223 protein-coding genes, 1 rRNA gene, 1 pseudogene and 1 riboswitch (1 of these 226 only partly in view) are annotated in these 226941 nt (G+C 68.4%); of the genes and pseudogenes, 126 read left to right on the top strand and 99 right to left on the bottom strand.

Annotated elements, in window-relative coordinates; all coding sequences use genetic code 11:
• Nucleotides 1-520: the 5' portion of a FadR/GntR family transcriptional regulator gene (locus tag EV651_RS13630; protein ID WP_238156865.1), read on the bottom strand. 221 nt of this gene lie to the left of the window's left edge; the window shows 520 of its 741 coding nt (coding positions 1-520); the start codon lies at nt 518-520; its stop codon lies beyond the left edge, outside the window.
• Nucleotides 517-1239 carry an SDR family NAD(P)-dependent oxidoreductase gene (locus EV651_RS13625; protein ID WP_133785517.1) on the bottom strand — a complete coding sequence of 241 codons (723 nt, stop codon included), beginning with the start codon at nt 1237-1239 and terminating at the stop codon, nt 517-519. The genes EV651_RS13630 and EV651_RS13625 overlap by 4 nt, the downstream gene beginning before the upstream one ends.
• Nucleotides 1240-1457: 218 nt before the next feature.
• Between EV651_RS13625 and EV651_RS13620 the strand changes: the two genes are divergently transcribed.
• The 5 genes from EV651_RS13620 (at nt 1458) to EV651_RS13600 (ending at nt 8612) form a co-directional block, all read left to right on the top strand.
• Entirely contained in the window at nt 1458-2750 is a 1293-nt protein-coding gene (locus EV651_RS13620; protein ID WP_202870318.1) for an ABC transporter substrate-binding protein, read from the top strand.
• A gap of 191 nt (nt 2751-2941) precedes the next feature.
• Nucleotides 2942-3739, top strand: a complete 798-nt coding sequence (locus EV651_RS13615) for a carbohydrate ABC transporter permease (protein ID WP_238156864.1) — start codon at nt 2942-2944, stop codon at nt 3737-3739.
• Entirely contained in the window at nt 3736-4551 is an 816-nt protein-coding gene (locus tag EV651_RS13610) for a carbohydrate ABC transporter permease (RefSeq protein ID WP_131285348.1), read from the top strand. Before EV651_RS13615 ends, EV651_RS13610 begins: the two co-directional genes overlap by 4 nt.
• Nucleotides 4548-6521, top strand: a complete 1974-nt coding sequence (locus EV651_RS13605) for an alpha-galactosidase (RefSeq protein WP_133785516.1) — start codon at nt 4548-4550, stop codon at nt 6519-6521. The genes EV651_RS13610 and EV651_RS13605 overlap by 4 nt, the downstream gene beginning before the upstream one ends.
• Before the next feature lie 33 nt (nt 6522-6554).
• A complete protein-coding gene (locus EV651_RS13600) occupies nt 6555-8612 on the top strand; it encodes an NPCBM/NEW2 domain-containing protein (RefSeq protein WP_133785515.1) in 2058 nt (685 codons plus the stop codon).
• Nucleotides 8613-8655: 43 nt separating this feature from the next.
• Here EV651_RS13600 and EV651_RS13595 read toward each other — a convergent pair whose 3' ends face one another.
• A complete protein-coding gene (locus tag EV651_RS13595; protein WP_166658597.1) occupies nt 8656-10242 on the bottom strand; it encodes a beta-N-acetylhexosaminidase in 1587 nt (528 codons plus the stop codon).
• A 97-nt stretch (nt 10243-10339) separates the two neighbouring features.
• Here EV651_RS13595 and EV651_RS13590 point away from each other — a divergent pair, with 97 nt between their 5' ends.
• Complete coding sequence (locus EV651_RS13590; protein WP_133785513.1) at nt 10340-11014, top strand: GAF and ANTAR domain-containing protein; 675 nt, start codon at nt 10340-10342, stop codon at nt 11012-11014.
• 114 nt (nt 11015-11128) lie between these two features.
• Here the strand turns inward: EV651_RS13590 and EV651_RS13585 are convergent, their stop codons facing one another.
• The 7 genes from EV651_RS13585 to EV651_RS13555 all read right to left on the bottom strand — a co-directional run bounded on the left by EV651_RS13585 (nt 11129) and on the right by EV651_RS13555 (nt 19739).
• A complete protein-coding gene (locus EV651_RS13585) occupies nt 11129-12526 on the bottom strand; it encodes a GH1 family beta-glucosidase (protein WP_133785512.1) in 1398 nt (465 codons plus the stop codon).
• A gap of 90 nt (nt 12527-12616) precedes the next feature.
• Nucleotides 12617-13615 carry an ABC transporter ATP-binding protein gene (locus EV651_RS13580; protein WP_133785511.1) on the bottom strand — a complete coding sequence of 333 codons (999 nt, stop codon included), beginning with the start codon at nt 13613-13615 and terminating at the stop codon, nt 12617-12619.
• Nucleotides 13612-14643, bottom strand: coding sequence for an ABC transporter permease (locus tag EV651_RS13575; protein WP_133785510.1), 1032 nt, complete (start codon nt 14641-14643; stop codon nt 13612-13614). Before EV651_RS13575 ends, EV651_RS13580 begins: the two co-directional genes overlap by 4 nt.
• Nucleotide 14644: 1 nt before the next feature.
• Entirely contained in the window at nt 14645-15625 is a 981-nt protein-coding gene (locus EV651_RS13570) for an ABC transporter permease (protein ID WP_133785509.1), read from the bottom strand.
• Nucleotides 15622-16635, bottom strand: a complete 1014-nt coding sequence (locus tag EV651_RS13565; protein ID WP_133785508.1) for an ABC transporter ATP-binding protein — start codon at nt 16633-16635, stop codon at nt 15622-15624. The genes EV651_RS13570 and EV651_RS13565 overlap by 4 nt, the downstream gene beginning before the upstream one ends.
• A 106-nt stretch (nt 16636-16741) precedes the next feature.
• Nucleotides 16742-18433 (bottom strand): ABC transporter substrate-binding protein, encoded by a 1692-nt coding sequence (locus EV651_RS13560; protein ID WP_133785507.1) that lies wholly within the window; start codon nt 18431-18433, stop codon nt 16742-16744.
• A 259-nt stretch (nt 18434-18692) separates the two neighbouring features.
• Nucleotides 18693-19739: a LacI family DNA-binding transcriptional regulator gene (locus EV651_RS13555; protein ID WP_133785506.1), complete on the bottom strand. Its 1047-nt coding sequence runs from the start codon at nt 19737-19739 to the stop codon at nt 18693-18695.
• A 257-nt stretch (nt 19740-19996) separates the two neighbouring features.
• Between EV651_RS13555 and EV651_RS13550 the strand changes: the two genes are divergently transcribed.
• The gene (locus EV651_RS13550; RefSeq protein ID WP_133785505.1) at nt 19997-21181 is read left to right on the top strand and encodes an ROK family transcriptional regulator; all 1185 of its coding nucleotides are present in this window, start codon (nt 19997-19999) and stop codon (nt 21179-21181) included.
• Nucleotides 21182-21607: 426 nt separating this feature from the next.
• Here EV651_RS13550 and EV651_RS13545 read toward each other — a convergent pair whose 3' ends face one another.
• The gene (locus EV651_RS13545) at nt 21608-22834 is read right to left on the bottom strand and encodes a glycoside hydrolase family 16 protein (protein ID WP_133785504.1); all 1227 of its coding nucleotides are present in this window, start codon (nt 22832-22834) and stop codon (nt 21608-21610) included.
• Nucleotides 22835-23068: 234 nt separating this feature from the next.
• On the opposite strand from EV651_RS13545, the gene EV651_RS13540 reads away from it, so the two are divergent.
• The 5 genes from EV651_RS13540 to EV651_RS13520 all read left to right on the top strand — a co-directional run bounded on the left by EV651_RS13540 (nt 23069) and on the right by EV651_RS13520 (nt 28319).
• Nucleotides 23069-24946 (top strand): ricin-type beta-trefoil lectin domain protein, encoded by a 1878-nt coding sequence (locus EV651_RS13540; RefSeq protein ID WP_133785503.1) that lies wholly within the window; start codon nt 23069-23071, stop codon nt 24944-24946.
• Nucleotides 24943-26313, top strand: coding sequence for a chitinase (locus EV651_RS42355; RefSeq protein ID WP_133785502.1), 1371 nt, complete (start codon nt 24943-24945; stop codon nt 26311-26313). The genes EV651_RS13540 and EV651_RS42355 overlap by 4 nt, the downstream gene beginning before the upstream one ends.
• 124 nt (nt 26314-26437) lie before the next feature.
• Nucleotides 26438-27253 (top strand): MerR family transcriptional regulator, encoded by an 816-nt coding sequence (locus tag EV651_RS13530; protein ID WP_133785501.1) that lies wholly within the window; start codon nt 26438-26440, stop codon nt 27251-27253.
• A 3-nt stretch (nt 27254-27256) separates the two neighbouring features.
• On the top strand, nt 27257-27607 hold the full coding sequence (locus tag EV651_RS13525; protein WP_133785500.1) for a VOC family protein: 351 nt from the start codon (nt 27257-27259) through the stop codon (nt 27605-27607).
• A 91-nt stretch (nt 27608-27698) separates the two neighbouring features.
• Nucleotides 27699-28319, top strand: a complete 621-nt coding sequence (locus tag EV651_RS13520) for an antibiotic biosynthesis monooxygenase (RefSeq protein WP_133785499.1) — start codon at nt 27699-27701, stop codon at nt 28317-28319.
• A gap of 20 nt (nt 28320-28339) precedes the next feature.
• Here the strand turns inward: EV651_RS13520 and EV651_RS13515 are convergent, their stop codons facing one another.
• Nucleotides 28340-28900 carry a TetR/AcrR family transcriptional regulator gene (locus tag EV651_RS13515; RefSeq protein ID WP_133785498.1) on the bottom strand — a complete coding sequence of 187 codons (561 nt, stop codon included), beginning with the start codon at nt 28898-28900 and terminating at the stop codon, nt 28340-28342.
• Between the two features lie 33 nt (nt 28901-28933).
• Between EV651_RS13515 and EV651_RS13510 the strand changes: the two genes are divergently transcribed.
• The gene (locus EV651_RS13510) at nt 28934-29677 is read left to right on the top strand and encodes an SDR family oxidoreductase (protein ID WP_133785497.1); all 744 of its coding nucleotides are present in this window, start codon (nt 28934-28936) and stop codon (nt 29675-29677) included.
• Here EV651_RS13510 and EV651_RS13505 read toward each other — a convergent pair.
• Complete coding sequence (locus tag EV651_RS13505) at nt 29674-30414, bottom strand: 6-phosphogluconolactonase (RefSeq protein ID WP_133785496.1); 741 nt, start codon at nt 30412-30414, stop codon at nt 29674-29676. The genes EV651_RS13510 and EV651_RS13505 overlap by 4 nt on opposite strands.
• A gap of 137 nt (nt 30415-30551) precedes the next feature.
• On the opposite strand from EV651_RS13505, the gene EV651_RS13500 reads away from it, so the two are divergent.
• Nucleotides 30552-31214, top strand: a complete 663-nt coding sequence (locus EV651_RS13500) for a DedA family protein (protein WP_133785495.1) — start codon at nt 30552-30554, stop codon at nt 31212-31214.
• A 61-nt stretch (nt 31215-31275) separates the two neighbouring features.
• Nucleotides 31276-31902, top strand: a complete 627-nt coding sequence (locus EV651_RS13495; protein ID WP_133785494.1) for an NADPH-dependent FMN reductase — start codon at nt 31276-31278, stop codon at nt 31900-31902.
• Nucleotides 31903-31959: 57 nt separating this feature from the next.
• On the opposite strand, the gene EV651_RS13490 is transcribed toward EV651_RS13495, so the two are convergent.
• The 3 genes from EV651_RS13490 to EV651_RS13480 form a co-directional block, all read right to left on the bottom strand.
• The gene (locus EV651_RS13490; protein ID WP_133785493.1) at nt 31960-34425 is read right to left on the bottom strand and encodes an FtsX-like permease family protein; all 2466 of its coding nucleotides are present in this window, start codon (nt 34423-34425) and stop codon (nt 31960-31962) included.
• Nucleotides 34422-35207 carry an ABC transporter ATP-binding protein gene (locus EV651_RS13485; RefSeq protein WP_133785492.1) on the bottom strand — a complete coding sequence of 262 codons (786 nt, stop codon included), beginning with the start codon at nt 35205-35207 and terminating at the stop codon, nt 34422-34424. The genes EV651_RS13490 and EV651_RS13485 overlap by 4 nt, the downstream gene beginning before the upstream one ends.
• Before the next feature lie 74 nt (nt 35208-35281).
• Complete coding sequence (locus EV651_RS13480; protein ID WP_133785491.1) at nt 35282-35878, bottom strand: TetR/AcrR family transcriptional regulator; 597 nt, start codon at nt 35876-35878, stop codon at nt 35282-35284.
• Between the two features lie 109 nt (nt 35879-35987).
• Between EV651_RS13480 and EV651_RS13475 the strand changes: the two genes are divergently transcribed.
• The 4 genes from EV651_RS13475 (at nt 35988) to EV651_RS13460 (ending at nt 40371) form a co-directional block, all read left to right on the top strand.
• Nucleotides 35988-36989, top strand: coding sequence for a hypothetical protein (locus EV651_RS13475; protein WP_133785490.1), 1002 nt, complete (start codon nt 35988-35990; stop codon nt 36987-36989).
• Nucleotides 36990-37183: 194 nt separating this feature from the next.
• Nucleotides 37184-38581: an extracellular solute-binding protein gene (locus tag EV651_RS13470; protein ID WP_238156863.1), complete on the top strand. Its 1398-nt coding sequence runs from the start codon at nt 37184-37186 to the stop codon at nt 38579-38581.
• A 27-nt stretch (nt 38582-38608) separates the two neighbouring features.
• A complete protein-coding gene (locus EV651_RS13465) occupies nt 38609-39547 on the top strand; it encodes a carbohydrate ABC transporter permease (RefSeq protein WP_202870315.1) in 939 nt (312 codons plus the stop codon).
• Nucleotides 39544-40371, top strand: a complete 828-nt coding sequence (locus EV651_RS13460) for a carbohydrate ABC transporter permease (protein WP_133785489.1) — start codon at nt 39544-39546, stop codon at nt 40369-40371. The genes EV651_RS13465 and EV651_RS13460 overlap by 4 nt, the downstream gene beginning before the upstream one ends.
• 45 nt (nt 40372-40416) lie before the next feature.
• Here the strand turns inward: EV651_RS13460 and EV651_RS13455 are convergent, their stop codons facing one another.
• From EV651_RS13455 to EV651_RS41355, 3 genes are all read right to left on the bottom strand, one after another.
• Nucleotides 40417-41091, bottom strand: a complete 675-nt coding sequence (locus tag EV651_RS13455) for a hypothetical protein (RefSeq protein WP_133785488.1) — start codon at nt 41089-41091, stop codon at nt 40417-40419.
• Nucleotides 41088-42299, bottom strand: a complete 1212-nt coding sequence (locus EV651_RS13450; RefSeq protein WP_133785487.1) for an MFS transporter — start codon at nt 42297-42299, stop codon at nt 41088-41090. Before EV651_RS13450 ends, EV651_RS13455 begins: the two co-directional genes overlap by 4 nt.
• A gap of 71 nt (nt 42300-42370) precedes the next feature.
• Nucleotides 42371-42865 carry a GyrI-like domain-containing protein gene (locus EV651_RS41355; protein WP_166658596.1) on the bottom strand — a complete coding sequence of 165 codons (495 nt, stop codon included), beginning with the start codon at nt 42863-42865 and terminating at the stop codon, nt 42371-42373.
• A gap of 154 nt (nt 42866-43019) precedes the next feature.
• Here EV651_RS41355 and EV651_RS13440 point away from each other — a divergent pair, with 154 nt between their 5' ends.
• Together EV651_RS13440 and EV651_RS13435 are read left to right on the top strand one after the other, a co-directional pair.
• Complete coding sequence (locus EV651_RS13440; protein WP_166658595.1) at nt 43020-44366, top strand: sensor histidine kinase; 1347 nt, start codon at nt 43020-43022, stop codon at nt 44364-44366.
• On the top strand, nt 44363-45013 hold the full coding sequence (locus EV651_RS13435) for a response regulator transcription factor (protein WP_202870313.1): 651 nt from the start codon (nt 44363-44365) through the stop codon (nt 45011-45013). The genes EV651_RS13440 and EV651_RS13435 overlap by 4 nt, the downstream gene beginning before the upstream one ends.
• A 65-nt stretch (nt 45014-45078) precedes the next feature.
• Here the strand turns inward: EV651_RS13435 and EV651_RS13430 are convergent, their stop codons facing one another.
• Nucleotides 45079-46560: a PxKF domain-containing protein gene (locus EV651_RS13430; RefSeq protein ID WP_133785484.1), complete on the bottom strand. Its 1482-nt coding sequence runs from the start codon at nt 46558-46560 to the stop codon at nt 45079-45081.
• A gap of 313 nt (nt 46561-46873) precedes the next feature.
• Between EV651_RS13430 and EV651_RS13425 the strand changes: the two genes are divergently transcribed.
• Complete coding sequence (locus EV651_RS13425; protein ID WP_133785483.1) at nt 46874-47299, top strand: CBS domain-containing protein; 426 nt, start codon at nt 46874-46876, stop codon at nt 47297-47299.
• A gap of 45 nt (nt 47300-47344) precedes the next feature.
• Here the strand turns inward: EV651_RS13425 and EV651_RS13420 are convergent, their stop codons facing one another.
• Nucleotides 47345-48694 carry a pitrilysin family protein gene (locus EV651_RS13420; RefSeq protein WP_133785482.1) on the bottom strand — a complete coding sequence of 450 codons (1350 nt, stop codon included), beginning with the start codon at nt 48692-48694 and terminating at the stop codon, nt 47345-47347.
• Entirely contained in the window at nt 48691-49974 is a 1284-nt protein-coding gene (locus tag EV651_RS13415) for a pitrilysin family protein (RefSeq protein WP_133785481.1), read from the bottom strand. The genes EV651_RS13420 and EV651_RS13415 overlap by 4 nt, the downstream gene beginning before the upstream one ends.
• Nucleotides 49975-50091: 117 nt before the next feature.
• Between EV651_RS13415 and EV651_RS13410 the strand changes: the two genes are divergently transcribed.
• Both EV651_RS13410 and EV651_RS13405 read left to right on the top strand, forming a co-directional pair.
• Nucleotides 50092-50439 (top strand): YciI family protein, encoded by a 348-nt coding sequence (locus EV651_RS13410; RefSeq protein WP_238156862.1) that lies wholly within the window; start codon nt 50092-50094, stop codon nt 50437-50439.
• Between the two features lie 35 nt (nt 50440-50474).
• Entirely contained in the window at nt 50475-51662 is a 1188-nt protein-coding gene (locus EV651_RS13405) for an RNA polymerase sigma factor (RefSeq protein WP_202870312.1), read from the top strand.
• On the opposite strand, the gene hisN is transcribed toward EV651_RS13405, so the two are convergent.
• Together hisN and EV651_RS13395 are read right to left on the bottom strand one after the other, a co-directional pair.
• A complete protein-coding gene (gene hisN / locus EV651_RS13400) occupies nt 51646-52425 on the bottom strand; it encodes a histidinol-phosphatase (protein WP_133785480.1) in 780 nt (259 codons plus the stop codon). The genes EV651_RS13405 and hisN overlap by 17 nt on opposite strands.
• 98 nt (nt 52426-52523) lie before the next feature.
• A complete protein-coding gene (locus EV651_RS13395; protein WP_133785479.1) occupies nt 52524-53690 on the bottom strand; it encodes an RNA-guided endonuclease TnpB family protein in 1167 nt (388 codons plus the stop codon).
• A gap of 151 nt (nt 53691-53841) precedes the next feature.
• On the opposite strand from EV651_RS13395, the pseudogene EV651_RS42350 reads away from it, so the two are divergent.
• Both EV651_RS42350 and EV651_RS13385 read left to right on the top strand, forming a co-directional pair.
• Nucleotides 53842-53979 (top strand): annotated as a pseudogene (locus EV651_RS42350) (transposase); the annotation flags it as partial.
• A 217-nt stretch (nt 53980-54196) separates the two neighbouring features.
• The gene (locus tag EV651_RS13385) at nt 54197-54637 is read left to right on the top strand and encodes a DUF2231 domain-containing protein (protein ID WP_238156861.1); all 441 of its coding nucleotides are present in this window, start codon (nt 54197-54199) and stop codon (nt 54635-54637) included.
• On the opposite strand, the gene rsgA is transcribed toward EV651_RS13385, so the two are convergent.
• From rsgA to EV651_RS13365, 4 genes are read right to left on the bottom strand one after another with little or no spacing between them, the layout of a single operon-like run.
• On the bottom strand, nt 54627-55640 hold the full coding sequence (rsgA, locus tag EV651_RS13380) for a ribosome small subunit-dependent GTPase A (RefSeq protein WP_133785477.1): 1014 nt from the start codon (nt 55638-55640) through the stop codon (nt 54627-54629). The genes EV651_RS13385 and rsgA overlap by 11 nt on opposite strands.
• Entirely contained in the window at nt 55640-56908 is a 1269-nt protein-coding gene (gene aroA / locus EV651_RS13375) for a 3-phosphoshikimate 1-carboxyvinyltransferase (protein ID WP_133785476.1), read from the bottom strand. The genes rsgA and aroA overlap by 1 nt, the downstream gene beginning before the upstream one ends.
• Nucleotides 56909-56959: 51 nt before the next feature.
• On the bottom strand, nt 56960-57532 hold the full coding sequence (locus EV651_RS13370; RefSeq protein ID WP_133785475.1) for a DoxX family protein: 573 nt from the start codon (nt 57530-57532) through the stop codon (nt 56960-56962).
• Between the two features lie 58 nt (nt 57533-57590).
• A complete protein-coding gene (locus tag EV651_RS13365; protein ID WP_133785474.1) occupies nt 57591-58322 on the bottom strand; it encodes a DsbA family protein in 732 nt (243 codons plus the stop codon).
• Nucleotides 58323-58404: 82 nt separating this feature from the next.
• On the opposite strand from EV651_RS13365, the gene EV651_RS13360 reads away from it, so the two are divergent.
• The 3 genes from EV651_RS13360 (at nt 58405) to EV651_RS13350 (ending at nt 61283) form a co-directional block, all read left to right on the top strand.
• Nucleotides 58405-59241 carry an aminoglycoside phosphotransferase family protein gene (locus tag EV651_RS13360; RefSeq protein WP_133785473.1) on the top strand — a complete coding sequence of 279 codons (837 nt, stop codon included), beginning with the start codon at nt 58405-58407 and terminating at the stop codon, nt 59239-59241.
• Nucleotides 59242-59349: 108 nt separating this feature from the next.
• On the top strand, nt 59350-60018 hold the full coding sequence (locus tag EV651_RS13355) for a DUF4097 family beta strand repeat-containing protein (RefSeq protein ID WP_133785472.1): 669 nt from the start codon (nt 59350-59352) through the stop codon (nt 60016-60018).
• A gap of 32 nt (nt 60019-60050) precedes the next feature.
• Complete coding sequence (locus tag EV651_RS13350) at nt 60051-61283, top strand: serine hydrolase (protein WP_133785471.1); 1233 nt, start codon at nt 60051-60053, stop codon at nt 61281-61283.
• A gap of 45 nt (nt 61284-61328) precedes the next feature.
• Here EV651_RS13350 and EV651_RS13345 read toward each other — a convergent pair whose 3' ends face one another.
• From EV651_RS13345 to EV651_RS13335, 3 genes are all read right to left on the bottom strand, one after another.
• On the bottom strand, nt 61329-62057 hold the full coding sequence (locus EV651_RS13345) for an alpha/beta hydrolase (protein WP_133785470.1): 729 nt from the start codon (nt 62055-62057) through the stop codon (nt 61329-61331).
• Nucleotides 62058-62182: 125 nt separating this feature from the next.
• Nucleotides 62183-64750 (bottom strand): BREX system ATP-binding domain-containing protein, encoded by a 2568-nt coding sequence (locus tag EV651_RS13340; RefSeq protein WP_133785469.1) that lies wholly within the window; start codon nt 64748-64750, stop codon nt 62183-62185.
• A 12-nt stretch (nt 64751-64762) separates the two neighbouring features.
• Complete coding sequence (locus tag EV651_RS13335; protein WP_133785468.1) at nt 64763-65986, bottom strand: M20/M25/M40 family metallo-hydrolase; 1224 nt, start codon at nt 65984-65986, stop codon at nt 64763-64765.
• A 125-nt stretch (nt 65987-66111) separates the two neighbouring features.
• On the opposite strand from EV651_RS13335, the gene EV651_RS13330 reads away from it, so the two are divergent.
• The 4 genes from EV651_RS13330 to EV651_RS13315 all read left to right on the top strand — a co-directional run bounded on the left by EV651_RS13330 (nt 66112) and on the right by EV651_RS13315 (nt 70025).
• Entirely contained in the window at nt 66112-66576 is a 465-nt protein-coding gene (locus EV651_RS13330; protein WP_133785467.1) for a hypothetical protein, read from the top strand.
• A gap of 103 nt (nt 66577-66679) precedes the next feature.
• A complete protein-coding gene (locus EV651_RS13325) occupies nt 66680-67804 on the top strand; it encodes a hypothetical protein (RefSeq protein WP_133785466.1) in 1125 nt (374 codons plus the stop codon).
• Nucleotides 67801-68874 (top strand): Ig-like domain-containing protein, encoded by a 1074-nt coding sequence (locus EV651_RS13320; protein ID WP_133785465.1) that lies wholly within the window; start codon nt 67801-67803, stop codon nt 68872-68874. The genes EV651_RS13325 and EV651_RS13320 overlap by 4 nt, the downstream gene beginning before the upstream one ends.
• Nucleotides 68874-70025: a hypothetical protein gene (locus EV651_RS13315; RefSeq protein ID WP_133785464.1), complete on the top strand. Its 1152-nt coding sequence runs from the start codon at nt 68874-68876 to the stop codon at nt 70023-70025. Before EV651_RS13320 ends, EV651_RS13315 begins: the two co-directional genes overlap by 1 nt.
• Before the next feature lie 79 nt (nt 70026-70104).
• Here the strand turns inward: EV651_RS13315 and EV651_RS13310 are convergent, their stop codons facing one another.
• The 3 genes from EV651_RS13310 to EV651_RS13300 all read right to left on the bottom strand — a co-directional run bounded on the left by EV651_RS13310 (nt 70105) and on the right by EV651_RS13300 (nt 74784).
• A complete protein-coding gene (locus tag EV651_RS13310; RefSeq protein ID WP_133785463.1) occupies nt 70105-70959 on the bottom strand; it encodes a phosphotransferase family protein in 855 nt (284 codons plus the stop codon).
• Nucleotides 70956-72239, bottom strand: a complete 1284-nt coding sequence (gene aspS / locus EV651_RS13305; RefSeq protein ID WP_133785462.1) for an aspartate--tRNA(Asn) ligase — start codon at nt 72237-72239, stop codon at nt 70956-70958. Before aspS ends, EV651_RS13310 begins: the two co-directional genes overlap by 4 nt.
• Nucleotides 72240-72489: 250 nt before the next feature.
• On the bottom strand, nt 72490-74784 hold the full coding sequence (locus EV651_RS13300) for a sigma-70 family RNA polymerase sigma factor (protein ID WP_133785461.1): 2295 nt from the start codon (nt 74782-74784) through the stop codon (nt 72490-72492).
• A gap of 267 nt (nt 74785-75051) precedes the next feature.
• Here EV651_RS13300 and EV651_RS13295 point away from each other — a divergent pair, with 267 nt between their 5' ends.
• On the top strand, nt 75052-75864 hold the full coding sequence (locus EV651_RS13295) for a hypothetical protein (protein WP_133785460.1): 813 nt from the start codon (nt 75052-75054) through the stop codon (nt 75862-75864).
• 87 nt (nt 75865-75951) lie between these two features.
• On the opposite strand, the gene EV651_RS13290 is transcribed toward EV651_RS13295, so the two are convergent.
• Entirely contained in the window at nt 75952-76953 is a 1002-nt protein-coding gene (locus EV651_RS13290; RefSeq protein WP_133785459.1) for an ATP-grasp domain-containing protein, read from the bottom strand.
• Between the two features lie 79 nt (nt 76954-77032).
• Here EV651_RS13290 and EV651_RS13285 point away from each other — a divergent pair, with 79 nt between their 5' ends.
• From EV651_RS13285 to rsrA, 4 genes are all read left to right on the top strand, one after another.
• Nucleotides 77033-77818, top strand: coding sequence for an SOS response-associated peptidase (locus tag EV651_RS13285; RefSeq protein ID WP_133785458.1), 786 nt, complete (start codon nt 77033-77035; stop codon nt 77816-77818).
• Nucleotides 77819-77854: 36 nt separating this feature from the next.
• Nucleotides 77855-78496, top strand: a complete 642-nt coding sequence (locus EV651_RS13280) for an alpha/beta family hydrolase (protein WP_133785457.1) — start codon at nt 77855-77857, stop codon at nt 78494-78496.
• A gap of 124 nt (nt 78497-78620) precedes the next feature.
• Nucleotides 78621-79268: a sigma-70 family RNA polymerase sigma factor gene (locus tag EV651_RS13275; protein WP_133785456.1), complete on the top strand. Its 648-nt coding sequence runs from the start codon at nt 78621-78623 to the stop codon at nt 79266-79268.
• Complete coding sequence (gene rsrA / locus EV651_RS13270) at nt 79265-79543, top strand: mycothiol system anti-sigma-R factor (protein ID WP_131467618.1); 279 nt, start codon at nt 79265-79267, stop codon at nt 79541-79543. The genes EV651_RS13275 and rsrA overlap by 4 nt, the downstream gene beginning before the upstream one ends.
• Nucleotides 79544-79555: 12 nt before the next feature.
• Here the strand turns inward: rsrA and EV651_RS13265 are convergent, their stop codons facing one another.
• Nucleotides 79556-82024, bottom strand: a complete 2469-nt coding sequence (locus EV651_RS13265; protein WP_133785455.1) for a helix-turn-helix domain-containing protein — start codon at nt 82022-82024, stop codon at nt 79556-79558.
• 281 nt (nt 82025-82305) lie between these two features.
• On the bottom strand, nt 82306-82380 hold the full coding sequence (locus EV651_RS43255; protein ID WP_369759046.1) for a 50S ribosomal protein bL37: 75 nt from the start codon (nt 82378-82380) through the stop codon (nt 82306-82308).
• A 461-nt stretch (nt 82381-82841) separates the two neighbouring features.
• On the opposite strand from EV651_RS43255, the gene EV651_RS13260 reads away from it, so the two are divergent.
• Both EV651_RS13260 and EV651_RS13255 read left to right on the top strand, forming a co-directional pair.
• On the top strand, nt 82842-83999 hold the full coding sequence (locus EV651_RS13260) for an HD-GYP domain-containing protein (protein WP_238156887.1): 1158 nt from the start codon (nt 82842-82844) through the stop codon (nt 83997-83999).
• Nucleotides 83996-85279, top strand: a complete 1284-nt coding sequence (locus EV651_RS13255; RefSeq protein ID WP_133785453.1) for an HD-GYP domain-containing protein — start codon at nt 83996-83998, stop codon at nt 85277-85279. Before EV651_RS13260 ends, EV651_RS13255 begins: the two co-directional genes overlap by 4 nt.
• Here the strand turns inward: EV651_RS13255 and EV651_RS13250 are convergent.
• The 3 genes from EV651_RS13250 to EV651_RS13240 form a co-directional block, all read right to left on the bottom strand.
• Nucleotides 85241-85888, bottom strand: coding sequence for a DUF5317 domain-containing protein (locus EV651_RS13250; RefSeq protein ID WP_238156860.1), 648 nt, complete (start codon nt 85886-85888; stop codon nt 85241-85243). The genes EV651_RS13255 and EV651_RS13250 overlap by 39 nt on opposite strands.
• A gap of 117 nt (nt 85889-86005) precedes the next feature.
• Entirely contained in the window at nt 86006-87661 is a 1656-nt protein-coding gene (gene mctP / locus EV651_RS13245; RefSeq protein ID WP_370352604.1) for a monocarboxylate uptake permease MctP, read from the bottom strand.
• Nucleotides 87658-87945, bottom strand: coding sequence for a DUF3311 domain-containing protein (locus EV651_RS13240; RefSeq protein ID WP_133785452.1), 288 nt, complete (start codon nt 87943-87945; stop codon nt 87658-87660). Before EV651_RS13240 ends, mctP begins: the two co-directional genes overlap by 4 nt.
• An 80-nt stretch (nt 87946-88025) precedes the next feature.
• Between EV651_RS13240 and EV651_RS13235 the strand changes: the two genes are divergently transcribed.
• Nucleotides 88026-88994 carry an endonuclease/exonuclease/phosphatase family protein gene (locus EV651_RS13235; RefSeq protein WP_133785451.1) on the top strand — a complete coding sequence of 323 codons (969 nt, stop codon included), beginning with the start codon at nt 88026-88028 and terminating at the stop codon, nt 88992-88994.
• Here the strand turns inward: EV651_RS13235 and EV651_RS13230 are convergent.
• Nucleotides 88991-89896, bottom strand: coding sequence for a DUF2785 domain-containing protein (locus tag EV651_RS13230; RefSeq protein WP_131285197.1), 906 nt, complete (start codon nt 89894-89896; stop codon nt 88991-88993). The genes EV651_RS13235 and EV651_RS13230 overlap by 4 nt on opposite strands.
• A 151-nt stretch (nt 89897-90047) precedes the next feature.
• On the opposite strand from EV651_RS13230, the gene EV651_RS13225 reads away from it, so the two are divergent.
• Nucleotides 90048-91526, top strand: a complete 1479-nt coding sequence (locus EV651_RS13225; protein ID WP_202870310.1) for a sensor histidine kinase — start codon at nt 90048-90050, stop codon at nt 91524-91526.
• 114 nt (nt 91527-91640) lie between these two features.
• On the opposite strand, the gene EV651_RS13220 is transcribed toward EV651_RS13225, so the two are convergent.
• Entirely contained in the window at nt 91641-91892 is a 252-nt protein-coding gene (locus EV651_RS13220) for a WhiB family transcriptional regulator (RefSeq protein WP_130383822.1), read from the bottom strand.
• A 397-nt stretch (nt 91893-92289) separates the two neighbouring features.
• Between EV651_RS13220 and EV651_RS13215 the strand changes: the two genes are divergently transcribed.
• Entirely contained in the window at nt 92290-92703 is a 414-nt protein-coding gene (locus tag EV651_RS13215; RefSeq protein ID WP_133785450.1) for a hypothetical protein, read from the top strand.
• A gap of 6 nt (nt 92704-92709) precedes the next feature.
• On the opposite strand, the gene EV651_RS13210 is transcribed toward EV651_RS13215, so the two are convergent.
• The 8 genes from EV651_RS13210 to EV651_RS13175 all read right to left on the bottom strand — a co-directional run bounded on the left by EV651_RS13210 (nt 92710) and on the right by EV651_RS13175 (nt 99387).
• On the bottom strand, nt 92710-93498 hold the full coding sequence (locus EV651_RS13210; RefSeq protein WP_133785449.1) for an RNA polymerase sigma factor SigF: 789 nt from the start codon (nt 93496-93498) through the stop codon (nt 92710-92712).
• Complete coding sequence (locus EV651_RS13205) at nt 93495-93878, bottom strand: anti-sigma regulatory factor (protein WP_238156859.1); 384 nt, start codon at nt 93876-93878, stop codon at nt 93495-93497. The genes EV651_RS13210 and EV651_RS13205 overlap by 4 nt, the downstream gene beginning before the upstream one ends.
• A 116-nt stretch (nt 93879-93994) precedes the next feature.
• Nucleotides 93995-94813 (bottom strand): amino acid ABC transporter ATP-binding protein, encoded by an 819-nt coding sequence (locus tag EV651_RS13200; protein WP_133785447.1) that lies wholly within the window; start codon nt 94811-94813, stop codon nt 93995-93997.
• The gene (locus EV651_RS13195) at nt 94813-95775 is read right to left on the bottom strand and encodes an amino acid ABC transporter permease (RefSeq protein ID WP_133785446.1); all 963 of its coding nucleotides are present in this window, start codon (nt 95773-95775) and stop codon (nt 94813-94815) included. The genes EV651_RS13200 and EV651_RS13195 overlap by 1 nt, the downstream gene beginning before the upstream one ends.
• A gap of 6 nt (nt 95776-95781) precedes the next feature.
• Nucleotides 95782-96696 (bottom strand): ABC transporter substrate-binding protein, encoded by a 915-nt coding sequence (locus EV651_RS13190; RefSeq protein ID WP_133785445.1) that lies wholly within the window; start codon nt 96694-96696, stop codon nt 95782-95784.
• 269 nt (nt 96697-96965) lie between these two features.
• Complete coding sequence (locus EV651_RS13185; protein ID WP_133785444.1) at nt 96966-97721, bottom strand: amino acid ABC transporter ATP-binding protein; 756 nt, start codon at nt 97719-97721, stop codon at nt 96966-96968.
• Nucleotides 97721-98545, bottom strand: coding sequence for an amino acid ABC transporter permease (locus EV651_RS13180; protein WP_133785443.1), 825 nt, complete (start codon nt 98543-98545; stop codon nt 97721-97723). The genes EV651_RS13185 and EV651_RS13180 overlap by 1 nt, the downstream gene beginning before the upstream one ends.
• Nucleotides 98542-99387: an ABC transporter substrate-binding protein gene (locus tag EV651_RS13175; protein WP_133785442.1), complete on the bottom strand. Its 846-nt coding sequence runs from the start codon at nt 99385-99387 to the stop codon at nt 98542-98544. The genes EV651_RS13180 and EV651_RS13175 overlap by 4 nt, the downstream gene beginning before the upstream one ends.
• Before the next feature lie 322 nt (nt 99388-99709).
• On the opposite strand from EV651_RS13175, the gene EV651_RS13170 reads away from it, so the two are divergent.
• The 4 genes from EV651_RS13170 to EV651_RS13150 all read left to right on the top strand — a co-directional run bounded on the left by EV651_RS13170 (nt 99710) and on the right by EV651_RS13150 (nt 103267).
• Nucleotides 99710-100924, top strand: a complete 1215-nt coding sequence (locus EV651_RS13170; protein WP_133785441.1) for an NADP-dependent malic enzyme — start codon at nt 99710-99712, stop codon at nt 100922-100924.
• 276 nt (nt 100925-101200) lie between these two features.
• Nucleotides 101201-102169, top strand: a complete 969-nt coding sequence (locus tag EV651_RS13165; RefSeq protein WP_133785440.1) for a zinc-binding dehydrogenase — start codon at nt 101201-101203, stop codon at nt 102167-102169.
• Between the two features lie 165 nt (nt 102170-102334).
• Nucleotides 102335-102838, top strand: a complete 504-nt coding sequence (locus tag EV651_RS13155) for a GNAT family N-acetyltransferase (RefSeq protein WP_133785439.1) — start codon at nt 102335-102337, stop codon at nt 102836-102838.
• A 132-nt stretch (nt 102839-102970) separates the two neighbouring features.
• A complete protein-coding gene (locus EV651_RS13150) occupies nt 102971-103267 on the top strand; it encodes a WhiB family transcriptional regulator (RefSeq protein ID WP_133785438.1) in 297 nt (98 codons plus the stop codon).
• Here EV651_RS13150 and EV651_RS13145 read toward each other — a convergent pair.
• Complete coding sequence (locus EV651_RS13145) at nt 103264-104502, bottom strand: sodium:proton exchanger (protein ID WP_133785437.1); 1239 nt, start codon at nt 104500-104502, stop codon at nt 103264-103266. The two genes, EV651_RS13150 and EV651_RS13145, sit on opposite strands and share 4 nt — an antisense overlap.
• 115 nt (nt 104503-104617) lie before the next feature.
• Here EV651_RS13145 and EV651_RS13140 point away from each other — a divergent pair, with 115 nt between their 5' ends.
• Complete coding sequence (locus tag EV651_RS13140; protein WP_133785436.1) at nt 104618-104968, top strand: helix-turn-helix transcriptional regulator; 351 nt, start codon at nt 104618-104620, stop codon at nt 104966-104968.
• On the opposite strand, the gene EV651_RS13135 is transcribed toward EV651_RS13140, so the two are convergent.
• The 5 genes from EV651_RS13135 to EV651_RS13120 form a co-directional block, all read right to left on the bottom strand.
• Complete coding sequence (locus tag EV651_RS13135; protein ID WP_133785435.1) at nt 104965-105687, bottom strand: AAA family ATPase; 723 nt, start codon at nt 105685-105687, stop codon at nt 104965-104967. The genes EV651_RS13140 and EV651_RS13135 overlap by 4 nt on opposite strands.
• Nucleotides 105688-105720: 33 nt before the next feature.
• The gene (locus EV651_RS41350; RefSeq protein ID WP_165546322.1) at nt 105721-105897 is read right to left on the bottom strand and encodes a DUF6104 family protein; all 177 of its coding nucleotides are present in this window, start codon (nt 105895-105897) and stop codon (nt 105721-105723) included.
• Between the two features lies 1 nt (nt 105898).
• The gene (locus EV651_RS13130) at nt 105899-109714 is read right to left on the bottom strand and encodes a multifunctional oxoglutarate decarboxylase/oxoglutarate dehydrogenase thiamine pyrophosphate-binding subunit/dihydrolipoyllysine-residue succinyltransferase subunit (RefSeq protein WP_133785434.1); all 3816 of its coding nucleotides are present in this window, start codon (nt 109712-109714) and stop codon (nt 105899-105901) included.
• A 429-nt stretch (nt 109715-110143) separates the two neighbouring features.
• Nucleotides 110144-110551 carry a DUF3052 domain-containing protein gene (locus EV651_RS13125; protein WP_133785433.1) on the bottom strand — a complete coding sequence of 136 codons (408 nt, stop codon included), beginning with the start codon at nt 110549-110551 and terminating at the stop codon, nt 110144-110146.
• Complete coding sequence (locus EV651_RS13120; RefSeq protein ID WP_133785432.1) at nt 110548-110850, bottom strand: hypothetical protein; 303 nt, start codon at nt 110848-110850, stop codon at nt 110548-110550. The genes EV651_RS13125 and EV651_RS13120 overlap by 4 nt, the downstream gene beginning before the upstream one ends.
• Before the next feature lie 70 nt (nt 110851-110920).
• Here EV651_RS13120 and EV651_RS13115 point away from each other — a divergent pair, with 70 nt between their 5' ends.
• The 5 genes from EV651_RS13115 to EV651_RS13095 all read left to right on the top strand — a co-directional run bounded on the left by EV651_RS13115 (nt 110921) and on the right by EV651_RS13095 (nt 116927).
• Nucleotides 110921-111889, top strand: a complete 969-nt coding sequence (locus EV651_RS13115; RefSeq protein ID WP_202870309.1) for a helix-turn-helix transcriptional regulator — start codon at nt 110921-110923, stop codon at nt 111887-111889.
• Nucleotides 111890-112012: 123 nt separating this feature from the next.
• Nucleotides 112013-112684, top strand: coding sequence for a FadR/GntR family transcriptional regulator (locus EV651_RS13110; protein ID WP_133785431.1), 672 nt, complete (start codon nt 112013-112015; stop codon nt 112682-112684).
• Nucleotides 112685-112842: 158 nt separating this feature from the next.
• Nucleotides 112843-113052 carry a DUF6343 family protein gene (locus EV651_RS13105; RefSeq protein WP_133785430.1) on the top strand — a complete coding sequence of 70 codons (210 nt, stop codon included), beginning with the start codon at nt 112843-112845 and terminating at the stop codon, nt 113050-113052.
• Nucleotides 113053-113201: 149 nt separating this feature from the next.
• Nucleotides 113202-114782 carry an ABC-F family ATP-binding cassette domain-containing protein gene (locus EV651_RS13100; protein WP_133785429.1) on the top strand — a complete coding sequence of 527 codons (1581 nt, stop codon included), beginning with the start codon at nt 113202-113204 and terminating at the stop codon, nt 114780-114782.
• A gap of 87 nt (nt 114783-114869) precedes the next feature.
• Nucleotides 114870-116927 (top strand): copper-translocating P-type ATPase, encoded by a 2058-nt coding sequence (locus tag EV651_RS13095; RefSeq protein ID WP_133785428.1) that lies wholly within the window; start codon nt 114870-114872, stop codon nt 116925-116927.
• Here the strand turns inward: EV651_RS13095 and EV651_RS13090 are convergent.
• Complete coding sequence (locus tag EV651_RS13090) at nt 116904-117449, bottom strand: TetR/AcrR family transcriptional regulator (RefSeq protein ID WP_133785427.1); 546 nt, start codon at nt 117447-117449, stop codon at nt 116904-116906. The two genes, EV651_RS13095 and EV651_RS13090, sit on opposite strands and share 24 nt — an antisense overlap.
• A gap of 65 nt (nt 117450-117514) precedes the next feature.
• On the opposite strand from EV651_RS13090, the gene EV651_RS13085 reads away from it, so the two are divergent.
• Nucleotides 117515-117811: a DUF2218 domain-containing protein gene (locus tag EV651_RS13085; RefSeq protein WP_133785426.1), complete on the top strand. Its 297-nt coding sequence runs from the start codon at nt 117515-117517 to the stop codon at nt 117809-117811.
• A 45-nt stretch (nt 117812-117856) separates the two neighbouring features.
• On the opposite strand, the gene EV651_RS13080 is transcribed toward EV651_RS13085, so the two are convergent.
• From EV651_RS13080 to EV651_RS13060, 5 genes are read right to left on the bottom strand one after another with little or no spacing between them, the layout of a single operon-like run.
• Complete coding sequence (locus EV651_RS13080) at nt 117857-118468, bottom strand: DUF305 domain-containing protein (RefSeq protein WP_133785425.1); 612 nt, start codon at nt 118466-118468, stop codon at nt 117857-117859.
• 53 nt (nt 118469-118521) lie between these two features.
• Nucleotides 118522-118884: a DUF6153 family protein gene (locus EV651_RS13075; RefSeq protein ID WP_133785424.1), complete on the bottom strand. Its 363-nt coding sequence runs from the start codon at nt 118882-118884 to the stop codon at nt 118522-118524.
• Nucleotides 118885-118920: 36 nt separating this feature from the next.
• Nucleotides 118921-119883, bottom strand: a complete 963-nt coding sequence (locus EV651_RS13070; RefSeq protein WP_133785423.1) for an aldo/keto reductase — start codon at nt 119881-119883, stop codon at nt 118921-118923.
• Complete coding sequence (locus tag EV651_RS13065) at nt 119883-120632, bottom strand: SDR family NAD(P)-dependent oxidoreductase (RefSeq protein WP_133785422.1); 750 nt, start codon at nt 120630-120632, stop codon at nt 119883-119885. Before EV651_RS13065 ends, EV651_RS13070 begins: the two co-directional genes overlap by 1 nt.
• Complete coding sequence (locus EV651_RS13060) at nt 120629-121945, bottom strand: L-fuconate dehydratase (RefSeq protein ID WP_133785421.1); 1317 nt, start codon at nt 121943-121945, stop codon at nt 120629-120631. The genes EV651_RS13065 and EV651_RS13060 overlap by 4 nt, the downstream gene beginning before the upstream one ends.
• A 239-nt stretch (nt 121946-122184) precedes the next feature.
• Here EV651_RS13060 and folP point away from each other — a divergent pair, with 239 nt between their 5' ends.
• The 5 genes from folP to EV651_RS13035 are packed head-to-tail and all read left to right on the top strand — an operon-like array spanning nt 122185 to nt 126002.
• Nucleotides 122185-122997 (top strand): dihydropteroate synthase, encoded by an 813-nt coding sequence (gene folP, locus EV651_RS13055; protein ID WP_133785703.1) that lies wholly within the window; start codon nt 122185-122187, stop codon nt 122995-122997.
• A complete protein-coding gene (locus EV651_RS13050; RefSeq protein ID WP_133785420.1) occupies nt 122997-123722 on the top strand; it encodes a pyrimidine reductase family protein in 726 nt (241 codons plus the stop codon). The genes folP and EV651_RS13050 overlap by 1 nt, the downstream gene beginning before the upstream one ends.
• 3 nt (nt 123723-123725) lie before the next feature.
• Entirely contained in the window at nt 123726-124418 is a 693-nt protein-coding gene (locus tag EV651_RS13045) for a class III extradiol dioxygenase subunit B-like domain-containing protein (RefSeq protein WP_133785419.1), read from the top strand.
• A gap of 13 nt (nt 124419-124431) precedes the next feature.
• On the top strand, nt 124432-125031 hold the full coding sequence (locus EV651_RS13040; RefSeq protein WP_133785418.1) for a TetR/AcrR family transcriptional regulator: 600 nt from the start codon (nt 124432-124434) through the stop codon (nt 125029-125031).
• A gap of 32 nt (nt 125032-125063) precedes the next feature.
• Nucleotides 125064-126002 carry an alpha/beta hydrolase gene (locus EV651_RS13035; protein WP_133785417.1) on the top strand — a complete coding sequence of 313 codons (939 nt, stop codon included), beginning with the start codon at nt 125064-125066 and terminating at the stop codon, nt 126000-126002.
• On the opposite strand, the gene EV651_RS13030 is transcribed toward EV651_RS13035, so the two are convergent.
• Both EV651_RS13030 and EV651_RS13025 read right to left on the bottom strand, forming a co-directional pair.
• Nucleotides 125999-126643 (bottom strand): hypothetical protein, encoded by a 645-nt coding sequence (locus EV651_RS13030; RefSeq protein WP_133785416.1) that lies wholly within the window; start codon nt 126641-126643, stop codon nt 125999-126001. The two genes, EV651_RS13035 and EV651_RS13030, sit on opposite strands and share 4 nt — an antisense overlap.
• Nucleotides 126644-126664: 21 nt before the next feature.
• Nucleotides 126665-127654, bottom strand: a complete 990-nt coding sequence (locus EV651_RS13025; RefSeq protein WP_133785415.1) for an ABC transporter substrate-binding protein — start codon at nt 127652-127654, stop codon at nt 126665-126667.
• Nucleotides 127655-127731: 77 nt separating this feature from the next.
• On the opposite strand from EV651_RS13025, the gene EV651_RS13020 reads away from it, so the two are divergent.
• From EV651_RS13020 to egtD, 8 genes are all read left to right on the top strand, one after another.
• On the top strand, nt 127732-128748 hold the full coding sequence (locus EV651_RS13020) for an iron ABC transporter permease (RefSeq protein WP_133785414.1): 1017 nt from the start codon (nt 127732-127734) through the stop codon (nt 128746-128748).
• The gene (locus EV651_RS13015) at nt 128745-129773 is read left to right on the top strand and encodes an iron chelate uptake ABC transporter family permease subunit (protein WP_133785413.1); all 1029 of its coding nucleotides are present in this window, start codon (nt 128745-128747) and stop codon (nt 129771-129773) included. The genes EV651_RS13020 and EV651_RS13015 overlap by 4 nt, the downstream gene beginning before the upstream one ends.
• Before the next feature lie 3 nt (nt 129774-129776).
• Nucleotides 129777-130550: an ABC transporter ATP-binding protein gene (locus tag EV651_RS13010; RefSeq protein ID WP_133785412.1), complete on the top strand. Its 774-nt coding sequence runs from the start codon at nt 129777-129779 to the stop codon at nt 130548-130550.
• A complete protein-coding gene (locus EV651_RS13005) occupies nt 130547-131206 on the top strand; it encodes a (2Fe-2S)-binding protein (RefSeq protein ID WP_133785411.1) in 660 nt (219 codons plus the stop codon). Before EV651_RS13010 ends, EV651_RS13005 begins: the two co-directional genes overlap by 4 nt.
• Nucleotides 131207-131376: 170 nt before the next feature.
• On the top strand, nt 131377-132597 hold the full coding sequence (locus EV651_RS13000) for a glutamate-cysteine ligase family protein (RefSeq protein WP_133785410.1): 1221 nt from the start codon (nt 131377-131379) through the stop codon (nt 132595-132597).
• Nucleotides 132598-132715: 118 nt separating this feature from the next.
• Nucleotides 132716-134068, top strand: coding sequence for an ergothioneine biosynthesis protein EgtB (egtB, locus tag EV651_RS12995; RefSeq protein ID WP_133785409.1), 1353 nt, complete (start codon nt 132716-132718; stop codon nt 134066-134068).
• Nucleotides 134068-134829 carry an ergothioneine biosynthesis protein EgtC gene (gene egtC / locus EV651_RS12990; RefSeq protein WP_133785408.1) on the top strand — a complete coding sequence of 254 codons (762 nt, stop codon included), beginning with the start codon at nt 134068-134070 and terminating at the stop codon, nt 134827-134829. Before egtB ends, egtC begins: the two co-directional genes overlap by 1 nt.
• Nucleotides 134826-135791 carry an L-histidine N(alpha)-methyltransferase gene (gene egtD, locus EV651_RS12985; RefSeq protein ID WP_133785407.1) on the top strand — a complete coding sequence of 322 codons (966 nt, stop codon included), beginning with the start codon at nt 134826-134828 and terminating at the stop codon, nt 135789-135791. Before egtC ends, egtD begins: the two co-directional genes overlap by 4 nt.
• Nucleotides 135792-136050: 259 nt before the next feature.
• On the opposite strand, the gene EV651_RS12980 is transcribed toward egtD, so the two are convergent.
• The 3 genes from EV651_RS12980 to EV651_RS12970 are packed head-to-tail and all read right to left on the bottom strand — an operon-like array spanning nt 136051 to nt 139149.
• Nucleotides 136051-137349, bottom strand: coding sequence for an ABC transporter substrate-binding protein (locus EV651_RS12980; protein WP_133785406.1), 1299 nt, complete (start codon nt 137347-137349; stop codon nt 136051-136053).
• Between the two features lie 8 nt (nt 137350-137357).
• On the bottom strand, nt 137358-138266 hold the full coding sequence (locus EV651_RS12975) for a carbohydrate ABC transporter permease (protein ID WP_238156858.1): 909 nt from the start codon (nt 138264-138266) through the stop codon (nt 137358-137360).
• Nucleotides 138247-139149, bottom strand: a complete 903-nt coding sequence (locus tag EV651_RS12970) for a carbohydrate ABC transporter permease (RefSeq protein ID WP_238156857.1) — start codon at nt 139147-139149, stop codon at nt 138247-138249. The genes EV651_RS12975 and EV651_RS12970 overlap by 20 nt, the downstream gene beginning before the upstream one ends.
• Before the next feature lie 168 nt (nt 139150-139317).
• Here EV651_RS12970 and EV651_RS12965 point away from each other — a divergent pair, with 168 nt between their 5' ends.
• Both EV651_RS12965 and EV651_RS12960 read left to right on the top strand, forming a co-directional pair.
• A complete protein-coding gene (locus EV651_RS12965) occupies nt 139318-140391 on the top strand; it encodes a LacI family DNA-binding transcriptional regulator (RefSeq protein ID WP_238156856.1) in 1074 nt (357 codons plus the stop codon).
• A gap of 29 nt (nt 140392-140420) precedes the next feature.
• The gene (locus EV651_RS12960) at nt 140421-141167 is read left to right on the top strand and encodes an alpha/beta fold hydrolase (RefSeq protein WP_133785405.1); all 747 of its coding nucleotides are present in this window, start codon (nt 140421-140423) and stop codon (nt 141165-141167) included.
• Nucleotides 141168-141206: 39 nt separating this feature from the next.
• Here the strand turns inward: EV651_RS12960 and EV651_RS12955 are convergent, their stop codons facing one another.
• Nucleotides 141207-141899, bottom strand: coding sequence for a CHAP domain-containing protein (locus EV651_RS12955; protein ID WP_133785404.1), 693 nt, complete (start codon nt 141897-141899; stop codon nt 141207-141209).
• A gap of 173 nt (nt 141900-142072) precedes the next feature.
• Here EV651_RS12955 and EV651_RS12950 point away from each other — a divergent pair, with 173 nt between their 5' ends.
• Entirely contained in the window at nt 142073-142717 is a 645-nt protein-coding gene (locus EV651_RS12950) for an NBR1-Ig-like domain-containing protein (protein ID WP_238156855.1), read from the top strand.
• 91 nt (nt 142718-142808) lie between these two features.
• Here the strand turns inward: EV651_RS12950 and EV651_RS12945 are convergent, their stop codons facing one another.
• Together EV651_RS12945 and EV651_RS12940 are read right to left on the bottom strand one after the other, a co-directional pair.
• Nucleotides 142809-143762 carry a type IV toxin-antitoxin system AbiEi family antitoxin domain-containing protein gene (locus EV651_RS12945; RefSeq protein WP_133785402.1) on the bottom strand — a complete coding sequence of 318 codons (954 nt, stop codon included), beginning with the start codon at nt 143760-143762 and terminating at the stop codon, nt 142809-142811.
• A gap of 180 nt (nt 143763-143942) precedes the next feature.
• Nucleotides 143943-144455 (bottom strand): GbsR/MarR family transcriptional regulator, encoded by a 513-nt coding sequence (locus tag EV651_RS12940; protein WP_133785401.1) that lies wholly within the window; start codon nt 144453-144455, stop codon nt 143943-143945.
• Between the two features lie 97 nt (nt 144456-144552).
• Between EV651_RS12940 and EV651_RS12935 the strand changes: the two genes are divergently transcribed.
• The 6 genes from EV651_RS12935 to EV651_RS12910 all read left to right on the top strand — a co-directional run bounded on the left by EV651_RS12935 (nt 144553) and on the right by EV651_RS12910 (nt 150271).
• Nucleotides 144553-145479: an ABC transporter ATP-binding protein gene (locus tag EV651_RS12935; RefSeq protein WP_133785400.1), complete on the top strand. Its 927-nt coding sequence runs from the start codon at nt 144553-144555 to the stop codon at nt 145477-145479.
• Nucleotides 145476-147074, top strand: a complete 1599-nt coding sequence (locus EV651_RS12930; RefSeq protein ID WP_133785399.1) for an ABC transporter permease — start codon at nt 145476-145478, stop codon at nt 147072-147074. The genes EV651_RS12935 and EV651_RS12930 overlap by 4 nt, the downstream gene beginning before the upstream one ends.
• A 73-nt stretch (nt 147075-147147) precedes the next feature.
• Nucleotides 147148-147525 (top strand): PPOX class F420-dependent oxidoreductase, encoded by a 378-nt coding sequence (locus tag EV651_RS12925; RefSeq protein WP_133785398.1) that lies wholly within the window; start codon nt 147148-147150, stop codon nt 147523-147525.
• A complete protein-coding gene (gene cbiE, locus EV651_RS12920; protein WP_133785397.1) occupies nt 147518-148753 on the top strand; it encodes a precorrin-6y C5,15-methyltransferase (decarboxylating) subunit CbiE in 1236 nt (411 codons plus the stop codon). The genes EV651_RS12925 and cbiE overlap by 8 nt, the downstream gene beginning before the upstream one ends.
• A 37-nt stretch (nt 148754-148790) precedes the next feature.
• On the top strand, nt 148791-149531 hold the full coding sequence (gene cobM / locus EV651_RS12915) for a precorrin-4 C(11)-methyltransferase (RefSeq protein WP_133785396.1): 741 nt from the start codon (nt 148791-148793) through the stop codon (nt 149529-149531).
• Nucleotides 149528-150271, top strand: coding sequence for a cobalt-precorrin-6A reductase (locus EV651_RS12910; RefSeq protein ID WP_133785395.1), 744 nt, complete (start codon nt 149528-149530; stop codon nt 150269-150271). Before cobM ends, EV651_RS12910 begins: the two co-directional genes overlap by 4 nt.
• Here the strand turns inward: EV651_RS12910 and EV651_RS12905 are convergent.
• A complete protein-coding gene (locus tag EV651_RS12905; RefSeq protein ID WP_238156854.1) occupies nt 150232-151071 on the bottom strand; it encodes a TetR/AcrR family transcriptional regulator in 840 nt (279 codons plus the stop codon). The genes EV651_RS12910 and EV651_RS12905 overlap by 40 nt on opposite strands.
• Before the next feature lie 79 nt (nt 151072-151150).
• On the opposite strand from EV651_RS12905, the gene EV651_RS12900 reads away from it, so the two are divergent.
• The 3 genes from EV651_RS12900 (at nt 151151) to EV651_RS12890 (ending at nt 153570) form a co-directional block, all read left to right on the top strand.
• On the top strand, nt 151151-151999 hold the full coding sequence (locus EV651_RS12900; RefSeq protein WP_133785394.1) for an SDR family oxidoreductase: 849 nt from the start codon (nt 151151-151153) through the stop codon (nt 151997-151999).
• A 67-nt stretch (nt 152000-152066) separates the two neighbouring features.
• The gene (rpe, locus tag EV651_RS12895) at nt 152067-152732 is read left to right on the top strand and encodes a ribulose-phosphate 3-epimerase (protein ID WP_133785393.1); all 666 of its coding nucleotides are present in this window, start codon (nt 152067-152069) and stop codon (nt 152730-152732) included.
• Nucleotides 152733-152817: 85 nt separating this feature from the next.
• Entirely contained in the window at nt 152818-153570 is a 753-nt protein-coding gene (locus EV651_RS12890; RefSeq protein WP_238156886.1) for an HAD-IIA family hydrolase, read from the top strand.
• On the opposite strand, the gene EV651_RS12885 is transcribed toward EV651_RS12890, so the two are convergent.
• The 5 genes from EV651_RS12885 to EV651_RS12865 all read right to left on the bottom strand — a co-directional run bounded on the left by EV651_RS12885 (nt 153567) and on the right by EV651_RS12865 (nt 157583).
• Nucleotides 153567-154313 carry a polysaccharide deacetylase family protein gene (locus EV651_RS12885; protein ID WP_238156853.1) on the bottom strand — a complete coding sequence of 249 codons (747 nt, stop codon included), beginning with the start codon at nt 154311-154313 and terminating at the stop codon, nt 153567-153569. The two genes, EV651_RS12890 and EV651_RS12885, sit on opposite strands and share 4 nt — an antisense overlap.
• 117 nt (nt 154314-154430) lie before the next feature.
• Nucleotides 154431-155150 (bottom strand): polysaccharide deacetylase family protein, encoded by a 720-nt coding sequence (locus EV651_RS12880; RefSeq protein ID WP_133785391.1) that lies wholly within the window; start codon nt 155148-155150, stop codon nt 154431-154433.
• 84 nt (nt 155151-155234) lie between these two features.
• The gene (locus tag EV651_RS12875; protein ID WP_133785390.1) at nt 155235-155972 is read right to left on the bottom strand and encodes an amino acid ABC transporter ATP-binding protein; all 738 of its coding nucleotides are present in this window, start codon (nt 155970-155972) and stop codon (nt 155235-155237) included.
• Nucleotides 155959-156714 (bottom strand): amino acid ABC transporter permease, encoded by a 756-nt coding sequence (locus EV651_RS12870; protein WP_133785389.1) that lies wholly within the window; start codon nt 156712-156714, stop codon nt 155959-155961. The genes EV651_RS12875 and EV651_RS12870 overlap by 14 nt, the downstream gene beginning before the upstream one ends.
• Complete coding sequence (locus EV651_RS12865; RefSeq protein ID WP_202870306.1) at nt 156714-157583, bottom strand: ABC transporter substrate-binding protein; 870 nt, start codon at nt 157581-157583, stop codon at nt 156714-156716. The genes EV651_RS12870 and EV651_RS12865 overlap by 1 nt, the downstream gene beginning before the upstream one ends.
• Nucleotides 157584-157790: 207 nt before the next feature.
• A riboswitch (FMN riboswitch) is annotated at nt 157791-157924 on the top strand.
• Between the two features lie 188 nt (nt 157925-158112).
• Between EV651_RS12865 and ribD the strand changes: the two genes are divergently transcribed.
• Genes ribD through ribH form a run of 5 tightly spaced genes read left to right on the top strand, consistent with a single transcriptional unit; the run spans nt 158113 to nt 162169 of the window.
• Nucleotides 158113-159141, top strand: coding sequence for a bifunctional diaminohydroxyphosphoribosylaminopyrimidine deaminase/5-amino-6-(5-phosphoribosylamino)uracil reductase RibD (gene ribD / locus EV651_RS12860; protein ID WP_202870305.1), 1029 nt, complete (start codon nt 158113-158115; stop codon nt 159139-159141).
• Nucleotides 159142-159783, top strand: coding sequence for a riboflavin synthase (locus tag EV651_RS12855; protein ID WP_133785388.1), 642 nt, complete (start codon nt 159142-159144; stop codon nt 159781-159783). It abuts the gene before it with no gap.
• On the top strand, nt 159780-160454 hold the full coding sequence (gene pnuC, locus EV651_RS12850; protein ID WP_130383749.1) for a nicotinamide riboside transporter PnuC: 675 nt from the start codon (nt 159780-159782) through the stop codon (nt 160452-160454). Before EV651_RS12855 ends, pnuC begins: the two co-directional genes overlap by 4 nt.
• Complete coding sequence (locus EV651_RS12845) at nt 160455-161693, top strand: bifunctional 3,4-dihydroxy-2-butanone-4-phosphate synthase/GTP cyclohydrolase II (RefSeq protein ID WP_133785387.1); 1239 nt, start codon at nt 160455-160457, stop codon at nt 161691-161693.
• Nucleotides 161693-162169 (top strand): 6,7-dimethyl-8-ribityllumazine synthase, encoded by a 477-nt coding sequence (gene ribH, locus EV651_RS12840; protein WP_133785386.1) that lies wholly within the window; start codon nt 161693-161695, stop codon nt 162167-162169. Before EV651_RS12845 ends, ribH begins: the two co-directional genes overlap by 1 nt.
• 3 nt (nt 162170-162172) lie before the next feature.
• Here ribH and EV651_RS12835 read toward each other — a convergent pair whose 3' ends face one another.
• Nucleotides 162173-162526, bottom strand: coding sequence for a hypothetical protein (locus tag EV651_RS12835; RefSeq protein WP_202870304.1), 354 nt, complete (start codon nt 162524-162526; stop codon nt 162173-162175).
• Between the two features lie 52 nt (nt 162527-162578).
• The gene (locus tag EV651_RS12830; RefSeq protein ID WP_133785385.1) at nt 162579-163199 is read right to left on the bottom strand and encodes an NADPH-dependent F420 reductase; all 621 of its coding nucleotides are present in this window, start codon (nt 163197-163199) and stop codon (nt 162579-162581) included.
• 132 nt (nt 163200-163331) lie between these two features.
• Between EV651_RS12830 and EV651_RS12825 the strand changes: the two genes are divergently transcribed.
• Complete coding sequence (locus tag EV651_RS12825; RefSeq protein WP_133785384.1) at nt 163332-164231, top strand: LysR family transcriptional regulator; 900 nt, start codon at nt 163332-163334, stop codon at nt 164229-164231.
• Between the two features lie 3 nt (nt 164232-164234).
• On the opposite strand, the gene EV651_RS12820 is transcribed toward EV651_RS12825, so the two are convergent.
• Both EV651_RS12820 and EV651_RS41855 read right to left on the bottom strand, forming a co-directional pair.
• Nucleotides 164235-164894, bottom strand: a complete 660-nt coding sequence (locus EV651_RS12820; RefSeq protein WP_133785383.1) for a glyoxalase superfamily protein — start codon at nt 164892-164894, stop codon at nt 164235-164237.
• 176 nt (nt 164895-165070) lie between these two features.
• Entirely contained in the window at nt 165071-166030 is a 960-nt protein-coding gene (locus EV651_RS41855) for a hypothetical protein (protein WP_202870303.1), read from the bottom strand.
• A gap of 62 nt (nt 166031-166092) precedes the next feature.
• Between EV651_RS41855 and EV651_RS12810 the strand changes: the two genes are divergently transcribed.
• On the top strand, nt 166093-167058 hold the full coding sequence (locus tag EV651_RS12810) for a YafY family protein (protein ID WP_133785382.1): 966 nt from the start codon (nt 166093-166095) through the stop codon (nt 167056-167058).
• On the opposite strand, the gene EV651_RS12805 is transcribed toward EV651_RS12810, so the two are convergent.
• The gene (locus tag EV651_RS12805) at nt 167049-167507 is read right to left on the bottom strand and encodes a MarR family transcriptional regulator (RefSeq protein ID WP_238156852.1); all 459 of its coding nucleotides are present in this window, start codon (nt 167505-167507) and stop codon (nt 167049-167051) included. The two genes, EV651_RS12810 and EV651_RS12805, sit on opposite strands and share 10 nt — an antisense overlap.
• A gap of 81 nt (nt 167508-167588) precedes the next feature.
• Here EV651_RS12805 and EV651_RS12800 point away from each other — a divergent pair, with 81 nt between their 5' ends.
• Nucleotides 167589-168227, top strand: a complete 639-nt coding sequence (locus tag EV651_RS12800; protein WP_133785380.1) for an NAD(P)-dependent oxidoreductase — start codon at nt 167589-167591, stop codon at nt 168225-168227.
• Nucleotides 168227-168787, top strand: coding sequence for a DUF1772 domain-containing protein (locus EV651_RS12795; RefSeq protein ID WP_133785379.1), 561 nt, complete (start codon nt 168227-168229; stop codon nt 168785-168787). The genes EV651_RS12800 and EV651_RS12795 overlap by 1 nt, the downstream gene beginning before the upstream one ends.
• On the opposite strand, the gene EV651_RS12790 is transcribed toward EV651_RS12795, so the two are convergent.
• Entirely contained in the window at nt 168765-169757 is a 993-nt protein-coding gene (locus EV651_RS12790; protein WP_133785378.1) for a P1 family peptidase, read from the bottom strand. The two genes, EV651_RS12795 and EV651_RS12790, sit on opposite strands and share 23 nt — an antisense overlap.
• Nucleotides 169758-169889: 132 nt before the next feature.
• Between EV651_RS12790 and EV651_RS12785 the strand changes: the two genes are divergently transcribed.
• The 3 genes from EV651_RS12785 to EV651_RS12775 all read left to right on the top strand — a co-directional run bounded on the left by EV651_RS12785 (nt 169890) and on the right by EV651_RS12775 (nt 171541).
• A complete protein-coding gene (locus EV651_RS12785; protein ID WP_130383737.1) occupies nt 169890-170153 on the top strand; it encodes a phosphoribosyl-ATP diphosphatase in 264 nt (87 codons plus the stop codon).
• A gap of 51 nt (nt 170154-170204) precedes the next feature.
• The gene (hisG, locus tag EV651_RS12780; protein ID WP_133785377.1) at nt 170205-171053 is read left to right on the top strand and encodes an ATP phosphoribosyltransferase; all 849 of its coding nucleotides are present in this window, start codon (nt 170205-170207) and stop codon (nt 171051-171053) included.
• 71 nt (nt 171054-171124) lie between these two features.
• Nucleotides 171125-171541 carry a PH domain-containing protein gene (locus tag EV651_RS12775; RefSeq protein WP_238156851.1) on the top strand — a complete coding sequence of 139 codons (417 nt, stop codon included), beginning with the start codon at nt 171125-171127 and terminating at the stop codon, nt 171539-171541.
• On the opposite strand, the gene EV651_RS12770 is transcribed toward EV651_RS12775, so the two are convergent.
• Nucleotides 171519-172403: an aldose 1-epimerase family protein gene (locus tag EV651_RS12770; RefSeq protein ID WP_133785375.1), complete on the bottom strand. Its 885-nt coding sequence runs from the start codon at nt 172401-172403 to the stop codon at nt 171519-171521. The two genes, EV651_RS12775 and EV651_RS12770, sit on opposite strands and share 23 nt — an antisense overlap.
• A 181-nt stretch (nt 172404-172584) precedes the next feature.
• Here EV651_RS12770 and EV651_RS12765 point away from each other — a divergent pair, with 181 nt between their 5' ends.
• Genes EV651_RS12765 through EV651_RS12755 form a run of 3 tightly spaced genes read left to right on the top strand, consistent with a single transcriptional unit; the run spans nt 172585 to nt 174645 of the window.
• Nucleotides 172585-172938 carry a YciI family protein gene (locus EV651_RS12765; protein ID WP_133785374.1) on the top strand — a complete coding sequence of 118 codons (354 nt, stop codon included), beginning with the start codon at nt 172585-172587 and terminating at the stop codon, nt 172936-172938.
• 2 nt (nt 172939-172940) lie between these two features.
• Nucleotides 172941-174155, top strand: a complete 1215-nt coding sequence (locus EV651_RS12760; protein ID WP_133785373.1) for an RNA polymerase sigma factor — start codon at nt 172941-172943, stop codon at nt 174153-174155.
• A gap of 46 nt (nt 174156-174201) precedes the next feature.
• Nucleotides 174202-174645, top strand: a complete 444-nt coding sequence (locus EV651_RS12755; RefSeq protein WP_133785372.1) for an oxidoreductase — start codon at nt 174202-174204, stop codon at nt 174643-174645.
• Here the strand turns inward: EV651_RS12755 and EV651_RS12750 are convergent.
• Together EV651_RS12750 and EV651_RS12745 are read right to left on the bottom strand one after the other, a co-directional pair.
• A complete protein-coding gene (locus EV651_RS12750) occupies nt 174631-175305 on the bottom strand; it encodes a uridine kinase (protein ID WP_133785371.1) in 675 nt (224 codons plus the stop codon). The genes EV651_RS12755 and EV651_RS12750 overlap by 15 nt on opposite strands.
• Nucleotides 175292-175780 carry a hypothetical protein gene (locus EV651_RS12745; protein ID WP_133785370.1) on the bottom strand — a complete coding sequence of 163 codons (489 nt, stop codon included), beginning with the start codon at nt 175778-175780 and terminating at the stop codon, nt 175292-175294. The genes EV651_RS12750 and EV651_RS12745 overlap by 14 nt, the downstream gene beginning before the upstream one ends.
• Nucleotides 175781-175869: 89 nt before the next feature.
• Here EV651_RS12745 and EV651_RS12740 point away from each other — a divergent pair, with 89 nt between their 5' ends.
• Complete coding sequence (locus tag EV651_RS12740) at nt 175870-176382, top strand: SseB family protein (protein WP_238156850.1); 513 nt, start codon at nt 175870-175872, stop codon at nt 176380-176382.
• 57 nt (nt 176383-176439) lie between these two features.
• Here the strand turns inward: EV651_RS12740 and EV651_RS12735 are convergent, their stop codons facing one another.
• Genes EV651_RS12735 through EV651_RS12725 form a run of 3 tightly spaced genes read right to left on the bottom strand, consistent with a single transcriptional unit; the run spans nt 176440 to nt 180089 of the window.
• Nucleotides 176440-178902, bottom strand: a complete 2463-nt coding sequence (locus EV651_RS12735) for an FtsX-like permease family protein (protein ID WP_133785368.1) — start codon at nt 178900-178902, stop codon at nt 176440-176442.
• A 3-nt stretch (nt 178903-178905) separates the two neighbouring features.
• On the bottom strand, nt 178906-179667 hold the full coding sequence (locus EV651_RS12730; RefSeq protein WP_133785367.1) for an ABC transporter ATP-binding protein: 762 nt from the start codon (nt 179665-179667) through the stop codon (nt 178906-178908).
• Nucleotides 179664-180089, bottom strand: coding sequence for a DUF1707 domain-containing protein (locus tag EV651_RS12725; RefSeq protein WP_133785366.1), 426 nt, complete (start codon nt 180087-180089; stop codon nt 179664-179666). The genes EV651_RS12730 and EV651_RS12725 overlap by 4 nt, the downstream gene beginning before the upstream one ends.
• A gap of 150 nt (nt 180090-180239) precedes the next feature.
• On the opposite strand from EV651_RS12725, the gene EV651_RS12720 reads away from it, so the two are divergent.
• Nucleotides 180240-180956, top strand: a complete 717-nt coding sequence (locus EV651_RS12720; protein WP_133785365.1) for a TetR/AcrR family transcriptional regulator — start codon at nt 180240-180242, stop codon at nt 180954-180956.
• Here the strand turns inward: EV651_RS12720 and EV651_RS12715 are convergent.
• Entirely contained in the window at nt 180953-182122 is a 1170-nt protein-coding gene (locus EV651_RS12715; RefSeq protein WP_133785364.1) for a cellulase family glycosylhydrolase, read from the bottom strand. The two genes, EV651_RS12720 and EV651_RS12715, sit on opposite strands and share 4 nt — an antisense overlap.
• Nucleotides 182123-182171: 49 nt before the next feature.
• A complete protein-coding gene (locus EV651_RS12710; RefSeq protein ID WP_133785363.1) occupies nt 182172-183188 on the bottom strand; it encodes a LacI family DNA-binding transcriptional regulator in 1017 nt (338 codons plus the stop codon).
• Between the two features lie 252 nt (nt 183189-183440).
• Here EV651_RS12710 and EV651_RS12705 point away from each other — a divergent pair, with 252 nt between their 5' ends.
• The 3 genes from EV651_RS12705 to EV651_RS12695 are packed head-to-tail and all read left to right on the top strand — an operon-like array spanning nt 183441 to nt 186516.
• Nucleotides 183441-184736, top strand: coding sequence for an ABC transporter substrate-binding protein (locus EV651_RS12705; protein WP_133785362.1), 1296 nt, complete (start codon nt 183441-183443; stop codon nt 184734-184736).
• Nucleotides 184736-185614: a carbohydrate ABC transporter permease gene (locus tag EV651_RS12700; protein ID WP_133785361.1), complete on the top strand. Its 879-nt coding sequence runs from the start codon at nt 184736-184738 to the stop codon at nt 185612-185614. Before EV651_RS12705 ends, EV651_RS12700 begins: the two co-directional genes overlap by 1 nt.
• Nucleotides 185611-186516 carry a carbohydrate ABC transporter permease gene (locus tag EV651_RS12695; RefSeq protein ID WP_133785360.1) on the top strand — a complete coding sequence of 302 codons (906 nt, stop codon included), beginning with the start codon at nt 185611-185613 and terminating at the stop codon, nt 186514-186516. The genes EV651_RS12700 and EV651_RS12695 overlap by 4 nt, the downstream gene beginning before the upstream one ends.
• Nucleotides 186517-186566: 50 nt before the next feature.
• Here EV651_RS12695 and EV651_RS12690 read toward each other — a convergent pair whose 3' ends face one another.
• The gene (locus tag EV651_RS12690) at nt 186567-186932 is read right to left on the bottom strand and encodes a hypothetical protein (RefSeq protein WP_133785359.1); all 366 of its coding nucleotides are present in this window, start codon (nt 186930-186932) and stop codon (nt 186567-186569) included.
• A 117-nt stretch (nt 186933-187049) separates the two neighbouring features.
• Nucleotides 187050-187910 carry a phosphotransferase gene (locus EV651_RS12685; RefSeq protein ID WP_238156849.1) on the bottom strand — a complete coding sequence of 287 codons (861 nt, stop codon included), beginning with the start codon at nt 187908-187910 and terminating at the stop codon, nt 187050-187052.
• A 53-nt stretch (nt 187911-187963) separates the two neighbouring features.
• Here EV651_RS12685 and EV651_RS12680 point away from each other — a divergent pair, with 53 nt between their 5' ends.
• Entirely contained in the window at nt 187964-188338 is a 375-nt protein-coding gene (locus EV651_RS12680; RefSeq protein ID WP_133785358.1) for a MerR family transcriptional regulator, read from the top strand.
• On the opposite strand, the gene EV651_RS12675 is transcribed toward EV651_RS12680, so the two are convergent.
• Complete coding sequence (locus EV651_RS12675) at nt 188323-189300, bottom strand: aldo/keto reductase (protein WP_133785357.1); 978 nt, start codon at nt 189298-189300, stop codon at nt 188323-188325. The genes EV651_RS12680 and EV651_RS12675 overlap by 16 nt on opposite strands.
• Before the next feature lie 48 nt (nt 189301-189348).
• Nucleotides 189349-189729 carry a DUF1844 domain-containing protein gene (locus EV651_RS12670; RefSeq protein ID WP_133785356.1) on the bottom strand — a complete coding sequence of 127 codons (381 nt, stop codon included), beginning with the start codon at nt 189727-189729 and terminating at the stop codon, nt 189349-189351.
• Between the two features lie 347 nt (nt 189730-190076).
• Here EV651_RS12670 and infC point away from each other — a divergent pair, with 347 nt between their 5' ends.
• From infC to EV651_RS12645, 5 genes are all read left to right on the top strand, one after another.
• Entirely contained in the window at nt 190077-190754 is a 678-nt protein-coding gene (gene infC, locus EV651_RS12665) for a translation initiation factor IF-3 (protein ID WP_238156848.1), read from the top strand.
• An 82-nt stretch (nt 190755-190836) separates the two neighbouring features.
• A complete protein-coding gene (gene rpmI, locus EV651_RS12660; RefSeq protein WP_130383713.1) occupies nt 190837-191031 on the top strand; it encodes a 50S ribosomal protein L35 in 195 nt (64 codons plus the stop codon).
• Between the two features lie 83 nt (nt 191032-191114).
• Nucleotides 191115-191504 carry a 50S ribosomal protein L20 gene (gene rplT / locus EV651_RS12655; protein WP_131296281.1) on the top strand — a complete coding sequence of 130 codons (390 nt, stop codon included), beginning with the start codon at nt 191115-191117 and terminating at the stop codon, nt 191502-191504.
• Nucleotides 191505-191532: 28 nt separating this feature from the next.
• Nucleotides 191533-192336 carry an RNA methyltransferase gene (locus EV651_RS12650; RefSeq protein ID WP_133785354.1) on the top strand — a complete coding sequence of 268 codons (804 nt, stop codon included), beginning with the start codon at nt 191533-191535 and terminating at the stop codon, nt 192334-192336.
• Nucleotides 192333-193238, top strand: a complete 906-nt coding sequence (locus EV651_RS12645) for a CehA/McbA family metallohydrolase (protein ID WP_166658593.1) — start codon at nt 192333-192335, stop codon at nt 193236-193238. Before EV651_RS12650 ends, EV651_RS12645 begins: the two co-directional genes overlap by 4 nt.
• Before the next feature lie 73 nt (nt 193239-193311).
• On the opposite strand, the gene EV651_RS12640 is transcribed toward EV651_RS12645, so the two are convergent.
• Nucleotides 193312-194016: a TetR/AcrR family transcriptional regulator gene (locus EV651_RS12640; RefSeq protein WP_133785353.1), complete on the bottom strand. Its 705-nt coding sequence runs from the start codon at nt 194014-194016 to the stop codon at nt 193312-193314.
• Between the two features lie 55 nt (nt 194017-194071).
• Here EV651_RS12640 and EV651_RS12635 point away from each other — a divergent pair, with 55 nt between their 5' ends.
• The 9 genes from EV651_RS12635 (at nt 194072) to EV651_RS12595 (ending at nt 211634) form a co-directional block, all read left to right on the top strand.
• A complete protein-coding gene (locus EV651_RS12635; protein ID WP_238156847.1) occupies nt 194072-195592 on the top strand; it encodes an MFS transporter in 1521 nt (506 codons plus the stop codon).
• Between the two features lie 92 nt (nt 195593-195684).
• A complete protein-coding gene (locus EV651_RS12630) occupies nt 195685-196026 on the top strand; it encodes a hypothetical protein (protein ID WP_133785351.1) in 342 nt (113 codons plus the stop codon).
• Nucleotides 196027-196143: 117 nt separating this feature from the next.
• On the top strand, nt 196144-197109 hold the full coding sequence (locus tag EV651_RS12625; protein WP_133785350.1) for a type IV toxin-antitoxin system AbiEi family antitoxin domain-containing protein: 966 nt from the start codon (nt 196144-196146) through the stop codon (nt 197107-197109).
• Nucleotides 197110-197254: 145 nt separating this feature from the next.
• Nucleotides 197255-198364 carry a phenylalanine--tRNA ligase subunit alpha gene (gene pheS / locus EV651_RS12620; RefSeq protein WP_133785349.1) on the top strand — a complete coding sequence of 370 codons (1110 nt, stop codon included), beginning with the start codon at nt 197255-197257 and terminating at the stop codon, nt 198362-198364.
• Nucleotides 198364-200946 (top strand): phenylalanine--tRNA ligase subunit beta, encoded by a 2583-nt coding sequence (gene pheT, locus EV651_RS12615; RefSeq protein WP_133785348.1) that lies wholly within the window; start codon nt 198364-198366, stop codon nt 200944-200946. The genes pheS and pheT overlap by 1 nt, the downstream gene beginning before the upstream one ends.
• A 55-nt stretch (nt 200947-201001) precedes the next feature.
• Nucleotides 201002-202543 (top strand): gamma-glutamyltransferase, encoded by a 1542-nt coding sequence (locus tag EV651_RS12610; RefSeq protein WP_166658592.1) that lies wholly within the window; start codon nt 201002-201004, stop codon nt 202541-202543.
• 43 nt (nt 202544-202586) lie between these two features.
• Nucleotides 202587-203573, top strand: coding sequence for a glycosyltransferase family 2 protein (locus tag EV651_RS12605; protein ID WP_133785347.1), 987 nt, complete (start codon nt 202587-202589; stop codon nt 203571-203573).
• Nucleotides 203570-205798 carry a hypothetical protein gene (locus EV651_RS12600; protein WP_133785346.1) on the top strand — a complete coding sequence of 743 codons (2229 nt, stop codon included), beginning with the start codon at nt 203570-203572 and terminating at the stop codon, nt 205796-205798. Before EV651_RS12605 ends, EV651_RS12600 begins: the two co-directional genes overlap by 4 nt.
• Before the next feature lie 103 nt (nt 205799-205901).
• Nucleotides 205902-211634: an Ig-like domain-containing protein gene (locus EV651_RS12595; RefSeq protein WP_238156846.1), complete on the top strand. Its 5733-nt coding sequence runs from the start codon at nt 205902-205904 to the stop codon at nt 211632-211634.
• A 77-nt stretch (nt 211635-211711) separates the two neighbouring features.
• On the opposite strand, the gene EV651_RS12590 is transcribed toward EV651_RS12595, so the two are convergent.
• Nucleotides 211712-212230, bottom strand: a complete 519-nt coding sequence (locus EV651_RS12590; RefSeq protein ID WP_133785345.1) for a GNAT family N-acetyltransferase — start codon at nt 212228-212230, stop codon at nt 211712-211714.
• A gap of 66 nt (nt 212231-212296) precedes the next feature.
• Here EV651_RS12590 and EV651_RS12585 point away from each other — a divergent pair, with 66 nt between their 5' ends.
• Nucleotides 212297-213172, top strand: coding sequence for an alpha/beta fold hydrolase (locus tag EV651_RS12585; RefSeq protein WP_133785344.1), 876 nt, complete (start codon nt 212297-212299; stop codon nt 213170-213172).
• Here EV651_RS12585 and EV651_RS12580 read toward each other — a convergent pair.
• Nucleotides 213138-214016: an RNA polymerase sigma-70 factor gene (locus tag EV651_RS12580; RefSeq protein ID WP_133785343.1), complete on the bottom strand. Its 879-nt coding sequence runs from the start codon at nt 214014-214016 to the stop codon at nt 213138-213140. The two genes, EV651_RS12585 and EV651_RS12580, sit on opposite strands and share 35 nt — an antisense overlap.
• Nucleotides 214013-214567, bottom strand: coding sequence for a carboxymuconolactone decarboxylase family protein (locus tag EV651_RS12575; protein ID WP_133785342.1), 555 nt, complete (start codon nt 214565-214567; stop codon nt 214013-214015). The genes EV651_RS12580 and EV651_RS12575 overlap by 4 nt, the downstream gene beginning before the upstream one ends.
• 213 nt (nt 214568-214780) lie before the next feature.
• Here EV651_RS12575 and argC point away from each other — a divergent pair, with 213 nt between their 5' ends.
• From argC to EV651_RS12535, 8 genes are all read left to right on the top strand, one after another.
• Nucleotides 214781-215812 carry an N-acetyl-gamma-glutamyl-phosphate reductase gene (gene argC, locus EV651_RS12570; protein ID WP_133785341.1) on the top strand — a complete coding sequence of 344 codons (1032 nt, stop codon included), beginning with the start codon at nt 214781-214783 and terminating at the stop codon, nt 215810-215812.
• Nucleotides 215809-217023 carry a bifunctional glutamate N-acetyltransferase/amino-acid acetyltransferase ArgJ gene (gene argJ / locus EV651_RS12565; protein WP_133785340.1) on the top strand — a complete coding sequence of 405 codons (1215 nt, stop codon included), beginning with the start codon at nt 215809-215811 and terminating at the stop codon, nt 217021-217023. The genes argC and argJ overlap by 4 nt, the downstream gene beginning before the upstream one ends.
• Nucleotides 217024-217099: 76 nt before the next feature.
• Nucleotides 217100-217975: an acetylglutamate kinase gene (argB, locus tag EV651_RS12560; RefSeq protein WP_133785339.1), complete on the top strand. Its 876-nt coding sequence runs from the start codon at nt 217100-217102 to the stop codon at nt 217973-217975.
• Nucleotides 217972-219171 (top strand): acetylornithine transaminase, encoded by a 1200-nt coding sequence (locus tag EV651_RS12555; RefSeq protein ID WP_133785338.1) that lies wholly within the window; start codon nt 217972-217974, stop codon nt 219169-219171. Before argB ends, EV651_RS12555 begins: the two co-directional genes overlap by 4 nt.
• Nucleotides 219171-220103 carry an ornithine carbamoyltransferase gene (argF, locus tag EV651_RS12550; protein ID WP_133785337.1) on the top strand — a complete coding sequence of 311 codons (933 nt, stop codon included), beginning with the start codon at nt 219171-219173 and terminating at the stop codon, nt 220101-220103. Before EV651_RS12555 ends, argF begins: the two co-directional genes overlap by 1 nt.
• Nucleotides 220104-220179: 76 nt before the next feature.
• On the top strand, nt 220180-220728 hold the full coding sequence (locus tag EV651_RS12545) for an arginine repressor (protein WP_133785336.1): 549 nt from the start codon (nt 220180-220182) through the stop codon (nt 220726-220728).
• Nucleotides 220729-220743: 15 nt separating this feature from the next.
• Nucleotides 220744-222171 (top strand): argininosuccinate lyase, encoded by a 1428-nt coding sequence (argH, locus tag EV651_RS12540; RefSeq protein WP_133785335.1) that lies wholly within the window; start codon nt 220744-220746, stop codon nt 222169-222171.
• A gap of 35 nt (nt 222172-222206) precedes the next feature.
• On the top strand, nt 222207-222818 hold the full coding sequence (locus tag EV651_RS12535; protein WP_133785334.1) for a DNA-3-methyladenine glycosylase: 612 nt from the start codon (nt 222207-222209) through the stop codon (nt 222816-222818).
• Here the strand turns inward: EV651_RS12535 and EV651_RS12530 are convergent.
• Complete coding sequence (locus EV651_RS12530; RefSeq protein ID WP_238156844.1) at nt 222815-223762, bottom strand: LLM class flavin-dependent oxidoreductase; 948 nt, start codon at nt 223760-223762, stop codon at nt 222815-222817. The two genes, EV651_RS12535 and EV651_RS12530, sit on opposite strands and share 4 nt — an antisense overlap.
• Before the next feature lie 109 nt (nt 223763-223871).
• Between EV651_RS12530 and EV651_RS12525 the strand changes: the two genes are divergently transcribed.
• The 3 genes from EV651_RS12525 to EV651_RS12515 form a co-directional block, all read left to right on the top strand.
• Nucleotides 223872-224909 (top strand): App1 family protein, encoded by a 1038-nt coding sequence (locus EV651_RS12525; protein ID WP_133785333.1) that lies wholly within the window; start codon nt 223872-223874, stop codon nt 224907-224909.
• Between the two features lie 60 nt (nt 224910-224969).
• Nucleotides 224970-226262 (top strand): tyrosine--tRNA ligase, encoded by a 1293-nt coding sequence (gene tyrS, locus EV651_RS12520; RefSeq protein ID WP_133785332.1) that lies wholly within the window; start codon nt 224970-224972, stop codon nt 226260-226262.
• A 586-nt stretch (nt 226263-226848) separates the two neighbouring features.
• Nucleotides 226849-226941 (top strand): 16S ribosomal RNA (locus EV651_RS12515); the annotation flags it as partial.

Here is a 226941-nt window from a genome sequence, read left to right as displayed (position 1 = left end):
TCAGCAGTTCGTTGCCCGTTGCCGCGAGTAACGCGCGGTGGAAGGCCAGGTCCGCGGCCGCCGCCGCGACGTTGTCACCCGCGGATTCCATCGCTGCGAGCGCCTCGTCGAGCGCCGTGAGGTCCGCATCGTCGGATCGCACCGCGGCCAACCGGGCGGCGGCCGGCTCGACGATCCCGCGGACCTCGTGCAGTTCCTCGAGCAGCTCGGGCCGGGCGTCCGCGTCGCTGAAGTGCCAGCGGATCATGTCGGCGTCGAGCAGGTTCCAGTCCGAGCGCGGCCGGACGAACGTGCCGCGCTTCTGCCGCGCGTCGACGAGACCCTTCGCGGTCAGCACCTTCAAGGCCTCGCGTACGGCGGTCAGGCTGACGCCCAGGTCGGACTGCAGCTCGGTGACGTTGATGGTCGCGCCCTCCGCGATCTGTCCGGACAGGATGCGCTGCGCCATCTCCTCCACGATCTGCCCGTGCAGTCCCCGCGACACCCCGCGCTGAATCCCCGTCACCCTGCTCTCCCTCACGCCGAGTCCTTCACTGCGGACCATCCGCCGTCGACCACCAGGCTGGTCGCGGTGACGAACGACGCCTCGTGTGACAGCAGGAAGGCCACCGCCTGCGCCACCTCGTCCGGTTGCCCGAGCCGCTTGAGTGCCGTCGCCTGGGCGCTGCGCTCGCGTCCCTCGGCGTCGACGCGGTCCCACATCGCCGTCACGACCGGCCCCGGAAGCACGGTGTTCACCCGGATCGACCGACCGTACTCGACCGCGAGTTGCCTTCCGAGTGAGACGAGCGCCCCTTTGGTTGCGGCGTACGCCGGATGGCCTGGGAGACCTGCGATGGCGTGCACCGACGAGACCAGTACGACGGAGCCGGCGTTCGCGGCGAGGTCGTCGTACAGCGCCTGGAAACCGAGGAAGGACGCGGTCAGGTTGACGTCGAGCTGGCGTTGCCAGGACGGCGGCGACAGCTCGTGCGCCGGCTTCACGTCGACGAAGACCGCGTTGCTGACCAGGCCGTCGATCGGGCCGAGCTCGTCGCGGCCGCGGGCCCGGACCTCCGCCCAGGTGTCGGCCGACGCGACGTCACCGACCACGCTGATCGCCTTGCCTGGCTGGTTCTTGCAGGGATGGATGTCCACCTGCACGACCTGCGCGCCCTCGGTCAGCGCCCGCTCGACACACGCCGCGCCGATCCCCGACGCAGCCCCGGTCACCACGATCACTCGCCCTGCCAGTCGCACCCGCGCCTCCTTCGATCAGCTCCCACCCAAGCACGGAGGCAGGCCGCTCCCAACGATGAACGAGGCACCAGTTGACCGTGACAGGTGAGGCTCGGTCAAGCGATTTGCTCGTAATTTACGAATTAATATTGACAGCTGCGACGGGTCGCCGCAAGATCGTCCGGAACACACCACCCACCCGACTGGCATCGCCGGCGGGCAGATCTCAGGAGTTGTGCATGACGGGTCTGGCAGTGCCTCGTTCGGATCGGCGGACTTTCCTCAAGGGACTCGGACTGCTCGGGGCAGCAACCCTGGTGCCCGGGTGCGCGACGTCGTCGAAGAGCCCCGGCAGCGGCAGTGCGCCATCCGGTCAGCTGGCGCTGCAGTCGAACCTCTCCAGTGAGCAGGCCAAGGCCGCGATGGAGAAACTCGTTGCCGCGTACAACAAGACCGGCGGCTCGCAGGTCAAGCTGAACACGGTCGCGTCGGAGATCTTCCGGACCCAGCTCCCGACGTACCTGACCTCGGCGAACCCGCCGGACGTCTACACCTGGTACGCCGGATCGGTCGCGGACTCGTACGCGAAGAAGGACCTGTTGCTCGACGTCTCGAGCGTCTGGGACTCGATGGGCAACTACTCGAAGGCGATGCAGACGCTGTCCACGAGCAGCGCCGGGCAGAAGATCTTCGTGCCGACCAGCTACTACTGGTGGGGCATGTTCTACCGGAAGTCGAACTTCGCCAAGTGGGGCGTGACGCCGCCGAAGACCTGGGCCGAGTTCGTCGCGGTGTGCAAGACCATTCAGGGCAAGGGCATCCCGCCGATCGGAATCGGGCTCGGCGACACCCCGTGGGTCGCGTCGGCGTGGTTCGACTACCTGAACATCCGGATCAACGGCGCGCCGTTCCACCGGCAGTTGCTGGCCGGCCAGGGGAACTTCACCGACCCGAAGGTGAAGGCGGTCTTCACCAAGTGGCGCGAGGTGCTGCCGTACTTCGACCCGAAGGGCAAGTCGTTCCCGTTCCAGGAGGCGACGTCGGCGCTGCTCGCGGGCAAGACCGGGATGTTCCTGATCGGGACGTTCTTCGCGGACTCGGCGCCGAAGGACGCGCTGGACGACATTGACTTCTTCCAGTTCCCGATCATCGATCCCGCCGTACCGGTGGCGGAGGAAGCGCCGACGGACGGGTACTTCGCCTCGAAGAAGGTGCAGGACGTCGATGGGGTGAAGAAGTTCCTGACCTGGCTGGCGACGGCCGAGGCGCAGGAGATCTACGTGCAGAACTCTTCCGGTACGGCGATTCCGGCCAATCCGGACGGGAAGTCCGCGGACACTCCGCTGGTGCAGAAGGGTAAGGCGATGATCGAGGCCGCAGCCGAGATCACCCAGTTCTTCAACCGCGACTCGAGCGACGCCCTGCAGCCGACTGCGGACGCCGCCCTCACCAAGTTCCTCGACAAGCCCGACCAGATCGACAAGATCCTCGCCGACTGGCAGGCGGCGGCACAGAAGGTCTTCAAGGCGTGAGCGTGTCATCGTCAACCGCGGAAACCCGCTCGTCGCGCCCGCGGCGTGACGAGCGGGGGAGTGGGGCGGGTGGAAGTCGCGCGAAGGGCAGCGGGGGTGTATCGCGTCGTACGAAACGGTCGGGGCCGCGGCGGGTTTCTCCTTTGATTCTTGCGTTTGTGTTGGTGCCGTTTGTTGTTGAGGCTGTTTGGGTGTTCTGGCCTGCTCTGCAGGGGTTCTGGTTGGCGTTGACCAGTTGGGACGGGTTGTCGGCGCCCCGGTTCGTCGGGTTCGGGAACTTCTCCGACATGGTGTCCGACCCGATCTTCCGCACCGCGTTGAAGAACACCGCGATCTGGCTCGTGCTGTTCGGCGGACTGAGTGTCATCGGCGGGTTCGGGATGGCGCTCCTGTTGCAGCGCGAGCGCCGCGGCGTCGGGATCTATCGGGCCGCCCTCTTCACCCCGGTCGTCTTCTCGCTGGTCGTCACCGCGCTGATCTGGCGCGTGTTCTACCAGCCGGATGGACTTGTCGACACGGTGTTCCGAACCGTTGGCCTGGGCAACTTCATCCGCCCGTGGCTCGCCGACCCCGACACCGCGCTGTACGCCGTGATCGTGCCGGCTCTGTGGCGCCAGATCGGGTACGTCATGGTGCTGTACCTGGCCGGCCTGAAGGCGGTCGACCCCGCGCTCTACGAGGCCGCGAAGGTCGACGGCGCGTCCGCCTGGCAACGCACGCGGTACGTGACGATCCCGCAGCTCAAGGGCGTCAACTCCGTCGTACTGTCGGTGATCGTCATCGACTCGCTGCGGTCCTTCGACATCGTCTGGTCGATGACGAAGGGCGGGCCGTACCACTCGTCCGAGCTGCTCAGCACATACATGTACTCGACCGCGTTCCAGTCCACCCAGCTCGGGTACGCGTCCGCGTTGGCCGTGGTGATCTTCCTGCTCGCCCTGGCCGTCATCCTCGGCTACCTGATCCGCGCGTTCCGGGAGGAATCGTGATACGGCGTACCGGCTACCACGTGGCGATGGGGCTGATCTCGTTCCTGTGGGTCGCGCCGATCCTGTGGGTGATCGTGATCTCGTTCCGCAGCTTCGACGACGTCGCCGCGAACGGGCTGGGGTCGCTGCCGCATTCGTTCACGTTCTCGACGTACAAGTCGGCGTGGGAGGACGCGGACGAGTTCCGCGCGCTGATCAACAGCCTGCTGGTGACGATCCCGGCCGTGCTGCTGAGTCTCGGGCTCGCGTCGGTCGCGGCGTACGGGCTCGCGCGGTACTCGATCCCGTTCCGGCGGACGATCCTGTTGCTGATGTTGATGGGGAACTTGCTGCCGCCGCAGATCCTGCTGATCCCGATCTCCCGATTCGTGGAGCTGATCGGGTACTACGACACGCTGATCGCCCTGATCGCGGTCCATGTCGGGTTCGGGCTGGGGTTCTACACGTTCGTGCTCCACGGGTTCATGCGGGATCTGCCGCGAGAGATCCAGGAGGCGGCGACGATCGACGGGGCCGGGCCGGGGAAGATCTACTCGGCGGTGATCCTGCCGCTGACCCGTCCGGCGCTGGCAGCGCTAGGGGCGCTGTCGTTCACGTGGATCTTCAACGACCTGCTGTGGTCGATCACGGTGATCCGCTCGGGCGAGAAGATGCCGGTCACGCCTGCGCTGCTCGGTCTGCAAGGCCTGTTCGTGTCGTCGTGGAACGTGATCGCGGCCGGCACCGTGATCGCCGCCGTACCGACGGTCGCGGTGTTCCTCCGGTTCCAGAAACACTTCGTCGGCGGGCTGGCGATCGGAGCGGTCAAGTGAGGACGTGGACCTTACGCGGTACGACGATCTCGTACGTCGTCGGCGTACCGGATCATGGTCGGTGGGCCCAGTTGGTTGCCTGGGGCCCGCATGATGGCTTGGCGCCAGTTGCTGTTGTTGGCACGGAGCATTTCGTTCCGCGCGCGGACGTGGAGCCGTTGGAGTACGCCGTCCGCGGCGTCCGCTACACCGCACCCGTCGACCTGGTTGCCTCAGGTGCTTCGGGAGCGGATGAGCTCCGGCCGGTGTTCGTCGAGGCACGTGAAGGTGACGGGCTGGAGCTCGAGTTCGCGGACGTTGTCCGGATCGTCCTGCACTACCGGATGGTCGGGGATGCGGTGGAACGGTGGGTGTCCCTGCGAAACGACGGTCCTGATGAGGTTGTGCTCCATCGACATGACTCGGCCGGGTTCGTCGTACCGGGTGGGAACACCGTCAAGTACTTGTGGGGCGAGTGGAACAGTGAGTTCCAGCAGGCTTCGGTCACCCTGCCGCGCGGGCGGTTCACGATCGGGAGTGCGCAGGGCATCACCGGGCATTCGTACTCGCCGTACCTGGTCGTCGATGGCGACGTGGCGTACGGCGTACAGCTCGCGTGGACCGGGTCGTGGGAGATGTCGGCGGACGTGGATACGACCGGACTGGTGCGGATCCAGGCGGGCCGGACGTCGTCGAGTCTCGGGATCACGCTGCAGCCGGGCGAGACGTGGGTGTCGCCGAAGGCCGTCGGCGCGTGCAGTGCTGAGGGCACCGACGGGCTGGCGCGAGTGTTCCATGAGTACGAGCGGGCCGCGTCGAGAAAACGTGTTCCGAAGGTGTTGTACAACTCCTGGTTCGCGACCGAGTTCGACATCCGCGCCGACCATCAGCTCGAACTGGCGCGGCGCGCGGCGGGAATCGGGGTCGAGACGTTCATGGTGGACGACGGATGGTTCGTCGGGCGTTCTGATGACACCGGCGGGCTGGGGGACTGGGAGGTCGATCCGGCCAAGTTCCCGGACGGGCTGGACGCGTTCATCGGTCAACTGAAGGACATCGGGCTCGACTTCGGGCTGTGGGTAGAGCCGGAGTCGGTCAGCCCGACATCGCAGCTGGCCAAGGAGCATCCGGAGTGGATCCTTCGTACGCCGGGGCACGATCCGATCCTGATCCGCAACCAGCTCCTGCTCGATCTGAGCCGGGACGACGTAGCGGAGTTCATCTGGAGCACGCTCGATCGGCTGCTGTCGACGTACGACATCACGTACCTGAAGTGGGACGCCAATCGGCCGCGGCTGGACAGTGGCGATCAACGCCGGGACCTCGACGGCCGGGTGGTTGGCAACCTGTACGAGATCCTCGAGAAGCTCAGGGACCGGCACCCCGAGGTCTCCGTCGAAGGGTGTGCGGGTGGCGGGGCGCGCGTCGATCTGGCGATGGCCTCGCGGGTCGACACGTTGTGGCCGAGTGACAACACCGCGCCGCTGGATCGGCTGCGGATTCAGGAAGGGTTCCGGACCGGGTTCGCGCCGCACCTGATGAGTTCCTGGGTGACCGATGCCGAGGGGACGCACGACGGTCGCGAGCGGTCGCTCGACTTCCGGTTCCACGTCGCGATGGCCGGCGTACTCGGGATCGGTGCGGATCTCTCGCGCTGGACCGACGACCAGCTGAAGACGGCGGCGCGCCATATCGAGCAGTACAAGGGCTTTCGGGAGTTGATTGCCGAAAGCAAGGTCTACGGGCTCTCGGCCGGCGTGCAGTACGTCGGCGCGACGAGGTCCGTGGTGTTCCTGTGGGAGACCGGCGACGGCAACGTGCGCGGCACGCTGCCGACCCGGCCGCGGCGGGTGCCGCTGGCCGGACTGGATCCGGCGAAGAACTACCGGGTGGGCAACGAGACCTACCCGGGCAGCTACCTGCTGCAGGTCGGAGTCGCGTTCGACGACTCCGCCGACTCGCACTGCCTGGTCGTCGAGCAGCTCGACTGACCGTCCGCTCAAACGGCAGCAAAGGAAACCAGGATGAGACGACTTTTAGGCGGGTTGATTGCGGCGGCTCTCATCGCCGGCGTGACCACCACGACCGGAGCCGTGGCGGCTCAGGCCACAGCTCCGGTCCTCAGCCCGACGCCGTACCAGGGCTGGAACACGTACTACGGACTCGGTGGCGACTTCACCGAGGACACGATCAAGTCGGTCGCGGACTCCCTGGTGAGCCGCGGCCTCGCGAAGGCCGGCTACGACATCGTCTGGCTGGACGGAGGCTGGCAGGCCGACCAGTCCCGCAGCGACGCCGGCGACCTGGTGCCGAACCCGGCCAAGTTCCCGAACGGGCTGAAGCCGCTGGTCGACTACATCCACGGCAAGGGCCTGAGGGCGGGCATCTACACCGACGCCGGTCCGTACATCCCGGGCAAGTGCGGCCTCGGCAGCGGCGGGTACTACCAGCGCGACGCGGATCAGTTCGCCGCCTGGGGTTTCGACGCCGTCAAGGTCGACTACCTGTGCGGGATCGCGGCGAACCTGGACCCGAAGACGGTCTACACCGAGTTCGCCCAGGCGCTGCGCAACAACGCCAGCCACCGGCCGATGATCTTCAACCTCTGCAACCCGGTGACGTCGCCCGACTGGGGCAACTACCCGGAGTCCCAGCAGTCGATCAACTCGTGGTCGTACGCGCCGGGGATCGCGCAGTCGTGGCGTACGTACACCGACGTCGGGTTCCAGGGCGACATCAAGTTCAAGGACGTACTGCGGAACTACGACGCGAACGCGCGGCACCCGGAGGTCGTGAGGCCCGGCGCGTTCGGCGACCCGGACTACCTGGCACCGGAGCTCGGGATGAGCGACGAGGAGTTCCGTACCCAGCTCACGCTGTGGGCGGTGGCCGCCGCGCCCCTGGTCATCGGCAGCGACGTCCGCAAGCTCAGCGCAACCACGATCGGGATGCTGACCGATCCCGACGTACTCGCGATCAACCAGGACAAGGCCGCCGTACAGGCCGTCCGGATCGGCGCTGCCGGGACGACCGAGACGTGGGTCAAGCGGCTCGCCGACGGCAGCCGCGCCGTCGTCCTGCTCAACCGGGGTGACAGTGCGAAGACGCTGACGACGACAGCCGATGCAGTGGGTCTGAGTGGGTCGCGGTTCACGCTGAAGAACGCGTGGACGAACAAGGTGACCGAGAGCGCCGGCGTGATCAGCGCAGCGGTGCCAGCTCACGGTACGGCGTTGTTCCGCGTCGAACCCGCACGCGGCGTTCCGGGCATCCCGCACGTCACGGCCGGGATCCCGCAGGTGACGAAGGTCGGGACGGACGCCCAGCCCGAAGGTACGGCGCCGGTCGTGGCCGGTGGGGACGAGCTCACGGTGCAGGTTGCCGTGCGCAACGATAGTTCGGTGCCTGTGTTCGCGCCGACGGTGAAGGTTGCCGGTGGCACCGGATGGACCGCGACGCCGTTGTCCGAGGCGCCTGGTCTGATCGAGGGCGGGAAGCAGGCGACGTTCGCGTTCACCGTGAAGCTCCCGCCCACGGCACCACCCGGAACCGCGAGCCTCACGGCCACCACGACGTACCGGACGCTGCTGTACGGCGAGCAGCGGCAGACGACCGTGCTGTCTCCGGTGGTCGTCGCACCCGCACCGCCGAGCGGGACCGTGCCGTTGTCTCATCACCAGTGGATCACCGCGACCAGCGGCTGGATGTCGCCGACGATCGACGAGAGCGTCGGCGGCGGCAACCCGATCAAGCTCACCGGTACGACGTACTCCACCGGGATCGGTGTCGCGTCCCCGTCTCTGATCCGGTACTACCTCGGCAAGGCGTGCTCGCGGCTGACCGGCGCCGTGGGCATCGATGACGTGGTCGGCAATGTCGGTCCGGACGGCGGTACGTCGACGTTCCAGGTCGTCGGCGACGGCAAGGTCCTGTTCGACAGCGGCACCGTCGACCGCTTCACCCCGAAGCAGTTCGATGTCGACCTGACCGGCGTACGGGTGCTCGATCTCCTCGTCGGCGACGCCGGCGACGGCGGCTACAACGACCGCGCCGACTGGGCAGCCCCCACCGCAACCTGCTGAGAACTCCCTGGGGAGGGCGGCCTCAGAAGGCCGCCCTCCCCAGCTACTTCCAGTCCACCTCGGTCGAATGGAGCCAGGTCCACCGGCGGTTGCGCCAGGTGGGGGACTGCTGGCCCAGGCGGACGGCGTACTCCGGCCAGTTGGTGGCGGTCTGGTGCGACCACGCCTTCTCCGCCAGACCTGGGATGCGGGGGAGGAGCAACAGTTCCAGGTCCTCTGAGCTGGTGATGGTTTCGCACCAGATCGCGGCCTCGATGCCGGCGATCTGTTCGGTGCTGTCGATATCGGGCAAGGTGTCGACGGGGTCCCACGACACACCGTGTTCGATGGACGCCGCACCGTAGAACTGCAGGCCGAGACGCTCCCTGGCCTGTTCCTGCGATGGGTCTGAGGAGGCATCGGCGTGCGGGCGGTCGAAGTACAGCCAGGTCACCGGCGAGACGATCAGCTTCGCGCCCTGCTCGAGCGCCTTCGGGGCGTCGTACTTCGCTTTGCGCAGCGCCTCGACCAGCACCGGCAGCAGTTCCTCGGGCGGCGTCGGCGCGTCCGGGTTCTCGCCCATCTTGTCGATGTCGAGATCCAGCCAGTACTGTACGACATCCTCGGAGCCGAGCCTCGCGCGGGCGATCTCCTGCCAGCCGACGACCTTCTTCCCGCGCTCCCGGACGAGCGCGGCCGCCTTCTCGACGAACGCCGCGTGGTCCTCGTCGGCCATACCCCAGGTCTCGTCACCGCCGATATGTACGTACGCACTCCGCGGAAACTGCGGGATCACCGCATCCAGGACGTCCTCGACGAACACCCAGGTCTCGTCGCGTCCCGGATCCAGCGTGCCGAGATGGAGCTTGTCGCCATTCCCGACGTCGATCGTCTGAGGCTCCGCAGGCCCGAGCTCCGGGTACGCCTTGAACACGGCCGCTGTGTGCCCGGGCATGTCGATCTCCGGTACGACGGTCACGTACCGGTCGGCCGCATACGCGACCAGATCCGCCAGCTCGGCCTGCGTGTAGTACCCACCGGGACGATCACCGATCGCTCCGGCCGCACCCACCTCGGTCAACGCGGGCCGTGACGGTACTTCGACCCGCCAGCCCTGATCGTCCGTGAGGTGAAGGTGGAGCACGTTGAGCTTGTACAACGCGAGCATGTCGATGACCCGCCGTACCTCGTCCGGCGCGTGAAACGTCCGCACCACATCGAGTGACAGCCCCCGCCACGCGAACCGCGGCCCATCGACGATCCGAGCAGCCGGCAGCACCGCCGTACCGTCCTGCACATTCGCGGAGATCAGCTGGCGAAGCGACGTGAGGCCGCGGTACACCGCCTCCGGCGTCGGACCCCACACCCGGACGCCGTTCGTGGTGATCTCCAGGCCGTGGCGCTCGTCCAGAGCGTCCCCGTCGGCGCGCAGACCAGCGACCGGTGGTACGCCGTCGACGCTCCCGAGGTCGACGTGGATGCCCGAGTCGCCGGTCAGCGTGAGGCCAGCGTCGAGCTCCACGTCCTCGAGGAAGCGGGCGACGGGACCGGCGAGTTCAGACGAGTGGACGACACCCGAGGCTGACGTCAGGACGAACGGACCGTCGGGGGCGGTCGCGGTCGCCGGTGCCGGGATCAGAGGAAGGTTCATCCGACGATTCTGCGTCATATCGCGACCGGACGGCCACGTTGTGTACGTGGGCGTCGGTGTCGGCGTCGGTGGCGCTTGAAGCGGGTACCGGGTGGCAATGGATACGCAACTCCTGCTGGAGCAGGCAGAACGTCTGTCGAAGGTGCTCACGCCCGGTGACCTCGACCATACTCTCGCGCGCATCACGGCGGCCGCGGTCGAGGTGCTGCCGGAGGTGGACTTCGCCAGCATCACGATTCTGCACTTCGACGGCCGTCTGGAAACGGTCGCGCCGACCGATGAGTTGCTCTGGGGCGTCGACGCGGCCCAGTACGAGTTGCAGGAAGGACCTTGCTACGAAGCCGCGGCCGATTCCGTCCACGTCATCTCGCCGAACCTGGACGGCGATCCACGCTTCCCGCGGTACGCCGTGACAGCCGTCGCCGCCGGTATCGAGGCCCAGGCCGGCATCCGGCTCTTCGACGCTCCGAAGTCGCGGGGTGCGCTGAATCTCTATGCCCGCCGGCCCGGTGCGTTCGGCGATTTCGGGGCGCTCGGCGTGCTTTTCCAGCACCAGGCCGCGATGGCGATCGAGTACGCCCGGGAGATCCACAACCTGCAAGAGGCCGTGCGCACGCGCGGGCTCATCGGCAAGGCGGTAGGGGTCGTCATGGAGCGATACAAGCTCACAGACGACCGCGCTTTCGCCTTCCTCACCCGGCTCTCCCAGGACGGCAACGTAAAGCTCCGAGCCGTCGCCGAACAAATCGTCCGAACCACCAGCAACCCCTGAGCCCGAGCATCCGACCGCACGTTAAGTGGATCTCCAGGCCATCACAATCGTCGGCTGTGCAGGGGTGCCCGCCTGACGGGCGGGCAACGGGATGATTGTGATGGCCTGGGCGTCCTACCTTGAGCGGTGTTGCTCGGCGACGCTCTTCAGGTAGAGGGCACTGGCCTTGGGGATGCGGGCCTGGGTTTCGTAGTCGACGCGGGTGATGCCGAAGCGTTTGGCGTAGCCGTAGGCCCATTCGAAGTTGTCCAGGAGGGACCAGGCCAGGTAGCCGCGGATGTCGGCGCCCTGGGTAATGGCGTCGGCGACTGCGGACAGGTGGGAGGTGAAGTACGCCGTACGGTCGGTGTCGTCGACGTAGCCGTTCTCGTCGGGTACGTCCTCGAAGGCGGAGCCGTTCTCGGTGATGACCATCGGGAGGCCGGGGTAGTCGCGGGCGATACTGAGCAGCAGATCGGTGAATCCCTCGGGGACGATCTCCCAGTCCATCGCGGTGCGCGGCTTGCCCAGCGGTACTTCGCGACTTACTGGTAGGCCCTGAGCGTCTTCGGTGCTGCCGTCCTCGGCGTATCCGGTGAACTTCTGGCTGAAGTAGTAGTTCACCCCGAGTACGTCGATCGGTGCCGCGATGATCTCCAGGTCGCCGTCCTCGATCGGCAGCTCGACGCCTTCCCGCGCGAGGTCCGCGACCACGTCGGCCGGGTAGTGCCCGTGCACCAGCGGGTCGAGGTAGATCCGCCGGCCCATCCCGTCCGCGCGCCGCGCCGCGTCGACGTCCGGCTCCGCATCCGAAGCGGGGTACGACGTCGCGACGTTCAGCGTGATGCCGATATCGAGCTTGCGCGGTGACGCCTCGCGCATCGCCTGCGTCGCCAGGCCGTGTCCGAGCAACAGATGATGTACGGCGGCCAGCGCTGCCGGGTACTCGCGCCGACCCGGAGCATGCGCGCCGTACGCGTAGCCGAGCATCGCCGAGCACCACGGCTCGTTCAGCGTCGTCCACGTGTTGACGCGGTCCTTCAACGCGTCGAACACCAGCATCGCGTACTCCGCGAACCGGTACGCCGTGTCGCGCACCGGCCAGCCCCCCGCGTCCTCGAGCTCCTGTGGCAGGTCCCAGTGATACAGGGTCACCCACGGGTCGATGCCTTGGGCAAGCAGCTCGTCGACGAGCCGGTCGTAGAACCCGAGTCCGGCCGGGTTCACCGGTCCCTTGCCGTGCGGCTGCACCCGGGGCCAGGCCACCGAGAACCGGTACGTGTCCAGGCCGAGGTCCTTGATCAGGGCAACGTCTTGCGGCATCCGGTGGTAGTGGTCGCAGGCGATGTCGCCGGTGTCGCCGTTGTCGATCGCCCCCGGCACCCGGCAGTACGTGTCCCAGATCGACGGCGTCCGGCCGTCCTCCGCGACCGCACCCTCGATCTGGTACGCCGACGTCGCGACACCCCAGCGGAATCCGGACGGAAACCCCGCGACCAGTTCAGCCGCCCCCGAGACAGAAGTTGTGCTCATCCACGTCCTCGCTTCGCTCCGGGCGCGGATGAGACACGAGATGCGCTGTGCTTGATGATGAACTCGCTTCGCTCGTTCATATTCGCCTTTCTAGGCCGTGCGGCCGGGAAGCCAGCACGCGACGGAACGGTTGGGGTCGTTGCGCGCCGAGGGGATCCCGAGGACGGGGATCTCGGCGGAGCAACGGTCGAACGCCTGCGGGCATCGGGGATGGAACGAGCAGCCGGACGGCATGCCGCGCAGGTCCGGTGGGGAGCCGGGGATTCCGGCCAGTTCGCGTCGCTCGCCGCGGAGTGCGGGGAAGGACTTGAGCAGACCTTCGCTGTAAGGATGCAGCGAGTCCTTGTACAGGTCCGCGGAGCGCGCTTCCTCGACGATGCGGCCGCCGTACATGATCGCGATCCGGTCCGAGAACTCGACCAGCAACGACAGGTCGTGGGTGATGAACAGCACCGAGAACCCGAGCCGCTCGCGCAGCTCGACCAGTTGCGCGAGGATCTGCCGTTGCATCACCACGTCCAGCGCGGTCGTCGGCTCGTCCATGATCACGACCTGCGGCTCGAGGACGAGCGCCATCCCGATCATCACCCGCTGCCGCATCCCGCCGGACAGCTGGTGGGGGTAGGCGTCCATCCGGTCCGCGGAAATCCCGACGAGTTTCAGCATTTCCTGAGCCCGGGCGATCCGGGCCTGCGGCGACAGTTGCGGTTCGTGCGCCTTGATCACGTCGAGCATCTGGGTCGAGACCTTGTGCACCGGGTTCAGCGAGTTCATCGCACCCTGGAACACGATCGACGTCTCGGCCCACCGGAATTTCCGCAGTTCCGTGTCGGTCAGCGTCATCACGTCGTACGGATCGCCCGAAGCAGGGTGGTAGACGACCGACCCGCCGCTGATCACCCCGGGCGGCGGCAGCAGCCGCGTCACGCCGTACGCCAGCGTCGACTTCCCGCTACCGCTCTCGCCCGCCAGCCCGAGCACCTCGCCGCGGTGCAACGTCAGCGTGACGTCCCGCACCGCCTGCACCGCCTGCTCACCCAAGCCGTAGTCGACATGAAAGTTCTTGATCTCGAGCACCGGCGCCTTCACGCGACCTCCTCCTCACGACGCGGTACGACGGGAGTCACCGGCGCCTGCTTCGAGGACAGGACCGGGGTGAAACCGACCCGCATCCGCACCGAGTGGCCGTCCTTGGTTTTCAGTCGGGTGTGACCGCTGCTGCGCAACCTCGGGCTGACGAACTCGTCGATGCCGAAGTTGATCAGCGACAGCGCCGTCCCGAGGACCGCGATCGCGAGACCCGCCGGGACGAACCACCACCACGCGCCCTGCGCGAGTGCCTGCTGGCTCTGCGCCCAGAACAGGATCGTGCCCCAGTTCCACTCGGAGATCGTCGAGATCCCGATGAAGGCCAGCGTGATCTCGGACATCACCGCGAAGATCACCGTGCCGACGAAACCGGACGCGATGATCGCGGTCAGGTTCGGCATGATCTCGAACGTGATGATCCGCCAGGTGCTCTCACCGGTCGCCCGCGCGGCCTCGACGTAGTCCCGCCGGCGCAAGGACAACGTTTGCGCCCGGAGCACGCGCGCACCCCAGGCCCACGAGGTCAACCCGATGACCAAGGCAACCATCAGGTCACCGGCCGACGGGATCGTCGACGCGACGATAATGATCAGCGGGAGCGCCGGAATCACCAGGAAAACGTTGGACAACGCGGACAGACTGTCGTCCGCGGCACCGCCGAGGAAGCCTGCGCTGACGCCGATCAGGATCGACAACGCGGTCGCGACCAGGCCGGCCAGCAGGCCGACGAACATCACGCCACGGGTACCGACGAGCACCTGGCTGAAGATGTCCTGCCCGAGGTGCGTCGTACCGAACCAGTGCTTGCCGGACGGCGCCTGGATCAGGTCGCTGCTGCGGGCGGACGGGTCGTACGGCGCGACCCACGGGCCGATGATCGCGATCAGGCAGAAGAACGCGAGCACGACCAGGCCGGTCGCGGCCTTCGGGTTCGCGACGAACCGCAGCCGTCGGCGCTTGACCGGGGCAACCGCGACCTCCGGCCCGTCTGGCGTGACCGCGGTGATGGTGGTGGCTGGTGCGGACATCTCAGCCCTCCTTCCGGGTACGCGGGTCGAGGAGCAGGTACGCGACGTCGGCGAGCAGGTTGGCCACCAGGACCGACAGCGTGATCACCAGGAAGACGCCCTGCATCAGCGGGTAGTCCTTCGCGCCGACGGCCTGGAACAGGTTGTAGCCGATGCCCGGGTAGGAGAACACGATTTCCACCAGCAGCGTGCCGCCGACGATGAAGCCGAGCGACAGCGCGAATCCGGACACGTTCGGCAGCAGCGCGTTCCGAGCCGCGTAGCTGACCATCACCCGGCGCTCGGGCAGGCCCTTGGCGTGCGCCACGGTGATGTAGTCCTCGGAGGCCACCGTCACCATCATGTTCCGCATGGTGAGGATCCAGCCGCTCACCGACGAGATCAGGATCGTGATGGCCGGCAGCAGGCTGTGCTGTACGGCGCTGCCGATGAACTCGGCGTTCCACGACGGGACCAGCCCGGGCTCGTAACCACCGGACGACGGGAAGAAGCTGTCCGGTCCGGCGAGCAGTGTGATCGCCAGCAGACCGAGCCAGAAGTACGGGATCGACGACAGGAACGTTGTCACCGGCAACAGCCCGTCCATGACCGAGCCGCGCCGCCAGCCGGCCAGCACACCGAGCGACGTACCGATCATGAAGCTGGCGAACGTGGTGATGCCGACCAGCGCGATCGTCCACGGCAGGCTCTGCCGGAGGATCTCGGCGACCGGCGTCGGGAAGAACGTGAACGACAGCCCCAGGTCGCCGTGGAACACCTGGCCCCAGTAGTCGACGTACTGGCTCCAGAGCGACGCGTTCTTGTCGAGGCCGAACAGCACGTACAGCGAGTTGATCGCGTCGGTGCTCATCTGGCCCTGGAACTTGTTGATCAGCGACGTCACCGGGTCGCCCGGGATCAGCCGCGGGATGAAGAAGTTGATGGTCAGCGCGGCCCAGGCGGTGAAGAGGTAGAAGGCCAGCCGCTGCAGAAGGAACTTCATCGCGCAGCCCCCTCCTCGTAGAGCCAGCAGGCAGCCCAATGGCCCGCAACTGGCAGCTCGAAGCGAGGCGGAAGCTCGGTCGAGCACTTCGGCATCGCGTGCACGCAGCGCGGATTGAACCGGCAGCCGCCCGGCGGTGCGATCAGGCTCGGCGGTTCGCCGCCGGCCTGGTCCTCGGGCTTGCTCAGCTCGCCGAGCCGATCGGGATCCGGCGCGCTCTCGATCAGCAGCCGGGTGTACGGGTGCGCGGGGTTCTGCGTGACGGTCTCGGAGTCGCCGCCCTCGACCATGCGGCCGGCGTACATCACCAGCGTCTCGTCGGCGAAGTACCGGGCCGAGGCGATGTCGTGGGTGATGTAGAGGATGGCGAGGTTGAGCCGTTCCTTCAGGTCCCGCAGCAGGTTCAGTACGCCGAGGCGGATCGACACGTCCAGCATCGAGACCGGCTCGTCGGCGAGGAGCGCCTCCGGGTCCGCGCCGAGTGCTCGGGCGATCGAGACGCGCTGCCGCTGACCACCGGACAGTTCGTGCGGGAACTTGTCCAGGTACCGCTCCGGGGGAGTGAGTTGCACCTGCTCCAGGAGATTGCGCAGGTTCTCCTCGAGATCGCCCGCGCGACCGTGAATGCGCAGCGACCGGGTCAGGTGGTACCGCACGGTGTGGGTCGGGTTCAGCGAGGCGAACGGGTCCTGAAAGATCATCTGCACGCGGCGCGCGTACGCGCGGAACTTCCGGCCGCCGCCCACGGTGATCGGCTCCCCGTGCAGCCGGATCTCACCCGCGGTACGCCCGTACAACTGCGCCAGCAATCGCGCCACGGTGGACTTGCCCGAACCGGACTCGCCGACCAGCGCGGTCACGCGACCCCGGCGCAGTGTGAGCTTCACGTCGTCCACCGCGTGCACGGCCTTGTGCTCGCGGGTGAGCAGGTCGCGGAGTCCGCGCCGTACCGGGAAATGCTTGGTGAGGCCCTCGGCCTCCAGAACAACCTCGGTCTCAGTGACCGTCATGAGACTCCAATCACGGCTCGCTGCGCTCGCCGCCTGGCTGCGCTCGCCGGATGTAGGTGGTGGGTCCGCGGCGCCGGAGGAGAGCCCTCCGGCGCCGCGGTCCGAATCACTGGGTGCCGGCGGGCTTCAGGTTGAGGATGATCTGCAGAGCGTTCTGCTGGGTCGGCTGCGCCGGCCCGTACTGGTTCTGCTCGTCGGGCCAGCCGACCCAGTTCTTCGTGCTGTAGAGACCGCCGACGTTGGACGCCGAGGTGGGGATGATCGGCATCTGCTCGACCATGATCTTCTGCAGCGTGTTCAGCGCGGTGGTGCGGGCCGCGTCGTCCGCGGCGTTCGCGTACTGGTCGAGCGCCTTGGTCGCCTCCGGGCTGTTGAACCGCCCGTAGTTGCCGCTCACGCCGCCCTTGCCGACCGGCTTCAGGATCTTGCCGTCCATGATGTTCTGGTAGATGTCGTACGGCGTCGCGCCGCCGTTGGTCCAGTGCATCGCGGCGTCGAAGTTGCCCTCGTCGATGTTCTTGAACCAGGCGTCCTGGTTGGCCTTGTCCACGGTCGCCTTGATCCCGATCGTGGACAGGTTGTCCTTGATGATCTCCAGGTCGGTGATGTAGTCGGACCAGCCGGCCGGGTCGGTCAGCGTGATCGTGACCGGCTTGCCGGTCGGGTCCTTGAGCACGTCGCCCTCGAGCTTGAAGCCGGCGTCGGTGAGCTCCTTCTTGGCCGCCTCGACGTCCACCTTGTGCTTGAGGTCCTTGTACTCCGCAGCGATGAAGGACTCACCGGCCGGCGTCGGGATGCCGGTCATCGACTCGACCTTCGGGTAGAAGTACCCGGCCTCACCCTGCTGGAAGATGTCGTCGCGGTTGATCACGAGGTTCATCGCGCGCCGCAACGCAGGGTTGTCGAACGGCTTGCGGGTGGTGTTGATCCACAGACCGTGGATGCCGAGGTTCGCCGGGAACCACAGCTTGTGGTTCTTCGGGTCCTTGTCCTGGAAGACGGCCTTCACGTTCGGGACGAAGACGAAGCTCCACTCCGACGCGCCGTTGGCCAGCGCGGTGGTCTGCGCGTTGTTGTCGTTGTACGACGTGTACCGCAGCTCTTTGACCTTCGGGAGGTCCTGCCAGTACGAGTCGCGCAAGGTCAGCGTGGTGGTCTGCGGGGTGAACGACTTCACCGTGTACGGACCGGTGCCGATCGGGCTCTTCAGGGTGTCCTGGCTCGGGTCCTTGATCGTCGACCACTGGTGCTTCGGGATCACGAACACGGTCAGGATCTTGTTCTGGTTGGTGAACTGCGAGCGGGTGAAGGTCAGGTCGACCTTGTTGCCGGACGCGGTGATGGTGCCGTACGGGATCGCGTCGGAGTTGAGGCCCTCGTTGTCCTTGCGGATCTGGAACGAGTACGCCACGTCGTCGGCGGTCATCGGCTGGCCGTCGGAGAACTTCACGCCGTCCCGGATCGTCAGGGAGAGCTTGGTGTAGTTGGCGTCCCACTTCCACTCGGTCGCCAGCCACGGCTTGCCCGGCTCGGTCGGCTTGATCCCGTTGATCATCACCAGCGGCTCGAAGATCATCCAGCGGTACCCCAGCGAGGCGCCCGAGGAGGAGCCGAGGAACGGGTTGTGGTTCTCGGTCTGCGGACCGTTCGGCATGCCGATGTTCAGAACGGTCGCGGCGGTGCCCGAGCCGTTGTTCCCGGAACTGCCTGACTGACCGTCCCCGCTGCTACAAGCAGCCAGCGCGGCTGCCGCGAGCAAGCCCGTGAGGGCCAGCGCGACTGTACGTCGTGCTCGCATCGGTTCCTCCTGTGAATCTGTTGGCGGATGCTCTCCCCTGAGCCGGGAGAGCGACTGCATCGTGGCGTGAGAACGCTCTCATGGGAAGAGCGGACGCCTTAACGGATCGATATCGAGGGGTACGCCGGTGGCGGGACAGGGGCAGCTGCCCCGCCACCGGAGCCTGTGGTGAGCGGTGCCTTTGGTGGGTTGACGTCCCAGATGCAGGGTTCGCGCCCGAGATCGCGCTGGTGAACCCAGCAACTCGGACGTCAACCCATCAAATGGCGGGAGTGGGGCGGTGGGATTTCTTGGCGGGTTTGGGTCTTTTCGGGGCGGTGGAGCTGCGGACGATGAGGGTCGTCGGCAGCACTTGGGGTTCCTCCGGCAGCGGGGTGCCGCCGAAGTGGGTCATCAGCATCCGGGCCGCGGCCTGACCCATCTGGCGCATCGGCTGATGCACCGTGGTCAGCGGCGGCTCGGTGTGCTCGGCGTACGGGATGTCGTCGAACCCGACCACCGACACGTCGTTCGGCACGTTCCGCCCGGTCTCCCGGACGGCCTGGATGGCACCGCCGGCGGAGAGGTCGTTGTGGGCGAAGATCGCGTCGAACTCGAGTCGCTCGTCGAGCGCGTGCTGGACGCCGCGGCGTCCGCTCTCGTGGGTGAAATCGCCCTCGAACACGAGTCCCGGGTCGAGCTCGATGCCGGCCTCCGCGTAGGTGTCGCGGAAACCGTCCAGGCGTTCGTGGGTGCAGCCGAACCGTTCGACGCCGGTGATCACCAGTGGCCGGCGACGGCCGAGCTCCAGCAGGTGCCGGGCGGCGGACTGGCCGCCGGCGTAGTTCGTGGTGGCGACGGACGGGAACTGCGGGCGCTTGTCGCGGTCGTCGATCAGGACCACCGGCAGACCACGCGCGTGGAGTTGCTCGATGTAGGTGAGCGTGCCCTCGGGCTCGATCACCAGCAGGCCGTCGAACGACTGCGCCGAGACCTGGGACGCGAACTGCTGCATCGATTCCTCACCCCGGTTGAAGGTGAACAGCAGCAGCCCGTAGCCCTCGCTCTCGACCACGTCGACCGCGCCCTGCAGCACCTCGCCCATCCAGGGCCAGGTGAGTGAGGGGACCAGCATCCCGACGATCCGGGTCCGGCCGCGGGCCAGGCCGACCGCGCGGGCGCTCGGCACGTAGCCGAGCTCGGCGATCACCTGCCGGACTCGTTCGGCGGTGCGCAGGTCCAGTTCACCCTTGCCGTTGAGGACGCGTGACACGGTCGTCTTGCTGACTCCGGCACGGGCCGCGACATCGGCGATCGTGATGGACACGCTGAATCTCCCCTCGGGCGGTCGGGGTGGTGCATCGGGGTGGTGCATCGTCTACTGGGCCGGAACCGGTTTCGGAAGCGGTTCCGTAGATCAAAGCCCCTACCGCAACGGGCCGTCAATCACGGAGTGGTAACGAATCGCGGCTTAATTCACGAGCTGGAAGAAGGGAGCTCTTCCGTCCCGCGGGGCGGCATGATGAACTCGGGGCGAGCGGCCTGCCCGGGGCCGCACTGCGCTCTGCCACGGTGAGGTCGAGGATGGAAGTACGCCGGACCACGGTGCGTGACATGCGCCGGTCCAACCGCTCGGTGATCCTCACCGGCATCTATCGCGAGGGTCCGCTGAGTCGCCAGGAGCTGACCGTCCGGACCTCGCTCAGCGCCGCGAGCGTCAGCAATCTGGTCGCCGAACTGATCGCCGAGGGCGTGGTCGAGGAGGCCGGCTCGGTCGAGTCCGAGGGCGGCCGGCCGCGGGTCCTGTTGCGGGTGGCACCAACATTCCGGTACGTCGTCGGCGCCGAGGTCGGGGAGACCCGGGTCCGGGTGGAGCTGTTCGACCTGGCCATGAACGTGCTGGCGCGGGCCGACCATCCGATCGCCACGCCGACACCCGAAGAGGTCGTGAAGCACGTACTAGAAGGGCTTTCGACCGTGATCGCTGCGTCCGGCATCCAGTCCGAGCAGGTGCTCGGGCTCGGTGTCGCGGTCGCCGGCGTGGTCGAGGACAACGCGATCGTCGACGCGCAGACGCTCGGCTGGGAGGCGGTGCCGCTCGCCAGACTGCTTGCCGAGGGCACCGACATTCCGGTGCACGTCGACAACGGCGCGAACATGCTCGGCCAGGCGGAGATGTGGTTCGGCGCTGGCCGCGGTGCGACCGACGCCGTCGTCGCACTGGTCGGGTCCGGTGTCGGATCGGCCCTTGTGGCCGGTGGATCCAGCTATCGCGGGGCCCGCAGCAGCGCGGGCGAGTGGGGCCACATGACGATCGTGTACGGCGGGCGCCAGTGCCGCTGCGGCGCCTTGGGATGCCTCGAGGCGTACGTCGGCGCGGAGGGCGTCCTGGACCGGTACTGTCTTGCCGGCGGGACGGCCGACGGCGACGAGGAGACGGCCTTCGTCGAACTACTGGAGTCGACGACGGAGCCGGCCACGACAATCGTCAACGACACGATCGGCTACCTGGCGGCGGGGTTCGCGAACCTGGTCAACCTGGTCAATCCCGAGCGCATCGTCCTCGGCGGCTGGGCCGGCCTGTTGCTGGGCGAGAAGCATCTGGAAGAGCTACGTGTTGAGGTGGGCAAGCACGCCCTCCGCCGCCCGTACGCCCAGGTGTCCATCGTCCTGTGCGAACTGGGCCGCGACGCCGTCGCACTCGGCGCCGCGACCCTTCCCGTAGTGCGACTACTCCGCGACGGAGGCGCCGTACCGCCACCGCGATAGTTGTCCTGCGCCGAAGCCCATGTTTCGTCACAGAGCGACGCCCGCCCAGGCTGGTCGCGGGTTTGGGGAGTCTTACCCACCCGAATCGAGCAGTAGCACTCCCCAATCCCGGTTGCTGCGCCTCCCCAAACCGGTTTGGGGAGTTTCACTCACTCTTGTTGGACGGTGGTGCTCCCCGGTCCCGGTTGCGCGCCTCCCCAAACCGGTTTGGGGAGTTTCACTCACCCGTATTGGGCGGTGGTGCTCCCCGGTCCCGGTTGGACGCCCTCCCCAAACCGGTTTGGGGACCCTTACCTACCCGAATCGGGCGGTAGGGCTCCCCGGTCGCGGTTGGGTGCCTCCCCAAAGTGGTTTGGGGAGGCGGGGGAGGGGCGTCCCGGTGGCGTCCGGTGGCGTTGTGGGCGGGGGTGGTCGTGTGGGGGTGGGTCAGATCGTCCACTTCTGATTGGCGCTGCCGGTGCAGGTCCAGATTTGGGTGGGGGTTGCGTTGGCGGAGTTGTTGCCGGTGACGTCGAGGCACTTGTTGGCCTGGGGATTCACCAGGTCGTGGCCGGAGGTGTAGGTCCATTGCTGGGCGCCGGTGCCGTTGCAGGTCCAGAGCTGGACCTTGGCGCCGTCGGCGAGTGAGCCGGCGTTCACGTCAAGACACTTGCCCAGGGCACGGATCGTGCCGTCGCCCGGACGGGTCCACTTCTGCGCGTTGGTGCCGTTGCAGTCGTACAACTGCACCGCCGTACCGTCAGCGGCGTTCGCGCCGGCCACGTCGAGGCACTTGCCGGCCAGGCCGGTGATCTGCGAGCCGGTGCCGCCGGAGCTGCCCAGGGTGGAGACCCGGACGTAGTCGACGGTCATGGTCTGCGGGAACACCGTCGTACCGTCCGGGTTTCCCGGCCAGCCGCCGCCGACCGCCACGTTCATGATCATGAAGAACGGGTGGTTGAAGACCCAGGTGTTGCCGTTCAGGTCGGCCGGGGTACGACGCTCGTACTGCACGCCGTCGACGTACCAGGTGATCGAGTCCGGCGCCCAGTCCACCGCGAAGGTGTGGAAGTCGTCGGCGAACGACCAGCCGTTCGGATGGTTGTACGCGGCACCGATCCCGCCGGCGCCGGAGTACCCGGGTCCGTGGATGGTCCCGTGCACGGTGGCCGGCTCCTTGCCGATGTTCTCCATGATGTCGATCTCGCCGTCGTTCGGCCAGTTGGTTCCGCCGAGCATCCAGAAGGCCGGCCAGAGGCCTTGTCCGCGGGGGATCTTGATGCGGGCCTCGAACCGGCCGTACGTCTGGGTGAAGGTCTGCGCGGTGAGCAGCCGCGCCGACGTGTACTGGCACGGGCCGTAGTGGCACTGGAAGCCGCCGTTCTCCTGCCGGGCGGTGATGACCAGGTTGCCGTTGCCGTCCAGCGCGGAGTTGCGGGTGCTGTTGGTGTAGTACTCCAGCTCGTTGTTGCCCCAGCCGCTGCCGCCGATGTCGTACCGCCACTTGGCGGGATCGGGGGCCTGGCCGGCCGGGCCGTCGAAGTTGTCCTCCCAGACCGTGGCGGTCGTTGCCGCGGCGGCCTGCTGGTGGGCGGTGGCCGCGGGCTGGAGGAGGGCGGTGCCGATCAGGGCGGCACCGATCGCGAGGAGCGCGAGCATGCGGGGACGCTTCATGAGTACCTCATTTCGGGGGCGTCTGAATGAGGACAACGAATGGGCGGCAGCGTGCCGTGAGAACGCTCCCACGTCAACCCCGGGACTAATTAAAGATCTGAAAAAAGTCTCGGCTTCGACGTTGACACCGATCAGCACGGATGGTTACCTCTTGCTGACCAGCTGTTGCGGCGCGGGCAGACGCCGACAACTTCACCGCCCCGAAACTCCTTTAATCACAGGGAGAACCGCCCCATGCCCGCGAAACGTCTCGTGCCGCTCGCGGTTGCTGCGCTCTGCGCGGCCGCCGCCGGGCTCGGCTTCGGAACCGCCCCACCCGCCGCCGGCTCGACCGCCGCCGGTGAACAGGTCAACGTCTGGCTGACCACCACCAACGACGCGGCCGGCCAGAACGTGACCCGCGGTCTGCAGCAGCAGACACCGGTGAACTTCGGTCCAGCCGGCGGCACTGCGAACCAGACCATCACAGTCAACGAGAACACGACGTACCAGTCCTTCGAGGGCGGCGGTGCGTCGTTCGCCGACAGTTCGGCGTGGCTGCTGAACAGCAGCAACGTGATCTCGGCCGCGACCCGCGATCAGGTGATGAAGGACCTGTTCGACCCGGTCAACGGGATCGGCCTCGCCTTCGTCCGGAACCCGATGGGCGCGTCCGACCTTGCCCGCTTCAACTACTCGTACGACGATACCTGCTGCGACCTGAACGACTTCAGCATCCAGCACGACCTCGCGGACGTCGTACCGCTCACCAAGCAGGCCCGGCAGCTCAACCCTGCTTTGAAGGTGATGAGTTCGCCGTGGAGTGCGCCGGCCTGGATGAAGGACAACAACGACTTCGTCCACCGCGGCTGGCTGAAGTGGGAGTACGCGCCGACGTACGCGCAGTACTTCGTCAAGTACTTGCAGCAGAACGAAGCCCAGGGCAACCACATCGACTACATCTCGGTGCAGAACGAACCGACGTGCTGCGGCTCGGACTCGACCGGCTACGCGTCGATGAACTGGAACGGCTCCGGCTTGCTCGAGTTCACCAAGAACAACCTGCTGCCCGCGCTGCACGCGGCCGGGCTCACCACGAAGGTGCTGATCCTCGACTACAACTGGGGTAACTACAACGACCTCGGCTCGGTCCCGATCGCGGACGCGGCCCTGCGCAACGACCCGAACTTCGGCGGCATCGCCTGGCACGGGTACGGCGGTGACGTGAACCTGCAGACCCAGGTGCACAACCAGTACCCGGGCGTGAACGCGTACATGACCGAGCACTCCGGCGGTACGTGGATCGCGAACCAGCAGGTCGAGGACATGAACAACCTGATCGACTACACCCGCAACTGGGACAAGTCGTGGGTCAAGTGGGGCATCGCGCTGGACGAGAACCACCTGCCGTACGTCGGCGCCGGCTGCAACGTCTGCACCGGTCTCGTCACCGTGCACCGCAACGACAGCCAGCGCGGTCAGGTCACCAAGACCGTCGAGTACTACACGATGGGCCACCTGACGAAGTTCGTGAAGCCGGGGGCGCTGCGGATCGACTCGACCGCGAACAGCTCGGTGAAGAACGTGGCCTGGAAGAACCCGGACGGCTCCAAGGCCCTGATCGCCTTCAATACCACGGGGAGCTCGCAGTCCGTGCGGGTGAACTGGGGATCGCAATCGTTCGTCTACACGCTGCCGACCAAGACATCGGCGACCTTCACCTGGTCCGGCTCGCAAAGTGGTGGCGGCGGCACCAGCGGTCAGATCACCGGTTTGGCCGGCAAGTGTATGGACGTCGCCGGTGCGAACTCCGCGGACGGTACGGCGGTGCAGCTGTACGACTGCAACGGTACGACGGCCCAACAGTGGTCCCGTCCTGGTGACGGGACGATTCGCGCCCTCGGCAAGTGCCTCGACGTCAACGCCGGCTCCGTCGCCAACGGCGCGAAGGTGCAGATCTATTCGTGCAATGGCAGTGCCGCCCAGCAATGGACCTACACGAGTGGGAGAGACCTGGTGAATCCACAGGCGAACAAGTGTCTCGACGTCACGAACAACACCTCCGCCAACGGCACCCCGCTGCAGCTGTGGACCTGCACCGGCGCGGCCAACCAGAAGTGGACAGTGTCATGAAGCGGGTGGCGGCGGCCGCCGCGGCTCTGGTACTCGGCGGCGGGCTGTTGACGATGGCGACTCCCGCACAGGCGGCGACCGGGACGATCACCGGTCTCGCGGGGAAGTGCGCGGACGTAGCCGGTGCAAACAGTGCGGACGGTACGGCGGTCCAGCTGTACGACTGCAACGGTACGAGTGCCCAGCAGTGGACGCGGTCGACTGACGGGACCTTACGGGCCCTCGGTAAGTGCCTGGATGTGTCGGGCGGCTCGGTGGCCAACGGTGCGAAGGTGCAGCTGTGGACGTGCAACGGGTCAGCGGCGCAGCAGTGGACGTACACGTCCGGCCGTGACCTCGTGAACCCGCAGGCGAACAAGTGCCTCGATGTCACCGGCAACAACTCGGCGAACAGTACGCCGTTGCAGTTGTGGACCTGCACCGGTGCGGCGAACCAGAAGTGGAACGTGCCGGCCGCGGATGACGGGCCTCCTCCGGCGAGCGGTGCGCCGATGGCTGCAGCGCCGTACCTCTATCAGGGCTGGGGTGAGCCGCCGAACCCGGCGACCGTGATGAACGCGGCCGGGGTGAAGTGGTTCACGATGGCGTTCATCCTGTCCAACGGGTACTGCAATCCGCAGTGGGACGGTGCGCGGGCGCTGACCGGCGGGGCCGACCAGCAGGCGATCAACACGATCCGCTCGAACGGCGGCGACGTCGTGGTGTCGTTCGGCGGCTGGTCCGGCAACAAGCTGGGGCAGAGCTGCGGTACGGCGGGTGAGCTTGCGGCGGCGTACCAGAAGGTGATCAACGCGCTGTCGCTGAAGGCGATCGATGTCGACATCGAGGACCAGGAGTTCTCCCAGGCGGCCGTCCGGCAGAAGGTCGTCGACGCGCTCAAGATCGTCGAGCAGAACAACCCGGGCATCGCGACGTACCTGACGTTCGGCACCACGACGTCCGGGCCGGACGGGAACGGTCAGGACCTGATCCAGCGGGGCGCGAACTCGGGGCTGAACCTGGACGGCTGGGTGATCATGCCGTTCGACTTCGGCGGCGGGTCGACCAACATGGGCACGCTGACCCGGCAGGCGGCCGACGGGCTGAAGAACCGGGTCAAGGCGGCGTACGGGCTGACCGACGACGCGGCGTACCGGAAGATCGGCATCTCCTCGATGAACGGCATCACCGACGTGGCCGGTGAGCGCGTCAACCTGTCGGACTTCGAGTCGATGCTGTCCTACGCGTCCGAGCACCACCTCGCCCGGTTCACGTTCTGGTCGGTGAACCGCGACCGTCCGTGCACCGGCGGCGGCGCCGACACCTGCTCCGGCGTCTCCCAGAACCCCTGGGACTTCTCGAAGGTGATCGGGCGGTACCGCGGGTAGCGGACCGCCAGGCCATCACAACCGGCCCGCGACGACGCCCCACCCCGGGCGTTCGTCGCGGGCCGACGATTGTGATGGCCTGGGGGTTTGACCCTCCGGCTACCGGAGGGTGGAAGCTTGTCGCATGACGGCGACGGTGACGGTGGGGGAGTTCTCCCGCCTGACGCATCTGAGTGTGAAAACGCTGCACCACTACCACGACATCGGGCTGCTCGCGCCGGTCGCGATCGACGCTTCGTCCGGCTATCGGCGCTACGGGACCGATCAGGTCGACACCGCGTTGCTGATCCGGCGGCTGCGGGAACTGCGGATGCCGCTGCCGGACGTCCGCGCGGTGGTCGAGGCCTCCGACGGTCCGGCCCGGGAAGAGACATTGCGCGCTCATCTCGAGCGGATGGAGCAGGAGCTCGCTCACACGCGAGACGTCGTCACGTCATTGCGCGAGCTGTTGACGCCCGGTCGGCCGGTGCTCGACGTGCAGTACCGGTTCATTCCGCCGTTCCGTGCGTACGGCGTGACCGGGCACGTCGTGCGGGACGAGATCGGGCCGTGGTGCGAGTACGCGTTCGGGAGGCTCGACGCCGTCGCCGGTGACATCCGGGCGACCTCGGGAGCGACGTACAGCGACGAGTTCTTCACCGACGACGCGGGTGAGGTGGTGACCTTCCTCCCGGTCGCGCCGGACCAGCCGCCGGCCGACGGGGTCGAGCTCGTCGACCTGCCCGGCGGGTACTTCGCGATCGCCGTGCACGCCGGCCCGATGACCGATTTCGACCGTACGTACGGCGCGCTCGGCAGCCATGTCGCGGAGTACTGCGAGGTGGCGCCGGGGCCGATCCGTGAGTTGTACCCCATCGGCCCGGGGGATGTCCCCGATCCGGCCGACTACCGAACCGAGGTCTGCTGGCCGATCCAGCGGATCCCTGTGCTGAAAGGCTGAACCATGTCTGTTTCCCTGGAGAACATCGCCTTCGACTGTGCCGACGCTGCGGCGCTCGCCACCTTCTGGGCCGGTGTGTTCTCGACGGAGGTCGATGCTGATGGCAACCAGTTCTTCGCGACCGTGAACCGGGCCGCGGCGGGGCCGACGCTGATGTTCCTCCAGGTCCCGGAGCCGCGCAACGGCAAGAACCGCCTGCACGTCGACCTGGCCGCCACCGACTGGTCCGCCGAGGTCGACCGCCTGGTCGGACTGGGCGCCAAGCGGCTCGACGAACACAACGAGTACGGCGCCCACTGGATCACCCTCGCCGACCCGGAAGGCAACGTCTTCGACGTGGCCGAGCACCACTGAGCACGGCCTTGCCAGCCATCTGTTCCGGGAGGAGGGTGGAGGTGTCCGGCGGCGCCGCCCGGGCGCTGCCCTGAGCGTAAGGGGGTGGATCGTGTACGCGCGTTCCACCACGATCAATGCCGCCCCGGCGTCGATCGACGCCGGCGTCGCGCAGGTGCGCGACGAGGTGATGCCCATGCTGATGGAGATGGACGGCTGTATCGGACTGTCCATGCTTGTCGACCGTGAGTCCGGCCGCTGCATCACGACCAGCGCCTGGCAGTCCGAGGAGGCGATGCGGGCCACGGACGAAGAGCTGCAGCCGGTCCGGGAGCGGATCGCCATGGAGCTCGGCGGCACTCCGATGGTGCAGGAGTGGGAGATCGCCGTACTGCACCGTGATCACCGTTCGACGGCCGGCGCGTGCGTCCGGGCCACCTGGGTGAAGGTCGACCCCGCGAACCTCGACCGGTCGATCGACGTCTACAAGCTCGCCTCACTGCCGAGGTTGGAGGACCTGGCCGGGTTCTGCAGCGCGAGCCTGCTGGTCGACCGGGCGTCCGGCCAGGCGGTCTCGTCGGTCACCTACGACAGCCGCGAGTCGCTGGACGGCAGCCGGGAAGCGGCCGCCTCGATGCGTGCCTCGACCGCCAAGGACGCCGGTGCCGAGATGCTGGACGTCGGTGAGTTCGAGCTCGCCATCGCCCACTTACGAGTTCCTGAGCTGACCTGATCGATCATGGTGTGATTCGGTCATGGTGCGTGACCGAAGGCGGCCGTGAACGCCTCGCGGAACAGATCGGCCAGGTCGGGCTCGCCGTCGTCGGCGGCCCACCGGAGCAAGGCAGTGTGAGTCACCCCCAGTACGGCGCTCGCGGCTGCGCGGGCGCCGTACTCGAGGGACGGGTCGATCGCGCTGACGAAGGCCTCTTGCAACCGGTACTGGCTGTCCAGGTGGCGGGCTTGCAGCGCCGGTGTCGAGATCATCAGCCGAAGCCGCGTGAGCAGTAGGTCGTGCTCGTTCGTGGCGGCCAGGTCGAGGATCGTCAGGACGGTACGGCCGATGCGGTCGGTGAGTGACCCCGTCGCGGGCAGCTCGGTGAGTGTGCTCGCGGTCAGCTGGTCGAAGTCGTCGTACAGCACCAGATCTTCCTTGGTGGGGAAGTTCCGGTAGACCGTCATCGCCGAGACACCGGCTGCGTCGGCGACATCGTTCACCGTGGTCGCGTCGTACCCACGGTCGGTGAACAGGCGGAGCGCCTGCCGCTGGATGCGTTGCCGGGTGTCGGCGCGCTGGCGGTCTCTCAGGTTCATGTGGTAGATACTAACAACATGATAGTTTCTAACATGAACGGCAAGGTTGCCTTGGTGACGGGCGCCTCCCGGGGCATCGGGCGGGCGATCGCGGAGCGGCTGGCCGCGGCGGGGGCCGAGGTGGCCGTGCACTACCACCAGGACAAGGCCGGTGCGGAGGAGACGCTCTCGCGGATCGGCGGTCGTGGTTTCGCGATCGGTGCTGAGCTCGGAGTGCCTGGGGATGCGGAACTCGTCGTCGATCAGTTGGCTGCGGGGCTGTCCGGGCGGCGGCTGGATGTGCTCGTGAACAACGCGGCGGCGTCGCCGGCGGGTCCGATCGGTGCGGACACCGAGGCAGCGTTCGACCGGTTGATGGCGGTCAACGTGCGAGCGCCGTACTTCCTGATCCGGCGGTTGCTGCCGATGCTGTCCGACGACGGCCGGATCGTGTCGATCTCGTCGGTCGCGACCCGGATGGCGAACCCGGCCCAGACCTCGTTCGCGATGACCAAGGGTGCGCTGGAGACGATGACGTTCACCTTGGCGCAGCAGTTGGGTGCGCGTGGCATCACCGTGAATGCGGTCGCGCCCGGTGCGACCCGGACCGAGGTAAACGGGGCGATCTTCGAGGCGCCCGGGTTGTCGGAGCTGATCGTCGCGCACACGGCGCTCGGGCGGTTGGGCAGCGCCGATGATGTCGCGGAGGTGGTCGCGTTCCTTGCGTCACCCGCGGCGCGGTGGATCACCGGACAGGTCGTGGACGCGTCCGGTGGTCTGCACCTCGGAGTTGGCTAGGGGGTTGAGCCCGGCGTCGACTCGGTGTCGAGGAAGAGTTGTACGTCGGGGTGCGTGCGCAGCGCCGTACCGGGGTAATCGGGGCCGATCGGTTGCGTGAGGGTGTCGTGGACGGCTTGGCGTTTGACTGATCCGGGGACCGAGCCGATCAGCGCGTGCGCGTTCAGCAGGCGAGGGATGGTCACGGTGATCGCGTGGGTGGGTACGTCGGTGAGCGCCGGGAAGTTGCCCTCGTCGACCTGCTGTTTGCGGCTGGTCTCGTCGAGCGCCACGCGTTTCGTGGCTGCCGGGTCGTTGAAGTCGGCGGGCGGATCGTTGAACGCCAGGTGGCCGTTGACGCCGAGGCCGAACAGCACGAGGTCGAACGGGGCGTCGCCCATCAGGTCCGCGTAGGCGTCGGAGCCGTCTTCGGGGGCGAGCGGGTGGAACGTTGCCTGCGGCACCTTGTCGAGGAAGTTCCGGCGTAGCCAGTTGCGGAACGACTGCGGTGCGTCGGGCTTCAGGTCGACGTACTCGTCCATGTGGAAGCACTCGACACGGGTCCAGTCGAGGTCCGGTTCGGCGGCGAGCGCTGCCAGGGTGGCGGTCTGGCTCGGCGCGGCGGCAAGCATGAGGCGCGCCCGCCCGCTCACGGCGATCGCCTTCCTCAGCCGCTCGGCGGCAGCGGCGCCCGCAGCCAGCCCGAGCTCCGTGCGGTCCGAACAGGTGACGACCCGAGGAGCATGCTCAACAGTCATGGAGAAAGGCTCGCACACTCTGCGGGGGTGTGCTGGGGTGCGGGGGTTAGCCCCCGGGTGGGGCGGTGGTTTGCCGGAGGTTGGGTCGGTGGGTGGCTGGAGTGTGTCGGCTTGTCCGCGGAAATAGCGTCGGGGGTATGACGAATCTGGTGCTGGCGGGTGCGGTGCAGGAGCCGACGGGTGGGGTGGCGGGATGGGCGATCGACCTCATGGAGCGGTTGGGGCCGGCGGGGGCGGGGCTTGCGGTGGCGTTGGAAAACCTGTTTCCGCCGTTGCCGAGTGAGGTGATCCTGCCGCTGGCCGGGTTCGCGGCCGCGCGGGGTAGTCTCGGGCTGGTTGCCGCGATCCTGTTCACCACGCTCGGATCGGTCGTGGGTGCGCTCGCGCTGTACGGCGTGGGCGCGGCGCTCGGGCGGGACCGGACGCGGGCGCTCGCCGGGAAGCTGCCGCTGGTGAAGCTGCGAGACGTCGACAAGGCCGAGGACTGGTTCGCTCGGCACGGAGCGAAGGCGGTGCTGATCGGGCGGCTGGTCCCGGTGGTTCGCAGCCTGATCTCGGTGCCGGCCGGGGTCGAGCGGATGCCGGTCGCACTGTTCCTCCCGCTGACGGCCGTCGGGAGCCTGGTGTGGAACTCGCTGCTGATCCTGGCCGGCTACCAGCTCGGCGAGCGGTGGCATGTGGTGGAGTCGTCGGTCGGGGTGTTCCAGAAGGTCGTGATCGTCGCTGCGGTGGCCGCGGTCGGGTGGTTCGTCGTGGTGAAGCTGCGGGGCCGGCGTTCGGATGCTGAGAAAGTCCAGTAAGCGGCTCGACTTTCACTACGCTCGAGGGAGTTGCCGTCGAGGTTTTCAGGAGATGGGTCAGATGCCGTCAGTCGCGTTCGAGTCGCAGGTCGTGCCCCAAGGTGCGCAAGAGCCGCCGGTCTGGCCGCAGCCGGTGGTCACCCTGGTGGGCAATCCGCGGGCCGGGTCGCGGACAGCGGCTGCGGCGGCGTCCGTCGCGGAGTTGCTCGCCTCCGAGCTCGGTACGCCGCACCGGATCGACGAGCTGATCGATCTGGTGACGATCGCCCCGGCCATCTTCCAGGGCGAGCAGGCCGGTGCCGAGGCGCAGGCGGCGCTGGAGAGTGCGGTCGATCTGGTGTCGTCGGCGTCGGTGATCGTTGTCGCGACTCCGGTCTACAAGGGCAGCTATACCGGGCTGTTGAAGAGCTTCCTCGACGTACTGCGACCTTCTGCGCTGGCGGGCTCCGTGGTCGTCCCGGTGACGGTGTCGGCGGCGCCGAGCCACAAGCTGCTGGCTGATCAGCACATCCGTCCGGTGCTGGCTGAGTTGGGTGCGAGCGTTCCGGTGCCCGGGGTGATCCTGGAGGAGCGCGATCTCGAGGACCTCCAGGTCGTGCTGTCGGGCTGGATCCGCAACAACGCCGGCATCGTTCAGGCCACCACAATCGCCCTCCAGCCAGTAGCCGAACCAACCCCCGCCCGTTAGCGGCTTTCCGGAAGAAAGTTTGCGCTGGGCGGCAAAAATCTTCCGGAGAGCCGGCGGTCAATCCGAGTAGGTGGGTTGGGTGGGGGAGTGGCGGAGGGCTGTGGTTGCTGGGATGAGGGTTGAGCCGAAGGTCAGTAGAGCGGCTGCGCCCACTACGACGAGGTAGATCCAGATCGGGCCCGTGGGCAGGGCGTCGTTGGAGACCTTGGCGGAGAACGGTAGGAGGCAGGCCAGGGCGACTGCGGTGCCGAGGGTGACGCCGATCAGGGTGACCAGAGTGCTTTCGGTGGTCAGCATGCGGAGCACCTGGAAGCGGGTCGAGCCGGTCAGCCGTTGCAGGGCGAACTCTCGACGGCGGCGCAGAGTTGTGGAGACCAGGGTGTTGACGACCGAGACCGCGGTGTAGGCGATCAGCATGCCGACGAGCATGTAGTTGATCCACGCCTGCGTCTGCAGGTCCTCGACGTTCGAGGCGACCAGCGTGCTCCGGTCGGCGACCTGGACACCTGGATGGGCGGCAGCGAGCTTGGCCAGACCCGGTCGTACGTCGGCGCCCGGTGCGGCCCGTACCAGGATCTGCTTGGTCAACCCGTCCGTCGTGTGTGCTGCGACCAGCGACGCGGGCAGGATGATCGTCTCGTACCCGCGCTCGGCCGCGAACGTCGCGACCACCCGCAGCTTCACCGTGGTCCCGTCGCCCAACGTCATCGTGATCTCGGAGCCGACGCCATGACCGGTCTTGCTCGCCATGTACTCGGGCACCGCCGCGGTCGCCCCGGTCAGGCCGACCAACGATCCGCTCGTCAACCGAACCGGCGCCGTGCCGTTCGCGCCCTGCGCATCCACGCCGATCACGGGCGCACCGTCCTCGTCGAACGGAGCGTTACGAGGCTCATCCACCGCACCCATGCTGCGGACGAAAGCCGAAGCACTCGCCACGCCGGGCGCGGACCGAACCTGCGAGAGCAACGTCGGCGAGAGACCGGCATCCGATACCAGTACGGCGTCCGCACGCAGATCCCGCGTGAACGCCTCCGAGGATGCGTGCACCTGCGTGGTCTGCATGTACAGGTTGGCGGTCGAGATGCCGACGGCGAGCATCACCGGCATCGCCGCGGCCGACAGCGCCACCGAGCGCGCCGACAGGTTGCGGATCGCGAGCCGGCCGTTCACCCGGGTCAGGGCCTGGACCGGCCAGCGCCAGAACCCCAGCACCGCCTTGGTCCAGAACGGCCCGAGCACCGCGACACCGATCGCCCAGCACAGGATCGACGGACCCGCGGTCGATGCGGCGAGCGGACCGGACATCACCGTCGCGGTGACGATCAGCAACGCCATCCCGCCGCCGAGGAACAGCAGACCGAACAGCAACCGGATCCAGCTGAACCACTTCCGCTGCAGCGACGCCTCGACCAGCGCCTCGACCGGCTTGATCTTCGCCGACTTCCGCGCCGCGATCAGGCCTGCGCCGATCGCCGCGAGGACCGCCGCACCGGCGCCGGCCGCGAACGGGATCCACCCCTGCGAGAACTCGATCACCGGCGAGGCGACGCCGTGCGCACTGAGCTGATCGAACAGGAATCGGCCGAGAAAGATCCCTGGCAGGCAGCCGAGGACGACGGCCGGTAGTGCGACCATGAGCGCCTCGCCGAGGATCATCCGCCGTACCTGACCGGGCGTCGTGCCGATCCCGCGGAGCAGTGCGAACTCACGTTCCCGGTGCTGCGCGGCGAGCGCCAAGGTGGACGCGACCACGAACATCATCGTCATCACCGCGATCCCACCGAACGAGCCGGCGATCGCGATCAACGCCGTACGGTGTGATTCGGCATCGGGGTGTTCCGCGAGGCCGCGGTCGACTCCCGCACGGACTGCCAGGTTCCCGTCGACCTCTTCCAACCGGTCCTTGACGGCGGAGATGTCGGTGCCAGGAGCAACCAGTACGCCGACATCGGCGAAGCGGACCGGATTGCGGACGAGTTGCGCTGCGTCGTGGTCGGAGAAGAAGGCGTGACTGGAAGCCTGCGGGGCGATGCCGCTGACGGTGAAGGTCTTCGGCTCGCCGTTGATCAGGAGAGTCAGCTGCTCGCCCGGCTTCCCGGTCGAAACGACAACCTCGCCGGACCGCGGTGCGCGTCCGGCACTCAAGTGATAGGGAGCGAGGGACGCGCTTGACCAGTTGTGGCCCTCAGCAACAGAAGTTCCGATGGCGGTGAACGTGTAGTCGCCGACAGCGGACGAAACGCCTTGCGCGGAACGGATCTTGGCGAGTAGGTCGACAGGTACGCCGACGCGTTCCGTCAGGGGAGTGGCGTCTTCGACGCCGGGGCGGAAGTGGGACTGCTTGCCGGTGACAACGAGCGACGCACCTGCGAGGCGTTGCGGCTCCACATTGGAACGGATGCCGGTCTCCATCAGGCCGCCACAGGCCATCACGATCGCCGTACCGAAGACGACCGCGATGAACGTGGCGATGAATCCGCTCTTGCGATGGCGCAAGGTGCGGACGGCGAGGCGCATCATCCCGCCACCGCCCGCAGGGTCGAGCGTGCGCCGAGGTGGGTCATCCGGTCGGCGACCGTTTCGGCGGTCGGGGCGGTCAGGCTGCCGGCGAGCGCACCGTCGGCGAGGAAGACCACCTGGTCGGCGTACGACGCGGCGACCGGGTCGTGGGTGACCATGACGACCGTCTGGCCCTGGGTCCGCACCGGCTCGCGCAGGAGGTCGAGGACGTCGGCAGCGGTCTGGGTGTCGAGCGCGCCGGTCGGCTCGTCGGCGAAGATCACGGCCGGCCGCGCGACGAGCGCGCGGGCGATCGCGACCCGCTGCTGCTGGCCGCCGGACAGCTCGCCCGGGCGGTGCTTGGACCGGTCGGCGAGACCGACGCGCTCGAGCACCTGGCGTACGGCGGCCTTGTTGACGCGGCGTCCGTCGAGCTCCTGCGGCAGGCAGACGTTCTGCCAGACGGTCAGTGCGGGCAGCAGGTTGAAGGACTGGAACACGAAGCCGATCCGCTCCCGACGGAGCTCGGTCAGCCTGCGCTCGCTGAGTCCGGCGAGCGGCTGGCCGTCGATGGAGACACTGCCGGACGTCGGCCGGTCGAGTCCCGCCGCACAGTGCAGGAAAGTGCTCTTGCCCGATCCGGACGGACCCATCACCGCGGTGAAGGTGCCGGGGGCGAACTTCATCGAGATCCCGTCGAGGGCGGTGACGGCGTTCCCGCCACGGCCGTAGACCCGTCGTACCTCCTGCAGGACGACCGAGTACCCGGTCCCGTCGACTGCTTCCTGCGTCCTTTTCTTCATGCCGCCGACGCTACGGATCAGCGGCGTACCGACCCATGGTGCTGGACCGCCGTACAGGGTGGGTGAAACTCCACCTAGGACCGGAGCAGCGCGCGGAGTCCGGCGAGATAGCTGTCCGGTGTGACGTCGCCGAGGATCAGCCGCTGGAGCACGAACCCCGGGATCAGGGCCAGCATCACCTGGGCGACGTGCTCCGGCGCGACGTCGGAGTCGACCGTTCCGTCGGCCTGGGCGCGCCGGGCGACCGCCTCGAAGTTCCGGCGGAGCTGGCTGTACTTGTCGTGGGCGGTGGCCATGATCGGCGGGTCCCGCAGGGCCTCCGCCCAGGCCTGGACCGCGACCCTGGTGACGTCGCCGCCGGGGCGCTCGGCGATCGTCACGACATGCTTGATGGTGGCCTCGAGCGCCGCCAGCGGGGTCAGCGGCACCTCGGAGGCGAGAATCTTCCCGAAGAGCTCGTCGATCGTGCTGAGCGCGTCCTCGGCGATCGCGGCGAGGATCTCTTCCTTGCTCTTGAAGTACCCGTAGACGGCGCCCGCGGACAGCCCGGACTCGCGGATCACGTCCGCCATCGTCGTCTTGTGGAAGCCGTCCTCGAGCACACAGGTGCGGGCCGCCGCGACGATCTGCGCGCGGCGGGCCAGGCGGTGTTCCTCGGTGACCTTGGGCACTCTCGCAACATAAAACGAATGTCCGTTCTTGACAAGTCGCCGAGCCGTTGCGAGGCTCGGACATATAAAGAACGATCATTCGGTTTTAAAGCCCGAGGGAGTACCAACCATGACCACTGAGGCGCACGCGGCCGAACGTCGCCGGCCGCCCCTGATCGCCGTCATCACCCTGCTGACCGCGGTCCTCACGGTGTTCCTGATCGCCTTCGCGTGGCCGTCCGCGCGCTCCGAACCGCGGGACGTCCCGCTCGCGGTGTCCGGTCCGGCGCCGGCGGTCACGCAGATCGAGGCCGCGCTCGAGAAGGCGGTGCCCGGTGGCTTCGAGATCACCGCCGTCCCGGATCGGCAGGCAGCCGTGCAGCGGATCGAGGACCGGGACGCGTACGGCGCGATCGTGCTGGACGCGGCGCAGCCCGAAGTACTGACCGCCTCCGCGGGCGGGCCCGCTGTCGCGCAGGTGCTGACGCAGTTGTCGGCGCGGATGTCCCCGGAGAACCCGGCGAAGGTGACCGACATCGTGCCGCTGCCGAAGGACGATCCGCGCGGTGCCGGACTTGCTGCCGGCGCACTGCCGCTCGTGCTCGGCGGGATCATCGCCGCCGCCGCACTCACCCAGCTGGTGCGATCCGGTGCGAACCGAATGGTCGGTGCGATCGGCTTCGCGATAACCGGTGGGCTCGCGCTGGCCGCCGTACTGCAGTACTGGCTCGGCTCGCTCGAGGGCAGCTACCTCGGCAATTCAGGAGTCATCGCGATGTCGATCGCCGCCATCAGTCTCACGCTGCTCGGCCTCGAGTGGCTGCTCGGTACGGCGGGACTCGCGCTCGGCAGCGCCATGATGATGCTGCTCGGCAATCCGTTGTCAGGGATGACGAGCGCGCCGGAGATGCTGCCGAGCGGGTGGGGCGCGTTGGGGCAGCTGCTGCCGCCCGGAGCCGCGGGTACGGCGTTGCGCTCGGTGAGCTTCTTCGACGGCGCCGGCGCTGCCCGGCCACTCGTCGTCCTGGCGTGCTGGTTACTCGCCGGAGTGCTGCTCTGCGGGCTCGGCGCGCTGCGCTCGCGGGGACGCGCCGTACCGGCTCGGCATGAGGCGTCCGCCGTCGCGGCCTGACAAAGTAGGGGTATGACAACGCGGTGACCGGATCGTTACGTTCCGGTCGCCGCGTTATCGCGCGATTGCGGCGACAACGTTGTCTGTCAAGCATTGACTTCGGCCATTCGAGGCTCCTACGGTCACGGGAAAGCCCGCAGGGTTTGGGTCGTGGTACCGGCATGACAACGATTGCCCGAAGGTGGACCTGAATGATGTCTAGGAAACGTTTCAAGGTGGCAGCCGTCGCGAGTGCGCTGCTGCTGGCGGTCACGGCCTGCAGCCAGGGGTCGACGACCAAGCAGCCGGACGCCGGCAGCTCGCAGAGCTCCGGTCCGGCGCACATCAAGATCGCGTACCAGCAGTGGGGCCCGGGCGTCGTGATGAAGAACTTCCTCGCCGGCGTGAAGAGCGAGTACGAAGCCGCGCACCCAGGATCCCAGGTCGAGATCGTTCCGGTCGTTGCCAGCGAGAACGACTACTACACCAAGATCCAGCTGATGATGCGCTCGCCGAACACGGCGCCGGACATCGTCTACGAGGACACCTTCCTGATCAACTCCGACATCACCGCGGGGTACCTGAAGCCGCTCGACGACTACATCTCCAAGTGGGACCAGTGGAGCCAGTTCGAGGACACCGCCAAGGGTGCGGCGCGCGGCCAGGACGGCAAGACGTACGGCGTACCGGACGGCACCGATACTCGGGCGCTCTGGTACAACAAGCAGATCTTCGCCAAGGCGGGCCTGCCCGCCGATTGGCAGCCGAAGACCTGGGACGACGTGCTCAGTGCGGCGCGCACCATCAAGCAGAAGGTGCCGGGCGTGATCCCGTTCAACATGTACTCCGGCAAGCCGATGGGTGAAGCCTCGGCGATGCAGGGCTTCGAGATGCTGCTCTACGGCACGAAGGACACCCTGTACAACTACGACCAGAAGAAGTGGGTCGTCGGCAGCCAGGGCTTCAAGGACTCGCTGAACTTCGTCAAGACCGTCTTCTCCGAGGGCCTGGCGCCGTCGCCGAAGGACGCGCTCAGCCCGAACATGGGCAGCAAGGTCGGCACCGAGCTGCTGCCGCAGCAGAAGCTGGCCATCGACCTCGACGGTTCCTGGATCTACGGGAACTGGCTGAAGTCCGGCGCCAAGCCGTGGCCGCAGTGGAGCACGGTGCTCGGCCAGACCGCGATGCCCACCCAGGACGGCAGCGGCAAGGGCAAGGTCAGCCTCTCCGGCGGCTGGACCTGGGCGATCCCGGCCAAGTCGAAGAACCCCGACGCGGCCTGGGACTTCATCAAGACCCTGCAGACCCAGAAGAACGCCGCCAAGTACGCCACCGACGGTGCGCAGATCGCGGTCCGCAAGGACGTCGCCTCCGATGCGGCGTACAAGTCCTCGTCGGCGAGCACCCAGTTCTTCACCGACCTGGTGTCGGTGACCGTGTACCGGCCGGCGTTGCCGGAGTACCCGAAGGTCTCGAACGAGATCATCACCGCGATGGAGTCGGTGATGACCGGGCAGACCTCGCCGGACAATGCCGCGAAGAACTACGACCAGGCGGTCGAAGGCATCGTCGGCGGCAAGGACAAGACGACGACGCAGAGCACCGGCCAGTAGGTCCCGGCTCGAAGGGAAATCTCCCCTGTGACGACGACCGTCGCCCCCACCTCGGCCACCGCTCCCTCCGGTAAGTCACCCGGAGGGAGCGGGAAGCCGAAGGCCGCCAAGCTGGTCCGGATGCTGCCGCTGTCGCCGGCCATCGGACTGATGCTGGTCTTCCTGGCCGGCCCCATCCTCTACTGCGTGTACGCCGCGTTCACCAACATGGCGCTCACCGGCACCGGCGCGGCGAACGTGAAGTTCGTCGGGCTGGACAACTTCCGCAAGGCGTTCTCCAGCGGTGCGTTCACGAACGCGATCTGGCTGACCCTGGTGTTCACGCTGATCTCCGCGATCATCGGGCAGAACAGCCTCGGCCTCGGCCTCGCGCTGCTGATGCGCAAGTCCACCAAGCTCGTCCGGAACTTCGTCGGTACGGCGGTGATCGGCGCGTGGGTGCTGCCCGAGGTGGTCGCGGCGTACCTGCTGAGCGCGTTCTTCAACGACGACGGCACGCTGAACGTGATGCTGCGCGCGGTCGGCCTTCCCGGTCAGGACTGGTTGTACGCGGCACCGATCATCGCGGTCTCGCTGGCCAACATCTGGCGCGGTACGGCGTTCTCGATGCTGGTGTACTCGGCCGCCCTGAGCGAGATTCCCAAGGAGATCGAGGAATCCGCCGAGATGGACGGTGCGGGCGGCTGGCGGCGGCTCGCGTTCGTGACGCTGCCGATGATCACCCGCGCGATCATGACCAACCTGATGCTGATCACGCTGCAGACGCTGAGTGTGTTCGGCCTGATCTTCGCGATGACCCGCGGCGGCCCGGGAACCAAGAGCCAGACGCTGCCGCTGTACATGTACGAGCAGGCGTTCAGCTTCTCCCAGATCGGCTACGGCACCGCGATCGCGTTGGTGATGCTGGCGATCGGCGCGGTCTTCTCGCTGATCTACCTGCGTGGACTCAACTCGGAGGCAGCGTGATTGCCCGCGACAAGATGAGCAAGCTGGCGTCGAACCTGGTGCTGCTGGCCATCGGCGTACTGTTCGTGCTTCCGCTGTTGTGGGTGCTGTTCGCGTCGATCAACCGGACTGCGGGGCTGCGGGTCGAGTTCCCGACGCATCCGACGCTCGGGAACTTCAAGGCGGTGCTGAACACCGACACGACGTACCGGCCGGTGCTGAACGGCATCGTGCTGTGCGGCGGGGCTGCGTTGCTGACGATGATCTGCGCGGTGCTGGCGGCGTACCCGTTGTCGAGGTTCCGGACGCGGTTCAACCGGCCGTTCCTGCTGACGGTGCTGTTCTGCACCGGGTTGCCGATCACCGCGGTGATGGTGCCGGTGTACGGGCTGTTCGTGCAGCTGAACCTGGTCGACACGCTCGGCGGAACGATCATGTTCATGGCGACGAGCGCATTGCCGTTCGCGATCTGGCTGACGAAGACGTTCATGGACGGCGTACCGATCTCGCTCGAGGAAGCGGCCTGGGTCGACGGCGCCGGGAACATGCGCGCGCTGCGGGCGATCGTGCTGCCGTTGATGTGGCCGGGGATCGCGGTCGTGCTGATCTTCACCTTCATCGGCATGTGGGGGAACTTCTTCGTCCCGTTCATGCTGCTGTTGTCGCCGGAGCGGTTGCCGGCGTCGGTCAGCATCTTCACGTTCTTCGGCCAGTACGGCGAACCGAACTACGGGCAGCTGGCGGCGTACTCCCTCATCTACACCACCCCCGTACTCCTCCTCTACCTCCTCCTCAGCCGCAAACTGGGCGGCGCCTTCGCCCTAGGCGGCGCCATCAAAGGCTGAACTGTTGGGTCGTGCGCTCCGCGGTATCCGCCACACATCACCACTTCAGGAGTTGGTGAGGGTGTGGCGGGTTTCTTGCCAGGAGGTCAGCTTTTCGGCGAATGTGGCGTTCCATTGGGAGTCGGAGACGCCTTGGGTGAAGCGGGCGAGGGCGATCGGGGCCAGGGTGGTGGCGGGTTCTGGGGCGGCTTCGACTACCAGGGCCAGCCGGATGGTGAAGGTTGCCAGGCGGGTCAGGCGGGAGTGGTCCGGCGTGGTCTCCAGGTCCTTCAGCTGGGAGCGGAGCTGTTTGATCGTGCGTAGCGCCGTACGGTGTTCGCCGCGGCCTGACGGTTGGTCGAGTTCGTCGGCCGGGATACCCAGCAGTTCCGCGACGTCCTCCGACGGCTCGGCGGCAGGAGTTGCCTTGCCGAACAGGCGGGGCTTGTCGGCCTGGAGGCGGTCGGCGATCTCGTCCAGGAGCGTGTCGAGGCGGTTGACGAGCTCGGGTACGGCCTTGTCAGCCGTCCTGCGGCGGTTCGAGTCGAGCGCGGACACGCGTGCGTGCTCCGCCTCGATCGCCGTGCGCAACGACTCCGGCCAGTCGTCGAGACCGGTCAGCTGCTGCTGACGGGGCGCGGGTGCGTTGAGGGCGCTCGGATCGAGCGGTTTGGCGCCGGAGCGAGCCGCGTCGATCTCCTCGCCGATCTTCTTCTGCGGTCCAGGCACGATTGAGCTCACACGTCCACCCTACGCAGGTTCCAAACAGATGGGACGACGAGCGTGATGAGGGTGATCAGGACGAAGAGTGCAGCGCCGTACAGTTCGACGGCTTTCGCGCCGACGGCGACGGCGACATACCCGACGGTGAGTTGGCCGACGGGGCCGGCGATGAACGAGCCGAGCATGTCGTACGACGACACCCGCGACAGCTTGTCGATAGGGACGTGCTGGCCGAGTGCGGTCTCCCAGCTGATCCCGAAGATGTCGAAGCCGACCCCGAGGACGAACGCCGCGATCGCCATCGCCCAGAGCTGGGGGACCAGCGCCAGGCAGAGCATCACCGGGACCGTGAGGAGCATGCCGAGCATCCCGGTGCGGAGTGGGCGGCGCGGTTTGAGGCGGAGCATGATGAGGCCGCTGGCGATCAGTCCGGCGCCGAAGCAGGCACTCACCAGACCCCAGCCGGCCCGGCCGAACGTGCGGTCCGCGATCACGGGGCCGAGGACCTGGTAGCAGGCTGTGTAGATCAGGTTGAGCAGCGCGAACGCGAGCACGATCACCCAGACCCACTGCCGGGACGCGAACTCCTTCCAGCCCTCCCGCAAGTCGGTCAGGACCGAACTGGCCGCCCGCTCGATCCGCGGGATCGTCAGGCGGAACAGCAAGAACGCAGCGATCAGGAACGTCACGCCGTCCACCGCGAGCCCGACGCCCGGACCGGTCAGCCCGACGATCACACCGGCGACCGCGCCGCCGCCGATCATCGCCGCCGAGCGCGCGAAGCCGGAGATCGCGTTGGCCTGGGGGAGTTCGGCGCGGTCCACGATCGACGGCAGGATCCCGGTCATCGCGGGCATCACGAACGCGGCGGCGATCCCGTTCACCGCTTCGATCGCCGCGAGCTGCCAGATCGTCGCGTGCCCGGTGAGGACGAGCGTCGCGGCCAGCCCCTGGGTGAGTCCGCTGATCGTGTTGGCCGCGACCAGCACCAGGTGCCGGGGCAGCCGGTCGGCGATCACACCGCCGATCAGCAGGAACACGATGTTCGGGATGCTCCGCGCCGCGAGCACCGTCCCGACCGCACCGGCCGAATGCGCTACGTCCAGTACGGCGAACACCAACGCCACCGGCGCGATCGCCGATCCGAGGATCGAGATGAACCGCGCCGACACGAAGACCCGGACGTCCCGGTGCCGCAGTACGGCCAGATCCTGCCGAAACCCCACCGAATCCCCCCGAAATCCCCCGACCGATTCGCGAACCTGCAGATCCTACGGTCGCCCCGGGTCGGCGTGCGTCAGTCGGCGATACGGATGCCCAGCTCGACCTCCCACTTGGTCTTGCGCGGTTCGGTGCGCGGATCGGTGCGGTACGCCTCGTACCGGCAGCCGAAGACGTCGCCGGCCGCGGTCTCGTGGCGATCGAGGGTGAGTCCCTCGGCAGCGGCCCACTCGAGCAGCGCGCGGTTGGCCCGGAGCGAGTGATTGCGATACGTCAACGTCGCGTACCGCCCGGCGGGCAGCGTGCTGGGTTTCACGCGGGCGTCGCCGGCCAGGGCGGTCGGGGTCAGCACTCCGACCTCCAGGTCCATCGGCCCGCTCATGTCGATCACGTGTAGCCGGAGGAAGAACGGCCCGACGTCGTCGATCCCCTGGCCGGCCAGCCAGGCGATCAGCTCGTCGAGCAGTTCGTTCCGCTTCCCCAACATGCCTCGGAACGGCGTCACCACCCGGATCCCCAGGCAATCGCGCGTCGCCCACTCGCTGACCCGGGCCGGTTCCAGAACGTCCATCAACCCACCTCCCTCAGGACACCTTCCCACCTGTTCGTGGCGTTTGGCTCGCGGTGTGTTTTCGAGTCGTGAGAAGTGGCTGTCGGGGGCAGCCGAAGTCCACACCACGGTGGGCGTTTCCGGAGGGTGTGGGTTCGGCGTACGGTCAGTGATTGTGAAAGAGCGGGTTTGGCGGATGCGGGGGAGCGTCGCGCTCGGGGCGCTGGTGCTCGGGTTGACGGGCGCGGCTGTCGTGGTGGGGCGGTGGGAGCAGGAGTTCGGGTATCAGAGTCCGGCCGCGCACCTGGTGCTCGAGACCGTCAACGCGTGTGTCGCGCTACTGCTCGCGTACCTGGTCTACGGGCGATTCCGGCGTACGAACACTCGACAGGATCTTCTGCTGCTGCAGGGGCTGGTGGTTCTCGGTACGGCGAATGCGTTGCTCAGCGTCACGCTCATCAAGAACCAGCCGGCCGGTGCCTTCGGCAACTGGCTGCCGCCGGCCCTGCGGATCGTCGGAACGCTGCTGATCGCCGCGTCGGCCCTCGTGCCTGACCGCCAGGCGCGTCGGCGTGGCTGGCGGCACTGGGCGTTGGCGCCCGCGGTCGCGGCGATGTTCGTGGTCGGCGCCGTCCTGTATTGGCGGAAGGACTCGTTGCCGCAGGATCCCAGTTCCAAAGCGCTCCTCGTCCCGCAGCTCCTGACGCTCGTCTGCTTCGCGGTGGCAGCGGTGGCGTTCACAGTGCAGGCGCGCAGCCGGGACGACGTACTGCTGCGCTGGCTCGGCCCTGCCTGCGCGTTGGGGGCACTCGCGCGGCTGAACTACCTGTTCTTTCCCCCGGAGCGTGCCGAGTGGGTGTACTCCGGCAGCCCGTTGCGCACCGGGTCCTACCTCCTGTTGCTCGTCGCCGCGGGCCGGGAGATCAGCCGACACTGGGCCCTGCAAGCGGCGGCCGCCGTGGTCGAGGACCGGCGACGGCTCGCCCGCGAGATGCACGACGGCGTACTGCAGGAGCTCGGCTACATCCGCTCCGAGATCTCGGCGTTCGCGGTCGCCGATCGCCCGCGGGTCGACCGGATCCTCGGCGCGAGTGAACGCGCGATGGACGAGGCGCGACAAATGCTCCAGGCCCTCGGCCGTTCGGACGACGAGCCGCTCGGGTTGGTACTGCACCGGGCGGTCGAGCAGTTGGCCCAGCGGTACGGTGTGACGCTCGACCTCGCACTGGACGAGTCGATCGTGGTCGACCGCCCGCAACGGCACGCACTGGTCCGCATCGCGCGCGAGGCGGTCCTGAACGCTGTACGGCACGGCAAGGTGGATCGGGTGGAGGTCGAGCTGGGTCGCGACGGCGACGGGAGCCGGCTGCGGATCTCGGACGACGGGCCGGGATTCGACGCTGCGGGACCGAAGAACGGGTTCGGGCTGGTCAGCATGCGCGAGCGCGCAGAGGCATTGCCCGGTACCTTCGAGCTGACGACGCGGCCGGACGAGGGGACAACGGTGATGGTCAGGTGGTGAGCGCGGAACCGCGCCGGGTGGTCATCGCGGACGATCACCCGATGCTCAGGGCGCACATCCGGCAGGCCCTGGAGACGGGTGGCTTCGAGGTCTGCGCCGAGGCGGCCACTGGGCCACAGGCCGTCCGACTCGCGCAGGAGCACCAGCCGGACGTCGTACTGCTCGACATCCACATGCCGGGCGGCGGGATCAGAGCTGCCGCCGAGGTCGCCCGGCAGTTGCCGGAGGTCGCGATCGTGATGCTCACCGTCTCGCGCGACGACAACGATCTCTTCGACTCGCTGCGCGCCGGGGCGTCCGGTTATCTGCTCAAGGACACCGACCCTGCTCGGCTGCCGGCCGCGCTGCGCGGAGTGCTGTCGGGCGAGGCGGCGATTCCCCGCTCACTGGTGGCCCGGATCCTGGACGAGTTCCGGGAGCCGGGCCGGCGACGACTGGGCCGGCAGTCGAAGGCTGCCGGGTTGCTGACGTCGCGGGAGTGGGAGGTGATGGCCCTGCTGGGCGAGGGACTGAGCACCGACGACGTCGCCAAGCGCCTGTTCCTCTCGCCGACCACGATCCGTGTGCACATCTCGTCCGTACTGCGAAAACTCCGGGTCAAGGACCGCCAGTCCGCCATCGACCTGCTCCGTGACGACTCTTTCTGACAGAGCTGAACCGACCGTGCGGGAGATCCCCCTCCTCACCGCCCGCACGACCGGTTCCGTCCTGGTTACTTCCGCAGGTCGATCGACGCCGACACCGAAGCTGCGAAGCTGCCGTCGGAGACAGTGACCCGGTAGGTGCCGGCGGTCAGCGCGGCGCCGGTCTGCTGGCTGAGCTTGGTCGACAGGTTGTAGATGTACTGCGTGTCCGACCAGCGCATCTGCAGCCCGTTGGTCGCGACCGTGTCGACCGCGGTCTCGTTCACGATGCCGTCCGGCGTGGTGTCGACCCTGGTGAGTGTGACCGTCGGGGTCAGGGTGGAGACGGCGGCGCCGTCGCAACCGGTGACCGTGATCTTGACCGGGATCGTGCTGCCGAGCTTGAAGACGCTGCGAGTTCCAGCGGCGTTGATGGGCTGCTGGAGCGCGCTCGGCGTGTTCTGGGTCGCGAACGAGGCGTCGCCCGTGCCGTTCCCGCCGTCGTCGTCGGTGACCGAGACGCCGATCGTGTAGGTCCCGTTGGCGGTGTACGCGTGCGATCCGGTGATCGCGGAGGTGGCCGGGGCGACGGTCGTCGTACCGGAGTCACCCCACGAGATCGTGGCGGCGTGGGTGTCGGCTGTGCCGGGGTCGGTGAACGGTGCGTTCAGCGACACCGCGCAGGCGCTGGTGTGTGTTGCGGTGACCGTGCCGACGGTAGGTGCCACGTTCGAGGCGGTCCAGTTGAACGTCTCGGTCGCGGCCAGGTGCTCGCCGTCGGTGGCCTGCACGACCACGCTGCCGGTGGCGTCGTCGGTGGTGCTGTGTGACCAGGACCAGGTGCCGTCGCCGTTGTCGGTGACAGTGCCGGCGCCGCTCACCTTGCTGATCGTCAGGGTGTCGTTGCCATCGGCATCGGTGAAAGCACCGGAGGTGCTCAGTGCCGATCCTTCCTTACCGCCTTCGTCCGCGGGCGAGCCGGCGGCCGCCGGTGCGTAGGAGTTCCCGTCGCAGGCATTCCCGAGGGCGTCGCCGTCCGCGTTCGCCTGGTCGGCGTTCGCCACGGCCGGGCAGTTGTCGGACGCATCTGTTACGCCGTCTCCGTCGGCGTCAACGACGACGACCACCGGGGCAGTCACGTCGATGGGGATCTGGACGTTGTTGTTGTAGCTGCCGGCGCCAGTGGTGTTCGTGGTGATGGTGGCGGTCACGGTGCCGTCGACCGCCCCGGCCGCAGCACTGAAACTGACGGTCTGGAAGACGTTGCACTCGCTGAAGGACATAGAGGCCGGTGAGGCGGTCACGCCGGCCGGCGTGACGAAGGTGATGACGAAATGCTCGTTGGTGTCGATGTTGCAGCCGCTGTCGCTGTCCCCGTTGTTCGGGACCACCTTGACCTGGGCCGATCCGGTCGACGTGGAGTCGCCCGCGACCAACGTCACGGCGCCGAGGCCCTCAATCGTGTCGTTGATGTTGTCGGCGTATGCGATACCGCCGATGGTCAGTGCTGCGGCAGCGGCGAGCGCCGTCCCCAGCGCCGCCCGTCGCACAATCCTGCCGTGCTTGCTCATGAACAGCCTCCCGTTGTGGTGCGCACCCCTCCGCGCACACCAATTGCGGTAACGCTATGTAACAAGCCGCAGGAGGACCAGGGACCGAAGTCCTTTTGAGCGTTCAAACACCTAAACGCCGCCGGCCGGTCCGGAGGACCTGGTGACGCGTGGAAAAGAACCTTCGTCCTGGGTGTCGGGGTGGTTCATCGGCACCAGACGCGAGGGCCGGAGGTTGTCTTTCGTTGTCACGCGGGGTGACAGGCGGGGACTGCCGCTGGGCGTGGGATTTCGCTACCTTTGGGTATTGGTCCCTCGATCTGCAGGAGGCTCCGTGAAGATCAACGACGTACTGCGCGGCAAGGGCAACCAGGTCGTCACCATCTCGCCAGACGCCACTGTCACCGAGCTGCTGGCCCTGCTGGCCGACCACAACATCGGCGCCGTGGTGGTCAGCGCGGACGGAAGGTCGGTGGACGGCATCGTCTCCGAGCGCGACATCGTCCGGCTCTGGAACGGTACGCCGGACGCGGGCGAGGTCCGGGTCAGCGCGATCATGACGTCGGAGGTACACACCTGTACGCCGGACGACCTGATCGACAACCTGATGCGGCTGATGACCGACCGCCGGATCCGGCACGTCCCGGTCGTTGTCGACGGCAACCTTGCCGGCCTGGTCAGCATCGGTGACGTGGTCAAGTCGCGGATCGGCGAACTCGAGTTCGAGACCGAACAGCTGTCCAACTACATCAGCAGGTGACCGGCGGATCTTCTGCCCCGAACGTGCCGGGGCAGAAGATCCCGATCAGCTGAACTCGATCAGGTCGCCCAGGTCGAGGGTCTCGAGCTGGGGGCGGACGTCCTCGGCTTCCCCGACCACGACCACGAGCAGGCCGTCGGTGCCGACGTACCGGCGGTAGGCGTCGGTCGCTTCGGCGGCCGTGGTGGCGGCGATGTTCGCCAGGTACGTATCGGCGAAGTCGATCGGTACGCCGTTCGCGATGTTGCTGCCGACCTGCTGTGCCACGGAGTCGGCCTGCTCGTAGCGCAGCGGCGCGGTGCGGATCAGGCTGTCCTTCGCCTCCTGCACCTCCTGCTCGGTCAGGCCGTCGCGGGCCTCCCGCAGGATCCGCAGCGCGTCACCGATCGCGGCGCCGGTCACCTCGGTCCGTACGGCGCCGCCGAGGCTGAAGGTCCCGCCCTTGCGGGGAGCAGCGAAGCTGGTCCGCGTCCCGTACGTGTACCCCTTCTCCTCGCGCAGCACGGTGTCGACCCGGGAGGTGATCGTCCCGCCGACCACGTGATTCGCGACCGCGGCCGCACCCCAACCCGGGTCCCGCCGGTCCGGTCCGGCGCACCCGATCAGCAGTTGGCTCTGCACCGAGCCCGGCCGGTCGACGAGCACGACCCGGTTGCCCGGAAGGTAGATCGGCTCCGGCGTCTCGAGGGCCGGACCTGCGGACGACGTCCAGTTGCTGAAGGCCGCGTCGATGATGCCGGCGACGTCCACACCGGTCGCGTCGCCGGCGAACAGGATCTCCGCCCGCTCCGGGCCGATGTTGTTCCGGTAGAAGTCGGCCACCTCGACGTTGGTCAGCGGACGGATCGTGTCCGGCCGGCCCGCGGTGGGCCGGGACCGCCGCGTCGACGGGTCGAACAGATGCGCCGCGAACGCCTCCCGTGCCCGGTACCCGGCGTTGGCCCGCTCCTGGTTGATCTCGCCGAGCCGGATCGTCACGTGCCGTCCGACATCGGCCTGGTTGAACGCGGGCCGTGTGATCGCCTCGGCCAGCAAGTCGACCGCCGGCGCGAGATGCGACACCGGCACCGAGATCTCCACGTGCAGGGCGTCCGAGCTGACATCGACGCCGTACGCCGCTCCGTGCCGTTCCAGCGCGGCGGCGAACTCGTTGGCCGAATGCAGCTCGGTGCCCTCGTCGAGCGTCCGCGACATGATCGTCGCGACACCTTCCAGCTCTCGCGGTTCGGCGATCAGCGGCATCGCGATCGTGACCCGGACGGTGGCGACGTACTGCCCCGGACGGTCGAAGACGTGCACCGGTGCGCCGACGCTGGTCCGCGTGGTCACCGCCTCCGGGAACTTCCACGGACGCGGCGCGCCGACCGGCGGCGGGGTGGTCAGAACCTGGCTCATTCTTCTTCTCCCGACTCGCTGCGGCGGTAGGTGACCTGCACACGGCCCTCCGCGCGGATCCATTGCTGCGCGGCCGCCTGCACCTGCTCGACGGTCACGGCCTGGATCTGGTCGATGCGCGTGTTGATCCGGTTCGGATCGCCGAACAGCAACGCATAGTGCGAGATCTCGTCGGCACGGCCGGCGCACGTCGCCAGCTGCTCGAGCCAGTCCCGCTCGGCCTGTGCCTGCACCGTGGCCAGCTCTTCCGGGGTGACACCGTCAGCGGCCAGCTTCTCGATCTCCTCGAGCAGCGTGTCCTCGACCTTCTGCAGATCGACACCGTCCGAGGCGATCCCGGTCAGCGTGCCGAACGACACCCCGCCGATCAGCGGCAGCGCGCCACCGGACACCGACTGCGCGATCTGCTCGTCGCGGACCAGCCGCCGGTTCAGCCGTCCGCTCTGCCCTGCGGCGAGGACGTCGAGCGCGAGCCCGGCCGCGTCCAGCTCCGGCGTGCCGTCGACCGGCAGCCGGAACATCATCGTGATCAGGTCGGACGGTACGTCGGACACCACGTCGTCACGCCGTACGCCGGTCATCGGGCCGATCGTCCCGTCCGGCGCCGGCGGCGGCGTGGGGATCGCGGTCAGGTGGCCGAAGTACCGCTTGGCGGCATCGAACGCGTCGTCGGTGGACACGTCGCCGACGATCGTCAGGACGGCGTTGTTCGGCCCGTAGTACTTGCGGAAGAACGCGTGCACGTCCTCCAGCGAGGCGGCGTCCAGGTCCTCCATCGAGCCGATCGTCATGTGCGCGTACGGGTGGCCCTCGGGGAAGGCGAGCCGGACGAGCCGCTCGTACGAGTCGCCGTACGGACGGTTGTCGTAGCTCTGCCGCTTCTCTTCCTTGACCACGTCACGCTGGTTGTCCAGGTTCTCCTGGTTGACCGCGTCGAGCAGGTAGCCCATCCGGTCCGCCTCGAGCCACAGCGCGAGGTCGAGACCGCCGCTGGGCAGCGATTCGAAGTAGTTCGTGCGGTCGAAGAAGGTGCTTGCGTTCAGGCTGGCGCCGGCGGTCTCCAGCAGACTGAAGTGCTGACCGGAGGCGACGTTGCGCGACCCCTGGAACATCAGGTGCTCGAAGAGGTGCGCGAACCCGGTCAGCCCCGGTGGTTCGTGGCGCGACCCGACGTCGTACCAGAGGTTGACGGCGACGATCGGGACGGCGCGGTCCGAGCTCACGACGACCCGGAGGCCGTTGTCGAGCGTCTGCTCCGCGATGGGGTACGTCAAGGGCATACCGGCCACCATACGTGGTCGCGAAACTTCCTCGCGGGGGTTGTCGATTCCGGCCCGGGTCGCGCATCGGAGTGGTGGATGCTGTAACCGAGTGTGGACGAGAGAGGTGACCCACAAGTGGGCAAGTACCTGGTGATGATCTACGACGACGAGGCGAAGTGGGCCGCGGACGACGGGTCGGTGGCGGAGCAGAATCACAAGAACCATCAGGCCTTCGTCGAGGCCAACGCGTCCGCCGTGCGCGGCGGCGGGCAGCTCGACGGGAGCGAGACCGCGACCTCGATCCGTTCCGACGGCAACGGCGGGTACGTCGTCACGGACGGCGTCTTCGCCGAGACCAAGGAAGTGATGGGCGGGTACTACGTCATCGAGGCCGCCGACCTGGACGAGGCGCTCGCGATCGCCAAGCAGGTCCCGTCGCCGATGGGCGGTGTCGAGGTTCGTCCACTGGTCAACGGTGGCTGAGATCGGAGCGTACGGCGCTCCGTTCGGAGACGACTGTGCCTGATCCGGTGGCGGATGCGGTGGCGGCGGCGCACTCGAGCGAGTGGGCCGCCGTACTCGCCGCGACTGCCCGCGTGGCGGCGGACCTCGACCTGGCCGAGGACTGTGTGCAGGACGCGTACGCGAAGGCGCTGGTGCACTGGCGGGAACAGGGTGTGCCTGGGCGCCCGGGTGCGTGGCTGACGACTGTCGCGACGAGGCGCGCGCTGGAGCATCGGCGGCGTGCGGACGTCGTACGGCGGAAACTCCCGTTGCTGATTCCGGTTGCGGATGCCGTCGACGAGACGTTCCCGGACGATCGTTTGCGGCTGGTCTTCACCTGCTGCCATCCGGCGCTGTCACAGGAGGCGCAGATCGCGCTGACCTTGCGCATGGTGTGCGGCCTGTCATCGGCGGAGATCGCCAAGGTGTTCCTGGTCAAGGAAGCCACGATGCAGGCCCGCATCACCCGCGCCAAACAGAAGATCTCCCGAACCGGCATCCCCTACCGCATCCCACGCCTGACAGATCTCCCTGAGCGCATCGACGCGGTCCTGGACGTCATCCACCTGGTCTACACAGCGGGCTACACCGCGAACGACACCGCGAACAACACAGCAAGCCGGCGGGGGCTTGATCTTGCGCGGATGATTCGCTTGCTGTTGCCGGAGAGTTCCGAGGCAGCCGGGCTACTGGCGTTGCTGTTGCTGACCGAAGCGCGGCAGGCTGCACAGGTCAACGGGCAGTTGGTGCTGATGGAGGACCAGGACCGCTCGCTCTGGGACCACGCGTTGATCGCCGAGGCGCTGGAGTTGGTGCCGGGAGCGGTGGGGCCGGCTGGACGGTTCGGGCTGATGGCCGCGATCGCCGCGGTGCACGCGGAGGCGGCACGGTGGGAAGACACCGACTGGGCCGAGATCCTCGGGCTGTACGACGTACTGCTCGAGCGGTGGCCTTCGCCGGTGGTGGCTTTGAACCGGGCGGTTGCGCTCAGCTATGTGGCGGGCCCGGAGGTTGCGCTTCAGGAGGTGCCGGACGATCCGGCGCTGGCGACGTACCCGTATCTGGCGTCCACGCGCGGTGAGTTGCTGTGGCGCTGTGGGCGGGTGGACGAGGCGCGGGCGGCGTTCGAGGAGGCGCTGGCCTTCACCACCAACGCCGTGGAGGCGGAGTTCCTGCAGCAGCGGATTACTCGAGGCGTTTGAGGACCTCGTCGTGCAGGCGGCCGTTGGTGGCGACGGCGTTGGGGCCGTTGGGGCCGGGGGCGCCGTCGACGGAGGTGAACCTGCCGCCGGCCTCGTCGACGATGATCGCCAGCGCGGCCATGTCGTAGAGGTTGAGCTCGGGCTCGGCGGCGATGTCGACCGCACCTTCCGCGACCAGCATGTACGACCAGAAGTCGCCGTACGCGCGGGTCCGCCAGACCGAGTCCATCAGGTCCGCCCACTGGTTCTTCTTGCCGATCTTCTCCCAGCCCTTGAGCGAGGCGTACGACAACGACGCGTCCTCGATCTTGCTCACGTCGCTGACCCGGCACGGCTGCGACGAGTGCAGTGCGCGGCCGGTCCAGGCGCCGTCGCCGTACGACGCCCACCAGCGCTTCCCGAGTGCGGGCGCGGAGACCACGCCGACCACGACCTGGTCCTCGATCATCAGGCTGATCAGCGTGGCCCAGACCGGGACGCCGCGGATGTAGTTCTTGGTGCCGTCGATCGGGTCGACCACCCAGCGCCGTACGCCCCAGCCGCTGGTGCCGTCCTCCTCGCCCACGAACGCGTCCCGCGGACGGGCCCGGGCGAGCGTCTTGCGCATCACGTCCTCGACCTTCTTGTCCGACTCGCTCACCGGCGTGAGGTCGGGCTTGGTGGCCACGTGCAGGTCGAGCGCCTTGTAGCGGTCCATCGTGGTCGAGTCCGCGTCGTCGGCCAGGATGTGGGCGAGCCGCAGGTCATCCGTGTGCGAAGGCATGCCGGAAGGCTAGCGTCAACTTGACCCGGCCGTGAACGGCGGGGCTTGGAGGTAGCGCCCAGCTGGCTGTTGGGTGGGCTCCTCCGTCCAGACACCCTTTATGGGGTGTCAGGGACGCGTGACTCACGCCCCGCAGTCCACACAGCCTCGCCGCGTGCGGCGATGTTGTGGGAAGCGTTCCGGTCGGCGTGGGCAACGACCCCGCACGACCGGCAGACGAAGCGGGCCTGGTCGACCCGGTTCTTCTTGTCGATGTGATGGCAATGGGCGCATTCCTGGCTGGTGTACGCCGGATCGACGTACACCAGCGGGACGCCTGCCCTGCGTGCCTTGTACTCAAGGAAGGTTCGGAGTTGGTGGAAGGCCCAGGAGTGGAGCGCGACCCGTTGGGGCTTGCGGAGCCGTACCCTCTGCCGGATGCCCCCCAGGTCTTCCAGGGCAATCCCCGACGAGGTGCGTTCAGCCTCGGTCACGATCTGTTTCGCGATGATGTGGTTGACGTTCGCGGCGTGCCGCGCTTCCTTGCGGCGCCGGACCTTCAGCCGACGTTTCGCGGATTTGGTGCGCTTGGTCTGCAGCTTCTTGCGCAGCCTGAGCTGCCGTTTGCGATACCGGTTCAGGCCGTGTCCAGCCGCCAGGTATCCGGTGGACGTGGTGGCGATGTTGGCGATACCGAGATCGACGCCGATGAACTGGTCGGGTTCGTACTGCTCGGCTTCGGGGATCTCGCACACGGCGATCAGGTAGAACACGCCGTCACGTTCGATCAGGTCAGATTCGCCCTTGCGGCACTCCCGTAAAGTCTTGAGGGCGCCGGCGGAGCAGGCGAAGCGGACGTTCTTGAGCCGTCCGGAGATGGTCCAGATGCTGACCGTCTGCGCGTCGTACTGCCAAGACAAGCACCGCTCGTCAAACGGGTGCGCTGCCTGGGGGCGAAAGACTACCGGCTTGGACTCGGCCTTCTTCCGGCGCTTCGATCCGGGCTCGCCGAGATTGCCCGCCCGCAGATTCCCCCGCAGTGTGGCGTAGGCGTCGCACACCTTCTTGATCGTGTGCTGCGCGGCCTGCGCCCCGAGACCGGCTGCTTTCAGCTCGGCGTAGGTGTGCTTGCGCAGCGCGTACTCACGCATGACTCCAGTGGCGAAAGCGACTTCGGATACCCAATTGGCGCGGTCGTTGACCGTGTGCAGCGTCGAGCCGATCGCCGGTGCCTGTACGGCATCCGGCATCAGCTTGACCGGCACGACAATTTTCACGCCAGGCATCGTACGACAGTTGATCTATGTCACCACGCTGGGAGCCAAAGCCCATATCCGCAGGGGTGTGCGGGTCGTCTGTACCCTCCCGGCGCACTTGGTCACGCCAAAGGACCCGCGCGGACCGTTCACCGACAAGATCCTTTGACGCGGCGAGGAAGTCATGCGCGCCGTCTGCGCCGACTTCGAAACCGAACTGGTCGAGTTCAACGGCGAACGTGGCCACGTCCACCTCCTCGCTCACTACCGCCGAAGGGTGTCCATCTCCCAACTGGTGGGCTCCCTCAAGGGTATCTCCCGGGCGCGAGCCCCGGGTTCTACGCTAGATCCCGCTGAACCGCTCCCGGGCGGAGCGGGTGTCCGGGATCAGTTGCGGATCGATTGCGGTGTGGATTGAACCAACGGCAGTCGTTGAACGTGCCACTAGTGTCTGATCACGTCCTATGACCGCCGGGAGGCGTCAATGTTCGAGCGCTTCGGGGATCTGCCGCTGCACGTGCTGGTGATCCACCGCGGTGGTCGTACTGCCGGTGGCTGCGCTCACCGCGATCGTCTTCGCGCTGGTGCCGAAGTGGCGCTGGTTCCTGCGCTGGCCGGCCCTCGTGCTCGGGCTGGGTGCGCTGGTGTGCGCGTTCGTCGCGAAGAAGAGCGGCGACGCGTTCGTGGCGGCGATCCCGCAACTGGACAAGCTGGTCGCGCTGCACAGGTCCCGGGGGAACCTGCTCCTGTGGTTCGTCCTGGCGTTCGCTGTGCTGGTGGTGGCCGCGTTCCTGCTGCTGAGTGGGCCGACGGCGCCGGCCAACGGAAAGGGGGCGAAGGCAACCAAGAGCCGTCCGCTCGAACTGGTCGTCACCGCGGCGGTCGTGGTGGTCGGAGCCGTCGTGATCTACCAGACCATCCGCACCGGCGACGCCGGCGCCAGAGCCGTCTGGAGCGGCACGCTGCCTAAGAAGTAGGCTCCTCGGTCTCGCGCAGCTCCCGGCCTTCGCGGGAGGCCAGGAGCCGGCGGAAGGAGTCGACCCGGGCGCGATCAGCGCGACCCTCGATGACGGCTTCGTCCAGTGCGCAATCAGGAGCGTCGACGGTATGTGTGCAACCTCGGGGACAGGTTTCGGCGATTTCGGCGAGATCCGGGAAGGCGTTGATCAGCTGTTCCGGCTCGACGTGGGCCAGACCGAAGGAGCGGATCCCCGGGGTGTCGATGATCCAACCGCCCTCGGGCAGCCGGAGGACCAGAGTGTTGGTCGACGTATGGCGTCCACGGCCGGTCACCTCGTTGACGACGCCGATCGCCCGGTCCGCCCCCGGGATCAGGCCGTTGACCAGCGTGGACTTGCCGACACCGGAGTGGCCGACGAGAACGCTCGTCCGGTCGTCGAGTTGCTCGCGGAGCTCGGTCAGGTCGCCGCCTTGGTGCGTGGCGACCGACTCGACGCCGAGCGGGCGGTAGATCGAGAGCAGCGGGTCCGGATCGGCCAGGTCGGTCTTCGTGAGGCAGAGCAGCGGCCGCATGCCGGCGTCGTACGCCGCGACCAGGAAGCGGTCGATCAACCCGGTGCGGGGCTCCGGGTTCGCGACCGCGACGACGATGACGAGCTGGTCTGCGTTCGCGACCAGTGGGCGCTCGACCGGGTCGTCGTCATCGGCGGAGCGGCGCAGCAGCGTCGTACGGGGAAGAACCTCGACGATCCGGGCCAGTGAGCCCTCGTCGCCGGTGGCGTTGCCGTCGAGTTTGACCCGGTCGCCGACGATGACGCCCGTGCGGCCGAGCTGACGGGCCTTCATCGCGGTCACCTCGCGCCCGCCGTCCGGATCCTCGACCCAGCAGGCGTAGCGCCCGCGGTCGCGGGTGAAGACGAACCCGATCGCGGCGTCGTCGTACGAGGGACGGTCCTTGGTCCGTGGCCGGGTCCGGCGCTTCGGACGGTCGTACTTGGCCTCCTCGTCGTACCGCGACATCAGCCGGCGAGCTCCGACCACATGGCGGGGAACTCGGGCAGCGTCTTGGCCGTGGTGCCGATGTTCTCGATCTGCAGGTCGTCGACGAGCAGACCGACGACGGCGGCCGCGTGCGCCATCCGGTGGTCGTCGTAGGTGTGGAAAAGGCCGCCGTGCAAGGACTTGGGCCGGATCGCCAGCCCGTCCTCGAGTTGCGTGACGTCCCCGCCGAGTGCATTGAACTCGGTCTCGAGCGCCGCCAGCCGGTCGGTTTCGTGGTTGCGCAGGTGCGCGATTCCCCGCAGGTACGACGGCCCGTCGGCGAAGGCGGCCACCGCGGCGATCACGGGGGTCAGCTCGCCGACCTCGCTCAGGTCGAGGTCGCAGCCCTGCACCCTTCCGGTCCCGCGCACGGTCAGACCGTCCTCGGTGCGCGTCACCACGGCGCCGAACCGCGTGAAGAGCTCGGGCAGTTGGCCGCCCGGCTGCGTGGTCTCGGCCGGCCAGCCGGTCACGGTCACCTCGCCGCCGGTGAGGACCGCCGCGGCCAGGAACGGCGCCGCGTTCGACAGGTCGGGTTCGATCGCGGTGTCCAGCGCCCGGATGGGGCCGGGGGCAACGACCCACCGGTTCGGTTCCGCGTCGTCGACTGTGACGCCGCGTTCCCGCAGCATCGCGACCGACATGTCCAAGTGCGGCTGCGACGGCACCGGCTTTCCGTCGTGCCGGATGTCGACGCCCTCGTCGTACCGGGCGCCGGCCAGCAGCAGCGCGGACACGAACTGGCTCGACCCGGACGCGTCCAGCGTCACCTTGCCGCCGCGCACCGAACCCGTGCCGGACACGGTGTACGGCATCCGGCCGGTCCCGCCGTCGTCGATCTGTACGCCGAGGGTCCGCAGGGCGCCCAGGATGACGCCCATCGGCCGCTCCCGCGCGTACTCGTCACCGTCGAACGCGACCACGCCGTCGGCGAGCGCTGCCACCGGCGGCACGAACCGCATCACGGTGCCGGCCAGACCGCAGTCGACGTTCGCCGGGCCCTTGAGCGAGCCCGGGGTGGCGGTCACCGTCGTACCGCTCTCCGAGATGCCCACGCCGAGCGAGACCAGCGCCGACCGCATCAGGGACGTGTCGCGAGCCGCGAGCAGGCCGGTCAGGTGTGACGGGCCGTCCGCGATCGCGGCGAGGATGAGCGCGCGGTTGCTGATCGACTTCGATCCGGGCACCGTGACGGTACCTGTCACCGCTCCATCGACCCGCGGCGCCGGCCAACCCTGCTCGCTCATCCCACTCCCTCAAGCTCAGCTGTGTACTGCCCTGAGCCTAGGGCATCGCGATCAGCTGAGCTCCGCCTTCGCGAGACGCGCGGCGTGCTTCGCCTCGCGGGCGAACTGCTTGGCCTCGCGCTTGGCGGCCTTCGCGCCGCGCTTGGTCTCGCGCTTCGCCGCCCGCGCGCCGTGCGTGGCGCGCCAGGTGACACCCGGCTTGCCTTCGGTGTCGACCGCCGCGAGCAGCAGACCGCCGAGCACGCCCAGGTTCTTCATGAAGGCGATGCGCTGCTGGTTGCGGGCGTCCTTGTCCTTCTCCTGCCAGAACGCGTGCCCGGCGAGCGTTGTCGGCACCAGCGAAGCCGCCAGCACGGTGGCTCCGAGGCGACGGCCCTTACCGGTTGCCAGCGCGAGACCGCCGAGGACCTGGACCGCGCCGTTCAGCCGGATCAGGTTGGCGGTGGTTTCGGGGATGCGGTCGCTGACCTGCGGCGGCGCGACCTTCTTCACCATCGGCACGAGCCGGTCGGTGACGGGTTGGGCCTTGGGCACCAGCGGCTCGGGGTTCCGGACGGCGTTGGCGCCTTGCACGACGAAAATGACGGACAGCAACGGCCTGGCCAGTGCGCGCACGACAGTCATGCCTCCTTCATACACCACGTTTCGTATGACTCCCGGTACCCACCGCTGAACGTCGGACTCAGATGGGGCAGCCGTCCGGCCCGCACTCCGCGTCACCGTCAGTCGTCGCGCCCGGTGCGGTGATGAGCGTCACCGGCTTGCGGTCCGCGTTCGCGCGCCGCAGTGCTTCCTTGAAGACGTCGACGGGCTGTGCGCCGCTGACGCCGTACTTCTCGTCGATGACGAAGAACGGCACGCCGTTGGCGCCGTACGCCAGGGCCTGTGCCTGATCCGCGGCGACGTCGTCGGTGTACGTCGTACTCGCGAGAACCTCACGCACTCGCTCGGCGGGGAGGCCGACCTCGGTGGCCAACTCGGTCAGTGTGGCGTGGTCACCGACAGGGAGGCCGTCGGTGAAGTAGGCCTTGAGCAGACGCTCCTTGAGGCGGCCCTGCGTGTCAGCAGGCACCTCTCCGGCCTCAGCGAGGTCCCGGGCCAGGTGGAGGATGCGGTGCGCGTCGACGGTGTTGACCGGCTTCGCCTGGTCCAGGTGGTACTCGAGCCCGACCTCCGCCGCCACCTCGGTGACGTGGGCGTTCGCCTGCAGGCCCCACTCGCGGCCGCGACCGTACTTCTCGCCCAGCCGCGTCGCCAGGTCCCGCGGGTCGTCGTTCGTCGACGACGGGTCGAGCTGGAAGCTGTGCCAGACGATCTCGGCGCTCTCACCGCTGTCCGCGAGAGCCTCTTCGAGCCGCCGCTTCCCGATGTAGCACCACGGGCAGACGACGTCGGACCACACATCAATGCGCATAACTGTCGGCAACTGTCCGTTCTGTGAACCTATTCCCAACCAGCCACCGGTGTGACGCGTCTGACGGGCCGTGGATCTGAAAATGGACGACGAACTCGTGCGGACCCTGCTGAAAGCCCAGCATCCTGACCTGGCCGATCTCGAGCTGAAGGAGATCATCGGCGGCTGGGGCAACCAGATGTGGCGCCTGGGCGACGACCTGGCCGTCAGACTGCCTCGCGGGAACCAGGGCCCCGAACCGCTCCGCCGAGAACACCGGTGGCTGCCCAGCCTCGCCGCCCAGCTCCCGCTGCCGGTCCCGACCCCACTCGACCTCTGTGACCCGTCCGACGCCTTCCCACGGACGTGGATGATCACCACCTGGGTGCACGGAGAACCCGCGGACCACGCACCGCTCACGGATCCGGCCGCCGCCGACGTACTCGCGGACTTCCTGAAGGCGCTGCACACCGAGACACCGGCCGACGCGCCGGTGAGCGAACGGAGCACGCTCGCGCCGAGCCCCGGCTTCGACGAGGTGCAGGCGTACGTCGGCCGCGCCGACGAGATCCGTGCGGTGTGGGAGGACGCGATCGCGGCGCCCAAGTGGGACGGGGCGCCGGTGTGGCTGCACGGCGACCTGCACCCGGCGAACGTGGTCGTTGCCGACGGCACGCTCGCCGGCGTCGTGGACTTCGAGGAGATCGGCGCCGGCGACCCGGCCAACGACCTCGCGGCCGCCTGGATCCTGCTCCCGGAGGCGGAGCGCTTCCTCGACGCCTACGGGGCGGACGAGGCGACGGTACGACGGGCCCGCGGCTGGGCCTTGACGCGCGCACTGTTCCTGATCGCCATGGGCATCAACGGAGAGAAGGGCATCCCGGGCGGGAAGACCCACTGGGGCCCGATCGGGCAGGCGGCCTTGGAGCGAATCCTCTGACCGACGGCTGTCAGCCGCCGTGTCAGCGCCGCGGCGGTTCGGTGTCAGGACGGCCCTGGATCTTGGTGTTCGTCAACAACACATCAACGAGTCCAGGAAGGCACCACAATGCCGACGTACAACACCCCCGAGCCGATCTCCGCAGTCCTCGACATCCCCGCCGGACGCATTCAGCTCGTTGCCGGCGACCGGACCGACACCGCCGTCGAGGTGCTCCCCGCGGACGCCTCGAAGAGCCGCGACGTGAAGGCGGCCGAGCAGACCACGGTCGAGTACGCCGACGGCGTCCTGCGGATCGCGGTCGTCGCGAAGAACCAGTACTTCGGACCCTCCGGAGCCGTCGCGGTGACGGTGCAACTGCCGGCCGGTTCCCAGGCCGAGGTGAAGGCGGCCAGCGCCGATCTCCGGGCGACCGGACGCTTCGGCGATGTCGTCATCGAGAGCGCTCAGGGTCCGATCGACCTCGAGGACGTCGCGAGCGCCCGAATCACGACCTCCGCCAGTTACGTGTCCGTCGGCCGCCTCAACGGCCCCGCGGAGATTCGCACCAGCAAGGGCGACATCCGGATCGCCGAGGCGGTGCGCGGCACCGTCGTACTGCGCACCGATGTCGGCGAGGTGGAGATCGTCGCCGCCGCCGGAGTCTCGGCCACGCTGGACGCCGGCACCTCCACCGGCCGCATCAACAACGCGCTCAAGAACAGCGAGGGCGCGGGCGCCGAACTCACGATCCGCGCGACCACCGCGGTCGGCGACATCATCGCCCGCAGCCTCTGACCGCGATCCGTACGACTCCAAGGAGCACCACCATGTCAACGACTTCCTCCGGCTTCACCGAGGCCGGGTTGCGCCGACTGCACGACGTACTGGCCCGGCATGTCGACTCCGGGAAGATCCCCGGCGTCGTCGCCCTGGTCAGCCGCGGCGACGGTGAGCCGTACGTCGAGACCCTCGGAACGATGCGTCACGAAGGCGGCGCGCCGATGCGACGCGACACGATCTTCCGGATGGCCTCGACGTCGAAGCCGGTCTCGGTGTCGGCGGCGATGGTGCTGCTCGACGAGTGCCGGCTGCGGCTGGACGACACGGTCGAGCCGTGGCTGCCCGAGCTGGCCGGCCGTCAGGTGCTGAAGCGGATCGACAGCCAGGTCGACGACACCGTGCCGGCCAAGCGCCCGATCACCGTCCGGGACGTGCTGACCTCCACGTTCGGGCTCGGCATGGACATGACGATGATCGGCACGCCGATCATGGCCGCCCTGTTCGAGCAGGGCATCACGCCCAACGGGCCGGTGCCGATGCCGGAGCCGGACGAGTGGATGCGGCGCCTCGGCACGCTTCCGCTCATGTACCAGCCGGGTGAGCGCTGGCAGTACCAGATCAGCAGCGACCTGATCGGCGTCCTCGTCTCCCGGGTCACCGGTCAGTCGTACGACGAGTTCCTGCAGGAACGGATCTTCGGGCCGCTGGGCATGAAGGACACCGGGTTCTCCGTTCCCGCCGACCAGCTGCACCGGCTCCCACCGCTGTACGCGCCGGACCCCGCGACCGGCGAGTTCCAGGTGTGGGACGAGGCGGAGGGCGGCCGGCACAGCGCTCCGCCGGCGTTCCAGGGCGGTGGCGGCGGGCTGAACTCCACCGCCGACGACTACCACGCCTACTTCCGGATGCTGCTGAACCACGGCGTACACCAAGGCCAGCGGATCCTCTCCAAGCCGGCCGTGCAACTGATGACCAGCAACAGCCTCACGGCCGAGCAGTTGGCGGCGCGGGAGACGCTGGCGCGGGACAACGTACACATCTCGTTCGGCCAGGGTCAGCAGGGCGGCTGGGGCTTCGGGATGGCGGTTCGCACCTACCGGGGCGACTACGCGCCGATCGGCCAGTTCGGCTGGGACGGCGGCGCCGGTACGTCGACGTACGCCGACCCGGTCAACCAGGTCACCGGCATCCTGCTCACCCAGGTCGGCACGACCGTACCGTCCTCGGTCCAGCTCATGAACGACTTCTGGACCACGCTCTACCAGGCTCTCGAGGACTGACAACGCAACGGCCGGACCGCTTACTGCGGTCCGGCCGATGTGTTTTCAGCGGGCGGCACCAGCCTCGACGGCGGTCGCGATGAAGTCGGCGACGGCCTTCGGCTGCGAGACGGCGACGGCGTGCGAGCCGTCGACCTCGATCGTGGTGGCGTTCGCGCGGGCGGCCATCGTGCGCTGGCCGTCCGGGTGGATCGCCTGGTCGCCGGTGGCGACCAGGTCGTAGACCGGCAGGCGCTTCCAGCTCGCCGCACCGGACTTCTCGTCGAACGCGACCGCGGCGATCGGCCGCTGCGTCCGGCCGAGCTGCTCCGCGTCCTCGACGTCCGCCGCGAACAGCGCCCGGAACTTGGACCGGTCGATGCTCAGCCAGGTCTCCTCGCCGCCGTCACCGGTGGGCAGCTGGTGCGGGACCAGACCGGACGCGAAGTCGTTGGCCGGGAAGCTGCCGAGCAGGTCCTGCAGGCTCTCGCCCTCCTCGGGCACGAATGCGGCGACGTAGACGAGTGCGGAGACGTTGTCCGCCTGGTTGGCGGCCGCGGTGATGACCGCACCGCCGTACGAGTGCCCGACCAGGACGACCGGGCCGTCGATCTCGCGCACCTGGGCGGCGACCCGGCTGCCGTCGAGCGCGGGGCCGCGCAGCTCGTTGGCGACCGCGATCGCCGGGATGCCGCGGCTGGTGAGCTCGGCGATCACACCGGACCAGCTGGCGTTCTCGGCGAACGCGCCGTGGACCAGGACGACGGTGGGGGTCTTGCCTGACTGCTCAGTCATCTTGCTGTTCCCTTCGTGGTTGCTTGCTAGAAGGAAACCGCTCAGGCCCGCTCCGGCGGATCGAGCGAACACGTGAACCTGTCAGGGACCGCTCCGGTGCTCAGAGCAGGCGGTGCACCCGAATCTCATGCGTTCGGGGGAGGGGCGAACCGTTCCAGCACGAGCCGGGTGAGCTGGACCCGCGACTTCACTCCGAGCTTGCCGAACACGGCCCGCAGATGCGTCCCGACAGTACTGGCCGATACCACCAGCTCCTCGGCTGCCGACCGGTTCGTGTGCCCCTCGGCGACGAGCAGTGCGACCCGCCGCTCCATCGGCGTGAGTGACTCCCACCCTGCCTGCGCCCGCGGCGGTACGGCGGCCCAGCGACGTCGTCGTACCCCAGCCGCCTGCAGCACCGCCTGGATCCGCCCAGCCGTAGCAGTCGCGCCAAGAGCCGTCAGACTGTCCAGCACTCGCTCCAGAGCTTGTACGCCGGTCTTGCGATCACCTGCCTCCAGAGCAGCCCGCCCGTAGCGCTCCTCGGCCTGTGCGAGCAGCAAGGGCCGTTGCGCCGTACGGACGATCTCGACCGCGGCAGCCAGCTGCTCGACGTCGTTGCCCGCAGCTACCACGGCGAGCGCGCCACGGCCGGCAGCAGACGGACTGAGACGTGACAGCTCATCGAGGGCGTCGGCTTGCAGCAGTACGGCGATGCGCTCGGGGAAGTCATGTGGTGTCGCAGCCAGCCGGCTGACTGCTTTGGCGTCGCCGTCCGCGATGGCCAGCAGCGCAGCGATCGTCGGATCGCTGCCGGCCAGTTTGCGTGCCTGAGTCAGGTGGCCGCGGAGCAGGGCGACCAGTGCGAGGACCTGGTCTGCTGCTGCGGTCAGGCCGCTCACCTGCAACTGGTCCATCCAACGCAGACCGGAGTGGGCCGCTTCCTCCGCGTTCTGCAGATTGCCCGCCGCATACTCGAGTCGCGCGCGCAGGACCGCCAGCTGCGGCCCTGCCCAGGAATCACCGACGGTCATCAGCTCCCTGACGCGCTCGAGCGCAATCGACAGCTCGTCGGCCTCGGCACGGCAGTACAGCTCGCCGACTTCGACCAGCGTGGTCGGCAGACTCCCCAGACCGTTCTCCGCACGCCGCGCTCCGGCGTACAGGTCCCGGGCTTCGACATACCTGCCCTCGGCCTGTGCCCGCTCGGCAGCGGCCACCTGCAGCAGTGCCCGTGCCACTGGGTCGTGTACGGAGGACGGAGGCTCTTGACCGGCCAGTGCGCGGTAGGCGGCGAGCCGCTCCGCCAGATGCGGCGAGGCGCGTGGGGCGGTGAGCTCCTCCGCATCCAGACGTTGACTGGCCCACTGGTACGGCGCGAGGTGTAGCCGGATCGTCGCCTGGAGGTCCGGGGTGATCGGTCCGTGGTAGAGCGCCGTACCGCTGAGCAGGTCGTCGGCGAAGGCTTTGGCGCGGTCGTACTGCCACGCGGCCAGCAGGACGCTCACGACGTCCACACCGACCTCAGCGCGGAGCGGATCGTCCACCCGGGTCAGGTCGAACGCCTCCCGGATCACCTCAGCGGCTGTGGTCGACATCGTTGCCAGCAGGTCCTGTGCAGCCTCCCGCAGCGTTGCGACAGCGGTCGCGTCACCAGACTGCGCAACTGCGAGGACGTGCGGTGCGGCAGCGGCCGCACCACGCCCCGCGGAAATCAGCTGGCTCGCGATCGCGCCGTGCAGTGCCCGCTGAGCCGAAGGCGGTACGTCGGCCAACGCCGCGGACCGCAGAAGCTCGTGACGGAAGCGCAGTACGGACCCAGCGTCCGTGAGCAGACCCGCCTGGATCGCCTCCTCCAACGGTGCGGCCAGTCTGGCAACCGGCGCGGCCATCAGGGCGGCCACGTCTTCGAGGCGGAACTCGCTGCCGAAGACAGCCGCCGTACGGACCAGGTCCCGGCTGTCCTCGGACAGCTCGCCGGTACGACGACGTACACCCTCGATCAGACCGGCGGACAGGTCGTTGCCGCTCAGGTACAGGCCGGCAATGAGCTGCTCGGCGAGGAACGGGACGCCCTGGACACTGGCGAGCTGCACCGCGAGCGACGGGTCGACCGGGTGGTTCAGACGGTCTGCAGCGAGGTCCTGGATCGCGTCAGCGGTCAGCGGTGCGAGCGGGATGGTGTGCACCGGAACGTCGACGGCCTCGATGAGCTGGTCGGTCGTGCCGCCAGGGCTAGGACGGGTGGCTAGCAGCCAGAGGAGGTTCGCTCCGGGGAGACGTGCGATCACAACCCGCAGCACGAACGCAGTGAGCGGGTCGGACCACTGCGCGTCGTCCAGCACGATCAGGGCGCGGACACCGTCGAGACGGCGGCCGATGAGGTCGGCCAGGCGTTCAGCGAGCCAGAGTGGCTGGGTGTTGAGGCTGGCCAGCTCCAGGAACTGGTCGGTGCCGATCAGCGGCTCTGCACCGGCCCGGAGCGCAGGAGCGAGTGACGCGAGCGGACTGATGTTGTCGGTCTGGTGAGCGGCCGCACTCGCGACCAGGAAGCCCTGCCGTTCGGCCTGCTCGACGGCGGCCGCCAGCAGCGCCGACTTACCGATGCCGGGCTCACCGCTGACCACGGCCAGCGAAGCCTGTCCGTTGCTCGCCGCTCGCAGCGCCTCCAGGAGCTTGCCGAGCTCCTCGGAGCGTCCCCGCAGCGGCATCATGGTGGATTTGTATCAACCGCAGCGACGTACAGCCAGCAGGGCATACGCACGCGCGGCATGCAGTACGTCGGCCAGTACGACATGCTCGTCCGCAGCGTGTGCGTAGCGGACGTCGCCCGGCCCGTACTGCAGCGTGGGGATGCCTGCTGCGGCGTACTGCCGGAGATCGGACCCGTACGGCGCTCCCTTGACCGCCGGCGCCGGGTTGCCCGCGTCGGTCGCCGCTCGAACGGTGTCGGCGAGGAGCGGGTCGCCCTCAGCCAGCAGGCCTGAGGCGAACTCACCGCCCGGCCAGCTGACCGTCACCGGGTGCTCGCGCAGCCAGTCGTCCTTCGCGCAAGCCTCTGCAACCGCCGTCTCGAAGGCGGTCCGCGCGTCGGCGACCGATTCACCGAGGCGTACGCCGTACCTGCCCTCGGCGACCAGGTGGTCGGGGACGGTGCTCGCCCAGTCGCCGGCCGCGACGGTGCCGACCGACAGCGGGTTGGCGAGGTCGAGGTGGGCGAGCAGTGGATGCGGGTCCCGGTTGCGCTCACGTTCGAGCTCCTGCAGCGCGGTCTGGATCAGAGTGAACTTCTCGATCGCGCTCACTCCGCGGCTGCGGGTCGAACCGTGGGTGGCGAGTCCCGGCACCTCCAGGCGGAAGGTCAGCGAGCCGGAGTTGGCGGGGATGACTGTTCCCGCGGTCGGCTCCGCGATCAGGCAGGCCTCGCCGCGATGACCGCGGCGCAGCGTCGCGAACGCGCCGACGCCGCCGTCCTCCTCACCGATCACGGTGTGCACCGCCAGCGGTTTCCGCAACCGAATGCCCGCGGCAACAACGGCCGCCACCGCGCCGAAGATCGCGGCGACGCCGCCCTTCATGTCACAGGTCCCGCGGCCCCACATCACGCCGTCCTCGATCCGGGCGTCGAACGTGCCACCCGGCACCACGTCGACATGCCCGTTGAGGATCAGTCCCGGCGTCGCACCGCCACCGAGTACGCCGACACAACCCCACGCCTCGGTCCGCTCGACCTCCATCCCGGGAAACCCCGGATCATCGGCCGACAGCTCGAGCCGCCAGTGATCAACGGTCAGCCCCAGCGCTTCCAACCGGGCAGCACACCATGCCTGTACGTCGACCTCAGCCGCGGTCCCGTCGACGCTCGGTATCCGCACGAGCTCCCGCAGTTCCGCAACAATCCGCTCGTCGTCGACCGCTGCCAGGACGGCCTGCTCAGTCTCGAAATCCACAGCACAGGAATACCACCGATCGGACGACAAAGTCTGACCGTTCGGCTGACAAACCGGCCGCCCAGCCGATGGCAACCTTCCTGGGGAGACGGCCCGATCGGGGCCGGGGGGAAAGGGAAACCGCCATGCACCGCAAGAAGAAGATCATCATCGCCGCCGCAGCCACCGTCATCATCGGAGCCGGCTCAGCCTTCGCCTACTGGAGCACCACCGGCTCCGGCAGCGGCTCGGGCACGACGTCCGCCGGCGCCAGCAACCTCGCGATCGTGCAGACCAGCACCGTCTCGAACTTGCGTCCGGGTGACGGCGCGCAGACCATCAGCGGCACCGTGACGAACAACGCGGACAGCAGCGCCTACGTCAACAGCGTCATCGTCAGCATCGCGAGCGTCACCAAGGCAACCGGCGCCACCGGCACCTGCGACGCCACGGACTACACGCTGGCCTCGCCGACCATGAGCGTGGCCACCGATGTCGCCGCTGGCGGCACGGCGGACTTCACCGGCGCGACCCTGAAGTTCAACAACAAGGCCAGCAACCAGGACGGCTGCAAGGGCGCGACTGTCAACCTGTCGTACGCCAGCAACTAGTTCGTCACCGCGGTTTCCCAGGCCTGGGCGGGGCGTTACATCGACCCGGCGCCCCGTCCAGGCCGGGACCGCGACAAAGTGTTCTTGGGGGAGTGAGCAGTAGATGCGAGGCACGCGAACGAGCCGGTACCGGGTGATCAAGTTCCTGATCGCCGGTGTCTGCCTGCTGCTCGCCGTGGCCGGCCTGTCGTACGCGGCCCAGCCGGCGAAACCCGGCATCCAGTTGGGCATCACGCCGACCAGCCAGTCGGTGACGCGCGGCCAGACGGCGACGTACACGGTCAGCGTGATGTCGACCGGCGGCTTCACCGGCGCGGTCGCCTTCAGCGCCACCGGAGTGCCGAACGGGACGTCCGCGTCCTTGGGCCCGTCGTCGGTGACGCTCACGTCCGGCAGTACGGCGAGTACGACGCTGACCGTGAGCACGACGGCGAGTACGCCGACCGGATCGGCCGGGATCACCGTCCAAGGCACCGGCGCGAAGGTCAGCGGCACCATCACCGCCGGTCTGGTGGTGAATGCCCCGCTTTCCAGTTCGTTGTCGATGACCGCTACGCCGGCCTCGATCACGCAAGCGCCCGGAACGATCGCAGTCTTCAGCATCCAATTGACCCGGACGAACCTGCCGGGGTCTGTCACCCTCGGCGTCGCTGGCGGACTGCCGCAAGGTGCGGTGGCTACGTTCACGCCGAACCCGGTGACAGGGAGCTCCGCGAGCGTGCAGATCAGCACGCCGGACACCGTCTCCGACGGCACTTACACACTCTCCTTGACCGCGAGCGGCAAGGACCCAGCAGATGTCACGCGATCGGCGTACGCGAGCGTCAAACTGGTCGTGCAGACCACCGGCAAGGACTTCGCGATCAGCGGCAACCTGTCCGGTCTGCTCTCGCCCGGAGTCTCGCGACCACTCGACCTCACGCTGACCAACCCGAACAAGAAACCCATCTCGGTGACGAACCTGACGGTCGCGCTGAGCTCGGTCACGCGGACGCCGTACGCCGTCGCGCACAGCCTCCCATGTGGACCGGCGGACTACCGGATCACGCAGTACGGCGGAACGTATCCGCTCACTGTTCCCGGCAACGCGAGCCGTGCGCTGTCCGGTCTCGCCGTACCGCAGTCGATCTGGCCGCAGGTGACGATGCTCGACACGGCGACGAACCAGGACGGCTGCAAGGACGCCACTGTCAAGCTCGCCTACTCGGGTGCAGGGAGCGGATCATGACTCGACGCGTACTGCTCGTCCTCGCACTCGTCGTCCTCGCGATGGCCGGCGGGGGCACCGCCTGGGCCTTCTGGTCCGGAGCCGGTGCCGGCATCGGATCCGCAACGACCGGAACGCTCGCTCCGCCGACCCCGGTGACAGCCTCGGCTTCGCCCGGCGCCGGAACGGTCAACGTGACCTGGACGGCGTCGGCCCGGGCGACCGGTTACACCGTGAACCGCGTACGGACCAGCGACGGTCTGACCGCTGCGGCCTGCAGTACGACTACTGCTACCTCGTGCAGTGAGGTCAATGTTCCCGACGGGATCTACCACTACGTCGTCACCGCGACCTCCGCGAGCTGGACGGCATCCGGTGCGAGCGGGGACGTGACCGTGCACAACTCACGGCCGTCCGTCATGGTCAATCAGGCCGCAGCGCAGGCGGACCCGACCGCTACGTCCCCCGTGAACTTCACGGCGGTCTTCAGCGAAGCGGTGACCGACTTCACCAGTGCGGATGTCACCGTCAGTCCTGCCACTGCGGCAGTCGTGGTGAGCGGCAGCGGTCCGACGTACAACCTGGCTGTCAGCGGACTGACCAGCAGTAGCTCGGTCACGGTGTCGATCGCGGCCAACAGCGCCTACGACTCGGGCGGTGCCGGGAACACTGCGTCGACGAGCACCGACAACACAGTCACGTACGACGCGACGGCACCCACGGCGCCGGCACCGGTTGCGACGGCCACGGGATCCTTCGGGACCTTCGTCGGCAACACGGCGGTCACTCTCACCGATGCGGCGACCGACGACTTCTCAGGCGTCGCCTCGGTCGCGTACTACCGCTGCACCGGCGCGACCGGCAGCTGCACCGCGACGAACTGGACCGCGATCGGATCGTCCACCTCGGCGGCCACCAACTTCGCCGTCACAAAGAACGCACCGTTCGCCGCCGCCGACGGTCCCTACCGCATCGTCGCCATCGCAACCGACGCTGTAGGCAACAGCAGCAACCCGAGCGTTGGCACCCAGCTGATGGTCGACACCACACCACCCACCGTCACCCGCCCGACAGTGAACGGACACCCGTGATGAGCATCCTGTGGAAGAAGGCCGAGGGTCGAACGGGGACATCCCGCCTGCGTCGGGTAGGAGTTGCCGCCCTGGTGGCAGCGCTCGCGACACTCGGTTTGTTGAACGCCGGTCCCGCCTTCGCCGCCAACGCCAACAGCGGCGACGGGACGATGTCCGTCTCGCCGGCCACGGTCGTCGCCGGATCGACGGGTAATCAGTTCACGTTCGTCTTCAAGGCGACCACCGGCAAGTTCGGCCCCAATTCACTGGTCACCTTGACCGTGCCCGCCGCGTGGACCCAGCCCTCGACATCTGCGGGGCCTGGACTTGTCACGGTGTCGGCTCCCGGAACCTGCTCGCTCGGCACTGTGACAGTTTCCGGAGCGGGCCCCTGGACGATCAGCGTGCCGCAGAGCTGTGACACCGGCGACCAGATCACTCTCACCTATGGTGCTGGAACCGGCGCCACGCACGTCACCGCACCGACCACTACAGGAATCACCACCTTCGTGACGGCATCGCGCGCCGGCAACGGCAGTCTCGTGAACCTGACCGCGGGCTCACCTCAGGTCGCCGTGACGGCCAGTGCGGCCAGCAAGCTGTCCTTCGTCCAGGGCCCGACGTCCGGGTACGCCGGTACGGCGCTGACGCCCGCGATCACCGTCCAGCTACAGGACCAGTACGGCAACGCGGTTTCGACGTCCGGCGTGGCGGTCACCCTGACATCGTCGGAGGGGGTGATCGACTCCGGGGCTACTGCGACGACCAACGGCGCGGGGCTGGCCACGTTCGGTGCGGTGACGATCAACACGGCTGCCCTTGGACTGACGCTCAGTGCCTCGGCGGGCGGGTCTTCGGCCGGGCCGTCGTCGGCGTTCAACGTGACCGTTGCGATGAGCAACGGAGCTGCGCTGACCGATGCTGCGGACGATGGATCCGGCTCCGGCGTACAGAGTGTTCACTACTACTACTGCGCCGGCCTCTCGGGCTCGTGCACCAGCTCCAACTGGACCCAGATCGGATCCTCGACGTCAGCCGCGACGAACTATCGCGTCACCTGGAGCGGTCAACCGGGCAACGGCTCATACCGGTTGGTGGCCGTCGGCACGGACAACGTCACAAACGCCAGCCAACCGAGCACCAGCATCCCAGTCACGATCTCCAACTAGTCCCCAACCTGGACCTGGGGAGGGTTTCTTCCCGGAGCGGGAAGGAACTCTCCCCAAGCTCGGCCGACGGACAGGACTGCTAGGCGTTGAGGAGTTCGAGTACTCGGCGGGCGCCGTGGTTTACCAGGTTGTGGCCGTACGTCGAACGGTTGTGGACGAACTCTGCCGCGGTCGCGAAGGCTGCCGCCGCGCAGACGGCTACTGTGGCGCGGCCGCTTGCTCGCAGGGCGGCCTCCAGGAACAGTTCGTCGACGCCGGGTTCTGCGCCGTCGCGGGCGGCGGAGGCTGCCAGGGAGACCAGGTCGTAGGCGCGCGAACCTCCGCCGGCGGCCTCGATGTCCACGATGCCGGTGATTCGCCCGTCGGCGGCGAGTAGGTTGCCCATATTCAGATCACCGTGCACGAAGTCGTGGTGGGGGAGTTCCGCAGCCCGATACGGGCGACAGAGTTCGACGTACCGCTGGAGGAGCTCGCCGACCTCCCCGTCGTATGCCTGCACCCGTTCCCACACACCGTCCCAGCCGTCGAAGAGGACGCCGCGCGACCACGCGGACCAGCTCGCGTCGCGGTCCTCCGGAAGAAGGTCCCGCTGCAGCTCACAGATCTCGATCAGTTGTCGCGCCAGCGAAGCGTCCAACGTCGGCGGGCTGCCGGGGACGAGCTCCTGCAGTTGGTACGGCGACCCGGCGGCGGTCGTGCCGACAGTAAGCCAGGCCGGGGTGGGATAGCCGACGGCACGGGCCCGGCGGACGAGCTCGGCCGCCTGCCGGACCCGCGATGCCCACCCGGGGTTGTCGGTCCACTTCAGGACCACGCCGTCGGTCAGTTCGTACGCGGTCGACTGCAGACCACCGGTCAGTTGCCGCACGACCCGGTAATCGGTGCCGAGGGCAACGTTCAGTTCGGCGACAACCGACTCGGTGGTCTCCGTCATGGCGTGAGGCGGTGCAGGTCGCGGGGGAACAGCGTGACCTCGCGGACGTTCTCCGCACCGGTCAGCCGCGCCACGAACCGCTCCAGCCCGATCGCGAACCCGCCGTGCGGCGGCATCCCGTGCTTGAACGCCTGCAGGTACGAGCTGTACGCCGGAGCGTCCGCCGACTCGCCGCGCGCCGCGAGGGCCGCGACGTAGTCGGAGTACTGGTGCAGGCGCTGGCCGCCGGTCACCAGTTCGACCCCGCGGAACAGCAGGTCGAACGAGTTGGACCACCGCGGGTCCGACGGCTGCGGATGCGTGTAGAACGGCCGCTTCGCCATCGGATAGCCCTCGACCGCGACGAAGTCGCTGCCGTGCTCACGCAACGCCCACTCGCCGATCGCGCGCTCGTCCGCGGGCGCGAGGTCCGGCTCGTCCGGGTCCGCGCCGGCGATCTTCAGCGCCTCGCTGAAGTGCACCACCGGTACGTCGACCGGGATCTCCGGCGCCGTCACCCCGAGCCGCTCCAACGCAGCCCCCGCACGCGCACCCACCGAAGACAGCATCTCCGCGATCACAGAGCGCAGTACGGCGAGAACGTCGCGGTGGTCGGTGATGAACCCGAACTCCGCGTCCAGCGACACGTACTCGGCCAGGTGCCGGACCGTGTCGTGCGGCTCGGCCCGGAACACCGGACCGACCTCGAAGACCCGCTCGAACACGCCGACCATCGTCTGCTTGTAGAACTGCGGCGACTGCGCCAGGTACGCCGGGCCGCCGAAATAGTCCAGCGCGAACACGTTCGCCCCGGACTCGGTCGCCGTACCGACGATCTTCGGCGTCTGGATCTCCGTGAAGCCCTGACCGTCCAGCGCGGACCGGAACCCGTGCAGCGCGGCCGCGGCGATCTCCCAGCCGGCCCGTACGGCGGGATGCCGCAGCGCGACCGGTGCGTTGTCGAGGACCACAGGCAGCCCCGCGCCGACCGTGGGACGCCACAGCTCGATCGGCGGCGTCGCGGCCGGCTCCGTCAGCGGCTCGATCACCGGGTCGACGATCTCGGCGCCACCGGGAGCCTGCGGGTTGGCGGCGACCGTACCGGTCACCTGAACGACAGTCTCCTCACCCAGCTCGTCCAACTGGGCCTGAGAGCCCTTGACGACGATCTGGGCCAGGCCGGACCGGTCGCGCAGGATCAGGAAACTGACGGCGGCGAGCCGTCGTCTTCGGTGCACCCAGCCGGCCACCGTGACGGTCTGGCCTACTGCTGAGGGGATCTCATGGCTGAGAATTCGCATCGCTGTTTTCACCTCCAGGTTTGTCTCGAACCCCGGAGGTGTGGGCGAAGGGGAATCTCGCGGTGCCACCACACCTTCACCGGACCGCAAACGGCCCGGCCTCTTGCACAACAGTCGCTCAGGAGTGTCTTCGCAACCGCTCCACGTATCGCCTTCCCAGCTACCGGCGACTCTCTCTGACGTGGCGTACGACGCTACTTGGTTCCTTCAACGCGAACACCACCAGGATAGGCGACCCGGCAACTCGTTTTCACCGCCGGGAGGTTGCCGGCGGGATCTGGGCGGTGTCGGTGTCTTCGCGGCCGCCGACCCGCGCGTGGACGGTGATCGCGTTGCTGGAGCCGTTGCCGGGCAGCCAGGCGTTCCACTCGGAGTTCAGCGGCTTCTTGTAGTTCTTCGTCGTACAGGTCGCGCGGCGGATGTCGCTGGTTCGCTCGCACGTCCAGCCGAGGTCGAACGACGGCAGGAAGGTCAGGTTGCGTCCCCACGAGATGTCGAGGGTCACCGTCCGCCCCTGGGCGCCGTTGACCTTCAGGAACCGGTTGTAGACGAACGGATTCGGATCGGTCTGCGGCGTCGGCGTGAGGATCTGCAGCAACGACTCGTCCTGCTGGACAGCGGGCAGTACCTCGGAGTCGGTGTCGCTGACCAGGTCCGCGGTCGCCGTCACGGACAACGTCCGGGCCGCGTCCGACGACTTGTCCGGTACGTCGAAGTCCGCCGCCAGCGGAGCGGGCTTGTCCGGGTTGGCCGCCGTACACGTCTTGGTCGATCGGGTGCACTTCCAGCCGGCCGGGCTCGCCGCGATCGGCCACTCGAGCGCCGCGCCGTACGTGAGCTTCAGCGTGACGCTCTTGCGGTTGGTGCGCGGGGCAACGGTCAGGATCCGGTGGTGGACGTCCGGGTCGGTCCTGCCGTCGAGGATCTTCAGCAGGTTCTCGTCGGTGCTCGGCTTCGCGTCCACGGTCGCCGAGTCGTCGTCGTACAGCCGCCCGGTCTTGGCCGAGACGGTGAACGTGCGGTCCGCGGCCGAGCCGCCGGTCGGGGCGTCGAAGGTGACCGGCAGCGGCGCCGGGGTGGCCGGGTCGCTCGCAGTGCAGGTGCCCGCGGCCTGGTTGCAGATCCAGCCCGGCGGGTTGCCGGTGAGCGGCCACTCGAGCTCGGCGCCGTACTTGAGTCCGATCACCACCGGATTCGCATTCGCGGCCGGGGTCTTGATCGTGATCACGAACCGGATCCCACTCGCTGCTGCCCTGGCTCCCTCGAACGCTGGGCTGCCGCCGCCGCTCGGCATGCTGATCGTCACCAGAGCCTCGTCGAAGACCGGCGTGGTGGGCGTGGGCTTCGGCGGTGTCGGCGTCGTCGGAGGCGGCGTCGGGACCGGAGTCGTGGCCGTCGGAGTAGGCGTCGCGCCGGGTTGCGTGGGTTCGGTGGTCGGTGCGGTCGTCGGCGCGCTCGTCGGAGCTTGCGTCGGGTTGGACGCCGGCGGTTTGGCCGACGGCGGTTTTACCGGCGGCTTGACCGGCGGCACGGTGGGCTTCTGCGCGGGCGGCTGGGTCGGTTGCTGCGTCGGCTGCGCCGACGGCTGGTTGATCGCGGCCGGGGGAGTGTCGTTGCCGGTCAGCGCCAGCGCGGCGAGTACGGCGGCGACCGCGACCACGACCACAGTGCCGGCGCCGATCGCGGACCGCGTGCTGTTCTCGGTGACCTTCTTCCAGCCGGTGACGAAGAAGCCGACCAGGCCAACCTTGGCGCCCGATGCGGCGGCCAGGTAGCCGATGCCCGCGGTGCCCAGCAGGGCCGGGGCGAGCAGCGCCGGCAGCGCACTGTTGACCTCGACGAGCTCGAGGTAGACAGCGGTGCACTTGGCGCAGTCGTCCATGTGCTCGCGGACGTTCCGGTTCTCGCGCTTGGTCAGGCCGCCGCGGACGTACGCGCCGAGGCGCTCGGTCGTCCAGCGGCAGCGGTCCCCGGCGACGTCGGCCAGGTGCTGCTGCAGGTACGCCTGACGCAGACCCTCGCGGGCCCGGTAGGCGAGCGCGGACACGCCGTTCGCGGTCAGGCCGAGCAGCGGAGCGATCGCGGCCGGTTTCTCACCCTCGACCTCGGTGTGCCAGAGGACTGCCTGCCAGCGTTCCGGCAGGCTGGCGAACGCCTTCGCCGCCGCGCCGCTCTCGAACCCGGTGACGGTCGGGTCGTCGAAGGTCTGCGGCTCCCGCTCGTACGCCGCGATGTCGTCGGTGGTCTGCACCTTCTTCCCGGAGCGGATCCGGTCGACGTGCACCCGTCGTACGGTCGTCAGCAGATAGGCGCGGAACGAGACGTCGGGACCGCCTCCGCCCCGGAGCGCGTCCAGGACCTTCGCGAACGCGTCACTCGCGAGGTCGTCGGCGTCGTTGGCCGGGACCAGCTGACGGGCCATCCGCTCGGCGGCGTGGTGGTGCCGGGCGTACAGCTCGCCGTACGCCTCCAGGTCGCCGTTGCGCACGCGCGAGATCAACTCCGCGTCGCTCGGGCCGTCCGGCTGCCCTTCCGGCGTCTCCATCGATCTCCCCGTGGTTCTGACTGTCTGTGCCGCAACGTGACGGTCCGTCACTTTGTTGCCGGAGACAAGGCTCCCACGTGAGACGGAATCGCGCACCCTTCCTGACCCGGAACTGTGCTCCTTGTCTGACGAGATGACCAGTCCGGAAGTTACGCGAAAAAACTTCTGCGAATCCGCGTCATGAATCGCGTCACGGTCTGTCTCTTCGGCGTACGACGCTTCCGGCCGACCGGTCGGGAGACTGACGGGGCTTTTTCGAGGAGGACCATGTCGCTGTTCGCGGATATCCGTCGACGGTTCGACCTGCGTCCGGCCAAGTCCCTGAACCTGGCGGGGTCGCCCGCCCGGACCGCGCCGGAAGCGTCGTCATCGGATCAACCGCGCGGCCGGAGGGAGCCGCACGGCACAGCTGGCATCGACCACAGCGCCTATCTCGCGATCGCCGAGGCGCTCACCGACGGTGCCGATGTCGTGCCTGCATCGGACGAGACCGGACGCCGCCTGGCGGCCGACGGAATCTCGCTGGTGGAGGCACTTGATGGGCTGAGTGCGCTGTACCGCTCGATCGCCGGGGGCGAGCCGGCTTTCGCCGCGGTACGCGCACTCAGTTCCAGCTGGGCCGAGGCGTCCCTGGTCTACCTGCATTCGCTGTCCTGCGAGGACCCGCTGACCGGGCTGTCCAGCCTGGCGCACCTGCGGTCCCGGATCGGCGAGCTCTACCGAGAGGCGGAACTCCGTGGAACTTCCGTACGGCAAACCCACGCACTGGTGGTTGTCGAGCCGCTCCATCCCCCGGGTACGTCGCCGTTCGACCGCGAGCTCACCCTCGTCGACGTCGCGGAGTGCCTGCGGATCGTCTTCTGCGGCGGTGACGTACTGGGCCGCGTCGGCGCACGCCGCGCGGCGGCGCTCGTCGGCCGCGAGCCGAACCTGCCGGAGCAGGTCGCGACGGTACGAGCCCTGATCACGCAGTGGCGGCTGGACACCGACGTACCCCAGCTGGCCCGGACCTGGATCGAGGGACTGCCCGGTAGCGACGAGATGGCCGGGAGGTTGCTCGACGAGCTGGCCAGAACCTGAGGCTTGCGTCCGGACGCCAACAGGGGGGCGGCCGGGCGCATCAGTACGGCGGCGGATCGCCTGACACGGGGTGGGCGATCCGCCGCCTCATGCCTTCTTTGCGGTCAGCAACTGTTCGACCAGTTCGCCGTACGTGATCCCCGCGCCCTTCGCGGCGACCGGGACCAGGCTGCCCGGGGTGAGCCCGGGCAGCGCGTTGACCTCGAGGCAGTACGGCGTACCCGCGGCATCGCAGCGGAAATCGACCCGGGAGTACGCCGGACCGAACCCGAGGGCTCGATGCGCTCGGATCGCGAGCTCCTGCAACCGCTCGGCGAAGTGGCCGGGGATGTCGGCGGGAGAGACCTCCCGCACCGCACCCGGCTGGTACTTCGCCTCGTAGTCGAACACGGCTGTGGTCAGCTCGATCTCCACCACCGGCAGCGCCGTCGCACCGATCACCGCGACGGTGAACTCCCGGCCGCTCAGGAACGGCTCGACGAGCAGCTCGCCCTCGGTCGGCAGCGCGTCCAGCGAGTCGACCTTGCGGACGGCCACGCTCGACCCGTCGGCCACTGGCTTCACCACCACTGGTCCGCTCGCCAGCAGCTGCTTGACCCCGATCGGCGGCTCAGGTTGCTCGGCCGGGTTGTAGAGCACCCGAGCCGGCACCGGGATCCCGGCGGCTTCGAGCACTGCCTGGCAACGGTCCTTGTGCCAGGCAACGGCGCAGACGTCATGGCCCGCACCGGTGAACGGGATGCCCGCCAGCTCGAGCAATGCCTGGACGTGCCCGTCCTCACCCCAGCCGCCGTGCAACGCGATGAAGACCCGATCGGCACTCCGTAGCTGCACCAGTCCACCAGTGAGGGCGTCGTACATCCGACGTCGCAGGACAGCGCGGTCCGCCGGTGACGGAGGCTCCTTCGGCACCCGTACGACGGCATCGCCGGCCGGCAGGGGATCAGCCAGGATCGGCTGCTCGGCGGCCGGATCGATCAGCACCACGTCGTGACCGCGGCCGGCGAGCGCCTGCGCCACCGCCCAGCCAGACGAACGCGAGACGTCCCGCTCCGAACTCTCGCCACCGCACAGCACCGCGACTCGCACGTTGTCTCCTCCTACTGCTGGTACGCCGCCCTGCGGTTTGACGCGGCAAACGCCGAGAAGTTCGGCCTAGGCTGTCGGTATGTGCGGTAGGTATGCGTCCAGTCGGGCTCCGTCGGACCTCGTTGCGGAGTTCGAGATCGAGGCGGGCAATGTGCGTGAGTCGGTCGAGGAGCTCGGCGAGAACTACAACGTCGCGCCGACCAACCAGGTGGTCGCGGTGGTCGAGCGGAAGAACCGCGAGCAGCCCGACGAGACGATCCGGAAGCTGACCACGGTCAAGTGGGGTCTGGTTCCGTCCTGGGCCAAGGACACGTCGATCGGCTCGCGGCTCATCAACGCCCGGATGGAGACGGTCGCGGAGAAGCCCGCCTTCAAGAAGGCGTTCGCCACCCGCCGCTGCATCCTGCCCGCGGACGGCTACTACGAGTGGTACACCGCCGAGGAGAAGGTGAACGGCAAGCCGGTCAAGCAGCCGTACTTCATCCACCCGCCGGACGGCAGCATCCTGGCGATGGCGGGGCTGTACGAGATCTGGCGGGACAAGTCGGTCGAGGACCCGGACAAGGACGAGGCCTGGCTCTGGACCTGCACCGTGCTGACCACGTCGGCCACCGACGACCTGGGCCGCATCCACGACCGGATGCCGCTCCTGGTCGAGCGCGAGCGGTACGACGCCTGGCTGGACCCGCTGTCGTCGGACCCTGACGACCTGCTGAAGCTGCTGGTACCCGCCGCGCCCGGCCGTCTCGAGGCGTACGCCGTGTCGAAAGCCGTCAGCTCCGTGAAGAACAACGGCCCGCACCTCCTCGATCCGCTGCCGCCCGACGGCGAGGACCCGCAGGACAGCCCGACCACGCTCTTCTGAGTTTCGTGCCCGCTGTTCACCGGTCGTGATGACAGGATGGGGCGGGTGACCGACGAACGGATTGTGGGGACGCCGCACGGTGAGGCCCGGATCGTGGCACACCGCGCCCGCCGCCCGGTGGCGACGCTGGCCCTGGGGCACGGCGCCGGGGCCGGGATCGAGTCCGGTGACCTGGCCGCACTGGCCGCCCGGCTGCCCAAGCAGGACATCAACGTGTTCCTGATCGAGCAGCCCTGGCGGCGCGCCGGCCGCAAGCTGGCGCCCGCGCCGAAGGTGCTCGACGAGGCGTGGATCGCGATCATCGGGCAGCTCCGGGTCCGTACGCCGCTGGTCATCGGCGGCCGGAGCGCCGGCGCGCGGGTGGCCTGTCGCACCGCGAGCAGCTTGGGTGCTTCCGGCGTACTCGCACTGGCATTTCCGCTGCACGCGCCCGGGAAACCGGAGAAGTCGCGGGTCGGCGAGCTCCAGTCGGCGGGCCTGCCGACGCTGGTCGTCCAGGGGGAGCGGGATCCGTTCGGTACGCCGGAGGAGTTCCCGCCGCTCACCGAGATGGCCGTGGTGCCGGATGCCGATCATTCCTTCAAGGTGCCGAAGCGGGCGGAGCTGGACCAGCAGGAGACCTACGACCTGCTGGTCGAAGCCGTGTTCGAATGGGTGAGCCGCGAGGTGTCCGGATAGCGGCACGCCGGGCGGGATCGCGCGAGGGAATGCCCCCGCGGCCGGGCGTGTTGTGACGAACATGATGGCCACGAGAGAGGCTCCGGCGCGGGCTACTGGGAAGACACCGGTATTCTCGATCACGATGCCGACTCCCACCACGACCGAGACTCCCGAGCAGCGCACCGCGCGGTTCGAGCGCGAAGCGCTGCCCTTCCTGGACCAGATGTACGCCGCGGCGATGCGGATGACCCGTAATCCGTCGGACGCCGAGGACCTGGTGCAGGACACCTTTGCGAAGGCGTACAGCTCGTTCCACCAGTTCACGCCGGGTACCAACCTGAAGGCGTGGCTGTACCGGATCCTGACCAACACGTTCATCAACGGCTACCGGAAGCGGCAGCGTCAGCCGACGCAGTCGCCGACCGAGGAGATCGAGGACTGGCAGCTCACCGCCGCCGAGTCGCACACTCCCGGTGGGCTGAAGTCGGCCGAGGCGGTCGCGCTCGAGCACCTGCCCGACTCCGACATCAAGTCGGCCCTGCAGTCCATCCCGGAGGACTTCCGGCTGGCCGTGTACCTGGCCGATGTCGAGGGCTTTGCCTACAAGGAAATCGCCGAGATCATGGGCACACCGGTCGGCACCGTGATGTCGCGGCTGCACCGCGGCCGGCGCCAGCTGCGTGAGCTGCTCGGCGACTACGCCCGGGACCGCGGCCTGATCCCGGCGGACGACAGCACGGACGCGGCCGCGTCGAGCACCGGCGAAGCTGCGGAGAAGGAGGAGTCGTGAGCTGCGGCGAGCACCACGACGTCGACTGCGGGGAGATCCTGCAGCGGGTTTACGTCTTCATCGACAACGAACTCGAGGACGCCAGTTCCGACGAGATCCGCCAGCACCTCGAAGAGTGCGCCCCGTGCCTCGACGAGTACGACCTGGAACGCTGCGTCAAGAAACTGGTCCACCGCTCCTGCGGCTCCGACCACGCCCCCGACGCCCTCCGCCAGAAAATCCTCCTCCGCCTCACCCAAATCCAAATCGAAACCACCATCACCACGACGGATTGATTTGACTGCCGGTCAGATCGGGTTCCCCGAGAACTGGTAGCTGTCGATTTCCCCGCGGTGGAGTTTTTCGAGTAGGTCCCGGGCGCCCGCGAGATAAACCTCGGGTGCATTCCGGAAGAGTGCCAATGCGGCGTTCAGCTGCTCGGTGGCGGCCGCCCGGTCGCCCCGGGCAGCATCGATTCGCGCGAGTTCGATGCGCAACCGACCTTCTCGCAGGACGTCGCGGGCGGCCCGCGCCGCCAGCAGTCCGGCCTCGACGTGGCCGGCCGCGGTGCTGAAGTCGCCCTGCACGGCATAAATGACCGCGAGCAGGTGATGGCTGTCGCCCAGGAAAGTCGCGTCACCGGCCTGCTGGACGGTGTCCAACGCCTTCAGGGCCATCCGCAGGGCATCCTGGTTGCGTCCTGCCTGGACATGCGCGACAGCCGCGTTCAGGCGCCGCTTGAAGACGGCCCGCGTGTCCTTGGCCTGCTCCGCCAGGCCGATGCCCTCGGCAAATGCCTCGTCCGCCCGGTCGAAGTCGCCGGTGCGATCGTAGAGTGCGCCGACCGCTGTCAGTGCGACGCCTTCCAGTGTGGCGTCCTGGATCGTGCGGCTCAGGGAGAGCGCCAACCGGCCGTACGCCAAGGCGTCGTCGAGCTGTCCCTCCAGGCCGAGCAGATAGGCCAGGGACGAGCAGCAGCGTGCCTGGCCGAAGGGATCGTCGATCCCGGAGAACATCCGCAATGCGATCCGGATACTGTCGATGGCAGAACCGGTCGCGCCGGTCTCCGCGTCCGGGATGGCGCTGTCGTGCTGCAGCCAGGCGGCGGTCGCGGTCCGCTCGTGCCGGAGGGCGACGGCGACCGCGCCGGAGCTCAGCTCGCGCATCTCCTGCCAGCGAACGCGGGACTCGTGATAGCTGAAGAACGCAAGTGGCAGCTCGGCGAGCAGCGGGTGGTTTGCCAGGCCGGTCTGCCGAGCCTGCCGAACGCGGTCCATCAGATTTCGCTGCTCCGCGTCCAGCCAGTGCACGACACCGTCTCGATCGCTGAAGGCCGGGAGGAGCCCGCTGACCCCGACAGTTGCCAGCGGCAAACGTGGACTGGTCGGATGCGTGAAGGCGTGGCAGATCCACGCGGCCTCCGTGTACAGCTGGAGAACGCCGGCGAGTGCTTCGTCACGCTCAGCCGTGGACAGAGTGCGGTCGGCGACCTCCCGGCCGTACGCACGGATGAGGTCGTGGAACCGGTAGCGAGCCGGGGCGACGGACTCCAGCAGGTTGAGGTCCACGAGCCGCTCGACGATCGCGTCCGCGCGTCGGAGCGGAATCTTCAGGAGGGCGGCGGAAACGGCCGTCGTGATGTCGGAGCCGTCCAGGACCGACAGCAGCGGCAGCGCGTCGGCGGCCTGCCGATCGAGGCCGCGCTCGCTGGTTTCCAGGAAGTGCACCGAGCTGGCGATACTGGCACGCACTCCGGTCTCGTCGGAGCCCAGGCTGTCGAGGCGGCGCTCCTCGTCCTGCAGCAGGTCGACGAAATGCTGGATCGGCCAGCTCGGCCGGGTGGCGAGTCGCCCGCCGACGAGCCGGATCGCCAGCGGTAGCCGGCCGGAGTAGGAAGCCAGAACCCGGGTGGCCTCCGGCTCCGCGGCGACCCGGTTCGGCCCGATGACGCCGGCCAGGAGGTCGACGGACTCCGACTCCGACAGTGCGTCGAGGAGGATCTGACGAGCGCCTGGCAGGCCGGCCAGCGAGCCGCGGCTGGTGATGATCGCCCCGGATCCCGCATGACCTGGCAGCAGCGGCAGGACCTGAGCGACGTCTGCGGCGTTGTCGAGCAGCATGAGCACGCGCCGGCCGGCGAGCCGGGATCGCAACAGGGCCGCTGCCTCCTCGACGTCGTCGGGGATCGAGGCGATGTCGGAGCCGAGCGACCGCAGAAGGTGACGCTGTGCGTCGACCGGGGTCATCGGCTCGCCCGGGCCGTACCCGCGCAGGTTGAGGTAGAGGTGGCCGTCTGGATAGCTCTCGGTCAGCTGGTGCGCGGCATGGACGGCCAGGGTGGTCTTGCCGATCCCGCCCATACCGGTGACGGTGACCAGGCCGACGACCGCAGCGCCGTGACCGGTCGAATCCCGAAGTACGGAAAGAATCGCATCGACCTGGGCGGCGCGGCCGGTGAAGTCCGGAGCGGCCGGCGGTAATTGCCACGGGGTCGGGAGCTGATCGGCAGCGGGCTCCTTCGGCGGTGTGCGTGGCGTGCCGAGCTTGCCGCGGGCAACGGAGAGGAACTGGTCGGCTTCTGTGGGTGTGAGGGCGAGCGCTGCGGTGAGCGAGCGGACGGTGTCGATACGTGGGCGGCTGCGAGTGCCGCGCTCGAGCACGCTGATGGCCTGCTCGCTGAGGCCGGCCTTCTCGGCGAGAGCGGCCTGCGTGAGGCCGGCGCGGATGCGGAAGGTACGGAGGAGCTCGCTCAGCGTGGGTAACGCCGACCCGCTCATCGACCCCACTCTCCTCGATCCAGGCCCGATATCGGTCAGTACCGGAAACTTCCGCGGCCAACTCTAGGGGGATCCGCCGACGGCCGTCGGTCGTTGTCCACAGGCTCCGCCGGAGAAGACCGGCGAATGGCAAACGATTGTTTGAAAGATAGCATTCAGTACGCGCCTGAAGACTCTCCGAATACGAGACCTCTGGATAACTGGTCTGCTGTAAAGCTGTGACCAAATCGCAAAGACCCCGGATTTCTCCGAGGTCCTCGCTGTCTGTAGCCGCCTGACGTTCAGGCGTTCGGGCGCTTGCCGTGGTTCGCGCCCTTCTTCTTGCGTGCGCGACGCTTCCGGCCCGTCTTTCCCATTCCTAAACCTCCTTGAAACAACTGCAAAGAGTCACAGTCTCTCATACCTGCTACTTCTCCGCAGGTCGGGCGGCGAGGCACTATCTGCCTTACAGTGTTTCGGCGTAGCCGTGCTGAGCACAATTCAAATCGAGTCAGCGATGTGCTGTCTGGCCCCCCTGCGCTCCCGGATCACGGGATCGTATGACTGCTGTCCGCTGATCGGAGGTGACATAGTATGTTCGATGAATGGGACTGGTGACCGACCGCGAAGGCACTTGACGCCGGCCTCTCGCCGCGCGGGGTTGCGCCTGTTCGTCTCGGTCGTTGCCACTGTCGCGCTGGGCGTCTGCGTCGCGGCCGCTTTCACTCTGTCGGATTACCTCACGGTAGTTGTCCTCTGCTTCTTGGTTCTGTTCGGTAGTGCGTTGCGTTCGTCCCACGGCCCGGCACAAGGTGCCTCGCTGGGATCGATCGTGCTGATGGCGGTCTACGTCATCGCCGGACCTGCGGCCGCCGTCGTCGTGGCGGGGGTGGGTTCGCTCGCACAGGCCAGACCAGTCCCGCTGATGAAACGTGTCTTCAACAGCGGGCAACGCATCCTGTCCGCGGCCGGTGGCGCACTTGCGTTCGTCGCCGTTCACGGCCCGGTCGGTGAGTCGGCCCTGCACGACGTACCGAGAGCCATCCTCGCGGTGACCTTGACCGGGTTCGGGTACCACCTCGTGAATGCTGTGCTGCTATCAGGCGTCCTCTGGCTCGAACGCGGCAGCACGGTTGTCCGGGCGTTCCTTCGGGAGGTCGTCCTGGCGACAGCTCTGCCGATGCTGGGCTACGGCTACCTGGGCTTGATCATGGCGTTCATGTGGCTCGGTGGCCTCGGGCCGATTGCCGGCATCCTCACCCTGGTGCCTCTGGTCGTCGCTCGCTGGGCGCTCTCGCAAGATGCCGCTGAGCGCGCCGCCCAGGCAGCGACCATGCGGGCGTTCATCCAGGTGATCGAGACGAAGGACCTCTACACCCGGGGGCATTCCGAGCGGGTCAGCGAAGGCGTCGGGATGCTGGGACGCCAGTTGCAGCTGCCGGCGGACCGGCAGCAGGCGCTGGAGCACGCCGGGTTGCTGCACGATGTCGGAAAGGTCGGCGTACCGACGAGCATCATTCGCAAACCCGGGCGGCTGGACGACTCCGAGATGGACGCGATTCGGCTGCACCCGGCGCGCGGTGTCGAGCTGATCGGGAACATCCCGTTTCTGGAAGAGGTCAAGTCAGCAGTCCTGCATCATCATGAGAAGTACGACGGAACCGGGTACCCGGCAGGCCTCAGCGGGACCAACATCCCCTACTTCGCTCGCATCATCGGGATTGTCGACGCGTTCGACTCACTGACCTCGACCCGTTCGTACCGGCCCGCGCGCAGTGTCGAGGAAACGGTGGCGATCCTGCTCCAGGACCGCTACACGCACTTCGATCCGGAGCTCGTGGATGCGTTCGTCGAAGTCATCCGGCGGAACGGCTGGAAGCCCGCGGAGGTCGAGCAGCCGGCGCCGAACGCGGAACTCGAGACGCCGATCGACCACGACGACCTGAGCCTCGGCAGCGGTGGCGGTGCTACCGGTTCTGCTGCTGGACCGGCATGAGCATTCCCCAGGAGACGGAAGGGGGCCAGCTGCGTAGCTCGGGCAGCGGCGTGGTGATCCTGATCGCAGGCGCTGTCCTCGGCGTCGCGGCAATCGCCCTGACAGCCAGGCGTGGCGTTACGGGATGGCCGTTCGCGCTCACCTTCGGGGTGTTGATCGCGGTCGGCGAGATGGTCCAGTTCCGGGTCGATCGGACGCGCAACCGGGCTCCGATCGCCACGAGTGCCGCCCTGGGCTACTGCCTTCTGCGCGGACCGCAGGTCGCAATACCCCCGGATGTCGCGCAGGTGGTTGCCGTTGCTGCCGCGGCGACCGCCATCGGCGTACTGCCGCGGATTCTGGCGGGCCTGTGGTGGGACGCAGTGGTCTCGTGCCGGCGGCTGCTGTCAGTGGGGGCGGCTGCTGTGGTCTTCGCTGCGGTAGCGCCGAGCCACCTGTCGTGGAACGGTTCCGCATCGCATGCGGTGCCGCTGGGCGGTGCCATGCTGCTCGCGGTTTCCTCCGCCGCAACGCTGGACGCGATCGTCGGGGCCGGCCAGGCGACCGAGCGGTACAACAGGCCGTTCCCCGCGGCACTGCGGGACGAGTTGGGGGTCACGGCGCGGATCGGGATGGCGATGGCGATCAGTGGCGTGTTGCTGGCCGCCGGGACCTCGATCGTCGGGCTCTGGGGCCCGCCGCTCGTTCTGGTGCCGTTGTTGCTGACGCAGTTCGCATTCCGGCGGTATTCGTCGGCGCAGCGGACTTATCGGAGTACGGTGCGATCGATGGCTCGAAGTACGGAGATTGCCGGGTTCAGTAGTCCGGGGCAGAATGCGCGGACGGCGGCGCTGGCGGTGGCGATCGGCAACGATCTGGGACTGCGGCCGGCGCGGATGGAGGCGTTGGAGTACGCCGCTCTGCTGTCGGGCGTCGGCCAGTTGGCGCTGGCGGATCCCAGTCCTGGCGGGGCTTCGCTGCTCCGGACGCGGGAGGAGCGGCAACGGGCGGCGGAGATCGGGGCGGCGGTGATCGAGCGGTCCGGCGTACTGGACCATGTCGCGGAGATCGTCCGGCACTCCAACGATCCGTACCGGCACGGGCGGGCGAACAACTCGGCCATCCCGGTGGAGAGCGGGATCGTGAACGTTGCCCTGGCCTACGAACAGCTCGTCGGCGAGGGGTCGGGACAGTCCCCGGCCAAGGCGATGGAGTCGATCGGGCTGGGCATCGGCGCGGAGTACGACCCGGTCGTGGTCGAGTCACTCCGCCGGATCGTCGGCCGCGGCTTCAGGTTCTGAGAGTTCCTTACTGGCCTTCGGAGACAGGTGGAGCAGGGCCGGCGTACCGGCGCACGGTTCCAGTTCGTCCCACACCGGCGCTGTCGTGGCCGGCACGTGGCCCGAACCGCCCATCAAGGTGTACAGCAGCAGAGCGGCGCCGGCGGCAATCAGTACGTCGCCCGGGCTGATCGCCTGTCCCAGACCGGGAAGCGCCACCGGTACGACGTCGCCGAGCCAGGGCAGCCGCGTCCCGGCGCCGGAGATCTCGTGCCGTGGATCGGTCACCACGGCGCCGCTCACCCCGGCCCGCGCCAACGCGTTCAGCGACACCGGCATGGCGCCGTTCAGCGCGACGACGACGGCGTTACTGAAGAATCCCAGCGCCAGCAGGCCGACGCCCCGGTGCCGCAGGTTCAACCGCAGGAAGATCGCGATGCAGACCGCCGACCCGATCAGTCCGACGGGGTACGCCGTACCGCCAAAGAGGGATCCGAGGAGCTGCCCAATGGCCGCTGCGGCCAGCCAGTGCACGCCGGTCAACGTGGTGCCGGCCAACCGGCCGAACCCTCCGCCGGTCGCGACCGCCGCCCCGGCAGCGAGCACCATGACGAGGAGGACCAGCAGCACGTGTGCGATTCTCCCCCAAGCACCGGCCCGAAACCGGGCAAGCTGACCCCGCAGCGTGTCGATTTAACCGCAAAACGTAACGGCGGCCCGGAACCTCCGGGCCGCCGTTACAACACCTCAGGACTTGGCGGTTGCCGCTCCGCCGTCGTCGATGATCTCCGGCAGGTCCTTCACGCCCGGGTCGCCGCGGTCCGCGACGAAGTCGGTCGGATGCGTGCTGTCCTTGCCGTCCGGCACCTTCAGGGCCCGGAACACGAACGTCAGCGCGATCACGACGACCAGGTTCAGCACGAACGCGGTCAGCGCGATGTAGGCCGGCGTAGTGGTGCCCGGGATGTTCGCGAGCGAACCACCGAAGTGCTTCTTGGTCGCCGGGTTCACCACGTTGTACGCCGAGATGGTGCCGAACAGCATCGCCACCGCCCAGCCGGCCAGCAGCGCGTACCGGTGGAACCAGCGGGTGTACAGACCGACCACGATCGCCGGGAACGTCTGCAGGATCCAGATCCCGCCGAGCAGCTGCAGGTTCAGCGCGACCGTCTTGTCCATCGCCAGTACGAACACCAGCGCGCCGACCTTCACCAGCAGCGAGGCGAGCTTGGAGACCTTCGCCTCCTGTGCCGGTGTCGCGGACGGCTTGATGAAGTCGCGGTAGATGTTGCGGGTGAACAGGTTGGCCGCCGCGATCGACATGATGGCCGCCGGCACCAGCGCGCCGACCGCGATCGCTGCGAACGCGATCCCCGCGAACCAGGACGGGAACTCCTGGTCGAACAGCCGCGGGATCGCCAGCTGCGGGTTCGCGAGCCCGTCCAGGCCCTTCACGTTGACGTTCGCCTTGATCGCCATGAAGCCCAGCAGGGCGAGCAACCCCAGCAGCAGCGAGTACGCCGGGAGCAGCGTCGCGTTCCGCCGTACGACGTTCCGCGTCTTGGTCGACAGCACTGCCGTGACCGAGTGCGGGTACATGAACAGCGCCATCGCGGATCCCAGCGCCAGCGTCCAGTACGACACGTAGCCGGCATCGCCCGGGATGAACGCCCCGATCGGCTTGCCGGTCGCCGGGTTCGGCTTGGCCAGCTTCTCCTGCGCCGCACCGAAGATCGAGTCCCAGCCGCCGAGTACGTGCGGCAGGTAGAAGATCGCGACCAGGATCACCAGGTAGATCAAGATGTCCTTGACGAACGCGATCATCGCCGGCGCGCGCAGCCCGGAGGAGTACGTGTACGCCGCCAGCACCGCGAACGCGATCAGCAGCGGCAGGTCCTTGGCGAGCGTGTTGTTGCCGCCCAGACCCATCGTCTCGAACACCGCCTGCATACCCACGAGCTGCAGCGCGATGTACGGCATCGTGGCCAGGATGCCCGTCACGGCCACCGCGAGTGACAGCGCCTTGCTGCCGTAGCGGCCGCCGACGAAGTCGGCCGGAGTCACGTACCCGTGCCGGTGCGAGACCGACCACAGCCGGGCCATGAAGATGAACACGATCGGGTAGGCAACGATCGTGTACGGCACCGCGAAGAAGCCGCTGATCGCACCGGTCGCGTACATGGCCGCGGGGACGGCGATGAACGTGTACGCCGTGTACAGGTCGCCGCCCAGCAGGAACCAGGTGATGAACGTGCCGAACCCGCGACCGCCCAGACCCCACTCGTCGAGGTTGTCCAGACGACCGGTGCTCCGCCAGCGGGACGCCATGAAGCCCATCGCCGTGACACCGGCGAAGATCACGATGACGATGATCAGCTGGACCCAGTCGACCGTGGTGTTCACTGGTCCCCCTCCTTCGCCGTACCGGCGTCCGGTGCGTCAGGGTCACCAAGTCCCTGAGCCGCCCGCCGCCTGCGCTCCTCGGCGCGGAGCAGCCGGTAACTGATGCTGACCAGGATCGCGGACAGGAAGACCCACATCAGCTGGTACCAGTAGAAGAACGGGAAACCCCACAGGTGCGGGTTCACCTTGGCGAACGTCGGCACCAGCAGCGGTACGACGATGGCCACCATCAGAAGGACACCGGAGATCCAGTACGCGGGTTTGACCGCGGACAATCGGGACACTGCAAACCTCCTCGGGACACAGGCGCAACGCAGCACGCTACCGTTCGGAAACAGCACGTACTAGACCAACAGGTTGGTGCATGGATAACGAAAAGGCATGGTTCGTACGGCGGGTCGTGCTGTCCGTGCTGTTCCTCGTCGTCGTTGCCGTGCCGCTCTATCCGGAGCTGTTCGGTCTGGACGAGGTGACACCGTTCGCACAGCTGGTCGCGTTCCGTCCGCAGGGCCTGGTCGCCATGCTGGCGCTGGCCCTGCTGATGCCGGTACGCCGGGGTTGGCGGATCGCCGCCGCGCTGATCGCCGTACTGGCGCTGATCGGTGCCGCTGCAACCGTGCCACGGCGGTTCTCCGACGCGCGTCCGGCGCCGGCCGGGGCGCGGGTGCTGACGATCATGGTCGCCAACGTGCTGGGTGGCGGCGCCCACGCCGCGGACGTCGCGCAGGTGATCCGGGACCGCAGACCGGACCTGGTTTCGTTGCCGGAGGCCCAGGTCGACGTCCGCGAGGAGATCCGGGCGCAGTTGCAGGACGAGCAGTACAAGGGATTCACGGCGCAGCCGAGCCGGGCGGTCGAGAGCGCCACGAGCGTGCTGGTGTCCTCGTCACTCGGCAACGTCGCGTTCGCCTCCGAGGCCGGCACGACCTTCGGCAACATCGTGGTGACGGGCGGGAACCTCGGCGCCGTCCGATTGGTTGCCTACCACGGCTTCCCGCCGCTGCCGGACTCGGTCACCACCTGGAAGACCGACCTCCAGGCGGTACGCCGGTGGTGCGCGCAGGATCAGCCGACGGTCGTCGCGGGCGACTTCAACGCGACCCTCGACCACGCGGACTTCCGGCAGGCGCTGGGCGGCTACTGCCGCAGCGTGGGCCCGACCGTGGGCGGCGGGCTGCACGGCACCTGGCCCGCGGATCAGCCCGCGGTCCTGCGGACGCAGATCGACCACGTGGTCGTGTCGCGGCAGTTCGAGCCCGGCCGGTTCACGACGTACCCGATCGCGGGGACCGACCATCGGGCCGTTGTCGCCACCGCTGCCGTGCTGCCCTAGGAGGAGCTCGTCGCCGGCCGGTAGATGTACGGCTGCGAGGACTGGACCGCTTCGGTCAGCATCAGCAGCAGGTCGGCACGCGCCTCGATCGGACGGCCGAAAAGGTCGTCGTCGCCCGGGATCGGAAAGCCCTTCACGCCGATCGCGAGCTGGCTGAGCAGGACATGCAGGACGCCGCGGGCGTTGAACACGTTCGGGGTCGGCCATTCCGGCAGGGTCTCGTGCATCAACGGCTGCTCGGCCGCGGTCGCGGCGATCGGTTTCAGCCAGCGCTCGAGCTCGTCGCTGGTCAGCATGTTCCGGTGCAGGATCGTCATCACCGCATGGGCGACGCGGTCGTGCTCCTCGTGCACCCAGCGGTACGGCGTGTCCTTGACGATCCGGTCCGCGAGGACGTCGAGCAGCGCCCGCAGGACACCGGCGTCGCAGTGCCGGGACCTGGCCAGCGCGCCGATCGCGTCGGCGCCGTGGGCAACGGCATGCGCCCAGCCGCAGTCCGCGACGTACCCGCGCAGGTCGCGCTCACGCAGCAGCCAGGTCGCGAGGCGGTCGCCCCAGCGCATCACCACCTCGTCGTGCACCAGGAACTCGGCGTTGTCGCGGTGGATCACCTCCGCCAGCGTCAGCGCCGTGAACGAGCGCCGGAAGACCGTGTCGGTGCCGTCCTCACCGAGGCCGTAGTTCAGCCCCGCGCAGAGCCCGTCCCCGAACCCCGGGAGCAGGTCGTCGTACACCCCGCGCTCCAGCCAGGTGGCGAGCGTCGGGTAGGCGAGGGCGTCGCGGACCTGCGGGTTGGTGCTCGCCAGGCCGCGCACGAGCTCCTCGGTGAGTTCGGTCAGCGTACGGTCGTGCGGCACCGCGTAGTCCGCGGCCATCACGTCCTGCCAGTACGTCGACTCCACCCGAGCATCCTTTCATCTGTGCCTCATCAATCAACACCTACCCACGCCCTCTTGTCGAGCGGACCACCCGAGGCGCTGGTATAAGCACCGGTAGCCTCCTCCTCCACCCCTTTCTTTCTTTCCTTCCCTTGACCGTCGGTAGCATCGGGGCGTGCCGTCTTTGAGCGATGTGGCGCGGAACCACACCACGCTGGACCAGGCCGACCTGGACCGCCTGCAACTGCTCGTCTCGGACTGGCAGATGCTGGCCGACCTGTCGTTCGCCGACCTGGTGCTCTGGTTGCCGGACACCGAAGGGCTGGGGTTCTGGGCCGGGGCGCAGATGCGGCCGACGACCGGGCCCACGGCGTACCTGGACGACATCGTCGGGAGCTTCATCCCGCGCGGCCGCCGGCATCTGCTCGACCAGGCGTACGACGGCGGCCGGATCTGCCGCGAGGGCGACCCGGAATGGCGCGACGACGTACCCGTCCGGGTGGAGACGATCCCGGTACGCCGGGGCTCCCGGGTGATCGCGGTGATCGCGCGCAACACCAACCTGCTCGGTGTCCGGACGCCGTCCCGCCTGGAGATCGCGTACCTGCAGAGCGCGACGGACCTGGCCCGGATGATCACCGACGGCATCTTCCCGTACGGCGGGGAACGGCTGCTGTCGACGACGCCAAGGGTCGGTGACGGCTGCATCCGGGTCGATCGGCACGGAATGGTGACGTTCGCGAGCCCGAACGCGTTGTCCGCCTACCGCCGGATGGGTCTCGTCACCGACCTGGTCGGCTCGCGGCTGAAGGACGTGACCGCGGACCTGCTGCAGTCCGGGCACAAGGTCGACGACGTACTCGCGTCGGTGGTCACCGGGCGCGCGGCCAAGGAGATCGAGATCGAGAACTCCGACGCCACGCTGTTCCTGCGCGCGATCCCGCTGCGGGCCGACGGGCAGCACGTGGGGGCGCTGATCCTGCTCCGGGACGTGACGGAGCTGCGCAGCCGGGAACGGGAGCTGGTCACCAAGGAGGCGACCATCCGGGAGATTCATCATCGCGTCAAGAACAACTTGCAGACGGTCGCCGCGTTACTGCGGATGCAGGCCCGAAGGATCACCGTCCCGGAAGGGCAGGCCGCGCTGGCCGAGGCGGTACGGCGGGTCGGGTCGATCGCGATCGTCCACGAGACGCTGTCGGAGTCGTTCGACGAGCACGTGGACTTCGACGACGTGGCCGACCGGGTCGCCGCGATGGTCGCGGACGTGTCGACAGTGGCGACCGTGGTGGAGACGCGGCGGAGCGGATCGTTCGGCGTACTCGACTCGGAGATCGCGACCCCGCTGGCGATGGTGCTGACCGAACTCATGCAGAACTCGGTGGAGCACGCGTTCGGCGCCCGCGACGGGGGAGCGGCGAGCGGGACGATCGAGCTCACCGCCGAACGCTCGGTCGGCCGGCTGCACGTCGACGTGATCGACGACGGCTCCGGCCTGCCGGCGAACTTCGACTCCGAACTGTCCGGCAATCTGGGTCTGTCCATCGTCCGCACCCTCGTCATCGGGGAACTGGACGGCACCCTGGTCTTCGGCAACCGCCACGACGGCCACCCCGGCGCCCAGGTGACCCTGGACATCCCGGTCAAGGACTGACCACCCCGCACGCATTTGCTGGGTGCACCAGGCAGATGGGGAGGGCGGTGGGTCTGGGGCGGGTGAAACACAAAGGCCCCGCGGGTTTCCGCGGGGCCTCGAAGGAGGACTTGCTCAGGCGGTGCGGATGCGCTGGCGAGCGTTGCGGCGCTTGAGAGCGCGACGTTCGTCCTCGCTCAGACCACCCCAGACACCGTGATCCTGGCCGGCTTCGAGAGCCCACGCCAGGCACTGCTCACGCACGTCGCAGCGTCGGCACACCTGCTTGGCCTCTTCGATCTGCATGATCGCCGGCCCGGTGTTACCGATGGGGAAGAACAGTTCCGGGTCCTCGTCGAGGCATACGGCCCGGTGGCGCCAATCCATGGCGGATCCCATCTCTCTCAGTAGTTGACGTATGCTGCCGGTTAGGTCTGTACCCGAACAGCGGTGCTGTACTCGTCGGTTCGTGTAGCACGGGGGTTTGGTGCCGCGTCTGTTGTGAACGCATTCACGAACGAGACCATGTTCCCAATCTTGGGGGATCGAAACAAGGGTTATGCAGTTGTCGATCCGATCACAACGCTTCCTTAACACTTCGAACTGGAGCGCGGCGGTTCTCTTCCTCCGGTTATCGGACGAAGCAGCCCTTCCGCAAGCACCCGTTCACTGCAAGTAACCGCTGCAACCTTCTTTTGGTTACGCACAACCTCAAATCCCTGTAGGGCTGCGGTTGGCGAACCTCTCGGGGACCGTGTACCGAACCGGGCACTAAGCTGGCGAAGTGCCGACCGACTCCCCAGTTGCCGCCGTCCCGAGACCGCTCAAAGTAGCCGCGGCAGTGGTCGCTGTGGAAGGGCTTGTGCTCATCGTTCTCGGAATTGCCGAAGCTTTGACGATTCACAGCTCCCGACTGGTGCTCGGCCTGACCACGACCGGCTTCTTCATCCTGTACGGCGCCGGGCTCGGTTTCGTCGCCGTACGGGGTCTGTGGAAGGCCAGGCGCTGGAGTCGCGGGCCGACGGTGTTCACGCAGCTGATCCAGCTCCTGATCGCGTACAGCGTCTGGAACGGCGGCGCCCGGACGATCGCCGTCGTCCTCGCGGTGCTCGCCGTCGTGATCCTGGTCTGCGTGTTCCAGAAGGCCTCCACCGACGCCCTGATCGGTGGCGGCCCCAACGACCACCCGGTCCTGTAGGCCGCCCTACTCCTTGAGCAGGCCGGCCCGGAGCTCGGTCAGCGTCCGGGCGAGCAGGCGGGAGACGTGCATCTGCGAGATCCCGATCTCCTCGGCGATCTGGGACTGCGTCATGCCGCGGAAGAACCGCAGCGTCAGGATCCGCTTCTCCCGGGTGTCGAGCTGTGCCAGCAGCGGTTTCAGCGACTCCCGGTACTCCACACTCTCCAGCGCCTCGTCCTCGCCTCCGAGGCCGTCCAGGACCGTGGTCGCATCCGTCTCGTTCTGATCGGGAGCGTCCAGGGACAAGGTGTTGTAAGCGTTCGCGGACTCCAGACCCTCGATCACCAGGTCCGGTGAGAGTCCGAGGCGCTCGGACAGTTCGGCCACCGTCGGCGCGCGGCCGAGCTCCTGCGTCAGCTCCGCGGTCGCCGCGGTCAGCGACAACCGCAGCTCCTGCAGCCGCCGCGGCACCCGGATCGCCCAGCCCTTGTCCCGGAAGTACCGCTTGATCTCGCCGAGGATCGTCGGGGTCGCGTACGTCGAGAACTCCACGCCACGATCCGAGTCGAACCGGTCGATCGCCTTGATCAACCCGATCGTGGCGACCTGCACGAGGTCGTCGTACGGCTCGCCCCGGTTGCGGAACCGGCGCGCCAGGTGCTCCACCAGCGGCATGTGCAGCGCGACCAGGCCCTCGCGTGCTGCGGCGTACCCCGGATCTGTCGGACCGGCCGCCATCTGCCGGAAGAACGCGGCCGTCCGGGTCCGCAGATCCGGGGACTCCTGAGTTTCCAGGCCGCTTTCGTCACTCACGCCTTCTCCGTGGCGGTCGCGGTGGCCGTCACAGTGATCGTCAGCCGGCCGTCGACGGTCTCGGCGGCGGCCGACTCCACCAGCGCGGTCAGCACCGTCCAGCCGAACGAGGTGGTGTCGGGCTGCCAGCCGTTGGGTACGACGGCACTCGTCCGCACCGTCAACTGCGGCGGAGCGATCTCGAAGACGCACTCCAGCACGCCGTCGGCCGACTGCGGCAGCAACAGCGCGCACGCCTCGTCGACCGCGATCCGCAGGTCGTCGATCGCGTCCAGCGTGAAGTCGTTGCGAGCAGCCAGGTTGCCGACCACAGACCGCGGTACGGCGATGTACGCGCCGTCCGCCGGAATGCTCAGACGGACCTCCGCGGGTCGTCCCATGCTGCTCACGCTGCCTCCCTCGAGTCAGGCGGGCGATCGACCCACCACGCCGTACATCTTCCCCGCTGTGGCGCTCTGATGCACGGCGAGCGGGCCGGACCTGTGGACAAAGGGCCTCAGGGGTGTTCGTGCTCCGAGCGGAGGCGGGAGAGGAACGCCTGGGTGCGGGAGTGTTGCGGGTTGCTGATCACGTCCTTCGGCGGGCCTGCCTCGACCACGACGCCGCCGTCCATGAACACGACCGTGTCCGCGACCTCGCGCGCGAACGACATCTCGTGGGTCACCACGATCATCGTCATCCCGTCCAGGGCGAGCTCGCGCATCACCGCGAGCACCTCACCGACCAGCTCGGGGTCGAGCGCCGAGGTCGGCTCGTCGAACAGCATCAGCTTCGGCTGCATCGCCAGCGCCCGCGCGATCGCGATCCGTTGCTGCTGACCGCCGGACAACTGTGCCGGGTAGGCGTTGCAGCGATCCGCGAGTCCCACCCGGTCGAGCAGTTTCATCGCCCGCTCCCGGGCGCTCTTCCGCGACTCGCCCCGGACCTGCGTAGGCGCCTCGATGATGTTCTGCAGCGCGGTCATGTGCGGGAACAGGTTGAACCGCTGGAACACCATCCCGATCTCACGCCGCTGCGCCGCGATCTCCTTGTTCTTCAGCCGGTACAGCTTCCCGTCGCGATCGGCGTACCCCATCAGCTCGCCGTCGACCCAGATCCGGCCGCCGTCGATCGTCTCGAGTTGGTTGACGCACCGCAGGAAGGTCGTCTTGCCGGAGCCGGACGGACCGAGCAGGCAGACCACCTGGCCGCGGTCCACGTCCAGGTCGATGCCCTTCAGCACCTCGTTGTGGTGGAAGGACTTGGTCACGTTCACCGCGTGGACCAGCGGTTCGGTCACCGCCTGGGCGGGCTCGGCGGCTGCTGCTGCGGTCATCACGCACCTCCCGCGCCGGCCGGACGAGCGGCTCGCGGCGCCTGTGTTCCGAAGCCCCGGCCGAAATGCCGCTCGAGGAAGTACTGCCCGACCATCAGGACACTCGTCGCGGCCAGGTAGTACAGGGTCGCCGCGACCGCGATCGGGAACGTCTTGTAGTACGTGCTGCCGATCGACTGCAACTGGTAGAACAGCTCGCCGAGGACCGGTACCGCGAGCAGCAGCGAGGTGTCCTTCAGCATCGCGATCGTCTCGTTGCCGGTCGGCGGGACGATCACCCGCATCGCCTGCGGCAGGACGACCCGGCGCATCACCTTGCCGCTGCTCATCCCGAGCGCCTGCGCGGCCTCGGCCTGGCCCTTGTCGACACTGAGGATGCCGGCCCGGGCGATCTCGGCCATGTACGCCGCCTCGGACAGGCCGAGCCCGATCACACCGGCGACCAGCCCGGTGAAGATCTGGTTCGCGTCGAGGGTGTAGAACCGCCAGTCGCCGGACAGCCCCAGCCAGTCGATGATCTTCCAGTCGAACGGCACCCCCAACGAGATGCCCTGCTGGAACAGGATGCCCAGCGTGCCCATCGTGAACAGCAGGATGTAGCGCGGGATGCTGCGGAAGAACCAGGTGAACAACCAGGCGACGCCGGCCAGGATCGGGTTGTCGGACAGCCGCATCACCGCCAGGATCACGCCGCCGGCGACACCGACCACCATCGACAGCACGGTGACCAGCAAGGTGCCCTTGAGGAAGCCGTTGATCACCGGCTTCTGGTTCATCGCCTGGAAGACGAAGTGCCAGTCGAACGCCTTGTTGGTCACCAGCAGGTGCACCAGCATCGCGGCCAGTACGGCGATGATCGCGATCGCGACCCACCGGCCCGGATGCCGGACCGGCACGGCCTTGATCAGGCCCGGCCGATCGGCGTCCGATGCGGCCGGGCGGGTTGCGGTATCGGTAGTCATGTCAGCTCACGGATTGACGGCGAAGTTGTTGATCGCACCCGAGTCGTTGTTCCACTTGGCCAGCGTGGACTTGTACGTGCCTTCGCTGTCCAGCGACTTCAGCGCCTCGACGATCGCCTGCGCGAACGCGGTCTGCGCCTTCGGGACCACATAGCCGTACGGCGCGGCGTCGTAGATCTCACCGAGCTGCTCGAGCTGGCCGCTGGTCTGCTTGATCGCGTACAGCACGACCGGGGAGTCGGCCAGCATCGCGTCGGCCTTGCCGCCGGCCAGGTCCGCGGTCGCCTGGTCCTGCTTCTCCCGGACCACGAGCTTGATCTCCGGCTTACCGGCCGCCTTGCACTTGGCCTGCCGCTTCGGAATGTCGTCCTCGAGCTGCGTCGTACCCTTCTGCACCGCGATGGTCTTACCGCACGCGTCGTCGGGGTTGATGCCCTTCGGGTTGCCCTTGGCGGTGGCCCACAGTGTGCCGGCGTTGAAGTAGCTGACCATGTTGACCTGCGCCTTGCGCTTGTCGTTGATCGTGAACGACGAGATGCCCATGTCGTACTTGCCGCCCTGGACGCCGGTGATGATGGTGTCGAAGCCGGCCGGCTGCCAGTCGACGGTTACACCGAACTTCTGGGCCACCGCGTTGAACAGGTCGACGTCCATGCCGACGACGGTCTTGCCGCCCTGCAGGAACTCGTTCGGCGGGTAGCTGGCGTCTACTCCGACGACGATCTTGCCGGCGGACTTGATCTTCGGCGGCAAGGATCCGCTCAGGTCCGGTCCGCCGCTCGAGGGTGCACTCGAGGGAGCGCTGGAGGGGGCGCTCGAGGGTGAGGTGGACGAGCCGCCTCCGAGAGAGTTCGAACCGCAGCCGGCGGCCGCCAGCACCAGAACGCCGGACAGCGCCAGCGTCCTCCGCACGACAGACATCTGATCCTCCAAGACCGGGCACCGGTCGGCCCGGTGCCATGTGTCCGCATCTTGACACAGCGACCGGCGGACAGCGCACGGACCAACCCCGAACAGAGACCGATTCGTAGCTTGCCCGCCGTGCCGCTACGTACCCGGCGATCGCCCCGCCACACAGCGTGACGACCCCCGGCAACTTTGAGAAGCCACCGACCAAAATCGCGGCACGAAACTGGTTGGTGGCTTCTCAAAGTTGCTTTCGAGGGGATGGGCGTCGCGGGGGTGGGGGTTTACGGGGTGGGCTCGACGTGGGTCGGGTCGAGGACGCGGCGGAGGAAGGTGCGGGTGCGCTCCTCCTTGGGGTTGCCGATCACGTCGGCGGGCGGTCCCTGCTCGACGATCACGCCCGCGTCCATGAACACCACCCGGTCCGCGACCTCGCGCGCGAACGCCATCTCGTGGGTGACGACGAGCATCGTCATACCGTCGAGCGCGAGTTTGCGCATCACCGTGAGCACGTCGCCGACCAGCTCCGGGTCGAGCGCGGACGTCGGCTCGTCGAACAGCATCAGCGCCGGGTCCATCGACAGTGCGCGGGCGATCGCCACCCGCTGCTGCTGGCCGCCGGACAGCTGCATGGGATAGGCCTTCACCTTCTCGTTCAGGCCGACGCGATCGAGGTTGGCCCGGGCGATCTGCTCCGCCTCGGCCTTACCGCGTTTCAGGACGGTCGTCTGCGCCACCATGCAGTTGGCCAGTACGGAGAGATGCGGGAACAGGTTGAACTGCTGGAACACCATCCCGATCTGCTGCCGAGCGGCGTCGAGGTGGCAGTCCCGGTCGGTGATGTCCTCGCCGCGGACGAAGACCTTGCCTTCCTCCGGCACTTCGAGCAGGTTGACGCACCGCAGCAGGGTCGACTTGCCCGAGCCGGACGGCCCGATCACACAGACCACCTCACCCTGCTCGACGGTGAAGTCGATACCGCGCAGGACGTGGTTGCTGCCGAACGACTTGTGCAGGTTCTTGATCTCGACCAGTGCCATCAGTGTGCCCTCGCAGCCTTGGCCTCCAGCCAGCGGACCAGCAGGCCGAGCGGCAGGGTGATGATCAGGTAGCAGAAGCCGGCGGTGACGAGCGGGGTCAGGTTCGACTCGGTGTTGGCCAGGTCCCGGCCGAAACCGGTCAGCTCGTACGCCGCCGCGGAGGTGCCGATGATGAAGACCAGCGACGAGTCCTTCACCAGCAGGATCAGGTCGTTGGCCAGTGGCGGCAGCACGATCCGGAACGCCTGTGGCAGCACGATCTTGCGGGTCGCGACCCCGGCGGGCATGCCTAGCGACCGCGCGGCCTCGATCTGCCCCTTCGGAACCGCCTGGATGCCGGCGCGGATCACTTCGGCCATATAGGCGGCGGCGACGATGCCGAGGGCCAGCCACACTGTGCCGTAGGGGTCGAGCGGGATCACCAGGTCGGCGAACGCCAGGGGCAGCAGGCTGAACGCCACGAACACGACGATCGCCGGCAGTCCCCGGAAGAACTCGATGTAGGCCGTCGCAAGCCACCGGTACGGCGCGACCCGGCTGAGCCGCATCAACGCGAGCAGGGTGCCGCCGAGCAGGCCGATGACGAAGGCCCCGGCCGTGTACTCGATGGTCTTCAGGAACGCTCCGGGCAGGCCTGTGGTGAACGCGGACTTCACGAACTCCGGTTTGAAGAAGACGCTGGCGATCTGGCCCCAGTTCGCCGTGAAGGCCGCCACCACGACGATGACGACCAGGACGGCGTACTGGATGCCGCGGGACCGCTGGGCCCGTTGCCGCGGGCTGAGACCGCGGCGCTTCTCTACTACCGCGTCGGTGACGGTCACTTCTTCGGCTCCACCCCGAACCACTTCTTGAAGATCTGGTTGTAGGTGCCGTCGGACTTGGCCTTGGCCAGCAGTTCGTTGAACTTGGTCAGCAGTTTGGTGCCGCTGGGGTCGTCCTTCTTGGCCGCGAAGCCGTACTGCTCGCCGGTGTTGAACTCGGCCGTCACCTCGGTGTCCGGGTTCCCCTGGACGAAGTTGTACAGCGCGCCGTTGTCGTTGATGGCGGCGTCGACGCGGCCCGACTTGACGTTGTTGGTCTGCAGGGCGAGATCGTTGAACACCACGACCTCGAAGCCGATCTTCTTCGACGCCGCGGTGGCGTAGTCCTTGCCCGTGGTGTCGGCCTGGACGCCGACCTTCTTGCCCTTCAGGTCCTCGAGCGACTTGTACGGCGCACCCTTCTTCACCAGCAGCACCTGGGTCGCGTCCATGTACGGGTCGCTGATCCCGATCGCGGCCTTGCGCGACGCGTTGATCGTCATCGCGCCCATGCCCATGTCGCACTTCTTGGCCTGGTAGGCGGCGCCGGACGTGACCTGGGCCCACTCGATGCTGATCACTTCCTGCTCCACGCCGAGGTCCTTGGCGAGCAGGTCGAGCAGGTCGACGTCGAAGCCGACCACCTTGGTGCCCTCCTTGTACTCGAAGGGCTTGTACGACAGGTGCGTGCAGACCGTCAGCTTGCCGGGCTTCACCAGAGTGATGCCGGCCGCTTTCGCTTTGTCCTCGCCTCCTCCACCGCTGTCCGAGCCGTTGCCGCAGGCAGAGATCGCGAGCGCGAACACCGCCACCGAGGCGGCGACGGTGAGGCGACTGTTGCGGAGGGTGGAGACGATATTCATCGCTGGTACTCCTCGACACTGGTTGTGGAACGCCGGCCCCGGACAGCACTCGGGCCGGATTCCTCGCATCCTGACACAGCAAGCAGGTACGTGGCGGCTGTCGACTCCCGACGAGACTGGATCGTCACCGTCGCAGGCTCCTGTGGTGGCCCTCACAGAGCAGACCAGTGGGCCTGTGGTTTACTCGTAGGCACGGGTGACCCCCGAGTGGCAACGGCGGTGCTCGACGCACCCGAACGGACCGCCTTGTGCCCCCACTCCGCTGTCAACGCCTGCCCATCCTCGCGGTGGGCTGCTTTGTTTTCCCGATGAAGGGTCATTCATGGTTGCCGAACTGCTCCCGTCCGAGACCGGCTCCGACCGCGCCGCATCCGATCCGTTCGCCGGCGACCCGGTGTTCGAGCTGCACGTGGGCGGCAAGATCGAGGTGACGTCCTCGGTCAAGGTCACCAACGCCGACGAGCTCTCCCAGGCGTACACCCCCGGTGTCGCCCGGGTCTGCACCGCGATCGCCGAGGACCTGTCGCTGGTTCGGCGCTACACCTGGAAGTCGAACGTGGTCGCGGTCGTCACCGACGGCACCGCGGTGCTGGGCCTCGGCGACATCGGTCCGGCCGCGTCGCTGCCGGTGATGGAGGGCAAGGCGCTGCTGTTCAAGGAGTTCGGCGGCGTCGACTCGGTGCCGATCGCGCTGGACTGCACCGACGTGGACGAGTTCGTCGACACGGTCGCGCGGATGGCGCCGTCGTTCGGCGGGATCAACCTCGAGGACATCTCCGCGCCGCGGTGCTTCGAGATCGAGCGCCGGCTGAAGGAGCGGCTGGACATCCCGGTCTTCCACGACGACCAGCACGGTACGGCGGTCGTCGTACTCGCCGCGCTCCGCAACGCGTTGCGAGTCACCGGGAAGTCGATCTCCGAGATCCGCGTGGTGATCTCCGGTGCCGGTGCCGCCGGGGTCGCGTGTGCCCGGATCCTTTTGCAGGCAGGGGTCGGGGACCTCGCGGTGGTCGACAGCAAGGGCGTGCTGCACGAGGACCGTGCCGACCTGAACCCGGTGAAGCTGTCGCTCGCCCGGGACACCAACACCGGCGGGATCTCCGGCCGGCTGGTCGACGCGCTCGCGGGCGCGGACCTGTTCCTCGGCGTCTCCGGCGGGACCGTCCCGGAGGAGGCCGTCGCGCAGATGGCCGAGAACGCGATGATCTTCGCGCTGGCCAACCCGAACCCCGAGGTCCACCCGGACATCGCGCACCGGCATGCCGCCGTGGTCGCGACCGGCCGCTCCGACTTCCCGAACCAGATCAACAACGTCCTGGCCTTCCCCGGCATCTTCCGCGGAGCCTTCGACGCCAACGCCTCCCGCATCACCGAAGGCATGAAACTCGCCGCCGCCGACGCCCTCGCGAGCCTCATCTCCGAGTCGGACCTCCGCCCCGACTACATCATCCCGTCCCCCTTCGACGAGCGCGTCGCGCCTGCCGTAGCCGCCGCAGTAGCCGCAGCCGCCCAAGCAGACGGCGTAGCCCGCGACTGACCGAGCCTCCCCAAACCAGTTCGGGGAGGATCGCCCGCCCGATCCGGGCAGACATCCTCCCCGAACTGGTTTGGGGAGGCTGCCTGCCTGATGCGGGTGGGGTGGCTTCCCCGAACTGGTTTGGGGAGCGTCGCCCGCCCGATCCGGGCAGACATCCTCCCCGAACTGGTTTGGGGCGTCGTGTCCGCCGGAGTGGGATGGCAGCTTTGCCACAGCGGTGGGTGGGGGTGAGGTCGGTTACTGATTGGGGGCTGACCAGCGCCTAGGGTGGTTCGCATGCTTGCTGCTTATGCCGCCAAGTTCGATGCCGACAACCCGATCGCCGCGCTGGAGGTGGGGGAGCGGCCCGAACCGACGGTGCCCGAGGGCTGGGTGACGATCGACGTACGGGCGACTGCGCTCAACCATCACGATCTGTGGTCGTTGAAGGGGGTCGGGCTGGCCGAGCAGAGTCTGCCGATGATCCTCGGTTGTGACGCGGCGGGCGTGGACCCGGACGGGAACGAGGTCGTCGTCCACGCGGTGGTCTCGGACCCGGCGTGGAAGGGCGACGAGACGCTCGACCCGAAGCGGTCGCTGCTGAGCGAGCGGTACCAGGGCACGCTGGCGCAGAAGGTCGCCGTACCGGCGCGGAACGTCGTACCGAAGCCCGCCGGGATGAGTTTCGAGCAGGCTGCGTGTCTGCCGACGGCGTGGTTGACGGCGTACCGGATGTTGTTCACGCAGTCGGGGCTGAAGCCGGGTGACACGGTCCTCGTGCAGGGCGCGGGTGGCGGTGTGGCGACGGCGCTGATCACGCTGGCGCGGGCCGCCGGGATCCGCGTGTGGGCGACCAGCCGGGACGAGGGCAAGCGGGCCAAGGCGGTCGAGATCGGCGCGCACGACGCGTTCGAGTCCGGCGCGCGGCTGCCGGAGCGGGTCGACGCGGTGATGGAGACGGTCGGGCAGGCGACGTGGTCGCACTCGCTCAAGTCGCTGAAGCAGGGCGGCACCCTGGTGATCTCCGGCGCGACCAGCGGCCAGGCGCCGAAGTCCGCCGAGCTGAACCGGATCTTCTTCCTGCAACTCCGCGTGCAGGGCTCGACGATGGGCACCCGGACCGAGCTCGCCGAGCTGGTGCAGTTCATGGCGAACGCCGGCATCTCGCCGCACATCGACACGGTCCTGCCGCTCGCCGAGGCCCGCACCGGCTTCGAGAAGATGAATGCGGGCGACGTCTTCGGCAAGATCGTTTTTACTGTTTAGGTCCTTTCTGGTAGTCCAGCGCCTACTGCGGGGCGCTCGGCACGGCACCTCGCCGCACGGGTGCAAAGGCCACGATGCTCCGCATCGAGACCTTCGCCCCCGCACGCCGATGCACCGCACCGAGCACCTCCTCGCGACGGCGCTGGACTACCAGAAAGGACCTGAATGCAGCCCGAGATCAGGCCGGCCACGGTCGAGGACGCCGAGGCCGGCGCGTGGTGTCACCTGTTGTGCTGGCGGGAGGCGTACGCCGATCTGGTCCCGGCCGATCTCCTGCTCGAGCGGACGTCCGACATCGACCGCCGTACCGAGCGCTGGGTGACCCGGCTGGGCGCTGGCGACACGCGCTGGATCGCGCTGAACCCGGATCCAGCTGCTTTGTCGCAGGACCGGGTGGTCGGCTTCGTCGGCACCGGGCCCGGGCGCGACGAGGACGCGCCGGTCCCGTTCGAGCTGGAGGCGATCTACACCCGGCAGGGGTACTGGAAGACCGGTCTCGGCGGCCGGCTGTTCGACGTTGCCGTGGGCAAGCAGCCGGCGTTCCTGTGGGTCTTCGAGGGCAACGAGCGGGCGCTGCGGTTCTACCGCCGGAACGGGTTCGAGCCGGACGGCGTCCGCAAGCACGACCCGTACTTCGACCTGTGGGAGCTCCGGCTGGTCCGGAGATAGTGCCAGCGGCACACTTGTGACACCGAACCGGTGTGACGTTTCACGGCTGAAACATTCGCGTCGCACCGGGGCAACGCGACGGGGTCACTCTGTTCCTACGATCCGCCCGATCGACGAGGAGCGATGAAGCCCATGAGGCCCACTTTGACGGTGATTGTTGACCCGGCCGACAACTGGATGACGAAGGCCGCGTGTGTCGGTCAGGCGCCGTCGTACGACGAGACGGCCAGCGCGTGGGAGCAGCGCAAGGCCCAGGCCATCTGCCTGACGTCGTGCCCGGTGATCGAGGAATGCCGGGAGTGGGCGCGCCGGACCAAGTTCACCGGCACCGCCGCGGGCGAGAAGTTCCTCGCCGGCCGCCGCCGCGGTCGCCCCGGCCCGCAGGAACGCCGTACCTGCCCCATCATCGAAGAGCAGCAGGCCAGCTAGACCTTGATGAGCTCGTCGGCGCGTTCCGCGTCGACGGGCTCTGCGGAGGTACGCCGGAACGGGGCCAGGAGCGTCGGCAACAGCTGCTTGCGGTTGTGGATCGCCGCGCCGACAGCGAGTGCCAGGTAGATCCCGCTGATCACGTAGCGCCCGGTCTGACCCGGTACGGCGAACTGGATCGCGAACAGGCCCAGCAACGTCCACGCGGCCCACCGCGGGAAGCGCAGGTTCAAGAGGATCGCGAGGCCGAGCAGCGTCTGAGTGGCGGTGAGCAGGAACTCCTCGATCTGCCGGCCGTCCAGGTGCAGCGCGGCACCGCCGCCACCGATCCCGTAGGCGATCGGCAGGCTCCCGATCAGCAGCGTCCACTGGTTCACCTTGGCCGAGATCAGCAGCCCCAATGCCGCGGCGCCCTTGCCTCGCCACGCGAACAGCAGCGCCACGATGAACTCCGGTGCCTCGGACGCCAGCGGAGCCAGCCACTGGACCAGCAGGAACTGGTCGATCCCCAGCGTGCGACCGCCCTGGACGAGTGAGTCCGCGAACGGCTCCGCGGCCGCCAGGATCACCCCTGCCGAGACCAGGAACATCGCGGTCACGGTGATCCGGCGCCGGAGCTTCGGCAGTGCGCCGATCGTCGCCGCCGGCCCGATCAGGTCGGGCTCGTCGTCATGCTCCGACGTCGCCGCCCGGTACAGGTAGTAGGCGAAGAACGCGAGCAGCAGGATCCCCAGCAGCAGGTGGATCTGGCCGGTCACCGGGATCACGAACGCGACCACGCCGGCCACAGCGAGGAAGCCCAGCTCACGCCGGTACCCGGTCTCCAGTACGAGCGCCTTGACCGAGCGCCCGCTCCGCCGCGAAGCGACGTACAGGCTGATCAGGACGACGCTGGACCAGCCGAGGCCGAGCAGCAGCCGGTTCGATCCGGTCATGTTGGCGGCGGCGTACTGCACGTACTCCGGGTGCGAGCCGGCTGTGTGTGCGAAGTAGAGGTCCACGGCGTACTCCGGCAGGACGGCGATGACCGCGAGGAGCGCGATCGCCAGACCGCCCGAGATGTCCATCTCCGCCGCTTCCGCCGCCCAGGCCAGCACGAACGATGCCGCGACCACGGCGAGGCCGAAGATCAGGATCGACGCGAGCGCCGGCGGATGGGTGCCGGTGACCCGCAGGGCGACCGCGGGGATCGCCACCAGGAGCAGCAGCAGAACAGGGCGGAGAGCTCTCAACACGCACTCCAGCCTGCCACCGTTTCGATACTTTCGCAATTGCGAAAGTATGAGACCGTCCTCACCACGGCACGCCGGGCTGCCCGGAGACCGCCTGAGCGGTCACAATGACTGCGCGATGACCAACCCAGAACCGACGAAGGCGCAGCTCGATTCCGCCGCGGGCACCTTCGCCATGCTCTCCGCTCCGGTCCGGCTGCACCTGGTGTCGCTGGCCGCCCAGGGGGAGTACGACGTCGGCACCTTGGCGGAGCGGGTCGGCGTGAGTATCGCCACCGCCAGCCAGCACCTCGGCAAGCTCCGCCTGGCCGGCATCATCACCGCCCGCCGCGAGGGCCGCCGCCACATCTACACCGTCGACGACCCCCACGTCCTGAACCTGGTAGACCAAATCTTCGAACACATCGCCCCCGACGGCACCCTGGCTCCCGACCCACCCCGCCGTACGAGACCGCCGCACACCCCCTAGAGGACGTGCCGTAGGTATCGGTCGGGGGCCTGTAGGTACGCCTTCCAGTTTTGGACGAGTTGTAGGTCTTCCCAGGGGGTGCGGCGGATGCCCCAGTCACCCACCTCGAGGATGGTTGCGCCGGGGAGGGCGGCGATGACGGGGGAGTGGGTGGCGCAGAGGACCTGGGAGCCGGACTCGGCCAGGCGGTTGAGTACGCCGACCACCGCGAGGCTGCTGGAGAACGAGAGGGCGGACTCGGGCTCGTCGAGGCAGTAGAAGCCCTGACGGGTGAAGCGGTCGCTGATCAGGGTCAGGAAGCTCTCGCCGTGGCTCAGCTCGTGAAAGACCGGGTCCTGGCGGACATGGCTCGGGTTCTGCTCCAGGTACGTGTAGAAGCCGTGCATGGTCTCGGCGCGGAGGAAGAACCCGGCGCGCTTGGCACCGACGCCGCGGGTCAGTTGCAGGTCGTCGGCGAGTGACGACTCAGTCGCCCGGGTGGTCAGCCGGGCGCCGGTGGAGCCGCCCTCGGGGGACAGGCCGAAGGCGACCGCGATCGCTTCGACCAACGTGGACTTACCGGCGCCGTTCTCGCCGACCAGGAACGTGACGCCGGGCTCGAGGTCCAGGCCGTCGGTCAGCAGTTGGCGGACGGCCGGGATCGTATGCGGCCAGCGTCCAGACGCGCGAATGCCCTCCGCCGCGGCAACCCGTCGGACGGGCTGGGAGGCGAAGGGCATTCACTCAGGCTAGAGGGCCAGAGGGCTAGAGGATCAGTCGTCCTCGTCGTCCAAGCGGGCCAGCCAGGTGGCGAACCGCTCGATCGGCGTCTCGAACTCCGGGTTCAGGTCGACGAACTCGCGCAGCCGCTCGGCCACGAAAGCGAGCGTGACATCCTCCTCGCCACGCCGCTTCTCGAGCTCCTCGATCCCGCGGTCGGTGAAGTACACGTCAGCTGAACGCCTGCTTCAGCAGGGTCGCCTGCTCGGTGCCGTGCACACCGTGCGAGCCGACCGCCGGGGCGGACATGGCCGGCCGGGACACCCGGTAGAACGGCTTGCCGCCCAGGTGCTCGGTCAGGTTCAGCGCCATGAACGGCCACGGGCCCTGGTTCGCCGGCTCGTCCTGCACCCAGCGGATCTCGGTCGCGTTGCCGTACTTCGCCAGCTCGGCGACGATCTCGTCGGCGGGCAGCGGGTAGAGCTGCTCGACCCGGACGATCGCGGTGCTGATCTTGTCCGGCTCGACCTTCTTCCGCTCGGCGAGCAGGTCGTACACGATCCGGCCCGACGCCAGGATCACCCGCTCGACTCCCGCCGCGTTCGCCTCCGCCTCGGCGTCGCCGAGCACCGGACGGAAGGTGCCGTGGGTCAGCTCCTCCGGCTGCGACACCGCCTCCTTGCGCCGCAGCAGCTGCTTCGGCGTGAAGACGATCATCGGGACGTGCTCCTCGCCGAGCGTGTGCCGGCGGAGCAGGTGGAAGTACGACGCCGGGGTCGACGGCTGCGCCACGGTCATCGCGTTCTCGGCGCAGAGCTGGAGGAACCGCTCGATCCGGGCCGAGGTGTGGTCCGGGCCCTGGCCCTCGTAGCCGTGCGGCAGCAACAGTACGACGCCGGACTTCTGGCCCCACTTCGCCTCACCGGACGAGATGTACTCGTCGATGACCGACTGGGCGCCGTTCACGAAGTCGCCGAACTGCGCCTCCCACAGCACCAGCGCCTCCGGCCGCGCCACGGAGTACCCGTACTCGAAGCCGAGCGCGGCGTACTCGCTGAGCAGCGAGTCGTAGACGTAGAAGTTCGCCTGGTTGCCCTCGTCCAGGTGCTGCAGCGGGACGTGGTCCTGCCCGTTGACCCGGTCGATGACGGCGGCGAACCGTTGCACGAACGTGCCGCGGCGGCTGTCCTGGCCGGCGAGCCGGACCGGGCGCCCGTCGAGCAGCAGCGAGCCGAAGGCGGTGATCTCCGCGCTGGCCCAGTCGAGCGGACCTTCGGTGATCGCGTGCGCCCGGCGCTGCAGCTGCGGCTGCACCTTCGGGTGCACGGTGAAGCCGTCGGGCAGCGTGGTGTACGCGTCGGCGATCTTCTTCAGCACCTCCCGGCTGATCGCGGTCGCGTCCGGGCCGTCCGGCTTGTTCGGGTACTCCGGCGCGGTCACGTACGGCGCCGGTGTTTCCGGCTCGTTCTTCGCGTCGCGGACCTCGGCGAACACCCGCTCCAGCCGCTGCTGGAAGTCCTGCATCGCCTGCTCGGCCTCTTCGATCGTGATGTCGCCACGACCGATCAGGGCCTCGGTGTACAGCTTGCGGACCGAGCGCTTCTGCTCGATCAGGTCGTACATCAGCGGCTGGGTGAAGCTCGGGTCGTCGCCCTCGTTGTGACCGCGACGGCGGTAGCAGACCAGGTCGATGACGACGTCCTTGTTGAACGCCTGCCGGTACTCGAAGGCCAGGTCCGCGACCCGGATGCAGGCCTCGGGGTCGTCGCCGTTCACGTGGAAGATCGGCGCCTGCACCATCCGGGCGACGTCGGTGGAGTACATCGACGAGCGCGACGAGGCCGGCGAGGTGGTGAAGCCGACCTGGTTGTTCACGATCACGTGGATCGTGCCGCCGGTCCGGTAGCCGCGCAGCTGGGACAGGTTCAGCGTCTCCGCCACCACGCCCTGGCCGGCGAAGGCCGCGTCACCGTGCACCAGCACCGGCAGCACCGGGAACGCGGCGCCGCGGTCCAGGATGTCCTGCTTGGCCCGGACGATGCCCTCGAGCACCGGGTCGACGGTCTCCAGGTGCGACGGGTTCGCCGCCACCGACACCTTGATCTTGTCGCCGAACTCGGAGACGAACTCGCCCTCGGCGCCCAGGTGGTACTTGACGTCACCGGAGCCCTGCACGGTCCGCGGGTCGATGTTGCCCTCGAACTCGCGGAAGATCTGCCCGTACGACTTGCCGACGATGTTCGCCAGCACGTTCAGCCGGCCGCGGTGCGCCATCCCGATCGCGACCTCGTCCAGGCCCGCGCCGGCTGCTTCCTCGCAGAGCTCGTCGAGCAGCGGGATGGTGGTCTCCGCGCCCTCGAGCGAGAAGCGGCGCTGACCGACGTACTTGGTCTGCAGGAAGGTCTCGAACGCCTCGGCCTCGTTCAGCTTGGCCAGGATCCGCAGCTGCTCCTCGCGCGGCGGCTTGGTGTGCGGGCGCTCGACCCGCTCCTGGATCCACTTGCGCTGCTCGGGGTCCTGGATGTGCATGTACTCGATACCGGTGGTCCGGCAGTACGAGTCGCGCAGGATGCCGAGGATCTCGCGGAGCTTCATGAACCGCCGGTCGTTGCCGCCGAACGAGCCGGTGGCGAACTCGCGGTCCAGGTCCCACAGCGTCAGGCCGTGGGTGGCGACGTCGAGGTCGGGGTGGCTGCGCTGCTTGTACTCCAGCGGGTCGGTGTCGGCCATGATGTGGCCGCGCACCCGGAACGCGTGGATCAGTTCCAGGATCCGGGCCTGCTTGCTGATGTCCTCCTCGTGGCTGTGCGGGAGGTCGGCGGCCCAGCGGATCGGCTCGTACGGGATCCGCAGGCTCTGGAAGATCTCGTCGTAGAAACCCTCCTGGCCGAGCAGCAGCTGGTGGATCCGGCGCAGGAACTCACCCGACTGGGCGCCCTGGATGATCCGGTGGTCGTACGTCGAGGTCAGCGTCATCACCTTGCTGACCGCGAGCTTGGCCATCGTCTCCTCGGCCGCGCCCTGGTACTCCGACGGGTACTCCATCGCGCCGACGCCGACGATGCAGCCCTGGCCGGTCATCAGCCGCGGCACCGAGTGCTGGGTGCCGATCGTGCCGGGGTTGGTCAGGCTGATCGTGGTGCCCTGGAAGTCCGGCAGCGCGAGCTTGTTGTCGCGGGCCCGGCGGACGATGTCCTCGTAGGCCATCCAGAAGTCGGCGAACGTCATCGTCTCGGTCGCCTTGATCGACGGCACCAGCAGCTGCCGGGTGCCGTCCGGCTTCTGCATGTCGATGGCCAGGCCGAGGTTGATGTGCGCCGGGTGCACCAGGGTCGGCTTGCCGTCGGTCTCGTCGTACGACGCGTTCATGTCCGGCAGCGTCTTCAGCGCCTTGACCAGCGCCCAGCCGATCAGGTGGGTGAAGGACACCTTGCCGCCGCGGGCGCGCTTGAGGTGGTTGTTGATGACGATCCGGTTGTCGATCAGCAGCTTGACCGGCACCTGGCGAACGCTCGTCGCGGTGGGGACCGTGAGGCTGGTCTCCATGTTCTGCGCGGTCCGCGCCGGTGCGCCGCGCAGGATCAGCCGCTCGGAGTCCGCGCTGGTCGCGGGGGCTGGCTTGGGCTGGGCGCTGGGCGGCTGGTTCACCGTGCCTCCGGTCGGGGCGCCGGACGTGGCCGGTGCTTGCTTCGCTGCGGGCTGAGCTGCCGGCTGGGTCTTCGGTGCGGCTGCCTGGGCAGCGGCCGGTGTCGGCTGGGTCGCGGCGGTGGTTGCCGCGGGCGCGCTCGAGGCCGGCGCGGACGTCGCCGTACCGCGGCTCGGCGCCTCGGGGGTCTTGTTGTCGGACACCGCGTCCGGTCGGGGAGCGTCGGCCGGGACGGTCTTCACCGGCGTCGCTTCACCTGGCTTGTACGTCTTGAAGAAGTCCAACCACGCCGGATCCACCGAATTCGGGTCCTGCTGGTACTTCTCGTACAGCTCGTCGACCAGCCATTCGTTCGCACCGAAGGCTGCTAGGGGATTGGTGTCTGATGGCTCGGTGGCCACTTGGCAGTTCGCCTCTTCCGATTTCGGGTCCGGTACCGCGGTTCGTTAATGCTGATGTTATGGGTGGTGTCCCAAGCAAAGGCTAATAGCAGGGGGACCACTTCCACAGTTCGGGACCACCGGACCAGTGTGTCGAGTGGTCGGGCTCCGGCGACCGGATCGATCGGCCCCTGAAACACTGCCCACAAAGGTGTTTCAGCCCACACTCCGTCCTCTCACCGCCCGTCGGTGCGGAGAGCAACGGCCATCGTTGCGGGACGCCTTGCAGAGGTGGCTTTCCGGCAGTCCGTCACGGTCGGTCGGTACGGCGTTCTGAGCGTGACTGCGCACTGTATGCAGTTGTCCGCTCGCCACCCGTGACGATCATCACCGCGCAGAAGTGTGGCCAACGTCACGCTCCGAATCAGTCCACCTGGGCATGATTGGCCTTCATCGGCTGGACAACCTGCGGACCAGCTTCAGACCCGACCAGGTCGCGTCGATCGCGCACACCTTGACGTCGACGACACCGAGCGGCAGGGCCAGCTCGCGGATCCCGTTCTCGTCGAGATCGGTCGGCACGCCGGAGGACCGCTTCGGCCAGGCGGTCCAGATCATCCCGGCGGTCGTGGTCTTGGCGAGCAGCACCGGGAGGCGTTTTGTGAGCCGGGCCCGATCCGGGCAGAACAGCAGCACGACGTCGTACGGCGTACGCCCGGCTCGGCGCGCTACCGACGTACCGGGCGGGAGTCCTTCGACGACGAACTCGGCCGGGGCGTTGTCGAGCAGGACGAGGTGGTCCGCCTTGATCCCGAGCTTGGTCGCGAGCGGCTTGCCCGAGTACCCCGGAGTGCTCATACGCGGATGTTAGGCGGTGTCATCTCCTCGAGGGTGCGGAGCTCGGGGGCGGCGTGGGTGCTGGAGACGGCGCCGGACAGCGGGGTCTGCCAGATCTTCTCGAGGACCTGGACGAAGCCGGCGGCGTCCTCGCGGGTGTCGAAGTCGAGGTCGATGTGGACCGTGGCGGGGTCGTCGACGGGACGGCTGATGCGGTACGCGAGCACGTGGTGGTCGCGGCGGGCGCGGTCGTAGCGGTCGAAGGCCGCCTTCCACGCGTCGTAGTCGGCGATGGTGTTCTCGATGTGCAGTGTGATCATGCGATCAGAGTGAGCCTGTCGAGTGCGCCGGCCCATCCCCGATCCTGGGGATCTTCCGTACGCTCACGGTGTGCGGGATCGGGTGGAGCGACTGTGTTCCGGCACGCTCGACGCGAAGGTGCTGCGCGAGCGGGCGCTGACCGAGCTGCGCCGTGCGGTCCCGTTCGACGCCCACGTCTGGACCCTCACCGACCCGGTCACCCGGATCGGCACGTCACCTCTGGCCGACATCCCGGGCCTGTCCTGGCCGGACCTTCCCGCCCTCATCCAGGCGCGGTACCTGCGGTGGACCAACCTCGTGGTGGGCGCTGGTCCAGTCGTATGGCGTCGTACGGATGACGTCGACGTCTTGACCGCGGTCTTCGCGGACCGTTTCGGCTTCTGGGCGTGGCTGGACCTCTGGCGCACGAGCACCTCGCCCTTCACCTTGCACGAGCGCGACCTGATCGCGTCGGTCGTACCGCCGTTGACCACCGCTCTCCGAAGGGCCCAGGCAAGAACCTTCACCGCCCCGGTCCCGCCTCCGTCGGGTGAGCCGGCGGTTCTTGTGCTCGGCGCGGATCTGCAGGTTCAGGTCGGCACGCCCGCGGCTCGTGAAGCCTTTCATCGGTTGAACCCGCCGGACGACCCGGCCGTGGTCGAGCAGGCGATCCCGGCGGCTGCGTACAACTTGGCGGCAGCGCTCGTTGCTGCCGAGAACGGCGTACCGATCGGACCGCCCTGGTCACGTGTCCACCTAGGGGCCGGCCGTTGGGTCACCCTCCGCGCCGCGCGAACTGCGCCGGACTCCGACATCGCCGTCACCATCGAGGAGTCGACGCCCGCTGAACGGCTGGAGGTCTTCGCGCTCGCGCATGCCCTGACGCCCCGCGAGCGCGAGATCCTCGCCGCGCTGACCACCGGCGCCGACTCCCGCCACCTGGCCCAGCGCCTGGTCCTGTCCGAACACACCGTCAACGACCACGTCAAGGCCATCCTCGCCAAGACCGGCGCCGCCACCCGCCCCACCCTGTTGGCCCGGGTCGCCGGCACGGGTTGATGTACCTAAGAACAGGAGGTGGTGGGTGAAATCGGGCCGACGGTGGGCTGCCTCAGGCGGGCGGGGGTCGTCGGGCGAGCACTACTACCTGTTCTTGGGCTCGGCTGGCGGCATACTGAGCGAATGGCGTTGACGGATGAGGCGATCGTCAAGATCAAGGGGATGATCACCTCGGGGGAGCTCGGGCCGGGGGACCGGTTGCCGAAGGAGGCGGACCTCGCCGCCCGGCTGGGGTTGTCGCGGAACTCGCTGCGGGAGGCGGTCAAGGCGCTCACGCTCGTCAACGTGCTGGACGTGCGGCACGGCGACGGGACGTACGTGACCAGCCTCGACTCGGCGCATCTGCTCGACGCGCTGAACTTCATGGTCGACCTGCACCGCGACGACTCGGTGCTGCAGTTCTTCGAGGTACGGCGGTTGCTCGAGCCGGGTGTGGCGGCACTGGCCGCGACGCGGATCGGCCCGGAACAGGTGACCGAACTCCGGCTGCTGACCAGTGACCTGGGACCGGATGCCTCGGTCGAGGAACTGGTCGCGAACGACCTGCGGTTCCATCGCGCGATCGCCGAGGCGACCGGGAACCAGGTGGTCTGCTCGCTGCTCGACGGGATCTCCGGCGCGACCCAGCGGGCGCGGATCTGGCGCGGGGTCACCCAGGCCGGCGCGGTCGAGCGCACGCTCGCCGAGCACGCCGCGATCCTGGACGCCATCGAGATCCGCGACGCCGAGGCGGCCCGGGCCTGGATGACCGCCCACATAGCCGGCGTCGAAACCTGGCTCCGCAAGGCCTCCTGAGCCGCCCGCATCTGGTGGGTTCACCCGTCAGATGCAGGGTTTGCGCCCGAGATCCGGGACGCAAACCCTGCATCTCGGACGTAGACCCACCAGATTCTGCGGTGCGGGTGCGGGTGCGGGTGGGTGCACGTGGGGTGCGCGTGGGGTACCTGAGGGGTATGGCGTTCGAACCTCCTCCACCTCGTAGTGCGTTGACGCTGCGCGTTGTGCTGGCGGCGTTCGGGGTGGTGCTGTTCGTGGCGGCCGCGGTGCTGGCCGTCGTCTACGAGCTTCCGGCCGGATGGGTGATCGTCTTCGGGGCGTTCGCGGTCGTCGCGCTCGTCGACCTGGTGGTCGTTGCCTGGCGCAAGCGTTCGGAAAATGGTTGATCAACCCAACCACGATCCGTAAGCTTGGGGAGTCACATTCCCGAGGGCAGGGGTTCGAGTTGTCGAACTGAGGTCTTTCTCCGCAACCGATTGATCGCCACCGTTCTGGTGTGCGGTCTCGTTCTGAGACCTCGTTGGAGTCGACACTCATGAGCATTTCCCTGTCCTGTACCGACCTCTTCTTCGCCTGGCCTGACGGCGAGGTGCTGTTCGACGGCCTGATGTTCGTCGCCGGTCCGGTGCGTTCCGGCCTGGTCGGCCGCAACGGCGCGGGCAAGTCGACGCTGCTCCGGTTGATCGCCGGCCGGCTCACCCCGCAGCGCGGCGCGATCCGGGTCAGCGGCGAGCTCGGGTACCTGCCGCAGGACCTGACCCTCGACACCTCGTTGCGGGTCGACCAGGCGCTCGGGATCGAGGCCGTCCGGCGGGCGATCACCGCGATCGAGTCCGGTGACGCCTCGGAGCAGAACTTCGCGATCGTCGGCGACGATTGGGACGTCGACGAGCGCGCCGAGGCGCTGCTCGGCAAGCTCGGGCTGGGCTCGATCGACCTCGACCGCAGCGTCGGCGAGCTGTCCGGCGGCGAGACGATCCTGCTCGGGCTCGCGGCCGAGTTGCTGCGGCGTCCCGACGTACTGCTGCTCGACGAGCCGACCAACAACCTCGACCTGCGGGCGCGGCGGCATCTGTACGACGCCGTGGACCAGTTCCGCGGGGCGTTGGTGATCGTCAGCCACGACCGGGAGCTGCTGGATCGCGTCGACCAGATCGGGGACCTGCGCAAGGGCGAGGTCACCTGGTACGGCGGGAACCTGACCGCCTACGAGGAAGCGGTCGCTGTCGAGCAGGAGGCCGCGGAGCGGATGCTGCGGGCGGCGGAGGCCGACGTACGCAAGCAGAAGAAGGATCTGGTCGAGGCGCGGATGAAGATGGATCAGCGCCGGGCCCGGGGGCAGCGGGCCTTCGAGCAGGGCGGGATCCCGAAGATCGTCGCGGGCGGGCTGAAACGGTCCGCGCAGGTGTCGGCGGGCAAGCATCTCGGGATGCAGTCCGAGCGGCTCGACTCGGCGCAGGAGGCGCTCGCGGACGCGGAGGAGAAGGTCCACGACGACGACACGATCCGGGTCGACCTGCCGAAGACCGCCGTACCCGCCGGCCGCATCGTGCTGCGGCTGGAGGATCACGTACTGCGGACCGGGGCACACGTCGACCTGGAGATCCGGGGTCCGGAGCGGATCGCGCTGACCGGGTCGAACGGCGCCGGGAAGACCACGCTGCTGCAGTCGATCGTGGCGGGCGAGTTGCCGGCTGTGCCGTTCCGGTACCTGCCGCAGCGGCTCGACCTGCTGCGAGACGAACTGTCGATCGTGGACAACCTGGCGTTGCTGGCTCCGAGTACGGAGAACCAGGAGCGGCGGGCGCGGCTGGCCCGGTTCCTGTTCCGTGGGCGGGCGGCGGATCAGTTGGTCAGCACGCTGTCCGGCGGCGAGCGCTTCCGGGCGACGTTGGCGGCGCTGCTGCTCGCGGAACCGCCGCCGCAGTTGCTGATGCTGGACGAGCCCTCGAACAACCTCGACCTTGCCAGCGTGGCGCAGCTGAAGGACGCGTTGGCGTCGTACAACGGAGCGCTCGTGATCGCCAGTCACGACGTACCGTTCCTGCGTGACATCGGCATCACCCGCTGGGTGGAACTGACAGCGGAGACGCTGACCGACATCGAACCGCTGTAGCCAGGTCGGAAGTCAGCCCCGTCACTTTGGGTGGCGGGGCTTTTCCGTGCCTTGATTCTAATACCCCCTAGGGGTATGTTGTGAGGTATGGACGAGCATGAGCGGCACGAGCACGGTGGTCACGAGGACCACATGAACCACGACGCGCACGGTGGGCATGGGGATCATGCGGCGCAGTTCAAGGACCGGTTCTGGATCAGCCTGGGGCTGGCGGTGCCGGTGGTGTTCTTCAGTGAGATGTTCGCGGACCTGCTGGGGTACATGCGGCCGGAGTTCCCCGGGGCGGGGCTGATCGCGCCGGTGCTCGGCACGGTGATCTTCGTGTACGGCGGTCAGCCGTTCCTGACCGGTGGCTGGAGCGAACTGAAGTCGCGGCGTCCCGGGATGATGCTGCTGATCTCGATGGCGATCACCGTCGCGTTCGTCGCCTCGTGGGTGACCACGCTGCGGATCGGCGGGTTCGACCTGGACTTCTGGTGGGAGCTCGCGCTGCTGATCGTGATCATGCTGCTCGGGCACTGGCTGGAGATGCGGGCGCTGGGCGCGGCATCCGGTGCGCTCGACGCGTTGGCCGCCCTGCTTCCGGACTCGGCTGAGAAGGTCACCGACGACGGGGTCGTCCAGGTGTCGTTGCACGAGTTGCAGGCCGGTGACGTTGTCCTGGTGCGTTCCGGCGGACGTGTGCCGGCCGACGGCACTGTGGTCGACGGGCAGGCCGAGGTCGACGAGTCAATGATCACCGGTGAATCGCGGCCGGTGTCGCGGGCGGCCGGTGACGCGGTGGTTGCGGGAACTGTTGCCACTGACAACGCCCTGCGGGTCGAGATCACCGCGGTTGGCGACGACACGGCTCTGGCCGGCATCCAGCGGTTGGTGGCCGAGGCGCAGGCCTCGTCCTCCCGTGCGCAGGCACTCGCGGATCGCGCCGCCGCGTTCCTCTTCTACTTCGCGTCGATCGCCGGTCTGATCACGTTCGTCGTCTGGGCGTTGCTGGGCAAGCTCGACGAGGCCGTGACGCGAACCGTCACCGTCCTGGTGATCGCCTGCCCCCATGCCCTCGGGCTGGCCATCCCGCTGGTGATCGCGATCTCCACGGAGCGTGCGGCGAGGGCCGGCGTACTCGTGAAGAACCGGTTGGCGCTGGAGCGGATGCGGACGATCGACGCGGTCCTGTTCGACAAGACCGGCACGTTGACCAAGGGCGAGCCGGCTGTCACCGGGGTCGCCACTGCCGACGCGGTATCGGAGGACGAGTTGCTGGAGCTGGCCGCTGCTGTCGAGGCCGACAGCGAGCATCCGTTGGCGAAGGCAATCGTTCGTGCGCATGCCGACCGGGTTCCGGTCGGTGGCGGGCGGGTGGCGGCGACGGACTTCCGGTCGCTCACCGGTCGCGGCGTACAGGCGGTCGTGAACGGTTCGGAGGTTGCGGTCGGCGGACCGGCGTACCTGCGGGAGAACGGCCTGGCCGAGCCGGACGCGCTCGACGCGGAGGTCGCGGACTGGAAAGCTCGCGGGGCCGCGGTGCTGCATGTGGTTCGGGACGGGCAGGTGCTGGGTGCGATCGCGCTCGAGGACGCGGTCCGCGAAGAGTCCCGGCAGGCAGTCGCCGCGCTGCACGAGCGTGGAGTGAAGGTCGCGATGATCACGGGTGACGCGCATCAGGTCGCCGAAGCGGTGGCGAAGGAACTGGGCATCGACGAGGTGTTCGCCGAGGTGCTGCCGCAGGACAAGGACGCCAAGGTCGCGGAGCTGCAGTCCCGTGGGCTGAAGGTCGCGATGGTCGGTGACGGGGTGAACGACGCTCCGGCGCTGGCTCGCGCCGAGGTCGGGATCGCGATCGGCGCCGGCACCGACGTCGCGATCGAGTCCGCCGGCGTCGTCCTCGCCGCCGACGACCCGCGCGCTGTCCTCTCGGTCATCGAGCTGTCCAAGGCGAGCTATCGCAAGATGTGGCAGAACCTCGTGTGGGCCACCGGCTACAACGTGATCACGGTCCCGCTCGCCGCCGGAGTCCTCGCCTTCGCCGGCGTGGTCGTCTCACCCGCCGTCGGCGCCCTCCTGATGTCGATCTCCACGATCGTCGTGGCCCTCAACGCCCAACTGCTCCGCCGCCTCGACCTCTCACCCACCCGGTTGGCTTCGTAGCCCGTACAGCGTGACCCGCACCAGGCGCCGTACCGCCGCTTTCGACGGTACGGCGCCTGCTGCTTGGAGAGCGTGCACGCAGTACGTCGCCAACTCCTTCGGCGGTACGTCGTCGCGCACCGCACCCAGCCGCTCCGCGATGAACTCCACCAGATGCTCGCGGGCGTGACCGACGTGCTCCGACCGATGCAGTGACGCGCCGGCCTCGGCCGGCGGGTGCTCGTGGCAGATGAACGCGTACGCCTCCAGCACGTCGTCGATGCGATGGGTCCGCTCCCAGATCTCGGAGAGCTGTTGCAGGTGCCCGGCGACTTGACGCTGGTGCCAGGCGGTCAAGGTCGAGTCGACGTCCGCGAAGTACTTGTAGAGCGTCGCCCGCCCGACACCGGCGCGGTGCGCGACCTCGGCCATGGTGATGCCGGTCAGTCCGCGTTCGGCGACGAGCGCGGCGGTGGCATCGAGGATCGCTTCCCGGACCGCCTGGCGGTGGGTGGCGATGCTGTCGTTCCACAATTTCGGCATGGCTGGATTCTAGTGGGACAGTCTGCCTATGATCGAGACACAGTGTCTCGAAAAAGGAGGATGTCGTGGCGGCTCTCGAAGCCCGGCTCGGTACGGCGCGTGCGGATCGGTATCTCGCCCAGCTGACGAGCCACATGGCGCACGGCCCGGGTGGGTTGACGGTGCTGTCCACGTCCGCCGACGAGCTGGTCGTCGACCTCGGTACGGCGACCTGGTCGGTGCGTGCCGGCCCTCAGGAGTTGGTGCTGCGGCTCGATGCGGAGGACCCGGCCGAGCTCGACCAGCAGAGCGCCCGGGTAGCGCACCGGGTCGAGCAGATCGCCCGACGCGACGGATTGCAGGTCGTCTGGCAGCCGGCCTGAACGGCTGACGGGCCGGGTCGCGAAACCCGGCCCATCAGCGAACGATCAGGCAGCCGGGAGGCGGCCCAGGAGCCTTTGCATGGTGGCGATCTCGGTGGTTTGGGCGGTCTGGATCTTCTTCGCCAAGGCCACCGAGGCGGCGTCCTTGCCGCTGGTCTGCTCGGTCTTGGCCATCGCGACCGCGCCCTGGTGGTGCTTGATCATCATCTCGACCCACATCCGGTCGAACATGCTGCCGGTCGCCCGGTTCAGGTCGTCCATCTCCTGCGGGCTCATCATCCCGGTCATGGTGTGACCGCTGTGTTCGTTCGGTGTCGGCACCGGCTTGCCCCAGGCGGTCAGCCACCCGGAGAGTTGCCGGATCTCCGGCGCCTGCGCGGCCTTGATCGCGGTCGCGAGGTTCTGCACCTCCGCGGTCGTTGCCTTCCGCAACGCGAGGTCCGCCATCGTCACGGCCTGCTGGTGGTGGGGGATCATCTGCGTCGCGAACGCCACATCCGCGTTGTTGAAAGCAGCCGCGGCGGATGCCGGCGTACTCGGGCTGCCGTGGCTCATCCCCGGCATCGAGCCGGCATCCGAGTCACCACAGCCGGCGAGGCCGAACACGGCGGCGAGAAGGGCGGCAGAAGCCGCGGTCGTACGGTAGACGTGCGTCATCACATTCCTAGGGGGCGTCGAAATCGGGTACGGCGGAACAGGCGCACGTCGGCCTATATCCGCAGTACACCCAACGACCGCACCGACCGGGGCGGCGACCGTTCTCCCAGCACGAACCGTGCACTCGTGGCGGGCAGCGACACTGCCCGCCAGACCAGCTGACTCCGCAGTCCCAGCGCCAACGCGAGCAACAGCACGAGCCCGGTCAACACCGCCATACAAGCGCCGCCCATGTCGTGCATCTCGTCCAACGGATCGACATGCACCCCGCCCGGCGCCCCGGCCTGCTGGGTATGTGTCATCACCATCCCCGGCGCGGCCATCGCGGCATCGTGGTGAGACGTGAGTCCGTGCATGGCGAACACCCCGGCGACTACAGTGAGTACGCCGAGCAACCGCAGCATGCGACCGGCCATCGCGACAAGAGTAGCGAGCCGGCCGGCGCCGTGGGCCTAGGGAGTAGGTGCGTCCTCGCGTAGTAGGCCGGCCGACTTGAGGTCTGACCAGAGGGCCGGGGGGATCTCGGTGCGGGCGAGGGCCGCGTTGGTGTGGACCTCTTCCGCGGTGCGGCAGCCGACCGCGATCCCAGCGACCGCCGGGTGTGCCAACGGGAACGCGATGGCCGCCGCCGGAAGCGTCGTGCCGTGCGACTCGCACACGTCCGCGAGCTTGTTCGCCTTGTCGATCAGCGCCTGCGCCGCCGGCTCGTAGTTGAACGTGGCTCCCGCCGCGGGTCGCGGCTGCGACATCAGCCCGGAGTTGAAGATGCCCACGGCAACGACCTGCACGTCGTTGTCCAGGCAGGCGGGCAGTACGTCGTCCAGACCGTCCGGATCGATCAACGTGTACCGGCCGGCCAGCATGATCACGTCGATGTCGACCTCCCGCACGAACCGGGTGAGCATCGCCGACTGGTTCATCCCGGACCCGATCGCGCCGATCACGCCCTGCTCGCGCAGCTCGATCAACGTCGGGAACGCCGTCGCGACCGCCTCCTCGAAGTGGTCGTCCGGGTCGTGCACGAACACCACGTCCAGCCGATCGGTCCCGATCCGCCGCAACGAGTCCTCGATGCTCCGCAGTACGCCGTCCCTCGAGAAATCCCACCGCCGCCGGCGCGTCGTACTGATCTCGAAACCCTCGTCGTCGGTCGCGGCGTCGGAGGCCTCGTAGATGATCCGGCCGACCTTGCTCGACAGGACATAGGAGTCCCGCGGCTTGTCCCGCAGGGCCTTGCCGAGTCGTTCCTCGGCCAGCCCGAGTCCGTAGTGCGGGGCAGTGTCGAAGTACCGCCACCCCTCGTCCCACGCGGCGTTCACGGCCGCGAGTGCATCCGCCTCGTGCACCTCGCCGAGCAGGTTGCCCAGCGGCGCACTGCCGAGCCCGACGCGCTGACCCTCCGGAAAGATCCGCATCAGCGGGCCGCCGGAATCCGCAGGTTCTGCATCCCGCCGTCGACGGCCAGCGCCGTACCCGTGGTGGACCCGGACAGCGGGCTGGCCAGGTACGCGATCGCCTGGGCGACCTCGTCGGCCGACACCAGGCGGCCCATCGGCTGGCGCGCTTCGAGGGCGGCACGCTCCGCGGCCGGGTCCGCCGCGACGTCGAGCAGACGTCCGACCCACGGTGTGTCCGCCGTACCGGGGTTCACGCAGTTCACCCGGATCCCCTCGCGGACGTGGTCCGCGGCCATCGCCATCGTCAGCGCCAGGACGGCGCCCTTGCTGGCCGAGTACAGCGCCCGGTTCGGCAGGCCGGCCGTGGCGGCGATCGAGCAGGTGTTGACGACCGCGGCCGCGTCCGACTTCCGCAGGTGCGGCAGCGCGGCCCGGGTCACGCGCGCGATCCCGACCACGTTCACGTCCAGCACGCGGTGCCATTCGGCGTCGTCGTTCGCGGTCACGTTGCCCTGCGCGCCGATGCCGGCGTTGTTCACCACGACGTCGATCCCGCCGAGCTGCAGCGCGGCCGCGGCGACCGCGTCCCGCACCGAGCCGTCGTCGCTGACGTCCGCGGCGATCCCGGTCAGCGGCACGTCGACCTCAGGCTTCAGGTCGAACACGACCACCTGGGCGCCGCGCGCCGCGAGCAGCTGCGCCGCCGCGAGGCCGATCCCCGAGGCACCACCGGTCACCACGGCCCGCAGGCCGGCGAAATCCGTCACTTCTTCTCCTCTGCCAGGTCTGTCCAGATCTTGCCACCCGGGAACCGGAAGTCGGTCAGCGTCTCCGCGTCCATCTCGGCGCCGAACCCGGGCCGTACCGGTGCCACGTAGTGCCCGTCCCGGATCACGACCGGGTCCAGGAAGTGCTCGTGCAGGTGGTCCACGAACTCGATCACCCGGTCGTCCAGCGAACCGCTCACCGCGACGTAGTCGAACATCGACAGGTGCTGGACCAGCTCACACAGTCCTACCCCGCCCGCGTGCGGACACACCGGTACGCCGAATTTCGCCGCGAGCAGCAGGATCGCGATGTTCTCGTTGACGCCCGCGACCCGGGCCGAGTCGAGCTGCAGGATCGACAGGGCCTCGGCCTGGAGCAGCTGCTTGAACACGATCCGGTTCTGCACGTGCTCACCGGTCGCCACTCGAATCGGGGCGATGGCGCGAGCGATCGCGGCGTGCCCGAGGATGTCGTCCGGGCTGGTCGGTTCCTCCACCCACCAGACGTCGTACGGCTTCAGGGCCTCGATCCAGGTGATCGCCTCGGCGACGTCCCAGCGCTGGTTCGCGTCGACCGCGATCCGGATGTCCGGGCCGACCGCCTCGCGGGCCAGCCGCATCCGGCGGATGTCGTCGTCCAGGTTCGCGCCGACCTTGAGCTTGATCTGCGTGAACCCCTCGGCGATCGCCTCGTGGCAGAGCCGGACCAGCTTCGCGTCGTCGTACCCGAGCCAGCCGGGGGTCGTCGTGTACGCCGGGTAGCCGCGCTCCCGCAGTACCGCTTCCCGCTCGGCGCGACCGGCCTCGGCCTTGCGCAGGATGTCGAGCGCCTCGTCCGGCGTCAGCGCGTCGGTCAGGTACCGGAAGTCGACCAGGTCGACGATCTGCTCCGGGGTCAGGTCGGACAGCAGCTTCCACAGCGGTACGCCGGCCCGCTTGGCGGCCAGGTCCCACACCGCGTTGACGACCGCGCCGATCGCCATGTGCATGACGCCCTTCTCGGGGCCCAGCCAGCGCAGCTGCGAGTCGTGCACGAGCGACTTCCAGAACCCGCCGAGGTCGTTCAGCGTGGCGTCCACGTCGAGTCCGAGGACGTGCTCGCGGAGCGCCTCGATCGCGGTTGTCTGGATGTCGTTGCCGCGCCCGATCGTGAACGCGAACCCGTGCCCCTCGAGGCCGTCGCCGGCGTCGGTCCGCAGGATCATGTACGCCGCGGAGTAGTCCGGGTCGGTGTTCATCGCGTCGGAGCCGTCCAGGTCCAGTGACGTGGGGAAGCGGACGTCGTACGTCTCGAACTCGGTGAATCGTGGCATCGAGGACCCGATCTGCTGCGGTGGGCGGTCTGACGGTCGAATCCTATAGGATATGGGGGCGACGGGGTAGGTGGGTGGCCGCCCAGGCAGGCAGAACTGCCGGAAACGGCCCCTTCCGGTGCTCCGCGTGGGGGTTGTGCCTGCCTGCACGTCCGCCCCGTACAGTCGGTCGCGTGACCACGAGCGATGGAGTGCTGCGCCTGGGCAACCGGTCGTTCGGTCCGGGCGAATTCGCGGTGATGGCGATCGTCAACCGGACGCCGGACTCGTTCTTCGACCGCGGGGCGACGTACGCGACCGACGCGGCGTTCGCGGCGATCGACAAGGCCGTCGCCGAGGGCGCCGACCTGGTCGACGTCGGCGGCGTGAAGGCCGGGTACGGCGAACCGGTCAGCGAGACCGAGGAGCTCCGCCGGACCGTGGACTTCGTGGCCGCGATCCGCGCTCGGCACCCGGACCTGGTGATCAGCGTCGACACGTACCGCAGCGGAGTCGCCCGGCAGGTCGCGCAGGCCGGCGCCGACCTGATCAACGACACCTGGGCCGGTGCCGATCCCGACCTGGTGAACGCCGCCGCCGAGTCCGGCACCGGGCTGGTGTGCAGTCACGTCGGCGGCCTCTCGCCGCGCACCGATCCGCACCGGATGGCATACGACGACGTGGTCGCGGATGTGATCCGGACGACCACCGCCCTCGCGGACCGCGCGCTCGCCGCCGGCGTCCGGCCGGACGGCATCCTGATCGACCCGACGCACGACTTCGGCAAGAACACGCTGCACTCGCTCGAGCTGACCCGCCGCCTGGACGAACTCGCCGCCACGGGCTGGCCGGTCCTGGTCGCGGTGTCGAACAAGGATTTCATCGGCGAGACCCTCGAACTGCCGCCGGGACAGCGCGGCAACGGTACCCTCGCGGCGCTCAGTGTCTCGGCCTGGTTGGGCGCCCGCGTCTTCCGCGTGCACGACGTACCGGCCGCGCGGCAAGCCCTCGACTTCATTGCCGTACTGCGTGGAACCGCGCAGCCCGCTGGAACCCGAAGGAGCCTGGCCTGATGCGCCACCTGGACAATCTGAGCGACGAGGAACTGATCGCGGCCTACGAGGTCGCCGACCGTGCGGTGCCGCACCTGCGCGCGAACTTCGTGAGCAGCCTGGACGGCGCGGTCGAGATCGACGGCCAGTCGAAGGCGCTGTCGAGTGACTCCGACAGCCGGGTTTTCAGCATGATCCGGCGGTTGGCGGACGTCGTCCTGGTCGGCGCGGGGACGATCCGCGACGAGGGCTACAACCCGCTCAAGCTGTCCGCGAAGGCGCGCGAATGGCGTACGGCGGCCGGGATCGCCGAGAATCCGACGCTCGCGATCGTGTCGTCGCGGCTCGAGCTGAGTCCGGTGAATCCGGTGTTCAAGTCCGCCGTCCAGCCGATCGTCGTCACGCATGCGAGCTCACCCGAGGACCGCCGGGAAGCGCTGGCGGAGGTGGCCGAGGTGCTCGTCCTCGGGGAGGCCGAAGTCGATCTCAAGGCGGTCGTCGAGGAGTTCGCCGCGCGCGGCATGACGCAGATCCTGTCCGAGGGCGGGCCGCATCTGCTCGGTGCGTTGACCGCGGCCGATCTGGTCGACGAGCTGTGCCTCGCGCTGGCGCCGCTGCTGGCGGGGCCTGGATCCAGCCGGATCATCGCCGGCGCTCCGTCGACGCTCACCCGGCGGATGAAGCTCGAGAGGGCGCTGTCGGCGGAGGATGACTATTTCTTCTTCCGCTACGTCCGGGAGGCCTGAGTCGTGTCTGTCGTCGCTGCCGCGGTGTGCCCGCATCCGCCGCTCCTCGTGCCCGAGGTCGCGTCCGGAGCGGCACCCGAGCTCGACGACCTGCGCGCCGCCTGCTTGGCAGCTGTCGAATCACTCGCCACCGCGGACCACATCCTGGTGATCGGCGCCGCCACGGACTCGGGCCCGCGCACGTTCGACGCTTCGGCCAGCGGCTCCTTTGGTGCTTATGGCGCGCCCAGCGTTCGGATCGGTTCGGGCCCGCCCGTCCTCCCGTTGTCGCTGGCGATCGGCGGCTGGCTGCTCGAGCAGACGAAGGCCGCGCAGCTACCGCGCACCTATCGTGCGGTCCCCGCCGACACCGCGCCCGATTTGTGCGTACGACTCGGGCGAGAGATTGCTGACAGCAACGATCGTGTCGGCCTGCTGGTGATGGGCGACGGCTCGGCCCGCCGCAGCGAGCACTCGCCGGTACACCTCCACCCGCGCGCGGAGATCTTCGACACAACCGTCGCAAACGCCTTGCACCACAGAGATCTCGACGTACTCAAAGCCCTGGATCCCGACCTCGCGGCCGAGCTGCAAGCAGCCGGACGCGCGCCGTGGCAGGTGCTGGCCGGAGCCCTCGAAGGTACGTCGCTCTCCGGCGACCTGACCTACGAAGCAGCACCGTACGGCGTCGGCTACATCGTCGCTGGCTTCAGCTAGAGATACTGGCCGGGTGACGGAGGAGCGTACGGGGTATCGGCGGTCGGCGAAGTCGCCGCGGGGTGAGGCGCGGCGGCGCGAGTTGCTGGACAAGGTGGCGGACGACCTCGGGGTCAACGGGCTGGTCGACTTCTCGCTCCGGCGCGCGGCGCGTGCGGCCGGTACGACGCACAAGGTGCTGCTGTACCACTTCGACGGACCCGAGGACCTGCTCACGCAGGCGGTGCTGCAACTGCGCGAACGCCGGATCAGCCGGGCTCTTGCGGCCGCGACCGAGCAGGGCGACCGGTCGTTGGCGGAGCGGGTCCGCTCGATGTGGCCCACGCTGATCGGCGCGGAGTCGTGGGTGCTGGATCAGGCGATCGGGCTGGCGATGTACGACGCCGGGCGGTACGCCGACCTGGCGCGCTCGGCGTCGCGGCAGTATCTGCCGACGTTGCTGTCGTTGTGTCCGGACGAGTGGGACGAGCAGCGCAAGGCCGAGGTCGCGGAGCTGATCCTGGCGACCCTGCGCGGTTTCCTGATCGAGTGGCGGACAAGCGGGGACGCGGCCGGGATCGAGGCCGGGTTCGCAGCGTTGGTACGCGCCTTGGAGCGTGAAGAGCGGGCCTAGACGTTTTGCGAACCACGTGGTTCACTTCCGGTATGCGCGAGAAGGTGAGCTTCACGAGTGGCGGCGTTGCGTGCGCGGCCTGGCACTACCCGGGGACCAACGGCGGGTGCGTGGTGATGACCGGCGGCTTCGGCGTCACGAAGGAACCGGGGACGGACCGGTTCGCGGAGCGGTTCGCCGCGGCCGGGTTCGGCGTACTGGCCTTCGACCACCGCAACCTCGGCGAGAGCGAGGGTGAACCGCGGCAGGTCGCCCGCGTGTCCGATCAGCTGGCCGACTGGCGGGCCGCGATCGCCTACGCCAACACGCTCCCGGGCGTCGAACGGGTGGCGATCTGGGCGTTCTCGCTACCCGGCGGGTACATCGTGCAGCTCGCCGCGGAAGACCTCGGCATCTCGGCGGCGATCGCCCAGTCGGCCAACGTCGACGGCCCGACCGTGACCCGCAACGCCTCCCGCTATCAGACGCCCGGCAGCGCGCTCCGGTTGATCGGCCGAAGCCTGCTCGACCTGGCCGGCGGTCTCTTCGGCCGCCCGCCTCGCCTGGTCGATCTCGCCGGCCCGCCTGGGACGGTGGCGCTGCTCAACACCCCGGACGCGCAGCTCAGCAACGCGACCCTCAACCCCGGCAACCGCTACCCCGACTGGCAGCAGGCGATCGCAGCCCGTTCGGTCTTCCCCGCTGCGCTCTACCGCCCGTTGAAGTACGCGGCGAAGGTGCGATGCCCGATCCTGTACGTCGTCTGCGAGAACGACCAGTCCGCCCTGGCGGCACCAACTCTCAAGGCTGCCGCCAGCTCCCCGAACGCCGACGTACTCCAGGTCCCCGGCAACCACTACGCGCCCTTCCTCGACGCCCACGAACAGGTGGTCGACGTAGAGCTCGCCTTCCTCAACCGACACCTGGCAACGCCGCTTTCCGGAAACAAACAGTCACCTGCTGCCGAAAAACTTCCGGAAACCAGCGCTTAGTCGGACTCGACCGGGACATCCGGCCAGCGGGGCGCGGTGTCGGCGAGGTCGTCACGTCCCGCGGCGCATAATTGCTCGACCAACTCGTGACGGGCACGGCGTACGGCGGCTACCGCCTCGTCGGGCGTGGTGTGCGGGCCGGACCAGTTGCACACCGCGTCCCCGGCGTACCAGTCACCTGTGGTTGACCGACGTACGTGAGCTGTTGCCAGACGAGCCGCCGGGAGAGGGAAACCAGCGAGTTGTACGACTGCCTCGACGGCGACCACCGGGGCGGAAAGGTCCAGGAGCGGGCGCAGCTCGACAGCGTCCGTTAGGACGAACTCGTAGCCGGTCGGTGCGCGCTCGCCCAACCAGGCAAGCGCCTCCTGCGCGGTCTCGCGCAGCAACCGGGCGTTGTCCGGATCCGCCAGCGTGTGCACCCCGCACTGGCGCGTATGCGTCGGCCGCAACTCGTTCTGCCACAGCCGCACCTGGAGCTCGTCCCGCCCCGACAACCGCCGTCCGAGAATCCGCGCCAGCCCGACGACATCGAAGTTCAACTCGTCATTCGTCCGCCGCCGCCCCGGCACCGCAACCTCACCGACCCGCGTCCCCCGAGCGGTCCACGGACCGACATGCCACCGCGTCAGAGCCGTCATACCCGCACCATAACCGGCTGATCAGGCGGGCTTGACGGGCCCTGGTACGTCGAAGGTCTTGGCGAGGTCGGTGAGGATGGACCAGGCGCCTTGGAGGCCGACGGCGGTCATCCAGGTGAGGTCGGGGACGTCGTGGACCTTGGTGGCGAGCGGCTTCCAGAGGGGGTTGGCCTTGAACTGGGCCTCGGTCTTCTTGCTCAGGCCCTTGTCGTCGGCGTACGTCGCCACGAAGATCGCGTCGGCGTCCGCGTCCTTGATCCGTTCGGGGCTGATCTCGAGCGCGAAGCCGGCGACGTCCTGCGATTTCGGCCGCTTCAGGCCGGCGTCCTTGAGCACGATCCCGGAGTAGCTCGCGTTCTGGTACAGCCGGGTCGGGCCGTCGACGAACCGCACGACGGAAATGGTCGGATCACCGGCCTTGGCGTTGATCGCGGCGCCGACCGTCTTCGCGGCCTGCTCGTACGCCGAGATCTCCTTCTCGGCCAGGTCCTCCGCGCCGACCGCCTTGGCCTCCAACCGGATGTTGTCCTTCCAGGTCGCCCCGGTGGTCTCGGACATGATCGTCGGCGCGATCGCGGACAGCTGGTCGTACAGCTTCTCGTGCCGGACCTTCGCGCTGATGATCAGGTCCGGGTCCAGCGCGGCGATCTTCTCCAGGTTGGGCTCGGCGAGCGTGCCGACCGACTGGGCCTCGGAGCCGTACGTCGTCCGGTCGTCGCCGAGGTAGTCCGGCAGCTTCCCGTTGATCGTGCGGTAGTCGGTGTACCCGACGACCGGGGTGTCCAGGATCAGCGTCGCGTCCACGTAGCTGGTGTCGAGCGCGACCACCCGCTTCGGCTTGGTCTTGATCTCGGTCTTGCCCATCGCGTGCTCGATCGTCCGCGGGAACCCGGCGTTCGCGGCACCGCCCGAATCAGCCGAATCGCCGGAATCATCAGGGTCCGAGGAGCCGCAGGCCGACAGGGCGAGGGCGGCGACAGCGAGCAGAGCGGTGATGCGGGGCAGGCGCACTGGTGTCTCCAAGCGACGGGACAAGCGACGGGATAAGGTGACTCACGACCACAGCGAAGTAAGGCAAACCTAACCATATGTGCTCCGCCACTCCCACTGCGAGTCGACCGGTACGCCGGGCCGCCGCACTCCTCGCCCTGGTTGCCGTCCTGGTGCTCGCGTTCGCGGCGAGCCTTGCGCTCGGTTCACGCTGGCTCGGACCGGGGGCGTTGTGGCACGCGCTGACCGCGAACACCGGCTCGGATCCCGACGTGATCGTGCGCAGCCTGCGCTTCCCGCGGACGGTCGTCGCGGTCCTGATCGGGCTGTGTCTCGGGATCGCCGGCACGTTGATGCAGGGGCACACCCGCAATGCGTTGGCCGAGCCGGGCATCTTCGGTGTGAGCTCCGGCGCTGCGTTCGCGGTCGTTCTCGGACTCCAGGTCGGCCTGGTCGAGTCCGTCTCGTCGACGGTCTGGGCCGCCTTGCTGGGCGCGTTGATCGCGACGTTCGCCGTACAGCAACTGGCGTCGCGGGGCACTGGCTCGACTCCGGTCGGCCTGGCGCTCACGGGCGCGGCCGTCGCAGCGCTCCTCGGTGCCCTGACGTCCGCCATCGTGCTCCTCGATGCGGACACCTTGGACAGCTACCGGTTCTGGGCGGTCGGGTCCGTGGCCGGCCGCGGGATGGATGTCGCCGGCCAGGTCCTGCCGTTCGCGGTGATCGGATTGCTGCTCGCTGCGGTCAATGCCCGTGATCTCGACATGCTTGCTCTGGGCGACGATGTGGCCGCGGGTCTCGGGCTGTCGATCCGCCGGGCTCGGCTTCTCGGACTCGGCGCGATCGGGCTGCTCACCGCTGCCGGTGTCGCGGCATGCGGCCCGATCGGGTTCCTGGGCCTGCTGTCCGGTCATGTCGCGCGACGGATCTTCGGTGCACGCAACACCTGGCTGATCCCGGCCGCGGGCGTCATCGGTGCGACGGCGTTGGTACTCGCGGATCTCGTCGGCCGTCTCGTCGGCGGCGCGGGCGAGGTACAGGCGGGGGTCGTCCTCGGCATCGTCGGCGCCCCGATGTTCGTGCTCGTCGTACGTCGCCGGGCGGTGGCCCTGTGAGGTCCCGGACGGTTGTCCTCAGCGTCCTGTTCGCGGCCCTTGCGATCGTCGTCGCGCTGGTCTCCTTGAGCGTCGGTACGACGAAACTCCCGCTCGCGGATGTCGTCGAGGTACTGCTCGGTGGCGGCCGTCGCGGCACCCGGCTCGTCGTGCTGGAACTGCGCCTGCCGCGAATCGCGACCGGTCTGCTCGTCGGTATCGCCTTCGCCGTGTCCGGCGCGCTCCTGCAGACGCTGTCCCGCAACCCGCTCGCCAGCCCGGACATCGTCGGTGTGAACTCCGGTGCGTCCGCGGGCGCCGTCGCGGTGATCGTGCTCGCGGGTACCGGTGGCGGCAACATCTCGGGCGTCGCGGCCAAGGTCGGGATCCCGCTGGCCGCGGTCCTCGGTGGGCTGCTGGCCACGCTGATCGTCGGGGCGTTGTCGATCCAGCGCGGAGTGGTGGACGCGGGCAAGGTCGTACTGATCGGCGTCGGGATCGCGGCCGCGGCGAACTCGTTGGTCGCCTGGCTGCTGGTGATCGGCGACGTCAACGACGCCGGCCGGGCGGCTGCCTGGCTGGCTGGGTCGTTGAACTCACGGGCCTGGAGTGACGCCGTTCCCGTGCTGATCGCGGTTGTGCTGCTGTTGCCGGTAGCAATGATGTTCAACCGGGACCTGTCCGCGCTGGTTCTCGGTGACGATGTGGCGTCCTCGCTCGGCGTCCGGGTGGCACGGATCCGGGTGGCGCTGCTGGTGATCGCGACGGTGCTGGCCGCGATGGCTACTGCCGGGGCCGGTCCGATCGCGTTCGTCGCGTTGGTGGCGCCACAGGTCGCGCTGCGCCTGACCCGGATGGAACGACCTCCGTTGCTGACCACTGCGATGCTGGGCGCGCTGTTCGTCGTACTGGCTGACCTGTTGGCGCGGAATGGGTTGCAGTGGGCGCAAGTCGGTCCGTACGAGTTACCTGTCGGCGTGGTCACGGCTGCGTGCGGAGCGCCGTACCTGCTTCACCTCATCGGCCGTCAGCAGAAGGGACGCTGAACCGTGCACGTCGAGAACCTGACCCTCGCGTACGGCGCTGACGCGCCAGTGGTCGACGGACTGACGCTGGAAGTGCCGCCTGGTCAGCTGACTGCAGTTGTCGGGCCGAACGGGTCCGGCAAGTCCACGCTGCTGCGTGGGATGAGCAGACTGCTCACTCCGGCGAGTGGACGGGTACTGCTCGACGGCAAGGACATTCACCAGCTGCCTGCGCGGGAACTGGCCCGCAAGCTCGGTGTCCTGCCGCAGGGGCCGGTGACGCCGGAGGGGATCACTGCTGCCGAGCTGGTGTCGCGGGGACGGCATCCGCATCGCGGTCTGTTCGGGCGGCTGACAAGTGACGACGATGTCGCGATCAACGAGGCGCTGCAGGCAGTAGAGCTGACAGAGCTCCGTGACAGGCCAGTCGACCAGCTGTCCGGCGGCCAGCGGCAGCGGGTGTGGATCGCGATGGTGCTGGCGCAAGGGACGCAGCACCTGCTGCTCGACGAGCCAACGACGTACCTGGACCTCGCACACGCGGTAGACGTGATGAATGTGGTCCACGCGGCCGCAACGACGGGACGGACCGTCGTGGCGGTGCTGCATGACCTGACGCTGGCAGCGCAGTACGCCGACCACCTGGTGGTCATGGGGGATGGGCAGATCGCTGCGCAGGGCCGTCCGGTCGACGTACTGACGGCGACGTTGCTGGACGAGGTGTTCGGGTTGAAGGCCACCGTGGTGGAGGTCGGCGGCGCACCGGTCGTCGTACCGGATCGTAGGCTGGCTGGATGAGCTACACCGCGAGCCGTCTGGCGGAGGTCCTGGCTGACTCGGTCAGCTGGCTGTCCGTGCGTACCGCGGACGCGGTGCCCGGGCCCGACTGGGTCTCGTGTGCGGACCTGATCGCGGAGCAGCAGGCCGGCGGTGACCCGACGTACTCGTGGCGCGCGGCCGCGGCAGCTGACTACGCACGGGACTACTCGATCGAGCCGCCAGTGCAGGTCGCGGCCATGTTCACGCTCATGTGGTACGTCCAGGTGCCGTCGCTGGTCGCAGGTGTGACCAGTGCAGTCGCCGGGATGTCACCGGACGTGTCACCGGCGGCGTTGGCGTTCAAGCGGCACCCGGTTGCGCACTACCCGGCCGCGGTGGCGCTGCTGTCGGACGAGGTCGTCCCGGTGGCTACGGCGGCTACACAGATCAAGGACCACACCAAGGCGTTTCTGGACAGCTACGAACCCGGTGTGAAGCTGGGGTCGCTGCAGCGGTTCGGAGCGGTGGACGACGAGGTACGGGCGGCGATCCGGCTGCCGGAGGATGCGCCGTACGCCGACCGCGCCGCGACGGCGTTCGGGGTGTCGCTGGAGGCGAAGCTGCGTACGTCGTGCTGCTACTTCTACGTCCTGCCGAACGTGGCTGCGTGCACCACCTGTCCGCGCTTCCGCTGACCTGATTTCGCTGAGAGCTGAACCAGGGCTGCGTTGGTCCGGATCCGGCCAGAAACTGTCGGTGGCCTCGGGAAGCATGGTCGGCATGAGTCGACACACACCCCAGACGTCTCCGGCAGGTAATTTCTGGTCGGTTGTCCAGCCCCTGGGCCGGAGCTAGGTTCGCTGACGTGACCTCGTCCGGTGGTTCTCCGGCGACGACTCCGATCGGCTCCCGGGCCGAGGCGGAGGGCTACGTCGCGATGGTCTGTTTCAAGCACGGTCCACCTCGGCTGTACGGCGTCGAGCTCGAGTGGACAGTGCATCATGCGGATGATCCGCACCGGCCCCTCGACGCCGGCCGACTGAGCAAAGCCCTGGGCGTGCACGCCCCCGCGAGCCTGGTCAGGGGCAGTCCGCAGCTGCCGCTGGGCCGGGGCGCGGTGGTCACCGTGGAGCCGGGTGGCCAGGTAGAGATCTCCGGCCCCGCGTCGGACTCGATCCCGCAGCTGATCGACGACACCGCCGCCGACGCGGCCGAGCTGACGGCTCTGCTGCTGGATGCGGATCTGGTCCCGGGCGACTACGGCCTCGACCCCTTCCGAACACCCCGCCGCATCCTCACCGTCCCGCGGTACGCCGCGATGGAACGCGCCTTCCAGCGCCTCGGACCGCACGGGCCGCGGATGATGTGCAGCACCGCAGGCCTGCAGATCTGCCTGGACGCCGGTGAGTCGGACCAGACCGCATTCCGCTGGCGCGCATTGCACGACCTCGGTCCCGCTCTGGTCGGCCTGTTCGCCAACTCCCGCCGCCGTGCCGGTGCGGACACCGGTTGGGCCTCGGCCCGCACGGAGGCGACGTTCGGCACGTGTGCCCCGTTCACCGAGCCGCCGCCGCTCGACGCCGACCCGGCCGCAGCCTGGGCCCGGACGGCGATGGAGGCGCCGGTCCTCTGTCTGCGACGGGGCGACACGTGGGACGCACCCACCGGGCTGACGTTCGGGGCCTGGGCGGACGGACAGTTGCCCGGCGACAGACCGACGTACGACGATCTCGATTACCACCTGTCCACGCTGTTCCCGCCGGTCCGGCCGCGCGGGTACCTCGAGGTGCGTTACCTCGACGCACAGCCGGGGGACGGGTGGATCGCCCCGACCCTGCTGCTCACCGCACTGATGTCCGCTCCGATCGACCAGGTGCTGGCCGCGGCCGAGCCTGCTGCGGGCCGCTGGTTCCCGGCCGCCCGCGAGGGGTTGGACGACGCCTTGGTACTGCGTGCCGCGCGCGATGTGGTCGCGCTGGGTATCGAGGTGCTGGACCGGACCGGTGCGGATCCCGAACACATCGCTGCCGTCGCAACCCGGCTGCAGCGCGTCGTCGACACCACCCACGGAAGGCGAGCTTCATGACTGTGCACATTGCCGGGCCTCCGGCGCCGGCGGGTTCATGGGGCTGTGACTCCCGGCCTTCCCTCGTCGCTCCGGTCGCTTCGCTCCCTCCACTCCTCAGTCCAGGCCGGGAGGCCCCATGAATCACCAACTGTCCGATCTGTCGCCGGAGGGTCTGCGCACCTTCGTCGGTGAGCAGCTCGAGCGGTCCAGGGCGCGGACGGTCCAGCTGACCGATGCGGTCGACACCGACGACCTGGTCAAGCAGCACTCCAAACTGATGTCGCCGCTGGTCTGGGACTACGCGCACATCGGCAACCAGGAGGAGCTCTGGCTGGTCCGCGACGTCGGCGGCCGCGAGCCCCTGCGCCAGGACATCGACGAGCTGTACGACGCGTTCCAGCACCCGCGTGCGGACCGTCCTTCGCTGCCATTGCTCGGTCCGGTGGAAACGCGTGCCTACGTGACTGAGGTACGCGACAAGGTGCTGGATGTGCTGGACCACGTGAAGTTCGATGCCGGTCGTGAGCTGGTGGACAACGCATTTGCGTTCGGCATGATCACGCAGCACGAGCAACAGCACGACGAGACGATGCTGGCCACGCACCAGTTGCGGGAGGGTGCGCCGGTGCTCGACGCGCCGCCGCCTCCCGCGGGCCGGCCGCTGCCGTCGGCGGAGGTGTTCGTGCCGGGTGGCGTGTTCGAGATGGGTACGTCGATCGAGCCGTGGGCGTTGGACAACGAGCGGCCCGCGCACGGCGTCCACGTGAAACCGTTCGTGATCGACACCGTGCCGGTGACGAACGGGGACTACCTGCGGTTCGTGCTCGGCGGCGGGTATCAGGATCCGCAGTGGTGGTCCGAGGCCGGGTGGGCCCACGTCCAGAAGGCCTCGCTGGTCGCGCCGCGGTTCTGGTCGCAGGTCGACGGCGAGTGGTGGCGGCTTCGGTTCGGGCACCGGGATCAGCTGCCGCTCGACGAGCCGGTGATGCACGTCTGCTTCTACGAGGCGGAGGCGTACGCGAAGTGGGCCGGCAAGCGGCTGCCGACCGAGGAGGAGTGGGAGTTCGCGGCGCGGTTCGATCCGGCGAGCGGCCGGACGCGACGGTTCCCATGGGGTGACGAGTCGCCGGGCCCGCAGCACGCGAACCTGGGTCAGCGGCACCTCCGGCCGGCACCGGTCGGGGCGTACCCGGCGGGCGCTTCGCCGCTCGGCGTCGAGCAGCTGATCGGAGACCTGTGGGAGTGGACGTCGAGCGACTTCCGCCCGTACCCGGGGTTCCGTGCGTGGCCGTACGACGAGTACTCGCTGGTCTTCTTCGGGCCCGACTACAAGGTGCTCCGCGGCGGCTCGTTCGGCACCGACGAGGTCGTTGCCCGCGGCACCTTCCGGAACTGGGACTACCCGATCCGCCGGCAGATCTTCGCCGGTTTCCGGTGCGCCAGGGACGCTCGCCCTGAAGAAATGCACGCCGAGGAACTGCACGCCTGATGTGCCGCCACCTGGCCTACCTGGGCCCGCCCGTCACCCTCGCGTCTCTGGTGCTGGATCCGGACCACTCCCTCTACGAGCAGAGCTGGGCCCCCGCCGACATGCGCGGCGGGGGATCGGTCAACGCCGACGGCTTCGGGATCGGCTGGTACCCCGAAGGAGACGCGGCCGTGTCCGGCGGGCCGGTCCGTTACCGTCGGGACGTACCGATCTGGACCGACGAGAACCTGCCCGGCCTGTCCGGCGCGATCCGGTCCGGTGCGGTCGTCGCGGCCGTCCGGAACGGGACCGTCGGGATGCCGTACGGTCTGTCGGCGGTTGCACCGTTCACGTCGGGACACTGGCTGTTCAGCCACAACGGACGCATCCCCGGCTGGCCGGACGCCACGCTCAAGTTGGCCGAGCAGTTGCCGGTCGCCGACCTGCTGAGTCTCGACGCCCCTACCGACTCCGTCTTCCTGTGGACCCTGATCGCTCGCCGCCTCGGCGACGGCGTGCCGCCGGCCGACGCAGTCGCGGAGGTTGTGCACGATGTCGAGGCAGCGGCACCGGGATCGCGACTCAACATCCTGCTGACCGATGGTGAACAGCTCGTCGCCACCGCGTGGACGCACTCGCTCCACGTCCGCCGTACCGAGGACTCCGTGACCGTCGCCTCCGAACCGTTCGGTGCCGACGGCTGGTCCGCCGTACCAGACCACTCACTTCTCGTGGCCACCGCCACAACACTGCAGCTCACCCCGATGGAAGGACGAGAGTGACCCTCATCGACGTACATCTGACGCCGGACTATGCGGCTCGGGCATTGCGGGACGATGTTCGGGCGGGGTTGGCGGCGACGCCCAAGTGGCTGCCGCCGAAGTGGTTCTACGACGCGCGGGGGAGTGAGCTGTTCGAGGAGATCACGCGGCTGCCGGAGTACTACCCGACGCGGGCCGAGCGGGAGATCCTGCACGCGCGGGCCGGCGAGATCGCGGCGATCACGAATGCGCACACGCTGGTCGAGCTCGGGTCCGGGTCGTCGGAGAAGACCCGCCTGCTGCTCGACGGGCTCCGCGCCCACGGCACGCTCACGTCGTTCGTCCCGCTCGACGTGTCGGAGTCCGCGCTGCGGGACGCGTCCGATGCCATCAACGCCGACTACCCGGGTCTCGACGTCCATGGTGTGGTCGGCGACTTCACCGCGCACCTCGACAAGCTCCCGGGCGATCCGCCGCGGGTCGTCGCGTTCCTCGGCGGCACGATCGGCAACCTGATCCCGGCCGAGCGGGAGGCGTTCTACCGTTCCGTTCGCGAGGTCCTCGAGCCGGGGGAGTGGTTGCTGCTGGGCACCGATCTGGTGAAGGATCCGGCCACGTTGGTTGCGGCGTACGACGACTCCGCCGGTGTCACCGCCGAGTTCAACAAGAACGTGCTGCGGGTGATCAACCGGCAGCTCGGCGCGGACTTCGACGTGGACGCGTTCGAGCACGTCGCGCTCTGGGACGCGGACAACGAGTGGATTGAGATGCATCTGCGCGCCACCCGCGCGATGCGCGTGCTGATCCCGGAGATCCACCTGGAGATCACGTTCGACCAGGGCGAGGAGATCAGCACCGAGATCTCCGCCAAGTTCCACCGCTCCGGCGTCGAAGCCGAACTCGACAAAGCAGACTTCACCCCCGCCGCCTGGTGGACCGACACAGAAGCCCGCTTCGCCCTCTCCCTCTGGCAAGCCACCTAACGCACACCCAGCGCCCGCGCCCCGCACCCGCACCCGCACCCTGACCCGCGGCCGAGCCCCGCACCCGCCCCCGACCCGCACCCGACCCCGACCGGCACCCGCCCCCGACCGCATCCCGCGCCTCGCCGCGGCGTCTCGTGTTGTCCCCGTTTGGCTGGTTGACCCAGCAAATGAGGGGTTCCCCACCCGTGTTGCGGGTGGGGAACCCCTCATTTCGTGGGTCAACCAGGCAAATTGCTGGGTCAGCCAGGCAAATGGGTCAGCTGCCCTGTTTGATCAATCCGTTGATCTTGTCTACGTAGGCCGGGAGGTCGGTGATCGGCTTCTTGCCGCTCAGGATGGGCTGGTAGTTGGCGGTCGTGAGGTCGCCGACCTGGGAGGCCCACTGGGTGGTGAAGCGGACGCCGACCGTCTTCTCCGCGGACAGGTCAGCCTTGACCGTGTCGACGACGGTCTGCTGCTGCGCCTTGGTGAGGGCGTCGAAGTAGCTCGTCTGTGCGGGCGTGTACGCCGGCGGCGCGACCGGGGAGGCCGGCAGTACGGCGTCCCACACCTTGGTGTTGATGTACTGCAGCACCTTGTACGTCGCGTCCTTGTCCTTGGTGTACTGCGGCGTGCAGATCCCGACCGAGTCGTACAGCGTGGTCGGCGTCTGCACCTGCGGGAACGGCGCGAACCCGTACTTGATCTTCGGCTTGTCGGTCTGGAACCCGGCCGCCAGCCACTGCCCGCCGAACGTCATCGGCACCTTGCCGGCCGCGAACAGCGACTGCACGTTCGCCGCGTCGTACCCGGGCGGCGCGACCGACCCGTTCTTGATCGCGGCGGTCAGCTTCTCGACGCCTTCCTTGTACTTGTCGTCGGCCTCGGCCTTCGTCGGGTGGTTCACGTTGTCGGTGAACGGCGCGCCGCCGGCCGACACGGAGTACATGCTCATCGTGAACGGCCCGTCCGGACCGGTCAGCTGGTCGGCGACCAGACCGTACTTCGCGCCGTTCTTGTTCGCCAGCTTCGCGGCCGCGGCGTACATGTCGTCCCACGTCCAGCCGGCCTTCGGGAGCGGGATCCCGGCGGCGGTGAACGCGTCGGCGTTGTACCAGACGCCGTACGTGTTCATCAGCGACGGCAGACCGCCCATCTGACCGTCGGCGGTCTTCCAGTTCTCGATCGCGGACGGCACGAACTTGTCGGCCTTGAAGTCGCCGTCACCGTTGTTGAGCTTGTCGGCCCAGTCGACCAGCAGGCCTTGCGACGTGTACTGCTGCTCGGTGTCGTTACCGCACCAGAACAGATCCGGCAGCTGCTTCGCCTGGGTCAGCGATGCGAGCTTGTCGCCGTACTGACCGCTCGGGGTCTCGAGCAGCTCGACCTTGACCTTGTCGTCCTTGAAGTCCGCCAAGGCCTTCTTGATCGCGGCGTTGGTCTCGGCCGACTCCCACGTCATCACCTTGACGGTGACCGGCCCGTCGCTCGAGCCGCCGTCCGAGCCGCCGCTGCAGGCCGTTGCCGTCAGCAACCCCGCGCACGCCAACGCGGCTACACCCAATGTCCTCTTCACAACAATCCTCATTTCTGGGTCGTGCTGCCGAGAGCGCCGAGACCCTGGATGAAATAGCGCTGCGCGGCGAAGAAGATGATCAGCGGCGGCAGCATGTAGAGCAGGTTGGTGGCCATGTAGTAGCTCCAGTCCGGCGTCTTCCCGGCGAACGGGGAGATGAACGACGCCATACCGACCGACAACGGCCACTTGCCGGACGAGTACAGGTAGACCAGTGGATTCAGGTAGTCGTTCCAGGACGCCTGGAACGCGAGGATCGCCATCGTCAGCCAGGCCGGCCGGGTCAACGGCAGCATCACGCTGACGAAGATCCGCAGATGCCCTGCGCCGTCGATCTTCGCCGCTTCATCGATGGAATAGGGGATCGCGAGAAAGTACTGCCGGGCCAGGAAGATGAACAACGGGTTCCCGCCGAGGAACGCCGGCACGATCAGCGGCAGCCAGGTGTCGTACCAGCCGATGCTCTTGTACATCTGGAACAACGGGATGAGTCCGACGACGCCTGGCAGCAGCATGCTGCCGACGAACAGGTAGAACCACATCTTGCGGCCGGGGAACCGCAACCGGGCCAGCGCGTAGCCGGCCATCATCGCGGTCATCACGCCGCCGATCACACTCAACCCGGTGATCACGAACGAGTTCAGCAGCAGCTTCGGGAAGTGGATCGCCTTCGGCCCGTTGATGAAGTTGCTCCACGTCCACTCGTGCGGAAGCAGCTTCGGCGGAATGTCGAACACCGCGGTGCGGCTCTTCAGCCCGATCGTGATCATCCACAGCAGCGGTACGACCATCACCGCGCAGATGAACAACGCGACGACGTACCAGGCCGTCGTACCGACCAGGCGTGGTTTCTTCTTCGCCGGGGCGACGCTCTGCGTTGCGCCGGCGACGGTGGTCTCAGTCGGAAGTGCTGTCACTGTACGTCCAGAGCGAGGAGAACTTCGCGGTCAGGGCGATCACGGCGATGATGATCACGAACAGCACCCACACCTGCGCGGACGCGTACCCCAGTTGCGGGATCCGGCCCAGGGTCGGGAAGCCGTTCTCGTAGATCGAGAGCATCAGCACCTTGGTGCTGAACCCCGGTCCGCCGTTGGTCAGGATCTTGGGCTGGTTGAAGGTCTGCAGCGCGGCGGTGGTCTGCAGGATCACCTGCAGCAGCATGATCGGGCTGATCATCGGCATCGTGATCCGGAAGAACACCGACCACGGCCCGGCGCCGTCTACTTTCGCGGCCTCGTACAGCTCGGTCGGCACCGACTGCAGCGCGGCCAGGAAGATGATCATCGTCCCGCCGACACCCCACAGCATCACCAGCACCACCGAGGGCATCGACATCGTGGAGCTTTGCAACCACAGGCTCGTCGGCAGGCCGAGGCGGTCGAGGATCGTGTTCATCAACCCGACCTGCGGGTCGAGGATGAACTTCCAGAGCGTGATCGTCGCGACCGCAGGCAGCACGACCGGCAGGTACGCCAGCGTCCGGACGACACGGACGCCGGCGAAGCGCTGGTTGCAGAACATCGCCAGCGCCAGACCGAGGATCAGCGACAACGGGACATAGAGCAGCACCAGATAGCCGGTCGCCCGCAACGCCGGCCAGAACGCCGGGTCGGTGCTGAACAGCCTCCGGAAGTTGCCGAGGCCAACGAAGACCGGGTCGGTCAACCCGTTGTACTTCGTCAGCGCGAGATAGAACGATCGAATCAGCGGATACCCCACGAAGACCAAGAACCCGATCACCGCGGGTGCGATGAACAGGTACGCCGCCCTCACGTCGGAGCCGGCGTTCCGGCTCATCCCACCGCGGCCGCGGCTTCGCCGCGCGGTCAATCCGCCTCGAGAACTTGCACTCCCGCTTCCCTCGCTCCGCTCGGGAACGAAATTCATCCGGCCTCCTGGACGGTAACGTTTCCAACGTTTTACTGTTGGGTGACGATGCCGTGTCGCGAAAAGGAAGTCAACCCCGTGTCCGAAACGTTTCCAAGCCAGCCAGAGGTCAGCCGGCCGACGATGATCGACGTCGCCCGGCGGGCCGGTGTGGGCCTCGGCACGGTGTCGCGTGTGGTGAACGGTGGCCATGGCGTCCGCGACGAGACCGCGCAGCGAGTCCGCGCCGCGATCGACGAGCTCGGGTTCCAGCGCAACGAGGTGGCCCGGGCGCTGCGGCCGGGCAAGAAGTCGACCAGCCTGGCGCTGGTGCTCGGCGACCTGACCAACCCGTTCTACGCGAGCATTGCGAAGGCTTCGCTCGAAGTCGCCGGGCAGTCCGGTTTCGCCGTCGTGCTCGGCAGCGTGGACGAGGACCCGGAGGGTGAGAAGCGGGCCATTCAGGAGCTGGTCAGCCGGCAGGTGGCCGGTCTGATGATCGTGCCCGACCAGGGCGATCACGCGTTCCTGCAGGGCGCCGGCGTACCGGTCGTGTTCGTCGACCGGCCGGCGACCGGGATCGACGCGGACATCGTGATGGTCGACAACGAGGGTGGCGGGCGGATCGCGGCCGAACATTTGCTGGAGCAGGGCCACGAGCGGATCGCGATCATCCTCGCCCCGTCGTACTACACGATCGGGCGGCGACTGCGCGGGTTCCGGCGCGCGCACCGGGCCGCGGGGATCGAGGTCGACGAATCGCTCGTCATCCAGCTTCCCGAGGGCAACGCCGAGGCCGCGGCGAAGGCGACCCGCGAGGTGATGCTGCGGCCCGATCCGCCGACCGCGATCTTCTCATCGACAAACTTCCTCACCGAGGGTGTGCTGCGTGCTCTTGGTGAGCTCGGCGGTGAGCGCGGCAGTGAGCTCGACAACGGGCCGGCAGTGGTCGGGTTCGACGACTTCCGGCTCGCCGACATGCTGCCGACGCCGGTCACGGTCGTTGCCTCCGACATCGCCGAGCTCGGCCGGAGCGCGGCGCGGTTGTTGCTCGATCGCGCGTCCGGTGCGGACACCCGCCCGCCGCAGCGGATCGTGCTGCCGTGCGCACTGATCGAGCGCGGGTCGGGGGAGCGCCCGCCGGATTCTGCTGGCAAGAGAAAAGCGCGGTGACAGTTCGCCGCGCTGGCTAGGGTCGACGCGTGTACTACGAGTCGTTCGGAGCCGGTCGGCCGATCTTCTTCCTGCCCAGCTGGGGTGGCGACGCCGGTGAAGGGCGCGACGTCCACGAGCCGGTCTTCGAGCAGCGGCCGGGGTGGCGCCGGATCTACGTGGACCCGCCAGGCACCGGGCGGTCGCCTGCTGTTGCGTCGATCACCGACCAGGACGGCATGCTTTCTGCCATCGCGGAGTTGATCGACGACTTGGCCGGCGACGCGCCGTTCGCCCTCGCCGGTACCTCGGCCGGCGGCCTGCACGCGCGGGGCATCGTCAAACGCGACCCGGCCCGCGTCCTGGGGTTGTTGCTGCGCGCGCCGGGCATCGTCATCGACCGCTCACAGCGCACGCTCCCGACCGACGAGTACCTGATGCCGTCGGCGTCACGTGAACGCCAGCACCAGTACTACGACGCGGCCGAGACGCAGGCGAACCTCGCCTTTCTCGGGGCGATCCAGCGCGACGTGTCGACGTACGGCCTGCGGGAAGACCCGGCGGTCCGCTTCGAGCGGCCGACGCTGATCGTGACCGGCCGGCAGGACACCACAGCCGGGTACGCCGACACGTGGTCGATCCTCGACGACTACCCGCGCGCGACGTTCGCCGTACTGGATCAGGAGGACCACTTCCTGCCCGGACCTGGATCGGCGCTGTATCGCGCGCTGGTGACGGACTGGCTGACCGGAGTCGAGCAGAGAATCGAGCAGAGCATCGAGCACCCGGACGCGTGAGGGGCGGAACGCGCGTCCGGGTGCTCGTCCAGGGGTGGGTCAGAAGTTCGGCCAGGCCCAGCCGAGGTAGTTGTTGAAGTAGGGCAGCGCGCGGGTGCCGATCGCGCCGCTGACGCTGGTGGCCCAGAACGTGCCGTCGCCCTTCGCGACCCCGACATGGCCGTAGGCGCTGATGTTCCAGAAGACCAGGGCGCCCTTCGGTGGGTTCAGGTCGCCGCGGTGCGCGGCGCCACGAGCCACGGCGTCGTTCCAGTCGGCGATGGCCGAGGCCCAGATGCCGGTCTTCCCGTACGAGTTCTCGGCGGCCATCTCGCAGTACCCCTGGTAGGCGGTCGATCCGCTGCGGGCGGCGTACCAGGCGACGGCCTTGTCGGCGCGCGGGTTGCTCGCGCACAGTGGCGCGATCAGGCCGCTGCTGCCGGTGTTGACGTAGGCGTCGGTGATGAAGCCCTTGCCGGGGATGTGGTCCCAGATCAGGCTGCGGCCGAACTTGCCGGTGACCGGCTCGCCGTAGATCTGGCAGTCGATCTCCACGGCTCCGTCGGGCTGGGTGCCGACCGAGCCGAAGCTGGTCGCGTTGCCGGACCGGATGGTGACGCCGGCGCCGCTGTCGGTGACGACGGTTCCGGTGGCGGCGCTGGCGGGGAGAACGCCGGTGCCGACGAGGGCGGCGCCGCTGAGGAGGGCGACAGCGGTGAGACGGGACGTGATGCGCATGAGGGCGGTACGCATGGTGGTGTTCCCTTCTGGAGTTGTACTCGCAGGGAATCAGAAAGTGACGGCGTTGTCGCAGTGGGCAACGGAGTTGATTCACTGCGGTTTGGTATTTTGTGTAGATAAGTGACGGCGAGAGCGGAGAGTGCGCCGTGCGCCCAGCCCAGGCTCGATACGTGATCGGAGCTCGCATGCGCGAGCTACGCGAGGCTGCCGGGGTTGCTTTGACCCGCGCCGCCTCCGAGTCCGGGTGGGACAAGGGGCATCTGTCCCGGGTCGAGCGCGGGCACACCAAGCCGAGCCGCGAGTTGATCGAGTGGTACGACGACTCGTTCGGAGCGAACCAGGCTCTGGTCAACCAGTTGATGGAGCTCGACGCCGCCGTACGGGCCGGCCGGGACATGTCGCAACGGGACATGCGCAGGCATGTGCAACCGGTGCTGCTTGGCGGATCCGTGCCGATCGATCATCACCCCGACGACCGGGCCGAACTGGTGGGGGAGACGGTGCCGGACGGTACGCGGGTGTGCCGGGAGCAGGTGTTCGAGAAGACGTGGGAGCTCCGCAACAGCGGCGAACGCCCGTGGCGCAACCGCTACCTCACCCGCCAAGGCGCCGCCGGCACCCCCGGCTGGCTCCGCTCCCCAGCGCGCGCCGCAGTCCCCGACGCCGACCCCGGCGACATCGTCACGGTAACCATGAAGCTCCAGGCCCCCTGCCAGGTAGGCGCCTCCACCGCCTACTTCAAACTCACCGACGAAGCCGGCCGCCTGTACTACCCAGGCCTGGAGTCCCCGCCCTTGTACTGCACCATCTTCACCATCCACGACCCCTAACCCGCCCCCACGCCGCCCCCACGCCGCCCCCGCGCCTGCTCGCTGAGCCCGTTGCACAGGAAATGGGGCGAGTGCAGGCTGAATAACCTGTTCAACGCCCCCGCCACGCCGGCGCACCCCCACTAGATGGCAGGCGTTGTCGAATGAGGTTGGCTGTGGTGAGCGGGTGATCCAGGTCCGACCAGCCGACCCGGATGACCTGGTACCCGTGTGAGCGGAGGTCGTCCTCCCGCCACTTCTCGGCCACGAGATCATCGGCGTTCCCGTACTTCGTTGCGCCGTCGAACTCGACGATCACTACCCGCTCGAGCAGGATGTCGACCCGCCCGATCAGCCGCCCGGTCGCGTCCCGGATCTCGACCTGCAACTCCGGCTCCGGGAGGCCGTGGTTCGCCAGCAGGACCCGGAGACGCGACTCGCCGACCGATTCGCTCAGCCCGTTCGCGAACCGCGCCGCCGCCCGCGCGGCCGGCGAACCGTGCCACACCCTGTGCCGATCCGCCGTCGCCACGAGCGCCTCCGGACTGACCAGGCGGTTATGCAGCGCGGCGTCGCCCAGCACGACTCCCACCTCGTACGACGAGACGCACGCGGTCTCGGCGACAGCACGGGACGGCGTCACGACCTGCAAACCGTCGACGACAGTGAGCTCGCCGGGGTCGAAGCGTGACCGGTGTACGTCGGCGATGGAATCGGAGCGCGTCCGGCCACTGGCCTTGGTCACGTGCACCTGGGACAGGTCGAGGCCCCAGGTCGGTAACCCGTGCAGCACCGCCGCCGACTGATGACTCACCACTGCACCCGGTCCCAAGCGGCTGACGACAGCTCGGGTCTTCAGGAGGTGCAGGCGCTTGGCGCGATCCCAGGAGGCCTCACTCGCGGGCGAGGCGCCTGGTTCGACATACACGTCACGCGACAGCCGCGACCACCGCCCGATCCGCAGCCGTCGCCGGAGCTCACTGTCGCTGTAGCCGCAATCCACAGCGTCCGCCCGGGTGAACCAGCCCCCACGGGCGTCCGCCAACACGCTCAACTTTGGATTCATACAGGCAAGATGCAGTCACCACACCCCTTGTGCGCCTGCGAATTCACCCCCTGTGGACAACCACAAGACGGGCCGGTGCACCCCATCCGGTGTCGGTGCACAGGAAATAACCTGTGCCGCGCCACCAGAACCTGTTCAAGCCCCCGGCGTACGGCTTCGAGTGCCTCGGCGTACGGCGGGTTAGGGGTTGAGGGGGTTGTACTCGGCGGCGATTTCGGCGTCTAGTTCGGCTTTGCGTTTTACCCAGCGTTCGGTGAGGCCCTTGACCTCTTCGCTGATGAAGTCGATGAAAGCCAGTGAGATGCGGATGCGGTGGTGGGCGTCGGTGCCTTCGCCGGCGGCGTCGAGGACCTTGCGGAGGGATTCGGACCAGCGGGCCAGTGAGGCGTCCTCGCTCATCATCGTCTGGTACCAGGCGTCGTCCTGGACGACGTACACGTCGCGGCGGCTGCCGGGCTCCCGCTCGCGGGTCGCCAGGCGCAGTTGCAGCAGGTAGTTGACCGCGCCGGAGACCGCGGCGGGACTCGCCTGCAGCTGGTCGGACAGTTCGGCGGCGGTCATCCGGCCGTCCACGCTGGACAGGATCGCGGCGAACACCCGGGCGGCCATCCGCGGCCAGCCGGTCTCGGCCAGCAGGTTGCCGAACTGCTCGGTGTATCGCCGGACGGCGTCGTCGTCTCGAAGTGCACTCACCGCCCCATCATCCCCTCTGGGTCACTCGATTACCTGACGTATGAGAAACGTGTTAGCAAGATTCACAAACTTCTGAATGAAGTGTACGTTATGAATCATGACATCAGCCATCGTGGTCTCTGGACTGCACAAGTCGTACGGAAGTACGCACGCCCTCGACGGTCTCGACCTGGAGGTCGCGACCGGTGAGGTGCATGGCTTCCTCGGGCCGAACGGCGCCGGGAAGTCCACCACCATCCGCGTCCTGCTCGGACTGCTGCGCGGTGACTCCGGTGATGTCTCGCTGCTCGGCGGCGACCCGTGGCACGACGCCGCGAAGCTGCACCGCAGGCTGGCGTACGTCCCGGGCGACGTGAACCTGTGGCCGAACCTGACCGGCGGCGAGGTGATCGACCTGCTCGGCCGGCTCCGTGGCGGGGTGGACGAGAAGAAGCGCGACGAGTTGCTGCGCCGGTTCGACCTGGACCCGACCAAGAAGGGCCGGACGTACTCCAAGGGCAACCGGCAGAAGGTCGCCCTGGTCGCCGCTCTCGCGAGTGATGTCGAGCTGCTGATCCTGGACGAGCCCACGTCCGGTCTGGACCCGCTGATGGAGGAGGTGTTCCGGCAGTGCATCGAGGAGGAGCGTCAGCGCGACCGCACCGTGCTGCTGTCGAGCCACATCCTGTCCGAGGTCGAGGCCCTGTGTGACCGGATCAGCATCATCCGCCGCGGCCAGGTGGTCGAGACCGGGACGCTGGCCGACCTGCGTCACCTCACCCGTACGTCGATCCAGGCCGAGCTGGCCGCATCGCCGAACGGGCTGGCCCAGCTGCCGGGGATCCACGGTCTCGATGTCGAGGGCAACCGGGTCCGCTGCGAGGTGGACACCGCCCAGCTCGACGCTGTGATGCGGCAGCTGTCCGCGAGCGGGATCAAGAGCCTGGTGGCGCAGCCGCCGACGCTCGAGGAGCTGTTCCTGCGGCACTACGAGGACGACGTACCTGCCCAGGACTCAACTGAGCCTGAGGCGGCCGTGCGATGAACGACTTCGTCGGAATCGGGACACTGGTGCGGCTCGCGCTGCGCCGGGACCGGATCCTGATCCCGATCTGGATCCTGGTCTTCGTGATCACGGCCGCCGGATCGGCCAAGGCGTCGATCGATCTGTACTCCGATCAGAACGCCCTGGTCGAGGCTGCGCGGACGTCGAACGCGTCGCCGGCGCTGGTCTCGCTGTACGGCCGGATCTTCGACGAGTCCTCGCTCGGGGAGGTCTCGCTGTTCAAGCTCACCGCGTTCGGCGCGCTACTGGTCGGACTGCTCGGCGGCATGCTCGTCGTACGGCACACCCGCAGTGAGGAGGAGTCCGGGCGGCTCGAGTTGCTGAGTGCCGGCGTACTCGGTCGGTACGCCGCTCTGGCCTCCGCACTGATCGTGTCCGGGGCGACTGTGATCGTGCTCGGGCTGCTGACTGCGCTGTCGCTGATGGGCAGTGGCTTGGACACGAAGGGGTCGTTCGCGTTCGGGTTGATGTGGGCGGCTGCTGGGCTCTCGTTCGCTGGTGTGGCTGCTGTGACCTCACAGGTCAGCGAGAGCGCCCGGGCTGCGAACGGGCTCACTGCGGTAGTGCTCGGCGTGGCGTACGTACTGCGCGCCATCGGCGACTCGTCCGCAGACGGCAGCACGCAGTGGGTCTCGTGGCTGTCACCGATCGGCTGGGCCCAGCAGGTCCGTCCGTACGCCGGTGAGCGGTGGGTCGTACTGCTGCTACCGCTGGCGTTCCTCGCGCTACTGATCACTGCAGCGACCGCACTGATCCGGCGGCGTGACCTAGGCGCCGGTCTGGTGCCGCCACGTCCCGGACCGCCCAGGGCGGCCAAGTCGTTGCGTTCGCCGCTCGCACTGGCGTGGCGGCTGCACCGGGGCTCGCTGTACGCCTGGGGTTTCGCGTTCCTGCTACTCGGGCTGCTGGTCGGCAACATCGCCAGCAACGTCGACGGGTTCGTCACGAGCGACAGTGCCAAGGAGATGGTGCAGAAGCTCGGTGGTGTGGAGGGCATCACCGATGCGTTCCTGGCGACCGAGATGGGCATGGTGGGGCTGCTCGCGTCGGCGTTCGGTATCCAGGCGGCGCTCCGGCTGCGGTCGGAGGAGACCGCCCTCCGGGCCGAGCCGCTGCTGGCGACCGGTGTGACCCGGGCGCAGTGGCTGGCTAGCCACGTGCTGATGGCACTGCTCGGCACCGGCGCATTGATCCTGGTCGCCGGGCTGGGCTCTGGCATCTCGAGTGGAGCGTCACTCGGCAACATGGGCCGTCAGGTGCCGCGGATGCTCGGTGCGGCCGCCGTACAGCTGCCTGCGATCTGGCTGGTGACCGCTCTGGTCGTCGTCCTGTTCGGGCTCGCGCCCAAGCTGGTGACCGGCGGGTGGGCGCTGTACGGCGTGTTCCTGCTGATCGGTCAGTTCGGTGAGATCTTCAACCTGCCGCAGTGGATGATCAACCTCAGCCCGTACGGCCACACGCCGCGGTTGCCGGGCGGTGACTTCTCCGTCGCCCCCGTGCTCTGGCTGACCGCGATCGCCGCCGCACTTACCATCGCCGGCTTCACCACATTCCGCCGCCGCGACATCGGTTAACCACGATCAGCGCTGGTCTGAGGGCACAGGCCCGCCCGGCACGTCACCGGGCGGGCCTGTCTACGATCGCTGGGTGTTCAGTGAGCAGCTGGTGGAGTTCTGGAGCGAGCGGCACCTGTGTGTGCTGAGTACGGTCCGGTCGGACGGGACGGTGCACGCGACGCCCGTTGGAGCGACCTTGGACGTCGAGGCGGGGCTGGTGCGGGTGATTTGCTCCGGTACGTCGTACAAGGCCCGGGCGATCCGGCGGCTCGGAGAGGCGGCTGTCGCGGTGACACAGGTGGACGGCCGGCGCTGGAGCACGATCGAAGGGCGTGCTGTGGTCAGTGACGACCCTGCGCGGGTGCACGAGGCCGAACGGCGGTACGCCAAGCGCTACAAGGAGCCACGGGTCAACCCGCAGCGCGTAGTCATCGAGATTGCTGTCACGAAGGTCCTCGGCAATGCCTGACCCCATCACCGTCGTAGGCCTCGGCGCCGACGGCTGGACCGGCCTCACAACCCCAGCCCGCCACGCCATCGAACAGGCCGAAGTCCTCCTAGGCAGCCCCCGCCAACTCGCCCTCCTCCCATCTACCACCTCCACCCCACCCACCTCGGATGGGGCGGCTGACCCGTCCGGTGCCGTGCGGGTTCCTTGGCCTTCGCCTCTGTCGGAGGCGCTTCCGCGGTTGTTGGCGGAGCACCGAGGGCGGCGGATCTGTGTGTTGGCGAGTGGTGACCCGACGTTCCACGGCATCGGTACGACGCTGGTCCGGTTGCTCGGCGCTGACGCCGTACACGTGATCCCGCAGCCGTCGAGCGTCTCGTTGGCGTGTGCGCGACTCGGCTGGGCGCAGGATCAGGTGCAAGTGGTGAGCCTGGTGACCAACCCGGTCGAGCGACTCCACCCGCACCTGCAGCCCGGCCGACGGGTCCTGATCCTCAGCCGAGGCGCCCAAACCCCGGCCGAGGTCGCGGATCTGTTAATTGCCCGAGGCTACGGCTCCAGCGAGTTCACCGTCCTCGAACAGCTCGGCGGCCCAGCCGAACGCGTCCGTACGACGAACGCCACCGACTGGTCCGACGACGTCGACCCGCTCAACGTCATCGCCGTACTCTGTCCACACGACGCCCCCGTCCTCTCAACAGCACCCGGCCTGCCCGACGACGCGTACGAGAACGACGGCCAACTGACCAAACGCGAAGTCCGCGCGGTCACCCTGTCCCGTCTCGCACCCGTCCCCGGACAACTGCTCTGGGACATCGGCGGCGGCGCGGGCAGCATCGCGATCGAGTGGTCCCGGCACCACCCGACCTGCCACGCGATCGCTGTCGAACGCGACCCCGACCGCGCGAAACGCCTTGAACGCAACGTGGCCGCACTGGGTGCGGCCGTGGAGACGGTCGAAGGTGCAGCCCCGGCAGCGCTCGACGGTCTCGAATCGCCGGACGCGATCTTCATCGGCGGGGGCGCGACGGCCGCCGGCATGTTCGACGCCTGCTGGAACGCGCTCCGCCCCGGCGGTCGCCTGGTCGCCAACGGGGTCACGCTGGAGACCGAGTCCCTGATCGCCCAGTGGTACAAGGCCGTCGGCGGCGACCTCATCCGCCTCGAAGTGCAACGTGCCGCGGCTGTCGGCACGATGACCGGTTGGCGCCCGGCGATGCCGGTGACGATCTGGAGCGTGACCAAGTGACAATCCTGAGGCCGGGCCTCCGCGGGGGCATCGACTCATGACGGTGCACTTCATCGGTGCCGGACCCGGCGCGGCGGATCTGATCACCGTCCGCGGCCGCGACCTGATCGCGTCGTCACCCGTCTGTCTGTACGCCGGTGCGCTCGTCCCGGTCGAACTCCTCGACCACTGCCCGCCCGGCGCCCGCAAGGTCGACACCGCGAACCTGACCCTCGACGAGATCGTCGCCGAGCTCGCCACCGCGCACGCCGCCGGCCGCGACGTCGCTCGCCTGCACTCCGGCGACCCGTCCGTGTTCAGCGCGATGGCCGAACAGATGCGCCGCCTCGACACCCTCGAGATCCCGTACGACGTGACACCGGGCGTACCGGCGTACGCCGCGGCCGCCGCCACCCTCGGCCGTGAGCTGACCGTCCCCGAGGTCGGGCAGACCGTCGTCCTCACCCGGATCGGAGGCAGCGCCAGCGCGATGCCGGCCGGTGAGGATCTCGCGACCCTCGGCGCGAGCCAGGCGACGATCGTCCTGCATCTTGCGGTGCAGCAGATCGAACGCGTGGTCGAGGAACTCGTCCCGAACTACGGCGCGGGCTGCCCGGTCGCTGTCGTCGCGCGAGCTTCTCGCGACGACGAGGTCGTCCTGCGCGGCACGCTCGCCGATATCGCTGAGCAGGTGAAGGCTGCCGGTGTTCGCCGTACCGCCGTCATCATCGCCGGAAAGGTGCTGTCGGCAACGGCTTTTCGGGACAGTCATCTCTACTCGGCCGATCGGTCTCGATGAAGGTTCTGCTGCTCGGCGGGACGGGGGAGGCCCGCGAGCTGGCGGGTCTGCTGGCTGGGGCCGGGGTCGAGGTGGTGTCGTCGTTGGCGGGGCGGACGGCCGATGCGCGAGTTCCGGTTGGTGAGGTGCGGGTCGGTGGGTTCGGTGGGGCCGCCGGGCTGGCGGGGTGGTTGCGGGAGCATCCGGTTGATGCGGTGATCGATGCGACGCATCCGTTTGCGGCGATGATCACTGCGAATGCGTTTTCCGCCACGCGCGAGGTCGGTGTGCCGCTGCTGGTGCTGCGGCGGCCGGGTTGGGCCGCGGAGCCTGGCGACAACTGGCATTGGGTCGAGACCGCTTCCGCGGCTGCTGAGTTGCTGCCGGAGCTCGGGACGCGGGCGTTTCTCACGATCGGACGGCAGGGGCTTGATGCTTTCGCTGGAACGGGGCTGTGGACGCTGGCTCGGTGCGTCGACCCGCCTGAACCTCCTCCCACCTGGTGCACGCTGATTCTTGCCCGCGGTCCCTTTACCCTCGCCGACGAGGAGAGGATCCTGCGCGACCACACCATCGACGTACTGGTCACCAAGGACAGCGGCGGACCCGCCACAGCCGCCAAACTCACCGCGGCCCGCGGACTGGCGATTCCTGTCATCGTGATCCGCCGCCCACCTCTACCTGCAGGGCCTGAGGTGGTCGAGACGGTCGAGGGGGCCGTTCAGTGGGTGATGCGAGCGAGCCACTCACCGAGCACGTGACGCTCGCCGTCAGTCAGCATCTCAAGCTCCGGCAACCGCGCCCGCAACGCGTTCGCAGCCGTCACTGCTCCCGCACTCCGCGCCACACCCGCCCGAGCCCTGCCGTCCGCCAACCCGCCGTCGGGCCGTCCGTCGTCCGCGAGCCCATCGTGCGTGGTCCCGCCGTTTGCGGTTTCGTGGTCTGTCGCGATGGCTGTGATCAAGGCGTCGAACATGGCGTCTGCCAGTCGCGGATCGCGGCGCTCCTCGGGGACGGCTAGCAGCGCTAGTACGGCGCCTGAACCGGCCGCCTGTACCAGTTCCGCGGCCAGGTCCTCGTCGACGCGCAACCGTCCGGCGGCTGCGATGTTGCGGATCCGGGTGCGCAGGATCGCCAGCCCGGCCTCGGCTGCCGCGGGGCGCCGGCCCGGCTGCGTGTCGGCGTACATCAGCAGGAAGAGTGCCGGGTTCGCCAGCCCGAACCCGATGTGCAGGTCCCACCCCGCGCGGAGGTCCGTGATCGGGTCGGCCGTCGGATCGAGCGGTGGTTTGTCCGCGAGGTACGTCGAGAACCCGTACTCGAGCACCGCCGCGAGCAGCCCGTCCTTGTCGCCGAACAGCCGGTAGATCGTCGGCGCCTGCGTACCGGCCGCGGCCGCGACCGCCCGTGTCGACACCGCCTCCCGCCCACCCGCCGCGAGCAATCCGGCAGCAACCTCGACGATGTGAGCCCGCATCCGATCCCGCCCACTGACGCCGTCGCTCGTGCCGTCGCCGATGGTCGCGTCGTCTGGCGTCTGGTCGGTCTGCGGCTCCTCCACGGGCCCAACGGTAGCGGTTGGCTCGACCTGTTAACAGTGATAGCGTCATTCTGTATCCATCGATAACAAGGAGCTGTAGATGATCATCGTCACCGGAGCTACCGGTCGCCTCGGCGGTGCTGTCGTCGACCGCCTCGCCGACCGTGTTCCCACCGGTCAGCTCGGCGTCAGCGTGCGTGACCCGGAGAAGGCCGCGGACCTTGCCGCCCGCGGCGTCCGGGTACGGCGCGGAGACTTCGGCGACCCGGATTCGCTCGCGCACGCATTCGAAGGCGCCACGCAGGTACTGATCGTTTCCGGCCCGGCCGACCCGGAGCCGCACCACGTCGCGATCGACCTCGCCAAGTCCGCCGGCGCCGAGCGCATCCTCTACACCAGCCACCAGGCCGCGAACCCGGACTCCTTGTTCCTCGCGACCCGCGGCCACGCCGCGACCGAACAGGATCTGATGAATTCCGGCGTACCGTTCACGGCGCTGCGCAACGGTTTCTACGCCAGTACGCCGGTCTTCCTGCTGCGGTCCGCGCTGGAGACGGGGGAGTTGATCCTGCCGGAGGATGGGCCGTTCTCCTGGACAGCACACCGGGATCTGGCCGACGCGGCGGTGCTCGCGCTCACCGAGCCGGGACGCCTTGACGGCCTCACGCCGGCGCTGACCGGGCCGGAGTTGCTCGACTACGCGGACATCGCCGCGATCGCTTCGGAGCTCGTCGGGCGGAAGATCGTCCGGGTCACTGTCCCGGACGAGGAGTGGAAGCGGGCGGCTCTCGGCCGTGGGATGCCGGAGTTCCTGGTCGACCTGACACTGGGCATCTTCGCGGCCGCCCGGCGCGGCGAGTTCGCCGTCGTCGACCCCACGCTGCCGGCACTCCTCGGCCGCCCGGCCACGACGCTCCGTGAGGTCCTCGCCGCCGAGCTCACCGCGTAGAGCACGCCCGACCAGTACCGGGGCATGCCCTGACCGTCGGCGGCAAGTGGGTCGATAGATTGACGCCATGGGGATTCAGATCGCGCCTAGCATCCTGGCCGCCGACTTCTCGCGACTGTCGGACGAGGCGGCCGCCGTGTCGAATGCGGACTGGCTGCACGTCGACGTGATGGACAACCATTTCGTGCCGAATCTGACCCTCGGGTTGCCGGTGGTCGAGTCGCTGGCCAAGGCGACCGACCTGCCGCTCGACTGTCACCTGATGATCGAGGACCCGGACCGCTGGGCGCCTGGGTACGTCGAGGCGGGCGCGTCGAGCGTCACGTTCCACGTCGAGGCCTGCCGGGCGCCGATCCGGACCGCGCGGGAGATCCGGGCCAAGGGCGCACGGGCCGCGATGGCGCTCAGGCCCGCAACCGCGATCGAGCCGTACGAGGACCTGCTGGCCGAGCTCGACATGATCCTGATCATGACCGTCGAACCAGGTTTCGGCGGGCAGAAGTTCCTCGACGTCTGCCTCCCCAAGATTCGCCGCACCCGCCAACTGCTCGACAAGCACGGCCTGGACCTGTGGATCGAGATCGACGGCGGTGTCTCGGCCGACACCATCGAGCGCTGCGCGGAGGCCGGCGCCGACGTGTTCGTGGCCGGCTCGGCCGTGTACGCCGCCGACGACCCGAACGCGATGGTCGAGCAGCTCCGCGGTCTCGCCGAGCAGTCCGCCGGCCGGTAAGGCGGATAAGTCCGGCCCAGACCAGTCAGGCCTCTACGATGGGCCGGTGAGCGAGCACAAACCGGTGGACACCTGGCTGACCGACATGGACGGCGTGCTGGTGCACGAGGAACGCGCCATCCCCGGCGCCAGCGAGTTCATCGCGGCGCTGCAGGCGTCCGGCAAGAAGTTCCTGGTCCTCACCAACAACTCGATCTTCACCCCACGCGATCTCCGCGCCCGCCTGCTTGCCGCGGGCATCGACATCCCGGAGCGGTCGATCTGGACCAGCGCGCTCGCCACCGCGCAGTTCCTCGACGACCAGCGGCCGCGCGGAACGGCGTACGTGATCGGCGAGGCGGGACTGACCACCGCGCTGCACGAGATCGGGTACGTGCTGACCGAGCGCGACCCGGACTACGTCGTCCTCGGCGAGACCCGGACGTACTCGTTCGAGGCGATCACCAAGGCGATCCGGCTGATCGCCGAAGGCGCCCGCTTCATCGCGACCAACCCGGACCCGACCGGCCCGTCACAAGAGGGTCCGCTGCCGGCGACCGGCTCGGTCGCCGCGCTCATCACCCGGGCCACAGGCGTCGCGCCGTACTTCGTCGGCAAGCCGAACCCGCTGATGATGCGCAGCGCCCTGAACCGGATCGAGGGGCACTCCGAGACCACCGTGATGATCGGTGACCGGATGGACACCGACATCATCAGCGGTCTCGAGGCAGGCCTGCGGAGCGTGCTCGTGCTGTCCGGATCGACCGCCGACCACGAGGTCGAGCGCTTCCCGTACCGCCCGACCCGCGTGGTCCAGTCGATCGCCGACGTCGTACCGCTCGTGACCGCGATGTCCTAGCAGGTCAGAACGCGGAAACCGTAGCCCTGGGCCTTCAGGGCCTTGAGGATCACAGGCAATGCCGCCACAGTCTGGGTGCGGTTGCCGCCGCCGTCGTGCATCAGGATCACCGAGCCGCTGTGCACGTTCTTCAGCACACGTTGCACGATCGCCGCCGTACCGGGCTTGGTCCAGTCCCGCGAGTCCACGGTCCACACGACGAGGTCCTTGCCGAGTGCCTTCGCCCGTTGCCGGACGGTTGCGTTCACCCCGCCGTACGGCGGTCGCAGGCAGGCCGGCGTACTGCCGATCTGTGTCCGGATGGTCGTATCCGTCGACGTCACCTGCTGCCGGAACGCGGCCGCGCCGAGGTTGCGGAGGTCGGCGTGCGTCCAGGTGTGGTTCTGCACGCTGTGGCCGGCCTCGTGGACCCGCTTGGTCAGCTCGGGATGCTTCTGGACGTTCTGCCCGACCTCGAAGAACGTCGCCTTGGCGCCGTACTGCGCGAGGATGCCGAGCACCATCGGGGTGTAGGTGGCATCAGGCCCGTCGTCGAACGTCAGTACGACGTACTTGGTCGGCAGCGGCGTCTTCGTCGGCGTCGCCGGTGCCGCTGCGGGTGGAGTGGACGTGGGCGTGGGCGTGGGTTGTCCGGCCGGTGACTTCGCCGCAGCGACGACCACCGAGCCGATCACCGCGCTCACCAGCATCATCATCGCGAGCCCGATCATGCGATGACCGGACCGCGTCAAACGAACATCCATGCATCCCCCCAGGGCGGTGGGTGGTTCGCTTCCTGCGGTCAACCCTGGGTGCGACGGCCGCGAAAGCCAGGCACCACGCCGCTTCCCCGTCAACAAGTCACGGATAGCGGACGCGCATCAGGTGCACGACATCGTGGTGAAGCCGTAGCCTCTGGCCTTCAGGGTCCGCAGGATCGTCGGCAGCGCCGCGACCGTCTGGCTGCGGTTGCCGCCGCCGTCGTGCATCAGGATCACCGAACCGCTGTGTACGTTCGCCAGTGCCCGGCGCACGATCACCGACGTTCCCGGGCGGGACCAGTCGCGGGTGTCGATGGTCCACACACGGATGCTCTTGCCGAGGGCGGCGGCCCTCCGCGAGACCAGTTTGTTCGTCCCGCCGTACGGCGGCCGGAGACAGCGCGGGGTGTACCCCGTCTGGGCCCGGATGTACCGGTCCGTCTTCTGGACCTGGTACCTGAACGCGCTCGCGGAGACGTGCCGGAGGTCCGGGTGCGACCAGGTGTGGTTCTGCACGCTGTTGCCCTGCTGATAGACCCGTCGGGTCAGGGACGGGTAGCGCGCAACGTTCTGGCCGATCTCGAAGAAGGTCGCTCTCGCCCCGTATGCGCGAAGGATCTTCAGGATCTGCGCGGTGTAGCGCGAACTCGGGCCGTCGTCGAAGGTGAGATACACGTACTTGCTCGTCGCACTGGCCTGCGCGACCGAGCTGGTGGCTGCTCGGCTCGTGGCTTGCGGCGCGGCCGTCGCCACCAGGCCGAGCGCAGCCGAGAGTGCGATGGCGACTGCTGCGATCACGAACCGGCTGGACCGCCCGGCCGACCGACGATACGGAGACATGACTACCCCCAGTTGCTGCTCCACCCCCGAACGGGGTTCTTCCATCGTGCGCCCAGATGTCTCTTGGGGCCAGAGCGGACGGTCTCAGAGCACTTGGGAGAGGAACTGGCGCAACCGAGCCGACTCGGCGGCGTCGAAGATCTGTTCGGGTACGCCGGACTCGACGACGACGCCGTGGTCCATGAAGGCCACCTGGTCGGCGACCTCGCGGGCGAACCCCATTTCGTGGGTGACCACGACCATCGTCATCCCGGCCTCGGCGAGGTCCGCCATCAGCGACAGCACGCCCTTGACCAGCTCGGGATCCAGCGCCGACGTGGCCTCGTCGAAGAGCATCACCTCGGGCTCCATCGCCAGCGCCCGCGCGATCGCGACCCGCTGCTGCTGACCGCCGGACAGGTTCCCGGGCCGCGCTCCGGCCTTGTGCGCCAGGCCGACCAACTCGAGCTGCGCGCGGGCGGCCGCCTGTGCGGCCTCGGCGTCGAGCTTCTTGATCTTGCGCAGCGGAAGCGTGATGTTGTCGAGCACGCTCTTGTGCGGGAACAGGTTGAAGTGCTGGAACACCATGCCGATGCGCCGTCGCAGTACGTCGGCATCGCCCCGCAGTACCGACTCGCCGCCGAGCTTCACATCACCCGCGTCCGGTTCGAGCAGCCGGTTGATCGCACGCAGCAGCGTCGACTTCCCGGACCCCGACGGGCCGATCACGCAGGCGGTCTGCCCGGCCGGTACGACGAGATCGACGCCGCGCAGCACCTTGTTGGTGCCGAACGCGAGCTCGACACCGCTCACCTCCAGGCTGGCTGCCTCAACGGTTCGCATGCGCGAGCTCCTCCAGTTGTACGTCCTCCGACTCGACCGGTCGTCCTTCGCGTAGCCGCTTGTCGAAGTGGTTGACCAAGTGCGTCAGCGGGACCGTGATCACCAGGTAGAAGATGCCCGCGAGCAGCAACGGGGACAGGTTGCCGTTGGTCGCGGCCGCGTCCTGACCGATCCGGAACAGTTCGCGCTGGCTCGCCAGCAGACCGAGGAAGTACACCAGGCTCGACTCCTTCACGAGCGCGATGAACTGGTTCACCAGCGCCGGCAGCACCCGACGTACCCCTTGCGGGATGACGACCAGCCGCATGCCGCTCGTGTAGCTGAAGCCCAGTGCACGGGCGGCCTCGAGCTGCCCTTTCTCCACACTCTGGATTCCGGAACGGAAGATCTCGCCGATGTACGCCGCGGCGATCAGGGAGAGCGCGAGAATGCCGAGCGGGTACGGGTTCGGGCCCCACCAGTGCCGGGTGATCGGGGACAGGCCCTGGCCGATCAGCAGGATGGTCAGGATCGCGGGCAGGCCGCGGAAGATGTCGGTGTAGAGCTTCGCCGGCCAGCGCAGCCAGCGCTTGCTGGACAGGGCGAGGACCGCCACGAGCATACCGAGCAGGGTGCCCAGCACGACCGAGGCGGCCGCCAGAATCAGGGTGTTGACCAGTCCTACCTTCAGCATCTCGGGCAGGACCGCCTTCATCGACTCCCAGTCGAGGAAGGTGTCGTTCAGGGTGGACCAGATGTCCATCAGGCTTTGGGAGCCGTGAACTTGACCGATCCGCTGCCCGGCTTGAAGTTCGCCGGTACGGCGCGACCCGGGTAGTACTGCTCGACCAGCTTGGTCCAGGTGCCGTCGGCGATCACCTCGTCGAGCGCCTTGTTCACGGCTTCGCGGAGCTTGTCGTTGCTCTTCGCCACCGCGAACGCCATCGGCGCGTCGCTCAGCTCCTTCGCGGCCAGGATCACCGTGCCGCCGCCTTGCTCCTTCGCCATCTTCTCGCCGATCTCGGCGGGCGAGACCCAGGCGTCCGCCGTACCGGCCTTGAGCTGGCCGAGCGCGGCGTTGTAGTTCGGGACGCGGACCGGGTTCAGGTTCTTCTGCGTGGCGTAGTCGTCCTGGACGGTGCCCTGGACGACCACGACGCGCTTGCCGGTGAGCTGGTCGAACGACGTGATCGCCAAAGAATTAGAGCTAGCGTTCTTGGTGGTAACCAGGCCGAGGTAGCCGAAGTCGTACCCGTTGCTGAACGCAACCGTATTCTTCCGCGCCTCGGTGACCGTGATCGACGAGCTGCCGAGGTCGAACTGGCCGCCGTTCACCTGCGACAGCAGCGCCGAGAAGTCGGTCCCGACGAACTCCGGCTTCAGGTTCAGCTTCGCCGCGACCGCGGTGATCAGGTCGTTGTCGAACCCGGTGAACTTCCCGTCCTTCACGTAGACGTTCGGCGGCGCGTCGGTCAGGGTCCCGATCCGCAGCGTCCCCGCCTTCATCAGCCCCAGATCCTGGCCGCCGGCCGCGGCATCGTCCTGATTGCTGCCACAGGCAACCATCGCGCTCGCCAAGGTGATGGCCCCGACCACTGCGACAACCCGCCGAAAAGCGCCGAACGCGCGCACGACTGTCTCCTCACAACGTCAACGAAGGCAGGACGGTTCGCCCCGCCGCAGCAAGCCAACACCAGGCGAGCGACCCACATTCCCCGCCGACAAAGCCTGAGACAGCGCCGAATGTCTACTCAAATCGTGCTATATCAGCTCACGATGTGACCTGGGTCGTGGTGCGGGTTGCGGGGAGGGGCATACTTGAAGCACGAGTGAACCCACTCGCGTGCTCCGGGGTCGGTGTAATTCCGAGCCGGCGGTTACAGTCCGCGACCCGGTCGCTGCGGTTCGGCGATCGGTTGACCTGGTGGAATTCCAGGACCGACGGTGAAAGTCCGGATGGGAGGCGCACGCGGTCGGCGGGTGTGCTCTGGCGCCCGACGGCGCGGAGCGTGGACTGCACAGCCCACGGGACGCGGCGGCGAGAGGTCCGGCGACGGACCGCGAGACCGGGCCGGACGAGTGGTCCGGACGGTGAGGGCGACGGAGCAGACGTGCCGGTCGAGGCCCCGGAGTGCGTCCGTGACGACGAGGGGCCCGAGAAGTGAACGACGCGTCGCCGATCGACATCGCCTGGATGCGGCGTGCTGTCGAGTTGGCTGCGAGAGGCACCGGCAGCACCCATCCGAATCCGGTGGTCGGGTGCGTGATCACCGGCCGCGACGGGCATCCGGTGGGCGAGGGCTTCCATGCCGTGGCCGGCGGCCCGCATGCCGAGATCGAGGCGCTCCGGATGGCCGGGGCACGAGCCCGCGGCGGTACGGCGTACGTCACGCTCGAGCCGTGCAACCACACCGGCCGGACCGGTCCGTGCGCGGACGCCCTGATCGAGGCCGAGGTCGCTCGGGTCGTGTACGCCGTACCCGATCCGAACCGGACCGCTTCCGGCGGCGCGGACAAGCTGCGGAACAAGAACATCGACGTCGTTCAAGGCGTTCTGCAGTCCGAGGCCGAGGCGGTCAACCACGTCTGGTTGCACAGCGTCCGGATGGGGCGGCCGTTCGTGACCTGGAAGTTCGCGACCACGCTCGACGGACGGTCCGCGGCCCCGGACCGGAGCAGTAAGTGGATCACCGGTCCGATCGCGCGCGCCGACGTCCACCGGCAGCGGGCCGAGTGCGACGCGATCGCCGTCGGCACCCAGACGGTGCTGGTCGACGACCCTGAGCTGACGGTTCGCGACGAGCACGACGTACCCGCGGCGCGGCAGCCGTTGCGGGTGGTCGTCGGCGACCGTGAGATCCCACCCACCGCGCGGGTCCGCAACGACCGCGCGGAGACATTGCTGCTGCCGACCCACGATCCCGCCGAGGTGCTCCGGCAGTTGGACGACCGGCAGATCCGGCACCTCTGGCTCGAAGGCGGCCCGACCCTGGCCGCCGCGTTCCTGCGCGCCGGTCTGGTCGACCAGATCGTCGCGTACGTCGCCCCGGCCGTGCTCGGTTCCGGGTACGCCGCGGTCGGCGACCTCGGCGCGGAATCGATCGACCACCTGCGGCGGTTCAAGCTAGCGGATGTCACCCGCCTCGGCGACGACGTCCGGCTGACCCTGGTTCCTCTGGGAGGAAAGTAGATGTTCACCGGCATCATCGAAGAACTCGGCACCGTCGAGTCCCTGGACCTGCTCGACGGCGACGCCGCGCGGCTCACCATCCGCGGACCGAAGGTGACCGAGGACGCCGCGCACGGCGCCTCGATCGCGGTCAACGGCTGTTGCCTGACGGTGGTGGAGTACGGCGGCGGCGTGTTCACCGCGGACGTGATGCGCGAGACGCTGCAGCGGACCAGCCTCGGCGGTCTGCAGAAGGGCTCGCCGGTCAACCTCGAGCGGGCCGTCGCCGCGCACGAACGGCTCGGCGGGCACATCGTCCAGGGCCACGTCGACGGCACCGGCACGATCGCCGGCCGGACGCCGGGGGAGCACTGGGAGGACGTCCGGATCGCGACGTCCCCGGAGATCCTCAAGTACGTCGCCGAGAAGGGCTCGATCGCGATCGACGGTGTCTCGCTGACCGTGACCGATGTCGACGACGCCTCCGGGACGTTCGGGGTCAGCCTGATCCCGACCACGCTGGAGCTGACCGTGCTGGGCGGGAGCTCGGTCGGCGACACCGTCAACCTCGAGGTGGACGTGATCGCGAAGTACGTCGAAAGACTTCTTACCGCAGGCAATGTGAAGGACAGCATCGTGAACGACAACGGAGGCGTGCGGTGAACCCGATCGACTGGCTGTTGCACTCCACGGTGACGATCGCCGGCTCGGAGGTCCTGGTCCGGGAGATCGTCGGCAACGTGTTCGGTCTGGCCAGTGCACTGTTCGGCATGCGCCGGCTGGTGTCGGCGTGGCCGGTCGGCATCGTCGGCAACGTCCTGCTGTTCACGGTCTTCGTCGGCGGAATCTTCGACACCCCGCAGGACAAGGACCTCTGGGGGCAGGCCGGCCGCCAGGTGTTCTTCGCGATCGTCAGCCTCTACGGGTGGTACCGCTGGTACCAGACCCGTCACGGCGGCGCCGCCACGGGCGTCCAGCCGCGGTGGGCGACCGCCCGCGAGCGGCTCGAGCTCGGCGGCATCGCGGTGGTGCTGTACGCGATCTCGTACTTCGTGCTGCGTGAGCTCGGATCGTGGGGCCCGCAGTGGGACGCGTGGATCCTCACCGGGTCGATCCTGGCGACGTACGGGATGGCGCGTGGCTTCGTCGAGTTCTGGCTGATCTGGATCGCCGTCGACGTGGTCGGCGTACCGCTGCTGGTGCAGGCCAAGTTCTACCCGTCGGCGACGATGTACATCGTGTACGGGCTGTTCTGCGTCGTCGGATTCGTGTCGTGGTGGAAGATCCAGAATCGTGAGCGGGTCCAAGCTCCTGAGCCTGTGGTGGTGGGTTAGATGGGCGACGTACTGAAGCTCGACACGATCGAGCACGCGATCGACGAGATCCGCGCCGGCCGGCCGGTGATCGTCGTCGACGACGAGGACCGCGAGAACGAGGGCGACCTGATCTTTGCCGCGTCCAAGGCGACGCCGGAGCTGCTGGCGTTCCTGATCCGGTACAGCTCCGGCGTGGTGTGTGTGCCGATGGAAGGCGCGGAGCTCGACCGGCTCGGGATCCCGTTGATGACGCCGCACAACCGGGAGAAGATGCGCACGGCGTACACGATTTCGGTCGATGCCCGCGACGGCATCGCGACCGGGATCTCGGCCGCCGACCGGGCGCGGACGATCCGGGTGCTGACCGACTCGGCCTCGGAGCCGTACGACCTGGTGCAGCCGGGGCACGTGTTCCCGTTGCGCGGTCGCGAGGGCGGCGTACTGGTTCGCCCCGGGCACACGGAGGCGTCGATCGATCTGGCGCGGATGGCCGGTCTGACGCCGGCCGCGGTGATCTCGGAGCTGGTGAACGACGACGGGACGATGAAGCGCGGGCTCGAACTGCGCACGTTCGCGGACGAGCACGGGCTGGTCCTGGTGTCGATCGACGACCTGATCCGGTACCGGCGCCGTACCGAATCCCAGATCCAGAAGGTCGCGACGACGACGCTGCCGACGCAGTACGGCGACTTTGTTGCGCACGGCTACCGCAACACGGTGGACGGATCGGAGCAGCTCGCATTGGTGCGCGGCGAGATCGGGAACGGCCCGACGCTGGTGCGCCTGCACTCGGAGTGCTTGACCGGTGACGTGTTCGGGTCACTGCGATGCGACTGCGGGCCGCAGCTGGACGAGGCGATGCGGCAGGTCGCGGCCGAGGGCGGTGTCGTGGTGTACCTGCGCGGTCATGAGGGGCGCGGGATCGGGCTGCTGCACAAGCTGCAGGCGTACGAGCTGCAGGACGCTGGCCGGGACACGGTCGACGCGAACCTGGACCTCGGGTTGCCGGCGGACGCGCGCGACTACGGGACCGGTGCACAGATCCTGGCCGACCTCGGCGTCAAGGAGGTGCGGTTGCTGACCAACAACCCCGACAAGCTCGCGGGCGTGCAGGGGTACGGCATCGACGTGGTCGAGCGCCGGGGCATCTCCATCGACCCGACCGAACACAACCTGCGGTACCTGCGCACCAAGCGCGATCGAATGGGCCATCACCTGCCGGGCGGCCTGCTGACCGAAGAGAACGGAGCCGGCTGATGTCGGGCAGTGGAGCACCCACCATCGAGGTAACCCGCGTCGAGGACGCCCGGGTCGCGATCGTCGCGGCCCAGTGGCACCCGAAGGTCACCGACGGCCTGCTCGCCGGAGCCCTCCGCGCGCTGGAGGACTCCGGCGTCACCGACCACACCGTCATCCGGGTCCCCGGTTCGTTCGAGCTTCCCGTCGCGTCGTTGCACGCGGCGAAGTCCGGGTACGACGCGGTGGTCGCCCTCGGTGTGGTGATCCGGGGCGACACTCCCCACTTCGAATACGTCTGCCAGGCGGCCACGGACGGCCTCATGCAGGTCGGCGTCACCACCGGCGTCCCCATCGGCTTCGGCGTACTCACCTGCGACAACGACCCCCAGGCCCTCGACCGAGCCGGCCTCCCCGACAGCCGCGAAGACAAAGGCTACGAAGCCACCCAAGCAGCCCTCTCAACCCTCGCCGCCATCCGCCAACTGAAGGTGTAGTCGTCAGTCGGCGGAGAAGTAGTGGCCGTTGTCCAGGTCGGCGAGCAGGCCGGGCTGAGCGGGTTCCCACCCGAGGGTCCGGCGGGTGATGAGGTTGGACGCCGGGTAGCTCTGCGTGACGATGTTCGCGAGGAACCCGAAGTATCCGGGCAGCATCAGTTCGTCCGCGGGAATGCTCACGGCGGGCAGACCCAGGCGGCTGCCGATGGCCTCGGCGATCTCCCGGAGCGGGATGGCCCCGTCCGCCACCGCGTGCCAGTACCTGCCGGACGGCCCCTTCTCCAGCGCCAAGCGGAACAACGAGGCGACATCGCGGGCGTGCACGGCGTTCCACAGGTTCGCGCCGAAAACGCGCACGGTGCTGCTCCTTGTGAATGATGCGGCGAGAGAAAAGTCGGTGCGACTGCTTTCAGCTGAGAATGCTGACGCCGAGGGCGACGTCGAAGGTGCCCGCGCCGTTGCGGGCCAGGCCCATCAGCACCGGCCCCATGCCTTCCAGCCAGTGGGCCATCTCGAGGCCGCCGACATCGAACGGACGCAGTCCGAGACTCTCGATGAACGCGGACACAGTGGCCTTGGCTTCCGCGTCGTCTCCGGCGAAGAACACGTCCAGCGGATGTCCCTGGGCCAGGACGTGACCGAAGATCGTGTTGAACGCCTTCACGACATGCGCGCTCGCCGGGGCGGCCTTGGCGATCTCCTGCGCTCCGGACGTGCCATCAGGAGTGACCAGCCCGGTGGCGTCGGCGTTGAAGGTGTTCGAGATGTCGATGATGACCTTGCCGGCCAGTGCAGCGCCGTACTCGCTGACCACCGCCGCCGCGCTGGCGTACGGTACGGCGAGGATGACGATGTCCCCGGCCGGGACTGTGCCGACCGTCCCGGCAGTGGCGCCGCCGAGCGAGGCGGTCAGCTCCTTGGTTTTGGCCTGGTCGCGGCCGATGATCTCGACACTGTTGCCGCCGGCAACCGCCCGGGTGGCCAGCGTGCTCGCCATGTTTCCCACGCCGATAATGCTGACGCTACTCATCATGTGCCTGCTTTCCAGAGGTGATATTGAAAATTCATTTACCTCTTCAGGCTGCCAGTGGCCGCGCTGTTTTTCCAAGACCTCTTTCAGTCGTGGTGATACCGTGAAGGCATCACCAGACCGGGAGGTTCCGTGGATCTGGACCTGCGCAAGCTGCGCTACTTCCTCGCCGTCGCCGACCAGCTGCACTTCGGCCGCGCCGCTGAACAGCTGCATATCGCGCAGCCGGTGCTGAGCCGTCAGATCCGCGCGCTGGAACACGATCTCGGCGTCTCGCTGTTCACCAGGGATCGCCACGGCGTGGTGCTGACCGACGCCGGCCGGCAGTTGCTGGCCGATGCCGGTCCGATGCTCGCCTCCGCGGACGCGGTCCGCCGCCGGGTGACCGTGGCCGCCCGCGGCAGCCGGCGGCTCGCGGTCGGCTTCCGGACCGGCATCCCGGTCATCCCGGCGGCCCGGGCGTTCGAGGCCCGGCATCCGGACGTGGTCCTGGACGTGCAGCGGATCGAGTGGGACGACCAGGCTCCGATGCTGCTCGACGGCCGCATCGATGTCGGCTATGTGCGCCTGCCCATCGACGAGACCGGCCTGCGCGTGATCCCGCTGTACACCGAGCCGCTCATGGTGGTGCTGCCCGCGGACCACCGGCTGGCCGGTAAGGACGAGGTCACCGAGGCCGACCTGGCCGGTGAGCCGCTGGTGTGGCATGCCGACCCGAGCACGCAGCCGACCAGGCGCCCGCTCTCGGACTCCGGGCTCCGGGTGCGCGGCGTGGAGGAGAAGCTCGAGCACGTCGCGGCAGGCCGCGGCATCTCGTTCGTGGGGCGTTCGGAGACGGTGTTCTACTCACGTCCGGACATCAGCTACGTGCCCATCCCGGAACTCCCGCCCGACCAGGTATGCCTCGCAATGGCGGCGTCCCGCACCTCGCCGCTGGCCGACGACTTCTTCGCCGCAGCCCGAGCGACGGCCGACATCACCGCAGACTGCGGAACCTACGATGTAAGTGCGACGCCCCGGACAGGAAGCTGAGGCTCAGCCGACGAACGTGATTGCGTTGCCGTCCGGGTCGCGCACGATGAAGTCGGTGCCGCCCCACGCCTGTTTGGTCAGCTTCTGCACGATCTCGGCCTCAGCGGCCCGATATTCGGTGTAAAGCTCGCGGACGTTCGGCATGTCGACGAACGCCATGATGAGCCCTTCTCGTTCCGCGGCACCGGCCGCGAACACCGGCTCGTCTACCAACTTCAGGTGCAGCGTCGCGCCGTCGCGCGACACCGATCCGTAGAACGGCGGGTTGCCGTGCAAGAAGTCGATCCGGAAGCCGAGCTGGTCCCGATAGAACCTGGCCGAGGCGTCGACGTCGGCGACGTACAACACCGGTTTGGCGCTCGCGACTGCCGTGTCCTGGGTCTCCGGCTGGTCGCCATCCTCCGCGAAGGCCGCGTCCTGCTCGCTGGCGGGCGGGGGCGCTTCCGTGCTCGCCTTGAGGTCGGCCCAGCTGGCGCAGCCCGCTTCGAGGGCGATGATCTCTTGGGCTTCGGTGAGCGGAAACTTCAGCGCGAGTGCTTCGCGGTCGGACAACGTTCGATAGCGCTCGAGCTGTCGGATGCGACCGCCGATCGAGAAGTTGCCTTCCCGGTGCCAGCGAACGAGCAGTTTCGCATGCTTCTTGTAGGTTTCGAGCTTGGGCATGGCGCTCCCTCTTCGGTCTTGAAGTAGGTGGGCCTCGCCCTTTCGGCTCCTGTGCCGCTGCGCCCTACGACCGGGTCAGAACCCGCGCCTGCGACGTCGAGATTACCACGTACGGCGTCGACCGGCACCCGATGCAGTCGCCCGCGCGGCAGCGCGAACTCGCGTGTGGGATGCGCTCATTCGGTACGGGTGTGTTCCATGTACCAGTTGGTGGTCCAGGTTTTGCCGTTGTCGGTGGAGAAGGCTTGTTCCCAGGCCGCCTTGTCGGTGCCGGGGGTCCAGAGGAAGCGGACGTCTATCGGTTGGCCGTCCCACACATCGGGGCCTTCGAAGGTGCCGGTGCCGTTCACGAAGGAGCCGATGACCGGGGATTCGAGGCGGCCGCGTTGGCTGTTGATCCAGTGGATGGACCATGCCTTCGCGGAAGGGTCGTAGAGGCGGAATGTCGCGCCGCGGAAGCCTTCGCTCGGGAACCAACCCTCGTCGAAGCTGATCGCGCCGTCGAAGTACGTCGTCGCTTCCATCGTCGCGTCGTGCTCGTACCACTCGAACGGCTCGCCGAGGACCGGGCGCCGACGGCGGTTGTGGAAGGACCACCGGCCGACCAGGAAATCGAAGTCGTCGGTGAGCTTCGGTATGTCGAGCGCCGGCGGGGGAGTGTGCCGCCGGGTGAAGTCCATGGTCCAGTTGGTCTCCCACGTCTCGCCGCCGTCGTCGGAGTACGCCTGCTCCCAATGCGCGGTCTCCGAGGTGATGTCGGACCACTCGTAGCTGCACAGGATGGGCCGCCCTTCGTGGGTGTCCTCGCCGACCATCCGGCAGCGTGAACCGTCGGCAGACCAGCCGCCGTGCACCGGCGGGTACAACTGCATCGTGGTGCTGCTGACCCACCAGATGCTCCATTGCTCGCTCACCGGGTCGAACAGCCGCAGCGACAGCCCGTACGACCCCTTCGTCGGGAACCGCATTTCGTCGATGCTGATCTGCCCGTCGAAGTACGTGCGCGCCGTCGTCGTTCCGTCGTACTCGAGCCATTCGTCGCAGCCCGCGAAGGCCTGTTTCAGGGTTCGGTGGTGGACGTCGAAGTACCCGTTGAGGAAGTCGAAGTCGCCGGTCACCTTGGTCCAAGTCGTCATGCGTCCAAGCGTGCGAGCAAAACCTGACAACCTGTGGCAGCGATAAGGACTAACCTCGACGTATGCGTTCGAGCCGGCTCCTGTCGATCCTGCTGTTGCTGCAGACGCGCCGGCAGCTGACCGCGCGCGAGCTCGCCGACGAGCTCGAGGTGTCGCTGCGGACGATCTACCGCGACGTCGAGGCACTCGCCGCGGCCGGAGTCCCGGTGTACGCCGACCAAGGCCGAGCAGGCGGGTACCGCCTGGTCGAGGGCTACCGCACCCGCCTCACCGGCCTCACCGAACAGGAGGCCGCCGCGCTGTTCCTCGTCGGCATGCCGGGCGCCGCCGCCGCGCTCGGGCTGACCGCGGAGACGAGTGCCGCCGAACTCAAACTGCTAGCAGCGCTAGCGCCCGATCAGCGGGACCGCGCCGGCCGGCTCAAGAACCGCTTCCACCTCGACCTGCCCGCCTGGTACCAGGACGCCGAGGCCTCACCACAGCTGTCCGCAGTCGCCGACGCCGTACTCCATGACCGCCGCATCAAGGTCCGGTACCGCCGCTGGGAGGAACCGCGCGAGGTCGAGCGGATCCTCGAACCGTACGGACTCGTGCTGAAGAACGGCAGCTGGTACGTCGTGGCGTCCACCCCCGGCGGACTGCGTACGTACCGCGTCTCCAACATCCTCGACCTGATGCCGACCGAGGAGACGTTCGAGCGGGACGACGGATTCGAGCTGCAACGGTTCTGGCAGGAGCACCTCGAGGGCTTCGACCAGGTCCGCTTCACCGCGGAGGCCGTCGTCCGCGTCTCCGCACGGTTGGCCGCGAAGATGTACGACGTCTCGTACCCGGCCCTCGTCAAAGCCGTCGCCGCCACCGAACCCGAGGCCGACGGCAGCGTCGTGGTGACGATCCCGATCGAGTCGATCCCGAACGCGGCCGCTTCCCTCTGCCGATTCGGGAACGCGGTCGAGGTGCTCGAACCCGCCGCCTTGCGCGCCGAGTTGGCCGACCTCGGCCGCACGCTGTCCGACCTCTACTCCTGAACTGCGCGCCCCAGCACACGCTGGCAGGCCTCCGCGCTCCGCCGGAGGAACGTGGCGATCAGGTCGAGCTCGGCGTCGGTGTAGTCGGTGAGTACGTCGTCCATCGCGCCCATCATCGGCTGGTACAAGCGGAACACCTCCATCCCGCGGTCCGGCAGGACCCGGATCGTGACGCTCCGGCGGTCCGCCCCGGTGCGGTCGCGGGCGATCCAGCCCGCGCGCTCGAGCCGGTCGAGGATGCCGGTCAGCGTCGCCGGGTGCAGTCCGGCCTGACGGGATAGGGCGCTCGGCGTCAGCGGGCCGGTGCGAGCAAGTACGTCGAGGCAGTCGAGGTCGACGTCCTTCAGCGCCAGGCTGCCGCCGACCTGGTGGTTGAGCAGGGCGAGCTGGATCCGCAGGTCGCGGAGCGCGGCCTTGATCTCGTTCCCGGTCCGCCGGCGGTGGCGCATGTCACCTCTTTCTATCTGGTTCATATCTTACGGATTTCATACTATATGAAGAACAGAGAAGATTCGAAGGAGGCGGTCGGGATGAGGATCACGGTGTTCGGGGCGACGGGCGGGATCGGCGGTCACGTCGTACGGCAGGCGCTCGACGCGGGGCACAAGGTGACGGCAGTCGTGCGTACGTCGTCGACGTACGAGCTGGAGCACCCGGCGCTGGAGGTGATTCGGGTGCCCGGTCTGACCGAGGCGGAGCCGCTGCGGGACGCCGTCGATGGGAGCGAGGCCGTCATCTCCGGGGTCGGCGCCCGCGGGCGGAAGGACGGGCCGGTCGCGTCGGAGAGCACCCGGTCCATGCTGGCGGCGATGGAAGCCGTCGAGGTACGGCGCTTTGTCGCGGTGAGCGCGGCACCGCTCGGGCCGGTGCCGGCGGACGAGAGCTTCCTGAACCGGCGGGTGGTCTATCCGATGATCAACGCATTCGCCGCCGACGTGTACGCCGATCTGCGGGTGATGGAGGCGGAGATCATGAGCAGTACGACGGAGTGGACGATCGTGCGGCCGCCGAAACTCACGAACAAGGCGCTGACCAGGACCTATCGGACGGAGGTCGGCGGCACAGTGACGCGCGGGTACGCGATCTCGCGGGCGGACGTCGCGCACCTGATGCTAGCGGCGCTAGATATGCCGGCGACGGTCTGCCAGCCGGTTGGGGTGGCGTACTGATGGAGCGGACTGCCGGCACGGCGAGCGTGGAGCCGGGAGTCGTCGGTGCGGGTCGGCTGTCGCGGGTTGTTCGTGGACTGAGCCTGTTGTTCAGTGGGGTTTTTGCCGGGTTCCTGGTGTGTGTGCTGGTCCTGGAGAACTCGTTGCGGGGGTTCGGGGCGTCGGTCTATACGCAGGTCCGGCTGGTCGAGCTGGACTCGCTGGACCGGCTCGCCTCGGTGACCTTGATCCCGGCGATCGTCACCACAGTGGTGCTGGCGATCTGGGCCCGGGGCAACGATCGGCGGGTGGTGCTGATCGCGGTCGCGCTGCTCGTCGTGGTCTTCGCTACGACGCTGGCGATCAACCTGCCGATCAACTCGGACCAGTCCGCGTGGTCGGTGCTGAACCCGCCGGCCGACTGGGCCGCCGTACGCGACCGCTGGCAGCTCGCCCACCTGATCCGCACCGCCGCCGCACTACTGGCCTTCGGAACGCTCATCGGATCCGCCGTCACCCGCCGAGCACTTCCGGGACCAGAAAATAGTTCGCGAGTGCTTAAAGTCGAGGCGCGGCGATGAGGTCGTGGGGTACTGCGTGGGCGGTGTGGTCCTGGTGGCCGGTGGTGGTTCGGGCCATGGTGAGCGAGTTGAGGAGGGCTTCCTCGACTGATTCGGTGACTGCTTGGAATGGTGTGCGGAGGCTGCGGTCGGGGAAGTTCGGCGTACGGGTAGTGGTGAAGGCGATCGCATAGTCGCCGCTGCCGGGGGCGTAGTCGGAGCCGACTCGGCCCATGGCGAAGATCGCCCGGCGCGCGAGTCGCCCGAGTTGGCGGGAGTCGAGCGGGAGGTCGGTCGCGATCACGATCATGCAGGAGTTGCCGTCCGCATCGATCGGGTGGGCGGGAATCGGGCGGCCGAGCACGGTCAGCAGACCGGAGAAGTTCGCCTGCACGAGTAAACCAACGGTGTGTGCACCGGACTCTGAGGCGAGGGTAGGGTCCGCCGGAATCGTGCGGGATGCGGTGCCGATTCCCGCCTTGAAGCCGAGTGCGCAGGTCCCGGTGCCGGCTCCGACACAGCCCTCGGCGGGGAGATCGGAGGAGGCGGTGTCCAGCGCGGCCTGGACGTGCTCGGGCGTGATCGGGCGGCGGCGGATGTCGGAGAGGTAGCCGTCGTTGGTCTCGCCGACGATCGGGTTCAGGCTGGTCGCTCGTGGGTTGCGATCAAGCAGCCAGGTCACCAGCGCGTCCGCGACGCGGAACGTGCTGAGCGTCCCGGTGAGCAGGATCGGGGTTTCGATGACGCCCAACTCCTCCACCTGCGTCGAGCCGACCAGCTTCCCGTACCCGTTGCCGACAGCAATCGCAGCCGGAAGCGTCTCCGCCCAGCCGTCCGGGACGATCGCCGTCACCCCGGTGTTCAGCCCGTCGCCGGTGATCGTCGTCTGTCCGACCCGCACCCCCGGCACGTCGGTGACCGCGTTGAGCGGCCCGGTAGGCAGTGTTCCGACGACAACACCCAACTCACGAACTCTCCGAGGACTCTGCATCCAGCTATCGTCGGCCACATGCTGCAGCACCCGGCCGGCCGCCCCCGCGGCAGCTCTCCGAGGCGCTCGGGCAGTCCGGCTAGCGGACCTGGGGACGGGGCGCGCGGGCGGGACCCGTAGGCTGGGCGGGCGATGAAGAGTTTTGAGGAGCTGTTTGCCGAGCTGGGTGAGAAGGCGGCGACACGGCCGGAAGGTTCCGGGACCGTGGCGGCGCTGGACGCCGGCGTGCACTCGATCGGCAAGAAGCTGGTCGAGGAGGCCGCCGAGTCCTGGATGGCTGCCGAGTACGAGAGCAAGGACCGGGCCGCGGAGGAGCTGTCGCAGCTGCTGTACCACGCCCAGGTCATGATGCACGCGCTCGGCCTGGACCTCGAGGACGTGTACCGACATCTGTAGGAGCCCATCCCGCAGATCACCGGTTCACACCTCCCAGAAAGGGCAGTCGCCATGCTGCGCGTCGCAGTACCGAACAAGGGCTCGCTGAGCGAAGCCGCCACCGAGATGCTCGTCGAAGCCGGCTACAAGCAGCGCCGGACCACCAAGGACCTCACCCTCACCGACGCGGCCAACGAGGTCGAGTTCTACTACCTCCGCCCGCGGGACATCGCCGTGTACGTCGGCGAGGGCACGCTCGATGTCGGCATCTCCGGTCGCGACCTGGTGCTGGACTCGCACGCGGACGCGGACGTCATCATGGGCCTCGGATTCGGCTCGTCCACGTTCCGGTTCGCCGGGCGGCCCGGGGTCGCGGACTCCGTGAAGGATCTCGCCGGCAAGCGGATCGCCACGTCGTACGCCGGCGTACTGCAGGACCACCTGGCCGAGAACGGCGTCGACGCGGCGGTCGTGCGCCTCGACGGTGCCGTGGAGTCGGCCGTCCAGCTGGGCGTCGCGGACGTGATCGCGGACGTCGTCGAGACCGGTACGACGCTGCGCCAGGCGGGACTCGAGGTGTTCGGGGAGCCGATCCTGCAGTCCGAGGCCGTGCTGATCAAGCGGAACGGTGTCGAGACGCCGCCGAACGGCCTGCAGCAGCTCGTTCGCCGGCTCGAGGGCGTCCTGATCGCGCGGAACTACGTGATGATGGACTACGACATCCGCGCCGAGGACGTCGACGCGGCCACCGCGGTCGCACCCGGTCTGGAGTCGCCGACCGTCTCGCCGCTGCACCGGCAGGGCTGGGTCGCCGTCCGGGTCATGGTGAAGCGGGCCGAGGCGCAGCGCCTGATGGACCAGCTCTGGGAGGTCGGCGCCCGCGCGATCCTCACCACCGACATCCACGCTTGCCGGATCTGAAACCCGCTGTCATGCCCGGATCCGCGTCGAGAGACAGACTGTTCGTGTTCCACCCGCGGATCGTGGCGGCGATGGCTGCGGGGATGGGGTTGTCGTTGATCGCCGTGTTCGGGGTGATCTGGTTCCGGTTGTCGCCGGACGATCGGGCATCGTTCGACTGGTTCCAGCGGCTCACCCTGCTGGCGTTCTTCGGGGCGGTGCTCTGGATCCTGTACCGGATGTCGACGCTGCGCGTCACGGCGTACGCGGATCGGCTGCGGATCCGGAACGTGTTCAAGTCGTACACGCTGACCTGGTCGGAGGTCGCCGCGTTGCGGTTCCGGCCGGGCGACGCGTGGTTGCAGCTGTTCGATGCCGATGACAACCGGATCGGCATTCTCGCGGTCCAGGCCGCCGAGGGTGCGCGGGCGAGCCGCGCCGCGAAGCAGCTGGCAGCGGTCGCCCGCGAACACGGCGCCGGTCCGTCTAGACGGACACCTGAAAGCTAGTCGTGTGTGAGTCGCCCGGCTGGAGTACGACGAGGTCCTGACCGGTACGGAATGCGTCCGGCGGGCAGGTCATCGGCTCGACCGCGAGCGCCGTACGCCCGACCGCCTCACCGGTGAACAGCTGCATCCACGGCGTGTCACTCGTCAGCACCGACCGCGCGCCGCTGTCCGGATCGGTCAGCGACACCGACCACTCGCCGTTCAGCCCGGTGAACGCGTTGTCGATCGAGGTCGAGCCGATCAGCCGGGGCTCATGGAAGTCGTACGGCGTTCCGTCGACCGGCGTGAGGCCCGTCGGAGTCATCCGGTCGGCGGACACCTCGAGCCGCTGCGCCGCGGTGAACTCGAGGACGCAGTCGTCGATCGGACGGCCGACGCTCAGGTAGGGGTGGGCCCCGTAGCCGTACGGCGCCGGCGTCCGGCCGACGTTGGTGGCCGTGGCTGTCACGGTCAGGCGGTCGGTGAGGTGATAGGTCAGGCGGAGCTCGAGCTGGTGCGGGTACCCGGGCTGGCCGAACAGCTGGTGTCCGGCGACCACCGTCGACGGATCGGATCCGTCGTCGATGCGCTGCCAGTTCGCCCAGCGGGTGAGGCCGTGGATCGCGTTCCGGCGGGCCGGTTCGGTCAGGTACAGCTGCTGGTCGACCCCCTCGAACGTGTACTGCCCGTCCGTGATCCGGTTCGGCCACGGGAAAAGGTGCTGGCCGAGTCCGGCATGCGCCGCCTCGTCCTCGCCGTACGCGAGCAGGACCGGGCGCCCGTCGTACGTGAGCCCACGCAATCCGCCGCCGACACTCACCACCGTCCCCTCGTACCCGCCACCGCGAAGGACCCACTGCTCACCTGAAGGCAGAACGCTCATGTCCCTATCCTCGCCGATACGACGCTAACGACAGGAGGTAGTCCGCGGCGGAGACTCCTTCCTCGCCTGGCTGCTGCGGTGGTAGCTGCCTGGAAAGGGACTACTTCCTGTCCTTAGCGCTGTCCATCGGGGGCGACCTCGTTCGTGGTGATGCTGTAGACACGCTGACAGGAGGTACGACGTGAAGTACTTGTTGCTGATCAATGCCGGTGAGCTGGACCCGCAGGACACGCCGGTGGGGTGTGAGCCGGAGGACTGGATGCGGTTCGACAAGGAGATCACCGACGCGGGTGTGGTGGTCGCGTCCGAGTCGCTGGCCGATCTGGTCACCGCGACCCGCGTCCAGGTCGCGAACGACGGCAAGCGGACCGTGACCGACGGGCCGTTCGCGGAGACCCGGGAGGTGCTCGGCGGGTTCTACGTGATCGATGTACCGGACCTGGACGTCGCGCTCGACTGGGCCGCGCGGTGCCCGGGATCTCGGGGCGGCGGCTCGGTCGTGGTGCGACCGGTCGCCGAGTTCCCGGGAGCGTGACGATGGACCAGGTCGAAGCGGTCTTCCGGGAGGAGCGCGGCCGTTTGCTGGCAGCGCTGGCCCGGCGGTTCGGGGACCTCGACCTGGCCGAGGAGGTCACGTCGGAGGCGATCGAGGCGGCGCTCACGCGTTGGCCCGTCGCCGGCGTACCGCCGAACCCAGGCGGCTGGTTGATGACCACCGCCCGGCGCAAGGCGGTCGACCGGCTGCGCAGGGACCAGGTGTACGCCGCCAAACTCGCGATCCTCCAGTTCGAGGCGGACCGGCCCGCGCCGCAGGCGACCGGGGACGAACTGCCCGACGAGCGGCTGCAGCTGTTCTTCACCTGCGCCCACCCGGCGCTGGCCGCCGAGGACCGCGGCGCGTTGACGCTGCGGTGCCTCGCCGGGCTGACCACGCCGGAGGTCGCGCGGGCGTTCCTGGTCCCGACCGCGACGATGGCGAAGCGGATCGTCCGGGCGAAGAAGAAGATCCGGGAGGCGCGGATCCCGTTCCGCGTCCCCGGCCCGGACGAGCTGCCGCAGCGACTGCCCGGCGTACTGCAGGTGATCTATTCGGTCTTCACCGAGGGGTACGCCGCCAGCTCCGGACCGTACCTGCAACGCCTGGACCTGGCCGAGGAAGCGATCCGCCTGGCCCGGATCCTGCACCGCCTGCTCCCCGAGGCGCGCGAGGTCACCGGCCTGCTCGCGCTGATGCTGCTGATCCACGCCCGCCGCGACGCCCGCACCGGTCCGGACGGCGTGATCGTCCTGCTCGAGGACCAGGACCGCAGCCGCTGGGACCACGAGATGATCGCCGAGGGCCGAGACCTGGTCGTCGCCGCCCTCACCGGCGGCCCACCCGGACCGTACGCCGTCCAGGCCGCGATCAACGCGATCCACGACGAGGCCGCCGACTTCGAGAGCACCGACTGGCCGCAGATCGTCCAGCTGTACGACGTACTGCTGGACCTCGACCCGTCGCCGGTGATCGCGCTCAACCGCGCGGCGGCGATCGCGCTCCGCGACGGCCCTGAGGCGGGGCTAGCACTGCTAGCCGAGCTCGCGGAGGAACCCCGGCTCCAGGACTATCACCCCTTCGCACTGGCCCGCGCCGACCTACTGCAACGTCTCGGACGCTTGCCCGAGGCAATCACCGCCTACGAGCAGGCCCTCGCTTTGGCCGGCTCCGAACCCGAACGCGACCTGGTCCGCCGCCGTCTCGAGAGCATCTGACCAGGCCCATTGTCAGTTCGTGGCGATTGCGGCACCGTTGGGCCGTATGGAGACCGTTTACGAAGCGGCGGGTGGGGCCGAGGGCATGTTGCGGCTGGCAGCTGAGTGGCACGAGCGGGTGATGGCGGACGAGATCGTCAGCCATGCGTTCCACGGCGGGGCGAAGCCGGATCACACCGAGCGGCTCGCGGCGTACTGGGGTGAAGCTCTCGGCGGGCCGCCGGCGTACACCACGACGTACGGCGACGAGGCGTCGGTGCAGCGCCGGCACGCCGGGAACGGCGAGCACGACGAAATGAACCACCGCGCGATCGCCTGCTTCGACGAGGCGGTGATCGCGGCCGGCATCGACGATGAACGGACCCGGTCCGTGCTGCACGACTACTTCGCCTGGACGACCTTCAACACGATGTACCGGCACAACTCCGACGACATCGCTGACGACGTGCCCGTCCCGCAGTGGTCGTGGGACGGGCTAGGAAGCAGCTGAGTCGTGAGGCGGTAGCGCCACCGACTTCGTGACGAGCTCGAGCGCGGGGTCGAATGGTACGGACGGGCTGCCGTCGACGATGACGTGGGCGCGCGAGCGGGTGGCCTGCTCGGCGAAGTGGTCGCGCTCCCAGCGCATCCACTCCAGCCAGTGGTCGCGGAGGGCCTCGCCGTCGCGTTCGATGCCGCGGTCCAGGCGGACCTCGTTCGACGTCTCCACCCAGAGCCGTAGCGCCTGCCAGTGCGCCGCGTCCCGGTCGCAGGCGGTGACGCCTTCGACGATCAGCAGGTCTACGGTGTTCGGTACGACGTGGAGCTCGGCGTACACGCCCTGGTACCAGTCGTAGCGGCGGTACCGTCCTTCGCGGCCGTCGGCCAGCCGTTGCAGGACGTGGTCGCGGAGCAGGGCGAAGCCGCGCTCGGCTCCGGCCCAGCCGTCGTACAGGTCGTCCATGTGGATGACGTAGGTGTTCAGGTCACGGGCCTTGGCCCGGGCCTCGAGGGCGGCGGCGACGGTCGTCTTGCCGGAGCCGGCGGGGCCGTCGATACCGATCAGCCTGCTCCGGCCGAGGCGCGATACATCGGCCTGGACGTTGTCCAGCAGCGAGTCGATGGTCAGGGGGTGCGGGCCTTGGTCAAGGGCCTTGTCAGTTGATTCCATGGCGCTTCAGGATGTCCTCGATCTCGTCGAACTCCGACGATTCGGGCTGCTTGGCCTTCCCCTTTGACGGTTTGGCAGCCTTGGCGGTGGTGGCTGATGCTGGCGCGGGGCCAGTGGCAGTCAGCTCTCCCGCGGGCGAGGCGGGCTTCTTCTGTGCCTTCTGGTTCCCACCGCGGCCGCGGGCCACACCGGAGACGACGTACAGCACGACTGACACGCCGAACAGCGCGACTCCGGCCCACACGGTCGGCGAGAAGATCAGGTGAGTGACCCAGCTCACGGAGGAGCGGACCACGTCCCAGACCAGTTCCAGCAGGCCGGTCAGGTACAGCGAGACCGGCAGCAGGGACCACGCCACACCGCGCGTGCCGGCCGCCAGGCCGCGGCGCCGCCAGGCGAACCACGAGCCGATCAGGCCGAGCAGCGTGAGGCCTACGCAGAACGGCAGCAGCGTCAAATCGTTGAAGTCAGGCACATACCCAGGCTCGCACAGTTGGCGCGTGATCCAAGAGGGGAACGGCCCTGACGCACCCCTGAAACAGCGGTCCGGGGAGAATGAGCGCCGTGCAACCACCAGAGCGGCGTTTGGCCTTCACCGGTTTCGACAACGACGACGGGTCGGCGGACCCGGCGCTGGCTCGGGCGCTCACCGACGGCGACGGGGGAGCGGTGCTGGCGGCGCTCACCAAGGCTCGGCTGCTGGTGCCGGTGGTCGCGATGCTGGGCGAGGTCGAGTACGACGAGAGCGGGCTGGCGCACGACAAGACGTCGGACATGGCCGTCGCGCTGCTCCAGGGACAGGACGGGCGGAACGCGCTGCTCGCGTTCACCGGCACCGAGGCCCTGACCCGGTGGAGTCCGGAGGCCCGCCCGATGCCGGCCCAGACGCAGTTGGTTGCCACGGCGGCGATCCAGGAAGGCGCGGCCGCGATCGTTCTGGACATCGCCGGCCCGGCCGCGGGCGTGATCGAGACCGACGACGTACGGCGTTTGGCCGCCGGCCTCCAGGTGGTGCGCCTGGAAGACGGCGGCTACGCGTGGATCGAGCCGGCCGGCTCAGACCCCTCCACCAGCTGAGCCGGCCGGCTTTCCGGAAAGAATTCGTCGCCAGGTGACGGTTTCTTTCCGGAAATCTCAGCCGACGGGGGAGCTGAGCGCGTCCATCGGCTTGGAGCGCATCGCGATCCGGCCGGTGATCGCGGTCGTCGGCAGGACCAGGAGCAGGACGACGGCCACCCAGATCAGCAGGATCCAGACCGGGCCGGACGGGATCGGCCAGCCGCGGGTCGCCAGCGCGATCGGGAGCACGGTGAACGCTGCTGTGACCAGCCCGGCGACCAGTCCTAGCGCCGCGATGAGCAGGCCCTCGAGGCGAAGCATCCGGGACACTTCACGCCGGGTCGACCCGGTCAGCCGCTGCAGCCCGAACTCGCGCCGGCGGTCCAGCACCGCGACGGCGATCGTGTTGATCGACGCGATGGCCGTGTACGCGACCGCGATGGCGGCGAGCAGGTAGCCGATCCACGCGTCCACGCCGAGCCCGGTGTCCAAGCCTTCGCCGAGCAGTTCGCGTCCACCGATCGTCGTACCCGGCCACTTCGACAGATCTGGGTGCAGCTTGTTGGTGGTCTTCAGCAGGAGCTGGCTGGGCAGGCCGCTGGTCGTGTGGGCGGCGAGCAGTTGCGCGGGCAGCAGGAGTGACTCGTAGCCGGACGGTCCCTCGGTGAGGGCGACCACTTTCACCTTGACCAGGGCGTTGTCGCCGAGACGCAGGCCGATCTCCGAGCCGACGCCGACCTTGAGCTTCTTCGCCGTACCCGGCGGGAGCGCCACGGTGTCACCGGTCAAGTCGTCCAGCGAACCCTGCTTCACCTTGCCCGTGTAGACCGGACCGCTCAGGCCGAGCAGCGGCCAGGCGTCGCTGGTGTGCGACTTGTCGTACGGCTCCTCGATCCAGCCCTTGCTGCGGACCACCTCCGACACCGCCGTCACACCCGGCATCGACCGGACCGAGTCCGTCAGCGACGCCGGGATGCCGCCCGAGGTGGATGTGATGACCACATTGCCGGCCAGGTTCTTCGTGAACGCGTGGACTGCCGCCTTCTGCTGCGTGCTCTGCGAGTAGATGTTGCCCATGGCAATCGCCGTGGCGATGGTGATCGGGACCAGGATCGCGCCGAACTGGACCGCGCGGACCCGCAGGTTGATCACGGCGAGCGTCCCGCTGGTCCCGCGCTTCTCGACCAGCCGCGTGATGCGGGGGATCAGCGCCCGCTGGATCACCAGCGGCGCGAGGAGCGCGACCGCGATCGACCCGGTCAGGCCGGCTGGTCCACCGATCGCCGCAGCGTTGGTAGGACCCATGAACGGTGTCGACAAGGCGATCGCCGCCGTCGCACCGGCGAAGACAAGACCGACGACGATCCGCACCCGGCTCAGCGCCACATTCGGTACGGCGGCCTCGGCCAGCGCCTGGATCGGGCGGATCCGGGCGGCCCGTCCGGCGGCGAACCCGACGGTCACCCGCAGTACCGCGAACGCGAGGACGGCCGCCCCGGCGAACGGCAGCGGGCCCTGGTCGAACCGCAACTGGGACGGCACGATGCCGCCGTCGGCGAGCCTTCCGAAGATCCAGGTACCGGCGATCCGGCCGCACAGCAGCCCGAGCACGAGCCCGATCACACCGACCACCATCGTCTCGGCGATCACCATCCTGCCGACCTGGCGCGGGGTCGCACCGCTGGCTCGGAGCAGCGCGAGTTCGCGGCGGCGCTGGCGCACCGACAGCCCGATCGTGGCCGAGACCACGAGCGCCATCACCACGGCCACCATCCCACCGAAGACGCCGGACATGATGATCAGGGGCAGACCGGTCGCGATCCCGGAGAACTCCGCGACGCCGCGCTCGTCCCCGGTGTAGGCCTTCACACCGGCCGGCAGGTCGAGCCGCTTCGCGAGCTCCCGTACCGACGTACCGTCCTTGGGGAACACCCCGATTGCATCCAGACCGTCCGGGACATCCACGTCGGCGAAGAAGACCGGCGGTACGTCGACCTGGTGCTGGACGACCGCGATACCGGCGAGGGTGAAGGTGCGCGGCTCGCCGCCGACGGTGACGCTGACGGAGTCGCCGGGTTTCGCGCCGTCCGCCAGGCGCTGGTCGAGCACGACCTGCCCCGCCCGGGGCGCCCGGCCGGCGGTCAACGTGTAGGGAGTCAGCGCCGCGGACGTCCAGCCGTGACCCGCAAGCGCCGTACCAGACGGCTCGAGCGACGTGATGACGGCGGGGAAGGAGCGGTCGGAGATTGCTTTGGCGACGCCAGGCGCGCTGCTGAGCTTGACGAGCAGGGCCGGGTCGAGGCGGTGGCGTTCCGGGAAGGCGGCGGAGCCGCTGCCGTTCGGTGGGTGGTACGCCGGGTCGCCGGTGACCACGATCGGGGCGGCGGACAGTCGTTGGGGTGGGGCGTTCAGGCGCAGCCCGGTCTCGAGCAGGCCTCCGGCGGCGCTGAGCAGCGCCCCGCCGAGCAGGACCGCGACGAAGATAGCGAGGAAGGCAGCGGTCCGGTACCGCAGGGTGGTGACGGCGAGGCGGAACATGGGTCAGCTCTCCGTGGGTGAGAGGCGGCCGGCGCTCAGCTGGGCGAGCTCAGCGGCGACGGCCTCGGCGGTGGGGTGGACGGCCCCTCGAGGCAATTCCGACACGATCCGGCCGTCGACGAGGAAGACGACACGATCGGCGTACGACGCCGCGACCGGGTCATGGGTGACCATCACGATCGTCTGACCGAGCCGGCGGGACTGATCGCGGAGCAGCGTGAGGACCTCGAGCGCGGTGGTGGTGTCCAGCGCACCGGTCGGCTCGTCGGCGAACGTGATCGCGGTCCGGCCGGCGAGGGCCCGGGCGATCGCCACCCGCTGTTGCTGACCGCCGGACAACTCGCTCGGCCGGTGCTTGACGCGCTCGCCGAGACCGACGCGCCGGATGACGTCGGTCACCCAGGCGTCGTCCGGCTGCTTGCCGGCCAGCGTCATCGGGAGGACGACGTTCTGCCGCACCGTCAGTGCCGGCATCAGGTTGAAGGACTGGAAGACGAAGGCGACATGCTCGCGGCGGAGCTCGGTCAGCGCGGTCTCGTCGAGGCCGCGGAGCGACCGGCCGGCCAGTTGGACGTCACCGGTCGTCGGCGTGTCGAGGCCGGCCGCGCAGTGCAGCAGTGTGCTCTTGCCGGAGCCGGACGGGCCCATCACCGCGGTGAAGGTGCCGGCGGCGAAGTCGTAGGTCACACCGGCCAGCGCGTCGACCGCGCCGGGGCCGGTGCCGTAGACCTTACGCACGTCAGTCAGCTGTACGGGCGCGTTCATGAGGCGACCAGTACGTCGGACTTGCGGTGGTAGGACTCGTTGGTCCACCACAGGATCGCCACGATCGCGCCGAGGCCGAGGTCCGACCAGAGCCACCACGGGCCGTCGAAGTGACCGAAGACCGCCAGCGCCAGCCAGACCACGAACTGGACCACGCAGGCGACCAGCCAGACGCCGGTGAAGGCCTGGAGCGCCACGGTCAGCCCGCGGGGCGGGGCGGCGTTCGCGACACCCGACAGGATGGTCCGCAGTTCGCCGCGGGTCCGGGCCGTGAGGACCTGGTCCTGACGGTCGCCGGCCTGCGACGGGGTCAGCGCGGCCTGCCGTACGGCGCTGTCGAGCTTGCTGATCGCGGCTCGGCGATCGGTGTCGGTGAGCTGGACCTGGTCCGGCGTCAGCAGGGGTTCGAGGATCGTGTTCATGAGCTGTTCCCTTCGGCTGGTTCCTGAGGAGGTTCCGATGTGAAACAGCGTATGGGTTGAACAGTTTCTGATCCCGGTGCTCAGGACCCGTTTCCGAGGTGGACCTAGCTCCACTGTTCGCCGGCGTACCGCGTGCGTCAGGATGGAGGCATGACCGAGGGCCGCGCGGACCTGCCGCCGGGGCTCGCCCTCTCGTGGGGCGTGCAGCCGGTGCAGCGGCGCGGCCCGAAGCCGGCGCTGTCGGTCGAGCAGATCGTGGCCACCGGCATCGAGTTCGGCGACCGGTACGGGTTCGAGGCGGTCTCGCTGCAGCGGATCGCTGCACAGCTCGGCGTCACCACCAACGCGATGTACCGCTACGTCCGGTCCAAGGAAGAGCTGATCGTCCTGGTCCACGACACGGCGGTCGGGCTGCCGCCGGAGCTGCCGTCCGGCTGGCGTGCGGCGGCGATCGCGTGGGTGGATGCGCAGGTCAAGTTGTACGAGGACCGCCCGTGGCTGCTCGACGTACCGATCCGTGGCGCGCCCGTCACTCCGAACCTGCTGCGCTGGGTCGAGGTGATGCTGGCGGCGCTGGCCGAGACTGGGCTCAGTCAGCACGACAACCTCGGGTGCCTGATGCTCCTGGACGGGTACGCGCGGAACTACGCCGGCCTGGCGCGTCAGCTCGGAGCGAGCGATCGCACGCCGGTGCAGGCGGAGCAGGTCGGCCAGTTCCTCGTCCCGCGGCTGATGGAGGGTGGATATCCGACGCTGGTGTCGCTCTACCTCAACCAGGAGTACGAGGACGAGCTCGACGACGACCTCGAGTTCGGCCTGGCTCGCATCCTCGACGGCATCGAAGTACTGATCACGCGGAAAAGCTAGGGCAGGGCGATGCGGACAGGCCCGTTCGCGCGGGCCTCGACCCAGTGCAGGTGGAATTCGCTGCCGGGGGCAACTTCCGCGCGACGTTCCGGCTCGGTGCGGAGGTTGATCGGCGCGGTCAGCGTGGCGGCGGCTGCTAGCTGTTGTACGCCGTTTGCTTGCACCTCGGCGATCACGTCCGCGAGTGCCTGTGCGGCCGGTTTGCGTTGGTGGTCGACGGTGAACAGGCCGAGGTCGTACTCGCGGTCCGGGAAGTCGAGCAGGCGCCGATCGATGTCGTGCGACGACCACCAGGTCACGCCGTACAGGGACTGGTTCGTGAGCACCGTCTCGACAGTGCGTCGGGTGAACTCGGCCTGGAGGTCGACGGGGATGTCGGGTCCCGGTACGCCGATCTCCTGCAGCCACACCGGCCGACTGGGATCGATTGCGGTAGCCCGGGCGAGCTCGATCAGGTAGTCGGCGTGGGTGAGGGTGGCCGGACCCAGGGGACCGTCCACTCGTGAGACCCCGTTGAAAACCCACGAGTGGACAGTGGTCAGGTCACCCAGGTCCACCGCGTCGACGGGGTGGAACGGATGGTCGCCCTTGTACCAGGCGTCGTCGAAGACCGAGTGCAGGGCGAGTACGTCGGGTGCCGCCTTCTTCAGCGTCGTCAGCAGGTCCTGCGCCCACGCGGTCGAGGTCCCGGGCGTGGTGGTGCTGTCCGGCCAGAGGTTGTTGACCTCGTTGCCGAGCGTGATTGCGAAGACGTTCGGCTTCGTCGCGACGGCTCGGGCCACGGCATCGACGTACGCCGTGAGACCGTCGCGGACCGTGCTGTCCTCGAACAGGCTGCTCTTGTGCCAGGTCAGCACCCACGACGGGAGGAAGTCGAAGCTGGACAGGTGTCCCTGGATCAGGTCGACCGCGACGGTCAGGCCGTGCTCCGCGGCGGCATCGATCGTGTCGAGCAGGTCGGCGATCGCCTGCTCGCGGATGATCGCCCGGTTCGGCTGGATCCACGGCCAGACCGGGAACACGCGGACGTGGTCCAGACCCATCCCGGCCAGGTCCGCGAAGTCCCGCCGTACCGCGTCGCGGTCGTAGTCCAGCCAGCTGTAGAACCATCCCGCCGAGGGAACGTAGTTCGCACCGAACCGGGGCGTGACGGACTCCGAAGCCATGCCGAGGATGCTAAATCGGTTTAGGCCACAAGAGCAACTGCGGTCCAGATCAGCTCGGAGGCGCGGTGGACTCGCGGACGGTGAGGACCGGGTCGGGGGTGCGGCGGTTCACGACGGTCGCGGGGTCGGCGATGGTTTCGAGGAGGACCTCGGCGGCCTGGCGGCCGAAGTCGAAAGTGTCGCGGGACAGGGCCGTCAGTGCGGGGTGCATGAGCTGGGTCAGGATCGAGTCGTCGAACGCGACGATCGACAGGTCGCCGGGCACCGAGACGCCCATCTCCATCGCGACCCCGAGGCCGGCGACCGCCATCACGTCGCTGTCGTAGACGATCGCGGTCGGGCGAACGGACTGGGACAGCAGCTTCCGGGTGATCGCGGCGCCCTCCGCGTCGCTGAAGTCCGTGGTCAGCGAGGAGGCGTCGAGCAGTCCGAGCCGGGGTGCGGCGTCGCGGAGCGCCCGGATCCGGCGCTGCGTGTGCTGGAAGTTCGGCGTACCGGCGACGTGGGCGATCCGGCGGTGGCCGAGGGCGGCCAGGTACTCGACGATCGACAGCATCCCGTCGCGGTCGTCGGCCCAGACCGAGGCCAGTGCGCCCTTGCCGCCGCGGCCGCCGATCACCACGGCCGGCAGCTCGAGCGCCCTGAGCTCGTCGACCCGTGGGTCCTGCACGGTCAGGTCGACCAGGATCACGCCGTCGACCCGGTGCTCCGACGTCCAGCGCCGGTACACCTCGATCTCGGCCGCGGTGTCCTCGACGATCAGCAACTGCAGGGAGATCGACTCCGCGGACAGCCCCGACTGCACACCGGACAGCAGGTGCGCGAAGAACGGCTCGACCCCGAGCGTCCGGGCCGGCCGCGCGATCACCATGCCGACCGAGTCGACCCGGGACGCCCCGAGTGCGCGCGCCGCGCTGTGCGGCCGCCAACTCATCTGCTCGGCGATCTTCAGGATCCGCTCCCGAGTCGCGTCGCTGACGCCCGGCCGCCCGTTCAGCGCGAACGACACCGCACCCTTGGACACGCCCGCCCTGGTCGCGATGTCCGCGATCGTAGGTCTCGCCATCGTCGTACCTCCCTCTCGAGGATGTCCAGGGACTCTGCGCCTACTGCGCGGCGCTCGGCGGGCACATCGCTGCGTTGGAGGACGGGGCACGGAGAAACCCACTCCGAGCCCCGTCCTCCGCCTTGCGCTGCACTCCGCCGAGCACCTGCTCGCTACGCCGCAGAGTCCCTGGACATCCTCGTCCCTTGACAGCGGATTCTACGATGTGGATAGTTCGGGAGCTATACCGGTTTATCAATTCCAGGAGATCCCATGCGTAGACGCCGTTCGGCGCTCGTGGCAAGTCTTGCCGCCGCCGCCCTCACCCTCGCAGGTTGCGGCCTCGGTTCCGAGGACTCGGGCAGCAGCGGCGGCGCCAAGCCGACCGTCGACGCGGGAGCCCAGGTGACCGGTGAGGTCAGCTTCCAGACCTGGGCGCTGAAGCCCAAGTTCACGTCGTACGTCGAAGGTGTGATCAAGGCGTTCGAGGCGAAGTACCCGGGTACGCACGTCACCTGGCTGGACCAGCCGGGCGACGGCTACGACAAGAAGGTGCTGAGCCAGGCGTCGGCCGGCTCGCTGCCGGACGTGACGAACCTGCCGCCCGACTTCGCGCTCAGCCTGGCCAAGCAGAACATGCTGCTCGACGTCGCCGCCGCGGACCCGAAGCTGAACGAGGAGTACGTCGAGGGCGGCGTGCAGGCGTACCGGTACCAGGGGATGGACGGCACGTTCGGCTACCCGTGGTACCTGAACACCGACATCGACTACTGGAACGCGACCAAGTTCGCCGCGGCCGGCCTGGACGTGAAGAACCCGCCGAAGACCTTCGACGAGCTGCTCGCGGCCGCGAAGACGATGCACGACAAGACCGGCGGCAAGGAATACCTGATGAGCCGGCTGCCGGGTATCGGCGACTTCACCAACGCCGGGATCAAGATCCTGTCCGACGACGGCAAGAAGTTCACCTTCAACACCCCCGAGGCCGCCGCGCTGCTGGACAAGTACCGCGACGCCTACAAGGCGGGCTACATGCCGCGCGACATCCTGACCAACGAGTACCTGGGCAACTCCAAGCTCTTCACCCAGGGCAAGGTCGCCTGGACCACCGGCGGCGGCAACGCGATCCAGGACTTCGTGAAGGACAACCCGTCGCTGAAGGGCAAGGTCGTCCCGTCGCCGGCGCTGGACACCCCGCCGCTGTACGTGCAGGGGCTGTCGGTCTCGGCCAAGACCAAGAACCAGGCCGCGGCGATCGCGCTCGCCCGGTTCGTCACCAACGCCGAGAACCAGGCCGCGTTCGCGAAGATCGTGAACATCTTCCCGTCCACCAAGGCCTCCGCCTCCGACCCGTACTTCTCGAAGTCCGACGGCACGCCGGAGAGTGACGCGAAGGTGCTCGCGTTCCAGTCGCTGGCCAAGGCCAAGGTGCTGCAGCCGCCGGTGATCAGCGGCGCGACCAACGACTTCATCGGGCAGCAGATCTCACTGGCGATCTCCGGCAAGATCTCGTCCCAGGCAGCTCTCGACGCCGCGGTGGCCAAGGCCAACCAGCTACTTACCCAGTGATGCGTTACAACCGTTGGTTCACCCCGTGGGTGCTGGTGATCCCGGCACTCGCGTGGTTGCTCGTGTTCAACCTCTGGCCGTCGATCAACACCGTCATCCTGTCGTTCACGAACGCCAAGCCGATCGGCGGCGGCCACTTCGTCGGGCTGAAGAACTTCGAGACCCTGCTGCACGACGAGCAGTTGCGGTGGGCGCTGCTGAACAGCGTCATCTACATGGTGGTCTGCCTGCCGTTCCTGACCGTCCTGCCGCTGCTGCTCGCCGTGCTGGTCGAGAAGAAGCTGCCCGGGATCACGTTCTTCCGGACCGCGTTCTACACCCCGGTGGTGGCGTCCGCGGTCGTGGTGGCGCTGATCTGGCAGTGGATCCTGGACGACCGCGGCCTGGTCAACGGTCTGGCCGAGAAGCTCGGGGTCATCTCCGGGCCGCTGCCGTTCCTGTCCGACCAGTGGCTGTTGTTGCTCAGCGCAATCAGCCTGACGATCTGGAAGGGGCTCGGGTACTACATGATCATCTACCTGGCCGCCCTCGGGAACGTCGGGCGTGAACTGCACGAGGCGGCCGCGGTCGACGGCGCAGGGCCGTTGCGGCGGTTCGTGCACGTGACCATCCCCGGCGTACGGGGGACGATGATTCTCATCTCGATCCTGATCTCCGTGTCGGCGCTGCGGGTGTTCTCCGAGCTGTTCATCCTCAGCGGCGGCAAGGGCGGTCCGGGTGGCCGGGACAACTCGGTCGTGATGCTGATCCAGCAGTACAGCCAGGGCTTCGAGGGCAACCTCGGGTACGCGTCGGCCTTGTCGATCGTGCTGTTCTTCGTCACCGTCGTACCGATGCTGGTGCTGGCCCGTCTCAACCGCCGGGGAGCCGAAGCATGACGACTGTGACCGATCCGCCGCGGCAGGCCGTGGTGGCTGAAGCGCCGGTACGACGGCGTCGTTCGTCCGGGTTCAACTCGGTGTCGCCGCGGGAGAAGGTCGTGCGGTACGTGCTGCTGGTGTTCGTGCTGCTGATCACGATCGGGCCGTTCCTCTGGCAGCTGTCGACGTCGCTGAAGGGATCCGGGGAGGACATCTACACCCGGATCCCGCGGCTGCTGCCGGCGCAACCGACCTTCGACCACTACAAGGAGGTCACCGACACCATCCCGGTCTGGGACTACGCGCGGAACTCGCTCGTGGTCGCGTTCCTGGTGGTCGGCGGCAACGTGATCGGCGCCTCGCTGGCCGGGTTCGCGTTGTCCCGGTTGCAGTTCCGCGGCCGCAAGATCGTCCTCGGGCTGTTCCTGGCGACCCTCGTGCTGCCGGGTGAGGTGACGATCATTTCGCAGTACGTGACGGTCCGGGAGTTCGGGCTGGCGAACACGCTCTTCGGCGTCGCACTGCCAGGGATGATCGGTGCGCTGAACGTCTTGCTGATGTACAACGCGTTCCGGTCGTTGCCGGTCGAAGTCGATCAGGCCGCGGTCGTGGACGGGGCGAACGCCTGGCAACGGTTCCTGTACATCGGCCTGCCGTCGGTGCGCGGGACGATCAGCGTGGTCGCGATCTTCGCGTTCATCGGCGCGTGGGACGACTTCCTGTGGCCGCTGATCGTGCTGACCGATCCGAACAAGTACACGCTGACCGTCGGCCTGCAGTACCTGTCCGGCACGTTCAGCAACAATCCGCGGCTGATCGCGGCGGGCACGATGATCGCGTTCATCCCGATCGTGATCGTCTTCGCCACCTTGCAACGCTTCTTCTTCAAGGGCGTCGAGGAAGGCGCGGTCAAGGGATAGCGCAACCGGCTCCGACCTGGTGCAGGTCGGAGCCGGCAGTTTCGCCTGGACTACCGCACGAGCACGATCGAGTTGATCGGCGTGTAGTCGTGCGGCAGGTACTCGCCGGTGGCGCGGTAGACCGGGCCGCAGCCGGTGCCGTTGTAGCCCGTGCAGATCTTGAAGCCCGCGCCGCCGGTCTGGCTGTTGACCGTCACCTTGTACCCGGTGACGTTCTGCAGGTTGTGAGCGCCGTAGCTGTACCAGATGTTCTTGCTCAGGATGCTTCCGTCCGGTTCCCGCAGACACACGGCCCCCGACGGGCACGCCGTCGCCGTCACAGCCTCCGTCGCCGCGCTGGCCGTCGGCGCCATCGCCACGCCCGTGCCGATCACAGCGGCAGCGATCCCAGCAGCAGTCATCGCAATCTTGCGCATGGTTTCCCCTTAACCTGAAGGGCCCCCCGAGTGAAGACCCACCACCGAAGCTAGTCAACGGGCCGGGCCGCCGGAAGCCGGGTCGAGTCCTTTTCGGCCTGAGCCGAAAAGAGTTGATCAGCGCATCCGGGTCTCGGCGAAGTCCAGCCAGCGGGTGGTGTCGGCGGGGGTGTGGTGGCGGATGGACCAGTCGACCTGGCGCAAGGACATGTGGGCCCAGTAGAGGCGCAGTACGGCGGGGTCGAGGGTCTTCTCGAGGAGTTCGTCGTACCAGGTCAGGTCCGCGTCGGGGAGACGGACGTGGGCGTCGAACCGCAGGGTGACCAGTGCGAACAGGCGGTCGCCGCGGCCGATGCCGTCCCAGTCGACGATTCCGGTGATCCTTCCGGCCTCGGTCAGAACGTTCCCGGTGTGGAAGTCGAGATGCACCAGGTCGTCGCCGGTCATGCCGCTCGGCTCGTCCCGACCGACCTCGCGGATCCAGTCCAGGAGCCTCCGCGTGCGGTCGTCGTACCGCTGGAGGGACTCGTGCAGACAGAAGCCGGGACCGCTCTCGAGCAGGTACATCGACGGGACCGGCAGGTCGGGAGCCAGCCCGGTGAAGTGGTCGGTCAGAGCGATCATCGACTCCAGCAACGCGCGGTCGACGGTCTCCGGCGGCCGTCCCGGCAGGCGCTCCTGCACCACGCCGACGCCGTCCGGCAGGTCCACCAGCAGTTGGTACTGCGGGACAGGCAGCCCGCCCCGGCGCGCTGCCTCGAGAACTTCCGCCGTACGCCGAAGGTCGGCCAGGGAACCGAATCCGCGCGTCAGTACGCCGTCCCGCCCGTCGGGCCAGCGCACGAACGCGGCACCGACCTCGCCTCCGCCTGCCTGCCCGACGAACTCCAGCCCGGGGCCGCTCGCCTGATTGAGCTCCCGCAGCAACTGCTGCGCATCGAGCTTCGCCACCGGAGCCGGTACGCCGTCGTGAGTCACAAGGCTTGACCGTAGTTGACCTGGAGTGCACTCCACGTCGCAGGATGGACCACATGACTACGTACGCACCGGCCGAGGCCTCCGAGCGCACCGGTCTGACTTTGGACACCCTGCGCTACTACGAACGTCTCGGACTGTTCGGTCCGGTACGTCGGACGTCCGCGGGGCGCCGCGTCTACAGCGACCACGACGTGGCGTGGGTCGGGCTCCTGGTGTGCCTGCGCAACGCCGGACTGGGGATCAGCGATCTGCAGCGGTTGATGGGCCGGCTGCGGGACCGCTCGGGCGGCCCGACCGGTGTGGTCGAGCTGCTCGAGGAGCACCGGTCCCGCCTTCACGGTGAGATCGCGAAGATGAACGTCGCGCTCGACGTACTGAACGACAAGATCGCTCACTACCGCGACGCGGCAGATCAGTCGAAGAAGTAGGGATAGGGAACCGACGCGGGCCGGCTGGCGACGTCGAGTCGTTCCTGGTGCTCCGGCGCGAGCGAGAACTCCGCGGCGCCGAGGAGATCGTCGAGGTACTCCGGCGTCCGGGGACCGATGATCGGTGCGGTTACGCCGGGACGCTGCATCAGCCAGCGGACGGCGACCTGGGGGAGCGTGCGACCGGTCTCGGCCGCGACCGCCGTCAGCTCGTCGATCACGTGCCACGTGTGCTCATTGGCATAGCGGTCCCACGAGTGGGTGCCAGGCGTGGAGACCTTGCTGTCCTCGGGCGGTGCGGTCATGCCGCGCCGGAACGCGCCGGACAGCCAGCCCGAACGCAGCGGCGACCAGGTGATGACGCCGAGGCCCTCGTTCTTGCAGACAGGCAGCAGCTCCCACTCGGGCGAGCGGTCCAGCAACGTGTAGAGCGGCTGGAGGCTGGAGAGCGGCTCCCAGCCGTTCTGTGCGCATAGATCGACCGCCTTCTGCAGCTGCCAGCCGCGGAAGTTGCTGACGCCGATGTAGCGGACCTTGCCGGCCCGCACGAGGCCGTCCAGCGTTGACAGCGATTCGGCGAGCGGCACGCTGTCGTCCCAGAGATGGAGCTGGTAGAGATCGACATAGTCGGTGCCGAGGCGCCGCAGGCTCGCGTCGATCGCGTCGAGGATGTGCTTGCGGGACAGTCCTTGGTCCGTCGGCCGCGGACCGACCCGTCCCCAGACCTTGGTGGCGATGACGTAGTCGGAGCGCTGCTGCGTCTTCAGCCACCGCCCGAGCACTTCCTCGGACGCGCCGGCGCCGTACACGTCGGCGGTGTCGATGAACGTCCCGCCGACGTCGGTGAACTTCTGCAGGATCTTCCGGCTGTCCTGCTCGTCCGTCCGGTCGCCGAACATCATCGCGCCCAGGCAGAGCTCGCTGACCTTCAGACCTGTCGTTCCGAGATTCTTGTAGTCCATCTCCCCGACGCTAGGAGCTGGACCGCGCTCCAGCTCAAGACCCCGCCGTCAAGACCTCTGAGTGGCTGACGGGTACACCGCGCCGGTGTACTTCTCGCCGGGGCCCTGGCCGGCCTCGTCCTGAATGGTGCTGGCTTCGCGGAACGCGAGTTGGAGGGAGCGGAGGCCGTCCTTCAACGGCGCCGCGTGGTGGTGGCCGAGCGCGGGAGCGGCGGCGTCCAGGAGGCCGGCCAGCGAGTCGATCAGCGAGCGGGCCTCGTCGAGGTCCTTGTGGTCCGGGAGGTCCGCGGCCAGACCGAGGTTGACGGCGGCTGCGCTCATCAGGTGCAGTGCGGCGGTGGAGATGATCTCCACGGCGGGGACCTCGGCGATGTCGCGGGACGCGGTCGAGAGGGGGTCGGGCTGTGAGGTGGCATCTGCGTCGGTCATGCTGCTACTCTTGCATGGCGACCGACTCGGTCCATTGGTGACCCCTGAGCGGAATAGTTCAGGACCGCCCGTGGTTCGAGTCCAAGCGGAGGGCCACCTCCCACCCAGTCGATGAACAGTCGGCGGGTCCCGGTCATGTTGAGAGCCACTGGAGGACATCCGGAGGATCACAACGACAGTACGGCGTACCGGCCGCAAGGTTGGACCGTCGTACATCTGGGAATTGGGCCTTCGTGTGATCGCACGAGGGCCTTCGTGTTTTTCCCAGCGGATTGCACGGGGCTCGCGGTGATCGCGAGGTGGCACCCAGTACGAGTTCAACCCCAGGAGGACCCATCACCACTGATTTGCGCGTCAACGAGCGCATCCGCGTTCCCGAGGTGCGGCTGGTCGGACCGAACGGTGAGCAGGTAGGCATCGTTCGGATCGAGGACGCACTTCGGCTGGCCCAGGAAGCCGATCTCGACCTGGTCGAGGTCGCCGCAACCGCCCGGCCTCCGGTCTGCAAGTTGATGGATTTCGGCAAGTACAAGTACGAGACCGCGCAGAAGGCGCGCGAGTCCCGCCGGAACCAGACCAACACCATCATCAAAGAGATGAAGCTGCGGCCGAAGATCGACCCGCACGACTACGAGACCAAGAAGGGTCACGTAGTGCGGTTCCTGAAGGCCGGGGACAAGGTCAAGATCACCATCATGTTCCGCGGTCGTGAGCAGTCCAGGCCGGAGCTCGGCTTCCGGTTGCTGCAGCGGCTGGCCGAAGACGTGACCGAGCTCGGCTTCGTCGAGTCGTCGCCGCGTCAGGACGGCCGGAACATGATCATGGTGCTCGGACCGCACAAGAAGAAGTCCGAAGCGCGCGTGGACGTGGAAGCCGAGAAGGCGCAGCGCAAGGCCGAGCGCGAGGCCGAGGAAGAGGCCGAGCGCGCACAGCGTGCCGAGCAGGTTCAGGCCCACGAGGCCGAGCGCGCCGCCGGAGTCACCAAGAAGCCGAAGGGTCCGGCCGACAACCTCGACCCGGAGTGACGCAACGCTCCGGCCGCCCGAGGCAGCCGGAGCCCGTCACACCGACGATCGAGTCAACGAAGAAAACCAGGAGCACACAGCCATGCCGAAGATGAAGACCCACTCGGGGATGAAGAAGCGCGTCCGGGTCACCGGGTCGGGCAAGATCCGTCGTGAGCAGACCGGTGTCCGCCACCTCGCCGAGGCGAAGTCCTCGAAGCGCAAGCGCCGCCTGTCCGGCACCGTCGAGGTCGCCCCGGCGTACGTCAAGAAGGCCAAGAAGCTTCTCGGCATCTGAGGCCCCTGCCTCGCCCCTCCCGAACATCCCCCGCCGCGTGGGCAATCCTGTCTCCGGCGCAGAAATACAAGGAGTAACACCTCATGGCACGCGTGAAGCGGGCAGTCAACGCCCACAAGAAGCGCCGGGTCGTACTCGAGCAGGCCAGCGGTTACCGCGGCCAGCGCTCGCGGCTGTACCGCAAGGCGAAGGAGCAGGTCACCCACTCGCTCGTCTACGCCTACCGTGACCGCAAGGCGCGCAAGGGCGACTTCCGGAAGCTGTGGATCCAGCGCATCAACGCCGCGGTCCGCGCCGAGGACCTGACCTACAACCGCTTCATCCAGGGTCTGCGCCTGGCCGAGGTCGAGGTGGACCGCAAGATCCTCGCCGACCTCGCCGTCAACGACCCGGCCGCGTTCTCCGCGCTCGTGCAGGTGGCCAAGGCCGCCCTGCCGGCCGACGTGAACGCGCCGAAGACCGACGCGGCCTGAGCTCCACCCCGCGAGTAGCACACCCGAAGTGGCGAGTCCCGGTCTGCTGACCGCGCAATCCGCGCGGATCAAACAGGCCCGGCGGCTCGCCACTCGTGCGTTCCGGCGCAAGACCGGTCGGTTCCTGGTTGAAGGCCCGCAGGCCGTCCGGGAGGCTCTCGAACATCGCGAGCTCGTCGTCGAGGTGTACGCCGAACCCGCGCTGGCGACCCGGCATCGTGACCTCTACGACCTCGCCGTGGCGGCCGGCGTCCCGTGGTTCGAGGTCGATCGCGCTGCCGTCGAAAGCTTGAGCGAGACCGTCACATCCCAAGGGGTCGTCGCGGTCTGCTCGCTGGTGACCGTTCCGCTGCCGGACAGCTCGTTCAGGCTGGTCGCCGCCGGCGTCCAGGTCCGCGACCCCGGCAACGTCGGCACCTTGATCCGTACGGCGGACGCCGCCGGGGCCGATGCCGTCGTACTGACGTCGGAGTCCGTCGACCCGCACAACCCGAAGGCGGTCCGCGCCAGCGTCGGTAGCATCTTCCACGTGCCGATCAGCACGGACGTCGACATCGTCGCGGCGGTGCAGACCTGGCGTGAGCACGGCCTGCAGGTGCTCGCCGCCGACGGGTACGGCGCGACCGACCTGGACACCTGCATCGAGGACGGAACCCTCGCGAAGCCGACCGTGTGGCTGTTCGGCAACGAGGCCCACGGCTTGCCGGACGGCATCAATGCCCTCGTCGACCACTCGGTGAAGGTCCCGATCTACGGCCGCGCCGAGTCCCTCAACCTGGCCACCGCCGCCGCGATCTGCCTGTATGCCTCGGCCCGGGCGCAGCGCCGGTGATCTTCGATCTGCCGGGGCGCTTCTGGCGCGGGAACCTGCACACGCACTCGAACCTGTCCGACGGGGCGTTGTCGCCGGCCGAGACCGCGCAGGTCTACCGGGATGCCGGCTACGACTTCGTGGCGATCACCGATCACTTCCGCGCGGAGTACGGATTCCCGATGGCGGACACGCGGGAGCTGCGCACGGACGGGTTCACCACGCTGATCGGCGCCGAGCTGCACGCGCCGCGAACCGAGGCCGGCCAGGCGTGGCACATCGTGGCGGTCGGACTGCCGCTGGACTTCGCGGCACCGGACGAGACGGAAACCGGCCCTGAGCTGGCGCGTCGCGCGCGGGCCGCGGGCGCGTGGATCGGGATGGCGCATCCGTCCGCGTCGCTGCTGACGGCCGTCGACGCCGAGAGCCTGGACGCGGCCCACGCGGTCGAGGTCTACAACGCACTGTCCGACCGTGAGAACCGCGGCGACAGTTGGCACCTCACCGATGTCCTCCTGAACCGCGGTCACCGACTGACGACGTACGCCGCCGATGACGCCCACCTGCAACCGCAGGACCCGCCACCCTGCCAGGCCTGGATCCACGTCCGCGCCGAAACCCTCGCCCCGGACGCCCTCCTGACCGCGTTGAAGGCCGGCCACTTCTACTCCAGCACCGGCCCCGAGCTGTACGACGTACGCATCGAAGGCGACGAGATCACGGTCCGCTGCTCGCCAGCCACCAAGATCCTCCTGACCGGCGGCCACCCCGGCGCCGAGGTAATCCAAGGCACCAACCTCACCGAGTGCACCTTCCCCCTGCACCTGTTCCGCAACACCCACTGCCGCATAACCACCGAAGACGCATCCGGCGCCCGAGCCTGGACCAACCCGATCCACCTGGCACCACGACCTCCCCGCTGACACCCGGCCCCGGTCGCAGCGACATCTCGTGGGTTGACCGCACGATCGGGTGGCCGCTGCACCGGCGGAGCGGCTATTTCTTGACGCGGGCCTGGAGGCCGTCGAGGAGGGCGTCGAGGCCGAAGACGAAGTTCTCGGTGAGGCCGGCGTCGAGGTCGAGCGAGGTACGGCGGCGTACCGACTTCTGCATCTCCGGGTAGTCGCCGGCCACAGCCTGGGCCTGTTCGAGCATGTCGGAGACCCAGTTCTCCTCGGAGCGGCCGGACTTGCGGACCATCTCACGGGTGGCGACCTCGGCGCTGACCGTGCCGAGGACGTACGACATCACGCTGCCCATCGCGAGGTCGATCTCGTGCTCGGAGAAGCCGGCGGCTCCGAACAGGACCAGGCCGCGGGAGCCCATCGACATCGCGTTCGGGCCGATGCTCGGGCGGGTGTACATCACCTCGGGCAGCCAGGGATGCCGCAGTACGGCGGATCGGAGGCTGTGCCCGAACAGCAGCGCACCGGCCCGCCACCCGGCGAGCTCCGGCTCGGGTACGTCGATCTCGCCCCAGACCTCGTCGATCAGCAGGTCGATCAGGTCGTCCTTGGTGTCGACGTACCAGTAGAGGCTGGTCGCGCCGGAGCCGAGTTTGGTGCCCAGCTTCCGCATGCTCAGCCCGCTGATGCCCTCGGTGTCGAGGATCGTCATGGCCGCGGCCACGATCTGCTCCCGGCTGAGCGTCTCCCGCGCGGGCGCCGCCTTGCGTTCCCGGGTCCAGATCCAGTCCTTCATGCGTCCATCCTACTCAGGACTCGCACACTGTACGAGATCGTCGTACAGTGTGCGAGTGACTAGTACACCGTTCGAGTCTGAAGCCACCACCGAGGGCCACCCCCGGCGCTGGTGGATCCTGTTGATCCTGTGTCTGAGCCTGATGGTGCTGGTGGTCGACAACACCGTCCTCAACCTGGCCATCCCGTCGCTGATGCGCGATCTGGGCGCGACGCCCGCGGACATCCAGTGGGTGATCGACGCCTACATCCTGGCGTTCGCGGGGCTGCTGCTGACCGCCGGAAGCCTCTCGGACCGGTTCGGCCGCCGGAAGATGCTGTTGCTCGGGCTGGTGGTGTTCGGCCTGGCGTCGCTGCTGGCGACCCTGGCCGAGAACCCGTGGCAGCTGATCGCGTGCCGCGGCCTGATGGGGGTCGGCGGCTCGCTGCTGATGCCGAGCACGCTGTCGCTGCTGTTCACGGTGTTCCCGCCGGAGGAGCAGCGCAAGGCGATGGCGGGCTGGTCGATGGTCGCGATGGTCGGCGTGGTGGCCGGCCCGACGGTCGGCGGCGTACTGCTGAACCACTTCTGGTGGGGCTCCATCTTCTGGCTGAACGTGCCGATCGCGATCCTGGCGATCATCGGCACGCTGGCGCTGATCCCGGAGTCGAAGGGCCCGGCGCGCGACGTCGACCCGGCGGGCGCCGTCCTGACGATCGTCGGTATGGCGTCGATCGTCTGGGCGATCGTCTCGATCCCACTGCACGGCTGGGGCTCGGCACGGGTGCTCGGCGCGCTCGCGGTCGGTGTGGTCGCGTTGACCGCGTTCGCGTTGTGGGAGAAGCGCAGTGCGCATCCGATGGTGCCGCTCGCGTTGTTCAAGGACCGGCGGTTCAGCGGTACGAGCTTCTCGATTGTGCTGCTGTCGTTCACCGCGGGTGGGTTGCTGCTGGCGTTGACGCAGTACCTGCAGTTCGCGCTTGGGTACACACCGTTGAAGGCCGGGCTGGCGCTGATCCCGTATGCGCTGTCCGCGGCGCTGTTCAACGGCCTCGGGGCGACGCTCGGGAAGAAGATCGCGGACCGGACGCTGATCTCGATCGGTCTGCTGATCATCGCGGGCAGCTTCGGCATCCTGACCCAGGTGTCCGACACGAGCGGGTACGGGCTGTTGATCATCGGCCTGTTGGTGATGGGGATCGGCGGTGGCCTGGCCGGTCCGGCGGCGTACACGCTGTTGATGCAGGCCGTTCCGCCGGAGCACCGCGGTGTCGGCTCGGCGATGAACGACACCGTGCAGCAGACGGGTGCCGCGCTGTCGGTCGCCGTATTGGGCAGTGTGCTGGCCGCGGCCTACTCATCGGCCCTGCCGGACTCCGTACCGGAGGCGGCCCGTAAGTCGATCGCCGACACCATCGCGCTCGGCCCGGACTTCTTCGGCGCGGCCAAGCACGCCTTCGTCGACGCCATGTCGATCTCGATGACGGTCGGCGCGATCGGCGCCGTGGCCGGGGCAGTGGTCGCGCTGGCGGTCCTCCCGAAGGGCGAGAAGAAGGCGCAGGAGGCAGCTCCAGCGGTTGACGACGCAGTGCACTGACACCGTGCGCTGACAGCATGCAGGTATGACGCGACGGTGGCCGACCCGTTCCCACGCGACGACTGCGGCCGGCGCGTTCCGCTGGAGGGCCTGTGTCTGATCAGGGGATCGCGAACCTGGTCCTGATGGCGTTGTTCATCCTGCTCCCGCTCGCCCTCGGCACGATGCTGTTCGGCCGGTCCCGCGGGAACCGGTTCGTGCTGAAGTGGGCGCGAGGTCTCGCGATCCTGGCAATTGTCCTGGCGACCGCGTACGACGTTGCCGGGGCGGTGTGCCTGATCCTCGCGGAGCCCAAGCCGGGCCACGAGCCATGGGTCGATCCGGCTGCGGTCGTCGACTACCCGACCTTCTTCATCCCCATCGGCGTAGGCGCGCTTCTAGCGGGGGCCGGCGTCCTGGCCGGAGCAATCCGCGCCAGGCACCGCCTGGGCTAACCCTCGGCTTGGGGAGACCTTCGTGCCGAATCGGGAAGGAACCCTCCCCAAGTCCGCTGTCCACAGGCTAGGAAGCGGCGGTGTGGAGGGCAGTGGGACGCGTGCATGTTCTTGGGCGTGGAGGAGAGAAGCGAAGATCGAGGTTCGTTCGCGGAGTTGCGTGGTTGGCAGGCAGGTGCGTTCAGTCGCGCTCAGGCAGTGGCACATGGAATCACCGACAAGGTGTTGCTCGGGCGGCGCCGGGCCCGGCAGCTGCAGCGGGTCCACAGAGGTGTGTACGTCGACTTCACCGGGCCGCTGCCGTGGGAGACCAGAATGTGGGCGGCTTGGCTGGCGTGTGGCCCGGAGGCGGCGTTGACGGGTCCGACTGCGCTCCGCAGGTACGGCGTTGCCGGGAACTGGCGGGACGAAAGGATCCATGTCGCGCTACCGCACTCGCGCCGTGTCGATCCGAAGTCCGGGGTCATTGTCACGCGTCACCGCAACCTGTCCTCGCTCGTACAGGCGTCTCGCGAACCGCCGACGGTGCGATTGGAGGTCGCGCTGCTGATCACCGCCGCCGCGGGCGAGGATGTTTCGCGGCGGGCCGCCGTACTGTTCGATGCGTGCCGGCAGCGCCGTACGACGCCGTCCCGGTTACTGGCGGAGCTGGACTCGCTCCCGGAGTTGCCGGGTCGCAGGATCCTCCAGCGGATCCTGGCTGAGGCAGACGAAGGCGTTCAGTCGTTTCTCGAGCAGGCGTACCTTCGACGCGTCGAGCGCGCCCATGGGTTGCCGCGGGCGCGACGTCAGGTTCGCGCCGTCGATGAGGGTGTCGTCGTCTACCGGGACTCCGAGTACCCGCCGTACGACGTGATTGTCGAGCTGGACGGTCAAGCGGGTCATCTGGACTCGGCCAGTCGCTGGCGGGACATGACCAGGGACAACGCAGCCGCGACGAGCGGCAAGCTGACGCTGCGATTCGGCTACCAGTTGGTCAGCGAACCGTGCCTCGCGGCATCCCAGGTGGCCGCCGCCCTCCAGTTCCGCGGCTGGCCCGGCACCCCCTGCCCTTGCTCACCCACCTGCTCGCTCGCCAGATAGCCGGGTTGGGGAGGCTTTCGTGCCGGTCCGGGCGCAAAACCCTCCCCAGGCCCTCGGAAGGAGCGGTTGTGGACGGGCGATTCACGGTCTTGGGGGTTGGGTTCTTAGACTGCAATCCGCAGACGTATCAACCCGAGAGCGAGCCATGTCCGGTCCCAACACTGATTACGACCCGGTCGAAGTGACGCCGCTGCATGCCGAAGAGGTGGAGCGGACCCGCGACGAGGCGCTGACGGCGTTTACCGAGGCGGCCGATCTGGCCGCCTTGCAGGAGGCCAAGACCGTGCACCTGGGCGACAAGTCGCCGATCGTGCTCGCCAACCGGGAGATCGGCGCGCTGCCGCCGCAGGCCCGCAAGGAGGCCGGTCAGCGGATCGGCGCGGCGCGGAAGGCGATCAACGAGGGGTTCGCGTCCCGGCTCGCGGTGCTCGAGGCCGAGCACGAGGAGCGGATGCTGGCCACCGAGCGGGTCGACGTGACGCTGCCGTGGCACACCCCGCAGCTCGGTGCGCGGCACCCGCTGTCGCTGATCTCCGAGCAGGTCGCGGACGTGTTCACCGCGCTCGGCTGGGATGTCGCGGAGGGCCCCGAGGTCGAGGCCGAGTGGCTGAACTTCGACGCCCTCAACTTCCAGCCCGACCACCCGGCGCGGCAGATGCAGGACACCTTCTTCGTCGAGCCGGCCGGCTCCGGCAAGGTACTGCGGACGCACACGTCGCCGGTGCAGGCGCGGTCGATGCTGACCCGCAAGCCGCCGATCTACGTGATCTGCCCGGGTCGCGTGTTCCGCACCGACGAGCTGGACGCGACGCACACGCCGGTCTTCTACCAGGTCGAGGGCCTGGTGGTGGACGAAGGCATCACGCTCGCGCACCTGAAGGGCACGCTCGACCACTTCGTCGTGTCGATGTTCGGTGAAGGTCTGGAGGCGCGGCTGCGGCCGAACTTCTTCCCGTTCACCGAGCCGTCGGCCGAGGTGGACCTGAAGTGTTTCGTCTGCCGCGGCGCGTCCGTCGGCAATCCGGACCGGCCGTGCCGGACCTGTGGCAGTGAGGGCTGGATCGAGTGGGGCGGCTGCGGTGTCGTGAACCCGCGGGTCCTGCAGGCCAACGGCATCGACACCGACCGGTACTCCGGGTTCGCGTTCGGCATGGGCCTGGAGCGGACGCTGATGTTCCGCAACGGCGTCGAGGACATGCGGGACATGGTCGAGGGTGACGTGCGGTTCAGCCGCCAGTTCGGGATGGAGATCTGATGCGGGTCCCACTGTCATGGCTTCGTGAGTACGTCGACCTGCCGGGCGGGGTCACCGGCCGCGACGTCGCGGAGCAGCTGATCCGGGCCGGCCTCGAGGTGGAGACCGTCGAGGAGTCCGACCTGACCGGCCCACTCGTGGTCGGCAAGGTGCTCACGTACGAGAACGAGCCGCAGAAGAACGGCAAGACGATCCGCTGGTGCTCGCTGGACATCGGCAAGGACGAGCCGCAGTGGGTCGTCTGCGGAGCGGACAACTTCGAGGTCGGTGATCTCGTGGTCGTCGTGCTGCCCGGTGCGGTGCTGCCGGGCGGGTTCGCGATCTCGGCGCGGAAGACCTACGGGCACGTGTCGAACGGCATGATCTGCTCGAGCGCCGAGCTCGGTCTCGGTGACGACGGCACGCACGGCATCGTCGTGCTGGAGCCGGGCGAGGCCACGCCGGGCGACGACGCGATCGAGTTGCTCGCGCTGCGGGACGACGTACTCGACATCGCGGTGACGCCGGATCGTGGGTACTGCCTGTCGATCCGTGGTGTCGCGCGTGAGGCGGCGACGGCGTACGGCGTATCGCTGAAGGATCCGGCCGACCTGACGCTCACCGGCTCCGGGGAGAACGGCTACCCGGTGCGGGTCGACGACGCCAAGGCATGCAGTGTGTTCGTGACGCGGACCGTCACCGGGATCGACGCGACGGCGTTGTCGCCGCGGTGGATGCAGAAGCGGCTGCTCGCGGCCGGGATGCGGCCGATCTCGATCGGGGTCGACGTCGCGAACTACGTGATGCTCGAGCTCGGTCAGCCGATCCACACCTACGACAAGGCGAGCCTGTCGGGGGAGATCGTCGTACGGCGGGCGAACGCCGGCGAGAAGCTGATGACGCTGGACGACCAGACGCGTGAACTGGACGCCGAGGACCTGCTGATCACCGACGACTCCGGTCCGATCGGCGTCGCCGGTGTGATGGGCGGGGCGTCGACGGAGATCTCCGACGCCACCACGGACGTGGTGATCGAGGCCGCGCACTTCGACCCGATCGTCATCGCGCGGGCGTCGCGCCGGCACAAGCTCTCGTCGGAGGCGTCGCGCCGGTTCGAGCGCGAGGTCGACCCGAACCTGCCGCGGTACGCCGCCCAGCGCGTCGCGGACCTGCTGGCCGAGTACGCGGGCGGCACGATCCTCGTGGACGAGACCGTCGTCGACACCCACCCGGAGCTGACGCCGGTCACGATCCGCGCCGATCACGCGGCCCGCGTCGCGGGTGCTGTGATCACGCTCGACGAGACGGTTCGGCACCTGGCTTCGGTGGGCTGCACGGTCGAAGCTGCCGCGGCGGATGCGGTCGCCGCTCCGTTGGCCGCGGGTGCGCACGCTCCAGTGTTGGCCGAGGTCGGCGCCACCACTGTCGGGTCCACCCACGTGGAGGGTGACGATCTGCTGACGGTGACTCCGCCGTCGTGGCGGCCGGATCTGCGGGATCCCAACGACTTCGCCGAAGAAGTCATCCGGTTGTTCGGCTTCGACAACGTGCCGTCGGTCTTGCCGGCTGCGCCGGGTGGGCAGGGCCTGACCGTTTCGCAGCGCCGGCGTCGCCGGGTGGCGACCGCGCTCGTCGGGGCGGGGCTGACCGAGGTGGTGTCGTACCCGTTCACGGGTGCCGCCGACTTCGACGCGATGGGCCTCCCGGCCGACGACCCACGCCGTACGACGGTCAAGCTCGTCAACCCGATCTCCGACGAAGAGCCGTCGATGCAGACCACGCTGCTCGCGACCCTGCTCCGGACCGCCGAGCGCAACGTCGGTCGAGGCGCGAACGACCTGGCGATCTTCCAGACCGGCCTGGTGTTCCTGCCGAAGGCGGAGACGAAGCCCGCACCGCTTCCGTCGGTCGCACACCGTCCGAGCGACGCCGAGGTCCAGTCGCTGTACGACGCACTCCCGGACCAGCCGTTGCACGTCGGGGTGGTGCTGACCGGTGCGCTGGCGCCGACCGGATGGTGGGGCAAGGGCCGCCCGGCCGGGTGGGCCGACGCGGTGCAGATCGCGCGGCTGATCGCGTCGGCCGTCGGGGTCCAGCCGGTCGTGAAGAACGTGGAGCTTGCGCCGTGGCATCCGGGGCGGTGTGCGGAGTTCTCGGTCGGAGGCCCAGACGGCATCGTGGTCGGTCATGCGGGTGAGCTGCACCCGAAGGTGTGCCAGGCGTTCGGTCTTCCGGCTCGGTCGAGTGCGGTCGAGCTGGATCTCGACGCGTTGATCGCGGCGGGTCCGGAGTCGATCACGGCGCAGCCGTTCTCGTCGTACCCGGTGGCCAAGGAGGACGTGGCGTTGATCGTCCCGGCCGAGGTCGCGGCGGCCGACGTCCAGGCGGCGCTGGCCGAGGGCGCTGGTGAACTGCTGGAGTCGGTCCGGCTGTTCGACGTGTACACGGGTGAGCAGATCGGCGAGGGGAAGAAGTCGCTCGCGTTCGCGCTGCGGTTCCGGGCGCCGGACCGGACGCTGAAGGAGAACGAGGTCGCCGACGCCCGCCAGGCCGCGGTCCAGGTCACCGTCGACCGCTTCGGCGCCGTCCAACGGGTCGGCTGAAAACCATGAGCCGGGGCGCCGCGGCGCGCTCAGCGGGGTCGGGTTGGTGCCCGCGATGAGCAGCAGTCATCCACGGGTGGCGGTCGCCGCGCCGAACGCCGCCGCGGCCGAGGCTGGTGTGCGCGTTGCCGCGGAGGGCGGGAACGCGGTGGACGCGGCGATTGCCGCCACGCTCGTCACGATGGTGAACGAGATCGGAGTGGTGTCGCCGGCCTCGGGTGGGTTTGTCACGTTGCAGGTCGCGGGTGGTGACGCGGTCACCATCGACGGCTGGGTGGAGATGCCCGGGCGCGGGCTGCCGACGGACCGGTTCGGGCGCGGCGTCTGGGACATCACCACCGACTACGGCGGCGGTACGACGACCACGGTCGGCCACGGCTCCGTCGCCACGCCCGGCGGGATGAAGGCCCTCGACCTCGCCCACCGCCGCTCCGGCAAGGCACCCTGGAGCGAGGTCGTGCAGCCCGCGATCGACGTCGCCCGCAACGGGTTCCCGCTGAGCCGGACCTCGGGCTACTACCTCGGCTACACCCACGAGATCATCTTCGGCTGGCACCAGCCGAGCCATGCTGTCGTGCACGACGAGGACGGCGCGGTGATCAAGGCCGGCAGTACGGTCGTGATCCCGGAGCTCGCCGAGGCGCTCGAACTGATCGCCCGCGACGGCGCCGAGACGATGTACACGGGCCAGCTCGCCGAGCTCCTGATCCACGACATGTCCGCGAACGAAGGCATCCTCACCGCCGCGGACCTCGCCGCGTACGAGGCCGTCGTACGCCCGGCCCTCGTCGTCAACCAGAACGGCTGGCGCCTCGCCACCAACCCACCGCCCGCGGTCGGGGGAGTGGCCGTCGCTGCGATGCTCGCGCTGCTCGACGGCGTACCGTCCGACGGCGGCTGGCGGCAGTCCGAGCTGGAGCGGTTGATCGACGTCCAGTACGCCGTACTCGGGCAGCGGCTCGCCGAGCTCGACGAGGAGGACGTGCGCAAGCTGGAAGGGCAGAAGGTGCTCGACCTCGCGGCGGCCGGCGACCTTCGCGCGTTGACCTCACCTAGTACGGCGACCGTCTCGGTCGTCGACGACGAGGGTGACGCGTGCGCGATCACGGTCTCGTCCGGCTACGGGGCCGGCGTACTCACGCCTGGCACCGGGATCTGGCTGAACAACGCGCTCGGCGAGCAGGAGCTCCTGCACGGCGGCCCGCACAGCCTCGCGCCCGGCACCCGGCTCACCTCGAACATGGCCCCGAGCGTGGCCCGCCGCGACAGCGACGGCGCCGTACTCGCGATCAGCTCACCCGGCTCGGACCGGATCCCGACTGCGCTCGCCCAGGTGTACGCGCTCTACACCCACGGCGGTCTGCGGCTCCGCGACGCCGTCGAGTACCCGCGGCTGCACGTCCGCGTGCGCGAGGACGTGGTCGTCGACTACGAGGACGATCTGCCGGTTTCCGGCTCAACCGCGTTGCCGACCCGCCCGATGCCGCCGCACTCGATGTACTTCGGTGGCGTCGCGGCCGCGCTCTGGGACCCGGCCGACGGCCTGCTCGCGGTCGGCGACCCGCGCCGAACCGGTGCCGTGGCCATCTCCCCCTGACACCGCTAGTAAGGTCAGGCCACCAAGATCCGAAAGGCAGCCGATGCGGGACAACCACCCCGAGCTCTCCGTCGTCGTACCGATGTACGACGAGGAAGAGGTGCTGCCGATCTTCTTCGAGCGGATGCATCCACTGCTCGACGGCCTGGGGATCAGCTACGAGCTGCTGGTCGTCGACGACGGCAGCCGGGACCGGACAGCGGCGCTGCTCCTCGACGCCGCCAAGGACTGGCCGCAGCTCCGGGTCGTCCGCCTGCTCCGCAACAGCGGTCACCAGGCTGCCCAGTCGGCCGGCTTCCGCCGCGCCCGCGGGCAGTACGTCGTCACGATCGACGCCGACCTCCAGGATCCGCCCGAGGTGATCGCGGAGTTCCTGCGGGCCGTCCGTGAGCAGGACGTCGATGTCGTGTACGGCGTACGCTCCGACCGCTCGAGCGATTCCTGGGCGAAACGTACGTCGGCGCGGCTGTACTACCGGTTGATGTGCCGCCTGGTCGGCAAGGACATCCCGTTCGACGCGGCCGACTTCCGGCTGGTGACCCGCCGGGTGGTGGACGCGGTGAACGCGCTCCCCGACGACGGCCGGGTCTTCCGTCTGGTGATCCCGTGGCTCGGCTTCCCGAGCGCCGAGGTCAAGTACGTCCGGGCGGAGCGGGCTGCCGGTACGACGAAGTACAGCGTCTCCAAGATGGTCCGGCTCGCGTTCGACAGCGTGACCGCGTTCTCGGCCGCCCCGCTGCGGCTGGCGACCTGGCTGGGGTTGCTCGGCGGCGCGATGTCCGGGTTGTTCGTGGTCGGCGCACTGGTGATCAAGCTGACCGGGCGGAGCATCCCCGGCTGGACGTCGACGGTCCTCGCGGTCAGCGTGATCGGCGCGATCCAGCTGTTGTGTCTCGGCCTGCTGGGCGAGTACGTCGCCCGCCTGTTCCAGTCGAGCCAGCGCAGACCGCAGTTCCTCGTCGGCTACGACAGCCTCACGGACCACGGGCACAAGGACCCCGTTCACGAGAGCTCGCAGTCCAAGAGATGAAGCGGGCTGCCCCGTGGCTGCTGCCGATCCTGGTGGCGGTCGGTGGGTTCATATCGCTCGGCGACGTGGGGATCGGTCCGCTCGTCAAGTACGCCGCCTACTTCGCCGGAGCGATCGCGCTGCCCGGCACACTGCTGCTGCGGGCCGCGTGGCGCAGTACCGGCAACTGGGCTGAGGATCTTGGGCTCGGGTCGGTTGTCGGCGCGACGTGGCAGTTGATCGGCTGGGCGATCTTCACCGCGCTCGGTTGGCAGCAGTGGTTGATCGTGTGGCCGGCGCTCGTCCTGATCGGTTTCGCTCTCGTCGGGCGGCAGCACTTCCGGATCGCCGAGCCCAGACCGCTACCGGTCGCGTGGACGGTCGGGTTGGCCGTATCTGCGGCGGTGATGGTCGGCGCAGCCACCTTCGGCGTGATGGCGTACCACCCGATGCCGCCGTACGGCGAGGCGTACTACCCCGATCTCCTGTACCACCTGTCGATGGTGCAGGAACTGACCCGCACCGTGCCGCCCGAGATCCCGCAGGTCGTCAACGAGCGGCTCGAATACCACTGGTTTGCGAACGCCGACATGGCCGCGGCAGTCGACGTCACGCGACTCACTCCGATGGTCGTGCTGTTCCGCCTCTGGGTCCTGCCGTGGCTGGTCGTTTCACTGCTCGTCTGCGCGACACTCGCCCGCGTCGTCAGCCGCACCTGGTGGACCGGCGTACTCGCAGCACTCGCGCTAGCTGCACCACAGCTGTTCCTGCTCGTCGACACGAGCGTCAACCTCGCACCACCAGTGAGCCTGCTCAGCCCGTCGCAGACGTTCGGCATGGTCGCCGCCGTCACCGTGGCCACGCTCCTGATCGACCTCCTCTTCCGAAGAACAAACTCCTTTGGACGTAAGGAGTTGTGGGGCGGGGTCGTGGCGGTGGTCGTGGCGGGGGTTGGGGGTGGGGCCAAGCCGACCGTGCTGCCGTTACTCGTGGGAGCGATGGGGCTTGCGGCGTTGTACCTACTCGTGACGACACGGCGGGTGCCGTGGCTCCTGGTCGGTACGACGGCGGTGCTGCTCGTCGTCGGGGCGATCACCTTCCTGACCGTGGCCGGCAGTACCAGCGGGTCGCGGCTGCAGTTCCTCGCCGTACTGAAGTCGCTGCCCGTCTATACCGCGGCCACTGGCGACAAGACGCAGCCGGGGGACGGTGGGTTGATCCTGCCGGCGCTGGCGCACGGCGAGGTGATCGGGACGCTCAGCCTCCTGCTCGGACTGCTGCTGACTCTGCAAGCGATGTCCTGGGCCGGATTCGGCGTCGTCGGGCGGAAGGACCCGGTCGCGTGGTTCCTGCTCGGAGCCATGATCGCGGGGTGGGCGGGCTACCTGCTGATCGACCACCCGTCGGTGAGCGAGTCGTACTTCATCTACACCGCGGCACCGTTCAGCCTGGCCGGAGCCGGCTGGTTCGCAGCAACCAGTGCGCGCGCCTCAGGTCGCTCGGTCCCCATCGCAATCGCTGCCTTCGTCCTCTCGATCGGGTACGCCGCTCTGATCGTCTGGGCTCGTGGTGTGCCGGCAGCCTCGACCGGTCGGCAGCTGTGGTTGAGCACCCGGATGTTGCTCGTGGTCCTCGGCATCACGCTCTTCCTCATGCTCGTGTGGCGTCTGACGTTGCGGCAAGCCGGTGGCGGCATGTTCGTCGTACTGGTGCTGCTCTCGACTGCGCCAATCAGCTCCTTCCTGCAGAGCGCCATACGTGGTGACACCGAGAAGGCGCCGACGTACCGGGCCGCGCGGTGGTGGGTGTACCGGGACGAGGCCGAGGCCGCGCTCTGGCTCGGGGAGCACTCCGCGCCGACCGATGTGGTGGCGACGAACACCTGGTGCCGTCCGGCAGGCCCGCCCGCGCCAGGATGCGACGCCCGTGGGTACCTGGTCAGTGGGATCGCCGGACGCCGCACGCTGCTCGAGGGCTGGGCGTACACGAACCAGGCGATGGCCAAGCAAGGCAATGGCGGCCGCCGCTACACCGAGCAGCCGTCGCCGTGGCCGGACCGCGTCGCCCTCACCAACCAGGCCCTCACCGCACCGACAGCCGAGGTGCTGCGAAGGCTGCGCGACGAGTACGGCGTTCGCTGGCTGTACGCCGACACACGCAACGGACCCGTGGCGCCGGCGCTCGACCAGCTCGCCGTACGACGACACAGCGTCGGCAAGGTCCGGATCTACGACCTCGGAGAGTGATTTCCCCGTAACATTGGGTCCACGCAGACCGTTAACGTCTACGCAGGCCCGCCCGCCACGCGGCCGCAGCAATGCACCTGAATTGCTCGGGAGGGCGGGATACATGCGGGCAACCCGACCGGGGGCCATCCTTCTTGCCACCGGCCTCTTGAGCCTGGGAACCGGCACCGCGACCGCCTACCAGGTGCCGACGGCACCTTTCACCGACAGCGCGACCACCGTGATGCCGGCCTCAGGACTGCGGCAGACGATCACCGCGAGTGGGCTCACCGAGCTCGGCGACCCGACGACGGCCGGCTTCCGCTCTGCCGGACCGACCACCTATCAGCCCGCGATCGGCAAGGACGCCCCGGCGCAGGATGTGGTGGTGAACACCGGCGACTGCGCATCCACCGGCGGCTGCGGCGATCGCGGCACGGTGACGATCGCGTTCTCCCAGCCCGTCCGCAACCCGGTCCTGCACCTCGGCGGCCTCGGCGGATCCGTCACCCGGACCGTGAACGGCCGGACGACCGCGCAGTCCGAACTGCACTCGATCCTGAAGCTCACCACCGCCGGCCTCAGCCTCACGAAGCTCGGACAGGGCAACAACCTCACGGTCACCAGCGACACGATCACCGCCGCGAACCACGACACCGGCCCGAACTGCGTGAACACCAAGTCCCCGTCCGGTCTCGACACCTCCGCGACCGCTGCCTGCGGATCGGTCCGTGTCAACGGAGTGGTCACCAAGGTCAGCTTCGACATCTCGGCGCTGTTCACGAAGCATCCGAAACTGCCCGCGTTGAACAACGGATCGTCCGGCGACGCGTTCTCGATCGTCGCGTCCGTCCCTGAGGATTTCGGTGACGCACCGACGTCGTACGGCGCGGCGTGGTCGGTTCTGAGCGACGTACAGCTCGGCAAGGATGTCACCGAGGACAACGCCGGCATCGCGAACGGCACGACCGGTCCGGCGACACCGGATCAGGCCGATGACGGTGTCGTTTTCTCACCGCTCCGCGCCAACCAGACGACGTACACGGCCGATCTGCAGTTGGCCGGTACGGCGAAGGCCGGGCGGGCGTGTGCGTGGATCGACGTCAACGGCAACGGAACCTTCGACTCGGGCGAGCGGGCCTGCGCCCCGTTCGCCGCCAAGCAAACGACCGTCACGCTGCGGTGGGCCGAGCTCGCTCCGAAGGCGGGAGCGTCGTACGCGCGGGTGCGGGTCGGGTACACCGATGCGCAGGTCGAGAAGCCGACCGGCGCGGCCGATGCCGGCGAGGTCGAGGACTATCCGGTCACGATCACGCCGCCGCCACCGCCGGTCCTGACCGACGACGCCGCGACGACCGGGTTCAACACGGCGATCGTCGTACCGGTGCTCGGCAACGACAAGCCGGGCGACCCGAGTACGCCGCTCGCACCCGCGACGCTCTGCCTCGTCGACGGTGCGAAGTGCGTGCAGATGGTGAACGTAGTCGGCCAGGCGAAGTACGTCGCCAAGCCCGACGGCACCGTCCGCGTCGAACCGGTGCCGGGCTTCGTCGGTCCGGGCAAGCCGGTTGTCTATCGCGTTGCCGACAGCAATGGCACGACGGCCAGTGCCAAGCTGACCCTCACCGTCTCGCTCCCGGATCATCCGGTGGCGACCCCCGACACGGCGACCACGCCGCAGAACGTCAGCGTGGCCGTCAAGCCGCTCGCCAACGACCACGCGGCCGCGGGCGTGCAGCTCGTGCCCGGTTCCGTAGTACTGCGTGATCCGGCTGATTCCGCGTTCAAGAAGAAGGTCGCGATCGCGGGCGAGGGCGAGTACGTCGTGAAGCCCGACGGCGGCGTGGACTTCGTCCCGAAGCGGCAGTTCACCGGCGTCGGTACGTCGATCGGCTACCGCGTCACCGACACCACTCACCAGACCGCCGAGTCCACGCTCGCCGTCACGGTCACACCCGTGACGCCGACCGCCAACGGTGACTCGGTCTCGACCGCGTTCGACACCGACCTCGTCGTACCCGTGCTCGACAACGACCTTCCAGGCTCGCCGGACGCCCCGCTCCTGCCCGCGACGCTGCGGCTCGTCGACCCGGTCAGCAAGAAGGTCGTCGACAAGGTGACGATCGCCCGGCAAGGCACCTACCTGGTCGCCGCCGGCAAGGTGACCTTCCAGCCGCTGCACGGGTTCACCGGCGTCGGTACGCCGGTGGCGTATCAGGTGCTCGACAAGAACGGTACGGCGGCGCGCGCCGAGCTGACCGTCTCCGTCGCCGCACCCGGCCCACCGGTCGCGAACCCGGACACGATCACCACGTTGCAGGGCCGCCCCGTCGTCGCCGTTGTCCTCGGGAACGACAAGCCGGGGCCGACGGGTGCCGCGCTCCAGCCCGGCAGCGTGCGCCTGCTGACGTCGACGCAGCCTGTGCTGTCGCTCGTCATCGCAGGCCAGGGCAAGTACTCGGTGAAGTCGGACGGCAGGGTGCTGTTCGAGCCGCTGCCGTCGTTCAGCGGCACCGCGACCGCGGTCGGCTACCAGGTTGCCGACAGCAACAACGCCGTCGGGAGGTCGACGTTGAGCGTGCGGGTCACCAAGGTGCAGCCAGACGCGTCCGACGACACCACGGGTACGGCGTACGACACGAACGTGAGCGTGCCGGTGCTGGCGAACGACACGGCCGGCGATCCGTCGGTGCCGCTGGTTCCGAGCACCGTGCGGATGATCGACCCGACCACGAAGCTGCCGACCGCGACCCTCGTGATCCCCGGTCAGGCGACGTACACGACGGAGGCGGACGGGAAGGTCGAGGTCGACCCGCTGCCCAAGTTCACCGGCGCCGCGACGCCGGTCACGTATCGCGTCTCGGATGTGAACGGTACGACGGCCACGGCAACGCTGACCGTCACGGTCGCCAAACCACCCGCGCCGACGACCACACCGGACACCGCGACCGGCAAGCAGAACCTCCCGCTTCGCGTCACGCCGCTCGCCAACGACAAGGCAGGCCTCGGGACATCACTCGATCCGCGCAGCCTCACGCTCGTGGATCCGGCCGACGGCTCGCTGAAGAAGCTCGTGAAGATCCCGGGGCAGGCCGACTACCAGGTCAACCCGGACGGCACGGTCACCGTCGACCCGATGCCGGGCTTCACCGGTACGGCGACCAGGGTGACGTACCGGATCGCCGACTTGTTCGGTCAGACCGCGCGGTCGACGATCACGGTCACGATCACGCCGATCACCCCGGTCGCGGCCGACGACACCGCGCGGACGCCGTACGGCAAGAGCGTCACGGTGCAGGTGCTCGCGAACGACAAGCCGGGCGACCCGACGGCGCCGTTGGTGCCGGGCAGTCTGTTGCTCGTCGATCCAGCCGACGGGGTGCTGAAGGCAACAGTGCGGATCCCGAACGAGGGTGTGTTTACGGCGGTCGGGGGAGCGGTTCGCGTCGACCCAGGCGCGACCTTCCGCGGTCCTGGTACGCCGGTGACGTACCAGGTGGCCGACTCCAACGGGACGAAGGCGAGCGCCCGGTTGACCGTCACCGTCGGCCAGCCGCCGGTCGCGTTCGCCGACATCGCGTCCACGCTGCAGAACGTGACGGTGACGGTGAACGTGCTGTCCAACGACCGGCCGGGCACCGATGCAGTTCTGGTGCGGAGCTCGGTCGGGCTGAACGGGTCATCCAAGAAGGTGACCGTTCCGCAGCAGGGCACCTACGCGGTGCTGCCGAGTGGGTCGATCGAGTTCGATCCGCTGCCCGCGTTCCGGGGCAAGGCGAGTCCGCTGGAGTATCGGGTCGCGGACTCGGACGGCAACGTCGCGACCTCGACGTTGAGCATGACCGTGACACCGGTCGACCCGGTCGCGGTCGACGACTCGGCGATCACGCCGTACGGGCATGCGATCACGGTGAACGTGCCGGCGAACGACAAGCCCGGTGACGCGTCGGCGCCGTTGAAGCCGGCGAGCGTGGTGCTGAAGGACGCGGACGGTCAGTACGGCAAGACGATGACGCGGGCCGGTGAGGGAACGTACGAAGTTGATGCTTACGGCGCGGTCAAGTTCACACCGGCCAAGGGATTCCAGGGTGTCACGACGCCGACGACGTACCGGATCGCCGACGCCAACGGAACGACCGCGGAAGGCTTGCTGCTTTTGACGGTCGGCAAGGGACCGAAGGCGGTCGCGGATCCGGTCGGCACCAAGCAGAACGTGACGGTCACCGTCGATCCGCTGGCGAACGACGAGCCCGGGACGGGCGCGCAGTTCGATCCGGCGTCGCTCCAGGTGTACGGCGTGATGTGGGGACAGCGGGCGATGATTCCGGGGCAGGGCGTGTTCATCGTGAAGGCCGGGAAGATTGCGTTCGACCCGGAGCCTTTGTTCCGTGGGGTGGTGTCGGTCGCGTACCGGGTCAGTGACACGACCGGGAACAAGGCGAGCGCCTCTGTCACAGTCACCGTCGCGCCGGTCGTTCCGGTGATCAAGGACGACATCGCGACCACGCCGTACGAGGCGGCGATCACGGTTGCCGTACTGATGAACGACCAGCCTGGCGATGCGAGCGCGCCGCTCGTCGCGGGCGGCGTACGGCTGATCGATCCGGTGAACGGCGATGCGCTAGCAGCGCTAGCCGTGCCGGGGGAGGGGACGTTCACGGTGCAACCGTCCGGTGCGATCCGGTTCGCGCCGGTGGACGGCTTCGCGGGGGTGGCCGTACCGGTCGGATATCAGGTTGCCGACCGCAACGGCACGATCGGCTCCGGTTCGCTGACGATCACGGTGCAAGCGCGTCCGATCGCCGTACCGGACGAGGCGCGGACCAAGCAGCACGTCGCGGTGACGATCGACCCGCTCGCCAACGACAAGCCAGGTCCCGGCGCGACGCTCGACCCGGCGTCGGTGCTGCTCGTCGGACCGGGCGGCGCACTGGTCGACCAGGTCACTGTCCCTGGGCAGGGCACGTACGTCGTTGACGACGGCAAGGTCACGTTCGCCCCGGACGCCACGTTCACGGGCACCGCGCGACCGGCGGCCTACAACGTGAAGGACAGCAACCAGAACTCCGCCCGCGCGACCATCACGGTGACGGTCGTGCCGGTGCGGCCGGTTGTCATGGACGACAGTGCGGAGACAGCCTTCGGTACGGCGGTCGACGTCAACGTGCTCGCCAACGACAAGCCCGGTGACCCGTCGGCGCCGCTCCTCCCGAGTTCCGTCGTACTGCGGGATCCGGCTGACGGCAAGGAGAAGAAGTCCGTGACCGTGCCGCACGAAGGCACGTTCGTGGTCGGCGATGCGGTCAGGTTCACACCGGCGAAGGGCTTCGTCGGTACGACGCGTGCGCTGGCCTACCGCGTCACCGACGCGAACGGTACGTCGGACACCGCGCTCCTCGACGTCACGGTGGCGGGACCGTTGCTCGCGAAGGCTGCACCCGACACGGCAACCGGTACGCCGGGCAACCCGGTCGCGGTGAACCCGTTGCTCAACGACAGCGGCACGATCGAGCCGAGCTCGGTCTGCCTGCGTACACCGGCCGGCACGTGCGCGAAGAGCGTCACGAACGGCGCGGGTACCTGGTCGGTCGGCACGGACGGCACCGTCACACTCAAGCCGGCCGCCGCGTTCACCGGGACCGCGAAGGTCACCTACGAGCGGACCGACGAAATCGGCGAGACGGTCACCGCGCCGGTCAAGTTCACCGTCGGCGCCGGGCCCACGGACACTCCCCGCACCCTCAACGGCGCCGAGCTCGCCCCGACCGGCGGCCCTCCACCCATCGTCCTCACCGTCGGCACCCTCCTCGCCGCCCTCGGCGCAACCCTCGTCCTCCTCGCCCGCACCCGGAAGTGAACCTCCAGGCCATCACGATCGCGCCCGCCGAGGACCCCCGCCGCTCAGAAGCGTCCGGGGCGGGCAATTGTGATGGCCTACAGGTCCAGCACCATCATGATTTCGTCGCGGTAGTCGTCGGCGGCGACGCGGACAGCGCGGGGGTGGGCGCCGACGACGCGGTAGCCGAGGGGGCCGTAGAAGTTCTCCAGGCCGAGGCCGCTGCGGACGGTGAGTTGCAGTTGCTCGAGGCCGAGGTCGACGGCGGACCCGCGCAGGCCTTCCATCAGGATCCGGCCGGCGCCGGTCCCTTGGCACTCCGGGTGAACCATCACCCGCAGCACCGTCCGCCAGTGCGCCTGCAGCCCGCTGCCGCGGCTCACCAGCATGCCCATCCCGACGTACCGCTCACCGTTGTGGAGCACGCCGAGCAGGTCCGTCCCGGCCGCGACCCGGCCGAGGGCGCCGTCGAGGTTCTCCGCGATCTGCTCGACCGGCGCCGGCGCGGTGTACCCGACCGCGCCGCCCGCGTTCGTCGCCGCCACCCAGGTGTCCAGCAGATCCGCCCGCAACCCCGCACCGAGCGCCTCCTCCGGTTCCGCCACCAGATACTTCACCGCACCTCCATCTGCGACTGAGTTGCAGATAGTCTAAGCCTGGAGAGGCTGGGTACACCGTCGTACATGGCCACCGTCACACACCGGACAGTCGACGTCGGCGGCGTCGAGATCTTCTACCGCGAGGCCGGCCCGCCGGACGCACCCGTCGTCCTCCTGCCGCACGGATATCCGTCGTCGTCCTTCCAGTACCGCGCGCTGATGCCCGCCCTCGCCGACGGGTGGCGGCTGCTCGCGCCCGACTTCCCCGGGTTCGGCTACAGCGACGCGCCGGCTGGGTTCGACTACAGCTTCGGTGGATACGCGGAGCTGCTGGAGGGCTTCCTGGCCGCGCTGAACGTCGACCGGTTCGCGCTGTACCTCTTCGACTACGGCTCCCAGGCCGGATTCCAGTTGGCGCTGAAGAACCCCGAGCGCGTCGTTGCCCTGATCATCCAGAACGGTGACGCGTACGAGGAGACGCTCGGACCGAAGTACGACGCGTTGAAGGCGTACTGGGCCGACCCCACCCATGAGCGCCGCGACGAACTCGCCCAGGCGGTCACCCTCGACGGCCTCCGCGAGGAGGTGCTCGGCGAGGTCGAGCCCGAGGTCGCCGCGCGAATCAGCCCCGACCTCTGGCAGCTCGCCTGGCCGTTGATGCGCGAGCACCGCGACGTCATGATCGGGTTCTTCGCCGAGATCGCGGACAGCGTACGGCGCTTCCCGCAGTACCAGGCGTACCTGCGCGAGAACGAGCCGCCGACCCTGATCGTCTGGGGACCGCAGGACGGCTACATGCCCGCGGAGTCCGCCCGGGCGTACCTGGCCGACCTACCGGACGCCGAGCTCCATCTCCTCGAAGACGGCGGCCACTGGTTGCTCGAGACGCACCTCGACGAGGTTGTCGCGCGGATCCGGCCGTTCCTCAGTCGGCTGCGGGACGCGTCGGGACCGTGGTGAGTTTGTCGGGGTTGCGGATCAGGTACAGCTCGGTGATTCGGCCGTCCGTGCTCTTCATGAACGTGACCGTGTCGGGTTCGTTGTCGTAGTACGCGACATAGGCGAGCTCGTCGTTCAGGGACGCCATCCGGATCTCGAACCCCGGGTTGTCCGCGAGGACCGCGAACAGCCAGCGGGCGATCTTCTCCGCACCGTGGATCGGCCGGAGGGCGGCTCTCTTCTTCCCGCCGCCGTCGCTGATCAGTACGGCGTCCGGCGCGAGCAGCGCGACCACCTGGTCGAAGTCGCCGGACCCGGCCGCCTGCATGAACCGCGTCGTCAGCTCGTCGTGGCGCGCCTTGTCGACGTGATGCCGCGGCTGCCGCGCGTGCACATGCTCGCGGGCCCGATGCGCGAGCTGCCGGACGGCGGCCTCGGACCGGCCGAGGGTGTCCGCGATCTCGCCGTACGGCAGATCGAAGACCTCGCGGAGGACGAACGTGGCGCGTTCGAGCGGCGAGAGGGTCTCGAGGACGACGAGCATCGCCATGCTGACCGAGTCCGCGAGCTCGACCGCGGCCGCCGGGTCGTCGTCCGTCGCCAGCGGTTCCGGCAGCCACGGGCCGACGTACTGCTCGCGCCGGGCCTTCTGCTCGCGCAACCGGTTCAGCGCCAGTCGCGTCGTGATGCGAATCAGGTACGCACGCGGGTCGCGGATGTCGTCGTGGTCGATCGCGGCCCAGCGCAACCACGCCTCCTGGACCACATCCTCGGCGTCGCTCACGCTGCCGACCACGCGGTACGCCGCCCCGACCAGGACGGACCGGTGCTCGGCGAACTCGCGCGCCAGTTGCTCCTCGGTCACTGAACCGGCCTCAATTCGCAGTACTCCTTGTAGCCCTGACTGGTGAGCCCGAGGGCGGCATTGATCCGCGAGCGGTAGTTCTCCAGCGCCGCGATCGCGGTCAGCTCGACCAACTGCTCCTCGCTCAGGTCCTGCCGCAGCCGCTCGACCTGCTCGTCGGTGACGTCGGGTGGAGTGGCCGTCATCGCTTCGGTGTAGTCCATCACCGCGCGCTCCAGATCCGTGTAGACCTCGCTGTCCCGCCACTTTGGCACATCGTGCAGCTTCGCCGGGTCGATCCCCCGGTGGTGGAACTCCCAATACCCGAAGTCCATGCACCAGCTGCACCCGATCCGCGCCGACGCCACCATCACGCTCAGCGCCTTCAGCTCCGGGTCCAGCGCCTTCCACCGCTCCGCGGTCGCCTCCATCAAGGTCGTCGACAGCAGCACCCGCCGGTTGTGCAGCGCGACCTTCACCGGGTCCGGCACCTTCCGGAACTTCCGCCGGCTACCCCACTCCACCAACCGCACCACCAACGACCGCCGATGCTCCATCCCAACTCGCGCCATCTCATCCTCCAGAGTCCGTCGTCACCCCGAGGACACGCCCCACCGCCGCCCTGTGACATGACCCCGCTCACACCCGCCAACCTCAACTTTGAGAACCCACCAACCACGAAACGGGCGGAAAAGTGGTTGGTGGGTTCTCAAAGTTGGATTTGGGGTAGGAGGGGGATGGCGAGGGGATTGGATATTCATTCGGTTCGTGGCATACTCATTCACATGAGTGTGACGGTGGCGGTGGCCGGTGCCAGTGGGTATGCGGGGGGCGAGCTGCTCCGGTTGCTGAGTAGCCACCCCGAGGTGGAGATCGGCGCGCTGACCGCCGGCGGGAACGCCGGTACGGCGCTCGGTGTGCACCACCCGCACCTCGTGCCCCTGGCCGGGCGCATCCTGGTCGAGACCACGGCGGAGAACCTCGCCGGTCACGACGTGGTGTTCCTGGCCCTGCCGCACGGACAGTCCGCCGTCATTGCCGAGCAGCTCGGAGATGACGTCACCGTGATCGACTGCGGCGCGGACTTCCGGCTGGTCGAGGCCGAGGCGTGGGTCGAGTTCTACGGCGGCGAGCACGCCGGCGCGTGGCCGTACGGACTCCCCGAGCTCCCGGGGCAACGGGACAAGCTCCGCGGGTCGAACCGGGTCGCCGTGCCGGGGTGTTACCCCACGGTCTCCACCTTGGCCCTGCTCCCCGCCGTACAGAACGGGCTCGTCGACCCCACCCAGTTGGTCGTCGTCGCCGTCAGCGGTACGTCGGGCGCGGGCAGGGCCCCGAAGGCACACCTGCTCGGCGCGGAGGTGATGGGATCCGCCTCGGCGTACGGCGTCGGCGGCGTGCATCGCCATACACCGGAGATCGAGCAGAACCTCACGCCGTACGCCGATGCGCCGGTGAGCGTCTCGTTCACGCCGGTGCTCGCGCCGATGGCTCGCGGCATCCTCGCCACCTGCAGCGCACCGGTTGCCGACGGCACCGACTACGCCGCGCTCCGGAAGGCCTACGAGGACGCGTACGCCGACGAGCCGTTCATCCACCTGCTGCCCGAGGGGCAATGGCCGCAGACGCAGGCCACCCTCGGCGCGAACACCGTGCAGTTGCAGCTCGCCCTGGACCAGCGCACCGGCCGCGCCGTCGTCGTGGCCGCGATGGACAACCTCACCAAGGGCACCGCCGGCGCCGCCGTGCAGTGCATGAACCTGGCCACCGGTCTCGACGAGACCCTGGCCCTGCCCCTCGTAGGAGTAGCCCCGTGACGCTCGATATCAGCCGGGACGCTGCGCTGGATTCTTGGGTCGATCGGAGCGCCGGGGTCACCGCGCCGGCCGGCTTCCGCGCGGCCGGGGTGATCGCCGGGATCAAACCAGCCGGTACGCCGGACCTCACCGTCGTGGTCAACGACGGCCCGTACGACGTCGCCGCGGGCGTCTTCACCACGAACAAGGTGAAGGCCGCGCCGGTGCTGTGGTCGCAGCAGGTCCTGACCGCCGGCAAGCTGAAGGCCGTCGTCCTCAACTCCGGCGGCGCGAACGCCTGCACCGGACCCGAGGGCTTCCAGGACACGCACAAGACCGCCGAGAAGCTGGCGTCGGTGCTCGGCATCGGTGCCGCCGAGGTCGGGGTCTGCTCGACAGGGCTGATCGGCGAACGCCTCCCGATGGACAAGCTGATCCCCGGGATCGACGCGGCCGTCGCCGCGCTCGGCGATGACGCGGCCGCCGGGCTAGCTGCCGCCACTGCAGTCATGACCACGGACAACGTGCCGAAGCAGGCTGCGCTGACGCACCCGGACGGCTGGAGCATCGGCGGGTTCGCGAAGGGCGCCGGGATGTGCGCGCCGAACATGGCCACGATGCTCAGCGTGATCACCACCGACGCCGTCCTCGACCAGCCGCACCTCGACCACGCGTTGCGGAACGCGGTCGGCAAGACCTTCAACCGGCTCGACGTCGACGGCGGTACGTCGACCAACGACACCGTCCTGCTGCTCAGCTCGGGCGCGTCCGGTGTCACGGTGACTCCCGAGGCGTTCGAGACGGCCCTCACGACCCTGGCTGCTGACCTGGTGAAGCAGTTGCAGGCTGACGCCGAAGGCGTCACGAAGCACGTCAGCATCACGGTCCAGGGCGCCGCGACCGAGGCGGAGGCGCTCGCCGCCGCCAAGATCGTTGCCGAGGACAACCTGTGCAAGACCGCGTTCTTCGCGTCCGACCCGAACTGGGGCCGGATCGCGATGGCGGTCGGCAACGCGCCCACCGCGTTCGACCCGTCGCTGCTCGACATCACCCTGAACGGCGCTGCCATCTGTGTCGCCGGCGGCAAGGGCGTCGACCGCTCCGAGGCGGACCTCAGCGGTCTGGAGATCGACGTGGTCATCGACCTGCACGCCGGCCCCGCGTCGGCGACCGTCCTCACCACGGACCTGTCCCACGCGTACGTCGAAGAGAACTCGGCGTACTCGTCATGAGCGAACGGAGTGAGCTCATCATCAAGCACAGCTCGTTTCGTGCCTCATCCGCGCCCGGAGCGAAGCGAGGACGTGGATGAGCTATCCAGAGGCGGTAGAGAAGGCCGCTGTGCTGACCGAGGCGCTGCCGTGGCTGAAGCAGTTCCACGGGAAGACCGTCGTGGTGAAGTACGGCGGGAACGCGATGGTCGACGAGAAACTCAAGAGGGCGTTCGCCGAGGACATCGTCTTCCTCCGGTACGCCGGCGTACGTGTCGTCGTCGTGCACGGCGGCGGACCGCAGATCAGCGACATGCTCGGCCGGCTCGGCATCGACAGCGAGTTCCGCGGCGGGCTCCGGGTCACCACGCCCGAGGCGATGGACGTCGTCGGCATGGTGCTGGTCGGCAAGGTCGGCCGGGAGTTGGTCGGGCTGCTGAACGCGCACGGGCCGTTCGCGGTGGGGATGTCCGGTGAGGACGCGGGCCTGTTCACCGCGGAACGCCGTACGGCGCTGGTCGACGGCGAGCAGGTCGACATCGGGCTGGTCGGTGACGTGGTCGAGGTCCGGCCGGAGGCGGTGGTCGACCTGATCGACGCCGGCCGGATCCCGGTGGTGTCGACGATCGCGCCGGACGAGGACGGACTCGCGCACAACGTGAACGCGGACACCGCGGCCGCGGCGCTGGCTTCGGCGCTCGGCGCGGAGAAGCTCGTCGTACTGACCGACGTGGCCGGGCTCTACCGGAACTGGCCGGACAGCGACGAGATCATCACCCAGATCGACACCGACGAGCTCGCGGAGTTGCTGCCGTCGCTGGCGTCCGGCATGGTGCCGAAGATGGAAGCCTGCCTGCGCGCGGTCGAGTCCGGCGTCTCCCGAGCCACCGTCATCGACGGCCGGGTGCCGCACTCGCTGCTACTGGAAATCTTCACCGACGCCGGAATTGGAACCCAGGTGATCCCCTCATGACCGAACTGCTGACCGTCGACGGCACGCAGGCCGCGCTCACCGAGCGGTACTCCAGTGCGCTGATGAACACGTTCGGCGCGCCGAAGCGGGTGCTGGTCCGTGGCGAGGGCGCGTACCTGTGGGATGCCGACGGCAACAAGTACCTCGACCTGCTCGGCGGGCTCGCGGTGAACTGCCTCGGGCACGCGCACCCGTTCGTGGTGTCCGCGGTGACGTCGCAGCTCGCCACCCTCGGCCACGTCTCGAACTTCTTCGCCTCCGCGCCGCAGATCGCGCTGGCCGAGAAGCTGCTCGGCCTGTTCGACGTCCCGGGCAAGGTGTTCTTCACGAACTCCGGCACCGAGGCGAACGAGGCCGCGTTCAAGATCACCCGTCGTACCGGCCGGACGAAGATCGTCTCGACGGTCGGCGCCTTCCACGGGCGGTCGATGGGCGCGCTCGCGATCACCTGGAAGCCGGCGTACCGGGAGGCGTTCGCGCCACTGCCCGGCGACGTCGAGTTCGTTCCGTACGGCGACGCGGAGGCGCTGGCCGCTGCGGTCGACGACCAGACCGCGGCCGTGGTACTCGAGCCGATCCAGGGCGAGAACGGCGTCGTCGTACCGCCGGCCGGATACCTGCAGGCGGCGCGGCGGATCACCCAGCAGCACGGCGCGCTGTTGTGGATGGACGAGATCCAGACCGGGATCGGGCGGACCGGGACCTGGTTCGGCTACGAGGCCGAGGGGATCACGCCGGACCTGGTGACCGTCGCGAAGGGGCTCGGGGCCGGGATCCCGATCGGTGCGTGCATCGGCCTCGGCGCGGCCGCGGACCTGCTGCAGCCGGGGAACCACGGGACCACGTTCGGCGGCAACCCGGTCGCGGCGATCGCCGGCCTGGCGGTGCTGACCGTCATCGAGAGGGACGGCCTGCTCGCGCAGGTCAATGCTGTCGGCAACCACCTTGCGTCGTCGATCATCGCGCTCGACCACCCGCTGATCGCGGGCGTCCGCGGTCGCGGTCTGCTGCTCGCGATCCAGTTGACCAAGCCGGTGTCGGACCAGGTCGCGGCGCTCGCGCTCGAGGCCGGGTTCGTGATCAACAACCCGATCCCGGACGCGTTGCGGCTGGCGCCGCCGTACATCCTCAGCAAGGCTGATGCGGACAGTTTCGTCGCGGCCCTTCCGGGGCTGCTCGACAAGGTGGAGGCGTGATGGTGCGGCACTTCTTGCGGGACGACGACCTGTCGCCGGTCGAGCAGGACGAAGTACTGACGCTGGCCGCGCAACTGGCGGGGGATCGGCACGGGCACAAGCCGCTCGAGGGTCCGAAGACCGTGGCGGTGATCTTCGACAAGACGTCGACGCGGACGCGGATCTCGTTCGCGGTCGGGATCTCGGAGCTGGGCGGCGTACCGCTGATCATCGACGCGCAGACCTCGCAGCTGGGTCGCGGCGAGCCGATCGCGGACACCGCGCGGGTGCTGGACCGGCAGGTCGCGGCGATCGTGTGGCGGACGTTCGGTCAATCGCGGATCGAGGAGTTGGCGGCCGCGTCGTCGGTGCCGGTCGTGAACGCGCTGACCGACGAGTTCCACCCGTGCCAGATCCTCGCGGACCTGCAGACGGTACGTCAGCACAAGGGCTCGACGGCCGGGTTGAAGCTGGTCTACCTGGGCGACGGCGCCAACAACATGGCGCACTCCTACCTACTCGGCGGCGCGACCGCCGGCATGCACGTCGTGATCGGATCGCCCGCGGACTACCAGCCCGATCCGGACGTGCTCGTGAGCGCAGCGGCGATCGCCGAGAAGACCGGCGGATCGGTCGCCTGGGCGGAGGACCCGATCGCGGCCGCCGACGGTGCCGATGTCGTTGCCACCGACACCTGGGTGTCGATGGGGCAGGAGTCCGAGGCGTCCGACCGGGAAGCGCCGTTCGTGCCGTATGCCGTGACGGAGCAACTGCTCGGCAAGGCGAAACCGGATGCGATCGTCCTGCACTGCCTGCCCGCCTATCGTGGCAAGGAGATCGAGGCGGCCGTCATCGACGGACCGCAGTCGGTCGTCTGGGACGAGGCCGAGAACCGGCTGCACGCGCAGAAGGCGCTGCTGTCGTGGCTGCTGGCAAGGAGCTTTGAGGCATGAGCGAGCGCAGCGAGTTCATCATCAAGCACAGCGCACCTTGTGTCTCATCCGCGCCCGGAGCGAAGCGAGGACGTGGATGAGCATCGCCGTACCGACCACCAAGACTGCGCGGCAGCAGCGGATCGTCGATCTGCTCGGGCGGCAGCCGGTGCGGTCGCAGACCGAGCTGGCTGATCTGCTCGCCGCGTCCGGGCTGGCGGTCGGGCAGGCGACGCTGTCCCGGGACCTGGTCGAGATCGGTGCGGTGAAGGTCCGCGACTCGTCCGGCCAGCTCGTGTACGCCGTACCAGGTGAAGGCGGTGACCGTACGCCGCGTGCCGGTGAGGCTGCTGCGTTCGAAGCCCGGCTGGCCCGGGTGGCGTCCGAGCTGCTCGTGTCGGCAGAGGGCAGCGCCAACCTGGTCATTCTGCGAACCCCGCCGGGAGCGGCCCAGTACTTCGCGTCGGCGATCGACCACGTGGGACTGGACGACGTCCTCGGCACCATCGCCGGCGACGACACCGTGATGGTCGTCTCCCGGAACCCGACCGGCGGCGAGGCCCTGGCCGCCCGCTTCCTGAGTCTTGCGCAACGCGCCGAGGCAAGACCCGACCGGCAGCCGCTGAAGGATCTGACCGATGACTGATATGAGGACGTGTTCGTGAGTTCAGGAGAAAATGCGGCGCGCGAGTCGGCCTTGTGGGGGGCCCGGTTCTCGGGCGGACCCGCCGACGCGCTGGCGGCGTTGAGCAAGTCGACGGACTTCGACTGGCGGCTGGCGCCGTACGACATCGCCGGGTCGAAGGCTCACGCCAAGGTGCTGCACCGCGCGGGTCTGCTGACGGACGACGATCTGGCCGCGATGCTGGAGGGCCTCGACGGGCTGCTGGCCGACGTACTGTCCGGAGAGTTCCTCCCCGCTGCGGAGGACGAGGACGTGCACACCGCGCTGGAGCACGGTCTGCTCGTTCGGCTCGGTGCCGAGCTGGGCGGGCGGCTGCGTGCCGGGCGGTCGCGGAACGACCAGGTCGCGACGCTGTTCAAGAGCTACCTGCGCGAACACGGCCGCATCATCGGCCGGTTGCTGCTGGAGCAGGTGAACACGCTGGCGGATCAGGCCGAGCGGCATCTGGGTGTGGCGATGCCGGGGCGGACGCATCTGCAGCACGCGCAGCCGGTTCTGCTGTCGCATCATCTGCTCGCGCACGCCTGGCCGCTGATCCGGGACCTGGATCGGCTCGCCGACTGGGACGCTCGGGTTGCCGCGGATTCGCCGTACGGCTCGGGGGCTCTGGCCGGTAGCTCGCTGGGACTGGATCCTCAGTTCGTAGCGGTCGAGCTGGGATTCACGAACTCGTCGGCGAACTCGATCGACGGTACGTCGTCGCGGGACTTCGTCGCGGAGTTCGCGTTCGTCACCGCCCAGATCGGCGTCGACCTGTCCCGGCAGGCCGAAGAGGTGATCCTCTGGGCGACCAAGGAGTTCGGGTTCGTCGAGCTGGACGACGCGTTCTCGACGGGGTCGAGCATCATGCCGCAGAAGAAGAACCCGGACATCGCTGAGCTCGCCCGCGGCAAGGCCGGGCGACTCATCGGGAACCTGAGCGGTCTGCTGGCCACGCTGAAGGCGCAGCCGCTCGCGTACAACCGGGACCTGCAGGAGGACAAGGAGCCGGTCTTCGACTCCATCGACACCCTCGAGGTGCTGCTGCCCGCGTTCACCGGGATGATCCAGACGCTGCGCTTCAACGCGGAGCGTCTGGAGGAGCTGGCACCGCAGGGCTTCTCACTGGCGACCGACATCGCTGAGTGGCTGGTCCGCCAGAAGGTCCCGTTCCGCGTCGCCCACGAACTGGCCGGCGCGTGCGTCCAGGAATGCGAGAAGCGCGGCATCGAGCTCTGGGACCTGACCGACGAGGATCTGGCCGCCATCTCGCCGGACCTGACTCCGGAGGTCCGCTCCGTCCTCACCGTCGAAGGCTCCCTCGCGTCCCGCAACACCCGCGGCGGAACCGCGCAGGACCGGGTCACCGAACAACTGGCCGAGCTGCGGACTCGCGCCGAAGAACACACCACCCGCCTCGCCTGACAGCGAGCGGCCCCGCGTCATCTAGGGTGCTGCGCATGCGCCGTTCGTTGCTTGCCGGTCCTGTGTTGGAGGTGGCACCGAGGCTGTTGGGGATGGTGCTGCGCAGCACCACGGACGAGGGGACTGTCGCGGTCCGGCTGACCGAGGTCGAGGCGTACGACGGGCCGAACGACCCGGGCTCGCACGCGTACCGGGGTCAGACGGCCCGCAACGCGGTCATGTTCGGCCCGCCCGGCTTCCTGTACGTGTACTTCACGTACGGCATGCACTTCTGCATGAACGTCGTCGTCGGTCCGGACAGCACACCCTCGGCCGTCCTGCTCCGCGCCGGCGAGGTGATCGAAGGCGTCGAACTGGCCCGCCTCCGTCGCAACCAATCCGTCCCGATGAAGACGGATCGCGATCTTGCGCGCGGACCGGCTCGGTTGTGTGTTGCCCTGGGCATCGGACGTGAGGGCAACGGCGTGGACCTGCTGGCGAAGAACTCACCCATCGCGCTCCTCGACGGCGTCGGCTTCGACGGCGTACCCGCTACCGGCCCACGCGTCGGCCTGCGCGAGGCAGCCGACCGTCCCTGGCGCTTCTGGATCCCGAACGACCCGACAGTCTCGCCGTACCGCCCGCACGTCCCCAAGAAGCGGGCCTAGCGGTTGGCCAGCTCGAGCACGTAGTCCAGCTGCGGCAGCCCGTGCTCCACCTCCGGATCCGGGAACAGCCCGACGTGCTGCACTCCGGCCGCCTCCAGCGTCTCCACATGCGCCGCCGCGTCGTCGAGCGTGCCGATTGCCCCGATCGCGGTCCACCAGTCGCTCGGCATCCCCACCAGACCTGCCTCGCCCGACGCGTCGTACAACTTCTTCATCTCGTCGAAGAACGGCAGAGCGGTCAGCTGCGGCGGCCGCTCACCGATCCGCCAACCGAGCCACGGCGCGGTCCACTCGTACGCCGTTTTGCGGTCTTCGCGCACGCACATCGCCGCGAACACCGCGACCACGAACCCCTCGGGCGATCCGGCGTACTCCACCGACTGACGCACGTACGGCGCGGTCGCCGGCTCGGCCAGCACGACACCGCCCGCGACCCGCCCCGCGAGCGCCATCGACTTCGGACCCTGGACACCGAGCAGGATCGGCGGCACCTCCGCCGGCGGAGCGTCCAGCTTCACCTTGTCGAGGAAGACCGTCTTGCCCTCGAAGCTGACCTCCTCGCCACGGAGCAGCCGGGTGACGCTGGTGGTCACTTCCTCGAGGGCAGCCAGCGGCGACTTCGGCCGGACCCCCATCTGGCCCATCCACGACTGCACGCCATGACCGATACCGGGCAGGAACCGCCCCGGCCCGAGCGCCTCCAGCGTCGCGAACTCCATCGCGGTCACCGCGGCCGTGCGGGCGACCGCCGGCACGATCCCGAGCCCGACGGTCAGCCGCTCGGTCGACGTCAGCGCGGCCGACACCAGCGACGGACCAGCCGTGAAGAAGCAGTCCTCGATGATCCACAGCTCGTCCGCCCCACCACGGTCGAGCCGCCGGGCCACATCGGTGACGAGCGCGGCCGGGTAAGTACGCGGGAAGCACATTCCGATAGCGGTCATGGGGAGACGGTAGGGGAGAGCACCGACAGTTCATGAAGGACGGGTCAAAGGTGTCCGCGGACCGCGAGGGAGGGCGACTAGCGGCCCGGGCTGCGGGTAGGTTTCTGGTATGGCCCGTCCGCACTACTCGTCCCGTCTCGAGGACTGGTTCAACCTCGGGTTGCAGGCGGTACTCCGGCGTCGTGGCTGGCAGGAGCGGATCATCCCGCAGGTCGGTTACGGCAACACCGAGTTCGTTCGGGTGCTGGCCCGCGTGGTGCTCGGGCGTGACCCTCGCAACCAGCCGCGGTACGACGAGGACCAGGTGATGCGCGGCTGGCGCGTGTTCGTGACGGCACCGGCGACCAAGGTGCCGGTGACGGTCACCGTCGGCGGGCAGACGTTCGACGCCGTGACCGATCGCGGCGGGTTCATCGACCTGAACGTGCCGGTGGTGCTGCCGCCGGGCTGGCACGAGATCGTGCTGGGCGTTCACGGCGACCGGCAGGCGCGTGCGCGGATCTTCGTCCCGGACCCGGAGGCCACGTTCGGTCTGGTCAGCGACATCGACGACACGGTGATCCTGACGATGCTGCCCCGTCCGCTGATCGCGGCCTGGAACACGTTCGTCCGCGACGAGCAGGCGCGCCGCGTCGTACCGGGAATGGCCGGTCTGTACGAGGAGTTGCTGGCGGACCACCCGGGTGCCCCGATGTTCTACCTATCCACAGGAGCCTGGAACACCGCACCGACGCTGACTCGCTTCCTCGCACGGCACGGGTACCCGCCGGGGCCGTTGCTGATGACGGACTGGGGACCGACCAACACCGGCTGGTTCCGCAGCGGCCAGGAACACAAGCGGACCGCGCTGCGCCGGCTGGCGCGAGAGTTCCCCAACGTGCGCTGGGTGCTGATCGGGGACGACGGTCAGCACGACCCCCAGCTGTACGGCGACTTCGCGCAGACGCACCCCGACCACGTGCTCGCCATCGGCATCCGCCAGCTCACCCCGGCCGAGCAGGTCCTGTCGCACGGTCTACCGGTCCCCAACCCGGACCCTGGTGCCCACGACCCACACCGGCCGACCGCCGTGACAGTGCAAGGTCCGGACGGACACGCCCTCCGTCCACAGCTCCGCTCGGTGCTGACACGTCCCGAACCCACCTGAGTCGCCGTACGCCGGCGTACAGGACACTAGTGCTGACCGACGTACTCGAGGAGAGAACTAGTGACCGAACGCCGCACTCAGGTGCTTGACGACCTGGAGAGCCGTGGCCTGATCGCCCACTCCACCGATCCGGATGCCCTCCGGGCCTCGATGGCGGCGGGACCGATCACCTCCTATGTCGGTTTCGACCCCACCGCGCCAAGCCTGCACATGGGCAACCTGCTGCAGCTCCTGACACTGCGGCGGCTCCAGCTGGCCGGCCACAACCCGATCGGGCTCGTTGGCGGCGCCACCGGGTTGATCGGCGACCCCAAGGAGACGTCCGAGCGGGTGCTCAACCCGAAGGACATCGTCCACGAGTGGGTCGAGAAGGTCCGCGGACAGGTGGAGAAGTTCGTCGACTTCGACCAGTCGCTGCCGAACCCGGCCCGGATCGTCAACAACTACGACTGGACCAAAGACCTCAACACGCTCGACTTCCTGCGGGACATCGGCAAGCACTTCCCGGTGAACCGCATGCTCGGCCGCGAGGTGGTGAAGGCGCGGCTGGAGCAGGGGATCAGCTACACGGAGTTCAGCTACGTGCTGCTGCAGTCCCTGGACTTCCTCGAGCTGTACCGGCGGCACAACTGCACTCTGCAGACCGGCGGCAGTGACCAGTGGGGGAATCTGACGGCGGGTGTCGAGCTGATCCGTCGTACCGACGCCGGCAAGGCGCATGCGCTGGCGACGCCACTGGTGACGAAGGCCGACGGGACGAAGTTCGGGAAGACCGAGTCCGGGACGGTGTGGCTGGACCGCGAGCTGACGACGCCGTACGCGTTCTACCAGTTCTGGTTCAACAGCGACGACCGCGACGTGATGCAGCTGGTGCGGTTCTACACCTTCCGCACGGCGGAAGAGATGGCCGCCCTCGAGCAGGCGACTGCCGAACGGCCGCAGGCACGAGAAGCGCAACGGGTACTGGCTGAGGACGTGACGACCTTGGTCCATGGCGCCGAGGAGACTCGGCGGGTGCAGGAGGCCTCGAAGGCCTTGTTCGGCCAGGGGGAGTTGGCGTCGCTGGACGGCTCCACGCTCGTGGCAGCACTACGCGAAGCACCGCACGTCGAGCTGGGCGCCGGCGAACCGATGCCGACGTACGGCGACCTGCTCGTGAAGTCGGGCCTGGTGGCGAGTAAGTCGGCCGCACGGCGGACAGTCGCCGAAGGCGGCGCGTACCTGAACAACGAGAAGGTGAAGGACGCGGAGTACGTGCCGGCCGCGGAGGACCTGCTGCCGGGCGGCGTGCTGGTGCTGCGCCGTGGGAAGCGTTCATTCGCAGGGGTTCTGGCAGCGCCGACGCAGGGCTGACGCTGCGGTGTGGGAGTGGACTCCACTCCCACAACCGGGTTGCCGAAGGCAAATTACAAGCCTGTGATTCAGCCCACCGGGAGCCGATTTGACCGGTCACCTGGGGGCCACGTAATGTTCTTCTTGTTGGAGCGAAGCGCGGGACGCGAAAGTGGCCGGCCGCTCCGAACCCCCAAAGGCTAGAGCAGCCGAAACGTGTCCTCGGACTCGGGTCGGCCGACTGGACGCGGGTGGAGGGTCAGAAAAATTGAGTCTTGACTCGGTGGATCTGGTCCGGTAAAGTAACGCAGGTTGCCCCGGGAGCCTGGCTGCAAGGCCAAGCTGCGGTGTGCGTCCGATTCTTGAGAACTCAACAGCGTGCCGAAAGTCAATGCCGAAATTGTAGTATCCCCGTTCACAGGCATTGGGCAGTTTCATTCACCTTGGTCTCTTCGAGGCTTTAGGTGGTGGGTTGTCTGTGTTTGTGGCGGATTCCTTTGAAATATATACGGATAACAATAGCCAGTAATGGTTTTGTTTCTGATTCAAAGGATCAGTTCGATGTTGTTGACTCTCCGGGCCTTTGGGTCTGGGTTGTCTATATTTTTCAACGGAGAGTTTGATCCTGGCTCAGGACGAACGCTGGCGGCGTGCTTAACACATGCAAGTCGAGCGGTAAGGCCCCTTCGGGGGTACACGA

Source organism: Kribbella sp. VKM Ac-2571 (assembly GCF_004362255.1).
GTDB classification, from domain to species: Bacteria; Actinomycetota; Actinomycetes; order Propionibacteriales; family Kribbellaceae; genus Kribbella; species Kribbella pratensis.
The sequence above is the reverse complement of the archived record's forward strand: the minus strand, read 5'-3'. Positions and strand labels throughout refer to the sequence as shown.

Coding starts and splice junctions, on each gene's coding strand:
- EV651_RS13530 (WP_133785501.1), top strand. CDS start 26,438: ATGACGGCGACGGTGACGGTGGGGGAGTTCTCCCGCCTGACGCATCTG.
- EV651_RS13100 (WP_133785429.1), top strand. CDS start 113,202: ATGAGCATTTCCCTGTCCTGTACCGACCTCTTCTTCGCCTGGCCTGAC.
- EV651_RS13415 (WP_133785481.1), bottom strand. CDS start 49,974: ATGCCCTTGACGTACCCCATCGCGGAGCAGACGCTCGACAACGGCCTC.
- EV651_RS13285 (WP_133785458.1), top strand. CDS start 77,033: ATGTGCGGTAGGTATGCGTCCAGTCGGGCTCCGTCGGACCTCGTTGCG.
- EV651_RS13060 (WP_133785421.1), bottom strand. CDS start 121,945: ATGCCACGATTCACCGAGTTCGAGACGTACGACGTCCGCTTCCCCACG.
- pheT (WP_133785348.1), top strand. CDS start 198,364: ATGCGGGTCCCACTGTCATGGCTTCGTGAGTACGTCGACCTGCCGGGC.
- EV651_RS12585 (WP_133785344.1), top strand. CDS start 212,297: ATGGCCACCGTCACACACCGGACAGTCGACGTCGGCGGCGTCGAGATC.
- EV651_RS12805 (WP_238156852.1), bottom strand. CDS start 167,507: ATGCGCCACCGCCGGCGGACCGGGAACGAGATCAAGGCCGCGCTCCGC.
- EV651_RS41855 (WP_202870303.1), bottom strand. CDS start 166,030: ATGACGACTTGGACCAAGGTGACCGGCGACTTCGACTTCCTCAACGGG.
- hisN (WP_133785480.1), bottom strand. CDS start 52,425: ATGCCTTCGCACACGGATGACCTGCGGCTCGCCCACATCCTGGCCGAC.
- EV651_RS12755 (WP_133785372.1), top strand. CDS start 174,202: ATGGAGACCGTTTACGAAGCGGCGGGTGGGGCCGAGGGCATGTTGCGG.
- rpe (WP_133785393.1), top strand. CDS start 152,067: ATGGGGATTCAGATCGCGCCTAGCATCCTGGCCGCCGACTTCTCGCGA.
- EV651_RS13020 (WP_133785414.1), top strand. CDS start 127,732: ATGTGCTCCGCCACTCCCACTGCGAGTCGACCGGTACGCCGGGCCGCC.
- EV651_RS13260 (WP_238156887.1), top strand. CDS start 82,842: ATGGCGGTCTACGTCATCGCCGGACCTGCGGCCGCCGTCGTCGTGGCG.
- EV651_RS12545 (WP_133785336.1), top strand. CDS start 220,180: ATGAGCATCGCCGTACCGACCACCAAGACTGCGCGGCAGCAGCGGATC.
- aroA (WP_133785476.1), bottom strand. CDS start 56,908: ATGAGCGAGCAGGGTTGGCCGGCGCCGCGGGTCGATGGAGCGGTGACA.
- EV651_RS13505 (WP_133785496.1), bottom strand. CDS start 30,414: ATGACTGTTGAGCATGCTCCTCGGGTCGTCACCTGTTCGGACCGCACG.
- EV651_RS13140 (WP_133785436.1), top strand. CDS start 104,618: ATGACCAACCCAGAACCGACGAAGGCGCAGCTCGATTCCGCCGCGGGC.
- EV651_RS13365 (WP_133785474.1), bottom strand. CDS start 58,322: ATGCGCATTGATGTGTGGTCCGACGTCGTCTGCCCGTGGTGCTACATC.
- EV651_RS13185 (WP_133785444.1), bottom strand. CDS start 97,721: ATGGCACTGGTCGAGATCAAGAACCTGCACAAGTCGTTCGGCAGCAAC.
- EV651_RS12525 (WP_133785333.1), top strand. CDS start 223,872: ATGGCCCGTCCGCACTACTCGTCCCGTCTCGAGGACTGGTTCAACCTC.
- EV651_RS13205 (WP_238156859.1), bottom strand. CDS start 93,878: ATGGGACGACCCGCGGAGGTCCGTCTGAGCATTCCGGCGGACGGCGCG.
- EV651_RS12775 (WP_238156851.1), top strand. CDS start 171,125: ATGGCTGCGGGGATGGGGTTGTCGTTGATCGCCGTGTTCGGGGTGATC.
- EV651_RS13120 (WP_133785432.1), bottom strand. CDS start 110,850: ATGATCACACTGCACATCGAGAACACCATCGCCGACTACGACGCGTGG.
- EV651_RS12830 (WP_133785385.1), bottom strand. CDS start 163,199: ATGAGTAGCGTCAGCATTATCGGCGTGGGAAACATGGCGAGCACGCTG.
- EV651_RS12885 (WP_238156853.1), bottom strand. CDS start 154,313: ATGGATGTTCGTTTGACGCGGTCCGGTCATCGCATGATCGGGCTCGCG.
- EV651_RS12695 (WP_133785360.1), top strand. CDS start 185,611: ATGACGACTGTGACCGATCCGCCGCGGCAGGCCGTGGTGGCTGAAGCG.
- EV651_RS12710 (WP_133785363.1), bottom strand. CDS start 183,188: ATGGCGAGACCTACGATCGCGGACATCGCGACCAGGGCGGGCGTGTCC.
- EV651_RS13295 (WP_133785460.1), top strand. CDS start 75,052: ATGTCGCTGTTCGCGGATATCCGTCGACGGTTCGACCTGCGTCCGGCC.
- EV651_RS13165 (WP_133785440.1), top strand. CDS start 101,201: ATGCTTGCTGCTTATGCCGCCAAGTTCGATGCCGACAACCCGATCGCC.
- EV651_RS13565 (WP_133785508.1), bottom strand. CDS start 16,635: ATGACGGTCACTGAGACCGAGGTTGTTCTGGAGGCCGAGGGCCTCACC.
- EV651_RS13575 (WP_133785510.1), bottom strand. CDS start 14,643: ATGTCCGCACCAGCCACCACCATCACCGCGGTCACGCCAGACGGGCCG.
- EV651_RS13360 (WP_133785473.1), top strand. CDS start 58,405: ATGGACGACGAACTCGTGCGGACCCTGCTGAAAGCCCAGCATCCTGAC.
- EV651_RS13310 (WP_133785463.1), bottom strand. CDS start 70,959: ATGACGGAGACCACCGAGTCGGTTGTCGCCGAACTGAACGTTGCCCTC.
- EV651_RS13125 (WP_133785433.1), bottom strand. CDS start 110,551: ATGAGCACTCCGGGGTACTCGGGCAAGCCGCTCGCGACCAAGCTCGGG.
- EV651_RS13300 (WP_133785461.1), bottom strand. CDS start 74,784: ATGGAGACGCCGGAAGGGCAGCCGGACGGCCCGAGCGACGCGGAGTTG.
- EV651_RS12795 (WP_133785379.1), top strand. CDS start 168,227: ATGGAGCGGACTGCCGGCACGGCGAGCGTGGAGCCGGGAGTCGTCGGT.
- EV651_RS13620 (WP_202870318.1), top strand. CDS start 1,458: ATGACGGGTCTGGCAGTGCCTCGTTCGGATCGGCGGACTTTCCTCAAG.
- EV651_RS13350 (WP_133785471.1), top strand. CDS start 60,051: ATGTCAACGACTTCCTCCGGCTTCACCGAGGCCGGGTTGCGCCGACTG.
- EV651_RS13585 (WP_133785512.1), bottom strand. CDS start 12,526: ATGAGCACAACTTCTGTCTCGGGGGCGGCTGAACTGGTCGCGGGGTTT.
- EV651_RS12595 (WP_238156846.1), top strand. CDS start 205,902: ATGCGGGCAACCCGACCGGGGGCCATCCTTCTTGCCACCGGCCTCTTG.
- rsgA (WP_133785477.1), bottom strand. CDS start 55,640: ATGTCGCGGTACGACGAGGAGGCCAAGTACGACCGTCCGAAGCGCCGG.
- EV651_RS13475 (WP_133785490.1), top strand. CDS start 35,988: ATGACCACTGAGGCGCACGCGGCCGAACGTCGCCGGCCGCCCCTGATC.
- aspS (WP_133785462.1), bottom strand. CDS start 72,239: ATGCGAATTCTCAGCCATGAGATCCCCTCAGCAGTAGGCCAGACCGTC.
- EV651_RS13070 (WP_133785423.1), bottom strand. CDS start 119,883: ATGCGGATCTTTCCGGAGGGTCAGCGCGTCGGGCTCGGCAGTGCGCCG.
- EV651_RS12735 (WP_133785368.1), bottom strand. CDS start 178,902: ATGTTCCGCCTCGCCGTCACCACCCTGCGGTACCGGACCGCTGCCTTC.
- EV651_RS13265 (WP_133785455.1), bottom strand. CDS start 82,024: ATGAGCGGGTCGGCGTTACCCACGCTGAGCGAGCTCCTCCGTACCTTC.
- EV651_RS12770 (WP_133785375.1), bottom strand. CDS start 172,403: ATGAGCGTTCTGCCTTCAGGTGAGCAGTGGGTCCTTCGCGGTGGCGGG.
- EV651_RS13095 (WP_133785428.1), top strand. CDS start 114,870: ATGGACGAGCATGAGCGGCACGAGCACGGTGGTCACGAGGACCACATG.
- EV651_RS13315 (WP_133785464.1), top strand. CDS start 68,874: ATGAGCATCCTGTGGAAGAAGGCCGAGGGTCGAACGGGGACATCCCGC.
- EV651_RS13340 (WP_133785469.1), bottom strand. CDS start 64,750: ATGATGCCGCTGCGGGGACGCTCCGAGGAGCTCGGCAAGCTCCTGGAG.
- EV651_RS13430 (WP_133785484.1), bottom strand. CDS start 46,560: ATGAGCAAGCACGGCAGGATTGTGCGACGGGCGGCGCTGGGGACGGCG.
- EV651_RS12700 (WP_133785361.1), top strand. CDS start 184,736: ATGCGTTACAACCGTTGGTTCACCCCGTGGGTGCTGGTGATCCCGGCA.
- EV651_RS12575 (WP_133785342.1), bottom strand. CDS start 214,567: ATGGCGCGAGTTGGGATGGAGCATCGGCGGTCGTTGGTGGTGCGGTTG.
- EV651_RS12880 (WP_133785391.1), bottom strand. CDS start 155,150: ATGTCTCCGTATCGTCGGTCGGCCGGGCGGTCCAGCCGGTTCGTGATC.
- EV651_RS13005 (WP_133785411.1), top strand. CDS start 130,547: ATGAGCTACACCGCGAGCCGTCTGGCGGAGGTCCTGGCTGACTCGGTC.
- EV651_RS12930 (WP_133785399.1), top strand. CDS start 145,476: ATGAACGACTTCGTCGGAATCGGGACACTGGTGCGGCTCGCGCTGCGC.
- EV651_RS12760 (WP_133785373.1), top strand. CDS start 172,941: ATGGACCAGGTCGAAGCGGTCTTCCGGGAGGAGCGCGGCCGTTTGCTG.
- EV651_RS12535 (WP_133785334.1), top strand. CDS start 222,207: ATGCGCCGTTCGTTGCTTGCCGGTCCTGTGTTGGAGGTGGCACCGAGG.
- EV651_RS13495 (WP_133785494.1), top strand. CDS start 31,276: ATGCCGTCAGTCGCGTTCGAGTCGCAGGTCGTGCCCCAAGGTGCGCAA.
- EV651_RS13470 (WP_238156863.1), top strand. CDS start 37,184: ATGTCTAGGAAACGTTTCAAGGTGGCAGCCGTCGCGAGTGCGCTGCTG.
- EV651_RS13525 (WP_133785500.1), top strand. CDS start 27,257: ATGTCTGTTTCCCTGGAGAACATCGCCTTCGACTGTGCCGACGCTGCG.
- EV651_RS12690 (WP_133785359.1), bottom strand. CDS start 186,932: ATGCGCAAGATTGCGATGACTGCTGCTGGGATCGCTGCCGCTGTGATC.
- EV651_RS12800 (WP_133785380.1), top strand. CDS start 167,589: ATGAGGATCACGGTGTTCGGGGCGACGGGCGGGATCGGCGGTCACGTC.
- EV651_RS13500 (WP_133785495.1), top strand. CDS start 30,552: ATGACGAATCTGGTGCTGGCGGGTGCGGTGCAGGAGCCGACGGGTGGG.
- EV651_RS12605 (WP_133785347.1), top strand. CDS start 202,587: ATGCGGGACAACCACCCCGAGCTCTCCGTCGTCGTACCGATGTACGAC.
- rplT (WP_131296281.1), top strand. CDS start 191,115: ATGGCACGCGTGAAGCGGGCAGTCAACGCCCACAAGAAGCGCCGGGTC.
- EV651_RS13150 (WP_133785438.1), top strand. CDS start 102,971: ATGAGGCCCACTTTGACGGTGATTGTTGACCCGGCCGACAACTGGATG.
- EV651_RS13490 (WP_133785493.1), bottom strand. CDS start 34,425: ATGATGCGCCTCGCCGTCCGCACCTTGCGCCATCGCAAGAGCGGATTC.
- EV651_RS13560 (WP_133785507.1), bottom strand. CDS start 18,433: ATGCGAGCACGACGTACAGTCGCGCTGGCCCTCACGGGCTTGCTCGCG.
- EV651_RS13485 (WP_133785492.1), bottom strand. CDS start 35,207: ATGAAGAAAAGGACGCAGGAAGCAGTCGACGGGACCGGGTACTCGGTC.
- EV651_RS13420 (WP_133785482.1), bottom strand. CDS start 48,694: ATGAGCCAGGTTCTGACCACCCCGCCGCCGGTCGGCGCGCCGCGTCCG.
- EV651_RS12750 (WP_133785371.1), bottom strand. CDS start 175,305: ATGGAATCAACTGACAAGGCCCTTGACCAAGGCCCGCACCCCCTGACC.
- EV651_RS12820 (WP_133785383.1), bottom strand. CDS start 164,894: ATGCCCAAGCTCGAAACCTACAAGAAGCATGCGAAACTGCTCGTTCGC.
- EV651_RS13220 (WP_130383822.1), bottom strand. CDS start 91,892: ATGGATTGGCGCCACCGGGCCGTATGCCTCGACGAGGACCCGGAACTG.
- EV651_RS12785 (WP_130383737.1), top strand. CDS start 169,890: ATGAAGAGTTTTGAGGAGCTGTTTGCCGAGCTGGGTGAGAAGGCGGCG.
- EV651_RS12720 (WP_133785365.1), top strand. CDS start 180,240: ATGACCGAGGGCCGCGCGGACCTGCCGCCGGGGCTCGCCCTCTCGTGG.
- cobM (WP_133785396.1), top strand. CDS start 148,791: ATGACGGTGCACTTCATCGGTGCCGGACCCGGCGCGGCGGATCTGATC.
- EV651_RS13320 (WP_133785465.1), top strand. CDS start 67,801: ATGACTCGACGCGTACTGCTCGTCCTCGCACTCGTCGTCCTCGCGATG.
- pheS (WP_133785349.1), top strand. CDS start 197,255: ATGTCCGGTCCCAACACTGATTACGACCCGGTCGAAGTGACGCCGCTG.
- EV651_RS13050 (WP_133785420.1), top strand. CDS start 122,997: ATGCGCCACCTGGACAATCTGAGCGACGAGGAACTGATCGCGGCCTAC.
- EV651_RS41355 (WP_166658596.1), bottom strand. CDS start 42,865: ATGGACGTTCTGGAACCGGCCCGGGTCAGCGAGTGGGCGACGCGCGAT.
- EV651_RS12950 (WP_238156855.1), top strand. CDS start 142,073: ATGCGCGAGCTACGCGAGGCTGCCGGGGTTGCTTTGACCCGCGCCGCC.
- EV651_RS12855 (WP_133785388.1), top strand. CDS start 159,142: ATGTTCACCGGCATCATCGAAGAACTCGGCACCGTCGAGTCCCTGGAC.
- EV651_RS13235 (WP_133785451.1), top strand. CDS start 88,026: ATGGATAACGAAAAGGCATGGTTCGTACGGCGGGTCGTGCTGTCCGTG.
- EV651_RS13545 (WP_133785504.1), bottom strand. CDS start 22,834: ATGAAGCGTCCCCGCATGCTCGCGCTCCTCGCGATCGGTGCCGCCCTG.
- EV651_RS12900 (WP_133785394.1), top strand. CDS start 151,151: ATGATCATCGTCACCGGAGCTACCGGTCGCCTCGGCGGTGCTGTCGTC.
- EV651_RS13345 (WP_133785470.1), bottom strand. CDS start 62,057: ATGACTGAGCAGTCAGGCAAGACCCCCACCGTCGTCCTGGTCCACGGC.
- EV651_RS13255 (WP_133785453.1), top strand. CDS start 83,996: ATGAGCATTCCCCAGGAGACGGAAGGGGGCCAGCTGCGTAGCTCGGGC.
- EV651_RS12910 (WP_133785395.1), top strand. CDS start 149,528: ATGAAGGTTCTGCTGCTCGGCGGGACGGGGGAGGCCCGCGAGCTGGCG.
- EV651_RS13170 (WP_133785441.1), top strand. CDS start 99,710: ATGGTTGCCGAACTGCTCCCGTCCGAGACCGGCTCCGACCGCGCCGCA.
- EV651_RS12955 (WP_133785404.1), bottom strand. CDS start 141,899: ATGCGTACCGCCCTCATGCGCATCACGTCCCGTCTCACCGCTGTCGCC.
- EV651_RS13550 (WP_133785505.1), top strand. CDS start 19,997: ATGGAAGTACGCCGGACCACGGTGCGTGACATGCGCCGGTCCAACCGC.
- EV651_RS42355 (WP_133785502.1), top strand. CDS start 24,943: ATGAAGCGGGTGGCGGCGGCCGCCGCGGCTCTGGTACTCGGCGGCGGG.
- argF (WP_133785337.1), top strand. CDS start 219,171: ATGGTGCGGCACTTCTTGCGGGACGACGACCTGTCGCCGGTCGAGCAG.
- EV651_RS12705 (WP_133785362.1), top strand. CDS start 183,441: ATGCGTAGACGCCGTTCGGCGCTCGTGGCAAGTCTTGCCGCCGCCGCC.
- argB (WP_133785339.1), top strand. CDS start 217,100: ATGAGCTATCCAGAGGCGGTAGAGAAGGCCGCTGTGCTGACCGAGGCG.
- EV651_RS12875 (WP_133785390.1), bottom strand. CDS start 155,972: ATGCGAACCGTTGAGGCAGCCAGCCTGGAGGTGAGCGGTGTCGAGCTC.
- EV651_RS12725 (WP_133785366.1), bottom strand. CDS start 180,089: ATGAACACGATCCTCGAACCCCTGCTGACGCCGGACCAGGTCCAGCTC.
- EV651_RS13330 (WP_133785467.1), top strand. CDS start 66,112: ATGCACCGCAAGAAGAAGATCATCATCGCCGCCGCAGCCACCGTCATC.
- egtB (WP_133785409.1), top strand. CDS start 132,716: ATGAATCACCAACTGTCCGATCTGTCGCCGGAGGGTCTGCGCACCTTC.
- EV651_RS13600 (WP_133785515.1), top strand. CDS start 6,555: ATGAGACGACTTTTAGGCGGGTTGATTGCGGCGGCTCTCATCGCCGGC.
- EV651_RS13080 (WP_133785425.1), bottom strand. CDS start 118,468: ATGACGCACGTCTACCGTACGACCGCGGCTTCTGCCGCCCTTCTCGCC.
- EV651_RS13075 (WP_133785424.1), bottom strand. CDS start 118,884: ATGGCCGGTCGCATGCTGCGGTTGCTCGGCGTACTCACTGTAGTCGCC.
- ribH (WP_133785386.1), top strand. CDS start 161,693: ATGTCGGGCAGTGGAGCACCCACCATCGAGGTAACCCGCGTCGAGGAC.
- EV651_RS12890 (WP_238156886.1), top strand. CDS start 152,818: ATGGACGGCGTGCTGGTGCACGAGGAACGCGCCATCCCCGGCGCCAGC.
- EV651_RS13190 (WP_133785445.1), bottom strand. CDS start 96,696: ATGTCTGTCGTGCGGAGGACGCTGGCGCTGTCCGGCGTTCTGGTGCTG.
- hisG (WP_133785377.1), top strand. CDS start 170,205: ATGCTGCGCGTCGCAGTACCGAACAAGGGCTCGCTGAGCGAAGCCGCC.
- EV651_RS13590 (WP_133785513.1), top strand. CDS start 10,340: ATGGATACGCAACTCCTGCTGGAGCAGGCAGAACGTCTGTCGAAGGTG.
- EV651_RS13030 (WP_133785416.1), bottom strand. CDS start 126,643: ATGACGGCTCTGACGCGGTGGCATGTCGGTCCGTGGACCGCTCGGGGG.
- EV651_RS12730 (WP_133785367.1), bottom strand. CDS start 179,667: ATGAACGCGCCCGTACAGCTGACTGACGTGCGTAAGGTCTACGGCACC.
- EV651_RS13275 (WP_133785456.1), top strand. CDS start 78,621: ATGCCGACTCCCACCACGACCGAGACTCCCGAGCAGCGCACCGCGCGG.
- EV651_RS13540 (WP_133785503.1), top strand. CDS start 23,069: ATGCCCGCGAAACGTCTCGTGCCGCTCGCGGTTGCTGCGCTCTGCGCG.
- EV651_RS12670 (WP_133785356.1), bottom strand. CDS start 189,729: ATGACCGACGCAGATGCCACCTCACAGCCCGACCCCCTCTCGACCGCG.
- EV651_RS13155 (WP_133785439.1), top strand. CDS start 102,335: ATGCAGCCCGAGATCAGGCCGGCCACGGTCGAGGACGCCGAGGCCGGC.
- EV651_RS13595 (WP_166658597.1), bottom strand. CDS start 10,242: ATGAACCTTCCTCTGATCCCGGCACCGGCGACCGCGACCGCCCCCGAC.
- EV651_RS12715 (WP_133785364.1), bottom strand. CDS start 182,122: ATGGCTTCGGAGTCCGTCACGCCCCGGTTCGGTGCGAACTACGTTCCC.
- EV651_RS12675 (WP_133785357.1), bottom strand. CDS start 189,300: ATGGACTACAAGAATCTCGGAACGACAGGTCTGAAGGTCAGCGAGCTC.
- cbiE (WP_133785397.1), top strand. CDS start 147,518: ATGCCTGACCCCATCACCGTCGTAGGCCTCGGCGCCGACGGCTGGACC.
- EV651_RS13510 (WP_133785497.1), top strand. CDS start 28,934: ATGAACGGCAAGGTTGCCTTGGTGACGGGCGCCTCCCGGGGCATCGGG.
- EV651_RS13325 (WP_133785466.1), top strand. CDS start 66,680: ATGCGAGGCACGCGAACGAGCCGGTACCGGGTGATCAAGTTCCTGATC.
- EV651_RS13355 (WP_133785472.1), top strand. CDS start 59,350: ATGCCGACGTACAACACCCCCGAGCCGATCTCCGCAGTCCTCGACATC.
- EV651_RS12600 (WP_133785346.1), top strand. CDS start 203,570: ATGAAGCGGGCTGCCCCGTGGCTGCTGCCGATCCTGGTGGCGGTCGGT.
- EV651_RS13110 (WP_133785431.1), top strand. CDS start 112,013: ATGGCGTTGACGGATGAGGCGATCGTCAAGATCAAGGGGATGATCACC.
- folP (WP_133785703.1), top strand. CDS start 122,185: ATGGCGATCGTCAACCGGACGCCGGACTCGTTCTTCGACCGCGGGGCG.
- EV651_RS12790 (WP_133785378.1), bottom strand. CDS start 169,757: ATGCAGAGTCCTCGGAGAGTTCGTGAGTTGGGTGTTGTCGTCGGAACA.
- EV651_RS13395 (WP_133785479.1), bottom strand. CDS start 53,690: ATGCCTGGCGTGAAAATTGTCGTGCCGGTCAAGCTGATGCCGGATGCC.
- EV651_RS12945 (WP_133785402.1), bottom strand. CDS start 143,762: ATGAATCCAAAGTTGAGCGTGTTGGCGGACGCCCGTGGGGGCTGGTTC.
- EV651_RS13370 (WP_133785475.1), bottom strand. CDS start 57,532: ATGACTGTCGTGCGCGCACTGGCCAGGCCGTTGCTGTCCGTCATTTTC.
- EV651_RS12640 (WP_133785353.1), bottom strand. CDS start 194,016: ATGAAGGACTGGATCTGGACCCGGGAACGCAAGGCGGCGCCCGCGCGG.
- EV651_RS12935 (WP_133785400.1), top strand. CDS start 144,553: ATGACATCAGCCATCGTGGTCTCTGGACTGCACAAGTCGTACGGAAGT.
- EV651_RS12530 (WP_238156844.1), bottom strand. CDS start 223,762: ATGACCGCTATCGGAATGTGCTTCCCGCGTACTTACCCGGCCGCGCTC.
- EV651_RS12810 (WP_133785382.1), top strand. CDS start 166,093: ATGCGTTCGAGCCGGCTCCTGTCGATCCTGCTGTTGCTGCAGACGCGC.
- EV651_RS12555 (WP_133785338.1), top strand. CDS start 217,972: ATGACCGAACTGCTGACCGTCGACGGCACGCAGGCCGCGCTCACCGAG.
- EV651_RS13195 (WP_133785446.1), bottom strand. CDS start 95,775: ATGACTACCGATACCGCAACCCGCCCGGCCGCATCGGACGCCGATCGG.
- EV651_RS12845 (WP_133785387.1), top strand. CDS start 160,455: ATGGGCGACGTACTGAAGCTCGACACGATCGAGCACGCGATCGACGAG.
- argC (WP_133785341.1), top strand. CDS start 214,781: ATGAGTGTGACGGTGGCGGTGGCCGGTGCCAGTGGGTATGCGGGGGGC.
- EV651_RS13105 (WP_133785430.1), top strand. CDS start 112,843: ATGGCGTTCGAACCTCCTCCACCTCGTAGTGCGTTGACGCTGCGCGTT.
- EV651_RS13515 (WP_133785498.1), bottom strand. CDS start 28,900: ATGAACCTGAGAGACCGCCAGCGCGCCGACACCCGGCAACGCATCCAG.
- EV651_RS13570 (WP_133785509.1), bottom strand. CDS start 15,625: ATGAAGTTCCTTCTGCAGCGGCTGGCCTTCTACCTCTTCACCGCCTGG.
- EV651_RS12870 (WP_133785389.1), bottom strand. CDS start 156,714: ATGGACATCTGGTCCACCCTGAACGACACCTTCCTCGACTGGGAGTCG.
- EV651_RS12970 (WP_238156857.1), bottom strand. CDS start 139,149: ATGAGCCGGAACGCCGGCTCCGACGTGAGGGCGGCGTACCTGTTCATC.
- EV651_RS13280 (WP_133785457.1), top strand. CDS start 77,855: ATGGGGCGGGTGACCGACGAACGGATTGTGGGGACGCCGCACGGTGAG.
- EV651_RS13200 (WP_133785447.1), bottom strand. CDS start 94,813: ATGACCGCAGCAGCAGCCGCCGAGCCCGCCCAGGCGGTGACCGAACCG.
- EV651_RS13090 (WP_133785427.1), bottom strand. CDS start 117,449: ATGCCGAAATTGTGGAACGACAGCATCGCCACCCACCGCCAGGCGGTC.
- EV651_RS13135 (WP_133785435.1), bottom strand. CDS start 105,687: ATGCCCTTCGCCTCCCAGCCCGTCCGACGGGTTGCCGCGGCGGAGGGC.
- EV651_RS12610 (WP_166658592.1), top strand. CDS start 201,002: ATGAGCAGCAGTCATCCACGGGTGGCGGTCGCCGCGCCGAACGCCGCC.
- EV651_RS12680 (WP_133785358.1), top strand. CDS start 187,964: ATGACTACGTACGCACCGGCCGAGGCCTCCGAGCGCACCGGTCTGACT.
- EV651_RS13175 (WP_133785442.1), bottom strand. CDS start 99,387: ATGAATATCGTCTCCACCCTCCGCAACAGTCGCCTCACCGTCGCCGCC.
- egtC (WP_133785408.1), top strand. CDS start 134,068: ATGTGCCGCCACCTGGCCTACCTGGGCCCGCCCGTCACCCTCGCGTCT.
- EV651_RS13035 (WP_133785417.1), top strand. CDS start 125,064: ATGCGCGAGAAGGTGAGCTTCACGAGTGGCGGCGTTGCGTGCGCGGCC.
- rpmI (WP_130383713.1), top strand. CDS start 190,837: ATGCCGAAGATGAAGACCCACTCGGGGATGAAGAAGCGCGTCCGGGTC.